Genomic DNA, 230686 nt, shown 5'->3' with positions numbered 1-230686 from the left:
CCGACAGGAACCGGAAAGACCCTGGCCTATCTCTTCCCTAGTCTTCTCAAGCTAAAACCTAAAAAAGCACAACAATTGTTGATCCTATCACCCAATACAGAATTGGCCGGACAAATCTTTGATGTTGCCAAACAATGTGCGGAACCTCTTGGACTCAGTGCCCAACTCTTCCTTTCAGGCTCTAGTCAAAAACGGCAAATCGAACGCCTCAAAAAGGGACCAGAAATTCTCATTGGAACTCCAGGCCGTATTTTTGAATTGATCAAGTTAAAGAAAATCAAGATGATGAATGTTGATACCATCATCCTGGATGAATTTGATCAACTGTTTAGTGACTCTCAGTATCACTTTGTCGATAAGATTTGCCACTACGCGCCCCGAGATCATCAATTTATCTATATGAGTGCAACGACCAAGTTTGATCCAGAACAAATCGAACCTAATACTCTAACCATTCAAGTGGAAGGACAAAACTTGGACAATATTCAGCACTTCTATATGGAAGTGGATAAGCGAGAAAAGGTTGAACTCCTCAGAAAACTCTCCAATGTCGAAGACTTTCGTGGTCTCGTTTTCTTCAACAGCTTGTCAGACCTAGGAAGCGCCGAAGAAAAACTCCAATACCGGGAAGTTAGCGCCGTCTCACTTGCTAGTGACGTTAATGTCAAGTTCCGAAAAGTCATTCTGGAACGCTTTAAGGACCACCAACTGACACTCCTTCTTGCAACAGACTTGGTGGCACGAGGAATTGATATTGACTCTCTAGAATGTGTCGTCAACTATGAAGTTCCTCGAGATACCGAAACCTACATCCACCGATCTGGACGTACCGGACGTATGGGTAAAGAGGGCTATGTCATCACCTTGGTCAGCCATCCAGAAGAATTGAAAAGTTTGAAAAAATTAACCCCCGTTCGTCCCCTGATTCTTAAGGGAGCACAACTCTATATAGGGGAAGAATAAGAAAATCGTTCGTAGTCTTACGAACGATTTTTTCTTAGTTTTTACTGTAGTACAAGCGATGGCTTTCAACTTGATGATCCAAGAGTTCATCTATAGTCACTAAATTGTAGCCTTGAGACTGCAAATACTCAATCACAGCTGGAAGAGCATTGATGGAAGTTTGGTGAATATCATGCATGAGGATGATTGATCCTGGCTTAACCTGCTTTTTAATCTCTGAAAGAATAGCATTGGTATTGTGACTCTTCCAATCCAGGGTATCCACATCCCACATGATGAAGGCCTGGTCAACAGCATATTGAATAGCACTATTGATAGAACCATATGGAGGACGGGTAATCATGGTTTGGACACCAGTCACTTTTTGAATGATTTCCTTGGTATCCATAATCTCTCGCTTCGCTGCATCCAAAGATAGCTTGGTCAATACAGGATGGTTCCATGAATGATTCCCAATCTCATGGCCAGCTTGCCGCACCTGCTTGGCTATTTCTGGATAGGCTGACACATTTTTCCCTAGCATAAAGAAAGTACCTTTAACCCGGTATTTCTTCAGGATTTCTAAGGCCTGAGGGGTCGTCGTTGGATCTGGTCCATCATCAAAGGTCAAGGCAACCATTTTTTCATGGCGTTGCTCTTGGTAGGCTTCATAAGCCGTTAAATCGTCAGGTTGAAGACGGTCTGTATCTATCACGTCATAAAGTTTTGAGAGTGGAACATCAAAGGTTTCCATTCCCTCAATCTCAACAGGTAGACTAATCGATAGTAAACTCTTCTCATAAGAAAAACTCCAGCTTGCCATGTCTGATGCCGCGACAGTTTCTAGCAACTCTTCAATCTGTTGATCATCCATTCGAAGAAAGACCAGTTGCGAACGCAATTCGGTCAAAAGCGTTTCTTTAGCAAAACCTAAGTCTGTAAACAATTGAGAGAATTGAAAGGTATTTCCCTGATCGTCTAAGTAGACCAAGGGGAGTTTTTTCAACTCATCCTTGATGAACATCTCTTTTTTCCACTTGTACTGAGTCCGCTTGATTTGATAGGGATGAACTCCCACAAAAGGATCTGGTAGAACTTCTGAGTGGTAGAAAAAGAGTTCACGCGCCTGATGATTATTCTCTTCCTCTTGAGGAATGGAACCGATATCTGCAAGAATCTTCTCTTTGATGATTGCGATGGGTTCACCATTCAGAGTGGGGTAATAGGCTGTTACATAAGTCTGGCCAACGATACCTTTTTGTATCTGACTGTCCCTATTCTTTTCCTCTGTAGCCTCTGCTTTAAGTGCTTTTGAGAATTGCTGGTTGTAATTTTTTATCGCCCTCGCTTCCTGAATTTTTTGATAGCCGATATATATAGCTCCTACTAAAAGGAGATTCAGTAAAACTAATACTAGAATTTTTATGTAATTGATTTTCATACTCTTATTATAGCAAGTTTGTCATCAAAAAACATTAGAAATGCCTAAAAAAAATGAATTAAATTAACCAAAATAGAATAGGTAGTATGAGATAGGTATTTTGATCACATTTTTCTTTAACAGAACAGGTCTTATCATAAAAAGAACAGATTGGGCAATTGCATCCCAACCTGTCTTTCATCTTGTTACTGACTATAAAGAATTCTCACGAATTACTTCGACTTTGTAGCCATCTGGATCCACAATGAAGTAATAGTTCGGAAGGGTACCTGGCAATCCTTTTGGATCCGTTACTTGGTAACCCTTCGCCTTATGCTCAGCATGAAGGGCTTCAAGATCTGGCGCACTCAAGGCTATATGGGCAAAACCATCTCCAATGACATAAGGACCATGATCATAGTTGTAAGTTAATTCCAACTCATAGTCATCTCCTTCTAAGCCAAGGTAGACAATCGTAAATTTGTATTCAGGAAAATCCTTGCGACGCAATTCCTTAAATCCAAACGCATCTGCATAAAAAGCAATTGATTTTTCTAAATTCTCCACTCGTAAACAAGTGTGTAACATTTTTGAAGCCATAAGACACCTCTTTCTTTTTTTACTATTATACACTAGTTAGACAAAAATAGCGATCATTTGAGATGGATGAAAAAAGAGGCTGGGACAAAAGTCCTAGCCTCTCAATTGTCTTTGGATTATCGAGCAAGACGCAGTGGTTGAATGGGCTCTACTACGCTGATTTCATCAGCTTTTACAGCCCTACTCAACTGTGCGGAGGTGGGACGACGAAATCGAATTCTAACGAATTACCGATTTCTGTCCCACTCTCTTACTTGTTCTTCGTTGATTTAGAACTTGATTTCTTTTTACTATCTGACTTGGTTGTTAGTTTTACCTCAAAGATGGTTCCTTTAGGTTTGTTATCTCGAACAGATATCGTACCATTAAAGGCTTCTACAATTTGTTTGGCTAAAGATAAGCCCAGACCAAATCCACCTTTTTGCCGGGTTCGAGCCTTGTCTACCCGATAAAAACGATCGAAAATACGCTTCTTAGCCTCATCTGGAATTCCTGGACCATTGTCCTCTACTCGAAAATAGAGATAGCGGTCCTTAAATTGGGCTACAAAACGAATCTTTCCATCTTCCTCCGTATACTTAAGTGCATTGTCGAAGAGAATCGTCATCAGCTGCTTCAGAAGGACCTTGTCAGAAACCAAACTTTTATCCACCTGATTCTCATACTCAAAAACTTTATCATTTTCTTCTGCTATAATCTCGTAATTAGCAAAGGTTTGACGAAAGAAACTTGGATTGATCTCACCATATTCTAGTTTGATGCCATCATCTCGGCGAGCCAAGTTTAAGAGATTGGTCGTCAATAAGCGCATATTGCGAACCTCATCCAAAGAGGAGGCAATATTCTCACTGGATTCCATAATCGTCGCCTCTGGTTTTCGGAATAAGGCTTCCAAACGATTTTGCAAAACTGCTAGAGGCGTCCGCAATTCATGAGAAGCATTTTCGACAAAGGCCTTCTGACGATTCATACTTTCTAAAAGGGGCTTAACGCTCATCTTAGCAAGAAAGATACTTGCAAAGAGAGAAATGCCCCAGAAGCAAATCATGACCAAGGCGATTTGGCTCTCATGTTTTTCACTAGTCTGCTCCAACTGACTGATATTGGTCATGATCACGGCATATTTCACCCCATCGATATAATCATCGGGATCAATATCTACCAAATAAGCGCGGTAGCTTTCCTTTTGATTGTAGCGGTTGGTAATTTGAATCTGTTTAATCTTATTTAAGTAACTCTTACTAAAGGTGATGGATTTCAAATCTAAAAAACCATCACCTGTCGTTACATTTTCAAACTTATCATTCAGAAGTATAGCAGTACTATTTGATGTCACAGAAGGTTTTGGGCGATCCTCGTGATCCGGTTCATCATATGATTTTGAATCTTCTTCCCCTTCCCTATCCATATTATTTCCAGCTCGGCTAGCCAAGCTAATGATGGAATAGCGATCCTTACTAATGATTTTTAAATTCTCATCAACCGTCGTATACAAACTTGATCGCATGACCTGAATGATAATCAGGGTCATCGTTGAGAAAATCAAGGTGAAGAGGCCAAAATAGCGGATGAAATAAGAGAAATCATCTGCATTCACGGTTCTTTTAATTTTATTGAGCATCTTTCAGAATGTACCCCACGCTTCGTAATGTTTGGAGATTTTTCGCAAAGTCCGTTCCTTTTAATTTCTTACGAATCTTAGAAACATACACCTCTACAACTGAAATAGTTGTGTCGCTATCAAATCCCCACAAACGGTCAAAGATTTGTGTTTTTGGAAGGATAACATTTTGATTTTGAAGGAAATAAACAAGGAGATCAAATTCTTTCCCTAAGAGCTCTATTTCTTTTCCATCTACAAGCGTTGAATTCGTTGCTAGATTGACAGTCATATTTCCATAAGATAAGGTATTTTCATTGATCTTACCAGAACGTTTCAACAGTGCCTGAATCCGCATTTTCAACTCTTCTAGGTAGAAAGGCTTGGTTAAGTAGTCATCTGCACCAAGTTCAAAGCCATGTCCCTTGTCATCTAGACTTTCTTTGGCTGTCATAATCAAGACTGGCGTTGTAACACCCTTTTCTCTCAATTCTTTGAGAACTTGGAAACCATCTTTTTCAGGAAGCATGAGGTCAAGCAAAATTAAATCGTAGATCCCACTTTCAGCTTCGTAAAGACCTTCGTCTCCATCAAAGACTTGCATGACATCCGCAAAATCATCTAAAAAATCAAATACTGAGTTAGACAAACCAAGGTCATCTTCGACTAATAAAATCTTAATCATGTTTACTTTCTCCTTCTCATTCTTCCATACAGGTATGATGAGTATTTTCTACTCTATTATACCATGACCAGGCTTCATTCAGTAGCATTCAAATAGTTGTTTCAACTTTTTTCTTAGCTAGCTGTCCCTGTCTCATCCTTTGATGGATGTTTTGTATTGCTTGACGTTTTTTTCGAAGAGGACTTCTTGGAGGACTTTTTATTAGAGTTCCCATTTTGTTGGTTGCCCTCTTGATATTGAGGCCCCCCATCTTGTGGAGGTTGACCATTCCTATTCCCTTGGCCTGGTCCACCGTTTTGACCATCTTGCGGTGGCATACCGCCTGGTCCTCCACCAAATCCATCTTGTCCTTGGCCCCCTTGTGACCCGCCTCCTTGAGGTGGTTGGCCGTTCATTTGGCCTTGCCCTGGTCCACCATTTTGGCCATTGAAACCTTGAGCATTTGAAGGGCTATTTTGATCCTTGCCCTGGCTATTTTGTCCTTGATGGTTTTGTGCAGGCTGATTACTATTTTGTGTAGCTACCGTAGCTTGCTGACGCTGGGGACTCGTATTGGCTGTCGCCAACATTCCCAATCCAAATCCACCAGTCATCCCAATGATCAGTCCTCCTGTTGCTGCGGCAGTCGCCCACCACTTAGGACTTTTCTTAACGACAATCATTTTTTCAGTTCTTTCTTGCTTTTGTTCATTCGAAGCGTTCATTCTTTCAATTCCTTAAATTATTTATTTAAACAAGGCCTTTGTTTAGATAGGGATAGTTTACCGATTCTTCCTTAATTGTGACTAAATTTTTTCTTAAACTTTCCTAAAATGAGTAAGGAGACAATTGTCACAGCTGAAAAGAGGACTTGACAGGCTTGCCTTCTTTTTTGTAGAATAGTTACCATAAAAACAAAGTGAGGTTTACTGTTTTGAAAAAAATAGAATCAATGACATTAATTGCTCTTGGAGCAGCTTTGATTGCTGCCCTATCCCCTTTTACAATCCCACTTGGACCCATTCCTATCACGCTTCAGACTTTAGCGATTGGATTGATCGCCAGCATCTACCGTCCAAAAGAAGCCACCCTTTCCGTTGTCATTTACCTCCTCTTAGGTGCCATTGGCCTTCCCGTCTTTGCGGGTGGTCATGGAGGTTTAAGTTCCTTCTACGGTCCCACTGCCGGATTCCTTTTCTTCTTTCCTCTTCGAGCTTTGGTTACTTCCATCCTCGCTGGCAAAAAGGGACAGCCCATTCGTATTTTCCTTGCTAACGCCTTAGGGGAAGTCGTCCTCTTTATTGGGGGGGCCTTAGGTTTTATGCTCATTACCCACCAGAGTTTGGATCTCACCGTAAAACTGGTCATCCTACCTTTTGTATTACCAGATTTGATTAAGATGATGTTGACAACGATTTTCGCGGTTATTCTCTATCGCAATCTCAAACATCTCCCTTATTTCAAAAAAGAAAAATAAAAAACTCTTAGAGAGGCTTGCAGATCTGCATAGCACTCTCTAGGAGCTTTTTTTATTTTGTTGCTAGAAGGGCTGCTTCAACAGCTGCTTTCTCCCGCTCAATAAGATCGATACGAGCTGCGATTTCTTTGATTCCCATCTTGATATTACGGCTGATCGCCATATCATCCAATTGTGGTTCAAAGAAGGCCTTGTATTCATTCAATCGTTCATGGGTCTTGAAACAGTTAGCTGGGTAGATGACAAACTTATCAAAGCTCATATCACCACCGAGTGCCTTCTTGATCCAGTCCCAGTTCTCACGCGCCCAAGTCCAGGTTCTACCTTGGGTAAAGTCATCATGCAAGAAGTTGTAGTACCAGCTCATAGCCAAGTCCTGAGGTTTCACCACATCCTTGTTCTTCCACTCCTTCAATAGAGCTTCCAAGGTTTCCACATCCTTGGTGTAAGAAAGAGCTGCTGCCAATTGGCGTTTAAAGTTTCCATCCACTGTCTTCACATAGGTATCTAGGTATTGCTGGCTAAGCTCCTTGGTTTCCTGATGCTTGATTTGGTTGACCAAGATTTGCAAACGAATGGCAGCTGGAAGTTTTTCCAAATCAGAGGCATGCGCTTCAAAGATAGCGCTCGCTTGTGCTTGTGCAGCTTCGTCATTGGCCTTGATCATGTTAGCAATCATAAGCTGACGAACTTTTTCGTCTTCTTCTGTTTCACCAGGCTTAGCCTCCAGACCCAAGCGTTCAAAGTTATAACGGTTCAAACGTTTCAACAACTCATGGAAGGCTGCTTCTGTTTCAGTTCCCTCATCCACAAAGAGACTGATTCCGGCTAAGACGCTCGAAACAGCTGAAACAACCAAGTAGGAACTTTCTTCTGTCAAGTGTTCAATCACTGGCAAGAGGCTTGCATAAGAAATTTGACCGCTTTCCGCTAAGAGACGGCGTTCTTGAACCACTTGCAATTTCGAAGTGCTATCTAAGCTAGCAAGGTCAGCAAGAATGTCCTCTAACAATTCCCCACGGTAGTCACTGATATAATGAGCCGTATTTTCTGTATTGAAGCGAAGAGCTCCGGTATTAGCTGCTTTCAAGGCACTATAGTTTGGAATTTCTAAGACTTCTGTTTCCAAGGTATCTGGAATACCTGTCCAGTTGCTATTCAATGGAACAACCCACTTACGGCCTTTTTCTTCTCTTTCTCCGATGAAGAACTGCTCTTGACGGATGATCAAGGTGTCGTTCTCTACAGAAGCTGAGACAACAGGGTATCCTGGTTGCTCCAACCAAGAATCCATAAAGGCTGCAACATCACGACCAGAAGCTTGACCCAAGGCCTCCCAAAGATCTTGCCCAATGGTATTTCCATATTGGTGTTTTTCAAAGTAGATCTTCAAACCTTTACGGAAGGCATCATCGCCTAACCAACGGCGAAGCATGTGCATGAGCCGGCTACCCTTGGCGTAAACGATCGCTGGGTCAAAGAGGGTGTTGATCTCGTCTGGGTGTTTCACTTCTACATGGACGGATTGAACGCCATCTGTAGCATCACGTTTCAAGGCAGCAGGTACACCTGTTGTTTGGAAGTCTTCAAAGATATTCCAGCTTGGTTCGATGGCATCCAAGCAGACATATTCCATCATATTGGCGAAGCTTTCATTCAACCAGAGGTCATCCCACCACTTCATGGTCACGAGGTTACCAAACCATTGGTGAGCCAATTCGTGAGCTACGACCAAGGCTACTGTTTGACGGCTTTGGGCTGTCGAGTTCTCATCTACAAGGAGGTAGACTTCACGATAGGTTACCAAGCCCCAGTTTTCCATCGCACCTGAAGAGAAGTCTGGAAGCGCAATATGAAGGGATTGAGGGATTGGGTAAGCCACTCCATAATAGTCCTCGTAGAATTCGATGGCACGAACGGCAATATCTAATGAGAAGTCTAAGTTTTCTAATGGGTGAGCTTTGGTAGAGTAGACACCGACTAGGGTTCCATTCTTGGTCTTAGCTGTCACACCCTGCAAATCTCCAGCCGCAAAGGCCAAGAGATAAGAAGACATACGAGGAGTCGTATCAAACTTCCAAATACCTGTTTCTTTCCGACTTTCGACATCGATTTCAGGCATATTAGAAAGAACGATTTCTCCCTCTTCTTGGTCAAATTTCACAGCCAAATCAAAGGTCGCTTTGGCTTCTGGTTCATCTACACTTGGGAAGGCTTCACGAGCAAAGTGACTTTCAAATTGAGTAGAGATTACTTCCTTTTTAACACCATCTACTGTGTAATAAGACGGATAAATCCCTGTCATATTATCCGTAATCTTCCCTGTATATGTAAGGGTAAGGTTTACTTTTCCTGTAGTAGGAACTTCGACAAAGACCGCTTCTTCCTCATCATTGACTGTAAAGGCACAATCTTGCCCATCTACTTGAGCCGATTCGATGGTCAAATCCTTTTGGTGAAGAGAGATGCGAGTCTCTTTTGCTTCTCCGCTAATGGTCACTTTCCCTGAGAAAGTTTTGTCTGAGCGGTTTAAATCTAAGAATAGATCATAGTGCTCAGGTACAAATGTATCAATAAAATGTGCAACTGCTTGCATGAGTAACTCCTTCTTCATTTTTTATCATCTTCTATTCTAACATAAATCCTACTAACTGTAAGGTAAGAGGGGGCAAAACCAGATCTATAAAAAAATAAAGTCTGAGATCATGACCTCAGACTTTATTTTCTTATAATTCCACAATTTTTCCTGTTTCGAAGTAGACAACCCACTCACAGATATTTTTAGCATAATCACCAATACGCTCCAAGTAGTTGATGACTTGGAAGTAATCACGTCCAGTAATAATCAAGTCAGGATTATGCTTGATTTCTTCCGTTGCCAACTCTTGAATACGATCATAGTACTCATTAATTTTTTCATCACGAGTTGCTACTTCATAGGCTGTTTCTACATCCCCTTTTAAGTAGAGTTCCAAGGTTGCTTTAACAAAGTCTTTGACTTCTCGACCCATTTTGCTGATTTCTTCCTCTACAACCTTACTACGAAGTTCTCCCTTCATACGGATGGTTGCTCGAGCGATAGATACCGCATGGTCTCCCATCCGCTCGATGTCAGATACTGCTTTTAAGACTGTCATGACCATCCGAAGGTCCTGAGAAACCGGTTGTTGAAGGGCAATCATCTCAAAGGATTTGCGCTCCAACTTCACTTCATATTCATTAATCTCAGCATCATCTTCAATCACCTGACGTGCCAGATCACGATCATGAGTGACAAAAGCTCGAACCGTGCGGTTGATCTGGGTCAAGACTTCATTTCCCATAGCATAAAACTGGTTATGAAGTTTTTCTAAATCTTCTTCAAATTGTACACGTAACATTTACTTTCCCTTTCTTATCCAAACTTCCCTGATACATAATCTTCTGTTTCCTTACGAGCAGGGTTCAAGAAGATTTTTGAGGTGTCATCATACTCGATGAGGTCCCCATCCAAGAAAAAGGCTGTCTTATCCGAAATCCGACTGGCTTGTTGCATAGACCGGGTCACCAAAAGCATGGTGTAACGATCCTTCAACCCATAAAGCGTTTCTTCAATCTTTCCAGCAGAAATCGGGTCCAAGGCTGAGGTTGGCTCGTCCAGGAGGATAATCTTTGGACTAGTTGCTAGGACACGCGCCACACAAACCCGTTGTTGTTGCCCCCCTGAAAGCCCGATTGCTGAATCATGAAGGCGATCCTTGACCTCATCCCAAATAGAAGCGTTTTTCAAAGAGGTTTCGACTGCTTCATCCAAGACTTGCTTGTCCTTGATTCCATTAATCATGAGTCCATAGGTGACATTGTCATAGATAGACATGGGGAAAGGGTTGGGCTGTTGGAAAACCATTCCAATTTCCTTACGAAGTTCTACTGTATCTGTCCGAGGACTATAGATATTGTGACCATTGTAAATGACGGTTCCTGTTGTTGTCACCTCATGGTTCAAATCTCCCATCCGGTTGATGGCTTTGAGCAAGGTAGACTTCCCTGATCCAGACGGTCCGATTAAAGCCGTGATTTCTTTAGGGGTGAAATCCAGTGACACACTATTCAGTGCCTTTTTCTTATTGTAATAAACCGACAAGTCCTTGACTTGCAAAATTGGTTCTGTCATGTTTTCATCCTTATGTTGTTTCTATGTTACCAATTCCTATCCAAAGTGACCAGATACATAATCGTTGGTTGATTGGAGTTTTGCATTTTGGAAAATATTGGCTGTTTTATCATACTCAATTAAATCGCCTAGATAGAAGAATCCTGTATAATCGCTAGCACGAGCAGCCTGTTGCATGCTGTGGGTCACGATAATAATGGTGTAATCCTTCTTCAACTCCAGCATGGTTTCTTCCAACTGGGCTGTTGCGATAGGGTCTAAGGCTGAAGCTGGCTCATCCATGAGCAAAATCTTCGGTTTGACAGAGATAGCTCGAGCGATACAGAGGCGTTGCTGTTGACCACCAGAGAGGGTCAATGCAGACTTGTGCAAATCATCCTTGACCTGATCCCAGAGGGCAGCTTGCTTCAAAGATTTTTCGACGATTTCGTCCAAGACCTTCTTGTCTTTGACACCTGCCCGCTCGTGTGGGAAGGTGATATTGCGGTAAATGGACTTGGCAAATGGGTTTGGACGTTGGAAGACCATCCCGATATGCTTTCTCATTTCATAGACATTAATATCTGGCCGGTTAACATCGATCCCTTCGTACCAGATCTCCCCAGTCACACGCGCAATATCAATGGTATCGTTCATCCGGTTCAAACTTCTAAGATAGGTGGACTTTCCAGATCCAGAAGGACCGATCAAAGCTGTGATTTTATTCTTCTCAAATTGCATATCCACACCTTTGATGGATTCGTTTGATCCATAGTAGACATGCAAGTCTTTGGTCGAAAGGACCACTTTTTCTTCAGGAAAAGTAATGATATGTTTCTCATCCCAATTGTACTTTGACATTTCTTCTCCTTTTATGCTGAGGTTAATTTCTTATGGAGGTAAGTCCCTAGCTTACGGGCTCCAAAGTTGAAAATCAAAATAAAGATCAACAAGACTGCAGCCGATCCAGCGGATACTTCAATCGCATCGGGAATGGTTCCTTCACTATTAACCTTCCAAATGTGGACTGCTAGAGTTTCCGCTTGACGGAAAATGGAGATCGGACTGGTCACACTGAAGAGGTTCCAGTTGCTCCAATCCAAGGCTGGGGCAGACTGACCAGCTGTATAAATCAAGGCCGCTGCTTCCCCAAAGATCCGCCCAGAAGCTAATACGACACCCGTAATAATACTTGGCAAGGCTTCTGGTACCACTACGTGTATCACGGTTTCCCAACGAGAGATTCCAAGCGCAAGCCCAGCTTCTCTCTGTGTATGGTGGATGTTTTGCAAGCTATCTTCAATGTTTCGCGTCATTTGTGGCAGGTTAAAGACCGTCAAGGCCAAGGCCCCTGAAATAATTGAGAAGCCATATTGAAACTGCACTACAAAGACCAAGTAGCCAAAGAGACCGACTACGACCGATGGGAGAGAAGACAAGATCTCAATACAGGTCCGAACCAAGTTGGTCAATGGGCCCTTCTTGGCATACTCTGACAAGTAGATCCCTGCCCCCAAAGAAAGTGGGAAGGAGATAATCAAAGTAATGACTAAAAGGAAGAAGGAATTATAGAGCTGAATCCCAATCCCTCCACCTGCTTGGTAAGAAGAAGATTTGCTGGTCAAAAAGGTCCAAGACACATGCGGCAACCCTCTAACCAGGATGTAGAGAATCAAAGAAGCAAGAATCGTAACAATAATTCCAGCAATAGCATAGAGAATTCCTGTCGCTATCTTATCTATTTTTTTAGCGTGCATAGTTCTTCTTACCTCTTTCTTTCGTGATCAATTTGATAACGCTGTTGAATGCCAAACTCATCAGCAAGAGCACCAAGGCAAGTGACCAAAGAACGTTGTTGTTAACTGTTCCCATAACCGTATTTCCGATTCCCATAGTCAAAATAGAGGTTAAGGTGGAAGCTGGAGTTGTTAAAGAATTTGGAACAACCGCTGAGTTTCCGACCACCATCTGAATAGCCAAGGCTTCACCGAAGGCACGGGCCATTCCAAAGACAACTGCCGTAAAAATACCTGAGCGAGCCGCCTTTAAGGTGACATGCCAAATCGTTTGCCAACGAGTCGCTCCCATAGCCATACTTGCTTCCCGATAGTGACGAGGTACTGCCCGTAAGCTGTCTGTTGTCATAAAGGTCACAGTTGGAAGTATCATGACAAAGAGGACAAAGACCCCTGACAAGATCCCAAACCCTGTCCCACCAAAGATGGAACGAACAAATGGAACCACCACTTGCAAACCAATAAATCCATAAACAACAGAAGGGATCCCTACCAACAATTCAATAGCTGGTTGTAAGAGACGAGCTCCCTTTGGTGAAACTTCTGTCATAAAGACTGCCGCACCGATGGCAAAAGGTGTCGCCACCAAGGCAGACAAAAGGGTTACAATGAAGGAACCCAAGATCATTGGCAAAGCCCCAAATTCTTTCCCAGATGGATTCCATGTGGATCCGAAAAGGAAACTAAAGACATTGACCTTGTTGACAAAGAAAGTCGATAATCCCTTTTGGGCTACAAAAATCAAAATCAAAGCTACAACAAAGACAATCAAACTCATACAGCAGAAAGTAATGGTTTTACCAAATTTTTCCAAACGAGAATTATTGGACTTTGCGAGCATTTTTTTTGCTACTTCGTTCATGTTTTACCTAATTCTTCTTATTTCTTCGTAATGTTACCGTCAAGATCACGGCTGACTTTCATATCATTGATTGGGATATAGCCCATCTTACCAACGATTTCTTGCTGGACCTCATCTGTCATCATGTAATCCAAGAATTTCTTAGCCAATTTACTTGGCTCTCCCTTGGTATACATGTGTTCATAGGACCAAATTGGCCAGTTATTATTCACTACGTTTTCCTTAGTTGGTTCATAGCCATTTAACTTCATGGTTTTGACACTATCATCCACGTAGGTAAAGGCCAGATAAGAAATGGCACCTGGAGTCTGGGAAACAATGTTCTTCACCATTCCATTGGAATCCTGTTCCTGAGCCTGTTTAGGATCTTTGCCGTCCATAATGATGTCATCAAATACAGCACGGCTACCAGATCCTACTGCCCGGTTCACAATGGTAATTTCCAAGTCCTCACCACCCAATTGCTTCCAGTTGGTATATTCACCAGTAAAAATCTTACGCAATTGTTCAGTAGTTAAATCGTCTACGGAAATCCCCTTGTTCGCAATGATGGCTGTTCCTGCTACTGCTACTTGATGATCCACCAAGCTAGAAGCATCGATGCCATCTTTTTCCTCTGCAAAGAGGTCACTATTTCCAATGTCGACAGCTCCTGATTGGACCTGAGAAAGACCTGTACCAGATCCACCCCCTTGGACATTGACAATCTTACCGGGATGCTCTTCAATATAACGATCTACCACCCCTTCAACGAGCGGTTGTAGGGCTGTTGATCCAACAGCTGTAATCGCTTCTCCACGGTCAATCCAAGACGCACAGGCAGAAAGAGAAGCTGCAAGTGCTACTGTTGCTAGCCCAAGGACTAGCTTTTTGCATTTATTCAATGTAAGTCTCCTTGAATCATAATCAAATATCGTTTAAATCTTATCTCTAAACACTTGTTATCTTCTAGTATTCTAGCAAGAATCACTCTATTTCCACTATAACATAGAAAGACGGCATTTCCTAATAATTTATCTAAATCTCAAACCTTTTGGAAAGAAATTTTTTAAGGTCCGTCCAGTCACTTTTGCAAAACCTAAACCATTGCCTCCAGCCAGGACCTGATACCAACCATTTGGGTAGTCTTGATCTAGCTGAATAGTCTCTCCAGCCACGTACTTCATAAAGTCTGGATCCGACAAGCTGACCGATTTCTTCACTTGATCTGGTTTCAGAGCTAGGCCCAAAGCAAAGCTAGGTTCAAAGCGATTTTTCTTAAAGGTTCCAAGGTGCAAGCCATTGCGAGCAATCTTGACCTTTTTCAAATCAGGGAGACCAACAGGTAAGAGATAAAGCTGATCTCCAAAACACTGGTAGAGACCCTCTAAATCAATGGCTAAACAATCCTTGGCAAAAGCTTGCCACAGCTTCTTCTGCTCAGCCGTTAGATTGGAACGTCCTTCCTTGATCTTCTTAACTTCAGGCTCTCCCTTATAAAGGAATTTAGCAACAAATTGCCCTTCCCCTTTGAAACGATGGGGATACATCCGGGCTGTTTCAGGATAACCGATCCCCTCTACCATGCCATTGATTTTTTCAATCGGTAGCAATTCCAACTCATATTCTTCTATGAGCCAAGAGACAATCTCTTCATTCTCTTCCGGTGCCCAGGTACAGGTCGAATAAACTAGCTGTCCACCTGGTGCCAGCATCTTGATAGCATCTGTTAAAATTTCTCTTTGAAGACCAGCACATTGAGCTGGATAATCTGGGTGCCAGTAGTCCATGGCATCTGGTTGCTTCCGGAACATTCCTTCACCAGAACACGGAGCATCCAAAACAATCAGATCAAAATAGGCTGGAAAAACCTTGGCCAAACGCTCGGCGGATTCATTGGTCACCACGACGTTACGAGCCCCAAAACGTTCGACATTCTCGACCAGAATCTTGGAGCGACCCTTGTGAATTTCATTAGAAATGAGGAGACCTTGATTGTCTAAATAAGAGAGTAAGTGGGTCGTCTTCCCACCAGGTGCTGCCGCAAGATCCAAGACCTTCATACCTGGACTTGGATGTGCTACTTGAGCCACCATTTGGGCAGCGGGTTCTTGCGAGTAGACCAGACCTGTGACATGGGCAACGGATTTCCCCGACACCTTGCCATAGTAACTCCAAGGCATACCTGGAATAGGCTCATTACCTCTGATTTGCTCCGCCTTTAACGGATTGGTTCGATAGGCAGAAACGGCTGGTTCATCAAAGGTTTGAAAGAAGGCCTTGGCCTCTTCTCCAAGTAATTGGGTATACTTTTCTTTAAATCCTTGAGGAAAGGTCATGCGTCTTTTCCTTTCGTCAAAAAAGGCTGAATCTCATCTAGTTTACAAGTTGGGACCATCATGATAGGCTCCAAGGTCTCATAGTTAGGTTCTTTCCCTTCCAAGGTCAAGACTGAGTATCCTAGGCACTCTCCCATAATAGCTGCAGCCGCATAATCCCAAGGCCAGATATAGCTGAAGTAGCCTAAAATACCACCGGATAGGATCTTGGTAAAACTGATACCGGCACTCCCATAGACCCGAATCCCTAAGCATTCTGCCCCCAAATCCGCCATACCCCAAGCATTGGTCTTGAGCATACCTACATTGGAGGCCACTAATAAATCACTCAGGGGACGATCTTGGAAGCTTTGTAGGCGACGGTCGTTACAAAAAACTCCAAATTCCTTTCCGCCAAAAAAGAGATGATCCCGCATGACATCATAGATCAAACCAAACCGGCCAAGACCCTCTTCAAAATAGGCAACCATAACAGCAAAATCTTCTTTTTGAGTCACAAAATTATTGGTCCCATCAATGGGGTCAATGACCCAGACCTTTCCTGATCGAATAGGGGCACGAAGCTCATCTTCTTCAGCAAAAATTTGATCTTCTGGATAAGCTTCTAAAATCTTGCGGACCAAGGTTGCTTGCACTTCCTGATCCATCTGAGTCACCAAATCCGTCGGATTTGTTTTGACAGTAATCGCTAGCTGGTCATGTAAGTGTTCTCTTAGATAGCTTCCTGCTTCTCTGACAATGGTCTTAGCAAATTCTAATTTATTGATCAATCGAAAACCATCCTTCCCCTTTTTCTTTGGCTACTTTTGTAGCTCGGTAGAGAGAGTAGCCACTGACCTCTTCAAACTCTTTGCCCAAACGTTTTTCTTCGCCAATACTTGGGACAACTTTCTTAAAGGCCTTGTAAGCTTCTAGGTAGGTTCGGGCATTCGCCTTTTGCTCATAAGCTTGTTCTACCTGATTAAAAAAAGAAAGCACCGAAGCAAGCTCTTCAGTGCTCCACGATAAATCGAGTGGGTAACTATAATTCTTATTCATTTTACTGGATCTCCGCCCTTAATGTAGCAGATTTTAATTCTTCTTTACGATAGCATCGAGGTAGAAATGCTCGGATTTCATCCTCATTGAAGCCGATTTGCATACGCTTTTGATCAAGAATAATTGGGCGACGCAAAAGACTAGGATTTTCTTCAATGAGCTTAATCAAAGCAGAAATCGATAAATCCTCTACATCTACATTTAGTTTCTGAAAAATTTTTGAACGAGTTGAAATAATGTCGTCTGTTCCATTTTCAGTCAGGGCCAAAATATTACGCAACTCATCATAAGACAAGGGACTTGTCATAATATTATGTTCTTTGAAAGGAACTTCATGCTTTTCTAGCCAAGCCCGTGCTTTCCGACATGATGTACAACTCGGAGATAAAAATAATGTAATCATGATCTTCACTTCTTTTTGTATACACTTACCTAACTATATTATACAAAAATATTGGACGCTTGAAAAGCGATTTTTGTATTTAAAAGAATAAAATTCTCCCCTAAAGGGAGAATTTACAATAATCATGATTTCATCCACTTACGGGCAATTTTTTCATCTTGATGAAGTTGGTCAATTAGGGCTGGTACACTATCAAATTTTACCATTTCTCGAATCTTATCCAACCAAAAAATCCGGATAGTATATCCATATATATCTTTCGTAAAATCAAAGAGATTGGCCTCAAATCGAAGTTCTGTCCCATCGAAGGTCGAGTTTTTCCCAACGGAAGCCATCCCTCGATATCGTTTCCCCATTACCTCTACTTCTACTACGTAAACACCATCTTGAGGAAGATAGGTCCGATCCACTGGAGCTAGATTGGCCGTTGGAAAGCCAATAGTTCGCCCACGCGCATCCCCATGTACGACAATCCCTCGACTGGACAAAGGATATCCTAAGAGATTCGTCGCTTCTTTCACCTGACCAGATGCAATAGCCTGGCGAATACGAGTCGAACTAATTTTTTCCCCTTGATCCAGGACAGGTGGTATCACTCGCACTTGACCATCAAAATAGGACGCTAAATCAGCCGCCTCTTTTTTATCACTTCCAAAGCTATAATCAAAACCTGCAACTATGACACGAGCTCGAAGAGCTGTCAGATAACTAGCAACAAATTCTTCTGCTGTATGAGCCGCAAAATCACTGGTAAAATCTATCAGATACAGCTCATCAACTCCAAATTCCTCCATTCGTTTCAATCGCTCCTCTGGATTTTGGAGATGAAGGAGTAATTCTGGTTGGTAACGGCAAAAGGCCAACTTAGGAGATTCCGGGAAGGTCAAGACAGCTACAACAAGTCCTTGCTCATCGGCAATCCTGCGAGCCGTCCGAAAGAGTTCTTGATGGCCTCGGTGGAGACCATCAAAATAGCCCAAGACCACGACTGTATCCCCTTGTGATTGTATTTCTTTTTCATTGCTTATATAACGAATTTTCATGAATTTATTGTATCACACTTTCTATTAGAAAAACTTTACGAGGTTTGTAGAGATTATCCCGTTTTTCTAAAATAGCCACCAATCTTCCATGGTAAAAAGCAGCCAACTCTCTGGCTTCACTCTCAACTGGAATAAAGCGTCCCACTTGGACTTCGCCGACCTCTTCTGCTGTCAGCTCTACTTTTTCCAGATCCCCTATTCCAATTTCAAGTGGATGAAGGAAGCTCAAATCTCCTTGTGCTACTTTTTCAGCCACTTCTTCCAAGGTCAGGGCATCTTCTAGTGACAAACCAGCGGCACTAGTTCTGGTCAGATGAGACATATGGGCTGCATAACTCAGTTTTTGACCAAGGTCCACAGATAAGGTCCGGATATACGTCCCTTTGCTACATTTGACCCGGAAGCGAAAACGGGCTAGTCCTTCCTCGTAGCCAATCTCACTGGTACGCGTAAAGTCATAAATAGTTACCTGTCGGACAGGCCGTTCCACTTCTTCTCCTGCCCGCGCATATTCATAGAGCTTACGTCCATTGACCTTGACTGCTGAGTACATAGGCGGTACCTGCTCAATTTCTCCCACCATCTGGGCAATCATGCGATCGACCTCTGTTGCATCTAAAGGTGCTTCCACTGGGGTCCTCTCGACGATTTCCCCACTGGCATCCTCCGTTGTGGTAGAAAATCCCAGAGTGATTTCTCCTTCATAGACCTTGCCTTCATCTTGCATGAATTCGACCATCCGGGTCGCCTTGCCAACTGCAATCGGAAGCACTCCCACCACATCAGGATCCAACGTTCCCCCATGGCCAATCTTCTTGGTACCTAGGATTTTTCGCAGTTTAAAGACCACATCATGCGAAGTCATGCCCGCTTCTTTTTTTATATTAATAATTCCGTCCATCTGATTTGCTCTTTCTAACTGATTGTGTGACCACCAGAGCCACCGACCCTTTATTATACCATGAAAAGAGACTTCTTGTCCCTGATTCCTGTTTCCTGTTTCCTGTTAGCTTCTACATAATCCCGTAGCAGATTTCAGACTTTTTAAAATGGGTTTGATACAATAGAAACCGAAAGAAGGTGTAACATATGTTAATGTATGATGTTATTGTTATTGGATTTGGTAAAGCTGGTAAAACACTTGCAGCGAAATTATCAAGCCAAGGAAAAAAAGTTGCTCTGATTGAAAAGAGTAAGTCTATGTATGGTGGTACTTGTATCAATATCGCTTGTATTCCCACCAAGACCTTAATTGTTGCAGCAGAAAAAGGCTTGGATTTTGAGCAAGCCATGAATGAGAAAAATGCAGTCACCACTCGTCTCAATGGCAAGAACTATGCAACTATTGCTGGAACGGGTGTAGACATTATCGATGCAACAGCTCGTTTCCTTTCCAACAAGGTCATCGAAATTCAAGCTGGAGATGAAAAGGAAGAATTGACAGCTGAAACCATTATTATTAATACTGGTGCTGTGCCAACTATTCTTCCAATCCCTGGACTGGCTGAAAGTAAATTTGCAGTGGATTCAACCGGTATTCAACGTTTGGAAAACCTACCTAAACGCCTGGGTGTCCTTGGAGGTGGACCTATCGGATTGGAATTTGCTCATCTCTACAATACCTTGGGTAGCAAAGTAACAGTGCTGGACGCTTCTGAAACATTCTTGCCACGAATCGAGCCAAGCATTGCAGCTCTTGCAAAAGGCTACCTTGAAGAAGATGGTATTCAATTCTTGCAAGGCGTTCATACCCAAGAAATCAAAGATGGTGAAGATAGCTTAACCCTTGTAACGGATAAGGGAGACTTCGAGTTTGATGTCCTTCTCTACGCAACAGGACGTAAGCCAAACATAGCTGGACTTGGTCTTGAAAATACAGATATTCAAGTCACTGATCGTGGAGCGATTCAAGTCAACCGTCATTTGGAAACCAGCGTCCCTGGTGTCTTTGCAGTTGGGGATGTCAATGGTGGTCCTCAGTTCACTTACATGTCACTCGATGACTTCCGCATTGTCTTCAACTACCTAACAGGCGATGGTAGCTATAATCTAGAAACACGCGGAAACTATGCGACGACACTCTTTATTGCTCCTCCACTGGCCCAAGTTGGCTTGACTGAGCAAGAAGCTCGTGACAAAGGACTTCCAGTTGCTGTTAAAGAATTGCCAGTTGCTGCCATGCCTCGCGGACATGTCAACGCAGACCTCCGAGGGGCCTTCAAAGCCGTGGTCAACCCAGAAACCAAAGAAATCCTTGGAGCGACTCTCTTTGGAGAAGCTGCAGGCGAACTCATCAACCTGATCACCATGGCGATGGACAACAAGATTCCTTATACTTACATCGCAAAACAAATCTTTACCCACCCAACCATGGCAGAAAACCTAAACGATCTCTTTGCGATTTAACTAGCATAAAAACGCTGGAAAAATTTTTCCAGCGTTTTTTAATGTAAAAATCCACAGACAGCCTCTTGAAATGCTTTATTTTCTTCATACAGAGCATGACCTGAATGCTTAAGAATAAGGAGCTGACAATCCGAAATCGCTTTTGCCAGTTCCTTGGATCCCTTCACACCGATTACATCATCTTCAAGGGCACCAAGGATCAGGGTCGGACATTGAATTTCTTTTAAGACCCCAAGGCTATCGTGAGTGAGGCAAGACTGAGACTGAATGGAAATTCGTTTCTCATCTTTGATTCGCCCCAATCGACCCATGATATTATAAAGCAACCGCCACTTTTGATAGCTCTTTTGCGTGTAGGAGTGCTGTGCAATATCCAGCATGAGATGCTTAAAATTTCCAGATTGACTGAGTTTTTGCCAATGCTCAATTCGTTCTCTAGCAAGTTGACTAGGCTTCGCTGTTGTCACAGCTAGGATGAGCCTTTGAACCCTTTCTGGAAAATCTACAGCTAGCCATTGAGCAATCATTCCACCTTGTGAAATCCCCATAACATAGGCGGCATCTAGGTTTAGTGTCTCCATTGCTTCTGCTACATCTGCTGCCATATCCCGTGTCGTATAGCCCTGCCTCAACTCATTGATTCGAGAAAAAACATATATTTTATAGCGCTTAGCAAGTAGACGATAAGAGAGGGAAAAGAGCTGGGCCTTTCCTTTAACCGTCTGTAGTCCATCCCCCAAGCCTGGTATGATTATTAAAGGCCGCTTGCCTGTACCAAATGTCACATAGTCCATGGTTTTCCCATTCATGGACAAGGTAGCGTTCTTAGCTGAGTACAAAAACTATTCCCCCTTCAAAGCATCAAACTTAGCCTTCATGGTCGGATTCTTCCGAGTCAATTTTTTAACAGAAACATCATCCAACTTATTGTTTGCAAGGCGAAGTTGGTTTTCTGATGTGGTCAAGAATTTCTTGACTTCTTCCATCCTTTTGATGGCCTTGTCGATTTCGTCAATAGCCTTACCGAAGTTGATAGATGCTGAATTGTAGTTTTTAGCAAAGGCAACCTTGAAGGCGTCTAGGTCTTCTTCAAAGTGGGTGATGTCAATATTTTGCTCACGGATAAGTGCTAGTTCTTGCTTATATTTTAGAGAGTTAAGAGCCGCATTACGTAAGAGCCCAATCAACTGGATAAAGAACTGAGGACGAACGACGTACATCTTCTCATACTCGTGGCTAACATCGACAATCCCTGTATTGAAGTAGTCATTATCTGCTTCAATCATACTTACCAAAACAGCATACTCACAGTTCTTTTCTCGACGATCCTTGTCCAACTCCTTGTAAAAATCGGCATTCTTATGCTTCTTTTCAGTCCCGTCAGCTTCATTTTTCATCTCAAACATGATGGAAATGAATTCTAGCCCATTTTCATCAAAATCTCGGAAGATAAAGTCTCCTTTAGACCCACGAGCAGAAACCTTGTTGTCCTTTTCGAAATAGGCATTAGGGAAGGCAAAGCTACGAACCTTGTTAAATTCACTCTCCGCATACTGCTCCAGACTTTCCCCAATAGCCTTGGTTGATTGTTGGGCCTTGAAGTTCTTGTAGAACTCAACCTGCTCATTGGCCGCCTTAAGCTGGGCCTCATAGTTTTGTTTCACCGAAGCAAGAGAAAGCTCGTTTTCTTTTTCTTGTAGAAGGAGCTGATTTTTGACCTGGTCTCTTTCTTTCTCTAGATTAGATAGTGTCTTTTGCAGTTGGTTTTCATGCTCCAAGCGTAAGGTCGCCAACTGATTCTCAAGTTGTTGAACTTCTTTTTCTTTCTCTAGCAGACTTTGGCTAGCCGTTTGCTCTACTTCCTTTTTCGCCAATTCTTTTTCGGTATCAAACTGTTGAATCTGGTTTTGTAACTGGGCAATTTCTTGGTCCTTCTTGGCTAACTTCTCTTGCTGCTCATTAAGGGCCTTTTGCTCTGCTAAAGCCAGCTCTTGCCGAATCCGCTCATGAATTTCCTTGTCAAACTCCGCTGTCCGAACCTGTGACAAGAGTTCGCTGTATTGACTTTCATTAACTGTAAAAACTTCCCCACAGTTGGGGCACTTGATTTCGTTCATAGCCTGCCTCTTTCTCTATTCTTAATATATTATATCATGCCACCAATAAAATCAAAACCAGCAAACGACCCTTGCTCCTACTATTTCCCTAGTTTATGACAGTGAATAAAGTAAATGAGAGGATTTGAGAAAACAGAACGATGACCATTAAAACTTCCCGGCGTGAGAAAAGAGGCTGGGACAAAAGTCCTAGCCTCTCAATTGTCTTTGGATTATCGAGCAAGACGCAGTGGTTGAGTGGGCTCTACTACGCTGATTTTATCAGCTTTTACAGCCCTACTCAACTGTGCGGAGGTGGGACGACGAAATCGAATTCTAACGAATTACCGATTTCTGTCCCACTCTCTCGGTAGATTTGAGACGGAGGGCTCAAATCTAAGGTATGAAATCCTAAAGGGAGTCACTACCGTCCGTCCTCACCTTAGGGAAGTTTTATAAAAGGCAAAACCAGCAAGCTAGGCTTACTGGTTTCAGTTTATTTCTTCTCAATCGGAGCGACACTGGCCAAGAGCTTCTTAAGACCCACTTCTGGGAAGTTAATCTTAAGCTCTTGGGTATTGCCACTACCAGAGACTTCAAGCACAGTTCCTTCTCCCCACTTCTTGTGAAGGGCAATGTCGCCAATAGACCAAGCGACGCTCTCTTTGGCACTAGAACGGTTGCTATTGCCAAAGGGGAGGCTTGATGATGTGAGGGTACTTGGAGCTGCTTGTCTCTTGCGCTCTTGAAGGGCTTGTGACAGACTCATGCCTTTTCCAAAGGTCGTTCCGCTACCATTGCTATAAGAAGCCTTAAAGCTAGTGTTGGCCGGACGCGCTAATCCTTGGTAGGTTAACAAATCTGAGCTAATTTCATTGATAAAGCGCGTCGGACGGTTGTAGCTGGTCCGCCCAAAGAGCAAACGAGAGTTGGCATTGGTTAGGAAAAGAACCTTCTCTGCCCGCGTGATCCCTACATAAGCCAAGCGACGCTCTTCTTCTAACTCATCTGGATCCTCAGCCGCACGACTAAGTGGAAAGACATTTTCTTCCATCCCAATCAAGAAGACCACTGGGAATTCCAAACCTTTGGCCGCGTGAAGGGTCATCAAGGTGACTTCTGAAGTCTCTTGCGCTCCATCGTCTGTATCGGCAATCAAGGCTAAGTCGTTCAAGAAACGACTCAAGGTGTCCACACCTGATTCGTCTTCAACAGAATCGCCATTTTCATCAAAATTCTTGGTAACAGATAGGAACTCTTGGATATTCTCAATGCGGGCCTGACTTTCCAGATTTCCCTGATTGGTTAGGGCCGTCATATAGCCTGTCTTGTCAAGGACTTCTTCGACCAACTCTGTAATGGTCATCTGGTCCAATTTTTCTCTCAAATCAAGAATGAGATTGGCAAAGTCCCAGATGGCTTGGGCTGCTTTTCCTTTAATGCCAGAGAGCATGATATTGGCTGAAGCATCCAGAAGTGAGGTCCCTTGCATTTGGGCAAAATCACGAATTTTATCCACCGTACCCGGACCAATTCCCCGCTTGGGTTCATTGATAATCCGCTCAAAACTGATATTGTCACTGAGATTAGCAATCAAGTTTAGATAAGCAATAACATCTCGAATTTCCTTCCGGCTGTAGAACTTGGTGCCCCCTACCATGGTATAGGGAATATTGGACTTGAGCAGTGCTTCTTCAATGGTCCGTGACTGGGCATTGGTCCGGTAGAGAACCGCAAAATCACGATGCTTATAGCCAGCTTCGCGACTGAGCTCTTCAATGGTTTTGGCAACAAAGACCGCTTCATCCTGCTCATCATTGGCCCGGTAATAAACAATCTCTTCACCGTCAGCATTTTGGGTCCAAAGATTCTTCGGACGGCGGTTCCGATTATTTTTGATCACATCGTTAGCTGCTTGTAGGATGGTTTTAGTGGAGCGATAATTTTCCTCTAACAAGACGACCTTGGCATCGGGATAATCCTTTTCAAAGTCGAGAATATTTTGCATGTCTGCTCCCCGCCAGCCATAAATAGACTGGTCAGCATCCCCAACAACACAGATATTTTTAAAGCGAGAAGCCAAGAGTTTGACCAATTGGTATTGGGCATGGTTGGTATCTTGGTACTCATCTACATGGATGTATTGGAACTTCTGCTGGTAATAGGTCAGCACATCAGGATGCTGGTCAAAGAGACGCAAGGTCAACATGATCAAATCATCAAAGTCCACCGCTTCTGACTGACGGAGTTCCTTTTGGTAAGCCTCATAGCACTTGGCGACGATCTGGGTGTACATATCCCCCGCTTGGGCGGCATAAGCCACTTCATCGATTAGGTCATTCTTGGCATTGGAAATGGTCCCCAAAATGGTCCGTTCATTCCATTTCTTAGGATCCAAATTCAAGGACTTCAAGATCCGCTTCATTAAGGTCCGTTGCTCACCTGGATCGACAATGGTAAAGTTACGATTGTAACCAATGTGATCCGCATCGCGGCGAAGGATGCGCACACACATGGAGTGGAAGGTGGCGATCAAGCAGTCTTGAGTCGCCGGATTTAGCTGATAAGCCCGCTCTTTCATCTCCCGAGCGGCTTTATTGGTAAAGGTAATGGCCAAAATATTCCAAGGATTGACCATTTTTTCATCAATCAAGTAAGCAATCCGATGGGTCAAGACACGTGTCTTACCAGAACCCGCCCCCGCCATGATCAAGAGGGGACCTTCTGTCGTTTGGACCGCCTCCGCTTGGCGGTCATTCATACCATTCAATAAAGGATTCATCTCATACTCCTCGTTCATTCAATCGTTCTATTATACCACAATTTGCCTCTTTCTCCTTGAGAAAATGGTCGGCTTCATTTGAATTTTAAGCGTAAAAAGTCTATAATGAATCTTTAAGAAGATACGTTTTTCTTTATCAAAGGAAAACGAGGAAACGAATGAAATAAAAAATGAAAAGTAAGGAGGGACTCGTGGAAAAGTCACAAAGTAATTTAAAACTAGCCGAACGTGGAGCCCTAATTAGTATTGTGGCCTACCTGCTCTTATCCGCTGCTAAGTTAGCAACCGGACACCTCCTTCACTCCTCTAGTTTGGTTGCTGATGGTTTTAATAACTTATCAGATATTATCAGTAATGTCGCCCTTCTCATTGGCATTCGCATGGCCCGCCAGCCAGCTGACCGCGACCACAGATTTGGTCATTGGAAGATTGAAGATCTAGCTAGCCTGGTAACTTCCATCATCATGTTTTATGTGGGCTTTGATGTCCTACGAGATACGGTTCAAAAAATCCTCAGCAGGGAAACAACTGTTATTGATCCTTTAGGAGCCATTGTTGGAGTTGGGTCAGCCCTTGTCATGTTTGCAGTCTATCTTCATAACCGCACTTTAGCCAAGAAAGCCCAATCCAAGGCCCTCAATGCTGCTGCTAAAGATAACCTGTCTGACGTGGTCACTTCTTTAGGAACCTCTGTTGCGATTGGAGCTAGTGCTCTCAACTATCCGATTGTGGACCAATTAGTGGCCATCGTTATTACCTTCTTTATCCTAAAAACTGCCTACGACATTTTCATTGAATCCTCCTTCAGCCTCTCAGATGGATTTGATGAAAGTCTTCTTGATAAATACAAGGCTGCCATTCTAGAATTGCCCAAAGTCAGCCGAGTGAAATCCCAACGGGGACGGACCTACGGAAGCAATATCTACCTAGATGTTGTCATCGAAATGAATCCTGACCTTTCTGTTTATGAGAGTCATGCCATTACCGAAGAGGTCGAGCGCCTTCTCAAAGAACAATTTGGTGTCTTTGACATCGATGTGCATGTGGAGCCAAGTTCCATCCCAGAAGATGAGATCCTGGACAATGTCCTTCTCAAATTAAAAACTTATGAAGAACGCTTGCAGGCTCAGCAGGAATATTCAACCCTCCTAGCAGACAACTTCACCCTCATTAATGAATTCGGTCAAGAAAGCCACAAAGAGGATCTCGTTCGTTTGCAAGAAGAGCATCAGATTCCTTTTAAGAATTTCGAAATCGAATCCATCAGTCAAAAGACCAAATTGATTCGCTATGAGTTAAATAACCAGATCCATACCAGTCTCTGGCGTCGCCATGAACACTGGCAAAAGGTCTTTCACCAAATCACTAGTAAACAGGAAAAATAGATTCCTCTCCCTCAATCTAACCAGAACAAAAAGCTACTGCAATTCCTTTCTGCAGTAGCTTTTTGTAAGAAAAAATAGTCCTTCCGGACTATTCTTCTTCTTTAATAAAACCAAATTTATTGAGAGGATACAATCTGAAATCGACAACACCCTCAATCTGATCTGCTTGAATATAACCAAATTCACGACTGTCTTTGGTATTGTTGCGATCATCATTTAGGACTAAGTAACTATTACTAGGTACTTTTCCAGCCTTGGTTCCCTTGAGTTCTCTAGAGAAAAAATCATTGGTAAAATAATCGCCACTTGGGGCAGCCAAATGTTTGGTCTTCATCTTGTCCAAATACGGCTCTGCTGTAGCTACACCATTCAGATAAAAGACATCATCCACATAGCTGACCTCATCGCTCTCTATCGCAATGACACGTCCAAGATATTGTTTCTCTTTTACATGATAAAGGACCAAGTCCGTTCGATCAATTTTCCCCTTTTTAGTCGCTACTACTAAATCATCTTTCTTAACGGAGGCATTGGCCATTTGATCAGATACCCACAATGGTTGAAACACAAAGACGCGCAAGGTAATCAGTATCAGCCCCAGTATTCCAAGTACGATAATATTCCGAATCAAATCCCTTTTTGACATTCCTATCCCCCCTTTCAGCTCATTCCATTATACCATTTTATTAGACAATAAAAAAGGCCCACATTCCCAAATTGTCAGAAACTTGCTCTAAAAAGAAAAACCTTGTCTCCAAGCTTTAAACTTAGAAAACAAGGTTTTTTAGGCTCTATAATTTCTGTAGTGGGTAAAACCACCATAGGAATTATGGAGTCTATTTTGTTGTAGAAAAAAAGCCCCATAAGACCTATAATGAAAAGTGACCAAACCATCATTAGAAAGAATCTTATGGAACAATTAAATTTTATCACAAACATACTCGGAATTAAAGACAAGAACATCATAATCTTGGATTATCTGGATTCTGGAACACATAAAGAAATCATCGCTAAGCTAGATTACCCTACACCTAAGTGTCACAGCTGTCATGGACAAATGGCTAAATATGACTTCCAAAAAGAATCCAAAATTCCCTATCTAGAGTGTGCGGGCTACAAGACTCTCATTCGATTGAGAAAACGACGTTTTCGTTGTAAAGTCTGCGGGAAAATGGCAGTTTCAGAAACCTCCTTAGTCAAGAAGAATCACCAGATCGCAACCATCGTCAAACAGAAAATCACTCAAAAATTGATTGAGAAAGTCCCTATGACTAGCATAGCCGAAAGTTTATCCGTCTCTACTTCAACAGTTATTCGTCAGTTACATAAATTTAAATTTAAGACTAACCTTAACTACCTTCCAGAACATATGAACTGGGATGAGTACGGCTTCAAGAAAGGTAAGATGAGCTTTATTGCACAGGACTACGATACAAGAAAGATCGTGGCTATCCTAGATGGACGGACTCAAGCAACTATTCGCAATCATTTCCTTCGTTATTCTAAACAAGTGAGAAGTTGCGTGAAAGTCATTACTATGGACATGTTTAGTCCCTACTACGATATTGCCAGAAAACTTTTTCCAAATGCTAAAATCGTTCTTGATCGCTTTCACATTGTCCAGCATCTCAGTCGAGCAATGAATCGCGTACGCATCCAAATTATGAATCAGTTTGATCGAAGATCACACGAATATAAAGCACTGAAACGTTACTGGAAACTCATTCAACAGGATAGCCGTAAACTCAGTGATAAACGATTTTATCGACCAATTTTTCGGTCACACTTGGCCAATAAAGAGGTTCTAGAAAAGTTGCTTTCATACTCTCAAGAACTTAGACAGCACTATGATCTCTATCAACTCCTACTCTTTCATTTTCAAGAGAAACAGACGGACCATTTCTTTAGTCTTATTGAAGAAACAATTTCTTCTGTAAATCCTATTTTTCAAACTGTATTTAAGACCTTTTTGAAAGATAAGGACAAGATCATGAATGCACTGGAACTTCCCTACTCAAACGCAAAACTTGAGGCCACAAATAACCTCATCAAAGTCATCAAGCGAAATGCTTTTGGCTTCCGGAACTTTGACAACTTTAAAACTAGAATTCTAATTGCTTTGAACATCAAAAAGGAGAGAACCAATTTGGTCCTCTCCAGGTTGTAACTTTTCATCAACCCACAACAGTTGACAAAGAGCCGTTTTTTATTGGTTAGATTAACGGACTGTACGGATACGCATTGTGTTTGTACGAACAGCTTCGCCAAGTGGCACACCTGCAACGATAACGATATCGTCACCAGATTCTACAAGACCTGCTTCAACTGCTTTACGTTCAGCGATTTCGAACATATCATCAGTTGATGATGGAGCTTCAGTCAACATTGGGATAACACCCCAGTTCAACATCAATCCACGCTCTGTCAATTCGTCGAATGTCAATGCCAAGATATCAGCATTTGGACGGTATTTAGAAATCAAACGAGCTGTGTGACCAGTCTTAGTAAGGGTCACAACCAATTTGATATTCATTGAGTTAGTAGCGTCTTTAACAGCTGAAGCCATAACTTCTGTCTTAGAGTTACGTTCGAAAGTATCTGAGTTCAAACGTCCGTATTCGTTAAGAAGAGTTTGTGCGTTCTTGTCAATTGTAGCCATTGTTGTTACTGACTCAAGTGGGTATTTACCATTTGCTGACTCACCTGAAAGCATAGTTGCGTCAGTTCCGTCGATAACAGCGTTAAATACGTCTGATACTTCTGAACGAGTTGCACGTGGTTTTTCAGTCATTGTTTCAAGCATGTTTGTTGCTGTGATAACAACTTTACCCGCTGCGTTCACTTTAGTGATGATCATTTTTTGGTAAACTGGAACCATTTCGAATGGTACTTCGATACCCATGTCACCACGAGCGATCATGATTCCATCAGCAGCTTCAATGATTTCATCCAAGTTATCGATACCTTGTTGGTTTTCGATCTTGGCGAACAATTGAACATGACCGTTACCAGTTTCTTCACAGATGGCACGAACTTCGTTCACGTCTTTTGCAGTACGTACGAATGAGATCGCGATGAAGTTGATACCTTGTTCCAAACCAAAACGGATATCATCGTTATCGCGTTCAGCAAGAGCTGGGAAAGGAATTTTCGTATTAGGGATGTTCACACCTTTTTGTTTAGCGATCACACCGTCATTTTCAACTTCACAAACGAATTCACGAGTTGCGTCGTCTTTTTCTACAACACGAAGACCCAATTTACCATCGTCAACCAATACTTGGCGACCAACTTCAACGTCATCGTAGATATCAAGGGCACCTGCAACGTTCAAAGCAATCACTTCACGAGTTGATTTGATTCCTTGTTTAGTTGCAACACGGATTTTTTCACCAGTTTTGTATGAATACTCCTTAGCTTCACCTTCGAACAATTCAGTACGGATTTCTGGTCCTTTAGTATCAAGAAGGAAACCAACTTTTTTACCTGCAAGTTTTTCTGCAAGTTTAACAGTTGCCATACGTTCACCTTGTTCTTGGTGGTCACCGTGTGAGAAGTTGAAACGGAAAGTGTTAGCTCCTGCTTCAATCAATTTAGCGATGTTTTGTGCTGAAGCTTCAACGTCAAGTTTTTCACCCCAATATCCGTCATCACCAAATTTTTTACCACCACGGATTTCTACCGCAGGACCTAAGGTTGCAACGATTTTTACACGTTTGTTCATGATTTCTATGACTCCTTTTAAAATACACTGTCTTTTTAGACAAATTTTAACAAATAACTATTAAATAGAAGATAAGCTACGGTTCAACTCTGCAAGGTTCAAGTCAGCCTTGTGAGGGTTGTTCACTTTGATTTTACCGTCTTCAGTCAAGCTAAAGAGAGCACCTTCTTCTGCACTACCAAGAATTGGGTTTTCCACCATTTGTTCATTGCGGATACCAACAGCTACACCACCGATACCAGCTTTCAACAACTTAACAGCATGTGCACCCAAACGTGAAGCAAGAACACGGTCACGCGCAGTAGGTGAACCACCACGTTGGATATGTCCAAGTTCAGTTACACGAAGATCGCTTGTATCTCCAGCATCTTTCAAAGCTTTACCAAATTCAGCAGCAGACATTACACCTTCAGCAAGGACGATGATGTTGTGTGTACGACCTTTTTCGTAGCCCTTCTTGATGCTTTCAACGACATCCTCGATAGCAAAGTCTTCTTCTGGAATGATAATTTCATCCGCACCAGAAGCAATCCCAGACCAAAGGGCGATATCCCCGGCATGACGTCCCATTACCTCGATAACGAAAGTACGATGGTGACTAGATGATGTATCGCGGATCTTATCAATCGCGTCCATAACAGTTGTAACAGCTGTATCAAATCCGATTGTAAAATCTGTACCAACGATATCATTATCAATTGTCCCAGGAAGTCCTACAGCTGGGAAGCCATGTTCTGTCAAACGCATCGCACCGTGGTATGATCCATCACCACCGATAACGACGACACCTTCGATTCCATGTTTCTTCAACTGCTCGATCCCTTTTAATTGACCTTCGCGTTCAGCAAATTCAGGATAGCGAGCTGAATGAAGCATCGTTCCACCACGAGAAATAATATCTCCAACTGATGAAGCATCCAATTGATGGATATCACCAGCAACCATACCAGCGTATCCATTATAGATACCAAATACTTCCATTCCTTCAGAAATTGCTTGGCGAACAACTGCACGGATAGCGGCATTCATTCCAGGGGCATCTCCACCACTGGTTAAAACAGCAATACGTTTCATTTCGTTATCTGCTCCTTTTTTCTTTAACATTCCTATTAATTATAACACAAAGAAACGCAAAATTCTCCTATTTTCCATAGATTTTACCGATAAATCGTTTTCATAGCAATGCTTGCCAACTCATTTTCTAGTTGCTCGTTTTTTTGGACAGATAATCCTTTTAATTGAATGGTTTTTTTCTCATCCTCATAGCGAATGACGACGGGGTAAGGTCCCGGAAATTCCTTCAAGATATCCAGCACCTTACGATCATCCTCATGATCGAGTAATTGGATCCAAAAACGTTCGTTCGTCGCTTCTTGAACTTCTGCCAAAACCATTTGAAGGCGTCCATCACGTGCCTGTATCCTTCCTTTAAGGTAATAGAAGCCCTTTTCTTTGATTGTCTTACCATATTGACGATAAGTCTCTGGAAAGAGGGTGACATCCAATTTCTTACGTAAATCAGACACCTGTAGGAAGGCCATGTTTTCTCCATTTTTAGTTCGGATAGTCCGAATAGACTGGACTTCAACTAAGACGGTAGCTTGTTCTCCTTCACTAAGAGAATAGATGGGACGAATAGATTCTGAACTAGTAGCCGCAATTTCTACTAAAGGATGAGGGCTAAGACCAACACCAATGATAGCCTGCTCCATCTCATATTTTTCAGCCTTGCTGAAATCTTTGGCCTCTATCCAAGAATAGTTTGTTTCTCCAAAGAGACTCCCTAACTCATCCGCAAAGACAAATAGATTCGGTAAATTCTGGAGAACTTTTTTTCTATTTTTTTCAAAGCCATCAAACAGGCCTAACTCTACCAAAGGAGTCAGGAGAGGCAGTTTGTGATACTGCATCGGCAATCGTAAAATAAAATCCTCAATGCTCACAAAGGGGCGGTTTTCAATAATCCAATAAGCTAGGTCCTTTGGAAGACCCTTAATATTTTTCATTCCCAGGTAAATCTTTTGGTCTTGAAACTTGTCCTTATACGGAATCGTATTGATGGATAAAGGTGCCAATTGAAAATCGAATTGAAGAGCATCTGTTAGGTAGTCACTACTAGAATAATTGAGCATGACATCAAAAAAGACATCTGGATAGTGGGCCTTGAAATAAGCTAACTGGAAGGCCAAGGCTGAGTAGGCATAGGCGTGTGATCGGTTAAAACCATAACCTGCAAATTTTTCCATGATAGCAAAGACCTGCTTAGCTTTTACTTCACTATGTCCCAACTGAATAGCTCCTTGCACAAAATCATCTTCCATCCGGTGCATTTCAGCTGCATTCTTTTTCCCCATGGCCCGTCGAAGAATATCGGCTTTCCCAAGACTAAAACCTGCAAAGGTCTGAGCTACCTGCATAACCTGCTCCTGGTAGAGCATAATGCCATAAGTAGGCGTCAAAATCTTTTCCAGGCTCGGGTCAATCATATCGATCCTTTCTTTCCCATGCTTGCGTTTGACAAAATTATCAATATAGTCACTAGCCCCTGGTCGATTTAAGGACGTCGTCGCAACGATCTCTTCAAAACAATTGGGTTGAACTCGTCTAAGCAAACGAATCGCTCCTGACTGCTCAAATTGGAAAATCCCTTTTGTATCCCCCGCTGCGAACAAGGCTAAGGTTTCTGGATCTTCTAAGGGAATCGCTTCAATTTGGATATCTTCTTGATACTTTTCCCAGACTCCCTCCTTCATCCGTTGAGCAAAGGTTAGATTTCGAAGCCCCAAAAAGTCCATTTTAAGCAGGCCATTGGCCTCTACACCGTGTGCATCATATTGGGTCAAGTTCATATCCTCTCCCATTTTAAGAGGAATCTGATTGGTCAGATCGTCATCACTCATGACCACACCCGCTGCGTGAATGGAAGTTTGGCGCGGTTGACCTTCGATTTTCTTTGCGATTTCAAATCCTTTACGGTATTCTGGTCGACTTTGGATGGCTTGTCGGAAGGATAGATTTTTCTCGTAGGCAGTGGTGAGGGTGTCCCGGAAGCCGATTCGTTTGGTCAAATTAGTTAACTCATATTCTGGTGTCCCAAAGCGCTTAAAAACGTCTCGAATGGCCTGCTTAGCTCCAAAAGTTGAAAAAGTAACAATTTGGGCCGCATGTGGACTACCGTAGCGGTCTCTCACATAACGAATGAATTCTGGTCGATAGACATCTGGAATATCAATATCGATATCGGGCATTGTGTAGCGTTCTAAGTTCAAAAAACGCTCAAAGAGGAGCTGGTTTTTAACAGGATCAATTCCTGTGATGTTTAGCACGTAAGCTACCAGACTCCCAACTGCCGAACCACGCCCCATTCCCATATAGTAGCCTTGGCTACGACCAAAGCGCAACAAATCCCAGACAATCAAAAAGTAATCATCAAATCCCATTTGATGGATCACCGACAATTCATTAGCTAAGCGTTCTTGATAGGCATCTTGGTCCAGGTCCTTTTCCTTCAAACCGGCTTGCGCCAACTCCCTTAACTCATCTACAGCTGGACGTTCCGGATTAAAGCGAGGAAGCTTCAATTCTGTGTCAATATCGTAATGCACATCTGCAAGGACCTCTTCCAAATGCTTGATACTACCTGGATAATTGTGGTCAAAGGCTTCTTTTAACTTTTCTGGTGAGAGGAAGACCATCGTTGGATCAACTGCTCCTATCTCTCTCAAGCTACTATTTTCTCGGATAGCATGGAGCATCTGTAAACTTTCCAAATCCTCTGTCGAGAAATAGCGCACCGTATGAAGAGGGAAAACAGGACGAGGCAAATCCTTCGTCGGGGTATCTGGGAAGACAGCAATCTCATACTCTACTCCCAAGTCTAGAAATTCAATCCCCTCAAAATAAGGAACTAGAATGGCTAGATCTGCCAACAAATGCTGGAAAGCCTCCCAATCACTGGTCCCCATCATCTTCAAGGTTGAAATCTTCATTAAATTTTTATAACCTTGTGTCCCCAAAGCGATTAGTCGGATGGATAAGGGGCCTTCCGAAAGCTGAACTTCCAGATCTAGACCCAAAACAGCACCCATTCCAGCCTTTTTGCATTCTTCTAAAAATTCATAAGCACCATATAGATTATCTACATCCATGAGACCAATCTGTTGGTAACCCATTTCTTTTGCGCGCTGAATATAGTCTCGAATAGAAACTAAACTGTCCATAAAGGTATAAACCGATTTTGTGTCCAGCTGTGTAATCACCCTGATCTCCTTCTTATCCGTTCTTTCCTTCTATTATACAGGAATTCAGGTAAAGAAGAAAATAATATTCTTTCTCTCCTTTTTATAAATTGAAGCTCGAACCTTTCCTACTTTTTAAAATGGAAAACAGGAAATTCCTTTAAGGAATTGACCAATTGAATCATTCATGATATAGTTGAAAAACGAATTGTAAGTTTATGAAAATTTGAAAAAAATTACTTTATTTTTTCATCTTCTCCCTTTATCCAGAAGTGAAAACTGCTTCAATTCGATAAACGGTTTTTTATTTTAAAATTACTATTAGTTCATTTGGAGGAATACCTATGTCAATTCAGTCATCTCAAAAGGAGAAGGATAGTAAGTCAGATAATGGAATGGTCCGAGGACTGCAAAACCGACATGTCCAACTAATCGCTATCGCTGGAACGATTGGAACTGGCCTCTTCCTTGGTGCTGGTCGATCTCTCAATCTGACGGGCCCATCTATCATCCTTGTTTACCTCCTGACCGGAGTGTTCATGTATCTCATGATGCGTGCTATTGGGGAGATGCTCTACATGGACCCTGACCAACACACCTTTATCAACTTTATTTCTAACTATTTAGGAAAAGGTTGGGGCTATTTCTCCGGTTGGTCTTATTGGCTCTCTCTCATCTTTTTAGGGATGGCAGAAATTACCGCTGTCTCTGATTTTATTCAATTCTGGTTTCCAAATTGGCCCGCCTGGCAAATCCAAATCATCTTTCTTATTCTCCTGAGTTCTGTTAACTTAATTGCCGTCAAGGTTTTTGGAGAAGTAGAATTCTGGTTTGGCATGATTAAGATAATTACCATTCTTGCCTTAATTGCTACATCTATTTTTATGCTAGTCACCCATTTTGAAACTCCTGTTGGACATGCCAGTCTCTCCAATATAACAACCGGCTTTCAGCTCTTTCCTAAAGGATGGGTCAGTTTTGTTATGACCTTCCAGATGGTCTTTTTTGCCTATCAGGCTATTGAATTTGTTGGAGTAACGACTTCTGAAACAGCAAACCCTCGCACCGTTCTACCAAAGGCCATCAAGGAAATTCCGATCCGAATTGTCGTTTTTTACGTTGGAGCCTTATTGGCACTGATGGCCATTGTTCCTTGGCAACAACTTCCTGAAAACAAATCACCCTTTGTTATGGTATTTAATATGGCGGGGATTAAATGGGCGGCTGCCTTCATCAATTTCGTAGTCTTAACTGCTGCAGCGTCCTCACTAAATTCAACCCTCTATTCAACTGGACGCCATCTCTATCAACTCGCTAAAGAAACCCCTAATAACAGAGTCATGAAAGCCCTCCATTTGGATCGTTTGTCTCGCCTTGGAATCCCTAGCCGAGCGATCATTTTCTCTGCGATTATTGTAGCAATTTCGGCCTTAATCAATGTCCTTCCGAGTGTGTCAGATGCCTTCTCACTCATTACCGCTTCTTCATCAGGTGTCTACATTGCCATTTATATCTTGACCATGCTAGCTCATTTGAAATACCGCAAGTCCAAAGACTTTCTTCCAGAAGGTTTTGTCATGCCTGCCTACAAAATTCTCAATCCTGTTACCATCCTCTTCTTTCTCTTTGTCTTCGTCTGTCTCTTCCTACAAAAATCAACTGTTATTGGTGCGATTGGAGCAAGCATTTGGATTCTTCTCTTTGGAATCTATAGTAACTGGAAACATAAAAACTAAAAGAACTCCCCGTTAGAAATACCTTCCATCGGGGAGTTTTCCAATTTTCAGACATAAAAAAAACAAGTTATCTCACTTGTTTCCTTTAATTACGGAAGACATGGGATTCGAACCCACGCACGCTTTTACACGCCTACCGCGTTTCCAACACGGCCTCTTAAGCCTCTTGAGTAATCTTCCAAACTAGTATCCATTATACGGAAAAGAAGGACCCCTGTCAACTAAAAAATAGGTAGAACCCAATCCAACACAATAAGTAAAAAACCGGAAGAGGCTATCCTTAATAAAAAAACACCGATTACTCGCTGTTTCTAATAGATATATGGAGCCGGTGGGAGTCGAACCCACGTCCAAACACCTGCTAACATATTTGTCTACAACCATAGGTTATGTATTATTTTAACAGTCCCTCGACACATAACTCAAGCCTAGGAACTGCGAGTCTATCAATCTCTTATCAAGCTGCTAGACAAAGCTTGATCGTATCTCGCTAATCATAAGACCTGTCATCAGACGCGAGCAATCCGAATCGGGTCACGCCTGCTGGTTTTTAGGCAGCTAGAGCGTAAGAAGTGTTATTTTTTGCAGTTATATTTAACTGAGCGTTTACGTCGCCACACGAGTCGCAAAATATGCCTCATAATGCCTGTCGAATCCGTAACGACCCCAAAATGATATATTTCAGTTTACCATTTTTTACGTAAAATGGCAAAAGAAAAAGAGGAAGTGCTTCCTCTTTCACTTTTATTGCAAGTTCAATTTATATTTGGTGACATAGCGGATTGTGAAGTACATCGGTATAATCTTCACAATTTCATAAATATAAGCTGGAATGAAATTAACAATATCCAAGTCGTCTAAAGTACTAGAGGTTAACAGTTTCAAAATAGACAGGGAATCAAGGTTCACAACAGGTAGTAGTTGTCCAATCAAACTCAGTCCAACCCAAAGGACAAAACCAATCACAATAGCCATCACAATTCGACTGTTGCTAAAGAGATGTCCAAGGGCAATCGCACAGTAAAGGAGCAAAATACCGGAAAGGGTGGTTAATAAATAATAGACTATAAATTGAATGATAAAAGAAGCTCCAAGATAGTCCATCATGGATCCTAAAATTTCAAACACATTCGTACCCTGGGATGTCCCAATAATGGCACTAACAATTGAAGAGGATAGGATAACAGTAAGAAAGCAGAACAGCGTCCAAATAAAAGCTGTAAAAATCTTAGCTAATAAGATGGAATGGGAGCCAACTGGGAGAGTCCATGTCAGATAGCCCTCTCGACCAAAAATATTATTATAAAAACGACGGATGATAATAAAAAAGTTGGTTAAGTTTAGAGCCACCATTCCAGCAAAGAAAATTCCAGTCATTACCAACTGGATAATTATTTTGGTGTTATTGGAGATAAAAGATGCTCCCGTAACCACATTTGATCCGATAACTCCCATGAAGATGGATAGTACCAAGCAACCCCCAGCTACAATCAAATACCATTTTGAAGTTGCTTTTAATTCATATTTCATTAATTTTCCAAACATAAAAGACTCCTAATACATTCTAAATTGTTCACGGAAGATGGCATCAATCGATTTACCATATTGGTTTCGAAGTACTGTTGTATTTTCATGCAACATGATCCGTCCTTGATTGATGAAGAGTGCCTCATCTAACACTTGTTCAACGTCCGCAATCAAGTGGGTTGAAATTAGAACAGATGAATTTGGTCGACGATTTTGGATAATAGTTCTCAGGATGTAATCCCGTGCAGCCGGATCCACACCACCAATTGGTTCGTCAAGAATATAGAGATCTGCCTCACGACTCATGACTAAGATTAACTGAACTTTTTCCTTATTCCCTTTCGACAACTGTCTTAAGCGTTGCTCTGGACGCAATTGTAAGTCCGTAAGTAATTTGTGGGCACGCGCTACATTGAAGTCTGAATAGAAGTCTTGGAAGAAGCGAATCGCCTCGGATATTTTCATATTCTCATCCAAGTAGGTTGTATCAGGTAGGTAAGAAATCACCTTCTTTGTTTCAATAGAAGGCCTTTGTCCATGAATATAGACATTCCCACTAGTTGGTTGCAACAAACCGTTTATTAATTTAATAATGGTCGTTTTCCCACTTCCGTTTGGACCAAGCAAACCAATAATACGACCAGGTTGGATATTCACGCTTACATCATATAAGGCCGTATGTTTACCATACAGTTTTTGAACATGATCTAAATAGACCAAAGGATACTGTGTCATATAATTCTCCTTAAATTGATTATTACTATATTATAACGTTCCTACAAATTGATTGCAACATTTTATAAAGAAACGTTACAGAATTGTAAGGTTATTTCATCTTCAAAATAAAGGTCATACAAAAAGGAGGCCCTACCTCCTTTTCTTTTTCTATTTAATCCCTAAGGCAATTCTAGCATAACGGCTCATCTTTTCAACCGTCCAAGCTGGGTACCAAACCAATTTCACATCAACCTTGGTGACTTCATCCATTCCAGTTAAGGCGTCATAAATTTGATCGGTCAACAAGTCTGCCAAAGGACAACCCATAGTCGTTAAGGTCATATCAATCTCTGTTGCACCAGTTTCACCATCGAAACGAATCTCGTAAACCAGGCCAAGATTGACAATATCAATTCCTAATTCTGGGTCAATGACTTGTTCCAGATTTTCAAGAATACGGTTTTTAATTTGTTCGATTTCTTCTGTCGTATAACTCATTCTTCACTCCTTCTTCACTTAGCTCAAGCTGATGAAGAATTTTTTTGTTTGGGACCAGTCTCTACATTCAACTAGTCCTTCATAAGATTTTCCTAACCGGCCTCGCTTTTAAATTTCTTAGTTTGGGTTGGACCAGGGTCGCTTTTGCATGTCTAGGCGACCGTTAAAAAGGTCCACAGGATCTAGACCACTCTCTTGTTTTTGGGTGGCCGTTAAAAAGAGCCACAGGATCTAGACCACTTTCTTGTTTTTGGGTGGCCGTTAAAAAGATCCACAGGATCTTTTTAATCCTCAATAAAATCTCGTAATGGTTTGCTTCTGCTTGGGTGGCGGAGTTTGCGGAGGGCTTTGGCTTCAATTTGACGGATCCGTTCACGGGTCACGTTAAAGACTTTTCCTACATCTTCCAAGGTCCGCATTTTCCCATCATCTAAACCGAAACGAAGACGCAAGACGTTTTCTTCCCGGTCGGTAAGGGTATCGAGGACTTCATCCAATTGTTCGCGTAGAACCACACGAGTGGTATAGTCTACTGGATTTTCAATCACTTCATCTTCGATGAAATCTCCCAAATGGCTATCGTCTTCTTCCCCGATTGGAGTTTCCAAAGAAACAGGCTCTTGGGCAATCTTCAAGATTTCACGCACCTTATCTGGCGTCATATCCATGCGTTCAGCAATTTGTTCCGGTGTTGGATCTTGTCCCAATTCTTGCAAGAGATTGCGTTGCTCACGAACCAACTTGTTAATAGTTTCCACCATGTGAACAGGGATCCGAATGGTACGGGCTTGGTCTGCAATGGCACGAGTGATAGCCTGACGGATCCACCAAGTGGCATAGGTAGAGAATTTAAAACCTTTGGTATAGTCAAACTTATCAACGGCTTTCATCAAGCCCATATTTCCTTCTTGGATCAAATCCAAGAATTGCATCCCACGACCAACATAGCGCTTCGCAATGGAAACAACCAAACGAAGGTTAGCTTCTGCAAGACGTTGCTTGGCTTCCAAGTCTCCTTGTTCCACCAAGATGGCCAATTCTTGCTCTTCTTCATTGGTCAAGAGAGGAACAACCCCAATTTCTTTGAGGTACATCCGTACAGGGTCGTTCACTTTAGCAGAATTGCTTCCAAGCAATTCCTCATCCGTCAACTCTGGTTCTTCCTCTTCGTTGTTCAAGACACGCGCACTTGGGTTTCCTTCCTTGTCCGTAATTGAGATACCTGCATCTTGGATTCGTTGCAATAAATCTTCAATTCCATCAGCATCCAAGGTAAAAGGAATGACCAATTGATCATTGATCTCATCGTCTGTTGCAGTACCACTTTTCTTATGACTACGAATAAACTCTGCAATTTGGACATCTAAAGTTGTGATATCTTTTTGTTCTTTCGCCATTCCTACTCCATTCTTCTTTTTTGAGCGATTAAGCGCTCGAGTTCCAATAAAGCCTGATCTGCATCTCCACTGTGAGAGGCTTCTCTGACTTTCTTTCCAATTTGTTGACTTTCTTTACGGAGAAGCTCACGATTTCTCGTCTCTTCTACTTCTTCTAACTCATGCTCAGCAATTTCATCCGGTAAGTCCTCTTCTAACATCCGATACCAAGCTCGCTGAACCTCCTCAGTTTGCTCTGACAAATCTTGAGAAGTTACTTCGCCATTTTGACATAGAAGTTGATACAAGACCTGCAAGGCAGGCGTATCAAAGGAAAAATCTGTCCGCAAGCGATAATCGTTCAAGATATAAGGGAAGTGACTCATGCGATGAAGCAAATGATTTTCAGCCCTTATTAATTGTGGCAATTGTCTTTGAAGGTTCCCTGAATGAAAGACGGGAGAGGGATTATTTTCCTGCTCCTGTCCCTGCTTTTGTCGCTGTTGACGCATCTGCAACCGACTAGCATTAACTATCTGCTCCACCTGTAAATAATCAAAATCTGATAATAAATCAGATAATTTGTAAATATAGGTATTTTGCGCCGTAACAGACGGGGTCTGAGCAATTAGAGGAGCCATCTTTTCAACAAATTCGATCTGCGCCTGCAAATTTTCAATATTGTCTGGCTTCCAATAATCCATGAGAAACTCAATCCGGCTGATCCGAGTTTTTTCCAAGAGGTCAGCTAGGGCTTGAGGCGAATTCTTTTGCAGGTACTCATCTGGATCCATCTGATCTGGGATTTGTACGATCTCTACCGTCTGTTTTTCTAGGATATCCAGGGCTTTTGCGGTGGCCAATCGTCCAGCCTTGTCTCCATCATAGGTCAGAATCACCTTCTTCGTAAAGCGACTTAAGTGCTTCACATGTTCTCGAGTTAAGGCTGTCCCCATTGAGGCTACCGCATTTTCGATACCTGCTCGATAAGCTGCAATGACATCCATGAAGCCTTCCATCAAATAGAGTTCGTGGGTCTTCTTCGCTACCTGCTTGGCTTTGTCCAAATGATAGAGTTCATAGCTCTTATTAAATAAGATGGTACTACGACTGTTCTTGTATTTCCCTTGAGGACCTGTCCCCTCCTCTTGCTCTCGCCATAAACGACCCGAAAAAGCAATGACTTGTCCCGAATCATCAGTCAAGGGGAACATAATTCGATCTTGAAAAGCATCATAAATAGTCCCTAAATCACTGATATGAAAAAGTCCAGAATCTGTTAAAATATTCTCTGCAAATTTACCAGATACACTCTTATACAGATAATTCCCTTCACCTGGAGCAAGCCCAATTTGAAAATGGCGAAGTACCTCATCATCTAGTCCTCGGTCAAACAAGTATTGCCGAGCTTCTTCTCCCATTTTTGTCGTCATCAAAATGGCATGATAAAACTTAGCCGCCTCCTCATGAATATCATAGAAGGGTTGCTTGGCATCGATGACCTGACTCTTCGCACCCACTTGAGGAAGGCTTTGAACAGCAATACCTGCTTGCTCGGCTATGATTTGGACTGCTTCCATAAAGGAGACACCTCTATAGTCTTCAATAAACTTGAATACATCGCCTGAGCGACCACAACCAAAACAATGATAAAACTGTTTGTCTTCAACGACATTAAAGGATGGTGTTTTTTCTCCATGAAAAGGACATAGGCCAAGAAAATTTCGTCCGGCCTTTGTTAGCTGAACCACTTCTCCGATTACATCTACAATGTTTACACTGTTTTTAATGTCAGAAATCAGTTGTTTGTCAACCATAAACAGTGCCTCCATTTTACCATAGAATATCATTTACTATTTTATACTAATTTTAGTCAATTGTAAATCATTCGAAAGGATTTTCATCCTCTTTTTCCTAATCCATTTTTTCTAGTTTTACTATTCTTTCACAATTAACGAACTTTTTTAAAATAATATGAGCATAATCATTGAACTCGACAAACTTTTTGGTTATACTATGGTCTGTAAAGAATTATTATGAAAGGACATATATAGGATATGTTGAAAGATTTGAAAAACTTCCTCCTTCGTGGGAACGTCGTAGACCTTGCTGTTGCTGTGATTATCGGGGCTGCTTTTGGAGCAATCGTAACATCTCTTGTTAACGATATCATCACACCACTTATTTTGAACCCAGCTTTGAAAGCTGCTGGTGTTGATAAAATCGCAGAATTGTCATGGAACGGTGTTGCATATGGTAGCTTCTTGAGCGCTGTTATCAACTTCGTAGTCATTGGTACTGTTCTTTTCTTCATTGTTAAGGCTGCTGAAAAAGCACAAAACCTTGGTAAAAAAGAAGAAGTTGCTGAGGAAGAAACTCCTGCTCCAACTCAAGAAGAGTTGCTTGCTGAAATCCGCGACTTGCTTGCAAACAAATAATCAGATAAAAAGACCCGATCTTCAAAAAAGAAGATCGGCTTTTTTTGTCTTCGCTTGAACAAGAGAAACAAAAAACAGACCGGAGTCTGCTTTTGTATTCAATTAGAATTTTTTACGTTTACGAGCTGCTTCTGATTTACGTTTACGTTTTACAGAAGGTTTTTCATAGAATTCACGTTTGCGTGTTTCTTGAAGAGTACCAGCTTTAGTAACCGCACGTTTGAAACGACGAAGAGCATCGTCAAGAGATTCATTCTTACGTACTACTGTTTTTGACATGTTTTTCACTCCCTTCAAGCCTAAAATCCTACTAATTTTATCACAGATGAGGAGTCTTGTCAAGATATTTTCACAGTTTTTTCTTACTAACAAAATATAAAAGACCATCTTTAAAAGCACTTGTAGATGATCATAAATCTATTATATATAGTTAATGATACAGCCTTACGATTTAGTCTTAATAAAATGCTTAACCAAGCAGATAACTGGAATCACTGTCACAAACATGTACAATAGACGGAATTAAACCAATTCTTCTCCCCTCAACATTTCGTTCACAGTCCCAAGGATGTAAAGATCTAGACCGAAATCCAAGTTTAGACAAATCCTGTATATTAGTAGAGGAACATTACCGTAAGAAAACTATCTGAACAAGTAATTTCTGGGCCTTTACTACTTGATAATTATATTCCTTCCTCATTTTTGGTACTACATACAAGAAAAAACTTTTCGCAGATTTCTACGAAAAGTTTGTTATATTATTTATAAAGGAAGCTAAAGAGGGCAATGGCAACGATTGCAGCCAAGATTGGTGCTACAACAGGTACCCAAGCGTACCACCATTTTGAATCTCCCTTGTTTTCACCCAATACAGATTTTGGAAGGAAGGCGTGAACCAAACGAGGACCAAGGTCACGTGCAGGGTTCAAACCAGGACCAGTAGGACCTCCAAGAGAAGTTACCAAAGCCATAACCAAGAATCCGAGCGCTAGGTGAGCAATTCCCAAGCCAGGAGCATGCGCTTGTGATAGAGCTAATTTTGCTGCTGTTGAAGTACCGTCAAACATTGCACCTTGTTCAGTTGCAGCTTTTTGGGCTAGACTAGCAACCTCTGCACCAAAGAAATTTTTCGTTAATCCAAGTGCAGCAAAGAAAAGGACGAATGATCCAGCAAACTCGTTGATGAAACCATTGATACTAGCTGCCTTACGTGATTCAGGAGTTCCTTTATCCAAACTAGAAATGGTTGAAAAAGTTCCCAAAATGTTGTTTGGATTTTCAGTCTGAAGGTAGTATGGACGGTGAGTCGCAACGACAACCAATTGTCCAAACATCGCTCCAAGAACTTGAGCAACGATGTAGTACAAAACATTTTCCCATGGGAAAAGTCCGCTAACTGCAAGTCCAAGAGTAAAGGCAGGGTTGATATGGTTTCCTGAGACATTTCCAAACATCAAGGCTGGAATCATTACACCCATTCCGTATCCGATTGCAATCACAAGCCATCCACTTTGATGACCCTTAGTACCCTTTAATTCTACGTTTGCAACGGCACCATTTCCTAAAATAATCAATAAAGCTGTTCCAAGAAATTCGGTAGCAACTTTAACCCAAAAATCAAATTGCATTTTTGTATAATCTCCTTATAAATAAAAAAATAATAATAATTTATTCTATCAGAATATTTAACACTTGTAAATAAAGTGAACATTATTTTTATAAATTATTCCCAGGATTTATCCCACTCTATCAGTGTAACCTTCTTACTTTCTATTTATGTCCGAATTATGTTACAATATGTCTAGTTACACATCACAAAGGAGTTCTCATGTCTGAAATTTATGACATTACCATTATTGGAGGTGGGCCTGTAGGGCTCTTCGCCGCCTTCTATGGCCATATGCGTCAAGTAAAAGTCAAATTGATTGATTCCCTTCCCCAACTAGGTGGCCAACCCGCTATTCTCTACCCTGAAAAACGAATCCTGGATGTTCCTGGTTTTACCAACCTAACAGGGGAAGAATTGTCCCAACGGTTGATCGATCAATTAGAAACATTCGAGACCGACATTTGTTTGAATGAAACTGTTTTAGCTATCGATAAAAATGAGGACCATTTCCTTATAGAGACCACAAAAGCTCAGCATTATAGTCGTGCTGTTATCATTGCGATGGGAGGTGGCGCTTTTAAACCACGGCCATTAGAGGTGGATGGGGCTGAAGAATTTGAAAACGTCCACTACCATGTTTCAAATATCCAACAATATGCTGGTAAACAAGTTGCCATTCTTGGTGGGGGAGATTCTGCTGTTGACTGGGCCCTTGCCTTTGAGAAAATAGCGCCAACGACTCTAGTCCATCGTCGCGAGAATTTCCGAGCTCTCGAACACAGCGTTGAAGAATTGAAGGATTCTTCTGTCTCTATTAAAACCCCTTATATTCCTAGCCGTTTAATTGGAGAAAATGGCCGTGCTAGCCACCTGGAAATTACCAAGGTTAAATCAGATGAAATCCATTTACTCCCTATTGATGAACTCTTTGTCAACTACGGTTTTAAATCATCTGTTGGAAAATTGAAAGAATGGGGCTTAGACCTCCAACGCCATAAGATTCTCGTGAACCGCAAACAAGAAACCAGTCGCGAAGGAATCTACGCATGTGGCGACTGTTGCTTCTACGAAGGAAAAATCGACTTAATTGCTACCGGTCTGGGTGAAGCTCCTACTGCGGTAAACAATGCCATTAATTACATCTATCCGGATAAGAAAGTTCAACCAGTCCATTCGACTAGTTTGTAAGAAAAAACCTTTGAATCAAATGATTCAAAGGTTTTTTTCTTATAGTTCATCTAGCTCGTCAGCTATCTTATTGATTTTTCGCAAGCGATGATTGACGCCACTTTTGGTTAAGGGAGTCTTCAAGACATCCGCAATTTGCTGGATGGAATAGTCAGGATTCTGGATTCGAACATAGGCAACTTCCTGAAGCTCTACAGGAAGACCTCCCAAACCAATAGTATCCATAATTTTGACGATATTGTTAATGGTCTTCATACTAGCCGTTACTGTACGAGCAATATTGGCCATCTCAGCATTATTGGCTCGGTTGAGGTCATTTCGCGCCTCTCGCATCACCTTGACGGACTCAAATTCCTCTAAGGCATGATTAGCTTCCACCAAGATCAGAAAATCTATAATATCCTCCGCCCGCTGCAAATAAGTAATTGCCCCTTTTTTGCGTTCGATGGTCTTGGCATCCAACAAAAAGTGTTGCATCAGGCTGGCCAAGTCCTGGGCATGGTCAGAATAAACCGAACTAATCTCTAATTGATAGCGACCAGACTCGGGATCCTTGATGGTCCCACTAGCCAAGAAAGCCCCTCGCAGGTAGGCTCGACTCGCTTCGTCTTCTTCTAAGATTCTCGGATCAATCCCTGTCTCAATTCCAAAGAAGGAATCCGCTAAGTGTAAGTCAGCCAGCATCTCTTCCACTTTTTCATCAATAGAAACAGTATAGACTCGGTTCTTCTTCAAGTTTGTTTTTTGATGGTGACGAATATCGGATTTGACCTGATAAAACTCTAAAATCAATTCATAGATATGTCGGGCAATCTTAGCGTTTTCTGTCGTAAGAGATAAACTCAAGCCCCCCATACTTAATCCCAAACTGCCTGACATCTTAATCAGAGCAGATAACTCACTTTTTTCGAAGCGATGTAGGGTCAAAAGCTCCTCTTTTACTTTAATGGTGAAACTCATTTGACCACCTGTACAATTTGCATCAACTCATCTACCACGGCTTCTCCATCATGGAAGGCTCCACCATTTTCCAGACGAAGGAAATTAGAGGAAATGACTCGCGGTACTTGAGATGAGAGACCTGCAAAATCATGTTCTACTTGGACTAGGTATTCGTCGAATCGATTGGAATTCATATATTCCTGAGGAACTTTCTCAATATTCACCAAAACAGTATCAATAAAGGGCTTCTTCAAGTGTTTATGAAGGACGGATACATGGTCACTATCCGTAAAGTGCTCTGTCTCACCACGCTGGGTCATGATATTGCAAACATAGGCGACATCTGCTTCGGTTTCAACTAAAGCCTGACCAATTTCTTCAATCACCAAATTTGGAAGAATAGAAGTAAAGAGGGAACCTGGACCTAAAACAACCAAATTACTTTCTAAAATAGCATCTACTACTTTTCGACTCGCTCTTGGAGTCTCATCATTATAGGTATTGGTGACATAGACATAATCAATCATACCCTCATGATGAGCAATCTCACTTTCCCCAGCTACTTCCGTACCATCTGTAAAAACTGCATGAAGTGTAAGGGGAGTGTCACTAGAAGGATAGATTTTCCCTGTTGTATGAAAGAACTTGGTCAATAATTGCATGGCATTATAGGTCGAACCTTGCATTTCAGAAATCCCCGCAATAATGAGATTGCCTAACGGATGCCCTGCTAGGGGGCCATCATCTTCTGCAAACCGGTATTGAAAAACTTTTTCATAAAAGCGGGGCATATCTGACATGGCCACCAGTACATTGCGTAAATCTCCTGGAGGTGTTAATTGTTGAATATTTTTACGAAGCTCCCCTGAACTTCCTCCGTCATCTGCTACAGTGACGATAGCTGTAATATCCACATCTTTCTTTCGAAGACTATCTAGGATGACTGAAATTCCTGTACCGCCTCCGATAACGGTCATTTTAGGTTTTCTCATGAGCGATTCACCGTTTCTTTCCTTCGGTCTTTGTCGCGATGACTCATATTAACTATCCAATCTTTAGCTAGATCCCGTCCAAGGCGAGCAGCAAAGGCAACCGAACGGTGTTGACCACCTGTACAGCCCATAGCAATGGTCAAAACAGACTTCCCTTCTCTCTTGTAGGATGGCAAAATTGGCTCAATTAAGTCATAGAGGTGACGATAAAAGTCTTCCGACTCTTGATGATCCATGACATAGTTATACACTGCATCATCTAATCCCGTTTGATTCCGTAGCTCTGGTTGGTAATAAGGATTCGGTAGGAAACGAACATCAAAGACCAAGTCAGCATCCAATGGAAGACCATATTTAAAGCCAAAGGACATGACTTCAATCCTAAATTCTGGCTGACTATCCTGTCTGGAGAATTGCTCAGCAATCACTTTTCGAAGATTACGAGGAGTTAATTCCGTCGTATCAATGACATTTTGACTCATGTTTTTAAGTGGAGCCAAAAGTTCCCGTTCTAGGGTAATCCCATCTAAGACACGCCCATCCGCAGCCAGTGGATGGCTACGACGAGTCTCTTTGTAGCGAGCAACCAATTCACTATCGGTCGCATCCAAAAAGAGAATTTTAAAATCAATCCCTTCGTGGTTCTCTAATTCGTCTAAAATGGAGCGAATTTCTGCAAAGAAAGACCGACTACGCATATCTACCACTAAAGCTAACTTGTTGTTATCCATGGAGAGTTGAATCAACTCTATAAATTTTGGCAAGAGAGCTGGAGGCATATTATCAATGGTGAAATAGCCCATATCTTCGAAGGACTGAATAGCTACGGTCTTTCCTGCACCACTCATTCCTGTTACAATGACCAGTTGAATGGTCTTTTCTGTATCTGTCATCCTAATCACCTTTTCCTTACAAAAAAGGAGGAGGCATCATCTTTCCAGTTGGTCAGTCGATGGCTCTCACTCCAACATTCTTTTTACCCGAATGCATTCCTTTTATTGAGACTAAACTTCTGCAATGACTTCGATTTCGATTTTGACATCGCGTGGCAAGCGAGCCACTTCCACTGCAGAACGTGCTGGAAATTCACTTGAAAAAGCTGTTTTGTAGACCTCGTTAAAAGGTACAAAATCATTCATATCACTTAAGAAACAGGTTGTTTTAACTACGTGATCAAAGTCCGTTCCAGCTTCCTCAAGGATAGCAGCAATATTCTTCAACACTTGTTGGGTTTGTTCTTGGATGGTTTCTCCAACAATTTCACCAGTTTCTGGTGAAAGAGGTACTTGCCCACTTGCAAATAAAAGATTGCCCACAATTTTTCCTTGAACATAAGGTCCAATTGCTGCTGGTGCTTTGTCTGTGTGAATTGTTTTTACCATTTTCTTCTCCTGATTCCTAATTTTCACTGGATGCTGCTAATTTTTCCCGTTCTAAGCGTAACTTACGTTTGGGATTCAGCTTATTAAAGAGTTCTTCCAATTTTTCTGCATTCCAAACGTCTGCAGCAGAGACAAAATTTCCGTCTTTATCACGAAAGGATATAGGTTTATCTCCCATCTTCTTCTCCTCTTTAGCTCTAACTAGTCAACAAATTCAAATTCGAATTTACCGATACGTACGATATCTCCATCTTTGGCTCCACGCGCACGAAGGGCTTCATCGACACCCATTCCGCGCAATTGACGCGCAAATTTCATGACAGACTCATCGCGATCAAAATTGGTCATATTGAAGAGCTTCTCTAGCTTATCACCGGACAAAATCCAAGAAGCATCATCATCACGATTAATCTCGAAGGCTGGTTGTTCCTCATCAAAGCCGTAATAAACTTCTTGATCTTCCATATCTTCGTCCGTGTAGAGCAAGAATTCTGGTGTTTTGTCTAATAAGTCTGCTGTTGCTTCTAACAAGTTGTCCAAACCTTGATGCGCTAAACTAGAGATTGGGAAGATTTGTGGCAGTTCATCAAACTCGTCGTAGTTGGCCGCCAATTTTTTCTTGAACTCTTTCAAATTTTCCTGGCTCTCCGGCATATCCATCTTATTTGCCACGATAATCTGAGGACGTTCCATCAAACGAAGATTATAAGTTTCGAGTTCTTTATTGATTTGAACATAATCTTCATAAGGATCGCGTCCTTCACTGGCTGACATATCGATGACATGCAATATGACACGGGTGCGCTCGATGTGACGAAGGAACTGGGTGCCTAGTCCCACTCCTTGGCTAGCCCCTTCAATCAATCCAGGAAGGTCAGCGACTGCAAAGGATTCACCCGATGGTGTCCGAACCATCCCTAAATTTGGAACGATGGTTGTAAAATGATAGGCTCCGATTTTTGGTTTGGCAGATGTAATCACACTGAGAAGGGTCGATTTCCCTACAGACGGGAATCCAACCAAACCAACGTCTGCTAAGACCTTGAGTTCTAATTCGAGTTCACGTTCCTGACCTGGTTCCCCATTTTCTGAAATCTCGGGAGCTGGATTTTTAGGAGTTGCAAAACGGATATTTCCTCGTCCTCCGCGACCGCCATGGGCCACAATGTACTCTTGGCCATTTTCAACCAAGTCCGTTATGACTTTTCCTGTCTCTGCATCTCGCACGGTAGTTCCTTGGGGTACTCGAACATAGAGGTCTTCTGCTCCTCGTCCGTGCATCCCTTTAGTCATACCTTTTTCACCAGATTGAGCCTTAAAATGGCGGTTATAGCGGAAGTCCATCAGGGTCCGTAGACCCTCATCGACTATGAAGATAACATTACCTCCGCGTCCGCCATCGCCTCCCCAAGGTCCGCCATTGGGAACATACTTTTCACGACGGAAGGCGACCATGCCATCTCCACCATTCCCAGCCTTGACCTTGATTTTGGCTGTATCTAAAAACATACTCATAATTTAACGTTTTCCTTTTATTAGCAAGTGCTACTTGGAATCCTCTTAGTAGGATAGTGCACCAAATGCTGCAGCAAAAATTGCTCCAACAGTTACAATTAACATAATCACAATGACCACCATGGTCAACTTTTCAAATAAAGTTTTTTTGCGTTTTCCATTATCTCCAAAAGCCACGTTTTTTACCTCTATTACAAAAAATTCATTTGCCTTATTTTACCATGAATGACGGCTTTTTTCAAACATGGTCTTCTTTTGTTGCTTCGAAAGATAGCTTGCAAAATTGATAATTACACAAGCACCTTCTCCAATTCAATCCTATTTAGTTTCCGTCATTATAGGGGATTTTGTTCAAAAAAAGACTGGACACTTATCCAGCCTTAATAGAAGATTCATGTTTAGGATTGTTTCTTAGAACGGAATATAACGAGTCCTAAGGCACATCCAAGTAGACCCATCCCATAGATAAGCGGAGTTATCTTTTCACCGGTACTTGGAAGAATTTTTTTCTTAACAGGTTTTGCTACTGCTTCTTCTTTTACAGAAGATGCTGATGAGCTTGATGAAGAGCTTGATCTAGATAAACTTGATGAGGAATGATAACTTGACGAAGATGATGTGCTTGATGAAGATGATGAGCTTGATGAAGAACTAGAACTTGATGAAGATGATGTGCTAGGAGTCGGTGGCGTTTGTTCCTTCTCACCCAATCCTTCTCCAGATCCTGATTCCAATCGCAATTCGCGAGTTAAGCTACGCGGTTCTGGGAAATTAGTTGCTTTCCATGTTAGTGTATTATGAACAATATCCCCGACTTTTGTACCCGGAGCTACTTTTGTAGAATATTCAATATACATTGGCCAATTGTAGTTATCACCAAAATTAATGGTAAATCCAGTGACTTGACCATTCGCATTCTTATCAAAAACAGCTTTTTTAGTAAAGTTATCGAGAACTGGAAGACTTAAGATGTGCGCTTCATTCTTAATGCCACCTTCTACAGGAGCAAACCGAACGGCACGCAAGCTACCCTCAACTAGAGTTAAACCATCTCCGAACTGGTCTTTAATAACCATTCCACGAAGCATATCTTGGCGGGCATTTAAGATAATCCGCCATTTAATAATGGTTGGATCAGACTTATCTTGGTAGCCATATTTCATCTCATAGTCTCCAGCTTCTCCATCAGTCTTTTCATAATTCAATGAAAAATCTGTATTGCCTAGTTTAAACTGGATTGGGGATGTTTTAGTGACCACTTCTGAGTCTACTTTTACATCAAAATGCAAGGCAACTCGTTTATTGAGTGGATGAGATACGAAATAGTCATTAAAAGTAACTGTCACTGTTTTCTTAACAGTATCAACAACAGCTTTCCCCACAGTCTGACCATTTAATTGGCCTGCTTCAAGAACATCAAATTCCAATGCTGTGTAGAGGGCTAATTCTCTTGGCAAACTAAGTGTTAAGCTATCACCAGCTTGAATGGCTTGCGAATCAGGGAAAGTCAAATAAACGCTTGCTGACAATTTTTCATTCGTCAACACCTTGCTCCCATTCGTTAAAGTTTTACCATCTTTCGTAAGGCTTGCTGTCTGTGTAAAAGATGAGACTTCTGCTGCCTGAATTGTTTTAGTAAGACCACTTGCAAAGACAACCATTAGTAGTAAGACAAGTGACCATACAATTTGACGGACCTGTTTCATATATACCTCCTATGCCCACATCGAGGTGAGACTTTTTTCCTTTTTTTAATTTTCAAGACCAATTTCTGCTTTTACAACAGCAGCAATGGTATCCACATAGTAGTCGACTTCTTCATGACTCGGTGCCTCCGCCATGACACGAAGAAGGGGTTCAGTTCCACTTGGACGGACCAAAATACGACCATTTCCAGCCATTTCGGCCTCCATCTTTTCAATAATTTCACGAATCGCAGGTACTTCCATGGCCTTATCTTTCATGCTGTTTTCCACTCGGATATTAACCAGCTTTTGAGGATAAATGGTCACCTCTGAGGCTAAGTCAGAGAGTGAACGACCTGTTTCCTTCATTATCTTGGTCAACTGAACTGCACTCATTTGACCGTCACCCGTTGTATTGTAATCCATCACGATAACGTGTCCAGACTGTTCCCCACCAAGATTATAACCAGACTTGCGCATTTCTTCCACGACATACCGGTCCCCAACAGCTGTAATGACCTTGTTAATCCCCTTAGCATCTAAGGCCTTGTGGAAGCCAAGATTGGACATGACGGTTGTTACGATGGTATTTTCTTTTAGGAGCCCTTGTTCGGAAAGGTAAGAACCAATGATATACATGATTTTGTCCCCATCGACAATATCCCCATTTTCATCAACGGCAATCAAGCGATCACTATCCCCATCAAAGGCTAAACCAATGGCCGCTCCAGATTCTCGAACAGCTACCTGCAAGGCTTCTGGATGAGTTGAACCGACATGGTCGTTAATATTCAATCCATTTGGACTTTCACCAATCACTGTCAACTGGGCACCTAAATCTGCAAAGACTTGGCGGGCACTTGTTGACGCAGAACCATTGGCAGTATCCAGTGCAACATGTAAGCCTTCCAAAGGAGCACCAGTAGAAACAAGGTATTCTTGATACTTACGTAAGCCTTCTCGATAATCCATTACCGTCCCTAAGCCTTCAGCACTTGGGCGTGGAAGAGTATCTTCTGTAGCATCTAGGAGAGCTTCAATTTCCAATTCTCGGTCATCATCTAATTTGTAGCCGTCATTTCCAAAGAACTTAATTCCATTGTCAAGAGCAGGATTGTGACTAGCTGAAATCATCACACCAGCACTCGCTCCTTCTGAACGGACTAAATAGGCCACACCGGGAGTTGCAATCACACCCAATTTATATACTTTAATCCCGACGGATAAGAGTCCCGCCACCAAAGCACTCTCTAGCATTTCACCAGAAATACGAGTATCTCGACCAACAAATACAAGAGGAGTCCCTTGTTCATGTTGACTGAGGACGTAGCCACCATAACGACCCAATTTAAAGGCCAATTCAGGTGTTAATTCTACGTTTGCTTCTCCACGGACACCGTCCGTTCCAAAATATTTTCCCATTCTTTTCATCCTTTCGATAATTATTTAGAGGATTCTTTTGACGTTTCCTCGTTTGAATGATTCTCACTTGACGACGAAGTTGAGGCATTTGAACCATTCAATTTCGTTTCAATCTTAATGTACAATTCTGATGGTGAAATAATGACTGGTAAAACATTCCCTGCACTATCTACCGCCTTCAAGGAAACCGTTGCAGAATAGCTACCACTGATGATATCCCCTTCAGGGAAGATAACCTCGACATGATCAACCTTGGCCAAGGTATCCCTGTCACTGGTGACAGACACTGTCAGCTCAGACAGGGCAACACTGGTGAAGGTCCACCCAGGAGCGATTTGATTATTCGGAGCATTCACCTCTACATCAAATTTTTTGGTCTTCTTCTTTCCAATTTTTGCGGTCACCTTTTGAGGCTCAATAGTCGCAGTCAAGCCAGCTGGGAGATCTTCAACCTTTAGCTCAATTTCATGCTCCCCTTCTTTTAAACTTCTTAAATCTGCCACCACTTTGAATTTTCGAGTACTTGCCTGCATTTCTGATGCCAAAGCCACCCGATTCGAACCTTTTAGAAAGACGGTCACTTCAGAGCTAATCCCACTGATAAAATACTTTTTATCGTCGTATTTTACATCAATAGGGATATTGGTTAACGTATTGGTGTAGGTCTCTGAACTGACTTGACGAGCTCCACTATTGTTCTGGAAATTAACAGACGTTGCATTGATAAATAAGAGGCAAGAAAAGAAGACAGAGCTAACGATGTAGGCTATTTTTCTTTTTGGAATCATTTGAATCGTCCTCCAAAAATTCTAGATTTCAAGTCTTTCTTCCCTTGATCCTCCGGTATAATAAAGGAACGTAATTCCTGTTCAAATTCTTCTAGGCTAAGATCGTGTTTAAAGGTCCCATTACGGGTAATAGAGATTCCACCCGTTTCCTCCGAAACAACAAAAGTGAACGCATCCGTTACTTCGGATAAGCCAATAGCCGCCCGGTGTCGTGTACCAAATTCTTTTGAAATACCTGTACTTTCCGTCAAGGGCAGGTAGGCACAGGAAACGGCAATTTTATCATTAGTCACAATGACGGCTCCATCGTGCAGGGGAGTATTTGGAATAAAGATATTAATCAAAAGCTCACCAGATACATTTGCATCTAAAGGAATCCCGGTTGAAATATATTCTTGCAAAGTTCGGCTTCCTTGAATCGCAACCAGAGCTCCAATCTTACGGGGACTCATATAAGCGACAGCTTTTACATAGGATTGCACTAGCCGTTCTTCTGGACTAATCTGATTACTGGTAAAAAACTCTGTAGCTCGTCCCAATCTCTCTAGACCTGTTCGAATTTCAGGAGAAAAAATGACAACTGCTGCAATAACCCCATAGGTAATAATCTGATTAATCAACCAAGAGATGGTTGTCAAACCAATCATATTGGCTATCAATTCAATCAGAATAAAGGTAAGAACCCCACGGACTAAGATCATAATTTTAGTCCCAGCAATGACCTTGATAAAATAATACAAAAGCCAGGCCACTATGGCTATATCAATGAGGTTAACAATAATATTCCAGGGATTGGAAAATAAACTGGCCCAATACTGGGGGTTTGATAACTGTTGGATATTCACAAAATCATACCTACCACTTCTCATCTACATCGACCATCAGTTCCTACCTACAGGGAAAGCTTGTCATGAACAGACTCTCTCCAACAGTTAGTCTGAAGGTCAAACTACTCTACATCATTATATCATGTTTCAACAGATTTTTCTGTAACCTTCTTCTAGTTTTTGTGATAAAATATGAATTATGAAGATTAAGACTAGTATTGGGCTCTTAGCCGGAAAAACAAGTAGTCGCCTCTTGCGTATGCTTGGTCGTGGCTCTACGCTTCCAGGAAAGATTGCCCTTCAAATTGATAAAGATATTTTGCAACATTTGGCGGAAAACTACGAGATTGTGGTGATTACAGGTACCAATGGAAAAACCTTAACAACGGCTCTCACAGTAGGAATTCTTCAAGAAGCGTTTGGACCCATCGTGACCAATCCTAGTGGTGCCAATATGATTTCTGGCATTACAACGACCTTTTTGAATGCAAAGGCTTCTTCTGGCCGTCCGATTGCTGTTCTTGAAATCGATGAAGCCAGCCTGTCTCGAATTTGTGACTACATCACTCCGACCTTGTTTGTAATCACCAATATTTTCCGGGATCAAATGGATCGCTATGGGGAAATCTACACGACTTATCGGATGATTTTAGATGGGATTAAAAAAGCGCCTCAAGCGACTGTTCTGATGAATGGGGATAGCCCACTTTTCCACACCCTTCCCCTACCAAATCCCGTTCAATATTTTGGATTTGATACGGAAAAAACAGCTCCTCAATTAGCCCACTACAATACAGAAGGAATTGTCTGTCCAGAGTGTCACGGTATTTTAACTTATCAATTAAACACCTATGCCAATCTGGGGGATTACATTTGTGAAAGCTGTGGCTTCCATCGTCCTCCATTGACTGTGGCGGTTGATGAATTAACTCAATTGACCCACACTTCTTCTCGATTTAAAATTGGAGACAAAGAGTATTCCATCAACATTGGAGGTCTCTATAATATCTATAATGCCTTGGCAGCTGTTGCAGTAGCCCACTACTTTGACGTTTCTTCGGAGGTGATCAAACACGGATTTGACAAGAGTAAGGCTGTCTTTGGTCGTCAGGAAACCTTTAAGATTGGGGATAAAGAATGTACCTTAGTCCTGATCAAAAATCCAGTTGGTGCGACCCAAGCCATTGAAATGATCAAACTAGCTCCTTATCCATTTAGCTTATCAGTCCTCCTCAATGCTAACTACGCAGATGGGATCGACACCAGCTGGATCTGGGACGCAGACTTTGAACAAATCACCCAGATGGACATTCCAGAAATCAACGCTGGAGGGGTACGCCACTCTGAAATTGCTCGGCGAATTCGCGTCACTGGATATCCGGCTGAAAAAATCACAGAAATGGCTGCATTAAAAGAGGTCTTCCAACGCATCCAGCAACAGGAAACACCTCACGCCTATATTTTAGCTACCTATACGGCCATGCTAGAGTTCCGTGAACTTCTAGCTCAAGAACACCTGATTGAAAAGGAGATGAATTAATGACTTATACTTCACTACAATCCCCTAATCAGGCAAACTACCAGTATGAATTAAGAATTGCCCACCTTTATGGAAACCTGATGAATACCTACGGAGACAACGGCAATATCCTCATGCTCAAGTACGTTGCGGAGAAGCTTGGTGCTCATGTCACTGTGGATATCGTTTCTCTCAAAGACCGCTTTGATCCAGAAGTCTACGATATCGCCTTTTTCGGTGGAGGCCAAGACTATGAGCAGGCCATTGTATCAGAGGATCTATCGGATAAAAAAGAAGATCTTGAGCGCTTTATCCAAAATGATGGGGTTGTCCTCGCAATCTGTGGTGGCTTTCAACTCTTAGGAAAGTACTACATTGAGGCCTCTGGAAAGCGTATTGAAGGTTTAGGAATCCTGGGCCACTATACCCTTAATCAAGAAAACAATCGCTACATTGGCGACATTAAAATCCATAACGAAGAGTTCAATGAAACCTACTATGGTTTTGAGAACCACCAAGGTCGGACCTTCTTGGCAGAGGATGAAAAACCGCTGGGCAAGGTTGTCTACGGAAATGGGAACAATAAAGAAGATGGTTGCGAAGGCGTTCATTACAAAAACGTCTTTGGTAGCTACTTCCACGGTCCTATTCTCTCTCGCAACGCCAATTTGGCCTATCGCTTGGTGACAACAGCTCTAAAGAAAAAATATGGACAAGACATCGTCTTAGCGACTTACAATGATATCTTAAGCCTTGAAAAGGCGGAAGAATATGCTGATGTGAAAAGCAAAGCTGAATTAGAAGAATAGGGAGCCAAAATGAATAAACGAAAACTACAATATGTTGCACTACTGATTGCAGTCTTGCTTATTGCGATTATTTCCTTGGCCAATATGCAAACGGTGACTGTGAACTTTTTGCTGGTCCAATTTAAACTCCCTCTCATCATTTTGATTCTGGTTTGTGTCCTTCTTGGTTCGCTGGTGACTTTCTTAGTCAGCCTTCCAAAAAATTTCTCATTAAAACATGAGTTAAAAGAGGCTAAGAAACAACTGGGACACAAAATGTCTGGTGATAAGAATAAAGACAAAAAGATCGATGAAGCATAAAAAAGCACCAATTCCGGTGCTCAGAACGCAGACAAACCCCACCAGCAATAGAAAGATTGCCATTTTGTAGGTTAGGCGCCATATAGTAAAAACTCTTAAGAATGCTGATGTAGCGCTATTCTTAAGAGTTTTTTACTTTCTCTATTTTAAAAAAAGACTGAAGAACCAATGAACTGCACCCCAAAAGTTAGATTTTTTCTATCTAACTTTTGGGGGGCAGTTCAAACCAATTCCAGTGCTTTTTTCTTTGCTCAAACTCTCGCAATTCTATCCTACAATCTCTTCCTCAATAGTCCTCATAGTGACGATAGAGCCATTCTAAATCTTGAATCTCTTGGGATAATTTTTTCCCAATCGTTGTATCCTTAACTAGCTTACGATGGGTTGCCAATTCCACCAATCGTTTAGTAGACATAATTCCAGCTTGACCTGCTAAGACTGTTGCTATATTCTCAAATGGTTTATGGGCCACTAATTCTAGACCATAACTATTGGACACTAAGGTGTAGCCCGCTTGTCCCGTTGTTTTTTGGTAGCCCTTGGCAAAGCCTCCATCAATGACTAAGAGACGACCATCTGCCTTGATTGGATTTTCTCCATCGATTTCTCGAACAGGAGTATGACCATTGACAATATGATGCTGAGGATCTACACCAAACTCTTGCAGTATCCGTTCACAAATGTCCGGATACTGTCGAAGGGTATAATAGGGATTCTTCTTTTCTTCATGACTTGCCTTATCCTCTATGTAGTAACGCTCAAAGGTGGTCATGGCAGTCTTTCCAAACAAGGAGGAAGATTCTCCCACCCACAGATACCAGAACAGGTCTGTTGCCAAATCCTCATTGATATCTGGACGACGATAGGACTTCCGTATTTGCTCTTCAAAGAAATCCAATAAGGCTTTTCCACTATAGGAAGTTTGCTGGATGCGCAAGGATTTGAAATCACCATTATCATGCATCGGGATACAGCCATGATAGAGTAAGACATCATTATAAGCTAGATACATGGATCCTTGCTCGAAGAGAAAATCAACATGCCGCTTCAACCGTTCAGAAGATTGGAAGTTTTGTCTTAATTGGCCCAACAGGGCTTCTTCTTCTTCTGTTAGGCGGCCAGGATTCTCAGGATCAATACAAGAAGCATTGAAGTCTTTCAAAGGATAAGTTGCTTGACCTAGGCTAATCGTGCCTGCTTCATAATTGATCTTTCGTAGCACTTGCCGATGTCCCATCTGAAAGTCAGCTTGTCTCTCAATCAAGGCATCCTCTAACTTAAACTGTAGGATTGCTGTAGCCTGTTGCAATTGGTTGAGAAGGACTCTTTCCTCTTGGCTAATATCCCCTTCGTCTAATATCGGATCAAAGGAAGGCTCAGGACGATAATGGGTCTGGCTATAAGTAATCAAGGGACGAAGATTGATCCCGTAGCAGTCTTCAATTAAGCTTAAACTGTTGTAACGAGCAGCAATCCGAATATTGTTCACCATACATATCAAAGAACCAGCCATGGCTCCCATCCAGGTTACATCGTGATTCCCCCATTGAATATCTACTGAACGAAAGGCCATCAAGCGGTCCATGATCAAGTCAGGAGCTGGCCCCCTATCATAAATGTCCCCCACAACATGAAGGTGATCGACAGCTAAGCTCTGAATCAACTCGGCTAAAGTAATGATGAGGAATTCTAACTTCCCAAGATACCGAACCTTGTCAATGATTATCTGGAAGTACTGCTCTTTGTTGGCACATCGTTCAATCTCAGCCAAAAGTTCTTCAATAATATAGCTAAAGTGCCGAGGCATGAGTTTACGAATTTTAGAACGAGTATACTTGCTTCCAATATACTGAACCAGTTGAACCAGATCCGGCACCATGTCTGCTAGCATCTTTTGAGTTGCTGGAAGTCCTTCCTTCTCCACTTCCCACTTGATTTTCTCTTCAGGGTAATAGATGACAAAAGCTAGATTATCTTTTTCCTTTTCTGATCTAGTCTCTTCAAAGCACTCTTCGATTTTCTTGCGAACGATGCCCGAACCATTTCTCAACAAGTAATCAAAAGCCCCGTACTCGCCGTGAAGATCACTGACGAAAAATTCTGTCCCTTTTGGAAGATGTTGGATCGCTTCTAAGTTGATTAACTCTGTTAAAACCGAATCTTTGTCCTCAAAACAGTCCTTCAATAAGCGATAATATTTTTTCATTTGTCCCCTCCAAACTGGCTAAAACGAATTAGAAGATATGATTCTCAAAGCAAGAGAACTTCTACTAAAAAAGAATGAAGAAAGCCTCACCAGTTCGATTGACTGAGAAGCTCATCATTGATGGTATGACATCACTTATTTTTATTTTACCAGAAAAAGATAGGAAAAGAGACCTGAAATTGCTTTCCGAAAACAGGTTTTCTCATCTAACTCTCCTTCACATAGAGTACAGATATACGCCTCATAGACTTACATCAATTCAGCAAGATTTTAGCTTGAAAGAGGTCCTTGAAAATCTCATGCTACTTTTCCCAAGAGCCACTAATTGATTCTAGGAGTTCAGGATTCCTCTGTTCGCTTTTAATCAGAATGTATGATTCCTCTCTCATTTTTTTAGCCAGAAAAAGATAGATGAGACAAAAAGACTCGAAGCACCATCACCTGCCTCGAGTCACTTTTTAGGATTATTTGTAGATTATCAGCCCCAATCCCTTTACCTGTAATTCATCTTCCATCCATCTTCAACAACGATTGGTGCAAGACTTCTCAAATACTTGATGAAGGGATAATAAGCTTCTATATATCTTTTTTTAATTTCAAAAACATAAGGCCGGCGACTTGAATAAAAGATAATCTTCATCTTGTAGCGATAAAAACTCTTTCTACGAACCCTAAACAGTTTGATTTCTTCAATGTCATCTACTGGCAGTATTTCAAAATCCATACCATAAAATACGAGAATGCCCTGGTGCACAAGGAGTTCCAGTTTTTTGTCACTATAGTCCGCATCTTTAATCAATTGGTCTGTATGAGAGGCATAGGCTGGAAATAAGGAATCAAACCGTCTAAACTTCCTGCGCAGTCGAAACATCAGACTGATAGCCTTTAAGGTAAAGAAGAAAGCAACAAGGGCAATAAATACAGGCTTGGCAAATAAATTCACCCGACTTTCCTCTTGCATTGATTTTAGAAGATGAGTCAAGTCGATACTAGAATTACCTTTTGAGAGAGCACTTTGATGGAATTTTTCTTCAAGCCTTTGTTTAAAAGACTGACTAATATGAACCACGTCACTTTTTTTCCGTCTTTTTTCCACCTCAGGAATCACTATAACACTTAGATAGAATCCACCTGATTCTAGTGGGTTATCTTGATTAGGAAATCTAGCTTTCATTTGAAGCAATGAATAGACCGTATGATAAGTTGCCTTCATGGCCGTAACGCCATATTCATGCTTAATTAAAAAGTATTGGGCCTCATCTGTTTTAACTGGAATTAGATCTATGTCCAATACTTTTACTGCCAAAACATCCTCACTATCTTTCGACTTATAAACGAAGCCTTGCTTATACAATTTTTGAGGGGGCTCAAGGGAATGTAAACCTGGTATTGCCTGAAAATAGCTATAAACCAGCAATCCTATCACCAATAACCAAATTCCTAATGATCTTCTAAATACATTTTTATTCATTTACATTTTCCTTCTTATCTGATGAAGAACTAGCAAACCGGTCCCAAGGAAACTTCATCCCTTCTGGTGACAAGTATACATGGTCTACTTCTCGTTAGTCAAACAAGACCATCTCCTTCTCATTTTCAACTAAACTTAATAAAAGAATCGATTGATCATATCCCTAGAACGAAAGGCTATCAAGCGACTCATAATCAAGTCCTTGCCGGGTCCCTATCATATATTCCCCACAACATGAAAATGGTCAACTGCCAAACTAGCTAAAATGAATTAGAAGGCATGATTCTCAAAACAAGAGAACTTATGCTATAAAAAGATTGGACAAAACTACTCCAGTCGGATAGACTGGGAAGCTAACCATCTCTAGTAAGGCATCACTTATTTAGATTTTACCAGAAAAAGCTCAGGATAGGAACCGGAAATTACTTTCCCAAAATAGGTTTTCTTTTTTACTCTTTTCTAAACCTCCCTTCCATCAAACTAAATACGGAAGAGTCAACTTTCTAAGAGGTCTCGCCATGAAAAAAAACCTTGAAAAAGTCTACCTTTTCAAGGTCTTTAACCTGGTATTTCCTGTAAAATATTGTAGCCTTCTCTCTAAACAGGAATATGACTAAATCGTTTAGCATAGACTGATGCAATCACTGAGAGTAGAATAACACCAGCTCCAATCAGGAGAAAGGATTCTACTCGAACACTAGGTAACCAGGTCATCAAGCCTTTTGCGATGGGCATAAAGAGAATGGCTAGGGTAAAAATGGTGCTTAAGACCCTGCCCAGATAGTCTCCTTCTACCTTGGTTTGAACCTGGGTAAAAAAGTGGATGTTAAAAATCGTCATAAAGAGTTCACAGACCAAATTTCCAGAAAAGGAAAGAAGATGCGGAAGGGGCAAGCCCATCATGAACACTCCCACTCCTGTTAAAATCAATAAGAAGAGAAGCATCTCCATGCTTGATTTAAATTTATTAGCAATCAAGGCTCCGATGATGGAGCCAATAGCCCCCAAAGTTAAGAGGGTCGCATAAGCGCCCTTGACCCCGTAGAGTCGATTGGAAAATGGAAGTAAAAACTCAAAAGCTGCAAAAAAGAAATTGACGCTGGAAGCCACCAAGAGAAGGAAGAAAATCTCTTTCTGATGCCAGATATAGTGCAATCCATCCTTGATATCCGAAAAAATATCTTTTCCCGTAAGCCCTTTCTTTTCTTGAACTTTGGCTTCTTCTTTCGGAAGGAATGCCACTAGGACAAAGGCGATGAAAAAGGTCAGCGCATCTAGTAAGAGGGTAGCATGGAGACTGGCAAATTGTAAAACAAGGAAAGAGAACACAGGTGAGCTAACACCGACAACCTGTAAGACCAACTCCAAGCGGGCATTATAGGTCACAATCTCGTCCTTCTCTACGACCTCAGTGATGATGGCTTTGTTGGCCGTACGAGAAAATGCAAAGGCAATGGCCTGAACAATATTGGCAACAATCAGGGCTGCAATCATCCAACGATCGTTCCTGATAAAAGAAATCGCCAAACAAAGAAGACCACACACCAAGTCGGTCGTCATCAAAATCTTGCGACGGGAAAAACGGTCTGAGATCACGCCTCCAAATGGATTGACTAGAATGGAGGTGACAAGTTCAGAAATTTGATAAATCCCCAACACTGTCTTTCCTATAGTCCCCATCGAGGCCAGCCAGACACTGTTCCCATAATCATAGAGCATATTTCCCATTCTATTGATCGCCCCACGAGCAATTAATTGGACTGCGTGTCGATTCATAAAAAAACCTCCTTCATTTTCTGAAACTATTGTATCAGTTCATGAAAGAGGTTTTCATTTTGTCCCCTATTTGGGAAAATTAATAAATTACAATTTTATAAAAGGATCCCTACTGTTCTTTTGATTGAAGCTGCTTAGCTACTAGCTGAGCCAAGAGTGAAAAGAGAATAACTCCAGCTCCAATCAGGAGAAAGGATTCTACTCGGACACTTGGCAACCAAGTCATCAAACCTTTGGCGATGGGCATAAAGAGAACAGCCAAAGTATAAATCGTACTCAAGACTCTCCCCAGATAATCATCTTCCACCTTGGTTTGCACTTGAGTAAAAACGTGAATGTCGAAAATGGTCACAAAAAATTCACAGACCAGATTTCCCGACAAGGAAAGATAAGTCGGAAGAGGCAAGCCCATCATGAACACTCCTACACCTGCCATGATAAGTAAAAACAGGAGAATTTTCATACTTGATGTAATTTTATTGGCAACAAGTGCTCCTAGAATAGATCCAATAGCTCCCAATGTTAAGATGGTCGCATAAGCCCCCTTGCCCCCGTAGAGTCGATTGGAAAATGGAAGTAAAAACTCAAAAGCCGCAAAAAAGAAATTAACGCCGGAAGCTACCAACAAGAGAAAGAAAATGTCTTTCTGATGCCAGATATAGTCTAACCCCTCCTTGATATCAGAAAAAATATCTTTCCCCGTAAACTGTTTCTTTTCTTGAACCTTTGCTACTTCTTTCGGAAGGAATGCCACTAGGACAAAGGCAATGAAAAAGGTCAGCGCATCTAGTAAGAGGGTCGCATGGAGACTGGCAAATTGTAGAACTAGGAAAGAAAACACGGGAGAACTGACACTAACAACTTGTAAGACCAGCTCCAAGTGCGCATTATAGGTTACAATCTCTTCTTTCTCCACAACTTCTGTAATAATGGCTTTATTGGCAGGTCGAGAAAAACCAAAGGCAATGGCCTGAACAATATTAGCAACAATCAGAGCCGCAATCATCCAACGATCATTTCTGATAAAAGAAATCGCCAAACACAGGAGACCACACACCAAGTCGGTCGTCATCAAAATCTTGCGACGGGAAAAACGGTCTGAAATCACCCCTCCAAAAGGATTCACGAGGATCCCTGTCACTAACTCAGAAATCTGATAGATTCCTAATACCGTCTTTCCTATAGTCCCCATTGAGGCCAGCCAGACACTATTCCCATAATCATAGAGCATATTTCCAATTTTGGTAATCGCTCCACGACTAATTAATTGGACCGCATGTCGGTTCATAAAATCTCCCTTATCTCTCCCTTATTTAGGAACATTCATCTATTACAAATTTATCATAGTGTTCTTGATAGTAAGCTACCTGCTCTGGAAGACCTAGCACATCAAAAATATGCATAACCTCTTGCATTTGCTGACGCCCTTCTTCTGTTTGCCCCTTCTGATAGAGAGCAAATCCCTTGAGATAATGAAAGACATTGCGTTCGTAGAGTTTGATGCTCTTGCCAATAATTTTATCCACGTAGACTTCAAAATAACTAGCATTTTCAAAAGAACGGTGTTCTAAACAATGCTGGTAACAATTGAGGGCTAGAATCAAGACCAGTTTTCGATGGCGACCAATTTCCTTGTAGAAATCTTCCCGCTCCATCACTTCTCTACCAAGCCGAGTGACATAATCCACATCATAAAAGCTATAAAGATTGCCAAAGAGGATCAACTCATACATGGTCCATTCTTCCGTTTGAAAGAGATAATCTGCCACCTTTTCCAGATCACTTTGCTTCATCGTGTAGCTGGCATCTCTCTGGCAAATCAGCCCTTGTAACAAAATCCAGTTCAATTCAAAATAGAGGGGATTGGTCGAGCGTTTAGCCTTTTCAAGTTGTTCTCCTTGAAGCCTTTGAAAACCAGCAATATCATTTGCATAGTAAAGCGGAATAATCTGAGCCATCAAGGCCACATGCTCATGGTGTTGGAAATTTCTAGCCTTATCCATAAAATTTTCAATCGACACATGGATATTGTCTAATATCTCAAAGAAGCGAGACGTAGCAAGATCCGACTCCCCCAATTCAAAACGGGATAACTGGGAGGTCGAGCAAGCTTCTCCCGCAGCTTCTTTTAACGAATAATTTTTGCTGATTCGAAATTCACGAAAAACTTTGCCTAAATCTTCCATTTGATTACCACTTAAATTCCTTTAAGTACCTTTCTAACTCTTGCAAGTATCCTTCGTAGAATCCATGTTCTTCTTTAACGGAAAAATCTAATTGTCTTAAGTAAGAAATCAGCCAATCAACCAATAGATCATACTGATGAAGAGGTAGGCGTTTCATCTGCTCTTCAACAAAAGAAATGGCCTCTGCAAAGCGCTACTCTTCTAAAACTTGCTGAAGATAGTGATTCCCGTTGATGAGTTTTCCTTCCTCATCCTCGTACTGCCCCAAATCTAAATTCTGAATCTGTAGGCGCAAAGTTGTACCAATTATATCGGCTACACCTTTAATCTGCTTCATAAACCAATCATTTTCAGTCGTCATAATGTTCTCCTTAGGCAAATTAGAAAACTACACTTTCTCCGCTAATTCTTCCCATTCTAGCATGGCTTCTTCTTAGGTGGCAGTCAGCTGGTCGATTTGCTACTGGCTCTCCATGAGTTCGCCGGTTTCATTGGTGGTCTGCAGCTTCTTTCAATGAATAATTTTTACTGATTCGAAATTCACGAAAAACTTTGCCTAAATCTTCCATCTATTCCACCTGCTCTGACAGTTCTGCCCACTCTTCCATGACCGCTTCCTGCTGGACAGTCAGTTGGTCCAGGTCACTCTGGAGTTGAACTAAGTCGGCTGCATCATTGGTGCTATGCATGGTCTCAGTGATGGCTTGGATTTTTTGATCCAGCTCTTCCATCTCTGCTTCCAATTGCTCAATGCGACGGGTGATTTTGCGGAGTTCCTTTTGATTTTGCTTTTGCAAGTGATAATCATTGCTGGTGACTTCTTCCGTTGAAGAAGCGGGCTCAGCTTCTGCTTGCGCTGCAGCAAGGGCCTCTAACTCTGCTTTTTTCTCCAGATAATAATCATAGTCTCCCAGATAAAGGGTCGAGCCCTCTTCTGAGAGTTCTAAGACTTGGGTCGCTACCCGATTGATAAAGTAGCGGTCGTGGCTGACAAAGAGCAGGGTCCCATCAAAATCAATCAAGGCATTTTCCAGTACTTCCTTGCTATCGATGTCCAAGTGGTTGGTCGGCTCATCTAGAATCAAGAAGTTATTATTCTCCATAGAAAGCTTGGCTAAGAGCAGGCGCGCCCGCTCTCCTCCCGACAGCATGCCGACGGTTTTCTTGACATCGTCCCCTGAGAAAAGGAAAGCTCCTAGGCGATTGCGAATTTCCACTTCTGGTGTCAGTTTAAAGTCATTCCAGAGCTCATCCAAGACACTGTTATGAGGGGTTAGTTTACTTTGGGTCTGGTCATAGTAGCCCACCTCGACATTGGCTCCAAAACGGGCTTCCCCCTTGATGAAAGGAATCTGCCCGACAATAGACTTGATAAGAGTAGATTTCCCGATCCCATTTGGTCCTACAATAGCGACCGCATTCATCTTACGGATATCCAGATTGATCGGCTCGGACAGGATTTGATCATCATAGCCGACAGCCGCCTCTTCTACTGTCAAAACAACATTGCCAGAGGCCTTATCAGAATGGAAGGTCATATGGGCAGACTTGGTCCCAGCTTCAGGCTTGTCTAGACGCTCCATTTTTTCCAACTGCTTGCGTCGAGACTGGGCCCGTTTGGTGGTCGACGCCCGCACCAAATTGCGATTGACAAAGTCTTCCAGAGCAGCTATTTCTTTTTGTTGCTTCTCGTAGTTCTTGGCTTCGGTCAGAAGCTTTTGTTCTTTTTGTTCCACAAAGCTGGAGTAATTGCCGACATAGCGGTCCAAAGAATGCTTGGTCAAGTCCAGTGTAATGGTAGCGACCTTATCTAGGAAATAGCGGTCGTGACTGACAATGAGAAGGGCCCCACTATAATTGACCAGGTAGTTTTCCAACCAGGCAATGGTCTCAATATCCAAGTGGTTGGTCGGCTCGTCCAGTACCAAAAGATTTGGTTTTTCTAAAAGCATCTTGGCCAGAGCCAGACGGGTATTTTGCCCACCAGACAGCTCTTCAATCTTCATCTGCCACATGGACTCATCAAACTTGAAGCCATTTAGAATAGCGCGGATATCTGCCTCATAGGTGAAGCCACCAGCCTGACGGAATTCTTCCGATAGACGGTCATAATCCTGCATGAGCTTTTCTAAGTCAGCTCCAGTTTTTTCCCCCATCTCAAGCTCCATCTGCCGTAAAGTTTTCTCCGTCTTACGGAGAGAGTCAAAGACATGGAGCATTTCATCGTAGATGGTATTGGATGACTCAAAGCGGCTATCTTGAGCTAGATAAGAGAGGGAAAGGTCCCGTTTTTTATTGATTTCCCCAGAAGTCGGCTCTTCTTCTCCCACCAAGATTTTTAAGAGCGTCGACTTGCCAGCTCCATTCTTTCCGACCAGGGCAATCCGGTCCCGTTCATCCACTTGCAGGCTGATATTATCAAAAAGAACCTCCCCTGCAAAAGAGCGTTCAATTTTGTTGGCTTGTAAAATAATCATAGTTTCATTGTACCTTACTTTTGACAAATTGACAATTGAAGAAAAGGCCAAACGCTAGACGCGCTTGACCTTTAACTATTTTTAAACGACTGAGACATTGGAAGCTATTTGACTGTACTGATAGGCTAGGAAAAGCCCGATGCCAATCACCAGCAAAAACAAGCCCCATTTGATGACTCCCTTCACAAAGCGAATCACAAGCAGGATAATCATGGAGCCAATCAGCCAAGTAATGGCCGAATGGGAGAAGAAAGCTTGAACAGCTTCCTTATTGTCCCCGAAAAATTGACGGACTCCCTCAGGAGCATAGTTTTCCCAAGCCTGTTGAATGCCTAATTCATGGGAAATTGCTTGACCTTTTTGGGATATCCAAAGAAAGATTCCAGAGTTAAACACGAAGAGTGCCACTTGTTCTGGAAAGGTTCGAATAAGATACAGTATGCGTTTGATCATCCTTACTCCTTGTATAGTTGACGAACAGCTTGGATATCCATTTCTTGAATGCTGTAAAAGGAGCCCGCTGACTGCATGACTGATTCTTCTTCATTGTGATCGAGACCAATAGCATGGCCTAATTCATGCTCAGCTGTGTTGACAATCCGTTGATTGGAGTAGCCATATTTCCAGCTCAATAAATAGTGGCGATTGAGACGGACTGTCACCTTCTGAAATCGATTGGTTAAAACATTGGTTTGGGATTCGGCCTCGCCTGCTGCCGAAACCGTCGCATCATCCATCTGCGTCAAGATAACATCAGCCTCCTCTTCTGTTTTGACAAACTGAAAGGTAAAGGCTCCTGTCTGATTCCAGGCTTTTACCGCTTCTTGATAGGCACGAACAAAGGCCCTATCAATCGTAGGATCTATATAAACTGTTGCCTTGGGTTGGTCCCAGCGGGCTCCTGTAGCAGTATGACCATCCGTGGTCACTCCATCCTGGGCTGTTTGATCACTAGGACTACCAAAGCTCCCGTCTCTATTGAGATAGGCTTCTACCTGGTTAACAACCGTCTCTACAGCCCGACTGACTCCATCCATCCCCTTACCAGTTTTACCAGAGAAAAAAAGGATCCCGACCATCAAGGCAAAGCTAAGGGCAAGTGTCCAAAATAATCCCCAAAATAGACTCCAAATGGCTCGAATCATAAACCGAATCATTGAAAAAATTGTTTTCACAAGCCCCTCCTTTCGTCCGGAAGACCTCTCATGTAGATCTTATAAGAATACTATTCTATCATAGTTTTCTTAAACAATCCTAAAGAAAGATTCAATTCAGTCAAAAAGGCTTGGTCAGAACGAATTCACATCCAAGTAGTTCCTTCTGACCAAGGCTTATGAGTCGTTTTAGAATAGAAAAGAGAAGGACTAAAACAACCTTTAACCTTCTCTCACCTACTAATCATCACTGATAAACTGTCACTTGACCTGTTTCATAGTCTAAACTAATCCCACTTTGAACATTTGGTACAAAAACGTTAAACTCTAGACTTCCATCTCTAGATTTTGCTTCAATTTGACTACCGACAGGAACTAAATCCTGTTCTGTAGCATAATGGAGGGTCACCCGGTAGCGGACCCGCTTATTTTTGTCTAATGCTTTGCGAACGAGGGTTTCATAATAATTTTGACCAGTAGAGTCTCTATCACGCGCTTGGTTAGCCCAAGCTGTTTGGACAGCTATATTCTTTGGATTACTGGTTGAAGCATCAAAACCATCCAGTTTTCCTATCAAGGCATAACCCAAAAGATGGCCTCGATCAACCGCATGGTCATATTCGCCAGCTAAATTAGTCACTTGGTGCCAACCAGCTGGCGTCCAATCTATGTCCATTTGTTCTCTTTTTTGGTATTGACGAGTCGCCTTGGTCATCAAAGCGTTGGCAACCGTAGGAATTTCTCGTCCTTTTACTGTTTTTGTCTTGGTATCTGCATAAGGGAGACTCGCAACATCCGCATCCAGATTAGTTTTGTTCTGATTTATGATGAAAGCTCCTGCTTCGTTCCACTGAATGCTCTTACCCAGTTTCGCACGAACACCATCCGTCAGAACACTCTCTGCTAGTTCTTTACTTGGTGTTACTTCTTGACTCGAAGTGACAACCGTTTGAACTTGAGAGTGACTAGCGATTGGCTGGGGTTGACTAAAATAATACCCGCCGATTGAGAGAGCTGCAGCTACCACCAAGCCTAGTAAGGTTTGTCCCGATTTTTTCATTTTAAGTGGTTTTTGTTGATCGTTTGCCACAATGGTTTCCTCTATTTCTACTGAATGGGAAAGAGCCTGGGATTACAATCTCAAGCTCCTCTTTTTGATAAATAGTTACTTACCTGTAAATTTCTGTAGGATTTCCTTCCAAGTTTCTGTTGAAAGGATGGCCCAAGGGTCTTTACCATTTCCAATCACCCCGTAGCCAATGACCAGACCAAGGGCAAAGACAATGACTAAGATAAAGACAACAAGTAAAACGATGCCTAGTTGTTTCCCGATTGCTTTTAATTTAGTTTTCATCATCATCTTCCTTCACACGACGTACATCTGCTCCAAGAGCCACCAATTTCTCATGGAATTTAAAATATCCACGGTCAAGGTGTGTTAACTTGCTCACTTTGGTTTCTCCCTCAGCTACAAGCCCCATTAAAATCAAGGTCGCACTAGCACGCAAGTCTGTCGACATCACTTCAGCCCCTTGTAAGCTAGCTCCACCTTGAATGCGGGCTGTATCTCGCATGATATCTGAGTGTAAGCCCATCCGACGCATTTCTTCTAAGTGTTGGAAACGATTCTCAAAGACCGTTTCAATCATAGTAGATTCCCCAGAAGCCATAGCCATCAAGGCTGTAAATTGGGCTTGCATATCTGTCGGGAAGCCTGGATAAGGCAGGGTTTTTACCGTCACTGGTTTCAATTTAGAGATATCTGAGCGAATGCGAATACCATTTTCTTCTTCCGTTACCTCAACACCCATTTCTTGCATCTTAGAAAGAAGAGGGCGGTTGTGTTCCCAAATAGCATCTTCAATTAAAACGTCACCACCCGTCATGGCTGCACCAACCATGAAGGTTCCTGCTTCAATTCGGTCTTGAACAACATTGTGAACCGCTCCATGCAAGCGATCTACCCCAACAATCGTCAAGGTTTCTGTTCCAGCTCCACGCACCTTAGCGCCCATTTTATTTAAAAGAGAAGCCAAATCCACAATCTCAGGTTCGCGGGCTGCATTTTCGATAACAGTGGTGCCTTCTGCTAGTGTCGCTGCCATCATGATATTTTGGGTGGCACCTACAGATGGGAAATCCATATAGATATGCGCCCCATGAAGACGATCTGCTTTTGCTTCAATATAGCCCGCGGTTTGAGTGATCTTAGCCCCCATAGCTTCCAAGCCCTTCAAGTGCAAATCGATTGGACGACTACCAATGGTACATCCACCCGGCATGGAAACTTTGGCATGACCATTCCGAGCCAAGACAGGGCCTAAAACGACGATCGAAGCTCGCATCTTGCTGACATATTTGTAAGGCGCTTCTTCTGTTAATGGTTGAGTCGCATCAACGACTACTGTATTGGTCTCCTCATCAAACGTAACTTGAGTGTTCAAGCCACGAACGACATTATTCATTGTAAAGACATCAGATAAAACAGGAACATTGGTCAAGGTCGTTGTTCCTTCACTGGCCAAAACAGATGCTGCTAAAAGGGGAAGGACTGCATTCTTTGCTCCTTCAATCTTTACAGTTCCAACTAGGCGATTTTGACCACCATTTACAATAATTTTGTCCATACTCGTTATTACTCCATTTCATTCAGTCACGACTACTATCATACCATAAATTCATTAAAAAAGAAGCTAAAAGTTTCCATTGAAGAGATGTCGACTGAATTCATAAACACTAATAAAAAAGCTACTAGTCAAGTATCCCAGACTGATACTGATGAATAATATTAGAAGCCGAATTTTCACGGCTGTACCGGCAGTCACCTTTAAAAAACGCTCCCACTGAACCACCGTTGAAAGAAGGTGGTAGGCAAAAGAAATAAACAATAAGTGGCTACAAAAAGTAAATATCATCTGAATCATACCCCTATTATACCATAAGAACTCTCCCCTTTTCTTCTTCATACCATCCTTCGAGGACAAAAAAAGAAGTCGATCCAATCAACTTCTTTTTACTTTTATAATCGATTTCCGACATTAATCCGGTTAATAGCGCGTTGAAGGGCAATTTTTGCACGACGCTCCATATCAACTGAATGTTGATCTTTGGCTTCTTCAAGGGCTTTTTCAGCACGCAATTTTGCACGCTCAGCACGGCTAATATCAATGTCTCGAGCGCGTTCCGCCGAATCCGCTACGATGGTAATGACATTATCTGCCACTTCGATAATCCCACCATTCACGGCGATCCAATCAATGTGTTTTTCGTCATCGATCCGACGGACCTTCACTTGGTCTACAGCCAAAACCGCAATGGTATTGATATGACGAGGTAAAATCCCTAATTCACCATCAATTGTCTTGACAGATACAAATGCGGCACGATGATCATAAACCAGTCCATCCGGTGTAACGATTTGGACGTTCATTTGACTCATCTTTCACCTCTTCTTAGAATCCCATTTTCTCAGCTTTAGCAATCACATCTTCGATCGAACCGACACCACGGAAGGCATCCTCAGGCAAGTGGTCATGCTTTCCATCCAAAATTTCCTTAAAGCCACGAACAGTTTCTGCAACCGGTACATAGGAACCTGGTTGACCAGTAAATTGTTCCGCAACGTTAAAGTTTTGAGACAGGAAGAACTGAATGCGACGAGCACGAGCTACCAAGGTCTTTTCATCATCAGACAATTCATCCATTCCTAAGATAGCAATGATATCTTGCAATTCATGGTAACGTTGAAGGACGCGTTTGACCTCAGAAGCCACTGCATAGTGCTCTTCTCCTACGATGTCTGGAGAAAGGGCACGAGAGCTAGATGCCAATGGGTCCACAGCAGGGTAAATCCCCAATTGAACCAATTTACGTTCCAAGTTGGTTGTAGAGTCCAAATGGGCGAAAGCTGTTGCTGGGGCAGGATCTGTATAGTCATCGGCTGGCACATAAATGGCTTGGATTGATGTAACAGAACCTTTCTTGGTTGAGGTAATCCGTTCTTGCAATTGTCCCATTTCAGTTGCCAAAGTAGGTTGGTAACCAACGGCTGATGGCATCCGTCCCAAAAGGGCTGATACTTCTGAACCAGCTTGGGTGAAACGGAAGATATTGTCGATGAACAAGAGAACGTCCTGACCTTCAACATCACGGAAGTATTCCGCAATGGTCAAACCAGTAAGAGCTACACGCATCCGTGCTCCTGGTGGTTCGTTCATTTGTCCAAAGACCATGGCTGTTTTTTCGATAACGCCAGATTCCTTCATTTCCCAGTAGAGGTCATTCCCTTCACGAGTCCGTTCTCCAACTCCTGTAAATACAGAGATCCCACCGTGCTCTTGGGCAATGTTGTGGATCAATTCTTGAATCAAGACGGTCTTCCCAACTCCGGCACCACCGAAAAGGCCGACCTTCCCACCTTTCAGGTAAGGGGCAAGGAGGTCAATGACCTTGATCCCTGTTTCAAGAATTTCTTCTGAAGTAGAAAGCTCATCAAAGGATGGAGCTTTTTTATGAATCGATTCACGAGGAGCATCTTCTGGAAATGCTTCTTCCAAGTCAATGGTGTCTCCTAAGACGTTAAAGACCCGTCCAAGAGTTTCTTTTCCAACAGGCACAGAGATTGGACGACCAGTGTCCAATACTTCCATTCCACGAGTCAAGCCATCTGTTGATTCCATGGCAATGGTGCGAACAACACCATCCCCAAGTTCAAGAGCTACTTCAAGAACGACTTTTGATTTTTGTTGGTCATTTTTATAGACTACAAGCGCATTATTTATCTCAGGGAGTTTATCACCCGCAGCAAAAGCTACGTCAACGACAGGACCTACAACCTGAGAAATTTTGCCTAAACTCATGTCATTCTCCTATTCTATTAAGTTTCTAAGCTTGTTAATACATACCATCAAGCTTAATTTTGTATTGTTAAAATGTGCATCGAATCAACTACTCAAGCGCACTCGCCCCTGCAACAATTTCCGTAATTTCTTGCGTAATGGTTGCCTGACGAGCTCGGTTGTATTGAATGGTCAATTCATCAATTACCTTCTTGGCATTGTCTGTTGCTGTTTGCATAGCCATCATACCAGCAGCATTTTCAGCTGTTTTTGCATCAATAATGGCTCCATAAATCATACTTTCCGCAAACTGTGGAAGCAATTGATCCAAAATCGCATCGCGGTCTGATTCCAACTCCAGATTCAAGATATAATCTTCATCTGCTTGCTTGGGGTCCAAGTCAATAATCGGAAGCATTTGCTCTACCCGCAACTGACTAGTCAAACTGTTGACATGGTGATTATAACAGACATACAATTCATCAAACAATTCATTTTGATACATTTGGACCGTCTTATTAATAATCTTCCGTACTTCATCAAAGCTTGGTTGATCGGCTAGACCACGAAGTTCATAAACCGGCTGGATGCCTCTTGCTCTAAAGAAATCTGCCCCAATACTTCCAATACAGATGACCTCAAAATCCTCACCTGTTGGATGGTATTCTTCCTTTAGTTCCATGACAGACTTAAGAATAGATGCATTGTAGCCTCCAACAAGTCCACGGTCTGACGTAATCACAATATAGGCTGTCTTTTTTACAGGGCGACTCTTTAAAAATGGATGGTACTTAGCATTCTCAGCCTCGTGTCCATGTAAGAGGTCTGTCAATAGTTTACGAACCTTAGATGCGTAAATTTGGAAGTCCTTTGCAGCTTGCTCAGACTTCCCAAGTTTGGCAGCAGATACCATCTGCATAGCATTCGTAATTTGACTGGTATTCTTTGTCGATGCAATTTTATTTTTGATATCATTTAAAGAAACTGCCATCTGCCACTCCTATTTCTATTTGAAACTTGATTGGTTGACAAAGTCAGTAACCACTGCATCCATTGTTTCTTCACTTGGAAGATCTTTGGTCGTACGAATGGTTTCATAGATTTCTGGATGATGCGCTTCTACAAAGGCAAACAATTCCTCTTCAAAGCGAAGGATATCATCAACTGGTACACTATCCAAGAATCCATGTGTCAAAGCATACAAGATCACCACCTGTTTTTCAACAGTTAATGGTTCATGGACCGGTTGCTTCAAGACTTCTACAGTCCGGCGACCACGGTTCAACTTGGCTTGAGTAGCAGCATCCAAGTCACTACCAAACTTGGTGAAGGCTTCCAACTCACGGTAGGAAGCTAGGTCGATACGGAGAGTCCCCGCAACCTTCTTCATGGCCTTGATTTGGGCTGATCCACCAACCCGTGATACAGATGATCCCGCATCGATGGCTGGACGAATTCCTGAGTTAAAGAGGCTATCTTGCAAGAAGATTTGGCCATCTGTAATCGAAATCACGTTAGTAGCGATATAAGCGGAAATATCCCCTGCTTGCGTTTCAATAATTGGAAGCGCAGTAATGGAACCGCCTCCCAATTCATCCGATACTTTCGCAGAACGTTCCAATAAACGGCTGTGAAGGTAGAAGACATCCCCTGGAAAGGCTTCACGTCCTGGCGGACGACGAAGAAGAAGGGACAATTCACGGTAGGCTACGGCTTGTTTTGACAAATCATCATAGACGATCAAAACATGTTTACCGTTATACATGAACTCTTCTGCCATAGCAACCCCAGCATAAGGTGCCAAATAAAGCAATGGAGACGGTTGAGAAGCCGAAGCGGTTACCACAATCGTATAATCCATAGCTCCGTATTTACGGAGAGTTTCTACTTGCGTCCGAACTGTTGATTCTTTTTGTCCAATCGCTACATAGATACAAATCATATCTTGATCCTTTTGGTTCAAGATGGTATCGATAGCAATCGAGGTTTTCCCTGTTTGACGGTCTCCGATGATCAATTCCCGTTGGCCTCGTCCAATTGGAACGAGGGCATCAATGGCTTTCAACCCAGTTTGTAGAGGCTCTGATACAGATTTCCGTTGCATAACACCAGGAGCTGGTGTTTCAACTGGACGGAATTTATCTGTCACGATTTCTCCCAAGCCATCCACTGGCTGACCTAGAGGATTGACAACCCGACCAATCAAGGCATCCCCGGCAGGGACTTCCATGATTTTACCAGTCCGACGAATCGAGTCTCCTTCACGAATATCCGTAAAGTCTCCAAGGATGATAATCCCGACATCTGTCGTTTCCAAGTTTTGCGCCATCCCGTATGAGCCGTTTTCAAAGATCAACAACTCACCACTCATTGCATTTTCAAGGCCATGAGCACGCGCAATCCCGTCACCAATGTAGGTTACAACACCTGTCTCAGTGACGTCAAAATTTGGCTGGAAATTTTCAATTTGTTGCTTAATTAAAGCGCTGATTTCTTGTGCGTTAATCGCCAAAATTCACACCACTTTCTATTTCAAATTTGCTTTTATGACTTGCAATTGACGTTTGAGACTAGTATCAAGCGTCTTGTGATTTGCTGAAACCACAAAACCACCAATCAAATCTGGATCCAATGTTTCTTTTAGAGAACGAACTTGAATACCAAATTTCTTTTCAATAATAGGGATCAACTTCTCTTTTTGAGTCTGATCGAGTCCTGCAACCGAAGATACGGTTACTTCGAAACAGTTGCTCACCTGTTGAATTTGCTCCATACTAACTCTGACAATATCATAAAATAAGGCTTCACGATGATTGAGAATAACCACTTCAATCAAATGGTCTAGTAATGCTGAATCCGAGTTTTGGAAAAGTCGCAGACTCTTCGCCTTCTCTTCATCCTCTACACCGATATGAGCTAAAAATGCAGCAAGGCCTGTTTCTTCAAAAACAGCCTTAATTTGACTTAATTTTTCATAAACGTCATCTTGCTGATTCTTTTCAAATACCAATTGAACAAAAGGCTGGGAATATTTCTCAATTACCATTAATTGCTTTTTGTCCATTAGGCATCTCCTAATTCATTTAGGTAGCGATCAATCAGTTGGCGATGGCCTTCAGAGTCCAACTGTTGGCTTAGCAATTTACCTGCCAAGTTGACGGTTAGGTCTGCCACATCGCCTTTGATACTGTTCAATGCTTCTTCTTTGTTATGCGCAATTTCTTGTTGCGCTTTTTCTTTCAAACGTACTGCTTCTTGAGTGGCTTCTGAAAGAATCTGAGATTTGTTCTTTTCTGCAGTTTCCTTTGCATTTTCGACGATAGACGCAGCTTCTTTGCGGCTACCTGCCAACTCTTCTTCACGTTTACTTGCTAGTTCCTCAGCTTTTTGACGAGCTGCTTCTGCTTCATCAATATCATTGGTAATTTTTTCAGCACGCGCATCCAAAATACTGGTAATATTGCCCCAAGCATATTTCTTTACTAAAAAGATTAGTAATAGGAAGGAACCAGCGATCAGAATAAAGTCACCAATAATGGTACCAATAGTTAAATCCATCTTCTACTCCTCCTCTACTTACTCTTCCTCACCGTTTATTTTTTTACCAATGTACATCGAAGACAACATGGTAAATACATAAGCTTGGATACATGAAATGAAAATCGAAAAGGCTGTCCATAACATGCTTCCAACAAAGGCTGCTGGATACCAATAAAAGGCCAGTTGCGACAAGCTTAGTAACAAGGATGCTAAGACTTCACCAGCAAAAATATTCCCGTAGATCCGAATCGCTAAGGATGCAAAATTAGTCACCTCTTCTAGGAGGTTCATTGGGGTCATAAATCCTGGTGTTGCAAAAGCCTTCAAGTATTCCTTAATGCCTCGGCGACGAATTCCTTCCACATGAGCAATCAGGGTGATCAAAAATGAAAGAGATAGGTCATATCCAAGGTTAGCCGTTGGGGAAGTCCATAAGTTATAACCGTTTGTTGTCTGAATTTTTGCCATCAAGCCAATATTATTGGCTACCAAGATAAAGAGAAAGAGAGAAAACAAAAATAAAGAGTAATCCTTCATATAATGTTCCCCAATGTTTCCCTTGGTAAAACCGATAACAAAATCATAAATCATCTCCAGAGCATTTTGCTTGCCCTTTGGACGAAGGGTCATTTTGCGACTTGCCCAATAGACAAAGGCAAAGACCGTCAAAACAGTTACAAGAGACATGGCAAGTAGGGTCAAATCAAAGGATACTGGTCCAATATTTAGGGTTGGATTCACACTTTCTTCCAAGGTTTGACACCTCCTTTTCTAAATAGAGTTGTCTATTTAATAACGAAGGCCATGGCCAAAGTTACAAAGAAAGTACCTTCGACAAAGGCAACACCAAGAATCAAGAGACTACGCAATTGACCAATAATTTCTGGTTGACGTGATGCAGATTTGAACAGATTGCTCATCATCAAACCTTCCGCAAGTGACACACCAAAACAGGCTAAACAAAGACCTAAAAATGTTAAATTCATGATGAATTCTCCTTAAATATATTTTACTCCCCTAGTTTACTCCTAAAAGATATAATAGTCAAATGTTTGCATAGAAAGAAAACGTTTTATAGCAATTCTGTCAATACTTTCAAAATTCCTCTTATCACTAGCTTTCAAAAGATTCTAATCATTTTTAGACACTTTGTCTATTTTTATTTTCAATAAAAATTTATACTATTTTTATCAGGAGGAGACCTAATTTTACCAAACATAAAAACTCACCTGCTCAGCAGATGAGTTCTTCGATTATTTGAAAATCGAGGTTTTGAAACTGTCCGTTTCTTGCAGCAATTTCTTAAAGATTTTTTCTTTCAGTGAAACAGTATTGTCAAATTTGACAGAACCGTTACTTAGGGTAGCTTTATCTTTATCAACTGCTTCAGCAAATGCACGTTTCAAGTCTTCATAGCTATTGTAGGTTTTACCATCGATGTCAATAGCCTGAATTCCATTTTTGGCACTTGTTACAACTTCATTGAAGTAAGCTTTCTTCCAATCTTCAAGGTTGTTAAATCTTCCTTCAGAAATTTTCTGAATAACGAAATCATCTCCTAGAGTGGCAAGTCCAGCTTGTTTGGACTCTTGTTTATACTTGTTCGAAGCATATCCTAGGAAGCCTTTTTCATAGCCATAGTAACCCCAAATTCTGAAGGTATTGTGTTTGAAGGACATAGCTCCAGGAGCCCCTTCACTGGTGTTCCCACCATAGATACCTGTCATCATCGGCACAGTCACATAGGCTGAACCAAAGTCAGATGGATTATAGACGCCATTTCCAGGACCACGGTTGGTCATGAAATTATTGGTGATGAGGTCATCTACTGTGTTTAAAGCAATCGCTTTTTCCTCATCACTCAACGGTCGAACCTTATCGAATTGATTCTTGGTGTTCGCTCCTCGGTATTGTTTATCAACCTTCTTGAACCAAGCATTGTTTAAGTCCTTGCTATGTTTATCCAATACAGCTTCCCCTTCTAGGTAATCCAGAAGCATGAGAGTGTCATTATAGCCCTTCATGTAACGATCAATTTCGTCACGTGATTTAAGGTCATTTGGATTAGTGTTATACCATTGATTTCCATCGTTTGGACGTTCATAAGCCATGTTGAGACCTAGGGCTTTGTACTCACCATTTGGATTTGATACTGACGGAGTTTGGAGCATCCCTTGGGCAAAGGCTTCAATATCAGTTCCTTCTCGGTGTCTCCAACCACCCAAGTAAACCATACGGTCATTGACGTGCGTCGTTTCGTGGGTAAAAGCAGAAACCCCAAAGTCACTGATCATATCCGTCACCATGAAGAAGACAGAATCATCTTTATATGGGTTTCCGTAAATTCGCGCCACTGCTCCCATCCGCCAATCTGTCGCATGGTAACGATCGGTAGGCCCGTACAATTCACGGATTGGAGCGATGTCTTTGCCACTGTTGGTATGTCCATAACGATCTGTACTAATGCCTTTGTAGTTTTGGTTATCAAGAACAGGAGTCGGCACCATATTATTACTCTTCAAGAGTCGATTGCGAACCTTATCCGTTGCTAGACGCGACCAGAAATCTAGGTAATTTTGTTGCCCTTTTGCGACCTTATCAATTTCCGACTTGAAGGCATTTCGTTCCGCTTCAGTGTTCTTACCATATTTCTCGAAGGAACTATAAGCCATTGTATTGTAGGTTGAAATCAAGAACATATGGGCATCTTTTAAGTTCAAGAGTGGCAAGATCATTTTACCATGCACATCGTTATTTAAGCCTTCGTATGCTCGATGTTTCTTATCGGCAAACTCAGGAGTTGTTGTTTTTGGCTCTACAATATAGACATTGTCTTTGGTTGCTTTGATAAACCAATCATTCAAGTCTGTATCGCTTGTAAAGAGTTCCATGTTGTATTTCAGGAAGTCATTTAGATTACCGGAAAGAGTATGTTTAGCTACTACTTCTCGGAAAGCATCGTGTGTACGAGTTCCTTTGATATAGTCTTCTTTTGAACCGATTTCAATCAAGCGGTCTAAGACATCAACATTCTTACCATAGAAATCTGGTTTAAACAACATGAGTTGCTTGAGATGGACATCATCAAATTTCACTCCGTAATAACGGTTGAGATAAGAGAGACCCAAAAGAACTGCCGCCTTGTTATCTTCAATTTTCTTGATGAGTGCCCGTTTGGCAGCCTCATCCGTGTTCAATTGATGGTCCTCATTTTCAACCAACTGTTTCACAAAGTGAGTCAAATTATCCTTCACCTCTTTGAAGGATTCTTCAAGATAAAGGTTCTTAATAGCATTGACTTTGTTAGGTCCTGTTCTACCTAGGTGCGTGTAGATTGGGTCAGATTGTAATTCGACTGGATTTAATGTTCCAACAATGGCACTAATGAGATCGCTCCGGTCTTTGTCAACCAAATTCGGCGTGTAGACCACTTCACCGAGCTCCGCCACACTGTACTCTTTGACTTGTTTGACCTTAGAGTCTTTTGGCGTAATGCTAAAAACATCTTTTGTCTTATCTGCATAATGGATTAGGATACGGTCGGCATCAGCTAATTCGGTTACAAAATCATTGCCCTTCATGGCCGTCACAGACAAGACTTCCTTGGTCAGGAGAGGACTACCCGTAGCCAATTTATTTCCTTGGTCAACAATCCATTCTTTGTTATAGAATGGTTGCAATTTTGCAATATTGCGGTAAGCAAGTTCGCGAGCGGCATCGTAGCCATCAATTGCCTTGTATTGATCGTCTTTGTTGACAAGGTTATTGAGCCTATCTTCAATCGGTTTGTCACTGGTGAATGTAGCAGCAGTGATTCCCATTGCTTCAATTTTCTGCTCAGCTTCTGCAAGGGAAATGCTAGGGATTTTACGGGAGTTGTTATAGGTTTTCTTACCTTCACTCACGTCCTCCACACTGTAATTCCGTTTAGTTCTTGAGTAGGTGAAGTAGTCGTCCGCATCAATATCCGAGTGACCAAAGACCATCTCACCTGTTTTGACTTTCATCATGGTGATGTTGTCTTCAATGGCACCCAAGGCCCAGTTGGTCCCTAGTAATCCACCAGACTGAACAGCTTCTTTCAGTTCGATCGAACCTTTAGCAACTGAATTTCTGAGGACCCCTTCTTTACCTACTGTATGGTTATTTCCACCATTTTGAGAGGAGTAGACTAGCCCTGCAGCTTTTGCCTTATTCCCAGTCATTTCAGCATCAACGTAGGCTTTTTCAACGACACCCTTCCAGTTTTCTCCTAGGACACCCGCTAAATAACCACCTTTATTGCCAGCAGCGTGCAGTTTACCGATAAAGGCAACATTACTTACCTTCCCACTACCATCAATTTTATTGATAATACCAGCTACGTCATTGTTCCCGACAACACTTCCTGTTACTTTAACATTTTCAACAGTTGCATTATTTTTGATAACACCTGCGATTGGTGCTACTCGATCTGTCCCAGGTAGGTCAATATTGACATTTTCAAGCAAGAGATTCTTAACCGAGCCACCTTCGATGTTCCCAAACAGTGGTCTCGTAATATTATGGATAGCAAATTTGTTACCTTCTGTACTTTCCAATGTCCCCTTAAAGGCATTGGTGACATAGGATTTTCCTGCTGCTTGTACGTTCGCCGCATTCATGTTGCTACCCAGCTTAAAGGTCGCAGTCGGATTGGCCTGCATGGCTTTTACAAGTTCGTCGAAATTGTAGTAGACATCTCCGTCATGGGCTTTTGGCTTCGCAATGTAGTGGACATAGTCTTCGCTGAACTGTTGATCTGCTGTTCGTTGGATAAGATCAGGTGCTTTAGCAGTAACCTTGTATAATGCTTTTCCATCAATTGTGACTTCTTCAATTTTATCAACAGCCAGTTTTGTGATCTTATTATCATGGGTTGTAACCTTTAAGTAATAAGGTTTCACATCTGAAGGTGTTTCGGACAAGAGGCTACGATCGGTCTCAAGGCCTTGGTCATCCACGCTAATCAGACTAGTTTCCTTGATGTTTTTGACTTCAACTTTTTTAAGGTCAAGTCTTAGTGGTTCTTCCTTGAGAACCTCTTCTTCATCCCCATTTCCACGATCATAGACCATGGTTGTTGCGAGCGTATAATCCTTGTAGTAGTCTAAATCTGCTAAAGCAGCTGCCAAATCAGACTCTGAAAGGGCAAAAGTTTTCACGACTTGATCGCCTTTTTTCAACACCGCCTGGATGGACTTGATGGTCACACCCTCTGGTTTTTCTAAATGATAGCTAGCTTTGGCACTGCGCTTCAATTCTTCCTTATCGACCTGGGTCAAGGTCAAGGTTGGCTTGTCTAGTTCTTTGGTCCCTTTTTGAATAATCCGATCTTGGGCTTGTTCAACGACTTCCTCCGAAACCGTTGGAGCATCCGCAGTTTTTACACCTTTAATGGTCTTATAGACCTTGGTGATTTTCTTCTTCCCATTTTTTCCTGCTTGAGAGACCCTTTCGTTTCCTTTTAGCAGGGTGGCATCTTGTTCTGTTACCGTCTTAAATGGAATTTCCTCAAAAGCAACTTCCTCTGTTTGGCCGTCAATAGCTTTGGTCCCACGACCAATTTTTTCTGTCACAGGAGCTTTTACCGTTTCAGTTGCTGTGCTGAGAGGCTCTCCAACTTTCTCGCCATTGACCGTTTTATAGACACGGCGAATTTCCTGGCTACCTGCCTCTCCTTTTTGAAGGATACTTTCTTCATCAGTATAGCGGTTCGCATCTGATACATACTCGGTTTCATATGGAAGGACCACCGTTTCTGTTTCTGTAACTGTCCCTTCCGTTATTTGGTAAACTGGATTCTCAGGTTGAATTGGAGCTTCACCAACATGGCCTTCTTCCTGCGTCCCCTTAGCTTCAACGACACCGGTATAGGCTGGATTCTCTGGTTGTACAGGAGCTTCACCAACATGGCCTTCTTCCTGCGTCCCCTTAGCTTCAACGACACCGGTATAAGCTGGGTTCTCAGGTTGAATTGGAGCTTCACCAACATGGCCTTCTTCTTGCGTCCCCTTAGCTTCAACGACGCCGGTATAGGCTGGATTCTCTGGTTGTACAGGAGCTTCACCAACATGGCCTTCTTCCTGCGTCCCCTTAGCTTCAACGACACCGGTATAGGCTGGGTTTTCTGGTTGTACAGGAGCTTCACCAACATGGCCTTCTTCTTGCGTTCCCTTAGTTTCGATGACACCAGTATAGGCTGGGTTTTCTGGTTGTACAGGAGCTTCACCAACGTGACCTTCTTCTTGCGTTCCCTTAGCTGTTACGACTGGATTTGGTTGGGGCGTTGGGTGGGCTTCTTCTTGTGTTCCAACCCTTAGGACTTGAGGGACTGGTTCTATCGTCACAGTACTTTCAAGTACTGTCCGAACCTCTTTGCCTTCGACTAGACTTACTTGCGTTAAAATGGTCCGCTCCCCATTTTCGCCAGGAGTCAACACTTTGGTCTGGCCTTTGGCGAGTGTAGCATCAGGTTTTTCAACCACTTCAAATGGAATGACTTCCGTAGATACTTCAACTCTTGGCTTTTCTACGATAGGAAAGGCTGGTCCGACCTCTGGAGTGACACGCGAGCTTAGATCTATCTTTGGAGTAGAAGTGATAGTCTTGAGCTGTCCAGGCTCATTTTTTTGATTTCTCTGATCACCAGGAGACAACTGTTCAGTTACTTTAGGAGTCGACGGGTAGCGAAGATAACCAATATAGTCATAGCCATCAATCTCAATCACACCCTTGGCAAGTTCTTGGCTAGATGAAACAGAAAGGGTTTGATTATAAGAACGCAAGACCTGATTCTGTAAAGCAGTGGCTTCCATCGATAGGAAAAGGCTCTGCCCCATAGTCCCAATCAAAAGAACCCCCATCACTTTCTTCCGGTGTTTTTTAGAGAGTAAAAGAACAGCAAATGAAGCACTGGCTAGACTAAGTCCAACTAATGCTACTTCAGTGGTTCCAGTTTGTGGAAGAACCTGTGGAGCACTTCCTTTCTTTTTATAAACTAGATAAAGAGTATCCTCATTTTGATATTCCTCAGGGATAGCATGAATTAGCTGTGCCTGCTCTTCAGCTGTCAGTTCCTCTTCTGTCACATAGCCAAAATGAACATTGGCATTTTGAGAGACCTGATCTGCTTGAACAGGACGGACTCCTAGCATACTTCCAGCCAATAAAAAAGCTCCGATTGCAACCGGTCCGACGCCAACCGATAATTTGCGAATCGAGTACTTAGTAATCTTTTCAAAGCTTTGTTTTGTTTTTTTCATCCTTTAACTTCCTACATAGTAATATTTGCATCCTATAGAAGGGCTTTAAATAGTTGAAGAGAGGGATGAGCCTTTTCCTCAAATACCTTCCCGGGATTTTTTACCTTTACCTATCTTATCTTTTTTCCATTATTTTAGCAAGTACTATTACTCAAAAAATGTAAGCTTTTTCTTTCCTTCTTTTCCAAGGATGGTAGAGACTTTAAAACTCATACAAAAAACGCCTAAAATGAACTGCACCCCAAAGTTAGATTTTTTCTGTCTAACTTTAGGCGTACAGTTCAAAAATAGGCGTTTTTAATCCTTATTATGCGTACAATGATTGATACAAGTCAGCGTAATGTTGGCTAGCTGTATCCCAAGAGAAGTCACGACTCATAGCTTCTTTTTGGAGCCCCAACCAAACATCTGGATGATGAGTGTAGACAGTTAGGGCTTGATCGACAGCCCAGTTTAGCCAATAACCAGAAAGGTTATTAAAGCTAAAACCAGTACCACTTCCGTCAACTACATTATAGGCTTGAACAGTGTCGCGAAGTCCCCCTACCTCATGAACCAATGGCAAGGTTCCATAACGCATAGCCATCATTTGAGATAGACCACATGGTTCAAAACGACTCGGCATCAAGAAAACATCTGATGCTGCATAAATTTCTTGAGCTAACTGCACATCGAACATAATATTGGCAGAGAGTTTATCTGGATAAGCTTGAGCAAACCAAGAAAAGGCATGTTCAAAGCCAGGATCTCCCGTTCCCAAAAGAACGATTTGGATATCCTTTTGTAGGAGGTTGTGTAATTCTTCAACCACCACATCAAAGCCTTTTTGACGAGTGAGCCGAGAAACAATCCCAAACAAAGGTACATCATCACGAACTGGCAAACCAACTCGCTCTTGAAGAGCACGTTTACTAGCTGCCTTACCTGATAAATCATCTTTACTGAAATGATAGGTCAAAAGGGGGTCTGTCTCAGGATTATAAAGATCCGTATCAATCCCATTTACAATCCCTGTTAACTTCCCAGATTCCATCCGCAAGATTTGATCTAGTTCACAACCATACTGGCCTGTCTTAATCTCATTAGCATAACTTGGCGAAACAGTCGTCACGCGGTCTGCATAGAGAATCCCTGCCTTCATCCAGTTCAAGCAGTCTTTCCAACGAAGTGTTCCATCTGCATAGCGTTCGAAACCAACCCCAAATAAATCCCAAAGCATCCCTGGATCAAACTGACCTTGGAACTCCAGATTATGGATGGTCAAGACAGACTTAATTCCATTGTAAGCTTGAATCCAACGGTATTTCTCTTTTAGTAGGAAAGGAATCATGGCTGTATGGTAGTCATGAACGTGGACGATATCTGGAATGAAATCTACACGTTCCATCATCTCAAGAGCAGCCAATTGGAAGAAAGCAAAACGCTCACCATCATCAAAATCCCCATAGACGTGTCCTCTAAAGAAGTACTTTTGATTATCAATGAAGTAGAAGGTCACACCATCTCTAAAAATACGTTTTACCCCAACATACTCACTTCTCCACCCTACCTTGGTAGTAAAGTGTAGCACATCTTCAATCTGGTCGCCAAATTTCGCCTCTACCATATCGTAATAAGGAAGGACGACACGGACATCATGTCCTTTTTTAGCCAAGGATTTAGGAAGTGCTCCAATCACATCTCCTAGGCCCCCTGTTTTTGAAAAGGGAGCTCCTTCTGCAGCAACAAACAATAATTTCATTATCCAATATCCTCTGTAATCACAGCACCTTTTTTAATCACAAGAGGTGCTTCTTTGGTTCCACGAACGGTTACACCAGTTTCAACTACAACCCCTTTGTCAAGAATCGCATGCTCAACGACTGCTCCCTCATGGACAACGACACCTGGGAACAAAAGACTACTACGAATTTCTGCCCTCTGGTGTAGATGAACACGACGAGAAATGATAGAATCATGCACCAAAGCTTCGACAATGCTTCCTGATGCAAATTGCGAATTCTTAATTTGCGAACCAGGAGCATAGTAAGTTGGCTCTTCATTTTTCACCTTGGTATAAACTTTTTGATTTGGTGAGAAGAGAGACATGAATTTATTGGTTTCCAACATATCTAAGTTAGCACGATAGTAGGATTCAACTGAATGAATATTGGCAATATAGCCAGTGTATTCAAAAGCGAAGGCCCCGTGTTCTACTGCTAAATCACGAAGGATATAACGCAATTTTTCTGGATGTTCTTTATGGATTTCTGCTTCTAATTTTTCAATCAACCATGGTGTATCAACGATAAAGATATCCGTTGACATATTATAGAGAGCATCTGGATCTGTTCCATCAAACAACTTTTGTCCACGTATATGGTCTGTCTCATCGATTTCTAAAACCGCATTTACTTCAGAGATGTCACGATGATGCATCTTTTTGTACACGACTGTAATAGGTGCATCAATGGTGTTATGCAAATGGAAGACCTGGTTTAAATCAATATTGACCAAGATGTCACAGTTAAGAGCTACTGTTTGATTAGATCCTGAGCGTTTTAAATAAGTTAATAACTGCTCATAGTATTCTTTGCCAACGTTTGAGCTTTCAACTGGAGTGTTGTAGATACCGAGATAGTAGTGACTCAAGAGGGTTGACAAGCCCCACTCGCGACCAGAGCGAATATGGTCAAAGACAGAACTGATATTTTCTTGCTGGAAGATACCAAATACACTACGAATCCCTGCATTAGCGAGGCTAGAAAGCGGGAAGTCAATCAAGCGATATTTCCCATCAAATGGCAAACTGGCAACAGGACGATGATCTGTCAATGACGACATATCATGGAAGCCTACCGTGTTTCCTAAAATGGCTGAATACTTATCAATCTTCATCTGTTGCTACCCCCACTTTTTCGTTATATCCAACGACTTGTACTTCTTCTGTTCCATCGATGACAACACCTTCTGAAACGACTGCTCCTTCACCGATAATGGCACGTTTAATCACAGCACCTTGTCCGATAATGGCACCACTCATAATGACAGAATCTTCAACGACTGCACCTTTACGAACTTGTGCTTCCGTAGACAGGATAGAACGTTTTACTGTTCCGTCTACCAAGCACCCATCCACTACCAAGGAATCTTCAATATACGCATGTTCACCAAAGAAGTTTGGTGGTGAAATCAAGTTACGAGAATAGATCTTCCAGTGACGATCACGGCTGTCTAAGGCGTTATTTGGATCAATGTATTCCATGTTTGCTTCCCAGAGAGATTCAATGGTTCCCACGTCTTTCCAATAGCCATTGAATTCATAAGCATAGACGCTTTCTCCAGATTCAAGGTAAGTTGGAATAACGTTTTTACCAAAGTCAGACATATCGATGTCACTCTTCTCTGCAGCTACTAGCATGTTGCGAAGACGAGCCCAGTCAAAAATGTAGATCCCCATAGAAGCTTTTGTTGATTTTGGCTCTGCCGGTTTTTCTTCAAATTCTACGATGCGGTTATTGGCGTCCGTATTCATAATTCCGAAACGGCTAGCTTCTTTTAAAGGTACATCCAATACAGCTACTGTAAGGCTTGCATTGTGATCTTTGTGAGACTGAAGCATTTCGTCATAGTCCATCTTGTAGATATGGTCTCCAGAAAGGATTAAAACATATTCCGGATTTATGCTGTCGATGTAATCAATATTCTGGAAAATCGCATGACTGGTTCCTTCAAACCAACGATTTCCCTCACTTGCAGAATACGGTTGGAGGATTGAAACACCTGTATTGATGCCATCTAATCCCCAGCTAGAACCATTCCCAATATGATTATTAAGAGCGAGCGGTTGGTACTGAGTAATCACACCAACATTGTGAATGCCTGAGTTGGCACAGTTGGATAAGGCAAAGTCAATAATACGATAACGTCCCCCAAATTGTACTGCAGGTTTAGCAATGCTTTGAGTTAATTTTCCAAGGCGTGTTCCTTGCCCACCAGCAAGGATCAAAGCTAGCATTTCATTCTTCATTGATTACTCCTTTATGGATTGACGAGACCTTTTCCCTATTCCCAAGGATTCCCTCATTTTTGCAAGTAATAGAGGCATCTTTGAGAGCTTCGAGATAGATCCTAGACAGCGATCAGATGATCAGCAACAGTTATTTTTTTGTTTTGGAATTAGTAGAACGAAGTTTTCGTTTCACCTTCCAGACACTGGCTCCTAAAGCCGGTAAAGTGAAGGTCAAGGTCTGTGGATAGTCTTTCCAAAGAGCTTCTTGAGTTTTCACTTCCTGATTGTGTTCTTTCCAAACACCTCCCCATTTTTCTAATTCGGTATTCCAAATTTCTTCATAGACGCCAGCAACTGGAACTCCGACTGTGAAGTCTTTGCGTTCAACTGGTGCCATATTAAAAATACAAAGTAGATGATTTCCTTTTTTATCCTTACGAGTAAAGGTCAAGACACTTTGATCTCGGTTATCCGCATCAATAATCTCAATACCATCGTAGCTATCATCAATTTCCCATAACATCTTATTGTCTTTGTAGAACTGATTGAGCTGAGAGGTGAACTCTTGCATCTTCTGGTTCATCTCATCTTCTAGATTTGACCATTCCAATTGTTCTTCTGATCTCCACTCTAGGAATTGGCCAAATTCTGAACCCATGAAGAGCAACTTTTTCCCTGGGTGACAGATCTGATAGGTCAAGAGATTCCGTAAACCAGCAAATTGATTGTAGCGATCTCCCCACATCTTATGCATAAGACTCTTCTTCCCGTGTACCACTTCATCATGAGAGAATGGCAATAAGAAATTCTCAGAAAAGGCATACATGAAACTAAAGGTAACCAAGTTGAAATCGAATTTCCGGTAAACAGGATCTTCTTCATAGAAACGGAGAATGTCGTTCATCCAGCCCATATTCCACTTGTAGTCAAACCCTAAGCCACCGTACTCTTCTGGACCAGTAATCTTTGTCCCAGATGAACTTTCTTCAGCAACCATGATGACATCAGGATGCTCTAATTTAATTACAGCATTCATCCGTTTAAGGAAATGAATCCCCTCATAGTTGAGATTTCCACCATCTATATTTGGTGTCCATGGACCACTATCATAGTCTAAGTAGAGCATATTGCTGACCGCATCCACCCGGATCCCATCCAAGTGATAAAATTCGATCCAGAATTTCACACTAGAAATGAGGAAGGATTGGACCTGGTTCTTTCCAAGGTCAAAGTTTAAAGCTCCCCAACCATAGTTGTGGGCCCGATGGTGATCCTGATATTCAAAGGTAGGTGTCCCATCATAATAAGCTAAGGCATCATCATTGATAGTGAAGTGACCAGGTACCCAGTCTACAATCACCCCGATGTTATTCAAGTGACAGGCTTCAACGAAGTCTTGAAACTCTTCCGGCGTTCCGTAAGTATGCTCTAAGGCAAAGTAACCCATCAATTGGTAGCCCCAGCTAAGACCTAGTGGGTGAGCCATAACTGGCATAAACTCCACATGGGTGTAGTTCATTTTTACCAAGTAAGGAATCAAATCTTCCTTCAGCTGAGCAAAGGTAAAAGGAGTTCCATCCTCGTTTCGCTTCCATGAGCCTGCATGGGCTTCATAGATATTTACCGGACGTGAGAAAAAGCCCAATTTTCTACGACGGGCCATCCATAGTCCATCTTTCCATTTTCGTTCTGGGATTTCCGTAATAACGGCGCCAGTTCCAGGACGTTTCTCCATTCGAACTGCCAAAGGATCCACTTTCATCAGGCGATGACCATTTTGGCGAGTGATATGGTATTTATAAATATCTCCTACTTGAGGCGTCCCTGTAAAAACTTCCCAGACGCCAGCTTCATTTCGTTCCATTGGGATTTCATTTTCTTCCCATTGGGTGAAGTCTCCTGCTAAATGAACTGCTTGAGCATTTGGTGCCCAAACTCGAAACCAGTACCCATCTACTCCATCTACTTGGTCCTTATGAGCTCCTAGATAATGTTGAAGATGAAAGTTCTCCCCAGTTCCAAATGTATACAATGCTTGTTGTGTATCCATCCACTCACCTCTCCTGCTTTTTGTAAGCGCTTCCTATGGTTTATATTCTACTATAAATAGTTGAAATATTCAAGATTTTTTCTTGAATAATATGATGAAAATTTATGAAAATATTATGATTCAAAGAAGGAAATTCTGAAAATTTCCATCTCTTCATCAATATTATTTAATCGTCAAATTATCCTTTTACTTATTATACTATAAAAATAATTGTATTCAAGCTTTTACCAGATAATTGAATGATTCTTTTTATTCTATATCTTTATTTCAGCAAACAGTGATCATTCTGTTCAGATGCCTCATTTCTTTTTAAAAAATCATATTTGATATTTGATAAGAAAAAAGTTACCACCTTTAAAAAAAGTGATAACTCTTTTATATTTATCTCTATTGATAATTAGTCTACGTTCACATATTCTTTAGAAAGTTCAAGAACTTCTTCCATTGTTGAACATTCCGTCAAAGCACGGTTTGCGTATTCTTGCATCTTAGCAGTGTCCAATTTCTTCATCAAGCTACGTGTACGAAGGACAGATGTAGCTGACATAGAGAATTCATCCAAGCCCATTCCGACAAGGAGAGGAACAGCAGTTTGGTCACCAGCCATCTCACCACACATACCAGCCCATTTACCTTCAGCATGAGCTGCTTTGATTACGTTGTTAATCAAACGAAGGATTGATGGATTGTATGGTTGGTAAAGGTATGAAACTTGTTCGTTCATACGGTCAGCAGCCATCGTGTATTGGATCAAATCGTTTGTACCGATTGAGAAGAAATCAACTTCTTTTGCAAATTGGTCTGCAAGCATGGCTGCTGCAGGGATTTCAATCATGATCCCTACTTCGATGTTGTCTGCAACGGCAACACCTTCAGCAAGTAATTTCGCTTTTTCTTCTTCCAAGATTCCCTTAGCTGTACGGAACTCTGTCAACAAGGCAACCATTGGGAACATAATCCGTAATTGTCCGTGAACAGATGCACGAAGCAAAGCACGCAATTGTGTACGGAACATTTGGTTACCAGTCTCAGAAATAGAAATACGCAAAGCACGGTAACCCAAGAATGGGTTCATTTCTTTAGGAAGATCGAAGTAAGGAAGTTCTTTATCCCCACCGATATCCATAGTACGAACGACAACAGGTTTACCATTCATACCTTCAAGAACTGCTTTGTATGCTTCATATTGGTCATCTTCAGTTGGGAAGTCTTGAGAGTCCATGTACAAGAATTCTGTACGGTAGAGACCAACTGCTTCTGCACCGTTCTCGTTCACACCTTCAACGTCTTTAGGTGTACCGATATTAGCAGCCAACTCGAAGTGTTTCCCATCTGCAGTCACTGTTTTCGCATCTTTCAAAAGAGCCCATTCAGCTTTTTGTTTCGCATAAGCTTCACCAGCTGCTTTGAAGGCTGCAATTTGTTCTTCAGTTGGGTTGATGACTACTTCACCAGTGATTCCAGATACAGCCAAAATATCACCATCTTTTACAAGATCGGTAATGTTGTTTGTACCAAGAACAGCTGCGATTTCAAGTGTACGCGCCATGATGGCTGAGTGACTTGTACGGCCACCAATGTTTGTAACAAAAGCTTTAACAAACTGTTTGTTCAATTGAGCTGTATCTGATGGAGTCAAATCATGGGCAACCACGATTGCTTCTTCATTAATCGTCGCTGGGTTTGGCAATTTCTTACCAAGCAAGTTTGCAAGAACACGTTTGGTCACGTCGCGAATATCAGCCGCACGTTCTTGCATGTATGGGTTATCTTCCATTCCTTCAAAGATGGTGATAAACATGTCTGTGACTTCTTTCAATCCAGCCTCAGCATTCACCTTCTTCGTACGAATTGTTTCCTTGATCTGACCAATCATTTCAGGGTCAGAGAGTACCATCATGTGAGCATCAAATACTTGTGCCGCTTCCTCACCAAGGCTCGCTACTGCATTTTCCCGAATAAGAGAAAGCTCGTTTTGTGAAGCTTCTAGAGCTGCATCCAAACGAGCTTCTTCTGCATTCGTATCTTCAACTGAAAGAGTTTCAAATGATAAATCGGGTTGAACAAGTAGATATGCCTTAGCAACGGCAACACCGTCAGATGCTGCAATTCCTTTAAGCATTTCTGTCATGTTTAAGCCAATCCTTCTTTTTCCATTGTTTCAGCAATTGCTGCAAGAGCATCATCAGCGTCAGCACCTTCAGCTGAGATTACAACGTCAGCTCCTTGACCTACACCAAGGCTCATTACACCCATGATTGATTTCAAGTTAACTGATTTACCTTTGTATTCAAGAGTAATATCTGAAGCAAATTTGCTAGCTGTTTGAACCAACAAAGTTGCTGGACGTGCGTGGATACCTGTTTCTGCCACGATGTGGAAATCTTTAGAAGCCATAGTTTGACTCTCCTTTTAAAATTAGTTTTGAGTTATCTGTGATAACCCTTACAATTTGGTATTATACCATCTTCTCAAAGATTTTTCAAGATTTTTATCACACACTTACTGAAAATACTTGCAGGATTCTTCAACTACTTGCCTGTTTTTTACTTTCTTCTATTAAATAAATAGAATTGGTTTCATGGACACAGTATATAGAATTTTAGGAAAAACGACTAAATTACTTTGACTTAAAAAACCTATATTTTATCACGTTTTCCTTAATTTTCACTAATCCTTACAATACTACATATTGTGGTATCATTCGGAATAGTTAATTTATGTGCACAATATTTAGTTAAAACTCTTGACAAGAAAAAACCTTTTGTTTATACTAGATACAGATTTATGATTTTAGAGGAGTTACATCATATTATGGTGACAATTTATTCAAAGAATAATTGCGTTCAATGTAAAATGACTAAGCGCTTTTTAGATACCAATCACGTTGAATACCGTGAGATTAATCTAGATGAACAACCTGAGTTTGTAGACCATGTAAAGAATCTTGGTTTCAATGCTGCACCGGTTATCCAGACTGCTGATGAAGTCTTCTCTGGATTCCAACCAGCTAAACTCAAAAAATTATCTTAATACTGTTAAACAGGATCTGATTGGTCTAGGGATTTCACCACTGTAGAAAGCTACTACGGTGTTACCCTGGCCCTTTTACTTGTACAGGGGAGCTTGCCTCCCCTTTGTTTTTGAATTAGAAAAAGGAACATTATGGGATTAAAATCACTTGAAGACGTAACCTACTTCCGTCTTAATAATGAAATCAACCGTCCAGTTAACGGTCAAATCATGCTTCATAAAGATAAAGAAGCCTTGGATGCTTTCTTCAAAGAAAATGTTGTGCCAAATACCATGGCCTTTGATTCAATAACGGATAAAATCAACTACCTTATTGAACACAACTATATTGAAACAGCCTTCATTCAGAAGTACCGTCCTGAATTTTTGGAAGAATTGGCCCAATTTATCAAAGATCAAAACTTCCAATTCAAGTCCTTCATGGCTGCTTATAAATTCTATAACCAGTACGCTCTGAAAACAAATGATGGAGAATACTATCTCGAAAGCATGGAAGACCGCGTCTTCTTCAATGCTCTCTATTTTGCGGATGGAAATGAAGACATTGCAAAAGACATCGCAAATGAAATCATCCACCAACGCTACCAACCAGCTACTCCTTCATTCTTAAATGCTGGACGTGCCCGCCGTGGAGAATTGGTCTCCTGTTTCTTGATCCAAGTAACCGATGATATGAATGCGATTGGACGCTCTATCAACTCTGCCCTTCAACTTTCACGTATCGGTGGTGGAGTTGGGATTTCCCTCAGCAACCTTCGTGAAGCTGGAGCACCGATCAAGGGCTATGAAGGAGCTGCTTCTGGGGTCGTTCCTGTTATGAAACTCTTTGAAGATAGCTTCTCTTACTCTAACCAGTTGGGACAACGCCAAGGAGCTGGGGTAGTTTACCTCAACGTCTTCCACCCAGACATCATCGCCTTCCTTTCTACTAAGAAAGAAAATGCCGATGAAAAGGTTCGGGTTAAGACCCTTTCACTTGGTGTCGTCGTACCAGACAAATTCTACGAGTTGGCTCGTAAGAATGAAGAAATGTACCTCTTCAGCCCATACTCTGTTGAGCGTGAATACGGAGTGCCATTCAACTACATCGACATCACTGAAAAATACGATGAGTTGGTCGCTAATCCAAATATCCGCAAGACAAAAATCAAGGCGCGTGATTTGGAAACTGAAATTTCTAAATTGCAACAAGAATCTGGTTACCCTTATGTAGTCAACATCGATACTGCTAACCGGGCAAACCCTGTCGATGGAAAGATCATCATGAGTAACTTGTGTTCAGAGATCCTCCAGGTTCAAGAGCCAAGCTTGATTAACGATGCCCAAGAATTCATTAAAATGGGGACTGACGTCTCCTGTAACCTTGGTTCAACCAACGTGGTCAATATGATGACCTCACCTGACTTTGGTCGTTCCATTCGTGCCATGGTTCGTGCTTTGACCTTTGTTACAGATAGTTCTCACATTGTCGCTGTTCCTACGATCGACCACGGAAACAGCCAAGCGCATACCTTTGGTCTTGGAGCCATGGGACTTCACAGCTATCTTGCCCAACAATTGATTGAATACGGATCACCTGAGTCTGTTGAGTTTACGAGCATCTACTTCATGCTCATGAACTACTGGACCCTCGTAGAATCAAACAACATCGCGCGTGAACGGGGTATTACCTTCCATAACTTTGAAAAATCAGACTACGCAAATGGTAGCTACTTTGATAAGTACACGACTGGAGAGTTTGTTCCAAAATCTGATCACGTCAAAGAACTCTTTAAAGATATCTTTATCCCAAGTGCAGAAGATTGGGCTGAACTTCGCGATAAAGTCAAGGCAGATGGTCTATACCACCAAAACCGCCTAGCTGTCGCACCAAATGGTTCTATCAGCTACATCAATGATGTATCTGCTTCTATCCACCCAATCACACAACGGATTGAAGAACGCCAAGAGAAGAAAATCGGTAAGATCTACTACCCTGCAGCTGGATTGTCAACAGATACCATTCCTTACTACACTTCTGCTTACGACATGGATATGCGCAAAGTCATCGATGTCTATGCTGCCGCAACTGAGCACGTAGACCAAGGACTCTCACTGACCCTCTTCATGCGCAGTGACATTCCAAAAGGCCTTTACGAATGGAAAACTGAAAACAAACAAACCACTCGTGACTTGTCTATCCTCCGCAACTATGCCTTTAACAAGGGAATCAAGTCTATCTACTACGTCCGTACCTTTACAGATGATGGTGGAGAAGTTGGCGCAAACCAATGTGAAAGCTGTGTCATCTAAGACACTCTGATCCATTGCTACCAAAAGTCGGTTCGCCGACTTTTTGTGCGGTATTCTAACAATTGTGTTAGAATAATAATGATTGTATGATCGAATGAATTAGAAAAAGAAAGAGATTTCAAATGGAAACTTACTACAAAGCCATTAACTGGAATGCCATCGAGGATGTCATCGATAAATCTACTTGGGAAAAGCTAACCGAACAATTCTGGTTGGATACACGTATTCCTTTGTCAAACGACTTGGACGACTGGAGAAAGCTGTCTAACAAGGAAAAAGACCTTGTTGGTAAAGTTTTTGGAGGTTTAACCCTTCTCGATACCATGCAGTCTGAAACGGGTGTGCAAGCCCTTCGTGCGGATATTCGTACTCCACATGAAGAAGCTGTCTTTAACAACATCCAATTCATGGAATCTGTCCATGCTAAGTCTTACTCTTCTATCTTTTCTACCTTGAATACCAAGTCAGAAATCGAAGAGATTTTTGAATGGACCAATACCAATCCCTTCCTTCAAAAGAAGGCAGAAATCATCAACGAGATCTACCTCAATGGGACTCCCCTTGAAAAGAAAGTAGCCAGCGTCTTCCTTGAAACCTTCCTCTTCTACTCTGGTTTCTTCACACCGCTCTACTATCTTGGAAACAACAAGTTGGCCAACGTGGCTGAAATCATCAAGTTGATCATTCGGGACGAATCTGTCCACGGGACCTATATCGGCTACAAGTTCCAACTCGGATTTAATGAATTACCAGAAGAGGAACAAGAAAAACTTAAAGAATGGATGTATGACTTACTCTACACCCTCTATGAGAATGAAGAAGGCTATACAGAGAGCCTCTATGACGGTGTAGGTTGGACAGAGGAAGTCAAGACCTTCCTTCGTTATAACGCTAACAAAGCCCTCATGAACCTGGGACAAGATCCACTCTTCCCTGACTCAGCAGATGATGTCAACCCAATCGTCATGAACGGGATCTCAACCGGTACATCTAACCACGACTTCTTCTCTCAAGTCGGAAATGGTTACCTTCTCGGTGAAGTAGAAGCCATGCAGGATGACGATTACAACTATGGCCTATAAGACAAAAACCTTTCCATCTGGAAAGGTTTTTTTGCTTTTTCATGCTAAAAATTAGCCTTGCTGCAGAAGAAACTATCTCAAATAAACAAATCAGTCCTTTCCAGATTTGGAAAGGGCTGATTTGGTAGGTATGTTACTCCCCATTCTTCTTTATTGAAGCAAGAAGATAAGGAGAGAAGCGATCAGGTTATTTGCTATATGCAGGGCAATGGCATAACGAATATCTTCCTTAGTCAGATACGCTAAAGCAAAAATTGAACCCATTATAAAGTAAGTTAGAAATTGCCCTAGACTAGACGGAAGATGGAGAAAAGAAAATAAACTAGAAGAAAGAGCAATATAGAGCAAGGTTTGTCCTAGGGTTTCCTGCTTTGAAAATAGATACTTGGCCATTAAGCCTCTAGTTATGAATTCTTCAATAATGGGAGCAATAAAAATAATATAGAAAAAAACGAAAGCAGGAAATAACTCCAAGAAAAACTCAATACTTCTTTGATTATTAGACGATTCACCCGAGACCAAGGCTTGAAGAGCAATAAAGGCAACTAATAATCCAATGGGTAACCATATCGTGGACGTCAGTTTGGTCTTTTTAACCTCAAGTTTCCAACCCTTTTGGTACCATTTCCACAAACCAAAAATATAGAGAGCAGATACCAAAGCGAATATCAAGAGAATGAGAGGCTCGGAACCTCCCTCAACGAGAACATTCAAGCAACTAGCAAGAATCCTCGAAAATAAAATAAAATGAGAGAAGACCACCAAGGCATACAAACCAACATTTTTCCAGATACTGTTCCCCTTCATACAACACTCCTTTTTCCTTTCGATTCCTATTCCAAGTCTATTTTTTAATTCAATTATCTACCTTTGATTATTTATTATGCTGTCAAACTTAGGATTTTTATGAGGGCCTCGGACTGCGCCTTCAAATCGCCAATGGAGCAATATCTAAGACACTTCCTTTTTCCTATATATTTATTGTAATGTATTTATCAAAAATTACAAGTACTTCTTAAAAAGTTTTTACAAAGATTTAACAGTTTACCATACAAAAAGACCTACCCGAAGGTAGATCTCTTGTTGCTTACAATTTACCCGCTACGGCATCCAACAATTCTTGGATCTTGGCTTGGTTGCTTCCTCCTGCCATGGCCATGTCTGGTTTTCCACCACCACGTCCATCGACGATTGGAGCCAATTCTTTGACCAAATTACCTGCGTGGATGTCTTTGTTCTTGCTTGCTACGAGAAGATTGACCTTGTCACCGATTGCTGCGACCAGAACAAGGACGTCAGAGTAATCTTTTTGTTTCCAGTTATCCGCAAAGGTACGAAGGGCACCTGCATCTGATACAGAAACTTGACTAGCAATGTAACGGTGGCCGTTTGCTTCTTGAACATGTTTGAAGACATCACCTGCCGCTGCTGCTGCAGCTTTTTCCTTCAATTCAGCATTTTCTTTTTGCAATTGACGGAGCTGCTCTTGAAGGCCTTCAACCTTATGAGGAACTTCCTTGAGTTGAGGTGCTTTCAAGGTTGCTGCGACTGCTTTCAGAGCATCTTCTTGTTCACGGTAAGCTTCGAAGGCTTCTTTACCAGTCACTGCCAAGATGCGACGAGTTCCTGATCCAATCCCTTCTTCTTTGACAATCTTGAAGAGGCCAATCTCAGAAGTATTGCCAACGTGGGTACCACCACAAAGCTCGACTGAGTAGTCACCGATGGTGACAACACGAACTTCCTTACCGTATTTCTCACCAAAGAGGGCCATAGCTCCCATTTCTTTGGCTGTGTCGATGTCTGTCTCAACTGTTTCCACTGCGATGGCTTCCCAGATTTTTTCATTGACTTGTTGCTCAATAGCACGCAATTCTTCTGGAGTTACGGCTTGGAAATGGGTGAAGTCAAAGCGAAGGAATTCCACTTCATTAAGTGAACCTGCTTGAGTTGCATGGTGGCCAAGGATATTGTGAAGGGCCGCATGGAGCAAGTGAGTTGCAGTATGGTTCTTCATGACACGAAGACGACGATTGCTATCGATAGCTAAAGTGAACTCTTGGTTCAAAGCAAGTGGAGCATGAACTTCAACGGTATGTAAAGGTTGTCCATTCGGTGCTTTTTGAACGTCTGTCACTGTCGCTACGACGTTACCTGCAGCATCCAAGATTTGACCGTGGTCAGCCACTTGTCCACCCATCTCAGCGTAGAATGGTGTTTCCGCGAAAATCAGAGAGGCAGTTCCTTCTGAAACAGCTTCTACTTCTGCATTGTCCGCTACAATAGCCACTAACTTAGAAGGCAATTGGCTAGCATTGTAGTTGAAGACACTTTCTACAGTGATGTTTTGAAGAGTTTCGTTTTGCATCCCCATTGAGCCACCTTTAACAGCAGATGCACGCGCACGTTCTTGCTGCTCTTTCATGGCTGCTTCAAAACCTTCACGGTCTACAGTCATTCCAGCTTCTTCAGCAATCTCTTCTGTCAATTCCACTGGGAATCCATAGGTATCGTAGAGTTTGAAGACATCTTGACCAGCGATAACCGCTTGGCCTTTTTCTTTCAAGTCTGCTACGATACCTTGAGCAAAGTGTTGACCTGAGTGAAGGGTACGCGCAAATGACTCTTCTTCGCTCTTGACGATTTTCTCAATAAAGTCACGTTTTTCAAGCACTTCTGGGTAGTAGCTTTCCATGATTTTTCCAACAGTTGGAACCAATTTGAAAAGGAAAGGCTCATTGATACCCAATTTTTGACCATGCATAGAAGCACGACGGAGAAGACGACGAAGGACATAACCACGACCTTCATTGCCTGGAAGTGCACCATCGCCAATCGCAAATGAAAGGGAACGGATGTGGTCTGCAATCACCTTGAAGCTCATGTTGTCTCCATCTTGGTCATAAACCTTACCAGACAATTTCTCAACTTCGCGAATGATTGGCATAAAGAGGTCTGTTTCAAAGTTAGTTTTTGCTCCTTGAATCACCGCTACCAAACGCTCTAAACCAGCGCCCGTATCAATGTTCTTGTGTGGCAATTCCTTGTACTCGCTGCGTGGTACAGCTGGGTCAGCATTAAATTGTGACAAGACAATGTTCCAGATTTCGATGTAACGGTCGTTTTCGATATCTTCTGCAAGCAAGCGAATTCCAATGTTTTCTGGGTCAAAGGCTTCTCCACGGTCAAAGAAGATTTCTGTATCTGGTCCAGAAGGTCCAGCCCCGATTTCCCAGAAGTTGTCTTCGATTGGGATCAAGTGACTTGGGTCCACGCCCACTTCGATCCAGCGGTTGTATGAATCTGTGTCATCTGGATAGTAAGTCATGTAAAGTTTGTCTTTAGGGAAGTCAAACCATTCAGGACTTGTCAAGAGTTCATAAGCCCAGGTAATGGCTTCGTCACGGAAGTAATCCCCAATTGAGAAGTTTCCCAACATTTCAAACATGGTATGGTGACGCGCCGTCTTCCCTACGTTTTCAATATCGTTGGTACGGATGGCTTTTTGTGCATTGGTAATCCGTGGGTTTTCAGGGATGATAGTCCCGTCAAAGTATTTTTTAAGGGTCGCAACCCCAGAGTTGATCCACAAAAGGGTTGGGTCGTTTACTGGAACCAAGCTAACAGATGGTTCTACTGAGTGACCTTTGGTCGCCCAGAAATCAAGCCACATTTGGCGGACTTGTGCACTAGATAATTGTTTCATATTTTCTCCTCTATTTTGTTCCTTTATATTAACTGGCTTAAGAGCTATTTTCTGTCATTTCTACATAGTCAATTGCTAGACAAAGAGAGATGACTAGATCTGCATATTCCTCTTCATAGACGGTCACTTCATAGGTCGAAGTCAAGGTAAAAACTTGTTTACTAATCTCTGCAACCAGTTGGTCCCGATCATCCAATAACTTGAAATCCAAATCCCAGATATTGCCTTCAATGCGAAGCCCTAGGTCATCAATTTCATACCGGTCACGGAAGAGAGTCAATTTCTTATGGATGTCAAAACTCTTTCCATCCTTTAGTTGAACGGTGAACCTGGGTAAGAGAGTGACGGGTTTCTTAGTAATGTGACTCACTTCCCGGCCTTCCACATCAAAAACGGTAAAGGTCTTGGGAATCTTCATAAATGAGCCTTCTACCCGGTATTCGACCATTCCTAAATCATTATTGATGGTAAAACGCTCACCACCCATTCGAAATTTCTGTTTGACCAGATACGTTTTCATCCTACTCCTCTCCTACCTTTCGACATTGTCTAATCCTCCTAGAACCAACCTAGAAAGGGGGTAAAAACAAAAGACAAAAGACAAGCTCACTAACGAAGGGCGAAAAACCGCGGTACCACCTTCATTCAATGAACTTGTCATTCTTCATTCAATTATGCAATTATTCAGCCGAGTAGCAAAATCATTCCTCTTCCATGGCTCGCACCCCCGCCACTTCTCTGCATCCGATTCTAAATGATTTATTCTCAACTATCTCATTATACAGATAAATACAATGGACGTCAACTAATATCCTTATTTAGAAGATGAGCTGTCTGATGTTGCCCCAATATTTTGCATGTATTGGTTGAAAGTTGCCTTGAAGGCATCATCTTTGACCTTGATATTAGCATTTGACATTGCTTTAGCAATGATGCTACGGATAAAGTTAGCATCATTTTTACGTTCTGCAGTCAGAATTTCTTTCAGACGTTTTTTGTATTTTTTCCAGTCAGATCCTTTTTCTGTCTTCTTTGTCACTTTCACAATATAGTAACTTGCTGCTTGGTTTTGGCTAGCAGGGACTACGATGACCTCAGAAAGAGCATTTTCCTCCAACTTGAAGGCCGCTTCCTTGACACGAGTTGGAACAGTTGTCGTACCAGAATCAAAGGTGATTTCTCCACCCTTATCTTTAGTGCTGGCATCTGTAGAGTTTTCTTTAGCGATTTGTGCGAAATCTGCTCCTTCTGCTTGAGCACTTGCAAGCACTTCATTGGCTTTTTCTTCTGATTCTACTTTAATAATATTAGCAGTTACTTCTGGAGTGTAGCTTTCGAAAGCCTTCTTGTAGGTCTCATCCGTCAAATCTTTTGAGGCCGCTTGATCTACTGCGTACTCTAACAAAAGGTTACTACGGATTTGTTTCTTGTTGGTTTCTTCGGTCAAACCTTGTTGCGTCAAGTAACTGTTAAAGGCATCCCCTAATTGTTTCTTCTGCTCTTCAATTTTCTTTTCAACATCCTTGTCTGAAACTTTTGAGCCATACTCTTTTTCAAACACCTTGTTAATCGTCATTTGGAAAAGGTATTGTTGTGCACCTTGGTTGGTTTTGATTTCATCATAGAAGTCACCAACAGTGATAGTGTCCCCCTTCATTGTGACAATATCTTTATCATTACCACTTTGGGCACAAGCTGTAAGGGCCATGACTGATAAAAGAGTCACCGCTCCAGCTACAAATTTTTTCTTCATTTTTTTATAACTCCATTCTAAAATTCACTTTTACTATTTTACCACAAATTCAACAGGATAACTTAAAGAAATCTAAAAGCTATTCTTCCGTCGGCAAGGAAATGGTCTCTTGGTTCTTTCGGATCATAAGAATCCCATCCCCCAACGGGATCAGACTAGTTGTTAGGCCTGGATGATCCAAGGTAGCATCAAAGAGTCGTTGCAAACCTCGATAGATGGTCCGTTGTCCACGACGGACTTCCATAATATCACGCGCCACATCACCCCCTTGGAAGATATCGTCTAAAATCACTACTCCTCCAACTTCCAAACGTTTGAGAACTTCTGGAAGAAAGACGATGTACTTAGATTTAGCCGAATCCATAAAAATCAAGTCAAAGCGTTGCTCAATATGCTCCAGCAAGTCCACCGCATCACCCTCTAAAAGGGTGATTTGGTTACGTTGGTCAAAACGAGCAAAGTTTTCCTTGGCAAAACCAATCATTTCCTCGTTGCGATCAATGGTCATAATCTTTGCATCCGGCACTTGCTCCGCCATCAAGAGGGCTGAAAAACCAATCGCCGTCCCGATTTCTAAGATCGACTTGGGTTGCATGGTCTGCAAAAAGAGACGGAAGAAAGCAACCGTTTCATGAGGGATGATGGGAATATTCTCCCGACGAGCAAATTCTTCTAGCTCCTTTAAGGCATCCGTAACAGGTGCTTGGCGCTCCCGCATGAAGGAGACAATTTCCTCCTTCACAACCGGTCTGCGCATATTGTGGTTGGCATTCTTACTATAAGACTCTACCATCTTAGGCCAATCCTAATTTTTCAACCAGGGCCTCAAATTCATTGAGACGACGTTCAAAGACTTCAAAGGCTGCATGGAGGTAGTCTTCTTTTTCCATATCAACACCCGCCTTGCGGATCACGTTGAGTGGATAATCCGAATTTCCAGCCTTCAAATACTCTAGGTATTTGTCCTTATCTTCCTGTGTTCCATGAACGATTTTCTCAGCCAAGGCAGAGGCTGCTGCAAAACCAGTTGAATATTGGAAAACATAGTAGTTATAGTAGAAATGAGGAATACGAGCCCATTCGTATTGGATTTCTGGATTGTCTTCTTTTGAAAGACCATAGTATTTTTCATTCAAGTCCGCATACAAGTCATTCAAGAATTCGCTGGTTAAGACTTGACCTTCTTGATCTGCTTTATGAATCGCATGTTCAAACTCAGCAAACTGGGTTTGACGGAAGACTGTACCACGGAAGCCATCCAAGAAGTGGTTGAGAATAGCAAAACGGGTTTCATCATCTTCTACTTCTGCTAACAATTGCTCGGTCAAGATATTTTCATTGGTTGTGGAAGCTATCTCAGCAAGGAAGATGGAATAGTCCCCATAGACATACGGCTGGGTTTCACGCGTATAGCTTGAATGCATACTGTGGCCGGTCTCATGCACCAAGGTGAAGAGATTGTCCAGTGTATCTTGCCAGTTTAACAACATAAAGGCATTAGTATCGTAAGAACCACCTGAATAAGCCCCTGAGCGTTTTCCTTGGTTAACATGCACATCAATCCAACGTTCGGTAAAGGCACGCTTCACGCGTGATAGGTAGTCATCACCAAGCACAGCCAAAGCCTGCTCAGACTTAGCAAGAGCTTCTTCATAGGTAAACTTATAATCGGTAGAAGACAATGGTGTGTAGACATCATACATCTTCAAATCTTCAATTCCTAAGATTTTTGAGCGCAACTTCACGTAGCGTTGCAATAAAGGCAAATGCTTATTCACTGCTTCTACTAGACTATCATAGACGCTCTCTGGGATAAAGTTAGCAGAAAGAGCTGCTTCACGCGCACTTGAGAATTTGCGAACCTTAGCATTGTAATTGTGAACCTTAACGTTGGTCTGAAGGGTCTTAGCATAGGTATGTTGGTACTGTTCATAGACACCATACAAGGCTTGGTAAGCTTCTTTACGGACTTGGCGATCCTTAGATTCTACCAAAGAAATATAGTTTCCATGGGTCAACTGCACTTCTTGGCCTTGATCATCCTTCACCATTGGAAAGACGATATCGGCATTGTCCAAAATCTCAAAGGTTTCACCTGCCGCAGCAAAGATTTCACCTGCTCCTGCTAGCAGCTCTTCTTCCTTTTGGGAAAGAACGTGCTCTTTTGTTTTGAGCAATTTGTCAAAGTAATGAGCATAAGCTTCTAAGGCAGGGGCTTCTTTCAAGAAGTTAGCATATTGCTCTTCAGTGATCTCCATAAATTCTGGTTCGTAGAAGGCAAAGGTCTCCCCTAAAAGGCTGTAAAGGGACATCGCTTTTGATTGGAATTCTTGGTATTTGGCTACGCGTGTGTCCTGGTCATTCTTCATATGGGCGTAGACATAGACCTTCTCCAAACGACGGCTCAAGTCCAAATAAACTTCTGTGGTTTCTAATAGGTTGGCTGGAGAAGACAATAGAGAACCTGCAAAATGGGCAGCATCTTTAATGGCTGCAGCTAAAGCAGTTGCTTCTTCCTCCCAAGCTTGGTCTGTCGCAAAAATGGTCGACAAATCCCATTGGTATTTTTCATCAATTTCATTTCGTTGTTTTACCATTACAAAAATCCTCCAATGCTTCTATTCTATCACAATATTAGCATTTGGTGGGATTTGTTTCACGGAAATTTAAGCTTTCCCATTCTGATAAAAACGAGGTGAATAAAGAGTCTGAGTTGCTTTCATTCCAGTTCGACGATAGTAGGTCATAAAGTCCTGATAATAGCTCCGCCAATCTCCCCTAATCTGGATAAAATGGGAAGACTTCAGTGGACGACAAAGTGGATAAAAGGCTTCCAAATCCAACTCCAAAAGATTTTTTCCTTTTAGATAGAGTTTTTCCTGAAGGGCCATCCATTTGGGATGCTGGTAATACAACTGCTGACGAAGATAGTCTTTAAACTGTCGGTCTAGAGGGACCCTTAAGTGTTGCAAACCTTGACGGGCAAATGGGGTCCTAAAAACTTCTAGCAAGCTCGTTTCATAAAAGGGGAAAAACTGGGTCTTATAATGGAGATGGCCTCGTAAGTCTTGGTGAATGAGATAATGGAGACGGACTTCTTGACGTCTCAGATCCAATTCCCAGAGATGAAAGCCCCTATTTTGACTAAAATAGACAAGACCTTCTTGGAGGGCCGACAAACTCTTTTTGAGCCAGAGCTTCTCACCCAGTAGCCAGTAAACTTGGTATCCATGCTTACGATAGGCATCACTTCTTTCTCTTAAACGCTTTAAAGACAAGGAACTGCATTGCACTTCCAAGGCAAGCTTTTGGTCTGGAAAAAGAAGATCGGCAATCTGCTGAAATTCTGGAAGGTAACTTTCGACTTCTGCCTTTGTTTCTTCTTTTCCCCATCGATAAAGGCTTGCCTTTAACTCTATATGTTCCTGACTTTCTGATTCGTGATGAAGAGGACAGTCTGCCAGAGTCACGTGGGCAAAGTGAGGCCGCATGACCTTGCCTTTTTTTAAGCGAACGGCCTTCCTACAAATCAAGCAAGAAAAAGGCCCCAAGGACGGATCTGGAACCTTCTCCACGCAGTTCCAACGGTTCTTCTTAGCATCTAGAGCAATAAACATCTTGTCACCTCCTACTTATATAATTCGTAATGAGGTGGCCTTATTGGGAAGCCAAACAAAAAAGGAGCCTCGCTCCTTTTTTAGATATGATTTTACTTGCATATAAAGCGTATCCTCATCCATGCTAGACAAGGCTATTATTAAAGTCCCTCATTTATTCTTCTGATTCACTAGTTTCCTCTCCTGATTCCGGATCTGAAGTTTCCGATGATGCAGAGGATCCATTTTCAGATTCCGTAGCTTGTTTTCGGGCTGTTTCGAATTTTTCAACAATGGTTTCACGAGTAGCTTCTGGGACATAAGTCTCTTCAGGGCCTATCGTATCCATAGATTCATTAAAGCGAGCCTTGCTATTTTCCATTTTCTCCTTCAGGTTTTTCATATAGGAATCATAGGTCTCTTTAGCAGAACCGGTGAGAGACGCTCCTGCTTCCTCCGAATGAGCAACTGTTCGTTCCATCATCAGAGCATAGAGAGCTTTGAAGTCCCCAACGGTTCTGGCATTTTCAAGTTCCTCATCTGTATACAAAACTAAAGGAGACGCTGAGGAACCTTTCAAACTGGTCACTTTCTCGCCCTGAGAGGAGGTTGATGATTGGCGTGTTGCCTGTGCTGTCTTTTCACTTGAAGAGGTCCCTTGTTGATTCGAGCAGGCTACTAGCCCAATCACTACTAGTAAACCAGCCATCGATAAAAGTATTTTTTTCATTCAATATCTCCTTTTTATCTTGCCACTATCATTTTAGCATCAACCTAGATTATCGTCAATTCATCCATTATTCCTGCTCCTTTATAAAAAAGACCAGAGATAAGTCTATCTCCAGCCCTTAGATGGAATATCAGTGACTCCTAACCCTTCCTTATCTTCACATACTTAAAGCTTCAGCCACTGTCCTAAGCCTGAAACACTTGGACAAGTTTTTCTCTTTGCACAGCTCCTCCGACATGAGGTATGGGAGTAGAAAACGAGAGGAAGAAGGCAGGACTTTTTGAAAGAGGATCCTGTTGACGAAGAGAAAGACTACTGAAAGTAGCACCATCCTCAATTCTTCTCCTCCTTTGGACTTTTAATCAAAAGTCCTATATCACCAATCTATTTATTCTTCTGAATCACTGTCTTCATCATCTGAATCATTATCGAATGGTGATTTGTTACCTTGTTTAGCTGATTCTTCAGCTCTTTCTCGAGCGTCCTTCAACTGTTCAATATAGTTTTCGCGAAGCTCTTTTGGAACAACCGCATTATCATCCCCATATGCTTCTAGTGCTTGATTAAATGCCTTCTTAGACTCTTCTTGAATCTCGTTAGTCATATCCATCATTTGAGCATATGACTCTTTCGAAGCTTCAGGAAGGGTTTTCATCGCTTCATTCATTAGGCGATTTGACTCATCCATGATTTTTGCGAAAGACTTTTTAAAATCTCCAACTGTTTTTAAATTCTCAAGCTCTTCGTCTGATGGGAAAATCGCACTAGTCGTTTTAGAGCTAGTATTAGAAGAAGTCTTTTCTGTCTTGGATGAACTAGACTCCTTGCTGGTTACCTTTTCCGTCTTCTCACTTGAAGAGGAAGATTCTGTTTTTGTTTCTTGCTTGTTTGAACAAGCTGCAAGTGAAACAACAGCCAATAAAGCAGTAGTCGATAAAATCAATTTTTTCATTCGATTTCTCCTTTTATATTGATCGACATCATTCTATCATCAAATAATCTCCTCGTCAAATCAAGCACTAATTCATGATAGTTTATAAAAAAGAGATTAGAGAATAAGGTCATGAACTAACCCCAATCCAATCTCTTCTTTTAATAATCAACCTGATACTATCGCTTATTCCTGGCTTGTCGAACTTTGACCATCTTCGCCGTCAACATATCGATGCATAAACCCTTTTACAGATTCTTCTGTCGTACTCCGAACTGTTTTCATCTGTGAAATCAGAGAGTCAAGCTCTTCCTTCGGAAACACAGTATTGTCTGAACCGTGTTCAGAATACACTTTATCTGTTTGAGCTATCGTATCTTCAAGTCTGGCTTTATTCCGTTCTATTGCTGCTAAGTAGGCTTCCTTACGTTCTCCCGGGACTTGATCAGCAACCTTTGTTGTGAACTCAACCATTCGATCATTGATTTTTCTATAGACGTTTTTATAATCTCCGTATGTCTTTATACTTTCAATCTCTTCATCTGTAAAGTAAACAAAATCATCAATGTCTAAAGAAGCATTTGAAGAGGCTTTTTCTTCTTTTGAAGACGTCTTTGTCATCACCTTACTAGTTGTCTGACTTGAAGATGATGTCTGTGTTTTTTCTTTTGGCTTATTTACACAAACTGCTAGAGACGTAAATGCTAAAATCCTTGCTATTGATAAAGTCATTTTTTTTCATATTATTTTCCTGAATAATAAGTTTTCCTTATTGTACCATTAAATTACTTGGATAAAAATTTGTTTTTAGAGGCAAAGAGAATAAAAAAACAGATTTCCAAAAATGGAAATCAGTTCTAGTTTACTTTTTTTTGCCATATTTAAGGGTAAAGAAAATTTTCAAGAAGATAAAAGGAAGAAAACAGAAGAACCACATAGGATCCCATCCTTTATTCACCTCTGATTGTGACACTTGCTTACTCTCTTTGGCTTCCTTGACGACTTGTGTCTGTTTCATAGCTGGGGACACCGTTTGTAAGCCATTTGCGATGTGTAACTGACCATCTTTGACCGTCACCTTAGGCTTGGTTCCCCTTTTTACCGTGGCATAAAAGGGTTTCTCTAAATGATAAGTATGACCATCAATAGTTTGGTCTCCTGCTGCAAACACCTGTTTATATTCATAATCTTGGTAGAGTCGTTCAATCAAGGCATTTCCGATAACATGGCGTAAGCTTTCAGCGATTTCGACATCGTAATGCCCCACTCCCATTATCACTTGGACAAAGCGTTGCTTGCCACGATTGACTGTTAAGGTGTAGTTATAATCCGCCGTCGGACTAGAACCTGTTTTCAAGCCATCTGCCCCCTTGAGGGAATACCTTCCACCTTCTAAAGAATAATTATAGTTTTCATGAGTTTCTTCATAATCTGTTCCTTGGAAGAGCGTAATTTTCGCATTTTTGGTATAGTTGAGAATTTCAGGAAACTCATTGACGATGTGATAGCCCAAAATAGCCATATCTCTCGCAGTTGTTTGGTTAATGGCATGTTGGTCATAGCGCGTTGGATTATAGTAGCCATCCAAAACTGCGGTTGGAGCACCATTTGGATTGTTCCATTTACTATTGGTCATTCCAATTTCTTGAGCTCGCTGGTTCATCAAATCCAAGAACTTATCTGGATCTCCATCTGAAACCTTATTAGCAATCATGATAGTCGCAGCACTTGAAGACGGTACAAAAATCATATTTAAGAGCGTAGAAACCTTGTATTTAGCTCCTGCCATAATCGGACTATTGCTCAACTTCTGGTTTTGCGAAATAGCTACGTCTCTTTCTGTCGCTGTAATTTGGGTATCATAGTCTAACTTACCTTCTTTGATGGCTCTCAAAAGGACGTAGACCGTCATCAGTTTGGCCATGCTGCCAGAATCCCGTAGAGCATCAATATTATCCCCATAAAGAATAGCTCCCGTATGGGCATCAATTACAATATCCGCTTTGGGGCGGAAAAACTCATCTACGGGAGTCCCTGATTTTTCCGTAATCGACATAATATCTTCTTGTTGATAGAGATCATCTGCACGGACTAACAAGGGAAACAATAGGCTACAAAGTGATAGGGTCGCTAAAAGGGCACGTTTAAAATTCATTCCATCTCTTTTCTTTCATCATCATCGTCCTCCATTATAGCATAAGTCCTAGCCTTGAGGAATAGCTTCTGCTTAGCTTTTTAGGCCTTCTTATCTCCAAATAAACTACGAGACTTCCCGCTTGGCATCTTTAGGAAAAAGCTTAATAGAAAGACAAGGGCCATAATCGCGACCAAGAAGCAACTCATCAAGGCATAGCCTCCTCTTTCAACAAAAAGAGCAGCAAGAGGTTGCAATAGAATGGTTCCTAGGTAGCGAACTCCTTGGAAAAGAGCCATAGCTAAGACCAAATCTTTGGCATCTACCTGTTGCGAGATAAATCGCAAGGAAACCATGACTAAAACCATGCCAGTTGTATGTTTTGACAAAAGGGTTAGCAGGACCTTTAGGAAGATAGGACTTGGTAGAGCATAAACCAAGTACTGGGTAAGAAGAAGACCAAGTGGGAGGAGGATAAGGATCCTTAAAGGCCAGTGATCCATAAACCGATCGGAGAAAAAAATCAAGGGAGCTTCTACAACTACAGATAGGGCTACGACTGTGGAGGCTACTTGGACAGGGAGCCCACTATCCATTAAAAGGGATGGAATGTAGGTATGACCGATGTAACCCACTCCTGATGCAAGCCCCATGAGGACTAGGAAGAATAGATAAGGTCCATTGTGAATCAGGGGAGCAAGGGAAACTTTCTCTCTTTCTGTCTGCGTGCTCCCTTGCAAGCGAATTGCTCCTAGACTAAAAAGACTAAAGGCTATTGTTAGGAGAACGGTATAATAGACTGCCTGAGGACTGAACTTGTCATAAACCCAACCAGCCAATTGTACCCCTGCTGCATAGCCTAAGGTCCCCCAGACTCGAATCTTCCCAAAGGCATATGGACTTTGAGTCGCTAGGATTTCCATCATAGGAGCTGTCCCGTTCAAGCAGATCAAGACCAAACCATAAAAAATAGTCAGCCACAAGAGGTTCGGGGCCCAAATGAAGCCACAGACACCTAGAAGGAGAAGTCCCAAACTGAGAATCGTCATCTTGATAATTCCAAAGCGTTCATTGACATAACCAAATAAGGGTTGCGTCATCATCGACAAGAAAAAGGCGATCGAAACCACGGTTGATACCTGACTCGCTGAATAGTCTTTCCCCAAAAGATAGACTGAAATCAGTGTTGTAAAGAGGGCTGTCGACATAAAATAAAAACAATATAAAAGTAGATAGGCGGGATAGGAATTACGGAATGATTTCATAATACTCCTTTCTTTAATGGAATCTAAAATAATGACAAAACCCAACTGATAAACAGCTGAGTTTTGTAGACTTATTTCTTATAGCGTTTTTGAGCATCCTCTACCCATTTTTTTCGTTTTTCTTTTTCTAGATAGAGGATTACTCCAATAATTCCAACCGGAATTAAAATAACCAACCGGTCAAGAGGAAGAGAAAACTTCTTCTTTGTCTGAGGAACCGCTGCCCCTTCTTCTTGGCTCACAGCTCCTTCTGTTACTGGTAGCTCATCAGAAATCTTGGAAGACAAGGTCACCATCTCATTCTCAGCCACTAATTTGCCATCCTTGACGACAAGTTTCGGAGATTCTTCTCCCTTCTTAACCGTCGCATAGAAAGGTTCCGATAAGGTATAGGTCTTCCCATCAATGGTCTGAACCCCTTTATCCAAGAGTTTCTTATACCTATAGTCTGAGAACGCTTTTTCAATTAAGGCATTCCCAAAAGGATGACGATAGTACTCCCCTTGTTGGTCTGACCAATCTCCGACCCCCATCACAACAGAGATCAGGCGTTGATTGCCACGCTTAATCGTCGCAATGTAATTGAAGGCTCCTCGAGGGCTAGATCCTGTTTTCAGACCATCAACTCCCTTGAGGGCATATTTAGCACCAGGCAAGGAATAGTTATAGGTATCAAAGGTTTCCTCATAAGGAGTTCCCTCTTTAACCGTTACTTTTGCTTGGTTGGTATAATTCAAAATATCAGGATATTCCTTGATGAAATGATAGACCAGGATAGCCAAATCACGCGCCGTCGTTTGGTTGGCCATCTCATTTGGGTAGTTATAACTATTGTAGAGACCTTGGAAGGTTGAAATAGCTGCTCCGCTTGGATTGTTCCAAGTTGTATTGGTCATTCCTAATTCTTTAGCCTTTTCATTCATGCGATCAATAAAGGCATCTGGATTATTGTTGGACATGAGATTGGCCAGCATAATGGTCGCTACATTGGATGAAGGAACGACGGTCATAGTGATCAATTCCGGAACCGTATAATCCACACCCGCAACAATATTATTATTGGAAATTTCATAGATCTTCGAAATTGCTTGATCTGAAGCAGTTGCTGTGACGACAGCATCCTTACTGACCTTTCCTTGCTTCATGGATTCAAACAAGAGATAAAGGGTCATCAGCTTACTCATGCTTGCCGGATCCCGCACTTCATCGATATTGTCCTTCCACAAGACATCTCCCGTATTAGCATCAATCACCAATGAAGATTTAGGGCGGTTGTAAGCCTGAACATTGTCATTGGGGTACATCTTTTTGGTTAAGTCAACCAACTCATCCGCTGCGATCGCAAGGGGTTGGAGCAAGGTCAGCAAAACCATCCCTAAAACTAATAATTTCTTCTTCACAATCTATCTTCCTCATATAAAGAACTTTATTCTCTATTGTACCATAAATTCAGCCATAAAAAAACCTATCCTGGTAGTAAAATCGGCTCTATAATTTCTGTAGTGGGTAAAACCACCATAGGAATTATGGAGTCTATTTTGTTGTAGAAAAAAAGCCCCATAAGACCTATAATGAAAAGTGACCAAACCATCATTAGAAAGAATCTTATGGAACAATTAAATTTTATCACAAACATACTCGGAATTAAAGACAAGAACATCATAATCTTGGATTATCTGGATTCTGGAACACATAAAGAAATCATCGCTAAGCTAGATTACCCTACACCTAAGTGTCACAGCTGTCATGGACAAATGGCTAAATATGACTTCCAAAAAGAATCCAAAATTCCCTATCTAGAGTGTGCGGGCTACAAGACTCTCATTCGATTGAGAAAACGACGTTTTCGTTGTAAAGTCTGCGGGAAAATGGCAGTTTCAGAAACCTCCTTAGTCAAGAAGAATCACCAGATCGCAACCATCGTCAAACAGAAAATCACTCAAAAATTGATTGAGAAAGTCCCTATGACTAGCATAGCCGAAAGTTTATCCGTCTCTACTTCAACAGTTATTCGTCAGTTACATAAATTTAAATTTAAGACTAACCTTAACTACCTTCCAGAACATATGAACTGGGATGAGTACGGCTTCAAGAAAGGTAAGATGAGCTTTATTGCACAGGACTACGATACAAGAAAGATCGTGGCTATCCTAGATGGACGGACTCAAGCAACTATTCGCAATCATTTCCTTCGTTATTCTAAACAAGTGAGAAGTTGCGTGAAAGTCATTACTATGGACATGTTTAGTCCCTACTACGATATTGCCAGAAAACTTTTTCCAAATGCTAAAATCGTTCTTGATCGCTTTCACATTGTCCAGCATCTCAGTCGAGCAATGAATCGCATACGCATCCAAATTATGAATCAGTTTGATCGAAGATCACACGAATATAAAGCACTGAAACGTTACTGGAAACTCATTCAACAGGATAGCCGTAAACTCAGTGATAAACGATTTTATCGACCAATTTTTCGGTCACACTTGGCCAATAAAGAGGTTCTAGAAAAGTTGCTTTCATACTCTCAAGAACTTAGACAGCACTATGATCTCTATCAACTCCTACTCTTTCATTTTCAAGAGAAACAGACGGACCATTTCTTTAGTCTTATTGAAGAAACAATTTCTTCTGTAAATCCTATTTTTCAAACTGTATTTAAGACCTTTTTGAAAGATAAGGACAAGATCATGAATGCACTGGAACTTCCCTACTCAAACGCAAAACTTGAGGCCACAAATAACCTCATCAAAGTCATCAAGCGAAATGCTTTTGGCTTCCGGAACTTTGACAACTTTAAAACTAGAATTCTAATTGCTTTGAACATCAAAAAGGAGAGAACCAATTTGGTCCTCTCCAGGTTGTAACTTTTCATCAACCCACTACAGTTGACAAAGAGCCGTAAAATCAGCATAGGTTCCATAAAGGGTAAGCTTATAGAAGACTAAGGGCTTCTTTGTCAGCAATGATCACTACATCTGGGTGATCTTGCAGGGCACTTGCTGGTAAACTTTCTGTTTTTGGTCCCTTGATCATACCAGCAATGGCTTCAGCTTTTGATTGCCCATAGGCAAAGAGAATGATTGATTTAGCTGCTAGGATATTGGCAATCCCCATTGAAATGGCTTGAGTTGGCACATCTTCAATTTTTTCAAAGAAGCGAGAGTTGGCTTCAATGGTTGATTGATCCAAATGGACCAAATGCGTTTGGCTGTCAAACGGGGTTCCAGGTTCGTTAAAACCAATATGCCCGTTGCGACCAATTCCTAGAATTTGCAAATCTACTGGGTTTTGGGCCAAAATGTCATTGTAATGAGCTGTTTCTTCTTCTGCAGTATCTTCATTTCCCTTTGGCAGATAACTTATTTTAAAAGGTTTTTTATTAAATAAATTTTCTTGCATAAAGTAACGGTATGATTGAGGATCTTCTCCTGTCAATCCAACGTACTCATCCAGATTAACACTCACCAAATTTGAAAAATCCAAGTCACTCTCTGTCATTCGGTGATAGAATTCCAGAGGGCTGCTACCTGTCGCAAGTCCTAGAGTTTTTGCTCCATTTTCTAACTTTTCTTTTAAAAGATCAAAAGCAACTTGTCCTCCTTCAAGCTGATTCGCAACTTCAATAACTTTCATCATAAGACCTCCACTTCTTTCTTAAATTCATTATATGGTATAGACCAATTTTTGTCAAGTGCTTTCTTTTTTAGTAAAGGAGGTATTTCCAAAAAAGAGGCATGGTCTATCAAGGACTTCATTTTCTTTGTTTCCGCACTGTTTCATGATATAATGATGAAGGTCAATGATCCCCAATGAAAGAAAAGAATTAGAAGAACAGAAAGTAAGGAGACTAGATGAACACTCAGGACTTTGATTTTTACCTGCCAGAAGAACTAATAGCGCAGACACCTTTAGAAAAACGCGATGCTTCCAAACTCCTCATCCTAAACCATAAAACTGGAGAAATGGTGGATGAGCATTTTGATGCGATTATCGACGAATTAGAGCCTGGAGATGCCTTAGTTATGAACAACACCCGAGTTCTGCCTGCTCGACTACATGGAGTGAAGCCTGAAACTGGGGGCCATGTTGAACTCTTGCTTTTAAAGAATATTCAAGGAGACCAGTGGGAAGTTCTTGCCAAGCCTGCCAAACGTCTCAAAGAGGGCTCTGTCGTTAGTTTTGGAGATGGACGCTTAGAGGCAACTCTCATCAAGAAACTCGAACACGGTGGCTGTATCGTTGAGTTTTCCTATCAAGGGATTTTCCTTGAAGTTTTAGAAAGCCTCGGGGAAATGCCTCTCCCCCCTTATATCCATGAAAAACTAGAGGACAAGGAACGCTACCAAACGGTTTATGCCAAGGAGAATGGATCTGCCGCTGCCCCAACTGCTGGACTCCACTTCACAGCTGAACTCCTCCAAAAAATTAAAGAAAAAGGGGTAAAATTAGTTTATTTAACCCTCCACGTTGGTCTTGGTACTTTCCGTCCTGTGTCGGTGGATAATCTAGACCAGCATGAGATGCATTCTGAATTCTATCAACTCTCAGAAGAAGCAGCCCAAACACTGCGTGAAGTAAAAGCTAAGGGGCACCGAATTGTCGCTGTAGGGACTACCTCTATTCGTACCCTAGAAACCATCGGTAACAAATTTGAAGGAGATATTCAGGCAGACTCTGGCTGGACAAACATCTTTATCAAGCCTGGTTACCAATGGCAGGTCGTCGATGCTTTTTCGACCAATTTTCACTTACCGAAATCAACCCTGGTTATGCTGGTTTCTGCATTTGCTGGGCGTGAGTTGACATTGCAAGCCTACCAGCATGCTATCGATGAACGCTACCGCTTCTTCAGTTTTGGAGATGCTATGTTTATCAAGTAAGGAGGTTCACCCTATGAATAAAATCGAAAGCCGCCATCGCCTCATCCGGTCCATCATCTCAGAAAAGAAAATTCGTACCCAGCAAGAACTCCAAGAGAGCCTTGAGGCCAATGGCATCGTCGTTACCCAATCGACCCTGTCTAGAGATGTCAAATCCTTGAATCTGGTTAAGATTAATGAAGGCGATACTTCCTATTATGCCATCAACAGCATTGCCCCTTCCCGTTGGGAAAAACGCCTGCGATTCTACATGGAGGATGCCTTGCTCATGTTGCGTCCAGTCCAGCATCAAGTCATTGTCAAAACTATGCCAGGTCTAGCTCAATCCTTTGGAGCGATCCTAGATGCCTTGGAGCTTCCTCAAATCGTCGCAACAGTCTGCGGAGATGATGTTTGCCTCATTATTTGTGAAGACAACCAAGGTGCCTTGGATTGTTTTGAAAAATTAAAAGAATACACACCTCCCTTCTTCTTTAGTAAATAAAATAACGTTAGATGTTGATTCATTGATTCGACATCTAACGTTTTTATTATTTTGCTGATAAAATTTGTAAGAGAAGCTAGATTAGTTGGCTTCATCTATCTTAATCATTCTTGGTCGCCATCCGGCGAATGGTCTCAGCATAAATTTCCATTGCATCATACAAATCCTCAAGCTTAGTCCGTTCATTAGCCTGATGTTCTGTCTGGAGGGCACCAGGGAAAAGAGCCCCGTAGGCTACACAGTTTTCCATCGTCCGAGCAAAGGTGGCTCCACCTGAAGACATGGCTGGAGTGAGATCACCTGTTTCTTCTTGATAGACCGCCATCAAAGTACTAACTAAAGGACTATCTAGTGGAACATAAAGAGGAGCTAGGTAATCAAATTCTTCATATCCAAGTTGATAGCTAGAAGCTAGCTCTATCAACCGCTCAACCAAAGCATCCTTATCTGCTAAGACTGGAATCCGTATATCTATCCCAATTTCAGAACGCTCTTCATCAATAGAAAGGGTTGCAATATTAAAGGACAAGGTGCCACTTGGCTCATCTTTGATCTCGCCAAAAAGAGCTCCCCCTGTTGCATCTTCTCCAACAGCATCAGCTATAAAAAGAAGGGCTGGATGGGGCTGGATCAATGAAAGGCTTTCTGCCAAGCCAACAATCGCATTGACTCCTTCTGCTGCATCTTTAGAGTGTTTTGAGAGTCCTAGGACTGTTACTGCTCCTAGCTCTTCTGTATAGTTTACTCCACTTTGTTCAATGACTGGTAGAAGCTCCTCCAAGCGTTGTCCACTATAAGTTGCCTTATCTGGAACCACATTGAGGGCATGCCCAGCTTGTAAGGGACGATCCTCCCACCCTGGTCCATGAAGCTTCACTTGAAGCAGGCCTTTTTCAGCATAGGTTAATGGGAAGGACGAATCTGGTGCAAAGCCAAGATCTGCTTTTTCTTCTATCTGATTATAGCGGTTCATACAGCGCCAGAGTGTTTCTTCGTCTGTACCAAAAATAAAGCGAACCCGTTTGGTAAATACCTCTCCTTGATCTAGGAGGCTTTTAACTGCATAAAGAGCAGCTAGGGATGGCCCTTTATCATCCTGTACACCGCGACCAATCAAGCATCCATCTTTCAAGGTTGCTTCAAAAGGTGGCGTTTGCCAATCCTCTAAATCACCGGCTGGAACAACATCCAAGTGACAAAGAACGGCCAGGAGTTCATCCCCCTGACCGATCTCTGCATATCCATAGTATCCTTCAGGATCTAGATAGGTTTGAAAGCCCATTTCTTGAGCAATCTCTAACGTTTTCTCAAGGACATCTTGGATAGCTTGTCCAAACGGTGTTCCATTTTCTCCTTCATTTAATACAGAAGGGTAAGAAATAATAGTTCGTAAAGAGTTTAGATAAGACTCTTTAACTTCTTGACTGATTCTATACTTCATGGAAACACCTAGCCTATTCTATTGTAAGAATGGAACAAGAGTTCCGAGAAGAAGCAAGGCAATAGTAATCACAACGATTGCTACGACAAGTTTGCCCATGAATTTCCACCAAGTACTGATTTCAACACGTCCAAGAGCAAGAGCTCCCATTACAATACCAGAAGTTGGTGCAATCAAGTTCAAGACACCAGATGCTGATTGGTAAGCAGTAACGATCAAGCTAGCTGGTACGTTAACGAATTTACCAAGAGGTGCCATGATACCCATAGTCGCACTTGCAAGACCAGATGATGATGGAATCAAGAAGGACATTGGCAAGTAGAAAATGTAAGTCAAGATAATAAACAATTGAGATGATAGACCTTTAAGTCCTTCTTCACCCCAATGAAGGATAGTCGCAGTAATCATACCATCGTTCATGATGACTTGGATACCACGTGCTACTGCTACGATAAGAGCAACACTCAAGAGATCTGCAGCACCATTCATGAAGGCTGAGATAATCTTGTCTTCTTTCAGGCCGTAGATAACACCTATGAGGATACCCATGAAAGCAAAGAGCATTGCTGTTTGTGGGAAGTACCATGTACCAAGTGCATCAGTATTACCAATCAATTGACCAAGCACTGGAAGTTTATGAAGTGTTTCATTGAAGGTATTAAAGAAGTTAATTCCCAAATCACTGAATGGGATAAATCCTGCAACCATGATTACGAAAGTTGCAATGAAGACGAACAAGACGCGTTTTTGTTTCTTGTTCATTTCAGCAGGGATTTCTTCCCCACTATCCACGTTGAAGTGTTTCAAATCTTCTTCACGAGTTGCATAAGTCAATGACTTGCTTGGATCTTTTTGGATCTTATCAGCATAGCGGTATACATAGTATGTGCTAAGTGCAGTCAAGACTACCCAGAAGATGACACGGAGTAACAAACCTGATGCACTTGAGATACCAGCTGTATCAGAAGCAATAACAGTCGCAAATGGGTTCAATGTTGACGCCAAACATCCGATTTGTGATCCTAAGAGGATAATAGCCACCCCTGTCAAGCTGTCAAAACCAACAGACATCATAACAGGAACAAGTAGTGGATAGAAGGCCATGGTTTCTTCACCCATACCATAAGTTGTACCACCAAGGGCAAACAATGGCATCAAGATCAAAATCAACATTTTTTCGCGGCCTTTGTATTTACGAACGATAGAAGCAATCCCCACATCAAGGGTACCTGTTTCGTTCACAACTCCAAGGAAACCACCAACCATCAAGATGAAGAAGGCTACGTCAATCGCTGCACTGGTTGGTGCTTTACCAAGCATAGCATTGATTGGTGCCATCAAAACATCCCAAATCCCTTGAGGATTTTGTTTCACAGATTCGTAACTACCTGCGATAATGGCTCCAGCATCATCAACTTTATATTGACCAGCTGGAATAATCCAAGTTAACACTGCCATAACGGCAATGATAATCAACAATACGGAAAAAGATGAAGGCATCTTAAATCCTTTTTTCGCTTTTTCACTCATTTGTTTTCTCCTCCTAACGCAACAAAGTTTGAGTGAGTTTTACAAGAGCCAATCTCAAGTAAAACGCTTTCTTATAGAATCATTTTATCATATTAACCAGTAAAAAACTAGTTTTTCCCAATTTTTTTTAGAAAAAAAGAGAATAGTCTGTCAGCTGATCAACAGAATGTAGACTAGTCTCCCCCCTCCTACTATCAACTAATTAATCTTTAACAATGATTGTTCCACTTTCAGACTCAATCAAAGCGCCAAGGTTTTCAAGTGATGTGATGACTGCTTTTCCTTCTGGACGACCATTTACAAAGGCGATCGCAGCTTCTACTTTAGGAAGCATGCTTCCTGGTGCAAATTGGTCTTGTTTGATGTACTCTTCCAATTGAGCCACATTCACATGTTCCAATTTCGCTTGGTCTGGTTTGTTGTAGTTCACAAAGACATAATCGACACCAGTCAAGACGATGAAGAGGTCTGCTTCTACTAATTCAGCCAAACGTTGAGATGCGAAGTCTTTATCGATTACCGCTTCAACACCAGATAGGCTACCATCTGCTTCTTTCACAACTGGGATACCGCCACCACCGGCTGCAACAACGACTTGACCGTCGTTCAACAAAGTACGAATGGTATTGATTTCTTTGATATCCACTGGTTTTGGTGAAGCCACAACTTTACGCCAGCCACGACCAGCATCTTCTTTGAAAGTTGCACCTGATTTTTCAGCTTCTGCTTTTGCTTCTTCTTCAGAGTAGAATGGGCCGATTGGTTTGCTGAGGTTAACAAAAGCTGGGTCGTTCTTATCAACAACGACTTGAGTGACAACAGAAGCCACATCTTTTTCAATTCCTTCTTCAAGAAGAGCATTTTGAAGAGCATTTTGAAGCCAGTAACCAATGCTTCCTTCGGTCATAGCAACTAATGAATCAAGTGGGAAAGCTGGGTTCTTTTCAGAATCTGCAGCCAAGTGTTGGAGCAAGAGGTTTCCTACTTGAGGACCATTTCCGTGAGTGATGATCAACTCATCCCCATTTTTGATTAATTTAACTAAGTGTTTAGCTGTTTCTACAAGTGCTTCTTGTTGAGCTTTTGCAGAAGGATCAGATGAGAGAATAGCATTTCCTCCCAAAGCAACGACGATTTTTCTTGACATGAATTTTCCCTTTCTATAAAAAATAGGGGCAGGACTAAAGCTAGCAGTCCAGCCCCTATAGCTGTTGGTATACGGTTATAAAGTCTTAAACTTTTGGAATGTACATGTTACCAAGAGTAGCCGCCATGACTGCTTTGATTGTGTGCATACGGTTTTCAGCTTGGTCAAAGTGACGAGCATATTTACTACGGAACACTTCGTCAGTAACTTCCATTTCTTCTACGCCGAATTTTTCAGCAACATCTTTACCATAAACAGTGTTTGTGTCATGGAAAGCTGGCAAGCAGTGCAAGAAGATCAAGTCTTCATTGTCAGCTTTCTTAACCAATTCCATGTTTACTTGGTAAGGTTTCAAAAGGGCAACGCGTTCTGCAAATTTGTCTTCTTCACCCATAGATACCCAAACGTCAGTGTAAAGTACATCTGCACCTTTCACAGCTTCGTCAGCATCTTCAGTGATCAAAATATGAGCGCCACTTTCTTTTGCGAATCCTTCTGCCAATTCAACAATTTCTTGTTCTGGGAAGAGTTCTTTTGGTGAGAAGATGTGTACGTTCACACCAAGGATAGCACCTGTTACAAGAAGGCTGTTTGCAACGTTGTTACGTCCGTCACCACAGTATACAAGTGTCAAACCTTCCAAACGTCCAAAGTTTTCTTGAACAGTCAAGTAGTCAGCAAGCATTTGAGTTGGGTGCCATTCGTCAGTCAAACCATTCCATACTGGAACACCTGAGAATTCAGCCAATTCTTCAACCATGCGTTGGCTAAATCCACGGAATTCGATACCATCAAACATACGTCCGAGAACTTTTGCAGTATCTTCTGTAGATTCTTTTTTACCAAGTTGGATATCGTTTGCACCTAGGTATTCTGGGTGAGCACCAAGGTCGATGGCTGCAGTAGTGAAGGCTGCACGAGTACGAGTTGAAGTTTTTTCAAACAAAAGCGCAATGTTTTTACCAGCAAGGTAGTGGTGTTCGATGTTGCGTTTTTTAAGGTCTTTCAAGTGAGCTGAAAGTCCGATAAGGTATTCTAACTCTGCACGTGTAAAGTCTTTTTCTGCTAAAAAGCTACGCCCTTGGAATACTGAAGTTGTCATTAATTATCTCCTTTAATTATGCATGATAGGATCCTGTCATTCAGTTTAGAGGGCTCAGTTTAGACACTGAGCCCGTCTAACCTGAAGAAGGATGATTAGATTTCTTCACGTTCGAATGGCATTGACATACAACGAGGTCCACCACGACCGCGAACCAATTCACTTCCGCGGATCTTAATCAAACGAAGTCCGTATTCTTCTAATTTCTTGTTCGTAACAGTGTTACGGTCGTATACTACTACCACACCAGGTGCGATTGTAAGAGTATTTGATCCGTCGTTCCATTGTTCACGCGCAGCAGCAACGACGTTGCCATCTCCACATGGGATCAATGTAACTTTTTCAACACCAAGGTTTTCAGCAAGCAATTCAGCCAAATCACCTTTTTCTTCAACGATCTTCAATTGTTCGTTTTCATAAGTTACAGAGAAGACGCGAAGGTTTCCTTGGATTTCTGGGTGGATTGTGAATTTATCGTAGTCCACCATTGTGAATACTGTATCCAAGTGCATGAATTTACGGTTGTTAGCAAATTCAAAGGCCAATACTTTCTTGAAGCCAACGTTCTTCTTGAAGATGTTTACCAACAATTTTTCGATTGATGCAGCATCAGTACGTTGTGAGATACCAACTGCCAATACATCTTTAGAAAGTACCAACTCATCTCCACCTTCAATACGAGTATCTTCTTCACGGTTGTAGACAAGTTCAACTTTTCCACCGTAAACTGGGTGGTATTTGAAGATGTATTTACCATACAAAGTTTCACGGTTACGTGTATCTGCATACATGTGGTTCAATGATACTGCATTACCAATTGTTGCAAATGGGTCACGTGTGAAGTACAAGTTTGGCATTGGGTCGATAGCAAATGGATAGTCAGATTCAACAAGGTCTGTCAATCCTTTTGCTTCTTCAGGAATTTCTGGAAGTTCAGCTTTTTGAACCCCTGCCATTGTTTTTTCAACCAATTCTTGGTTGTCTTCAATGCTGTGAAGCAATTCACGGATCGCAATTTTTGTTTGGCGTCCACGAATGTTCGCTTCTTCAAGGTATTCTTCGATGAACTGATCGCGAATTTCTGGAGAAGTCAATGACTCAGCAGCTAACTGTTCAAGATAAAGTACTTCGATTCCTTCGTTACGAAGTGCTTCAGCAAATGCGTCGTGTTCTTTTTGAGCATCTTCCAAGAAAGGAATATCATCAAAAAGAAGACGTTCAAGATAGTCAGGCATCAAGTTTTCCAACTCTTTACCTGGACGGTGCAAACAAACTTTTTTCAGTTTTCCAATTTCTGAGAAAACATGAATTGGATGTGTAGACATCTATAGTCCTCCTTCTTCTTGCGGTTTAGTTTACCTAATCCCGTTTACAAGCTTCATTTTATCACCAATTGGTACCGCTTTCACAAGCAATCTTCCATTCCAAATGCAAAGAATCTGACACTTTTTTAAATATAAATCATTTTTTATTAAAAATGAACCGCTTTCTTTGGGTAATTTACTTTTTTTATTATTTTTGCGGGTAAATATTTTTTTGTTTGATGAATAAAATTTTTAAATAGGACCTCCCTACAAAAAAAGAAGCGCTATTAGGCTTCTTCAAAACTATCTAAAAAGAAAGAAAGATCCACAAAGGTTAAGATTTTATGTTTGTATTGGATTTTTTCTTCATCTATCAACTTCTTAAGGACAAGATTGACCGTCTCTCTCGTCGTCGCTGCTAAACGAGCCAGCTCCTTCATGCTCATTGGAAAGGGAACTGTATTCCCTACTTGGCGATAATCCTTACAGAGCACGGCCAAGGATTGAATAACGCGATCACTAGCGCTAGCTGCTACAACATTTCGAAGACGTAATTCCTGAAACTCTAAGATTTTAGACAATTTTCTTATGATGAAGAGGACTTGTTCCACATTGGCTTGAGCATACTCTTCATATAGATCGACAGGAATACTGAAATAGCTTACTGCCGTGATGGCACTCGCTGTGTAATGGTAAGTTTCATCCGTAAACATCCCCCCATAAGGAAAGAGAGCTCCTTCTTTAATATAATCCATATAAGAGAAGCTATCGGAGGAATCAAATTGTTCAATTCTTACATACCCTTCCTGCAACAAAAAAATACGATCTCTCCGGTCTCCGGCAAAAAATATAATTTGTCCCTTTGGAATTTCACGATGGTGAATTTCAACAGCTAATTTATCAAACTTTTCCACTGGAATAGCTGCAAAAGCCGGATGGGACCGAATCAACTGATAAGCTTCTTTAGTAATCATAACTTTTCTTTCTTTAAACTCTTTTGTCATTATAACATACTCGCTAGTGGCCTGCAAAGATTCTGTTAATGATTCTTAAATAAGTAGAAAAAAATCGGCCAAGTGACTTTTACTACCTTTCTTTAACCCCCGTAAACACTAAAAGAAGCTCAGTTCTCTTCTATAAAGAACTAAGCTTCTTTTATAGGAAAGACGGCTCACATCCTTGTTCAATAGCTCTCAATCCGTATTCATCAGCTACCAGAGAGCTAGCTATCAAACATAGCCACAAGACCATTTCCTAATTCATATTCACACGGTGCCATTCATTAATCACATAGCAGAGCTCACCCAATTGGTAAATACCAAATCCACTGATTTCATCACTTTCTGGGGTGGTACCACCTAGCCCCGCTGTAAAAATTGAAATGAGATAAGGTGTTTGTTCGTAAACAATTGCCTCGACATTGAGCGCTTCTGCTACATATCCTGGTTTTTGTTGAATGACCAAATTCGGTAAGAATTTTTTATAGTACTCTCCTGGGAAGGATTCCCCAATTAATTCAAGCAAGTCAGCATACTTTTCCCGATGGTTCCAGAGATACTCTAATACATGAATATAGTAATCTGAAGTTGTCTTATTGGCATCACTGAATGTTTTCACTTCTTTCGAACGTGATTGACCATAACGACTAAACAATTTGCGCGCCTCATCCATACCACCCAGACGATCTGCTAAGGCATAAGCTGGCGTATTCTCCGAGTAGACCAATGAATAACGTTGCATATCTGGAATTGCCATTGCCCCATCAAAGGCCGCGACGTAATTATCATGTTCTCCGATATACTCATAGTAGGTATTGGTAATATCAAACCGATCCGTCAGGTTTAATTTCCCTGCAGCCACTTCATCCACAATCAACATATTCAAAGGAAGTTTGTAAGTACTCCCTGCTGTCATGGGTTGCAAGTCATTCATCGCAAACTGCTCACCGGTCGCAGTGTTTTTGTAGGTGAAAGCAATTTGAGAAGGCTCAATGGCACTCTGGGCCATGTATTCTTGAACCACTTCCACTAAGTTTTTATTGGCATAATCATAGACTAGCCCCAAACTTTCCATGGTTTCTCGATCCTCGTCTATCACAGCCTGTTTTTCTTCTGGTGTTTTGACACGAGGAGGTTGCGTTTGTTTTTTCCCCTGTTCAGAATCCTGTTTTTTTGTATTTTTTTCTTTTTTTGCAATAGTTGATGCAGTTGCTTGGTTGAGGTGCAGGTAACCTAAAGCTCCCACTCCCCCTAGGCACAACAAAATGCCTAACGCAATCATGATCGAACGTCCATTAAATATTTTTTTCATATGAAGTTAATTATAAAAGATTCTAGTTAAAATAACAAGAAGTTTCCGTTTGAGAAAACGATTTCTTCTAAAAAATTTTAGTAGCACCAGCACCCGTTTCCTTTTTCGACAAGAACTGAGTTTTCCTCCAAAATTCTATCCTCAACAACTCCTGAATTGAGAGTATTTGATTCCTATTTTTTCTTGAAGGATCCCATAATCAGTTTGGCCACTTCACGCGCTATGGTTCGGAATAAGGAGCTAATAAAGGAATCCTTTGCCTTCTCTAAGCTTGATTTTCGAGGACGTCCTGGACTACGTTTTTGACTCGCCTTCTCCTCTGCTGCCTTTTCCTTAGCTTCCTGTTCCTTGTTCTTTTCTTCTGCTTCCTGATTTGTTTTTTCAGCTAACTTCTCATAAGCAGACTCCTGGTCAACGCGTACAGCATACTTTTGATGATAGGGAGATGTTGAGATTAACGCTAACTGTTCACTTTCATTCAAAAGATCAAAACTAGATTGGGGAGACAAGATATAGGAGCGCTCTACAACGCTTGGTTGGCCCTTTTCATTAAGAAAGGAAACCAATGCCTCTCCAGTACCAAGCTCGGTCAAGACCGTTTCTGTATCAAAAGCTGGATTAGGGCGGAAACTTTGAGCCGCAACTTTAATGGCCTTCATTTCTTTCGGTGTATAGGCACGTAAAGCATGCTGAACCCGATTCCCCAATTGAGCTAGAACAGACTCAGGTAAGTCTTGAGGGTTCTGGGTGATAAAGTAAATCCCTACTCCTTTCGAACGAATCAAGCGAACCACTTGTTCCACCTTTTCAAGGAAGAGCTTACTTGCATCCTTGAACAAAAGATGGGCTTCATCAAAGAAAAAGACAAATTTGGGCTTTTCCAAGTCCCCTACTTCTGGCAAAGTTTCAAAAAGGCGAGATAACATCCAGATAAGGAAGGTAGAGTATAGTTTTGGTGAGTGGAACAAGCGAGTAGCAGATAGGATATTGATGTAGCCTCTTCCACTACTATCGAGCTGCATAAAATCCTGAAGATCTAAAGCTGGCTCCCCAAAGAACTGGTCAGCTCCTTCCTGTTCTAAGACCAATAAACTCCGTTGAATAGCCCCAACTGATTGTTTGGTAATATTTCCATACTGGGCTGAATATTCTGAGCTATGGTCGTAGACTTCCTTCAAAAGGCTTTGCAAATCTTTTAAATCGATGAGGGCCCAATTCTTCTCCTTAGCCACTTTGAAGACAATGGCTAGAATACCAGTTTGGGTTTCATTTAAATCGAGAAGTCGCGCCAACAAGAGAGACCCCATGCCCTCGATAGTAGCTCGAACAGGATGGCCAGCTTGACCAAATACATCCCATAAACGAACTGGAAAAGCTTGGGGTACAAAAGGATCTGAAATCCCCAACAATTGATACCGTTCTTCAAGTTTAGTCGTCCATTGTCCAGGTTTGGCTAAACCAGAAAGATCCCCCTTAATATCCGCTAAAAATACAGGAATTCCTTGCTGACTTAATTTTTCAGTAATTACTTTTAAGGTAACGGTTTTCCCTGTTCCGGTTGCTCCTGCTATCAAACCATGGCGGTTAAGCATTTTTAGATAAAGTGGCGTATCCACTGCTCCTTTTGTAATCGTAATACTTGTCATTTTCATTCTCCCTTTTGTTAAGGCACAGTTTTTTCAGAAAAAGTGACAAGGCTTCTTCCTTATGTAGGAAGCCTTTCTCCTCACTTTCACATACTCTTCTAGTGTATCATTTTCAGGTATAAACGCAAGAAATATCCCTCTCAATCTGATTCAGATGCAAGCAAAAGAGGCCTTTCTAGGCCTCTTCCGTTTATCGTATTATTTGGCTGCTGCGTAAAGCTCGTCTACTTTGTTCCAGTTGATCACTGAGAAGAAAGCTTTGATGTAGTCAGGACGAACGTTGCGGTATTTCACGTAGTAGGCATGTTCCCAAACGTCCAAGCCCAAGATTGGTTTCTTCCCTTCTGAGATTGGTGTGTCTTGGTTTGCTGTTGAAGTCACTTCAAGCTTCCCTTCTTTGTTGACAACCAACCAAGCCCATCCTGAACCAAAGCGAGTAGTTGCCGCGGCTGTGAAAGCTTCCTTGAACGCATCGAATGATCCAAAGGTTGCATCAATGTCGGCTGCAAGTGTCGCAGAAGGAGCGGTTTCTTCTGGAGTCATCAACTCCCAGAAAAGAGCATGGTTCAAGTGACCTCCACCATTGTTGATCAGCGCTTGGCGAATATCTGCTGGAATAGCATCTACATCAGCCAACAAGGTTTCAAGGTCTTCACCAATTTCAGGGTGTTTTTCAAGAGCAGCATTTGCATTATTTACATATGCTTGATGGTGTTTATCATGGTGTAAGTGCATGGTTTCTGCATCAATATATGGCTCTAATGCGTCGTATGCGTATGGTAGGTCTGGTAAAATAATTGCCATGGAAAATACCTCTATTTCTTTATGTATATAAAAATGATAACGCAATCATCTAATTAATTCAACTATTCTGCTTACACAGATGGGTTGGCCAGCTTTAAGAGAGCGAGATCAAAGAGGTAATCCTTCTCATAGGTCCCTGATTTTATCTGGTAATCCGTTTCGATTAAGAGACAAATAGCTTGTTCTAAAAAGGAAAGCGAGAGGCCTTTGCTGTCTCTAAGAGCAAATTTCACCTGATAAGGATTAACTTTTCGACCTGTTACCTCTGAAAGCTCCGAGACAATCTGAGATTCTGTTCGACCCTCTTTCTTTAACAGTTGAACCTGGTTATAGATACGAAATTGACTTAACAAAATGGCTAAAAGCTTTATCTCATCTTCCCCCTGCAAGCGCAGGTCTTTGACCAAGCCACGAGCCGCATCTATTTGTTTATTTAAAATCATCTGAGTGAGATCAAAAAGATTATCTTGGAGGCTTTTGGGAATGGCTTCTTCAATATCTGCCAGCTTAATGGTCTCTGCCCCCTTGTAGTTTTTCAAAAACTCTAAATTCTTTTGGATTTCACTGAAATCAAATCCTGATTTGATCAAGAGTTGGTCGAAAGCTTGTGAATCAATTACTAGACCTAAAGACTTGATTTCTTCTAAGAAATGAGCACGAAGCTCCTGCTCTTTTAATTCATTTGCTTCCAGCAACTGGGCATCTCGTTTTAAGAGTTTGACAATTCTACGCTTGCTATCTAGTTTCCCTTCTGCAAAAATAATCAAACGTGTCGTCTCTAGAGGTGAGGATAGATAGTTCTCGAAGGACTGAAGTGCTTCATCTGTTAGAAAGCGTTTCTTGGTAGTCGTCAAGTCTACAAAATGGTCCAAGATAACAATCTTTTCATCCGCAAAAAAAGGAAGACTAACTAAATCCAATTCAACCTCTGAATAAGACGTTTCTTTCATATCAAAATAGGAATAGTTTAAGTCAGAGGGATCATAAGCAATTTGTTTTAAAAGCTGTTCCTTCATCCACTCAAACTGCCCCAGATCATCTCCTGAAAGGACGAGGACAGCAGGAAGCTCTTGAAATTCAATAGATTTAATCATCTGTATTGCTTGCATGTTCTCCTGCTACCTCATTTTCATTCTTCAAGCTGTTTTGCTCTTCTAGTTCTATTCTTTGTTCGAGAGGGGCCTTTTCCACTGGTCCTAGCGGTGCAGAGACCATATTAGGAATTGATGAAAAACTTTGGGGACTTGAAAAGTTCGAAGGATTCCCGCCAGTAAAATTCCCAGCTAATGATGGAGCCAGAGGCTCTTGTTCTTCCTCATGGATTGATTGTTGGCCTACACTTGAAAAACTAAGAAGAATGGCTAAGGTAATGACTGCAGCCCCCACTAAGACCAGTAAAATCTGAATTGGAGACAAGAGGTAAAGAAAGATTGGGCCCCAAAAGAGTAAAATAAGAGACCAATGAAAACCTGCATCCCTTAAACGCCGAACCACTATAGCCTGTTGAGGAACAAACGCTAAATAGACATACAGAAGAAAAAACACTGCCAGCCACTCTGCAAGTCCCATTGTTTGGAGGGAAGACAACTGATCTGTTTGATTAGAAGTTGCAGAAGACCGGACGAGTTCATACATCCAAAAAGGGGAGGTAAAAAGGAGATGCCACAACTGGCTTATCCAAAAATCTTTACGATCTGAAACTCTTGTAAAATCAGCATATTGCATCCAAAATAATCTTAATGATTTCATACTTGTATCCTCGTTTCCTTCCCTTATCATAGCAATTTTCAAGCCAGAAATCAAACAGCCCTTACCGAACAGTCTCAATCATCCACTTCTGCCACCCTCTAAACCGAATAGCTCCTTGTTGATCCGTCCGAAAAACCGTCATTCCTAACTCTTTAAATCGTTCTAGAGTTTCCTGATGAGGATGTTGGTAGCGATTCTTCTCTCCAGCAGATACCAAGGCGATTTTAGCATGAATATGGTCTAAGAAAGCGGGATGGGAGGATCCCTTAGATCCGTGATGGCCTGCCTTTAAGACATCCACCGGTAACTGAGGATAGCGAGCTATCAGGATCTGTTCTCCTGGCTCTTCAAGATCACCAGTGAATAAAAAGGAAACTCCCTGTAAATACCCATATAAAACAAGGGAGTCATTATTACTGCCATCTCCCACCTCTATTGGATAAAGAACTTCTACAAAGCGATCAAAGATAGGAAATCGATCCCCCACTTCTACTGTTTTTACAGGAAGTTTTAGTCGCTCAAGCCTCTTGACAAAGGTTGCTTTCTTTAAACTACCTTTTGAAACATTCACTTCTTTAATATGAAGACTCGAAGCAACCACCTCCATATCTCCCATATGATCTGCATCCGTATGGGTTAGCACCAAATGGTCAATCTGATCAATGCCCCGGCTTTTGAGATAGGGAATGAGGGTACGTTCAGCATTGGTCGACGATTGACGCTTCCGCCATGCTTCTGTTTGTCCAAATTCGACCTTGCCTCCTGTATCAATTAAAATTGTCCGTCCCTGCCAATCTCTTAATAGGATACTATCCCCTTGACCAATATCGATAATAGTAATCTCATTTTCTAAAGGATGCTTGACAAGGGCACATAAGCCTCCGATGAGGAGGAACAAGGCCAGCCTCTTCTTTTTATGGTTGCCCCATTCATAAAGACACCCCAATAAAAACATGATGAGTAAGAGAAAAGTAATATCTGGTTGCCCCAGAACCCAAGAAGAGCTAGTATGACCAGCAATCCACTGCATCCCTTTTTCCATCCAGATGAAAAAAACATTCCAAAAGACCATGGGAAAAAGAAAGGAAAGCAGAAAGACTAAGCTTAAGCCTGGCAAGAGGACTAGATCAAACAAGAGAGAAAAGGCAAAGGTGAGGGGGATGGACCAAGGTTGGTACTCAGCAAAGAAAAAGGCAAGAAAAGGAAGAACACCAAGCGTTAACACCAAGGTTTCCTTTATCATTTTCCGCACACCTGCCCCCTCCTCTTCAGACGATGTCAAGGTAAGAATAAAGGCATAGGCACAAGATAAAAGCCCGCCAGCAGTCAATAAAGAAGAGGGGATAAAAAGGATAAGTAAGAGGAAGGTCATTCCCATATTATCCATTCCCTTGAAGCCATTCTGGGCTAATAATTTTTGCAAGAGACTACGAACCACTGAGACTGAAAATCCAGTCATTCCCGCATAAATAAGGGAAAAAGGATAAAGCAAGTAAGCGACCTTATCTTGCTCCCAGCCTAGACGGAGAAAGAAACGGCGAAAAGTATCCAAAAAGAAAGCAACCTGCATACCAGATAAGGCAAAGAGATGGATAATCCCTAAACTAGAATAGAGATTGCTCATCTCTTCAAATTCAATATCAAGAAATCCAAAAAGGAGGCCCGTCATGTAGTGACTCATAGGTTGAGGGAAGTGCTGATAAACCCAGACTAAGGCCTTCCGTCTCCATATGGATAAGATTTCTACCAGATCTCCTCCACTTACTGATTTTTTCTCTAAAATCCGACTGACCTTTAACAAATGATAGATGCCTTGAGTTCTCAGGTAGAAGCGGTAGTCAAATCCCTTAAAATTTCGCTGGGGACTTGGAGCCTCCAACTCCCCCTCAATCGTTAGTTCCAATCCCTGATTAAGTTGTTTATAAAAGGCTTGTTCCTTTTCTGAAGAAAGCTTGTAAAAGACCTGAAAGATTCTAGAACCAGCTTTAGCCCGAAAGGACAGGGCATCTCCATTGACCTTGATAGTATCGGGTAGAATCCGAATGGCTTTCGGTACCCTCGGATCTGTTTCCTCTTGTTTTCCTTGCTCCACTCGATAATAGAAAACCCCTCCCATCAAGAAGATCAGGACCGCAATACCAAGTAATCTTTTGCCAAAATAAGACTTAATCCCAAGCCCCAAAAAGACTAGGAAAAGAATAAGAGCTAACCAATGGCCTGTATAGATCCAGTAATAGAGGGGTAAAATAAGGAGAGCTAGATGAAGGGGACTGACTGAACCTTCTTTAATCCACCGTGACATGGTCTTTTAATTTCTCCAAGGTCTTTTGCCCAATACCAGAAACATTTTTTAAGTCATCAACCGTTTGAAATTTTCCCTTTTCTTCCCGATAAGCAAGGATGTCTTGGGCTCTTTTTTGACCAATTCCTGAAATGGTCTGCAAGTCTGCCTCCGTAGCTGTATTGAGATTGACCTTACCATCCTTAGACTTACTCTCTGTCGCAGTTGCTCCAGCATTTGGAGACAGAACAGGCGCAATTTCCTCCCCATTCTTAGCAACATAGACGACAGACTCATCTTCAATCTTTTGGGCTAGATTAACAGATTGGCTATTGGCTTGGTCCGTTAATCCTCCTGCTTTTTGAATCGCATCATAAACCCTACTACCTGCTGGGAGCTCATAGACACCTGCTTGACGAATGGCTCCCTTCACATCCACCATTATTTTTTCTGGTCCAGACGCTTCTGTCTTTCCCTCCTTAGCTTGAGAAGGCAACTTTGTCGACGATTCTTCTATGGGTGTTTCTTGTTCTACCAGCTCTAGCTGAGAGGCTAAACTATCTGGTGCTTCTGGGCTAGACTTTGGCCAGAACAAGAAAAATGCAGCAATTAGGAGCCCCACTCCTATCAAAGAAAACAACACCTTCAACTCTTTTATTTTCTCTATCCACGTCTCCATAAAAACCCCTTTTATTTTTATTATTCGTAAAAAAGGAGGTAAATAAAAAAGAATTTCAAAAAATCAGCAAGAAATTTTGAAATTCTTTATAGAAAACGACGAATAGAGATAGCTTCTAATCCTTCCGATGTTTATCTGGATCCCAGAAAAAGCTAGCCAAGTAACTAAACAAGAGAGTGAGGGAGCCAACTACTAATACAAAAGGAAGAAGGAGGAACTTCAAGAAACGAAGAACAATGAAAGGTTTACGATCGTTACGCAAGGTTTGAGACTCTGCATCCAAACGATCAAATTCAGCTTGAATCCGTCTTGCTACTTCCTCAATTCCTTCATCATTCATTTTTGGAATATCGGAAATGTCAATCGGATGGCCGAAATTCATATCTACGCGTTCACAGCTAGCTAAGCCCTTCAAGGTCATCGGTCCCGTATAGGTCACCGGCATGATTCGTACCTTGGCCATTTTTGCGATGATAGCGACTCCACCCTTAACATCCTGAGAATGACGACTTCCACTTGGAAACATAATCAAGGAACGTTTGCTTTTCTTGAGCATATTCACTGGGTATTTAATCGCTGCTGCACCTGGATTTTCCCGGTCAATTGGGAAAGCTCCACACATGCGAATCCACCATCCGAAAATGCGATTTGTAAAAAGCTCTTTCTTAGCCATGAAGACAAATTGTTTTGGCTTGGTCGCAAAGGCCATGTAAACTGGATCCCACCAAGTCCGATGAGGAGCTACAAGGATATAGTTTTCTTCTGGATCGGGAATTAATTCTGTATGATGGTAGTGGGCATTCCCATTAAGAACCCATAAAATAAAGGTTACTAAACCACGCAAATAAGTATAAAACATGCAATCTCCTTTGAAAATCTCTTATTTTATCATTATACATTATCCTTCTATTCCCCGCAATTCTTTTCGGAAAGATAAACTAAGATTCATAGGGAAGACATCTAGTCTTTTTCTTAAAAAAATGATATGATGGTCCTATGGAAGTAAAAGATATAAAGGGGTTATCCCACGAAGAGGTCCGCAAAAAAATACAGCGTGGGCAAACTAACGAATTCAAAGCTAATACTAGTACCAGTACCTGGCAAATTATCAAGCGTAACGTCTTTACCTTATTCAATGCTCTAAACTTTGTCATTGCCCTTGCTTTGGTAGCTGTCCAAGCTTGGAGCAATCTGGTCTTCTTTGCTGTCATCTGCTTTAATGCCTTATCAGGAATTGCAACAGAGCTCCGAGCAAAACGAATGATTGATAAGCTAAACCTTATGAGTAAAGAGCTTGTGACGGTCATTCGAGGTGGCGAGGAAGAGTCCATTGCTCCAGAGGAAATTGTCCTTGGAGATACCATCAAGCTATCAGCAGGGGATCAGATACCAAGTGACTCCGTCGTTCAGATTGGGATCGCTGAAGTCAACGAAGCCATGTTGACAGGAGAAAGCGACCTTGTTCTTAAAGAAGAGGGATCTGAACTCCTTTCAGGAAGCTTTTTGGCTAGCGGGCAAGTTTATGCTCGTGTCAGACGAGTTGGAGCTAATAATTACGCCAATAAGTTAATGGCAGAAGCCAAAACTCTTAAACCGATTAACTCTCGGATCTTATATAATCTTGCAAAAATCTCTAGCTTTACTGGGAAAATCATTATTCCATTTGGAATTGCCCTTTTCTGTGAAGCCCTGTTGATCAAGATGTTACCAGTTAAAGATGCCGTTATCACCTCTTCGACTGCCTTACTTGGAATGTTGCCAAAAGGGATTGCCCTCTTGACGGTTACTTCTCTCTTGACTGCTGTTGTCAAGCTCGGGATGAGAAAAGTCCTCGTTCAGGAGATGTACTCTGTTGAAACCCTGGCCCGTGTAGATACTCTTTGCTTGGACAAAACAGGAACCATCACCCAAGGAAAAATGACCGTCCAAGGGATCCATTCCTTATCCGAACATTTCTCTAAAGAAACCATTGAAGTTATTCTATCTGCCTATATGCAGAACTCTGAAGACAGCAATCCAACAGCTCAAGCCATTCGAAAAGCATACGGAGACCTTGAGCATGCTTATACTGCTGAGAACATTATCCCATTTTCAAGTGATCGAAAATGGGGATCTATGACCCTTAGCAACTTAGGAACCGTTTATCTTGGAGCTCCTGAAATTCTCCTCAAGGAAACTCCTCAAGCCGTCTTAGAGGCTCAAGCTCGCGGATCTCGTGTCTTGATTTTAGGCCACAGTGGCGAAGCAATTGACATGCATGATCTGACATTACCATCAAACGTAGCTGGTATTGGAGTCATTGAAATCCATGATCCAATCCGTGAAGGAGTTTCTGAAACCTTGGATTATCTTCGCTCCCAAGATGTAGACTTGAAGATTATCTCAGGGGACAATCCTGTTACTGTATCTTATATCGCAAAAGGAGCTGGCTTTGATAGTTATGACAGTTATGTTGACTGCTCTAAGATTGGAGATGACGAACTTGTAGATCTAGCTGAAACCACTGCCATCTTTGGCCGGGTGTCTCCTCATCAGAAGAAATTGTTGATTCAAACTCTTAAAGCAGCTGGTCGCACCACTGCTATGACTGGAGACGGGGTCAATGATATTCTCGCCTTACGAGAGGCTGACTGTTCTATCGTGATGGCCGAAGGAGATCCTGCAACGCGCCAAATCGCCAATCTCGTCTTGTTAAACTCTGATTTCAATGACGTTCCAGAGATTCTCTTTGAAGGACGTCGGGTGGTCAACAACATTGGTCGTATTGCTCCAATTTTCTTTATCAAGACCATCTATTCCTTCATCTTAGCCATTATCTGTATCGCAAGTGCTCTCTTCTTTGATGTCAACTACTTGTTAATTTTCCCATTTATTCCGATTCAAATTACCTTAATCGATCAGTTTGTCGAGGGATTCCCACCTTTCGTTTTGACCTTTGAACGAAATATTAAACCCGTGGAAAAACACTTCCTCAGACGTTCTCTACAATTGGCCTTACCAAATGCCTTGATGGTCGTCTTTAGTGTCTTATTTGTTCGTTTATGGGGAACCTATCATGGCTGGTCCAGTCTTGACATGTCTACTTTGACCTATTACTTACTAGGATCAATTGGTTTCTTGTCTGTGATTCGGGCTTGTTTGCCACTCAATATTTGGCGAGGACTCTTGATTATCTTCTCTGTCTGTGGTTTCTACCTATCAGCCTTCTACCTAAAAGGACTGATTGAAATTGCAACGCTGACAGCTGTGACCTTCCCAGTTTACTTAGCTTTGATGTCCCTCTTTACAGGAAGCTTCATCTTGGCTACTATTTTCCAAAAATATGAGTTTAATTAAAAATAGTTGAGAGTATGCTACTCTCAACTATTTTTTTATTACACATCAACAGAAACAATTGCTGGTTTCTCACCAAAAGCTGAGAACGGTTTTATCTCTAATTCTAAATCCCCTTCACCTTTAACTCCAAAATGTTCAACAGCTCCTTCCATTGATCGACCCGGTGTAATTGAACCCATGGTATGCTCATTGGCATAATTTTCCATCTTATTACCACCAACATATAAATCAATATCTATTCCAACCGGCATATCTTTGTCCGAAAGATTTTTTACATTATATGTAACCTTCAAAACTTTATCTGGATTTGTATCATCAAACTCATTTCGTTCATCTGACCACTCAACATTTGTAATAGTGTATTCAGCAAACTTTTCAAATACAATTTTATCTCCTACTGAATATGTTGATTTCTTTTCTGATGATTCCTCTGTTTTGGTTTCTTTAGTTGAAGACTGCTCCGTTTTTACTTCGTTAGAAGATGATTTTGAACTTTTCTCTGAATTTCCACAAGCAACTAAGACACTCACGGAAAGAAAACTAAATCCTAAAGCCAACCATTTTTTTGTTTTGTTCATAAACAAAACCTCCCAATATTTTTAAAATATATTATCATATTCTATTTAAAAATGCAAATAGATTGACGTATAAAACTAATATAACTTATTAAATTGTTTTTCCTATCTTTTCCACGCTCTCTTTTCATGCTATAATAGAGCCATGAACGATATCCAATTAAAAGACGGTGAACGCGTCAATCAGCTCTTTTCCAGTGATGTGAAAATTATCCAAAACAGAGAAGTCTTTAGCTACTCCATCGATAGTGTCCTACTTTCGCGCTTTCCAAAGTTGCCTAATCGTGGGATGATTGTCGATTTATGTGCAGGAAATGGTGCCGTCGGACTCTTTGCTAGTACTCGTACCAAGGCAAGTATTGTAGGTGTGGAAATCCAAGAAAGACTAGCCGATATGGCTGAGCGGTCCATTCAACTGAATGGTCTCTCCGATCGCATGTTCATGATTACGGATGATTTGAAAAACTTACCTCAGTACTTCCCTGGGAGTAAGATTGATATTATCTTATGCAATCCCCCCTACTTTAAGGTAGATGAGCATTCCAATTTGAACGAGAGTCGCCATTATTTGCTAGCCCGTCATGAAATCTCCACCAATTTAGATCAAATCTGCCATGTAGCTCAACGGACCCTCAAATCCAATGGACGTTTGGCCATGGTCCATCGACCAGATCGTTTTCTAGATATCATCGAAACTATGAAGCACTACAATCTTGCACCTAAGCGGATACAATTTGTCTATCCCAAGCGTCACAAGGAGGCCAATATGCTCCTCATCGAGGCGATTAAGGACGGATCTCTAGATGGGCTTAAGATTCTTCCTCCCCTCTTCATCCATGAAGAAGATGGAAGCTACACTCCTGAAATTCACGAGATTTACTATGGAAACTAAGGCTTATATGTATGTCGTTCAATGTTCAGATGGGACTCTTTACACTGGCTATACAACGGATATCGACCGCCGTCTCAAGACCCACAATGCTGGAAAAGGAGCTAAATACACTCGCCCTAGACTTCCTGTTACCCTTCTCTACCAAGAGGGCTTTCCTGATAAAAGGGCAGCCATGTCTGCTGAGGCTCTCTTTAAGAAAAAAACACGGGAAGAAAAACTGGCCTATATCAAGGAACAACAAGATTCCCTTAACCATCAAAAGACCCCCTAGGAAGCAATCTACAAACTGCTTTCCCAGGAGGTTTTTTTAAAAAAATCGGAGCCAAGAAATCAATAGTCTCTAACAGTTTCTCATCTTATCTACTTGCTTACATTCTAAAAGGAGCTCAATGAGCTCCTTTTTACCTTCATTTTAAACTCACTCAGCAAGAGTTTTCACAAACGCCCAATTTCCTATTGATTTATCTCCATAGTCAAGAATCATAGAATCCAATAAGACATAGTCATTTTTTTCATAGAACAAAACATTGTGTTCGGTACTAGTGATCAAGCCCAAGCGCTTGCATCCTTTAGACTTAACATATGGTTCGATCCCTTCTTGAAGAAAGAAACTACCAACTCCTTGACCTTGAACGGACGAAGCAACTCCAAGCATCATCAAATACCAATCAAAATTTCCGGATTTTTTCAAATGCTCCTCAGAACGCTCTACCAAATCGAGGTATTTCATAAACTTCAATGGTGTGATATAACGGAAAAGCTTGATCACTCCATTTACGATATAGGAGAGTATAGAGAAATCATTCTGTTGCAAGAGGGCAACTGCGATAATTTCACCCTCTCGTTCAGCTACTAGACAGGCTTCTCCTTTAATGTAGAGTCTTGTTAATAAACTTTCCATCATTTCCAAAAACGCTGGAAAATACTCAGGTTTCTTCAAATCGTCTTTGATAAGAGTCAAAAATGGATACTCCATAAATGCATCTGCAAGTACTTTTCCAATTTTTTTGTACTCATCTAATCTTGCTTCGCGATATACTATTTTTTCCATCTCCGCACCCCTTCAACACATCTCTATGATACCATTATACTTAAAATAAACACTTTTTACGATTTTTAACGTGATATTTTCACAAAAGAACTACAAATCCATAACCATTTGAATATCAAATTTATATGATGTCTAATTTCCGAATGTTAGGAACATTTTTTTGATGATTTTGATTAAATTTCCGACTTTCACCTGCATGTTTATCTTTTTTTAGCATAAAAAAACTTGGAGTGTCTCCACTCCAAGTCCCTGATCAAGCCACTTCTTCTGTGAATTGGCTATTGTAGAGATCGGCATAGAATCCATTTTGGCTCATGAGTTCTTGGTGGTTGCCTTGCTCGATAATATTTCCATCTTTCATCACGAGAATCAGATCCGCATTACGAATAGTGGACAAGCGATGGGCGATGACAAAGGAGGTCCGGCCTTCCATCAGTTTGTCCATAGCTTTTTGAATCAACTCTTCTGTACGGGTATCGACAGATGAGGTTGCTTCATCCAAGATAAGGAGTGGAGCATCCTTCAAGAGCGCACGCGCAATGGTCAAGAGTTGTTTCTGACCAACGGACAAGGTGACCGAATCATTTAGTACGGTATCGTAGCCATTCGGCAAAGTCCGGATAAAGTGATGGACCCCAACAGCTCGGGTTGCCGCTTCGACGGCTTCATCTGAAATATCCGTTTGGTTGAAGACCAGATTCTCCCGAATAGTGCCCTCAAAGAGCCAGGTATCTTGTAAGACCATGGAGAAAGCATCATGAACTTCTTCGCGGCTCATGGCCTTGGTATCCACTCCATCGATGGCAATTTTACCAGCTTGAATGTCATAAAAACGCATCAAAAGATTGACCATAGTCGTCTTACCTGCGCCTGTCGGACCAACAATAGCCACTTTTTGGCCCGGTTTGGCTTCAGCAGTAAAATCATGGATAATAGTCTTATCTGGTGAATAACCAAAGCGCACATATTCAAAGGTGACATGACCTTTTGGCGCTTCCAATTGGCGAGTTTTTTGGGATTCGTCTTCCATTTCTTCTTCGTCTAAGAATTCAAAGACACGCCCCATAGCAGCACTAGCCGATTGCAATTGGGTAATTCCTTGAGCCATTTGACCAATTGGTTGGGTAAAGATACGGACATAGGTCATAAAGGCCACAATGGTCCCGATGGTAATATCCCCATTAATGGTGAGGACAGCCCCAACGATACAGACCATGACATAGCCGAAGTTCCCTACAAACTGCATCAAGGGCATCATGATCCCAGAGAAGAATTGGGATTTCCACATGCTTTGATACAACTCTTGGTTGATGGCATCAAAATGATCTTTGGCCTGATGACGGCCATTATAGGAAATGACCACATTGTGTCCACTATAGATTTCTTCAACATAGCCTGAAACTTTGGCAAGGTTATCCTGTTGTTGCTTAAAGAGAGGCTGGCTCTTGACCATAATGATGCTGGAAAGAGCAAAACCTGCAAAGACGGACACAATCGCTGTCACCGCCAAGTGCCAGTCCGTCTTAAACATCATAAAGATAGAGCCGATCAATAAGACAATGGAAGAGACCATTTGAACCAAGCTTTGGTTAAAGGATTGGGTCATCAAATCCACGTCGTTGGTCACACGAGACAAGGTATCTCCTTGTTCATGGCTATCAAAATATTGGAGGGGTACACGATTGATCTTTTCAGCAATGGCATTGCGCAAGCGTTCTGCGAAGCGCTGAATCATGGTGGAGATGATAAAGCTACTACTGTAAGAGACCAGCGCTCCAACTCCATAAAGGATGGCTAAGGTCAGGGCAATCGAAGTGATCTTGTCAATATCAATGGCGCCTCCCATCCCTTTTGTAATGGTATCCGTGATTTCTTTTAACTTATCCGGTCCAATAACGGTGATAACACTCGATACGACCGAAAAGAGGATAGCAATTAGGAAAAATAGATGAAATCCCTTCAAATATGGAGAAAGTTGGCTCCAAAGGGACGATTTTTGTTTTGTCTTATGCATGTTCCAACTCCTCCTTAGATAATTGTGAATAGGCAATTTCTTGATAGACTTCATTGGTCGCAAGCAATTCCTTGTGGGTACCTTGACCAACGACCTTTCCTTGATCCAAGACCAAAATCAAATCCGCATCCATAATGGTCGAAATCCGTTGGGCAACGATCAATTTGGTCGTATCTGCCAGCTCCTCTTTCAGAGCTTGGCGCAAGATACGATCTGTTTTATAATCCAGGGCTGAGAAGGAATCATCAAAGATGAGGATCTCAGGTTTCCGCGCAAGAGCACGTGCAATGGCCAAGCGTTGCCGTTGACCTCCAGAGAAGTTGGTGCCTCCTTGCGCTACTTCTGTATCCAAACCTTTTTCTTTTGCCGCAACAAACTCTTTGGCTTGAGCCAATTCAAGGGCTTTCCAAATCGCTTCATCCTCTAATTTTCCTTGACTACTTTCTCCAAATTCCATATTGGAGCGAATAGTGCCACTAAAGAGCACTGCTTTTTGGGGGATATAACCCACTTTATTGTTCAATTCTTTGTGGTTATAGTCCTTGACATTGAGGCCATCCACTAAGATCTTTCCTTCTGTCGCATCGTAAAAGCGTGGAATTAAATTGACCAAAGTGGATTTCCCAGATCCGGTTGATCCAATGAAGGCAACGGTTTGTCCCTTCTGAGCTGAGAAGGTCACATGCTCAATCACCGCACGAGAAGTCCGTCCATATCGGAAGGAAACATCTTGAAATTCAACGGTACCTTCTTGGCCTGTTGTTTCTTTTGATTCACTTGGAAAGGCTACAGAAGAATCCAATGCCAGCACCTGATTAATCCGTTTTGCAGATACCAAGGCACGAGGAAGGATAATCAAGATGGCCACCATCATCATAAAGCCAATGACAACCTGCATGGCATAAGAGGAGAAGGTAATCATATCTGAGAAGACCTTGGTCCGATCCGCTAATGCAGGACTGGTGAGGATCTTTGTAGGATCTTTTGGCATGGCGATATCATTGATCAAGTGCGCCCCAATCCAGTAGATAGCCAGGGTCAAACCACTTGATACCACGGTCATGACAGGGTTCATCAAAGACATCAACCGATAAACAAAGAGATTCAGACGGGTTAAGCCCTTGTTTTCAGCTTGGAATTTTTCATTTTGATAAGCTTCTGCATTGTAGGCACGAACCACCCGCACCCCTGTCAAACTCTCCCGTGTCGTCGCATTCAAGGCATCGGTTAAGCCTTGAACTTTTTGCTGACGCGGAAAGGCGATGAGAACCAGAACAGAAAGCAGAAGCAAGACCATTAAGACTGCTATCCCAACAGACGTTGTCCAGGCACCGCTTTTTCCCCAAATCTTGGTTAGAGCCCAAATCGCCATAATGGGACCACGCGTCACAACTTGCATCCCCATGACAATCATCATTTGCAACTGGGTCAAATCATTGGTCGTCCGGGTCAAGAGAGAGGGAACTGAGAAGTTCTTGATCTCAGCATCTGAGTAATCCATCACTTGATGGAAAATCTCTCCTCGAAGCCGCGTCGTAAAGCTGGCAGCGACTCTTGAAGCCAAAAAGCCCACAAAAACTGCCATCAAAAAGCTTCCAAAAGAGAAGAGCAACATCTTGCTTCCCGGATTCATGATATCAGAAACCTTGGTCCCATCCTTGGCTAAGAGGGTTGTGATATCGGATAAGTATTCAGGAGTCTTTAAATCCATCCAAACAGCCAGACAGATAAAGACCGTACTTAGGGCAATCATGCCCCATTCTTTGGCAGTTAACCGCCGAAACAGTTTAATCATTCTTTACTCCTTTTTTTCATGTTCTCATAAAATTGATGCATAACCTTGAAAAAGATGGTCAAATCTTCTTCTGATACACCAGCCATCATATCCTGGTCTACTTCTTCAAAGAATTGTTTCATGTCATTCAATTTGTCTTTTACACTGTCTGTTAGGTAGACATACTTGGCCCGTTTATCGGTTGGACTAGGCTCTAGATAAATAAAGCCATTTTTCTCCATGCGCTTGATCAGGTTACTCGTCACGGATTTTGAGATATGAAGTTCCTGCTCAACATCCCGAATCAAGGTCACCTTTCCCTCTTTCTCACGATGGGATAAAAAGATCAATACCTGACCTTGGGGGCCTGCAATAAATTCAAGGCCACGTTTCTTAGCCTCTCTTTCCATCATAAGATGAATGAGATGGCCGATTTTTTTAAATTCTACTAATGGTTTGTCCATCATCCCTCCAAAATCAATTAGTTCTCAGGAGAACTAGATAGTGTTTATGAGAACTATTTTACACCTCTCACATAGAAAGTCAAGAAAAAGTTCTTAAGAGAACTATCTTTTGTAAACAAAAAATAGTCCTTCTAGATTTTTCTAGAAAGACTATTTGATACGTTAGGAACTAAGAAAACTAGATACGCTCTTTCCAAGAAGTTGCGACTTGGTCTAAGACTTGGTTGAGCTCTTCAATGTTGCGACGACCTTCGGTACGGAGCCATTCACGAGCTGCTTCTTCCCCATTCTTGATGTAGGCTTCTACAGATCCAGCCCAAGTTGCACGGCCACAGAGAACTCCATTGAAGTTTGCTCCTGCTTCATGGGCAAAGACTAAGGTTTCTTGGAAGAGTTTGGCAGAAACACCGGCACTCAAGTAGATGTATGGAAGCTTGGTTGCTGCTTCTTGTTCTTTAAAGAAGGCTGCAGCCTCTTCACGGCCATGAACGATTTCCCCATCGCCAAAGCCTTCAACGTATTTAACATTGACTGGAACTTCTACCTTCAAGACATCGATGTTGAAGCGTGGGTCTGAGAAGACTTTCATCGCTTCGATGACTTTGCGAGGTTTCACTTTAGCATATTCTACAGAACCTGCATCAGCGATTTTTTCATCGTAAGCCAAGATTTCAAGGAAGAATGGAATTTCTTCTGCCACACATTCTGAACCGATACGTTCGATGTAGGCTTGTTTTTCTTGGTTGAGTTCATCAGCACTATCGACATCATAGTAGAGCAAGAATTTCACTGCATCTGCACCCTGCTCTTTGATGCGTTTAGCTGACCAAAGGTTGAGGCAGTCTGGCAGACGCTTGGTGCTAGACGTGTCGTAGCCTGTTTTTTCATATGCCAATAAGAGACCTGCTTCTGCATCCAAGACCTTAGTTGCTGGAAGTCCATACTCTGGGTCCAAGAGCATAGAAGATGCGAATGGCGTCAATTCCTCAGCCACTAGGACCTTCAATTCTTCCATTTGAGCCACTGTTGGTTCTGTGTCTTGGTATTGAGCCATGAGGCGTTTCAAGGCACCACGTTGGTCAAAGGCCAAGGCTGAGATTACACCCTCTTTGGTGCTCAATTTTTCTAAATAGTTGCGTTTTTGTTCTGTTAATACCATCTTATACCTCTTTTACATTTATCTGTTGATACAAATCATCATAGTGGGCCATATTGACATGTCCGGTCATCTTTTCTTGAGCATTTAGCATCCCAAGGACCATGGCATGGGTCAAAAGAGCTGCGTCATCCTTCCCGCTACTGAGACCAGCAGAAATACCGGCCACGGTTGAATCACCAGATCCCACTGGGTTGACGACTTCAATTTTTGGAATGTCCACCTTATAGAAGACATCCTCGTGTTTGGCAAAAGCACCATCTCCACCTAAGGAAACGATAATCCATTCGATTCCTTCGAACAATGGGTCTTTCAAAACTTCTTTTAAGTCCTCAAAATTCGCTGAAACATCCCGTCCTAAGAGTTGAGATAATTCTTCGCGATTGGGTTTAATCACCGTTGGTTTGAATGGTGAGTGAAGAACCGCTTCTAAAGATTTTCCTGATGAATCAAGTACGACCTTACGTCCTGCTTCTCCTGCAATCTCAATTAAGCTCGCATAATAGTCCACCGGTAGACCTGTAGGAAGGCTTCCCGAAATAGCAACTACATCTGCTGTCGGCATGAGGAGTTTAAAATGGTGAAGGAATCCCAAAGCTTCTGTCCGGATAATTTCTGGGCCCGCTTCTAAGATTTCTGTTTGATTACCTTCATGCAAGATAGCGATACAGTTCCGTGTATCTCCAAGAATATCATAGAAGAAGGATTGGACATCTCGTGGAAGATGGGTCTTGATGAATTGACCATTGGTCCCCCCAACAAAACCTGTTGCTCCAACTGTTTCACCACTCTCAGCTAAGACACGGGTGACATTTAATCCTTTCCCACCAGCAGTCTTAGAAACTTCCGACACACGATTCACAGTATCCAACTTTAATTCTTCCAAGGGATAAGAAATATCAATGGAAGGATTCAAGGTGACAGTTAAGATCATATCTTCACCTCTTAGTCGTGGTATTCACCACGATCCCATTTTTCAAGGAATTCTGTAAAGAAGTCTGCATCCTCTTGGTGATCATTATGAGTTTCCAAATGTTGAATCTTGGCAATCAATTTCTTATTTTCTTCACTTGGTTTGTATTCCGCATGAATGAAAGCTTCAATGATATCACACATGAGCAATTCGCCAGTGATTTTACCACCAAAACCAATGACGTTGGCATTGAGTTCTTCTTTGGCATAAAGTGCAGTTGTCATATCACGTACCAAGGCTGAACGGATTCCAGGGACCTTATTAACTGCGTTGTTAATCCCAACACCAGTTCCACAGATACATACACCAAGATCTGCTTGACCACTAGCTACTGCTTCTCCAACCTTCTTCCCAAAAATTGGGTAGTGGGTGCGCGCATGGTCATAGGTTCCGAAGTCAAGGACTTCATAGCCTTTTGATTTCAAAAATTCAGAAACAGCCATTTTTTCATTAGTGACAATATGGTCACATCCAATTGCAATTTTCATTCTTTTACTCCTCCCCTTAGCACATCTTGTTAAGCATATCGACACGGATTTGGTGGCGACCGCCATCATACTTACCGTTTACAAAACCTTTGGCAATATTTTTGGCCAATTGATCACCCACGATTTGAGCCCCCATGGTGATCATGCGAGAATTGTTGTGGCCACGAGTCATGTAAGCGGAACGCTCATCTGAAACCTCTGCTGCAACCATTCCCTTAATTTTAGTTGCGACCATAAATGGACCAGCTCCGTAAGCGTCAATGACAATACCCAGATTATCTTCTGCTTGTTTCACTTCTTTAGCAACAGCCAAGGTCACATCAACAAAGTCTTGCCCTTCTTCAGTGACATCTACCACTTGGAAACCTTCTGCTTCCAAATACTCTTTGACTACTTCTTTTAAGCGGATACCAGCCGCATCCGCACCAATAATAACTGACATATTATGCTCCTTCTATCAATTCATTTTTCAATCAAATACAGAAACTACTGCATTCAACAACAAACATTATTTTCTATAAAATTTCGATTTCAAATCCAAGCTCCGCTACTTGACCTACTGGTAAGAGTCGAACTTGTTTTTTATATTCTAGATAATCACTTTCCTCAAGTGAGGTTGATAAACCAGACCAAGGTTCTAATGCGATAAACGGACCTTTATTAGGCGTTGTCCAGATAATTAAATTTGAAAAATCTGGAAAATGAAGAGTTAATCCTTTATTGTGCTTTTTAGAACGGAGAGTGACACTTCTTGATTGTAAGCAATCCAAGGTAATGGCATCATTTTTGAATAGATCGTAATCTAACTGTAGGATCCTTTCTTGATTCAAGAAAGGTGTTCGATCAAAGACATTTAACAAGCCAGTCTCTGGATAGGATTTTGGGATACTACAGGTTTCCTCTTGTTCAAATTCAAGATAGTAGTCTTCAAAATTTTCATCTTCTAGCAAAGGACAATTAAAACCAGGATGCCCACCAACGAAAAAGGGCATGACTCCTTCTTCCCCAAGATGGTGAATCCGATAGGTTACTATAATCTTTTTACCTAGTAATTGATAAGAAATTTCTAACCTGAAATGATAGGGATACTGCTGATACATTTCATCCGTATCCTCTATCATAAAGCTAACCAGACTATCCGTTTGCTCTACTAACTTAAAGTTTTTCTTTCGAACCAAACCATGGCGAGGAATCTTCCCAACACCCTGGGGACGAAACAAGGCCACATCATTTCGAACCGAACCACAAATGGGAAAGAGAACTGGGGCTTGACCGCTCCAATACTGAGCATCACCCTGCCAAAGATATTCGATACCATCCTGATCCTTGATAGAGGCCAGCTCACCACCTAACTCCTTGAAACAAACTTCCAGATCATAATTTTTTAAAGTTATCCTCATACTTCTCTCCTTACAATGTTTTTAGAGAAAAAACTAGGCTACCTCCCTCCATATCTGGAAATTGATACCCTAGTTTTATCAAATTGCATAGTTAGGAGGCGATTATTTTGCTTTTGCTGCGTATTCTTCGTTACGTTTGATCATTTGTTTTCTATACCATGCAAAGATTCCAACGTAGAATGCTAAGAAGGCGACAACTCCAATAATAGCTTTGATGTCTCCTGTTGTTGCATTACCAATAGTCCAACCAAGAAGTTTTTCAACTGGTCCTTCAAGAGTTGAGTGAGTAATCAATTGAGTTTGGCTAACACCTTCTGGGAAGGCATTTACACTTTTCGCCAATTCAGTAGCGAATGGTGCAATAAGAGTTCCTGAAAGAAGGAAGAGTGGCAACAAGAGAGTTCCAAAGACGATCATACGGATCAATTTCCCACGTGTTACAACCAACAAGGCTGGAGTCACACCCATAGCAATGATCCCTGCAAGTGGCAAGATCCCGTTTCCGACTTTAGAAAGAAGGACTGCTTCAATCAACATGATTGGTGCAAGTACGTTGGCACAAGCCCAGATTTCAGCACGACCAGCGATAAATGGCCAGTCCAAACCGATATTGAATTTACGTCCTTGAAGACGTTTCGTAGCAACATTTGTAATACCTTGAGACAATGGTTCTACCGCTGCGATGAACCAAGAACCGATTAATGAGAACAATTCCAAGCAGACACCGGCAGTCAAACCAAGACTCAACCAGCCTTTAATAACCAATTCCCAAGATGACGCGTCTTCAACACCAGCAACTGGATGTGGAGTTCCCATCAAACCGATGACAATACCAAGAATGAAACCGATGAAGAATTTAGATCCCCAGAAACCAATTTTTTTATTCAATTTCGCTGCGTCAAAGTCATATTTATCAAGACCAGGTAAAAGTTTGTCAAAAATCTTATCCAAAACCATGATGATTGGGTTCATCATGTAGTTCATGTGAGTAGAGGTCATAGGTGATGAACTTGGTGCATTCAACAAGTCATCGAATGTTGGTTTCATCAAGTCAGAGTTGATGATTTTCATGATTCCAACAAGAACAACTGCAAGTGTTGCAACAAAGAGTGAAACTCCTTGGCTAACTCCATTGTTATCGGCATACCATTTAATCAAAAGACCAGTGATTGACAAGTGCCAAATATCGAAGATGTCGACATCAAGTGTGTCAGTTTTCTTCATTAACAACATCACGATGTTGACAATCAGCATCACCAACAAGAAGTAGAGCGTCCAAGCAGAACCCCATGTGATGGTTGCAAGTGGAGCCCAACCAACGTCAGTAATAGTCAATTGGATACCTGTATTCTCAACAAATTTTGCAAGAGAAGCTGAGAAAGCACCATTCAACATACCGATGATTGCACCGATACCAGTAAGGGCGATGGCAAGTTTAATACCACCTTCAAGAGCTTTGGAGAATTTCACTCCAAACAAGAGGGCCAAAACCGTCAAAATGATTAACATGATGATCGGACCACCCATAGCAAGAATTGGCGTAAAAAACTCATTGGCCAATTTGATAATGCTGTCCATAATAAATCCTCCCGATTTATAATTTTTTAAAATATCTATCTACAGTATGATGATTCTCATCTAGACCTACAAATGTCAGATAACGCTTACATCACGAGCGAAAATTTTTAGCTTAATCCATGTTCCTTAATCGCTGCTTCAATATTATCAAATACAGGAGCGCTCATAGCTGGGATACGGAATAAAATTGGTCCAGCTTCTACAACTGGAATACCCGGTTCAAAACCAAGATCAGTAGCAGCAATTGGTGTGAAAATGTCATAACCTGAAATCAAGTCTTCGTTGACATCTTTTACCATCACCGCATCACATTGAACATCGTAACCACGGTTTGACAATTCTTCTTCTAGCGCACTTTTAATTTGGTGGCTTGAGTTAACACCTGCTCCACAGGCTGCTAAAATTTTAATCATTTGAATGACCTCCATTATAAATATATTTTATTGTTATTATTAAGCAATCGCTTCTGTAATGTAGCGATACAAGTCTTCTTCATTTTCCAATTTTGATAGATTTTCAAGATTTCCGTTTGTTGTAAAGAAATCCATCAAATGTGCCAAAATATTCGTTTGACTGGAACTAGAATTATTAATGATGAAGAACAAGAGAGAAACCTGCACTTCTTTATCAGGTGCAATCATATTGTGGAAGGTTACCGGATTTTTCAATCGAACGACTACAATATTCTCAGTTAGATTATGAATGATATCTGTATGAGGAATGGCCACATTAGGAAGATTTTTTCCTAAGAATTCCATATCCAATCCAGTTGGAAAAGATTTCTCCCTTTCTTTTAGAGCAGATCGATAGGAAGCTGTTACAATTTCACGTTCTTCCAGTAAGGATGCGACCTGACCAAATAACTCTTCTTGATTCGCAACATCTAAACAAAATACGAGTTTCTGATCAAACAGTTGATTCAATCCCATTTTTTCACCCCCCTTAAATCTTATCAACTTCATTTATTTACATCATAAGTATATCACTATATGAAATCGCTGTCAAGAAATAATGTATTTTTTTGTTCTTTTTTGTTTGTTTTTTACAGATACTTATTGGGATAACTTTTATGAAAACAATTTAAAAAGGCCTGAGCTCTCATTGCTCAGGCCTATGCAATTTTTAACATTATAGAATTTTTGTATAGGAGTTATACTTTTCTCGCACTTTTTTCGAAATAGACTGATCAGTAATGATGGCGTCTAAATCATCCAAACGATAAAAAGCGTAAAAAGAATAACTATCAAACTTACTATTATCCGCAACAATATACTTTTCAATGGCATTGTTAAGAATAATCTTATTACCATTTCCTTCTTCCTCATTAGCTGTCATAGCGGTATGACCATCAATTCCATTGACACCGATAAAGGCCTTAGAAACTTTAATTTCTTTTAACAATTTATTCGCAAACTGACCCACAAAGGTCTGGGTCTTCATTCTGTATCGTCCCCCAACCAGAATAATATCATAATTCGGATGATCCTTTAATTTCTCGAAAATGGGCAAAGAATTGGTCACAATACTGATGTTTTTCCCCTCTAGGTAATCTCCAATAAAATCAGTTGTTGTTCCTGCTCCAATAAAAATGGTATCTCCTTCTGCAATTAGGGCGGCACATTTCTGAGCAATTTCTTTCTTTTCTTCAACATTCAGCATGTTCTTTTCCAAATGAGAAGCTTCCATCAGGCTATCTTTGATTTTGGGATGAGCCCCTCCATGAACACGAACTAATAAAGATTGATTTTCTAAATCAATCAAATCGCGCCGAATCGTCATATCCGTCACACCTAGAAGATCTTTTAATTCCTTGACTGATACAACTTCTTTTTTATCTAATTCCTGTAAGATTGCTACATGTCTACTCTCTTTCATATGATTGTCCAACTTTCCTATTCTTGCTTTCATTATACTATAAAACTAAACATTTTCAATAATAAAACAACATTTTAACTAGATTAATAGGGTGAATTCAAGGTATTATCCACTATTTGATCCGAATTTGCCTTAATATGTAAAAAAATTAAACGATTTTTTAACAAAACTATTGACAAAACCTTTCATTAATTGTATGATTAATATGTTAACAGAATTGATAGCGTTACCAAAGATGAGCGTCTATATTTTGTTCACGATTATCGGTCTCCTTATAAATATACAAGGGTAAAGAATTCTTTACCCTTGTATTTGTGTTTCAAAAAAAGCTGGACAACTTTAGTCCAGCTTTTCTGCTTATTTATCTCCTTTGTTACGGATAACAAAGCCTGTTTTTTTCTCGCTTGAAGTCGTACGAGGTTTCTTATGATCTTTCCGGTAGCGTTTGTCTTTGTCAAAGCGGTCAGTTGAACGTCCACCTTTACGGTATTCATCACGTCGGGCGCTTCCACGGCGATCTCGATCTCTGCGGTCATCCCCACGTCGTCCACCTCGACCAGACTTGCCTTTTCCTCCAAAACCACCACCAGACGGTTTAAATGGTAAAGGTTTTTCACGCGCAATTTCAACTTCTGGAAGGCTATCTGGATCTTGAACCGTAAGGCTCAAAATATACATAGCCAATTCTTCAGGACTGAATTCTGCTGCAAGTTTACGAGCATCTTTCGCAAATTTCTCGAAGTTTTCACGGATCGTTTCATCAGCAAAATCACGTTCAATTTTCTTGAGAGCAACTTGTTTCTTCGCATAAAAGGCATCTTCTGCAGTCGCAGGCTTCAAGCCTTTCATTCGTTTCTTAGTCAAGTTTTCAATGATTTGAAGGTAGCCCATCTCATTAGGAGCTACAAAAGTAATCGATTGACCGGTTTGACCAGCACGACCTGTACGACCAATCCGGTGAACATAACTTTCTGGGTCCTGTGGGATGTCATAGTTATAGACATGGCTGACACCTGAAATATCCAAGCCGCGAGCTGCTACGTCTGTTGCAACGAGGACATCTAGGTTTCCATTTTTGAAATCACGGAGAACACGAAGACGCTTGTTTTGATCGAGATCCCCATGAATCCCTTCTGCACGGAAACCACGGATTTTAAGACCTCGAGTCAATTCATCGACACGACGCTTAGTCCGACCGAATACAATCGATAATTCTGGCTGCTCGACATCCATGAGACGAGTCATGGTATCAAATTTTTCTTGCTCCTTTACCCGGATATAGTATTGGTCCACTAATTCGGTAGTTAATTCTTTGGCCGCAATCTTCACATGCTCAGGGTCTTTCATAAATTGAACACCGATTCGCTTAATGGCTTCTGGCATAGTCGCTGAGAACAAAAGAGTTTGACGGCTTTCTGGAACACGGGAAATGATGGCTTCAATATCTTCTAGGAAGCCCATATTTAGCATTTCATCCGCTTCATCCAAGATCAAGGTTTCAACATCCTGGAGCTTGAGTGCTTTGCGTTTGATCAAATCTAGCAGACGTCCTGGCGTTCCAACAACGATATGGGCACCTGATTTAAGAGCCTTAATTTGTTTTTCAATGCTTGAACCACCATAGACAGAGCGCACCTTCACACCCTTACTCCGACCAAAACGGAAGAGTTCTTCTTGGCTTTGTACGGCCAACTCTCGAGTTGGAGCAATCACCAAGGCTTGAATCGTTGCTTCTTCTGTACGAATTTTTTCAAGCGTTGGCAAACCAAAGGCAGCTGTTTTCCCAGTACCAGTTTGTGCTTGACCGATAACGTCTTTGCCTTCAAGTGCTAAAGGAATGGTTTGTTCTTGGATAGGACTTGCTTCCACAAATCCAGCCTTATCAATCTCTGCTAATAATTCAGCAGACAACTTAAATTCATTAAATTTCACTATTTTCTTCTTTCTAAGGGTAGTGCGAATCCACCCTATACAACTTGGAATCATTCTCTTCTCATTGTCTTTCTAACTAGATGAGTCTTCTAGTTCCAAATGGAAGAGAACCATATAGAATCTTGTCAGAGCAAGGTCAACTATTGATAACTTCAAAAATTAAACCTTCCTCATCCGTAACAATCCAACTGACTACTTCAAGTCAGGTTTGCAACCTATCTAGTATATCATAGACCGAATTCAAAAGATAGTAAAAGGAAGCAAGTTTGAAAGATTTCTCTTTTTTTCCTCATTTCCTATGGAAGTTCCTCCTTTCCCTCCGCAATTTCCATTTTTAATTTTAAAAAACAAGGGAAATACTATTTTATAGGATTTATTTAAAACTGCATTTCTAAAAGCTCGATTCTTACTTTTAGAAAACAAGTAAAAAACCTATTAAAACAGCCTTTAAGGCAGAGTAAACCTTCACAATAATCCTCTTATATTTTTGTAGCAGATTCTTGATTTTTCCTAGATAAATCGGTATAATGAATCTAGTATTTATGATATTTCAGTATAAATTAAATGCTATGTTTTTTGACTGATTCAACGATTCATTCCAATTATAAATTGTTTATAATCCACTCAGTACTATTAAATCTACTCCTACTATTTCCAAGAAGATTTTGTACAGTCGATCATTTGTATCTAAACTGCCTTTTCTTCATAGAGGAGGCAGAGTAAAAAATATAGCTTTTTCTGAAATTGATTAAATACGAAAGAGGTAAGGAATTTCGTCCCTACCTCTTTTTTTATCGTTTATGAGCAATCCAGCGCAAAATACGAGACAAGATGATCCAGAGTACAAAGCTTGCAATAGAGATATAAAGCCAAGCATTGGGTTCATTGGTGAAGGGCAAAGGGACATTCATCCCAAAAAAACCAGTGATAACAGCTAAAACAGCTAGAAGGGCCTCTAAAATAGTCAAAGTGGTCAAATTATCATTCAGGTTGTTGTTTAGGATGTTATTGTAGGAGCTAGATAACTGTTGCAAGACCTGAGAGTTCAACTCCGTCATATATACCAACTGTCTGGCCTCAATCATGGCATCATCAAATTGTTCTTTTTCCACATCATCAAATTGGCGGTAGATTAGGTGAGCCTTGATATGTTCCAGAAGCATGCGATTTTGCTTGGCAGCGGATGTTAGATAGACCATACCTGTTTCCACGTCAGAAAGAGCATAAAGGTTCTTACTAGTTGTCGTTTTTCGTAAGAGACGAGTAATCTCATCCTTGTGCTTATCTAGACGCTCAATAATCGGATAATAAGCATTACTAATCATCTCAAGCCCCGCAAACAAGAGTTTAAAGGTGGATAAACTTTCATGAGCATCAACATAGCGTTCCATTTGTGCAATAATATAGGCGTTGTCTCGGTTACTAATAGTCACAAGACGTGGCCCTTGGACAATGAAAGTCATCGGAATGGTTTCGTAATATTCCTTTTCCTTTTCCATATCCAATACATTATAGATAAAAGTCACAGTTCCATTTTCACGATTGTAATCCATGTGGGCACGTTCATTTTTATCCAGTGCATATTCAATGGTTTCTTGATCAATACCATACTTTTGGTACAACTGGGAGGTTTCTGTAATCAAGTCAGAATCAATATTAATCCAACTCCGACCATCTCCTAACTTTTTTTCAACGAACATTTCGTTTCCTCTTTACCTTATCTACCATTACTCCTACCGATCACCCGAAATCGCTAGATGAGTCCTGTCCTCATTCACTGATCAACGCAATACAGCAGCTGCCAAAGCCTGCTGGATTTCAATAACACTATTATCGCTCTTAAATTGAAGTGTTTCTGATGGTTCTACAGCTGATGAAACCCAAATTTTTAATTCTGCATCCAAATCAAAATGACCAGATGTTTCTACTGAAAACCGTGAAATGGAACGATAGGGAAGGGATTTATAAGATGTTTTCTTCCCTGTCATCCCTTGTTTGTCTACTAAAATCAAGCGATACTCTGTAAAAACAATTAGGTCACGAATCAAGCTAAAAGCCAAGGTTACCTGCTCCCCTGGAACCAGGATGTCTCCTAAATCTTTTTCAACCTTATCGACGTCTTTTTGAGAAGCATTGCCCATCAAACCTGCAAAAATACCCATGATTTTTTCCTCCACAACTTGTGCATTTTCTATCTTAATAACTATACCATATTTTTTGCGAGTTAAACAGTTGCAGGAACGATTTTTAGATAGTATAATGTAAGAGTCACAAGAGGAGCAATTGCTGAGATTGGCTGGGCTAAATACTCTAGGTATTCACGCTCTCGCCTAAACTCTTACCACCTGATCAGGTTAGGACCTGCGTAGGGATGTGTCTCAAAACAGAAAGAAATAGAGAACTTCTATGACAACGTTTTGATGTGGCAAGAAATGAGCCAATCAAAACGATTGGTATAGGAGGTTTTTTTATGTCGAAAACTACGGTTCGACCAATGATTGAGGTTGCCCTTTTAGCAACTATTGCTTATATTTTGGATTTGGTTACCCAGCCTCTATCCTTAGGCCCTTGGATTTCTCTATCTTTTAAGATGGTTCCTATCTTTCTTCTTAGTTTCCGCTGGGGAGTGAGGGCTGGTGCAATGGGAGGTTTCATCTGGGGACTCTTACAAGTGGTAACAGGGGAAGCAGCTGGTGGTTGGTTGACTCCAATCCAAGGTTTCTTAGAGTACTTTGTCGCCTTTAGCTTGATTGGACTGAGTGGAATTGTCAAACCTACGCTTGATAAGGCTATCAGAGATAAGAAACGAGTTCAGACACTCACTTATATTACTGTTGGAGTCGTCCTGGGTGGTTTTGCACGCTACCTGATTCACTACATTGCAGGGGTCATCTTCTGGGGAAGCTATGCGCCAGAAGGGCAAAGTGCCTACCTCTACTCTCTGATTGTGAATAGCTCCTCCTTCATAGGGGAGACCATTGCTAGCCTCATTGTCTTCTTTATTCTACAAGAATTTTTGGGAAGACTCCTCATTACAGAACAATAAAAAGCCAGCTCGCTTGAGCTGGTTTTTCAATTTATATATTCTATTCCCAAAGTGAACCAAGAGACTAGTTAGCTAGTCCTCTTTCTAACTGTTACAACGGAAAAGCTCACGAATCGATACCATTCGTGGACTTTTCCTATTGAAGCGTTTAGGTAAACCGCCATAGCGGAAACAGATTATTAGACTGTTATACAACCAAATAGATTTCCTGAACTACGACACGGAGTTTGGCAAATCGATCCAATTTGCCAAACGAAGTTAGTAAGACAGTTAGAGAGTGGGACAGAAATCGGTCATTCGTTAGAATTCGATTTCGTCGTCCCACCTCCGCACAGTTGAGTAGGGCTGTAAAAGCTGATAAAATCAGCGTAGTAGAGCCCACTCAACCACTGCGTCTTGCTCGATAATCCAAAGACAATTGAGAGGCTAGGACTTTTGTCCCAGCCTCGTAGTCTACTTAGATTGCTTTGCAATCAAGTAGACTTACTGAATCACATCTTTTCCTCTAGTTCAACATCTGGATACTTGTCCGCAAACCAGCGGAGGGCAAAGTCGTTTTCAAAGAGAAAGACAGGCTGGTCAAAGCGGTCTTTGGCCAGAATGTTTCTACTTGAAGACATGCGCTCATCTAAATCTTCAGGTTTGATCCAGCGAACAGTCTTTTTACCCATTGGGCTCATAACTACTTCGGCATTGTACTCATTTTCCATGCGGTGTTTAAAGACCTCAAACTGCAATTGACCAACAGCCCCAAGCATGTATTCACCCGTTTGGTAGTTGGTGTAAAGCTGAATAGCTCCTTCTTGAACCAATTGCTCAATCCCCTTGTGGAAGGATTTTTGCTTTATGACATTCTTAGCAGATACCTTCATGAAGATTTCAGGCGTAAAGGTTGGCAGTGGTTCAAATTCAAACTTATTTTTACCAACAGTCAGCGTATCCCCAACCTGATAAGTACCGGTATCGTATACCCCTATGATATCACCCGCTACGGCATTGGTCACATTTTCACGGCTTTCGGCCATAAACTGGGTGACATTAGAAAGTTTAGCTCCCTTACCAGTACGAGGCAAATTGACACTCATACCACGCTCAAATTCGCCAGATACGATCCGAACAAAGGCGATCCGGTCGCGGTGACGAGGGTCCATATTGGCTTGGATTTTAAAGACAAAGCCTGAGAAATCCTTGTCATAAGGATCGACAATCTCTCCGTCTGTTTTCTTATGCCCATGAGGCTCTGGAGCAAACTTCAAGAAGGTTTCCAAGAAAGTCTGTACTCCGAAGTTGGTCAAAGCTGAACCAAAGAAAACTGGAGTTAATTCACCTGCAAGAATAGCTTCTTCAGAGAATTCATTTCCTGCTTCTTGCAAGAGTTCGATATCGTCTTTCACTTGTTCGTAGAAGGGGTTATTAGCAAAGAGCTTATCTCCATCTTCTAGACTTGCAAAGCGTTCGTCTCCTTTATAAAGTTCCAAGCGTTGGTTATAGAGATCATAGAGCCCCTCAAAGGCTTTCCCCATCCCGATTGGCCAATTCATCGGGTAGCTAGCGATGCCCAAGACTTCTTCCAATTCTTGCAAGAGATCCAATGGCTCACGGCCATCACGGTCCAGCTTATTCATAAAAGTGAAGACTGGAATCCCACGGTGTTTGACAACCTCAAACAATTTCTTGGTTTGGGCCTCGATACCCTTGGCAGAGTCCACCACCATGACCGCAGCATCCACTGCCATCAAGGTCCGATAAGTATCTTCTGAAAAGTCCTCGTGCCCTGGTGTATCAAGGATGTTGACCCTTTTCCCATCATAGTCAAACTGCATGACAGATGAGGTTACCGAAATCCCACGTTGTTTTTCGATATCCATCCAGTCAGACTTGGCAAAGTTTCCAGTTTTCTTTCCTTTAACAGTACCAGCTTCCCGAATCTCTCCCCCAAAATAGAGCAATTGCTCTGTAATCGTCGTTTTACCAGCATCCGGGTGGGAGATGATGGCAAAGGTACGGCGTTTTTTAATTTCGTCAGTTATTGTCATTCTTTCTTCCTCAGTTATTTTTTTAAAACGTATTTTTTAGTAAGTAGGATCCATCTACATTGGTTCTCTCCTTTTACCTTAACTAACCTATTATAGCGGAAATAGAGGCTTTTTTCAACGATGATTCATCATTGAAATCAAAAAGAAAGACTAAAATCATGCGATTCTAGTCTTCTTTGATGATAGTTATTTGCTAACTATAACCCGCTCTCTTCTGCGACTGAAAAATACATTAAAGAGAAGCAAGGCTGCTGCTAGGATGCTGGAAACCACGACATAATTCACCAGGAGGATGTCCCCTTTGATAATTGGTGGCCGGGCCATGAGTCCATAATTTCCTCCAGTGACTTGGTTGACACCGACTAGAAATAAATCGAGGACGAAGGTATAAAGAACAATTTCTCGATTTTTTAAGAGGCTCGAATCATAGCATCTCAAGAGATAAATCAAGGAATTAACCAAGAGACAGTAATGACCTAAGAGGAAAGAAAAGCTCGTAATATGAGGGAAGGTATAGGGGTCAAAGACCGGATAACCCAAGGCAAAGATCGCCCCACTGACTCCCATCAAGGCAAAAAACTGCTTGCTCTTCCATCGGTCTGGTAAGAGCAAGACAGCAAACATGGCCAAACGACAATGGTACAAGGGTAAACTATTGGACCAGGGAAGCTGAAAAGCAAAATACCAGATATAGAGACAGATCAATTGAAAAATTTGTAAGTTCCGAAAGATCTTCCGAAATTGTTCATTTTGATAGTAACGTAATGAAGCCCAAACTGCCATTACAATTAAAAGAACCATGACCCCATACCAAAGGAGCGGGATAACAGGTGGTGCAGTGGATTCAGTTGTAAAAAAATGATGCATAGGATCTCCTTATTAATCGGATTCAGATGTTCTTTTTCTTTTCTTACTGGACTTAACGATCGCATTGATCAGGATAAGGGTTCCTGTCATCAGGATGGTCACGATTAAGTAATTGAGCACGAGCCCATGATTGCCAATTACAGGAGGACGACGCATAAAGCCGTAATTTCCACCCGTTACGAGATTAGCCAGCTGAATAATAGCATTGACCCCAAAAGTCATCTGACAGATTTTCCAAGCATCTCTTTCTTCCACCTGGTAGGATTGAACCAGATAGATCAAGCAATTGGCCAAGAGGGCCCAGTGGCCAAAGACATTGTTGATTGAGGATACATGAGGAAAAGGATAGGGATAAAAGACGGGATGAACCAAAGCCATGATAGATCCAAAGACACCAACAAGAGCAAAATATTGCTTGAATCTTCCCTTGGGAGCCAAGAGAATAATCCACATGGCCATCCGGCTATGGTAGAAGGGAAGACTTTCTGAAACAGGCAAATGTGCTGCAATATACCAAGAGTTGATAATCAGCAACTGGATCAATTGCCCCCAATACCAAAAATTTTTATAGCCTTTGGAAGAGGCAAATCGAATAGATAGAAGCCCCACCACTACCAATGATGTCGGCAACAAGAAATACCAAGCCCCCAATTGAGGTGGAGCCGTTGGTTGACTGGTGAAAAATAAATCCCAAAGACTCATGTCTTCCTCCCCTCAGCTCATCTAATTTCTATTCCGAACGCGAACCGACAGTCTCTTCAACCATCTTGTATTTGTACTTATAACGTTGGTTGACCAAGAAAATTCCAGCTACCATCACAAAGCTAACCAAGAGGTAGTTCAAGAGAGCACCGTGGTCTCCAATGATTGGTGGACGCCGTAAGAAGCCATAATCCCCTTTCGTCAAAAGGTTGACCAAGAAAATCACCGCATTCATGCCAAAAGTAATCTTGAAAATTCTCAAGCTGTCTTGTTTTTCAGATTGATAATGATCCTGTAGGTAAATCAAACTATTGGCAAGCAAGGCCCAGTGACTAAAAATCAGATTCAACACAGTGATATGAGGGAATGGGAAAGGATCAAAGGCCGGATACACCAAGGCCGCAATCGATCCCAAAACTCCCAAGAGAGCAAAATATTGCTTGATATAGGTCCCTTTAGGGGCAAAGAGAATCACCAACATGGCCAAGCGGCAATGATAAAAAGGCAAATTATCCGTCAAAGGCATGTGGGCAAGAATATACCAAGCATTGATGGTCAAGACTTGGATCAACTGTGCCCAATACCAAAAGCGTTGGTAGCTTTTGGACTGCGCATATCTAATGGAAAAGTAGCCAACCACCAACAAAGAAGCTGGCAGAATGAAATACCAGAGCCCAAACTCAGGTGGGGCTGATTTTTGGTTCGTAAACAATAAATCCCAAAGTGTCATTTTATATCCCTTTAATTTATAGATCGTTTTTAATCACAATACAAATCTCGTTTCCCATCATAAACCTCCCAAAGGAAGTTCAATTGTTCTTCTGTATTGCGCTTGGTAGAAAGAGCAGGTATTTTTTCTCTCTCAAAAAAGGCAAGATCGGAAATTTCCTGGTTCTTTTCAAAATTTCCATCTAATAATTCACATTCAAATACCAATTTCACATATTGGCGGCTTTGCAATTGGTAGCGATTGGTATCAAACACTGCCAACAATCTGATAACACGCGCAGAATAACCCGTTTCTTCTTGGATTTCCTTTAAAATGTTTTCTGTTGGAGAATAGCCAACCTCACCAAAGCCACCCGGCAAGGCCCAGGTCTCTTCTCCCTGACCTTTCACCAGACAAAGTTTTCCATCTTTGACAATCCACGCCCTTACATCAATCAAGGGAGTGTCGTAATGGTCTGTCGGGCGAAACAAATCCGATAGTTCTTGTGGATTCAAATCAGTCGTTTCTCTCACAAAATCCTGTAAAATAGCACGAATATCTTGATAGCGCTCTTGATCAAATGGATCTTTTGAGAATGCTAAGCCTGTATTAGTGATTGAAATCAAGCGCTGAATGTTCTTTATTACATTATTACTCGCCATTCTCCAACTCCTCTACCAATTTGGCTAGATTCATAGAATTGCTTCCCTTGATGAGGATTTGGTCCTGCTCTTTTAAGCTTTCCTTGACTTGTTTGACCAGGTCCTCAAATTGGTCTTCCTCAGCGGTCTTCTTGAAATAATAGACATGTCCGAGTGGGAACATCTGACTCGCTAATTGAGCCAGTCCCTCAATATCTTGACCGTAGAAAATGACGGTATTCAAGACATCTGGCGAGAGGCTGAGAATCATTTGGTTGTGCAGATCAATGGATTGCTCCCCTAGTTCTTTCATATCTGCTAATACAGCCAACTTGCGGCCATTTGGATTGGCAGGAATGGTCGAGAAGGTTTCTAAAATCAGGCGCATAGCCGTCGGATTGGCATTGTAGACATCAGATAAAATATCCGCTCCGTTACTTGCCTTCTTCCATTCTGTGCGGTTGCGCGTTAATTGCAAGGTTTCAAAACTATCACGAATCGCAGCTTCACTCACTCCTTCTTTCAAGGCAACATAAGCTGCAATCATAGCATTGGTCGCATTGTATTTTCCTGTTACCGGAAGATCAATCGCTTCTTCTAAGAAATTAGTACGGAAAGTTAAACTATCCTTTCGCTCGATTAACTCGGTAATAAAAATCTCCTCATCTGGCCCAAAGCGGACCACTGTTTGTTTTTCAGGGAGGTAGGCATTCACGATCGGATCGGCCGGCACTAGGAGCAAGCCACCAGCTGGCATGCCATCCGCAATTTGCAATTTCCCTTTAGCGATTTCTTTGCGATCTTTGAAAAACTCCAGGTGAGCTTCCCCAATGAGGGTCACAATGGCTGCTTTTGGATGGGCAATTTCTGAGAGGAGATGAATATCGCCTAGATGGTCCTGTCCCATTTCAAGGACAAGCTTCTCTGTTCCTTCTGGCATATGGAGAACCGTGTAAGGAAGGCCAATCTCATTGTTGTAGTTCCCTTGTGTTTTATAGGTTTTATAAGTAGTAGACAGCAGTTGAGCCAACATATCTTTGGTCGTTGTCTTACCGTTTGAACCGGTGACTGCCAAGACATCTACTTGACTCTTCTCCAAAATATATTGTGCTAATTTTTGAAAGGCCCCTAGAACATCATCTACCAACAAATACGGGTGGCCTTCTACTTCTTTTTCAGACAAGGTCGCTACAGCCCCATTTTCAAAGGCGGTTTCAATAAAATCATGCCCATCACGCGCCCCCTTGAGAGGGACAAAGAGATCCCCCGGACCAATAAGACGACTATCAAATTCTGGCTTCTGTAAATCAAAATCTTCAAATTGACTGATATCATTGCGAACAGCCAGGACACGAGCCACTTCGTGCAAGGTTACATTCATGGTATTCTCCTCTAAAAAGTGGGAGCAGGAAGAAAAGCGACTCCTCTATGAGTTGACTTCATCTCCCACTCCCGCTAGGAACAGTTTCTTAAAGTAAGTGCGCTTCGCGCTTTTCAAAGGTTTCTTTTGCCAACTCAACCAAACGCTCGATCAAATCAGGATAGGACAAGCCCATGTTATCCCAAAGTAAAGGATACATAGACCATTGGGTAAAGCCAGGCATGGTATTGAGCTCATTCAAGTAGATGCCCCCGTCCTCTGTGTAGAAAAAATCACAACGGGAGAGACCCTTGCCACCAATGGCACGGAAGGCTAGTTCTGCATTCTGACGCATGGTCGCAGCAACTTCTGCAGGAATTTCAGCTGGAATCGCCATCGTAATCTTATTATCGATGTATTTGGCTTCGTAGTCATAGAAGGCTACATCTTTGACCACTTCACCAGGTAGGGTGCTCTTGACATCGTAGTTGCCTAACAATCCTACTTCGATTTCGCGCGCTACGACACCTTGCTCAACCAAAACACGGCTATCGTATTTAAAGGCCAATTCCAAAGACTTGCGAAGTTCTGCTTGGTTCTCTGCTTTTGAAATCCCGACACTAGAGCCCATATTAGAAGGCTTGGTAAAGACCGGATAGGTCAATTCCTTTTCGATTAAGGCAATCTTAGCCTCTAGGTCATCTCCTTCAAGGACAGCCACATAAGGAACTTGTGGAATCCCTGCAGATTCTAGGACCCGTTTGGTGGTAATCTTGTCCATCGCCACACTAGAAGAAAGAATATCACATCCCACATAAGGGAGTTTCAATACTTCTAGGAAACCTTGAACCGATCCATCTTCTCCCATTGGTCCATGAAGGACTGGAAAGACAACCGCTCCTTCTTGGTAGATACTGCTCGGAGTTACTTTAGCGTCCCAATCAATGGTCTCATTGGTCATCAAGCGCTCTGTTTCAGCAGGCTTCTCTTCAAAAGTTTGGGTCTTGATGAAGTCCCCAGCTTGAGTAATGAAATAAGTCTCAACAGAATACTTGTCATAATTAATCGCCCGCATGACGCTTTCAGCGGAAAGCACAGACACTTCGCGCTCTGCGCTACGGCCACCATAAAGAAGTACAATTTTTTCTTTTGCCATTGTTTGGTCCTAATCCTTTATTTAATTTTGTGCTTCATAATCGACTTATCAAAAGCACTCCTCACATACGAGTTCGTCCCTCTAGTATACCACACTTTAAAAAGAAAGAAAACGAGTGAGAACACCTAAAAAACAAAAAAGAGAGTGGGACAGAAATCGGTAATTCGTTAGAATTCGATTTCGTCGTCCCACCTCCGCACAGTTGAGTAGGGCTATAAAAGCTGATGAAATCAGCGTAGTAGAGCCCACTCAACCACTGCGTCTTGCTCGACAATCCAAAGACAATTGAGAGGCTAGGACTTTTGTCCCAGCCTCTTCTGTAACCGCTTATAACTCGGTTCGATTTTCAATAGCTCGAAGAAGGGTCACTTCGTCCGCATACTCGATATCGGCTCCGACAGCTAATCCACGCGCCAAACGGGTCACTTTGATGCCAGCTGGTTTGAGGACGCGTGAGATATACATAGAAGTCGCTTCACCATCTGCAGTTGCATTGGTCGCCACAATGACTTCTTGGACCTCATGATCCATTAATCGTGTAATCAAGGACTTGAGGTTAATATCATCCGGTCCAACCCCATTCATGGGCGAAATCAAGCCATGGAGGACATGATAGCGACCGTGGTACTCCTGGATATTTTCCATGGCTGAAACATCTCGGCTATCTTCTACCACTAAAATGGTCGATGGATCACGAGACTCATCTCGACAAATGGCACAATCTTCTTCATCTGTCAGGTTTCCACAGATGGAGCAATAGCCTAATTCCCGCTTTGCTGATAAGAGATTTTTTGCAAACTCATTGACATCATCATCACTCATTCCAATGGTATAAAAGGCCAGACGAGTTGCCGTCTTGATCCCAATACCAGGGAGCTTCGAATAACTTTCAATTAATTTAGCGATGGGAGTTGGATAAAGCATAGCTTCCTTTCTAATTCATAGGGTGTTTTTGCTGGTAGAGATTGATAATTTCTCTCGTAATATTATGACTGACGGTCGCTTGGAGATTGGTATTATGTGGGAAGACCACTGCAACGGCAATCTGAGGATTATCAGACGGTGCATAGGCCACCACATTGGTATTAATGGCTGGGGTTCCGCCATTTACAAAGGTTTCCGCTGTTCCTGTTTTGGCACTGATCGAAACTGCAGCCCCTTCTCCAACAGCCTTCCCTGTTGTTAAACCACTAGTTCCATTTGCCACTTGATAAAAACCTTGTTTGATCAAGGAGAGATTTTCAGGAGTAAGTGCGACTTGGTTGAGCTCTTTGGTAGGGATCTCTTCCTTCAGTGGTCCCAAGCCTCCTTTTGCATCATTCTCATAGACCCCTTGAACTAGGTGAGGGGCTACCCGTTTCCCATCATTGGCGATGGTTGCGACATATTGAGCTAATTGCATCGGGGTATAATTATCAAACTGTCCAAAGGCATCGCTCAAGTAATTTCCGACTGAAAACTCTTTTGGAACAAACCCTGTTGATTCATTTGGAAGATCAATTCCCGTTGGAGCTCCAAGTCCATAAGAGGCAAAGGTAGACCGTAGTTTTTCCATAGCAGGATCCAACTGATCTGTCTTTAAAAGCATATTCGGGTGGTAAGGTTGCCCCATAAGATTAAGAGCCACCTGTACCATGTAGGTGTTGGAGGAATATTCGAGGGCTTGAACTGCATCAATCTCTCGGCTTCCAAATTGAGTAAACCAAGAGGTCAAAGGAGCAGAACCAGCAAATACAATCGGTTGATCCACCAAAACCTGATTCCCAGAAATGGCACCATTCTCCCAACCAGCAGTCAGAGTGGCTGCCTTGACCACTGACCCTGGAACAAAGACATTGGTCACTGTCCCCAAGGCATCTGCAGTGAGATCTTGCGAACCTGCTTCATGCTTCATCCCAGCCATGGCCAAAATTTTTCCTGTTTTCGGATCCATGGCGACTGCATAGACCCCTTCAGAGTAGGTCGCATTGCCAGCAGCTAATTCTGCTTGGAAGGATTTCTTCAAGATTTCCTCGACCCCTTTTTGAAAATCGAGATCAATGGAGAGTTTGATATTCTTCCCCTTGCTTCCTTTGGAAAGAGTTTTGATCTTTTCTACATTTCCATTCTTATCCAAATGGATTTCTTTTTCAACGCGTTTCCCTTGGAGCACTGCTTCATATTCTTTTTCCAGATAGGAGGTACCGACCCGATCATTGAGTGCATAACCTTTTTTCACATAGTCATCTACTTCTTCAGCAGGTAAGCCCGCTTGTTCTGTAGAGACACTTCCAATAATAGAAGCCAAGGGTGTATCAGCAACCTTTCGGTCCCATCCTGTAATCACTTCGAATCCTGGAAATTCTTTCAGATGGTCCCTGACCGAAGTGACCTGTTCCTCAGACATAGGATCTGTTACAATGGTTGCGCTGGCAAAATTCTCGACGGCATTCATTTGGCTAAAAAGATAGATTGCCTTCTTTTCCTCATCCGTATACCCCAATTTGGCCGGGTCAATACTGTCCACCGCATATTGGTAGATTTTCGCTTCTGGGAGAGGATTCCCGTCAGTATCAATACGGTGCTCTTTTGGAAGCTTGGACACTACCTCTTGATAGACGTCCGTATTAGCCAGATAAAAATCAACTTCTTGGCGCTTGGTAACCTGAGGATTTGAAACCTCCACATAACTCAGAAGAGCCTGAGCTGTCTGACGCATTTGAGCAGCTGTAAATTTGTTGCTACGGGTAAAAGACAAGACCTGCTTGTCCACATTTTCGACCAAGGGTTTGCCAGATGCATCATAGATTTGCCCTCGCAAACTACCTCTTGTCAGATGTTTTTTAGTGGCTTTGGCCAATTTTTGCGTATAAAATTCTTGATGAGTGATTTGCATATAGCCCAGACGAGCAATCAAAATCAAAAAGAGGGTACATACAATACTAAATAAAAGATACAATCTTCTGGTAATCCAACGATTATCAAATTTTCTCACTCTAACTTGCGCTTTTTTCGGACGCTTAGATTTTCGAGCCATACCTCTCCTTTCCATCTTATCCGAATCCCACTGCATCCAATCTGAAAACACCTCCTTCGAAAAAGAAGGCTATTTTCAAAAAGAAGCAAAGGGAATTTCTTATTTAAAACTCAACCTCCATTATAGCACATTTCGTTAGGTCGCGAACTGTTGGGAACGAGAAAAAGCAAAATTCACACCTAGTATTTCTGATAGAGAATCACATAAACATTCAACTTCTTTTTGTGAAGCTGGGTAAGGATACATTCGACTGAAAAATCATAAGCAACATTTCTTGTTTACTAAAGTGTCGTAGCTTTCTTCAAATCACAAGAAACAGGAGACTGGATATTTTTTGGTATAATAGAAGCATCGACAAAGTTAGTAAAGGAAACGATATGAAACTAATCTCATGGAATATTGACTCATTAAATGCCGCCTTGACGAGTGACTCTGCACGCGCGAAGCTCTCGCAAGACGTCCTCCTTACCTTGGTTGCAGAGAATGCGGATATCATTGCCATTCAGGAAACAAAATTATCTGCCAAAGGACCAACGAAAAAACACTTAGAGGTCTTAGAAGAGCTGTTCCCTGGATATGAAAACACTTGGCGGTCCTCTGTAGAACCCGCTCGTAAAGGATATGCAGGAACCATGTTCCTCTACAAAAAAGAATTGACACCAACGGTAACCTTCCCAGAAATCGGTGCTCCCTCTACCATGGATGTCGAGGGTCGAATTATTACTCTTGAATTTGATGACTTCTTTGTGACCCAGGTCTATACTCCGAATGCTGGGGATGGGCTCAAACGCCTAGAAGAACGCCAAATCTGGGATGCCAAATACGCAGACTACCTGGCGGAACTAGATCAACAAAAACCAGTTCTGGCTACAGGCGACTACAACGTAGCCCACAAGGAAATCGACTTGGCCAATCCAGCTAGCAACCGTCGTTCCCCAGGCTTTACCGATGAAGAACGGGCAGGCTTCACCAACTTGCTAGCCAAAGGATTCACTGATACCTTCCGCCACTTGCATGGGGACCTTCCAGATCAATACACCTGGTGGGCGCAACGTAGCAAGACTTCTAAAATCAACAATACAGGCTGGAGAATTGACTACTGGCTCACTTCTAACCGAATTGCGGACAAAGTGACTAAATCAGCTATGATTGACTCCGGCGCCCGTCAAGACCATACACCAATTGTCATGGAGATTGAGCTCTAAGGAGAAAACGAATGGACTATCAAGCTGTCATTCCTGAATTTGTCGTATCGGATATCGAGAAATCGCGGCGCTTCTACTGCGACTTGCTGGGATTCTCTGTTGAATACGCGCGTCCAGAGGAGAAATTTCTCTTCCTCTCACTTGAAGACTGCCAACTTATGCTAGAAGAAGGCAGCGCAGAAGAATTAGCCCAACTGACTTATCCTTTCGGGCGAGGTGTCAATATTTCCTTTGGCATCAAGGATGTCCCTCAGCTCCACCAAAAACTGCTGGAAGCTCAATATCCCATCCATCGTCCTCTGACAAAAAGAGAATTTCGAGTGGGAGATAACTTTATTTATCCCCATGAATTTGCGATTTTGGATCCAGATGGTTACTTTTTAAGATTTAGTGAATAAGAAGAAGGAGGCTACTGGCCCCTTTTTCAATAGGGAAATATGAATTGACAGACCTGTAAATCCAGTGCAAAAACCTTTACTAAAGCCCATGAAATCAACATGTCAAAGAACTTTGATAGCCCTTTTTTATAAAATTGAGTAGAATGAAATCAGGAAGCGAGGAAATCTTATGCAAGTCGGGAAACAAATTCAGCACTATCGTAAAGAGAAAAACTTATCTCAAGACGAATTAGCTGAAATCATCTTTGTCAGCCGTCAATCCATTTCCAACTGGGAACGCGGCGCAACCTATCCTGATATTCAAAACCTGCTCTTACTAAGCAAGGTCTTTGAAGTGTCACTGGACAAACTAGTCAAAGGAGATTTGGAAACCATGAAACAAATTATTCACGACCAAGAATTTATGCGCTATCAAAAAGATGGAGTGGTCTTTAGCTTACTGCTAATTGGCAGTCCTATCATCAGCACTCCCCTCATTCTTTATTTGGATGGATACGGCATCGCTATTAGTTGCTTGATTCTTGCTGTCGCTATATTCTACGCCCTACGCATTGAGAAATTCAAGAAAAAGCATAATCTTCGTACTTATCGCCAGCTTGTCGCCTATGAACAAGGACGCAGTCTGAGCGAGATTGAAGAAGCAGAAGAAAGGGGTAAAGCTCCCTACGAAGGAATCCTCATTCCTATTCTATTTGTCCTTGGAATTGGCGCTATTACTCTACTGATTTCTTGGCTCTTACTTACTTTCTTCCCTATCAAATAAAAGCGAAGTCATCAGACCTCGCTTTTTAACTGTCTTTAAAGTTATAGAGTTGCGGATAGTGATCACATTCAGGATTTTTCGGATGGCAAATAGCCCGTCCAAAATAGATCATGGCCTGATGAGCTGGGAGCCAGCGTTCAGGAGGAAGAACGTCCATGACTCGTTTTTCCACTTCTAATGGTGTTGCTGACTTCTTGACGATGTCATGGTGCTTGCAAATCCTCTCTACATGGGTATCAACAGCAAAGGCAGGAATTCCGAAACCGACACTCATGACCACATTGGCTGTTTTGCGTCCCACTCCGGCTAAACTCTCCAGTTCCTCCCGTGTCTGAGGGACTTGCCCATTAAAGTTATCCAACAATTGTTGGGCACATTTTTTGAGAAACTTAGCCTTATTGCGATAGAGACCTAATTTGGAAATATGCTTGGCAATGTCAGCTTCACTAGCGACCGCCATGGCTTGAGGAGTTGGGAAGGCTTCAAACAAGGCAGGAGTTGCCTTATTAACCGCCGCATCCGTTGTTTGAGCAGAGAGCATCACCGCTACTAATAATTCAAAATGGTTGCGAAAATCCAAACTTGGCTGAGCATCCGGAAAGAGGGCAATAATTTCTTCAATCACATGACGGGCCCGTTTTTTTGATAAAACCATAACTTCTCCTTTGCATTACTAGAATCTATTATAGCATGAAGAACCAGTTACTTTACAGAATCAGCTTAGCAAAATAGGACTAGCCCTTAGCTAGTCCTATTATCTTAAGTTTTTCTATACTAATCTCTTCAAGAAAGTCATTAAGGTTTGAGCAGAACGCTCGCCAGCCTGAACAATAAATTCATCAAAAGAGATATTAGCTGCGTGATCTGCCGTGTCACTCATAGCCCGAATGACCATGAAAGGACGACCAGCTGCATGAGCCGCTTGGGCAATGGCTGCCCCTTCCATCTCAACTGCCAATACTTCTGGGAAATGTTCTCGAATCGCTGCGACTTTTTCTTCACTCGCGATAAAGCTATCCCCAGTCGCAATCAGGCCAACATGGGTCGGTGTTTGTTCCTCAGCTAGAACTTTTTTCATCTCTGAAACAAAATAGCGGCTGGATTCAAAGTAAAGAGGTTGCCCCGCCATCTGGCCATAGTCATAACCAAAAGCTGTCACATCGACATCATGGTAGGCCAATTTGTCCGCTAGGACGATATCACCAACAGCCATCCCTGGTGCTACGGCACCTGCAGAACCTGTATTGATAATGGCTTCCACCTTAAAATCGTTTGCCAACACAGCCACACTCATGGCTGACATGACTTTTCCGATACCACTTTCAACCAAGACCACTTCATGGCGACCAATCGACCCTGTATAGTAGACCTTTCCTAGGCGAAGGTGTTTCTCTCCGTTCTGCAAAGCTTCCACTAAGATTTTTAATTCTTGTGGCATGGCCGCAATGATTCCAATTTTCATAATCGTAACTCCTTTGGTAGACGCTCCTTATAAGCGCCAGATTGCAAGAATTAACAAGATGAGGAGCAGGATGACCCAAAATAAGATCTTATTCAATTTTGATTGAATCACCTCATCTTTTTGGTTCTCAATCCGACGACTCTTAGTCACTGTAGGTTGGACTCTGATTGGAATAGTCTCCTGAGGATACGATGCTCCACGTCCACTGTCTACTTCCCTTGAAGTCACTGGTCGTTCATAACCAAATCCCCTGTTTCCTGTCGGGAGAACTTTTGTTTCTTCTTCATCAAAGAGCGGGGGACCAGAGATCGCTTCTCCCCGGTTTGCCCGTTCAATCATATCATCGGTTAATAAAGGTTTGCCCATCGGTGTCTCCTCTATTCTTTATTTGTCTTGTAGGTGTTTCCAATATTGAACTGCCATAATCGTTTTGGCATCGCAGATATCGCCCGTTTGGATCAACTCCTCAGCTTCTGCTAAAGTCACCTCAAGTAGTTCCAAGGTCTCGTCTTCATCTTGGGGGCGAGGATTTTCCACTTTTTTCAAGTTGGTCGCAACATAGAGTTTGATCCGTTCGTTGCAAAATCCAATAGCAGAATAAAAATCATACAACAAATCTAAATCCGCTGTGTAACCAATTTCTTCTTCCAACTCACGCAGAGCGGCTGCTTGAGGATCCGCATTTTCACCCTTTTCCAACTTCCCTGCAGGGACCTCTACGGAAGTCCGCTCGATCGCCTTGCGGTACTGCTTGACCAAAATGGTCTTGCCCTCATCTGTGATCGGTAAAACCGCTACTGCTCCATTATGAAAAATCAAATCACGCTGCGCTTGACCTTTTCCGTCAGGTAGTTCCACTTGATCTGTAACTACTTGGAAAATCGGTCCTTGATAAATCTCCTTGCGCTCAATGGTTTTTTCTTCAAATTGCATGAAAATCTCCTATTTATTTTTAGGATGGTGGGGAAGACGAGTTGCGTACTCATCCTTATTGACTTGACGACCACGACCAATCGCAATCGCATCTGCCGGTACATCTTTGGTAATGGTGGATCCAGCACCGACTAGGGAATTATCCCCGAGCTCAACTGGCGCAATGATGGTCGAATTCGAACCGACGAAGACATTGTTGCCAATAAGGGTCTTGTATTTATTTTTCCCATCATAGTTTACGGTGATGGTTCCTGCACCAAAGTTGACGTCACTGCCAACTTCACAGTTCCCAATGTAAGTCAAATGACCCGCTTTGGTATTTTCGCCAATAGACGAACCTTTGACTTCGACAAAGTTTCCAATATGGACATCTTTTGCAAGGCTAGAACCTGGACGAATATGGGCATATGGTCCTACCGTTACGCCATCGGCTACCGTGCTCTCTTCAATCATAGAGTTGGTGATGACAGCACCTGCACCAATTTCACTGTCAACGATATAGGTACCATTAGTTAAGACGGTTTCAGCCCCAACTTTTGTGTGCCCTTTTAGGGTAACATTGGCTTCGATTTGTACCTCAGGAGCGATCTCAACATCGACATCGATATAGGTCGCATCAGGATTGACAAAGCTCACTCCATTGACCATATGAGCTTGGTTAATGCGACGACGCATGATGCCTTCTGCTGTTGCAAGGGCTACGCGGTCGTTAACCCCAAGACTTTCATCAAAGTCTTTGAGCGTATAAGCTCCGACTTTTTCACCAGCTTCACGGAAAATCCCAATCACATCTGTGATATAGTATTCACCTTGGGCATTGTTAGTGTTGATATTCTTTAAGGCTTCAAAGAGGCGGGCATTGTCAAAAACATAAGTCCCTGTATTGATTTCTTTGATTTGCTTTTCAAAATCTGTCGCATCTTTTTGCTCGACGATGCGAAGCACTTCCGCATTGTCATTACGGACAATCCGGCCATAACCAAATGGATTCGCTGCTTCGGCTGTTAAAATCGTTGCCACATTTTTGTGGTTGATATGAAAATCGATCAAGTGTTTGAGGCTTTCACCCGTAATCAAAGGTGTATCCCCTGCGATGACAAGGGTGTGGCCTTCAAGAGCTTCCAAGACTGGCTCTGCCATCATAACTGCATGACCAGTTCCCAATTGTTCGGTTTGTTTGACAAACTCGGTTTGTCCAGCTAAGACTTGCTCCACCAATTCAGCCTTGTGGCCCACAACCGTTACAGTCTTTTCGGGTGAGATGGCTCCAACACTACGGAAAACATGCTCCAACATAGAGATCCCAGCAACCTTGTGAAGAACCTTCGGCAAATCTGATTTCATACGGGTACCTTTTCCCGCTGCTAAAATAATGGCATAATTTGGCATAGACATTCTCTTTTCTGTACAATATCGCTTACATTATACCATTTTTTAGCCCTTTTGGAAAATAAGACCCAAACCAAAGGGAGTGGGAAAGAACTTCGACTAATTAAAAAGAGTTCGTTTTCCCACCCCCGCACAGCTCCAACAGTCTGGGAGACTGTTGGAGGTTGCAGATAAAGAAAACATTGTTTTCCATCTTCATAGGTCATCTTTGGAGCTAAGTAGCGAACAAAGATGCCAATCAACCACTGTGTCATACAGTTATTCCTATTAAACATCGAAGGCTGGACAGTTTTTGCCCAGCCTCGTTCTATAATGGATAAACCTTGCGAAATTCTTCTAAAACCACCTTGCTGTCAGGTGTAAAAGTCAGTCCTGCTTCTCCTAAGCAGTCTTTGAAAAAGTCTTCATGAACCTGACGCCAATAAGCTAAGGATTTGTCTCCTTCACCTTCCTTGTAGGCATGGTCGGCTGACACTTGATGAAAAGGCTGAATGGAAACCTTTGTAACTTCGACAATGCAGACAGCTTGATTTTGACTGTCTATAATGATATCAAAGGTCCCTTCTTGTGGAAGGGGTTCGTCCTCTACTGCGTAAAGGTCGTAAGCTGAGGCAGTTGCTGTTTTTTCGCCTGTAAACACCAGATCCGCTAAAAGGTCTGGTTCCACTCCAAAGGCCCAGGCATCCATCTCATCTCCGATAGAGGGGTTGATTTGCTTGTAGGCATTCCACATTTCTTGCGGTGTCATAGGTTGCTCCTTTGTATTTTTTTACTTTCTTCTTTTACACGTTTGAGATGATGTGGATGGTCAATCTCTAAATTAAAAATCTCTGGAATAGAACTGTAATGGAGAATACATTCGATACCCATCTGATTCATTTTTTGTATGAAAGAAGTATTCAGATAGCCTGCTACAGCAAAATCAATCTTGTTCTTCCTTGCTTTATCCTGTATCTGTCTCAGCATTTCTAACATAATAGGACTTTCCATATTATGCCATTGACTGTTCCTCACAGTCGCAAAAACAAAAGAAGTCAAATCATTCATTCCCACTACAATCTTTGAAATACCAGTTTCCAGTATCCTGTCCAAGTCAAAATAAGCTGATGGTAATTCAATCATTGTTCCAACTTTTCCAGTAAAACCATGCTGGCGCAATACTCTAATAGCTTGTTTTAACTGTTCAGCATCATTGACAAAAGGAAAAATAAGAGACAGATTGGGATTGGTTTGATAAACTTCTGTAACGACATGTGCCTCAGCCTGAAATTCATCTGGACACGCCAATAAACGCCTAGTCCCTCTATATCCAAATAAGGGGTGGCGTTCGTCAAAATACTCTTTAGTACCGTCTAGACTATTTGCTTCTGCATTTGTTAACTCTGAAAAGCGATACCAGACTTCTTCATTTGAGTACAAATGACAAATAGTGTCTAGATAATCTTTCACAAATTGCTGACAACTTGCTAATATGATGTTTTGATTAAGCTCTCTCAACAAATATTCGCCACGAATCATACCAACATGATGAAATAGTTGTGGGTAAATTTTTTCAACAATTCTTTCGCCACTAAGAGCCAGTTGATTTTGCATGTTTTACCTTCCAATTCCTATAGCTTGTCAGTTCTAATTCTGGAAATCCTCGTAACTCTGCCTTCACCTTCAATACTAAGGGAGAGGCATTTTCTTGGGTCATCTGCTCAATAGGAAGCCAAATTGCATTTGCTGAATCATTGCTTCCATCATGAACCTCCTGAGGAAGGGATTGTTGAGAGCTCTCGAAATCGAGTACGATATCATAAAAGGCCATGATATGGTGCACAGCGAAGTCTTGCCCTTCTTCTTGAACCAGCACATCATACATCCTAGGATTTGAATACTGGCTAAGCGTATAGCCTGTCTCTTCCAAAACTTCTCTCTTGAGGGTTTCTGTCAACCCCTCACCGAGTTCCTGACTACCACCCGGTAGATCAAAACGATGCTGATAAGGACCTCTCGTTTTCTCAATGCAGAGTAATTTTCCATTCTCATAGCAAACACCATAGACACCAAAGTGATTTTTGATTTCCATTTTCCACTCTTTCTAACAGTCCAAGATTGCTAGCTCATCTTATCCCTTAAAAGGAAAGAGGCTATAAATTTCATGCTCCTTGATATACTTCTTGAGTATCTCTTTATTCTCTTCAATTTTTGCCTGAATATCTGTCTCTTTACAAGTTGACTCATCAATAAAAAGTTGAATCTTCAATAAATCTGTCAAGTATAGTAGACGGCGTTCCATTTCTGATTCAAGACTTGAAGCTTGCTCGATTTTTGCAAGCTTTTGCTCAAAGCTATCACCATTCAAAAACCTCTGATGAACTCTCCTTCTTATTTTTTGAGTGGATTCCTCCCCTTGTTCTAATGGAGATAAAAGGAGTTTTTTATAGGCAGATAGCTTATTTTCTGCCTCTCTTTCCAGATAGGCCAATAAAACCAGAGAGCTATCAACAAAGGTCCAAGTGTTATAATTTCCTTCAAATGGGACTTGTATGACACCCTCCAACAATTTCTTAGCCATTTCCTCTTGACCATCTAGATAAAGTAGATAGGCCAGATGATTCAGCGATTCGAGATAGCTAGCTTGGGTTTTCTTATTCTTTTTTGGGACCCGGTTTAAATACGATACTAACTCAAGATCATTTTCAACCTCTTCGATTAGTTCTTTCACTTTCATTTCTTTTCTCCTATCCAGTTCACTTTTTGTTACTGAGAAAGGCTTTTCTCAGGTCAATCTTACCGAAATAGATATTCTTTCGCTGTCGCTTGGACGTTTGGGGAAAGGTAGCGCTCTATCAAGTCACCTGTCCCTACAATATATTCCTCCAGAGGGACATCTTCCCTTTGGCCCCAAAAATTTGAAAAAGCGAAATAGAACTCCAAAAACTCCGTCAAACTTTCGCTGAGTTTGTAGAAATTTGTATCTCCAGGACTGCTCGCGTAAACTGGAGAACTGTCATCTTTCATATCACAGAAAAGAATATCATCTGTATCTGTAGTAGCGAATATCTGGTATTGCCCTTCACTAAACTGAAGAATATCTTGTAAGGCCCAAGATTCAACTGTCCTTGCAGGAGAATCTAATGCCAACAAAATGATATTAAAATTTTGATTAGCAAAAAATAAATCCTCATTGAAGACTATATGTTGATAATAATCAAGTAATTCTCCTGTCAAATTGGAGGACTGGATCCTTAATTTTTCATCTGAAAAACTCACCGATTGGGGAATAAACGTTGTTTCCTCATAGAGTTTAATGATCTTTTTTAATACAGTCACTACTGCCATTTTTCTCTCCTTAGTTATTCCTCTTATATCTCCTTTAAGAATTCCAGCCACATCTTCACCTCTGGATTTATATCATGTGCAATCTCAGCATGCTTCCTATAATCCATATCCAAGTAGCCTTGTTCATTCCGGAAAATAATACCTTGTTCATAACATACTTTAAAGGTTGTGAGCATGGATTTCAATGACCAATATTCGACCTGAGGTTCCTCTTCAAATACATAAAAACCAAGTATTTGCCCCTGAGCTTCTGAAGCTAGGTTCATGGCATAAAAATCTCCCCCTCCACTGGCAAAAATTGGGAACCAAGACTTGTCCCAACCATTCCTTTCTCTTAGTTCCAAGTAAGTCTGGATACTCTCTTCCAGAGACATCAAATAGAAACCAGGAAAAAATGCCAGCTCACCAAGTGTGATTCCCTCACAATCTTTTGATCCGTTTCTCCAAGTATAAAGGGCACGCAAGTCCTGGGTTGGCTGCAACGGGATTTCCTCAAATAACTCTTTAGTTTTTTGAGAGGATAGTCCCGAATTTAGATGGTCTACACAAGGATAATCTAGCTGTTGGAGACTTTTTTCAATCTCATTTAATAATTGGCTGATGTTTCCCATTTTTCTCCTTAAATAATTAATCTAACATAGATACACTTGGCAAATGTTTTTTCAAAAAGGCTCTCATATTCTTAGTATTTCCACCATCATAAAAAAACCTTAAATTTATCATTTTTTCTAGTATTTCAAGCAAACCATGATTTTTTATGACATTGGTATTGGATAAATCCAAATAATATATTTTTGATAACTCGAGAAACTTTACATCAGACAAATTTTTACTATTATTTATTGATAGAAATATTAAATCCTCAAGATTAGATAAAAAATTAAAATCACTAATTCTAGAGGAATATCTGTGACTAAAATACCTTAAAGTTTTTAGGGATGAAATATTATCTAAAACTTCCAACTTTGGAACTCTCAAAATATTTAGCATCTTAATTCCAGAATGTTCAGGAAATATAATTTCTCTAACATTAACACTTCCCCAAATATCTAATCTCTCTAAATTAATAAATTCTGATAAATCTAAAATTTCATCTTTTGCACCAAAAATATCTAAACGCTTGATATCTCTTGAAACATTGCTTTCTGATAACTTTATATCATATATGGTATTGTCATTATCCCCTACACAATATCGTTGAAAAACAATAGCATTTAAACGATTGTAATTCACAACCCCATAATCTCCTTTCAAAATGGGAAGAATATCATTCATATCGATTAATGGTTTGATTTTTAAAAATTCGTCTTTTGAATCAATAGAATTTTTTGTTAATTCATAGTAATAGTACGTGTTCGTCATTTTCCTTACCCATTAAATATACTGCTTATTGAAAGCTAGTAGCGCCCCAATAGCATTTTTCGGTTTATCATCGACCACTCAAAGATATATAAGACTAAGAACTAGGCTTGCTTGCAGAGCATTATTGAAGACCGTTGCTTTATTCTCTATATAAGGGATTCTTATTATTCAATCCCATCCTCTTTGTTATACTCTATCATGCATTTTACCGCATATTCCACCCATTCCCAAAAGTCATTAAACTCTTTCCGTTGCTCCCATCCTTCGGCAGCAAAATCATGAATGAGTTGGACCTTATTGCCCTTTCCTATTTCAAAACAAGCTGTATTATCACAATCTCCTCTTTTAGCAAATGGAATCAACTTTCTGCTTGGGTACCTTTCCTGCAATCCCTTGTACAGAGATAGAGCCCATTCTGAATCCAACAGATTCCAACAATCAAAATCAACTAAATTGAGTTCGATCAATTTTTTAAACGATTCAGGATACTGAAATATCCTTTCGTCCAGTAAATAGTTCTTCATTTCTTTTCTCCTACCGGTTTCTTTCGTCAGGATATTAATCAGTATATCCGCACTTTCACTCCGCCCTAATAAGTCGTTTTGACTATTTCTCCCGAACGAATATAGGTCTTAAAGAAGTTTTTAGGAACAGAAGCAATCTTAGGTGTAATGGATAAGCCATAGTTTGCAAAATTTAAAGCCAACTTCTTAGAATCGATTGAATCATAATACTCAACATACAATCTGCATAAGTTCACTTTGGTGATAGAAAAATGTTTCAACAACCAATCCTTCTCAAGATCCTTCTCGGGATCTATGCTCGAAAATACGGTAGGATAGGATGCATACTGAGCAGTAAAATTGATGGCCTCTTGGACAGCCTTTTCCAATTCAGCTTGATCCATGCCATTTCTATAATCGATAGAACCTAATCGCGTCCGTAAAGCACAATCCACTTCTTCTAACAGTCCCGCGTCCAGAAAGAGGGGGTGAAGGCCAACATTCACAAAATAGGCACTACCATCTGATTTTCGTTGAAAATAGATGACCGTATAAAAATCATGATCAATTTTATAATAGTTATGGGTTCGCTTTAGTCGCGAAAAGCCATTTTTTACGAAGAGTTCTTTGGCCTCTTTCATTTCTTTACCTCTCTTCTAACAGGATGTGGAGAGTTCCTCATTGCACTTTACTAGGAATCTAAATGGATATAGGTGATTCCTATAACTTTCCCGTTCTCAATCGCATATTGCTTAACAGAATGAATGGAACTGATCAAACCTTCCTTACAGATTTCCTCTAGGGTTGCTGGCACTATTTGACCCTTTAATTTAAAATCCCGAGCCTTATCTATCTCCCCCACATCATCAATAGACGTCCAAAAGAGCATATATTCATCGCAATAAAAATAGATCTGATCATCATAGAACTCAGGTATTTTACAGAACTCAACTACATACATTATTACTGCATTGAAGTCCGAACCTGAGTTAACTTAAAAGAAGTTAATGCGCTTCCCGTCTTTCCCTTTTTTAACATCTGAAATAATATCTCTCACTATCTGAACGTCAAATTGTTCCGAAAAGATCAAAATTTTCTCTCGACTGCTCTCAGAAAACAAATAAGATGCTGCTAAGATAAATAAAAATGGATTTGTGACTTTGCCAATATGCTCAAGGTATTTAGGCTGAGTTACATAAGACATAATTCTATTAAAATCATCATCTTTAAGTACTAACTTTTTCATATAAATAGCAGCGCAAGCACCTGCAGCTTTCGAGAAGCTATTCGATTCCAAGGACTCATAAACAAATGATAAATTCTCTATTTTTGAATTCTCTAGATAGACAATGGCTAATGCTAGAGAGCGGTAGATTACAGGTGTTGGAATGTCTCTTAGAATCAATGACTTCAGATAGGGAATTTCTTCTGCGCAATCTGTTGCGGCCATGGCGTAGAGCAAGTACATTTGCGTTTCCCAAGCTCTGTTTTTCTCTATCTCCGTCTCTAAAGCACTATGTAAGTATGGCCCATATCCTTTTAGTCTGTCCTTTAAAATTTTCTTAGCTGCTTTCTTAACTAAAGGTGAACGCTTTGATGTTAATTCTTCTATGAGTGGCATATAGTCTCCTTGCTAAAATCATCATTTATTTGATCAAAAGAAAAATCCCTTCTTGCAAATTTTCACAGTAAGAAAATTAGTTTTATCTTAAGTTAGAAAAATTTGTACTTGAATAGCCTGATATTCGTTTATCTTAAACCAGTAATCCCGACTTGATTCAATTGTCATAGCGATAAATTGGGTATGTATATTTCCCATATTTTATAAACAACTAGTCTAAGATCGTTCCTAGAATCATCTTATTTTGCTCAGATATCTCAAATTCATCCATGAAATAGGTCAGAAAGTCATCAAGCAAGGGATGCCTAATTCCATCTATTGAGAGACCTTTTTTCTGACGTTCTTTTAATAAAACTAAGATTTCAATTGGGAAATATTGCCATAGTAAGGTATTGAAGTCTACTAAATGACTATCTCTGGTGTTCGCTAAATGATAATCACACATGGATAAAATTGTCTCTCTAAAAACAACATCATCCTCTGAAAAAATAGTTTCCATAACCTGTCTATAGGCATCATTCACATTCTGATAAGGATTCGTGTCCAAGGGTTGATATTTGGCATCACAAGCATTCTCCAGTAGGTTAGCAAGCCGATCACCCTCCCCATTTCCATAAAGAAAAACGACTAAAGGCAATAAACTCTTTGCTGAAAAGAAAATAATTTTTTCCCCTTTTTCAACTTGGGCTTCTTTAAAATAGGCTAATTTATCAATTAAAAATTCTACATAAGTATCATCTAAATAGGTAAGGGCAAATAAGATATTCAAACAAATATCTGTATCAAAGTTTGAGCCCCCTTTAGCCAAGTATTTAGCAGAAGCCATATCTGCCATTACAGAACAAAAACAGCCATTTAATAATAACTTGTAGTTTTCAGATGTTTTACTTTCTATAAAATTAGAGACTAGAGGATACGGACTTATAGAATCAATCATATCTATATGATCATACAGATATGATCTCATCTCACCATTTTCTTCATAGTTAACTTTAACGCTTTTCTTATCAGATTTTAGAGCTGTTAAAATGGCTTCAGTATTAGATAGGTTTTCTGCCTCTAAGTGAAAATCTCTTGCCTTCAGTATTTTATTTTTTATAGCAGTTAATTTTCTTTTTTGATTTTAAAGTGTTTTATTCATATTGACCTCTAACATTTCATTACTTACACTTAGACTACCACTGTCTTTTGAAACACATTTCTTCCTGTCTTCCTACATTCTTCAGTATATCACAAGGAAGAATTGATCCACTTCCCATCACCAAGCCATTCTTTCTTATCAATCCACCATCGTCCTTCTTGAAACACCATTCGAAAACGATAGAGAGTTTCTAAACCAGAACGATTCTCCTTTATATAAATATAAGCTTGATTCCCGTCATGCTCTTCATCAACGATGGGATGCGTTTCTAATTTATAGTCAAACGGAAACCGGACGGATAAAGATACTTCCCTTGCTCTGAGTATTTTTTTAGATCTACAAAACTGATCAAATATAGCAGCTAATTCATCCTTCAACATCTCATTATCGGCTTGGTTTCTTAGGCTCCTAGTGGCTTTTCTCTCCCAAGAATACATAGCCTGCATAAACTGGAGGAAGGTTTCTTTTGCTAGATTCGTATGGGTCATATTTCCTCCTACTTAAACAACGGGACTAAAGGTTCGTTTATTATGAAGACATCGGTCATAAAAAGCTGGATTAAAGGCATTTTTTACCCCTCACGTATGCAAACATGTGGTAACTCTCTTCTAAGAAGTTCCCTTTGCTTTTGATTTGTTCTTCCCGTTGTTAAAAAACGAAGATGTTTCAGACTCTTCAGGTAGCTAACTGTTGTTGCGTAGTTAAAAATAGACGTATCGACAAAATCCAAAAAACGGAGCTCACTAGATGGATGGATAAAATCCAATTCTGGTAATTTTTTATTTGCCGTAAATGAAAGATAGAGTAACTGATTTAAATCTCTAATAAAATTTAAGTTGGGCAACTTTACACCATAATCAAAGTGCAGATAACGCATGCCTTTATGAAAAGAAATGTTCTCTATCGTTTCCAAATTTGTCATGGAAGATATCCCTAGAGCTTTCACACAATCATTCTGGGGTAAGATGATCTTTCTTACTTTTCTAGCTCCAACTAATAAAATCTTTTCTACTTGTTCATATTTTGAAAAGTCTAGCACATCACTTTTACTTCCCATCAAGTAAATCACCCTTGTATTGCTAGGTAAAGAAAGCTGGTTAAAATCTACATCTTTCAGCATATCCTCTGGGTTTTCAACAATGTACTTTTGTCTTAATAAGCGATTGATAGTGATGAATTCTTTATAAGTCAATGTTTCGTCCAATAATGGTGCAATGTCTTCAATCGTACGTAGAGGCTCCATTACCATTAGATTCTCTCTTTCAGAAAATCCTTTTTTAATGATCTCTAAATATTTATCTAAACTGGTCATCATTCACCTCTTTTCATGAAAGTAATGCTTCGTTTTCTATTTTCAACCTAAATCATTTTACAATGACACCCTGACTAGAAGACTAAATCATCGCTTGTCGCCAAAATGTTAAAATCACGAGTCTTCAGAGTATTTTTTCTAAATAAACTATATCCTGCTTGCTCAATCTCGATCAAAAATGACCTTGACTCTGGCTCTACCCGAAGCGTCTAGATATTGCTCTAGTTTCGTAATAGACTCCTCCGAATCAGATAATTGAACAAGCAAATCCCCGTTGATAGTCATGACATCCTTTGTCGGTAAAAGCATGAGATTCTCAACGCTTGGATTATTCACTATCATTAAGGAAGGGGAATAAATACAGCTTGTGGAGAGGTCTAGATTGCCAAATCGATCCCTAGCAGAAACAAAAATAGATTCCATCCCACCTTGGGCTTTCATAACAAATTCCCTCTCAAAAAATGCTTCAAAACTGTCGTAGATCTCGATGACATCCATCGTAATCCCATCTAAATAATAAACTTGATGACTTTGAATGTTCCCATCCTTCAATCTATAAGCGAATTGATCTCCAATAGCAGACATACCAAAAAAATAGTAGTCTGATACATAATCTCTCCAGACATCTTTCCATAGCTCATCCGAATTCCAGGAATCTAGCGTAATAGCTTGAGTAGAATCCGTCCCAAACAAGCGATAATAGCCACCATAAAATTCCAAGCCATTGGTTATGGAGAGCAAATCTAGGTGAGCTTGCGGAAACTTTTTAGCTTTGAGTTTTTCTAGTTCAAAAGCTGAGGCCCCATTTTCTTGTATGACCAGATCCTCACAACATTTTAAAAAATTCTTCATTTTCATTTGCTTCTCATCTCTTCATCTTTGGCTTTAGCCAAGCATAAATTCAATAAAGTCTTTTCGATAGGCTTCAGGAAGTTGCTCCTCGATAATAGCCATGATTCCTGTTAAAAAACCTTCTTTATAGTCCGACAGGTCCTCATCAATGTAGATGTCATTCTCAAACTTGGTGATTTCTAGCTTTTTCATCTGACTATAAGTAGACAAGAAAGTAGATAAAGAGGGGCTTAAGCAATAGAGCTTGGAATTCCCAGGAATCTTGCCAAATACAGGACTAAGCTCGCTAGTTAGATCACAAAAAATTGGCTCATCCCCCATCATGTGAGCAAAAACCACATAACTCTCTTTCCAGCTAGTATCCTGCCATCCTTCTGATGCAGCTTCACATAGAGGGAGAGGAATTAGAGCAAGATCATAGGGAGCTCCTCTAAAATAAGCTTCTTCCTCAAAGCTCAAATGTTGGTAGAACTCTTTCAATTGACCAGACAAATCTGGCTTTTCGATATGGAGACAGTCACTAGTAAATACAAGCTCTCCTAAGCCCTTGTTTCTATGATAGACTTCTACGAATTCCTTTAACAAATTGAGCATCATTATTGGACTCCTCTCACATTTTTTGGTTTATATTTGGCTATTTTCAACTGACGATTATGTATCATTCTGACCGCTAGCGACAGCCTGAGCCCATATTCGTTCAAATTCTTCTTGACTAATCTTGATGGAGTCTGATAGATCCAACTCATCTTTTCGACCATCATAGAGTAGAAACCCTACTTCTGGAACGTAATCCTGTAGGCAAGAGGAAGCATAAGAGTTCCCATTCAAAACGTTAATTTGTCGACTTGCACGCTGACCAGTAAACTCTGTATAAATAACTCCTAGGCCTGTCATAAACTCACTATTACCATAATAATAATATTCTTTTTCACACATTAGAATCTTCCTTTACCATTTGTCTCTCCAAGAATGGCATTCTTTCCTTTTTGCCTCTTTCATCGACTAATTCTATATTCATTTTCAATTTATAGAATCTACGGGCTCTTAGATTTATTCTCCAAGACTCTCACTTCTACTTTATCCTCCGCTAAATGGAGATCCAGTACTTTTTCCTGGTCTTGAAAGAAAAGTGTCAGGTCGCTGGTAGAAAATTCAGTAGAATAAGAGGGCAAAAAGTCATCCAAAGACTCCATTTGAAACAAGACGTAAACTGGTGAAAACTCCCAAAAAACTAGGATAAACCGACTGCTATTGCCAACAAGACTTTGAATTGACCTACTTAGATCTTTAGTAGTAAGGTCGATAGAAAACTCATAAAGGCAAGGAATCGGAGAGTCTATAGGATTCAACTCCCCAGCATACCAAGCAATTTCTTTAGGTTTATCGGTCAGAAAATGGACATCCTTTATCCCCTTCAAACTCTTGATTCGTCTTTTCACTTTTAACAAGGATAATTTCTTTTTTAAGTCACTCATTGTTTGTGCTCCATCATTCTGAAACAGAAATTTTGCTCACAACCTCATTCTCTTTATCCAGCAGATACAGGAAGTTACTTTTTGCTTCCAGTTTACCAAGCTTAGCCCCATAATCCATCTCATGAGCAGGGCAGGATTGAATCAACTGACGGATGCTCTTATCCTTTTGCTCTATCTTCCAAAACAAATCCACCTTATCAAGCTGATGCTCCACTTGAATGGAATAGGTTGTGGATTGGATCTTCTTCCTTTTCCACTCCCAGCTATTTTCATAATCGTTTTTCTCTATTTCATTGACTACATCCTCTATCAAGGAGTATGGAATAGAGAGCTCCTGAAACACGCGCTTTACCCCTTTTAGCAAGGCCCCTAAGAGCAGCTTTTTCTGTTCCAATGGACTCGAGCTTTCATAGCTAGAAAAATCAAATAAGACCTGAACAGTATAGACACCAAGTAGGTTCATGATAGCTGGATTGCCAATCGTATCTACACATTCTACGATGATTTTCCAACAATCCTTGGTCACAACTGGTTTAAAGAGGCGTTCTACCATAGAGGTCATACATTTGGATTCATATACGAACGCTCTTCGCAGGTCTTTCCAATTCTGTCGATAGTCCTTAATTCTAGCTTCCTCGTATGTTAACGTAGCTAAGTCCATCAGCTCCTCAATCCTCTGTTGATTTTCCACATAGGGCTTATCTAATTCGAAATACTCTAACTTCATATTCGTGGTCTCGCAGTTTTTTTCTTGTAGAAAGGTTTAGCCTTAGGTCAAGGTATAATGTTTGTGCTCTTCCTTCACTTTTTCCCATAGTCGCGGTGTCCCTCCTAATAATGGAAGATTGTTTGATCATTCTGAATCTCCGCAAGAAATCTTTAAGTATCAATCTTCACAGGAGTAATCTCAGCAATTCTAACTAGGTCAGAAGATCCCGATAACATCACATCATTTTGGTTTTTAAAATTGAATTCAACCTTATTCTCTAAAAAAAGCAGTTCCAGTTGACCATTCACCTTATGAATCCCCTTAGAATAAAAATGGATTTCATCTAAATTAAAAAACTCTAAATTAATTTTTATGGCATTAAATGCACTTTTCTGCCACTTTTCAGGGAAATTAGTTGGTAAATCAAATAAATAAAAGACAAGATCTAATTTGTAATCGTAACATAACACAGTATCAAGAAATACATTATTCAAGTCCAAATCACCATCAAATAAATGAATAATCTTTTCCCTTCCTACTGCTTTTTCAAACCATTTCACAGTATGAACTCCTTTTTAAAAATGAATATAAGTCTTCTTTTTAAGATTCATTGTTTCCCTCTTTAAGGAGATGGTAACTTCTCTCTTTAAGTAGGTCTTAGAATAGCCTAATCCTCCTGCCGTCCTTTCCTTTGGATACATCCTCAATGATTGTATTTATATGTACTTCATTAAATTGACGGGAAAAGTCTACAATTTTCTGGCGATTCTGTTCTGGATATAGATAAGATGCAGCCAAAATGAACATAAACGGAGCGATTGTTCCTCTTATATTTTCCAAATAAACATCCTTGGTGATAAAGTTCATGATTTTCTCAAAATCGTCATCTTTCAGCACAATCTTTCTCAGATAGAGTGCTGCACAAGCACCTGCAGCTTGCAATAAGTTATTCGATTCCAAGGACTCATAAACAAAAGACAAGTTCTCTGTTTCTAAATTTTCTAGATAAGCAATCGCTACTGCTAGAGAGCGATAGGTTACAGGGGTTGGGATGTCTCTCAGCAGTAATGACTTGAGATAGGGGACTTCTTCTGTACAATCCGTTGCGGCCATGGCGTAGAGCAAGTACATTTGTGATTCCCATGATTTAGGCTTTTCCATCTCCCCTTCCAAGGCCTGATGCAAGAATGGTCCATATCCTTTTAGTCTGCCTTTTAAAATTTTTTTCGCTGCCTTTTTTACCAAGGGCGTTCGTCCTGAAGTCAACTCATCTACATAGTCCATCTCAAACTCCTTTATTTCATCTGCTTGCCAGTTCTTCTTCCAATATTCTGTTATAAACTATACTTCCGGCACAGGCTTCCCAGTCCAGCTCCTCAACTTCTTCCCTAGAAAAAATCTTAGGTTCCCGCCTACCATCTAGCCAGACCTTCCCAAAGTGAGGACCATTTGGATCTCCCCATTTAAAGGCTAAATCCTTAAAAGGGCTTGGATCAAAATCCGCTTGGTGACCAATTATCTGCCAAAACCATACTGGACTTCGATCAAACAAGGTGTAGGAGTCTACAATGATGGGCTTACCTATAAATTGAGCACGACTTAGCTCCTCAACTGTTATAGTAGGACTTGCTTGAAAGAAATCGAAAAATTGAATGACATGACCAACATTTACTTTTCCAAGGATTTGACCAAATACAAACATTTCCTCCGAAAATTGATAGCAAAAAATATCACCAATTTTAATAAATCGAAGTTTTGTTCTTGGCTTTTCATTCCACTCACGAATCTTTATCTGGGGCAATTTTTTCTCCATAATTAATTTTATTCTATTCCTACTGCTCTTTATTTAAGATATGAAAGAGATCATCTCTTAGAACAATTCCATCGTCTTCTATCAAATAAGCCATATGCTCCCAAAAGGGCAATTGTTGTTCAAGGTGCTTATCTAGGGCAAGTACTTGACTCTTCAAGTTTGCTGCAATTTCTTCGACTTCATCTTGCTCAATCTCATAAAACTTTGCTTTCAAAAGAAAGATGCTTGATAGAAAGAGCGAATAAGAGGAAATAAAAGCTTGCAAGGAAGAATTGACAAAAACTCTATCTTCTTGAAAAACTTCTCTTCCTTCTCGATTGCAAAGTAAAAAGATTTGCTCCTCTTCTCCAATCACAAAAAATCCTAAAAAACACTGGCCAAAAAGCCTATAACTCTCTTGCTCTTTCCTTAGTTTTACTAGATCAGTAGCTACTTTGACAAAAGAAAATCCCATTTTAGAATAATCCTCTAAATATGCCAAAAGGTTGAAACGGACCTCATCCAGACGAAATGGTTTCTCCTCTGTAGATACCACACAAAAGCCTTGCTCCTTCACGAATTCATCGATAGTAACTGTCATTTTTCTATCCTTTCTTCTGCTAACTAGCTCTGATACTATTCACATAAGAGCTAGTCAAGGACCCAGTCAAGTTCCAAACACTTGGCTACATCCTTAAAGTGTTCGTCCCAGGCCCATTGGTAATCTTTGCGACTCATGAAATAATCCACATACTTTTCATTCATCCAACTCTCTGTATAGATAGAAAGAGCTCGCCTTTTTGTATCATCTTGGATGTTCACTATTTTTTCCTGAGCCTTCTTTGACCGTTCACTCAGGTTTTTTATATAAAGAATATCTGGATCCTCGGGACGAATGGTCTCCGTCAAATCACAAAGCAGGAAATCGACAAAAGTCAGATGAGCCTCTGATAGATCTGCGTGCAACTTTTCTACTTTCTGTGTCTTCGACCCAAAGGTACATTCAGACAGTTTTCCAATAATTTTATTAGATTGAAATTCCGGTAGGGGAAAGAAAATGTCGTGCATCCTACACTTTTTAAAGAGACAAGCACTCATCTCACTGACATTCTCCAAAAAAGGACGCTTCATCTGACAAGAAAGGAAGATAGACGATATAATGTGACTGTCATAAAATAAAGTTCCATTTAAATTGCATCGTCTGAGAGTACAGTTTCGAATAACTGTATGATTTTTAAAGCTGATTTCCCTTAAATCACAGTTTTCAAAAACGACATTCTCAAAGATACAGTTTTCAAATATGACTCGTGAACTCTCTAGTATACTGATGCTTGTATCCTTAAAGTGCTGATTACTAATGAAACGAATCCTACTCGCTTCCTCTATTAGATTTTCAATCGATAGCTTCTCACCACTGTTTAGGATGACCTGGCCATCCTTTATGATAATCCCATCTTTCCCAACCATGTCCTGCTCCATCTTTTAATTGTTCTATTTAATCGACTGTCTCTATTTTAACTCCTAAACTTTGGAGGGGGGGAGGTTAATCCAGCTCCGCTCGACTAAACAAGTCTTTCATAGTGTCGATATCATCACAAAACTCTTTCAATCCAAGAGCAAATCTAGCTAAGGCGTCTACATTGGAAGAATAGGCACAAAACATACTTCCTTCCGGATCAAAGTCGATAGCATCGCTTAATTCAGGCATTTTTTCCTCCAAAAATACCAAAGCCAGAGATGCCCAATCGTAGCCATTCCCTTCGACCCCTTCGTCTTCTCGAGTGTCAAATACTTCCTGTCTGTATTCTCCATCAGGGTAATAAATGAGCGATCCTCGGACCTTTTGAGGATCCTCATCAAAGACTAGCAAGGTAAAAGGGGCAATTCTTTTATTTATGTTTTTATAATCCATCTTTTCTTAACTCCTTTTTATATTTTTTTGTCTATGGAACTGCAATATTCTAGTTTTTGTTACTAGGGTTCAAAGGGCATAAAGCTATCATGCTGATGATAATATTTCAAAGCCTCGACCAAATCTTGGGGACTTGCATCTGGCTTTTCCTCAAGTGCGGCTGCAAGGACATCAATCAACTGCTCTCCATAGTAGATTAGTTGAAGACCTTGCTCCGCTACATCTGTCGGGTAAACATCACGGTCTTCCACGACATCTGGATAATCTGATACCCAATAGAGGCTATTAAGTCTCAGTTCTCCATACTCCTTAGCATAGAGGCAAAAATCATCTGATGATAACTTGTCCACACGCATCTGCTCGATGATCTGCTCTAGTGAAAGTTCTTGGTGTTTCCGCATCTCGTCTCCTTTTTAGTCTCACTCTTCAACAAAGGAATTCAAAAAATCCTCAAAAGATGGCCATTGACCATACAACTCAGCTTTTTCTTCTAAAACATAGAAGTAGACCTTGCCATAATCTTCTGCCCTTAAAGAAAGAGCATAGTTTCCCGATCCAGGATCATAGGCAAAATGGAGAAGGTCTGTAGCCTTAAATCCAGCAGGCACAGCCTCATCGTCAAACCATTTCATAGACTTCCTCATCTCTTCAAGTGAATCAAAGGAATTGAAAGGAAAGAGATGATAATCATCGTGAACACCCCTTACTTGGGGCTGGCCACCGTTGTACTTGAGATAAAAATCCTTCATGGCTTCCGGCAAGTTCTTTCCAAGAAACTCCTCAAATTGTAACAGGTCTTCTCTTGAAACAGCTGGATCTGTATCTGTCAATACGAGCATCTCTTCTCCTTTTTGAGTCTCTCTTTCCATAGTTTGACCTCCATATTACAGGTCCCTTTTAGGCTATCATACCATAAGATTCTCTTTCCATAAAGCTAAAATAGAAAATGAGCCTATCGGTTTTACTAGACTCATTTTATCCTTATTATTTTACTTTGTTATTTTACCTTTTCAACCCATACCGATCGCTCAATCAACCGTCTTAGACAGAAGTCTTGTCCTGGATCTGTGGGAAAGTCACACAAAAGAGACTTCCTTTACCATCTTCGGAAATGATCTTCACCTCTGCTCGATGGAGGTCTGCAATGTCCTTAATAAAGGATAAGCCCAGCCCGATACCACTATTGAGGCCCTTATTCCGGGAATCCTCCACCTGATAGAAGCGGTCCCAAATCTTGCTCAGATGATCTGGCCCAATCCCATCATCCGCCACTTTGAGAATTGCACCACCTTGACTAGCTTCCAATCGGATGGCAACCTTGCTCTTGGTGAATTTCACTGCATTGCTCAATAGATTATCCAGCATCCGGGTAAGCAAGACAGCATTCCCCTGAATCCAAAATGAATGAGTAAAGTTTTTTTAAAAATTTTTTTAAAAAAAGACTGAGTGAATCGACGAGCTCTTTGCAGCTATCTTTCTCAGTCCCCTTTCTATTTCTATCTTACTCCTCCTGCAAGATCTGATTAATAAAGTCTGCAATTGATTCAGCTACCTTTTGCATTTCGAGAGAACCTAGCGCACCTAGATCATTTTCATAAATGCTATCGTCCCCATTCTTTTTGAGGAAATAGGCCAGATCCCCATCTTGACCGATCATAAAGAAATCTGGTTCATCCTCATCAATCTGGTAGGTTTGATTGCGTTCGGTAAGATCTTCTTTAGCATAGAGACAAATACCCGTCTCACCAATGTCATAACCTGGCTGATCCCCTAAGTCATCAAGAAATACCTGATATCCTTTCGGTAAGGAAAAACCAAAATCATATTCGTGCATGCTTTAACCTCCTGCTTTCTCAGTTCTCTACTTCAAACTCCACCCGCCATCAATGGTCAGAATTTGTCCCTGCATGGCAGAGGCCTTCCCACTGGCCAAAAAGAGACTGACTTCTGCCACTTCTTCTGGCTCAATCCAGCGCTTGATGGGCGTCTCACTGGCCACCCAGTCTGCTAGGCCTCCTGGTTCAAAGTCCGCTGCAGTCATGCCTGTTTTGACAGCACCTGGTGAGATACCAAAAACCTGAATCCCAGCTTCTGCATAATCCAGGGCCAGCTGTTTGGTAAAGCCTGCTAGAGCATGCTTGGAGGAAGTATAAGCGTGACCGCCACCTCCTGCTAGGCTAGAAGCAATGGAGCACATATTGATGATGATCCCTTGCTTCTTCTCCAACATTTGAGTCAGATAATGCCGTGTCAGCTCTACCGGAGTCACATAGTTGATCTCAAAGATCTCCTGAATCTCCTGAGCGCTTTGCTCAAGAAGGGGTTTGTAGTCATCCAATACCCCTGCCGTATTGCACAAGACGTCGACCTCAGGACACCAGTCAAAAATCGGCGTCAAATCCAAGGTCAAGTCCCGCTGCAAGAAGTGAAACTCACCTGGCAACTGGGAATCAGCACCCTGGTCTACCCCATAAACCTGGTAGCCCTTTTCTAAAAAGAGACGAGCTTGAGCCAGACCAATCCCGGAGCTAACGCCTGTAATAAGGACACGTTTAGTCATGAACTTCCACCCAGTCTGTCGCTAAGACATCACAAGGAGTTGGACTCCACATGGAAAATCCTTCGCCTTCACCAGATACGTTAATGAGAAAATAAGGCGTCACTTCTAGAGCCACTCCATTTTGCTCGATGGTATCGAAAAGCTGGACATAGTTCTCAGCACCTCCCCAACCCGTACGCACATATTTCTTTTTTGCCTTTAGTCCAGGCAAGATTTCTTCGAATGTCATCATCTTCTCCTTTGATTCATACTCCCTTTCATTATAACAAAAATCAAGTTTACTTGTTGCTTACTATCTGGCATTTCTTCTTCATCTGCTCAAAAGAAAAGCCAGAGTAGTTCTCCGACTTTTCGTTAAGCTTCTTACTTATTTTCTTCAGAATGTTGGTACCCATAGCTGAAATAAAGGACCGTCCCAATCAAGAGAGCAAGGCCAAAGGCAATCCAAGTTCCTAGAGAATACTGGGTCATGAAAGAGACGCAGATGATAATGGATAAAATAGGCAGGAATGGAACCAAAGGAGTCTTGAACTCCCCTTCCTTTGGTAGCCCTCGTTCTTTACGAAGTTTAAGAATAGCTAAGGCCATCATGATCAAATAGGCTAGGGTACAGATATTTAAAAAGGAGGCAATGCTCGCTAATGGGAAAACCCCACCTGCAATCGCTGCAGCAATCCCAGCTAGTATCGTTGCCTTTTTAGGCACCTTGGTCTTAGGATCCAACTCCCGCATCATACTGGGAAGAAGACCATCACGCGCTAAACTATAGATCATTCGAGAAAGAGCAAAGGTCATGGAAATGCAGACGGTGATGAGAGTAAAAATCGCAACGAGAGAAACATAGGTCCCTGCCCAAGAGGCTCCTACCTGACGGAGAGCATAGGCAACCGCATCATCCACATTCAACTGACTAAAAGGTACCATCCCCGTTAGCACCAAGGTTACCAAGATATAGAGCACCGTCGTAATCATCAAACTGAGAACGATCCCCCGAGGAATATTCTTTTGAGGCTCTTGAATTTCATCAACCGCCATGGAAATAGACTCGAATCCTAGGAAAGCGAAAAACATGAGCGAAGCCCCCGCCATAATCCCTGTCTGACCACCGTAGATTTCCCCAAATCCGTAAGGAGCAAAATTTTCCCAGTTGGCAGGATTGAGATGAAACATTCCTACCAGAACAAACAAAGCCAGGGCAGAGAATTTCAAAATTACCAGGATCGAATTAAAGCGCAGGACAAATTTAGCATTGTGGAGAACTAGAGCCGTCACCAGAACCATGACTAAAATGGGTAACAGATCCACATAGTTCCCTGCAGTAGGATTAAAGGTCCCATTTAAAGCAGCTGGGAGATGGATACCTCCATTCGCTAACAAGCCCTTGAAATAGGCTGCCCAACCCGAAGCGACCCCGGATACAGCTGTCATAAATTCCATAACCGTTAGCCAGCCTGCAAGCCAAGCTGGAAACTCACCAAAGATAGCATAGAGGTAACTATAGGCTCCCCCAGTCGCAGGAATACGAGAGGCAAATTCGGCAAAAAAGAGAGCCGAAAGCCCTACGCAAAAAGCTGCAATGACAATGGAAACAATCAAGGCTGGTCCAGCTAAAGTAGCAGCAGCAGTTCCCGTAATGGTGAAAATCCCCGTTCCCACCATAGCACCGATACCTAAAACAATCAAATCCCACATTCGCAAATGGCGGTTCAGACCAGCATGAGATTTGCCAACATCTTTTTTTCGAAATAGATTCATCCCTTTTTCCCCCCTTTTATTGTCATCATTCTATCACACTTAGATTGAAAATGGTAGCCTATCTCTGACAGTAACTTCTCCAACTAATAAAGGAGGGGCACCCCTCCTTAACTGTATTTTAACCTTCTTCAGCCTTCATCTTTCTCAAGGCCCGAATGGTAAACCAATAGTAAATCATCAATCCTATAACAATGATTACCGTAGGTAGGATCATAGTCATGGTAGAATTCTGAATCCCTTGTGCCAAAGTCCAGCGATGCAAGAATCCCACTACTAAGAAGGACAGAATAGGAAAGATGAAGGCACGAGCAAACTCTTCTTTCCACTGCCACAGGATAAGACCTGCAGAAGCCCCTGTCATCAGGAAAGTATCCCATGGATTCGGTACCGTCAACCAGGCAAAAGCTGGCAAGAAACGTACCCCAACTATTTCACTGATAAAATAGATCCCCAGAACGAGAACGACTGCTACGTAGATTGCTTTTTTTGACTTCTCTTCTGCAAAAATGAGGCGACGAAGGAGATAGAATAGTAACCCAACGGCCAAAAGTCCTAAAATACTATCCGTTAGATAGACGAGTGGTTTGAGAACCAGAACTGCTTGCGAAGCAAAATCACTTAAGAGGCGATAAAAAATCACAATTCCTGAAACGATTGCACCATATTTTAGAACAGATCGCGTGGATTCTTTAGGCATGTTCTCTATGATTTGGTCTGCCATTCCCTTAGGATCCTGTCCAAAATAGTCCTTGGCCGTCCATCCATCACCACTTGCTTGCGAAAAATCCAGCGCTAGATTATAGACCTGCTCTCTTAATGCTTTCTCCTCATATAAGAAGCCGGCAAAATTGAAATAATCCCAGAGATCTTGGAAATAAGCTTGGTCCTCCTGGCTAAAAGTTTGAACCAAAGCCTGTGTTTCTTCATAATAAATAGCTGATGTCATATTGCTTTCCCCTTTCTTTGGAGACGAAATACAATGAGGAACAGGACTAGTCCTATAAGAGGGAGTAGCCAGCGTAATACATTAGCAGTTTCTGGATTCACAAAGCGAATCCAACATCCAGTTACTAGGAAAGTAAGCCCCATTACTAGTAGACTCGTCATCAGGCGATCTCTACTTCTATAAGCCATAACCGCAAACCCAAGTAGGACTAGGACAGCAAGAGAAATCGCCCAACCATCTGATAAGAAGAGACTCCAAATGTGACCAAAATAGATCGAAAATAGTCGTACGATGTTCAGAAACACTATCAGGCTAATCACACTTATAAAAATAGCCCAAGGCCACTTCATTTCTCCATAGCTTTGCTTGGACCAAAGCCACATGATGAACTGACTAAATACCAAGAAATTGAGTAGAATGACAACATAGGTTAAGGGTTGTATTTTCAGTGGCATCATCCAGGTAAAATCCATTAAATAACGCATGCCAACTAAGATCACTCCTAGTATGAAGACTAGTCCCACATAAGATCCTAAAGAGCGTTTAGGTAACTCTGAAAGAATTTGATCCACCATTGCCCGAGGATCCTTTCCAAAATAATCCACTGCCCGAATGCCTTCTTTCTCAGCAACTTTTAAGTCGCAAACCATATTGTAGAGTTGTTCACCGAGTGCTTCATCATCATAAAAATAGACCTTTGCCCCAATATAGGCCACCATTTTTTTCACATAGGTTTGATCCTCCTTGTTTAGATGATTCAGTTCATCAGACATTTTTTCTGTATAATCTTCGATCATTCTTCCCCCTCCTTTTTCACGCGTTCTACTTTAATGACCAGATCCTGCCACTGGTTCCAAAATTCCTCTAGTCGCTCTCTTCCTTCTTTGGTTAGAGAGAAATATTTGCGATCAGGTCCATCCGGAGAAGGCCTCATCTCTCCTACTATGACTCCCTGCTTCTCTAGCTTCTGAAGCAAGGGATAAACGGTCCCCGCAACGATCTTGTCGAAGCCGGTTTCCTTGAGACTTTGGATCAACTCATAGCCATAGATATCCTTTTGAGAAATAACCTCTAGGACACAACCTTCTAGGACACCTTTTAACAACTGCGACTCTTTCATCCTTCTCCCCCTTTCCAAATAGGCTTATTTTTAGCTAGTTTGTTTTACATACTAGTATCTCTGTCTATAGTATACACCCATTCCACTAGTTTGTAAAGCATAATAGCGGAAATAATCAATAAAAATTAAAAAAAACGAACAATATGACTAAATATACAATATTTTTATAAAATTAGTTGCTTTTTATCAGAAAAGGTGTATAATGATACAAAATCTTTAATAAAGGAGATCAGTTATGAAAAAATCTAAACTAGCCTTCCTAGCGGGAGTCACGGTTGCTTCAGCCCTCTTTCTCGCTTCATGTGGATCGTCTTCAAAATCTTCACAGACAGAAACATACTCATATGTGTTCAGTACTGATCCAGATTCTTTGAACTACCTCCTTTCAAATCGTTCAACAACTAGTGATATCACTACAAACTTGGTGGATGGACTATTTGAAAACGACCAATACGGTAACTTGGTCCCTGCTCTAGCAGAAGATTGGTCTGTCTCCAAAGATGGATTGACCTATACCTATAAAATCCGTAAAGATGCAAAATGGTATGACTCAGAAGGAAACGAATATGCAGATGTGACTGCTCAAGACTTCGTCACTTCTTTGAAATATGTAGCAGACAACAAGTCAGATGCCCTTTACTTGGTTCAAAACTCAGTAACCGGACTTAATGACTATGTCAATGGGAAAAATACAGACTTTTCTAAAGTGGGTATCAAAGCCGTTGATGACCATACCCTTCAATACACCTTGAACCAACCAGAATCCTTCTGGAATTCAAAATTGACAACCTCTACCATGATGCCTGTCAATGAAAAATTCCTTGAATCTGCTGGAAAAGACTTCGGTAGTGTGAAACCTTCCGGAATCCTCTACAATGGTCCATATTATTTGAAATCTTTCACTTCAAAATCTTTGATGGAATTCACTAAAAATGAAAACTATTATGACAAAGAGAATGTGAAGATTAAAGACATCAAGTTGACCTACTTCGATGGTTCTGACCAAGATTATTTGGCTCGTAACTTCTCAGACGGCAACTTCACAACTGCTCGTCTCTTCCCAACGAGCTCAACCTATAGCACTATTGAAAAGAACTTCAAAAACAACATCGTTTATTCTCCACAGGATGCAACTGTCTACTATGCTTACTTCAACGTGAACCGTCGAAACTACAGCCACACGAATAAGACGACAGATGACCAAAAGAACCAAACGAAAACTGCTCTTCAAAATAAGAACTTCCGTCAAGCCATCAACTTCGCCCTTGATCGTACTTCCCTAAGTGCCCAATCAAATGGGAAAGATGGGGCTAGCAAAACACTTCGTACACTTCTTGTACCTCCAACATTTGTGCAAGTAGACGGCAAAGACTTCGGTACAGTCGTTGAAGAAAAGCTTGCCGCAACAGGAGATGATTGGAAAGGTGTTAGCCTCGCAGACGCTCAAGACAGCATGTTTAACGCTGACAAAGCCAAGGCTCAATTAGCCAAAGCTAAAGAAGCTCTTCAAGCTGAAGGGGTGCAATTCCCAATTCACATCGACTATGTGGTAGACCAATCTGCTGCTACCCTTGTACAGCAGGCAGACTCAATGAAGGACTCCATTGAAAAAACATTAGGAAAAGAAAATGTCATTGTGGACGTTCAAAAATTATCCACTGAAGATGCGGATAACGCGACCTACTTCGCCCAAACACCAGATCAAAAAGACTTTGACTTAGACATCGGTGGATGGGGACCTGACTTCCAAGATCCATCGACTTACTTGGATATCTTCAATCCAACTGATGGTGCATCTTTAGCAGGTTTGGGAATCAATCCAGCAACTGACCAAGCCGTAATTGAAAAACTTGGCTTGAACGAATACAAGACATTGTTGGATGAAGCCAATGCTGAGCAATTGGATACAACTGCTCGTTACGAAAAATATGCTACCGCTCAAGCTTGGTTGACAGACAATGCGATCGCCTTCCCTATCTACTCTAAAGGTGGCGTTCCATCTATCACTAAGGTGAAACCATTCACCAAAGCCTTCTCCTTAATCGGTATCAAAGATGGTTCTAGCTATTACAAGTACATGGAATTACAAAGTGATACTGTCACAACTGCTGACTACGAAAAAGCGTATAAAAATTGGTTGAAAGAAAAAGAAAAATCCAATAAAAAAGCTCAAGAAGAACTTGCAGAACACGTCAAATAATGGTTGACGTCAAAACACCGAGGTTGTACCTCGGTGTTTTTGTTTCTAGCAAAATCTTGTATTTTCCATCTTATTTCTCAAGCCTTAATAATCTCAAACCCTATCGCACGACAATCTTCCGATAACTTCTAGAAGTCAGAAGAAAGACGAGGACATAGGAGATGAAAAAGACAGCGCAGATTGCTAAGGTTGTTTGAAGGACCAAGCCCGCATTGGTCGCTCCTAAGAGAGCAACGATTTTTGCAATCATCTTGTAGGCCACTCCTAGGTAAAGGAAGGAGAAGAATAATGGAAGGAAAAAGACGGTGAGAATCTGTTTGCGAATGGTGGTACCGGTTTGCTTTTGGTCCAATCCGACTTGTTGCAAGATCACAAAATTTTCCCGGTCCTCATAGCCCTCTGAAATCTGTTTGTAGTAAATCACGAGAACCGTAGCCAAGAGAAAGATCACAGATAGGAAAACTCCAATAAAGAGGAGAGTCCCCGCTAATTCACGCCACTCTTTCTCCATGCTGTATCGTTCATAGCCACCAAAGTAAGTCGCACCATATTGACTGATTTTGTCTGTCGAATAAAGCTCTTTAGCCACGCCAGCGATGAAATCTTTGTTCTCCTTATCTTGCGCAGTAATAGAGAATTCCAAATTTTTATCAACTTTTAGTCCCAGTTGGTTCAAGTCTGGAAAAACAAGGTACAAGCCCATTTGGTGTTGAAACAAATCGCCCTGAGGGAGTTTTCCTTGGATAAAATTGGAGTTTAGTTTTTCTTTAATCGTGAAGCTCTTGCCATTGATTTCTAAATGCGAATCTAATCTTCCAGGATACTGATACCCATAGGCTAAGATTTCATTTTCCCCAAGCTCAAGTTTTTGACCCGTCAATTGCTCGTAGGTTGCCTGATCAAAAAAGTAGACGGTTCCTTCTGTCTTCAACTCCTGACCAGTTGATGAAGTGGACTGGTCATACACCTCTAAGCTCCTTCCATCAATCTTTCGAATTTCAGCCGACCAGTATGTTGTCTGTACTACCTGATAATCTGACAGATTTGTCGCATCGGCTGTTTTCTGAATAATAGCTTGAACATCCTCAACAACCGGTTCTGTTTCAGCTTCTGAAGTCATATGCCCCACACTAATACTGTAGTCTGAAGGGTAGACAGTATCTAGATAATTCTGCCCTCCAATAAAGATATTGAGCGACCCGGTTAAGGTGACCAAGACCATGGTGGAAAGAATACTAATGGTCGCAAGACCCGCTGCATTTTTTCTCATCCGAGCGATTAAGTTGGAGACGGATATAAAATTCTCCGGCTTGTAATAGTAGGATTTCCGAGCTTTGAGCATTCTTAAGAAGGTAATGGATCCTGCGTTGAATAAGAGATAGGTCGCTAGAATGACCAAGATGACAGCAATAAAGAATCCTTGAACCGCTGCAACTGGGCGCTCAACGGTTAGCGCCAAATAGAAGGCAATTCCTAAGAGCCCTAGTCCTAAAAGAGTTTGAACCAGCAAGAAGCGTCCCTTCTTCTCTCCTGCCTTTTTCTGTTGCATAAGGTTTAGGGAACTGTAGCGCAAGAGGCGGAAAGAATTCAACAAGAGAATGAAACCAAAAGCTAGTACTAACCCAAGTAAAGTGTTAAGGACAGGTTCTATCTGGAAGGTTGATTGAATGACGACTGGTAACCCCATACATTTTAAGAGGAGGGCAAAAATCAAGCGATCAAACAAGAGCCCCAAGCCTAGACCCGCCCCTACTGTAAGAATAAAGAAGATAAGCAATTCCCATAAGGTCATGACGAGGAGGTGCTTCTTCTCCATCCCCAAAACACTGTATAAGCCCAGTTCTTTGGAACGATTTTTCATGACATAGCCATTGGCATAAGCCACTAAAATGATGACGACCAACTGGACAACAAAACTACCAAAACCAAGAACAGTTCTCGCCGCTCCCCCTCCGTAAGAATCCTCTAAATGAGGGGTTGATGACAAGGCGATAAAACTATAAAGGATCATGGTCGTTAACATGACAGCCAAGGCAAAGGGATAATAGAGCTTGCGATTTTGTTTGAGGTTAGAAAAGGCTAATTTACTCGATAATTTAAACATCGCTATCCTCCTTACCCGCCATGACTGTCAAGGTATCCGAGATTTCTTGGAACATCTGACGCTCTGTTTTTTCCCCGCGGAAGATCTGATTGTAAAGGATCCCGTCCTTGATAAAGAGCACGCGCTTGGCCCGAGCTGCCGCTGCAGTTGAGTGGGTCACCATGAGGATGGTTTGTCCCATTGTATTAATATCTTCAAAGACATCAAGCAACGCAGCCGAAGATTTGGAATCCAGCGCCCCTGTTGGCTCATCAGCAAGGAGGATTTCTGGTGAGGTGATAATGGCCCGTGCTACAGCCACCCGTTGTTTTTGCCCACCAGAGATTTCGTAAGGGTATTTTTCTAAGAGCTGGTGAATGGCCAACTCTCGACTGACGCTATCGACCTTACTCATCATTTCCTTGACCGGTCTGCGTGAGAGGACGAGAGGGAGAAGGATATTGTCCTTGACGGACAAGGTATCCAGCAGATTAAAATCTTGAAAGACAAAGCCAAGTTTTTCCCGACGGAAACTGGACGCATCCTTGTTCTTAATGGTCGAGGTGTCGGTGCCATTGAGGTAGACCCTCCCTTCCGTCGGCTGATCCAGCATGGCTAGGATGTTAAGGAGGGTCGATTTCCCAGATCCTGATTCCCCCATGATGGCGACGTATTCCCCCTTCTCCACGGTGAAGTGGATGTCTTTTAGGGCTTCGACCTGCGTTCCTTGAAAGCGGGTTTTGTAAATTTTTTTCACATGTTGTACATCTAATAAGGCCATTTTCATTCTCCATTTCTATCCGGTTATATGATTGACATCCATAAAACTTTTTTTACACCTCTATTGTAACGATTTGGAGAGAGATCTACAATAAGCTAACCTTTCATTTTGAGCCTGATTTCTTACATTTCTGTAAGGTATAAAAAAACTAGCTTCCTTGCGGGAGCTAGTTCCTTCTTATAAAGCTGTAATGGCTGTGATCAAACCAAAGATGATCCCTGGTGCATTGGCTGCAGCAAGTGGGATATCGCGTTCTTTTTTAAAGAGTCCGTAATAGACCCAAAGGCTACAGTTGATAGCGGCAACTAAAGGTTGAACAAAGTTTCCTTTGTGACCTGAGAGGTTATCCATGATTTGTGGGAAGTAAGACACGTACATCATCACAGACATAAAGGTCGCAACCCAACCAAGAATTTTCATTTGTTTTTCATTCATTTTCAAAATACCTTTCATTTTTTGAGTACGCACTATTCTAACGCTTGCCCTCTTAAAATTCAAGTGCTTTTTTCAAATGTTACTGAACTGTAAAGTGTCACAATCTTGTGATTTTGCAGGAAGATGGATTTCTCTTCGAGAGAGTCTTCTCTCTAGTAATTATTTTAGACACTTTGTCTAATTTTTTTGCAAATATAATCATTTTCATCTTGAATAGCATGCAAATTAATTGCATTATCTTCCTATTTATGCTATTTTGATACACAGAGGTAAAATTTTATGAATAAACAAAAAATCAACCAAATCGTTGGCTCGATCGGTGCCTTTATTGGGATTATCGTTTTCATTGCCTACATCCCACAAATTATTGCTAATTTACAGGGAAACAAGGCCCAACCTTTCCAACCCTTGTCAGCTGCTATTTCTTGCTTGATCTGGGTCATTTATGGTTGGACAAAGGAACCTAAAAAAGACTGGATTTTGATCATTCCGAATTCGGCAGGTGTCATCCTAGGAGGATTGACTTTCCTTACATCACTTTAATAGAAAGCGAACAAAGACTGAACTCGACTGGTTCAGTCTTTTTTATATCCCTTTGAAAAGCAAAAACAATCGCTGTCGATTTTCGCACAAAAGCCCGCCATGAGCGAGCTTAAAAAGTTGACAATTTTTACTTTGAATAACCTAATCTGGACTATTGTGCAAAAATATCCAAATGATTTCTAATTATTATTTAGAGTATATTGAAACTTTCTGCTGTGAGAAAAGTGCCTGAAATAATCATGTTTCAGGCACTCGGAATTATTGAGACCTTAGGCTCAATAATTAGTCATGGAACTTCTTCGAAGTTCGCTGACGTCCGTACTCACCTAAGGAAAGTTTCTAATTTGATTCGAGCTTCTTTTTCTTATATCTGCACAATCTTACGGTAGCTCCGAGAGGTGATCCAAAAGACGATCAGGTAGGTGATGAGAAAGACGGCGCAGACACTGAGGGTCACGACGAGGACTTGGCCACTATTGATGACACCGAGGACTTTAAGAATGAGGCGGATCATATGGTAGGCAAAGGCCAGGTGGATAAAGGCAAAGATGAGAGGGAGGAAGAAGACGGTCCGCACTTGACGGTTGATGGTCCGTTTGACCTCATCTTCATCAAGTCCTACCTGTTGGAGAATGACGAAGCGGTCACGGTCTTCATAGCCTTCTGAAATTTGCTTGTAGTAGATGACGATGACTGTTCCGACCATAAAGATCAATGACAAGAAAATACCGATAAAGAAGATGCCACCAAAGAGGCTATTCATTTCTCTCACATTATATGCTCGATTGCCTCCATATACAAATTGCATATCTGTCAGCCGGCTACTAAAATCATCGATTAGCTTGTCATAGCTGTCAGCTAACTTAAGTTGTTGTTCTTCATCTACATTGACATTGAAACCACCATAGATTTGGGTAACGACAGCAAGGTTCGGAAACTGAGCGACAAAAGCTGAAAGGTCAGGCACAATCAGGTAATTGAAATCCTCTGTCAGCATATTGAAGATGTTTGGGACATGATCGGTGATAAAATCCTTGGTCACTTCTTCCTTGACTTGAAAGTCTTGCCCATTAATAGTAAACTGCTTTTGCCCTTTCAGAGCCTTGTTGTGGGCAAAGAGGATGACCTGGTTGCCGGCCAGATCAACGTGTTCTCCGGTCATTTGCTCATAGCTAACTGCATCAAAGACCAGAAAGACTGTCCGCGGTCTAACATCGCGTTCATCGTCAGGATAGACCGTGAAATCCGTACCCTTTTGTGATTCGACCCCAAAGGTAGCATAAGTCATCAGGTCACGATTCTTGATCTCAAGCTGGTGCTCAGAGGCAAATTCATCAAATTTCTGATTGATTTGCTCCAAATCCACTCCTTTTCCTTGAATGGAAAAATCATGTGGATTCATGATTTTCTTGATCATTTCACCACCAACATAGATGTTGGTCGCAGCAGAGATGGTCACCAATACCATGGTCGAGAGGATAGCAATGGTCGCAAGCCCCACCGCATTTTTCTTCATGCGATAGATGAGGTTAGAGACCGAGATCATGTTGTTGGGTTGGTAATAATAGTTCTTCTTTTTCTTAAGCAGATGCAAGAAGACGGTGATCCCAGCATTAAAGAGTAGGTAGGTCCCGATCATAACTAAGACAACCGCTAGAAAGAAGATCAAAATCGCAGACATGGGGTCTTTGACAGACAAAGCTAGGTAGTAGCCAAAACCGAGAGAGGCTAAGCCCAGGATGGTTTGGGGCCACAAGAAGCGGGCTTTCTTTTCACCACTAGCCTTCTCACGTGTCAGTTGCAGAGCGTTCAATCGAAGAATACGCCAAGCGTTGAGAAAAACCAAGAGGGCAAAGATGAGACCAAAGGTAACAAAGACCAAGATGACAATCCCTGGTTGGAAGGTAGATACCAGCTGGACCTTCATCTTCATGAGTTTCAAGAGAAAGGCAAAGATCAGCTTGTCAAAGAGGGCGCCGATCAAGATACCGCTTGAGATAGTCACAAAACCAAAAATCAAGAGTTCTTTGAAGATCATGCTGATGAGATGCCGTTTTTCAAGGCCTAGCATACTGTAAATTCCCAACTCCTTGGAGCGGTTTTTCATGACAAAGCTATTGGCATAGAGCACGATGATAGCCCCAGCAACATTTACCACGAACAGTCCCAAGCCTAGGGTGAAGAGTATGGGAGATCCCCCTCGAAGCTTAGAAATGTTTGGATTAAAGGTCAAGGAGTCAAAGAGATAGGCGATGGTCACTGCGAGAATGACCGCAATCGCAAAGGGATAATAGAGCCTGCGGTTCTTGATGAGATTAGAGCAAGCTAATTTAGTGGTCAATCGAAACATCTACTCCACCTCACTTGCCATGACCGTCAAGGTATCCGAGATTTCTTGGAACATCTGACGCTCGGTTTTCTCCCCGCGGAAGATTTGATTGTAAAGAATTCCGTCCTTGATAAAGAGCACACGCTTGGCCCGAGATGCTGCTGCGGTTGAGTGGGTCACCATGAGGATGGTCTGGCCCATGCTATTGATATCTTCAAAGACATCTAGCAGCGCAGCCGAAGACTTGGAATCCAACGCCCCTGTTGGCTCATCAGCAAGGAGAATTTCTGGAGAGGTGATAATAGCCCGTGCTACAGCCACCCGTTGTTTTTGCCCACCAGAAATTTCGTAAGGATATTTCTCTAGAAGTTGGTGAATGCCCAACTCCCGACTGACGCTATCGACCTTGCTCATCATTTCCTTGACGGGTCTGCGAGAAAGGACCAAAGGTAAGAGGATATTGTCCTTAACGGACAAGGTATCGAGCAGATTAAAATCTTGAAAGACAAAGCCTAGTTTTTCCCGACGGAAGCTGGACGCATCCTTATTCTTGATAGTTGAAGTATCGGTACCGTTGAGGTAGACCCGCCCTTCCGTCGGCTGGTCCAGCATGGCTAGGATATTGAGAAGGGTCGATTTCCCGGACCCTGATTCCCCCATGATGGCGACGTACTCCCCTTTTTCCACGGTGAAGTGAATATCTTTCAATGCTTCGACCTGCGTCCCTTGAAAGCGGGTTTTGTAGATTTTTTTGATATGTTGAACGTCTAGTAATGACATACTTTTCTCCTTTTACTAGTAGATCAAGAAAAATTCTTGGGTTTGTTGTAGGACTTGGCGACCAAATTCCACCTTTTCCAAATCGGTTTTCTTATTTGGTTTCTTAATCTTTTTGGGTTCTTTCATCCATTTCAAGAGTTTCATTTTCTTGACCTCCTTCATTTGATGAGACTATTGTATAAAAAATAAAAGGTGGTCACCATAACCTAACCTTTCATTTTTAAAATTTAATCTTACATTTTTGTCATTTTTAAATAAAAGAGGACCTTAGGGAGAGAATCATTAGGTACCGACGAATTCCCCTAATCCATGACCAACTTCTTTTCTTCAAAGTGAATGGCAACAGTCGTCCCTTGGCCGACCTGGGACGTCATCTGGAGTTGGTGCCCTAGCTGATCGGCAATCTTTTTAGACAGATAGAGGCCTAGTCCAGAGGATTGCTGGGTCAAATGCCCATTGTAGCCGGAGAATCCCCGCTCAAAGACACGGAGTATATCACTATCCTTAATTCCAATCCCACTATCTTTCATATAAAGGGTCTGGTCTTTGAAATAGATCTCAATCCCGCCAGTGCTGGTATACTTAAGGCTATTAGACAGCAATTGCTCGATGATGACCAAGAGCCACTTGCGATCGGTAATGACGGTGACATCTAAGTCATGCAGATCCACCGTCAAGCCCTTTTGAATAAAGAAAATGGCATACTTTCGCACGACTTCTTTGACCAGCTCTTCGAGTGGAACACGCTTAAGAACCAAATCATCGTGAAAGCTTTCGAGTCTCAGATACTGGAGGACCACATTGGCATAGGAGTCAATCTTAAAGAGCTCCTGCTCCATTTGTTGTCTCAGGTCGCTGTCTTCTATATTTTTAACCAAGAGTTGACTGGCCGCAATGGGCGTCTTAATCTGGTGGACCCAGAGGGTATAGTAATCCATCAGGTCATTGTAGGTCTCTAGACTCACCGTTGTCTGCTCACGTTGGGCTTGCTGACTGGCTGCTAGCTTCTGACTCAAGATCTTTTCTAGAGGGGTCTCAGCTACTCCCTCCCCATAGAGCACTTCCTTCCGATAGGCCTGATACTTAGCCACTGCATCCCAAATGATCAGAAGCAGACTCAAAAAAGCCAAAATTCCTGTCAGGTAAAGGAGAAAATTGCGGTAGCCTTCGAATATATAGGCAAACAAGACCAGAGATGAAAGGAGTAAACCAATCAAATAGAGATAACGACGATGAGAAATCAGATAGTGTTTGACAAATAAGAATCGATTATCCATTGCTCAACCCGTATCCTATCCCTTTTTTCGTTTCGATAAAATGTTCCAGTCCTGCTTCTTCGAGTTTCTTCCGAAGTCTAGCTACATTGACCGAGAGAGTGTTATCATCAATAAAGAAATCACTGTTCCACAATTCCTTCATCAGATCATCCCGAGCCACTACACTTCCAGCCTTTTCAAACAGGATACGAAGAATTTGAAATTCATTCTTGGTCAGATTGACCACTTCTCCCTCGTAGACCAGATCCATGGATTTGAGATTGAGGATGGCACCCCGGTGTTCTAACAAATCTTGATCAGTCCCAAACTCATATGAGCGGCGAAGGAGGCCCTGGATTTTTGCCAGGAGGACATTGGGATCAAAAGGCTTTGTCACATAGTCATCTCCTCCCATATTGATAGCCATGACGATGTCCATGGCTTGATCGCGTGAGGATAAAAACATGATAGGGACTTTAGACACCTTACGAATCTCCTGGCACCAATGGTAGCCATTATAAAGAGGAAGGCCAATATCCATCAGAATCAGATGAGGATTGGTCTGGACGAAGGTCCCCAATACATCCATAAAGTCATCAACTGCAATAACTTCAAAGCCCCACTGCTCCATGATTTTCTTCACTTGTTGGCGAATGGTTTCATCATCTTCGACAAGAAGAATTTTGTGCATGCTCTTTCCTTCTCTTTCTTACTAGAGTATTACCCTTTCATTATATCAAATTATCCAAGGAGCATACATATTTTTCGCCATCTCAACTTAAAGGTAACTCCTTTCGTCAATTTCCTATTTTTACTGAGGGGCTTTTCAGGTATTTTATGCTATACTGAACATACAGATACAAAGGAGAATCTCATGTCCACGATTTTTGATTATCTAGACTATGTCGCCTATGATTCCATCTACGATCGCCCTTTTAAGGAACTCGATGTCCTGGCACTGACAGAGCTGACCTATCTTCCTTTTGATCGGATCGTGCCTCAAGGGGATACGACCAATATTGAAGTCCGCTTATCTGATGCAGTAGAGCTAGTCGATCGAACCACAGATTTCATCGTGACAGACCAACACCTGCAATTAGTCGATGTCCTAGCTACATCCAAACGCTTTAAGAATGTCAAACTTCTTAACTATGTCGACGAATATGACCCCGATGTTCAGAAGCAGTTTGCGGCTATGACCTATCGTCTTACCATGGATGTTTATTTGGTCGTTTTCAGAGGGACGGATGATACCTTGATCGGCTGGAAGGAAGACTTCCACATGACCTATATGGACCATGTCCCATCTCAGAGGCGTGCAGCCAGCTACCTACAACATGTCATGAAGGAATTTCCTAAAGGACGCTTTATGGTAGCCGGCCACTCCAAAGGGGGCAATCTCGCAGCCTACGCCTGCTCTTACCTTCCAGATCATCTGTTTGAACGGGTCGACGCCATCTACTGTTACGACGCTCCTGGCCTCAACAAGGCCATTATCGAAACGGAGGGCTATCAACGAATCGCGCACCTCGTTCACCGCTTTGTCCCGCAAGGGTCCATCGTTGGGATGATGCTGGAAGTTCCTGAGCCTGCTACGATTGTCAAAAGTCGTGCCTTTGGTGGCTTTGCCCAGCATGACACCTTTACTTGGATGGTTGAAAAGGATGGATTTGTGACACTGGATCAAACCAGTCCCGATAGCCAGCAGACCGACGAGACCCTGAAGCAGTGGGTTCGCGAAACATCGGCGGATGAACGCAAGAAGTTCTTTGATACTTTTTTTGGCATTTTTCTGGACGCCGGCATCACTTCGATTAATGATTTGATGAACTTGAAAAATTTCTCCAAGATCAAAGAAATCTTTCAAAATGCTCAGGACCTAGATCCAACAGAAAGAGAAATGCTGGAACGTCTAGCCAAGCAACTCATCGACACCCGTGTCCAAGCTTGGAAAAAATGGCAAACAGTTCCCCGGATCCTGCTTCAAATGGCTGCATTTTTCAAGCGAAAACAAGCAGTCGAGACAACCTCACCACTTCTCCTTGAGTACAAAGAGTAGGACAAAAGGAACAGATTATAACTCCAAGCCAAACGCGGAACTCCTCTATGAAGGATGAGGCTTGAAATTAAAATCATGACCACCCGTCAAACGGGTGGTTTGTACCAGGGCTATAAGCCCAGATAACCAGCCAGCGCCTAAAGACGCTGGCTTTCACTTTGTTCAAGCCTTATTGCTCTTGACTCGTCACTTGCCTCTTAAAGAGGCTTGAGTATTACTTACCACTATCCCTAAAGGGATCCTCATATTCTTTTACACTTAATTTATCTAATGCTATATCATGCTTTTCCTGTTCCTAAATGTATTTCTTTATTGTGGCTTCATTAAGTCCAACTGTACTCACATAATATCCCTCTGCCCAAAAATGTCGATTCCCAAACTTATATTTAAGATTGGCGTGTTTATCGAACATCATTAGAGCGCTTTTCCCTTTTAAATATCCCATGAAACTTGCAACGCTAATTCTAGGTGGAATGCTCACTAACATATGAACATGATCTGGCATTAAATGGCCTTCAATAATCTCAACACCTTTATAACTACATAATCGATGGAATATTTCTCCCAAACTACTTCTATATTGATTATAGATCACTTTTCGTCTATACTTAGGGGTGAACACAATATGATATTTACACATCCATTTTGTGTGTGATAAACTATGTGCTTTTTGGGCCATATTTTTCTCCTTTCGCTTTACAATTGGCTTGAACACCTTAATTGTATCGCGTTTGGAGTTTTTTTGGTATAACCTTCGATGCGCACCCGCATCGCGGGTGGTTCTTTTGTCTCGCACCTAACGGAGCGAGACGGACTGAAAGTCACATAATAAGAAAACCAGGAAAAATAATTTTCCTGGTTTTCCTTTGAAGTCAAAGTATTTTTCCCGATTTCCCTTACGGCTAGAAATCCATTTCCCATCCATTCTAGGACTTTAACTGTTCTCTTTTCAGACCACCAAGATAGTTTTTCTAGGTTCTATACTCCGTATCTTCTGTATTTTTTAACAAGTCTTTCTACCCGTTTGATCTCTGCAGTGATGTCTGAACGGTTTTGCTCATGTAAAGCAATGGTTGCCTCATCAGCAATATCTAATAAATCACCTAATTCAAGCCATAATTTATCTTGGTAACGACGGAACAAATAGCTCCACACTCCGACTCCAACTGTCCATAAAAGAAGGACTGGCAAGAACAATAACATCCAACTTCCAATCACTACAAGCGATTCTTCTGCTTTAAATCCAAGTAAACGGATGACATGTACTGCTATTCCAAGCAAGCCTAGCATAGACAGGGCAAGAATCCAGCCCACAACTTTCATTCCTCTTGCGGGTGGGGTCTCTGATGGGAAGTCTACATCAATCCCACTCTCCCCTACTAAACCTTCTGCGATACCACGAAACTCTTGGATTTCATGTTTTTTCAATACCATGCGTCTAGGCACCATATAAAACATTATCATATTTCTTTCTCCTTTACATACGATAGGACCTATGAACTTCGTTTCCATCATACTCCAAAATGAGGTCGATTCCTATCAGGTAATTGTCACCTTATTCTTAGTGACGACCTATTTCATGATTTGCCCCATCATCCGCTACACTATATGCATGAACTATGAAGTCACCAATCAATCATATTCACTAGAGAATGAATAGATCCCATTCTAGCATCAGAAACCAACTGAAATCCTATCCTTATTTTTCTTTATTGACGATAGAAGTATTGATCCGCTGAATAGTTCCCAGCTGATTGGGTAACGACCAAGCGAGGCTTGCTCGTGTCTGACTGGTCTCCATCAGGGTTTTCAAACCCAATCTTAAAGAGACCAACAGCTGCACCAGTTTCTCCCACTCTCAACTCGACATAAGGGATTTTGCTAGTCTTATCTGAGTTTGCTACTGCTTTAATCCTTCCTTGTCCTTTGACTGTACCATCCGCCTGAATGACCATTTCCTGCCCCTTCGCATTGCGCCAGGTACCCACTAGACTTGAAAAGTCTCCACTATTAATCGCAGAAATATCCAGATCCACTTCTTTCTTTGGAGCAGGATAAGCTTCCCACCACTTGTCTTGGTAGGTTTGGAAAGAAGCTTGATGATAAAAGATGCGTCTCAAAGGAGAAACGATGCCATCAGGTCCTTGAACATTTTCAGGAATCAAGGTCATGATCAGCTCTTGTCCAGGACTAGTTCCTTTCGTACCTTCTTGCACAAAATAAACCTGATAGGTAGAGCCTGCTTTCCGAGGTTTCTTATCTTTATTGAGGACAAATTGGACATTCGTTGCTCCACTCCAAAAGATCCATCCTTTTTCTTTATCTGAACTAATGTAAGGAAAGACCGTCGTTCGATGATTATAAAAGTCTTCTGGACTATAGCCGTACAACTTGAAGCCCGAATCCGCAATCATCTTTTCAATATAATTATTGGTATATGTCCCTTCAAAAGTCGTTAAATCCCCATCCAAAACGTCGTCGTCAGGATCTGTTGATTTAAAGAAATCCTTCCGATTGGCAAAGACCATCTCATGATCGGGATCTTTATCTGACATGGTTACCGTAATAAGGGGATCTTTATCTGATTTGTATTTAAAGATACGAGCAGTGATGGTGAAATCCGTATTTCCATCTGACTTTTTCATCTGACTAGTAGAAACTTTATTGGCACCTTCTACTTTGAAATCCGTTGAGAACGTTGCTGATACAGGACCATCTTCTGTCTCGTAATCAATCTTCCAAGATTTCCCATCTTTTTGAATCTTGGCCTTATCACGCGCACTTGAGACATATTCACCAGACAGATCGATGGCTTTTTCCTTAGATGAAGACGAAGTCTTCGAGGTCTGATTGAACTCTTTTTGATGATCCGGTTGGATATTGGAGCTAGAGTAGAGATAGACTCCTCCAATTAGAACCACTGCACTCACAAAAGCGATGATCATCCAAAGATATTTCTTATCTAACTTTTTGATCATTTCAATACCTCCTTGGAATGGTAGTTACCTAATAGTATACCTCAAATTCTATTTAAAGCAAACTTTGACTGAAATTCATAAATTTTTTATCGTTTTTCGATACTTTTTTATTGACTAATTTTTTATAAGGAGTATACTATAAGTAAATAATAAAGAAACTTTAAGGAGGCTTACGATGAAAAACTCGAAAATCCTAAAAAATATCATTGAAGTCTTAACGGCTTTCATTTACTTCTGTGGCTTTATGACCGTGATAGCACTGGTCGTCCACCTGCTTTCACGTATGGGAGTGTTTAAAGATCTCATTCAAACAAGGCGCTTGTCCGTTAATGTGAATGGTATCCAACTTTTCCCAAAACATCCGCAACCTCTATGGCAATTGATCTTCCCAATTTTCTCAAGCGCTATCTATATTTATCTTTTTATTACCATTCGTAGCTTCCTCCAAAATCTCTACCAAGAAAAGATCTTTTCTCATTTTAATATAGAGCTCTGTAACCGAGCTTGGAAGGTCTTGCTGGTTTTAACCTTTATGTCCGGCACACTTGAAACCAGTGGCGATGTTTATCTCCTTCCCTTCACCTTCCAATTCTCCTTTAACTCGGATCTTCTCCTAGCCGTTGCAATTGTCTGGGCCCTTGGCAAGATTCTCGAAAGAGGGATTGAGATCGCTGAAGAAAATGAGCTGACCATTTAAGGAGGGGACCATGATTATCGTCAATTTAGATGTCATGCTGGCCAAGCGAAAGATGAAATCCAATGAGCTAGCCGACAAAATCGGCATTACGACAGCCAACCTCTCTATCCTCAAAACCGGCAAGGCCAAAGCCATCCGCTTCACAACCCTTGAAGCCATCTGCAAAGAACTTGACTGCCAACCAGGAGATATTCTGGAATACCGGCCAGATGAATAGGAAATGTATTAAGAAATGTAATTGGAGACTTTCCTTATAGACACAACAAAAGCACTCCCGTGGGAGTGCTTGAGAGCATAGACAATCTGTTTTTCCTTACAAATCAAATATATTCTATAAAAATTAAAAAATTTATTCGTAAGAATTATTCAATCATCTACTAAAACTTTCCGTCGTGAGAAAAGTGCTAGAAACAATTGTGTTTCTAGCACTCGGGAGTTTTGGAACCCAGAGTCCAAAACTAAGTCATGGAACTTCTTCGAAGTTCGCTGACGTCCGTACTCACCTAAGGAAAGTTTTTTAGATAGCTTTGTCTTCAATATAAAGCACTCCCGCGGGAGTGCTTTTCATCTACAATTATCGTTTAGCCGATGATGCTTCCATTTGGTACAGATGGATCAACCGTTAAGACTGTTAATTGATCTCCGTGTTCTGCGGAAAGAATCATACCTTGGCTGACATATTTCTTCATCATCTTCCGTGGTTTGAGGTTAGCCACGATTTGGAGTTTCTTGCCGACCAATTCTTGTTCATTTGGATAGAATTTCGCGATACCAGAAAGGATTTGACGGTCTTCGCCATCTCCTGCATCTAGGCGGAAGCGAAGCAATTTGTCTGATCCTTCGACGCGTTCCACTTCTTTGACTTCTGCTACACGGATTTCAACCTTGTCAAAGTCTTCAAATTTGATCTCATCTTTTTCAGACTTGAGTTCCACTTCTTCTGGAATCCATTCTTTTTCTTGTGGTTTGCCTGCAGTCATTTGAGATTGGATATAGGCAATTTCTTCTTCCATGTCGAGACGTGGGAAGATTGGAGTTCCTTTGGCAACCACTGTGACATTTTCAGGGAAGCCTGCTAGGGTCAAGTTTTCAAGATCGAAGTCCAAGCCCAAGCCAAGTTGTTCCATGATGGCATTTGAGGTGTTCATCATGAATGGTTGGATCAAATGAGCCACGACACGAAGGCTAGCTGCCAAGTGAGCCATGACCGCTGCCAATTGTTCCTTGTCGCCATCTTCTTTAGCCAGTACCCAAGGAGCTGTCTCATCGATGTACTTGTTGGAACGAGAGATGATGTTCCATACGGCTTCCAAAGCGCGTGGGTAATCAACCGCGTTCATTTGCTTGTGATATTCTGCGATGTTTTCTTCAACCACCTTAGCCAAATCGGCATCAAATGCGGTAACATTTTCGACATAAGCAGGAACTTGACCACTAAAGTATTTATTGATCATGGCTACCGTCCGGTTGAGGAGGTTTCCAAGGTCATTGGCCAATTCATAGTTAATACGAGCCACGTAGTCTTCTGGTGTGAAGGTACCATCTGAACCAACTGGCAAACTGCGCATGAGGTAGTAACGGAGCGGATCCAAGCCGAAGCGTTCCACCAACATTTCTGGGTAGATGACATTTCCTTTAGACTTAGACATCTTGCCGTCTTTCATGACAAACCAACCATGGGCAATCAAACGTTCTGGCAATTTAACATCCAACATCATGAGAAGGATTGGCCAGTAGATGGAGTGGAAACGAAGGATGTCTTTTCCGACCATGTGGAAGACGGTTCCGTTCCAGAACTTGTCAAAGTTTTCATGATCTTCTTGACCGTAACCAAGAGCTGTTACGTAGTTGAGAAGGGCATCAATCCATACATAGACCACGTGTTTTGGATTGGATGGAACTGGCACACCCCAGGTAAAGGTGGTCCGAGATACCGCCAAATCTTCCAAACCTGGCTCGATGAAGTTTTTCAACATTTCATTGAGACGACCATCTGGCGTGATGAAATCAGGTTGGGATTTGAAAAATTCAACCAAACGGTCTTGGTATTTGCTGAGACGAAGGAAATAAGATTCTTCAGAAACCCATTCTACTTCGTGTCCTGATGGGGCTACCCCACCGATGACCTTGCCATTCTCATCACGGTATACCTCAGCCAATTGGCTTTCTGTAAAGAACTCTTCATCAGAGACTGAATACCAGCCAGAGTACTCACCTAGGTAGATGTCGTCTTGCGCAAGCAAGCGTTCAAAGACTTGGGCCACCACTTTTTCATGGTAATCGTCTGTCGTACGGATGAATTTATCATATGAGATATCGAGTAATTGCCAGAGTTCTTTCACTCCAACCGCCATCCCATCTACATAAGCTTGCGGCGTAATCCCAGCTTCTTCTGCTTTCTGCTGGATCTTTTGACCGTGCTCATCAAGACCAGTCAGGTAGAAAACATCGTAGTTCATCATGCGTTTGTAACGCGCCAAGACGTCACAGGCGATGGTTGTGTAAGCTGAACCAATATGCAATTTACCAGATGGGTAATAGATAGGGGTTGTGATGTAGAATGATTTTGTCATTTTCTTTTCCTTTCAAGGCTAATGAAACCTTATGTACTAACACTTCATTATATCATTTTTAGGAGTCCCTGAAAACCCAAAGAAGCTAGGATCCAGAAGGGACAAACAAAAAGCTGACCGAAGTCAGCTTTCTATGATTGATAACAAATCCCGCTAGACTTGCCTCGCTTTGGCATTTCTAGGATCGGGATAAAAATATCCACTGGATAAGCCTCGCTTTTGCGTTTTCAGGCTCGGGATAAAAATATCCACTGGATATTTTTATTTTCCAAGATAGTATTCTTTTACAACGTTCAATTTTTCGTCAAATTCGAATACCAATGGTGGGAAGTTAGGGATTTCCACGTCCATGATTTCGTCATCTGACAATTGTTTGATGTGTTTTACAAGGGCACGGATTGAGTTACCGTGTGCTCCTACGAATACGTTTTTACCATCTTTAAGAGCTGGAGCGATTTTATCTTCCCAGAATGGAAGGGCACGTTCCAAAGTAACTTTCAAGTTTTCAGCATCTGGAATCACTGAATCGTCAAGTGAGGCGTAACGACGGTCAGTGTGTGCTGAGTGTTCATCATCACGGTCCATTGCAGGAGGCAATACATCGTATGAACGACGCCAGATGTGAACTTGCTCATCACCAAATTGTTCAGCAGCTTCTGCTTTGTTTTTACCAGTCAAACCACCGTAGTGACGTTCGTTCAAGCGCCATGATTTTTCAACTGGAACCCACAATTGGTCAGCAGCTTCAAGAGCCAAGTTAGTAGTTTTGATCGCACGTTTCAATACTGAAGTGTAAGCTTGGTCAAATTCGATACCAGCTTCTTTGATCAATTTACCAGCGTCGATCGCTTGTTGTGTACCTTTTTCAGACAAATCAACATCAGCCCAACCAGTGAAAAGGTTAGCTTTGTTCCATTCAGACTCACCGTGGCGAGCAAAAACCAATTTTACCATTTGATGGATCTCCTTTTATTTTCCGAGGTTCCCCTCGTTTATCTATTCTATTCTACTAGATTTTGAGGGAAAAATCTAGTCTTAACAGAGCTAGATCGAAGATTTCGTGAAAATTTTATCAATTCTTTTTCATGGACATTTACAAGTCGCTCTCACCAGATTCTAAATCCTGCCTCTTCCACCCTCTTTCCACAAGCCAGACTAAACAAAAAACCTCTAAAAAGAGGTTTGCTTACAATTGCTTCTTCTGGCATTCCGGACAAAGGCCATAAACTGTAGTTTGGCACTTGGTAATGACGTAGCCACTTTTTTTTCTCGCTTCCGCTCTCACGTCTGGAACTTCGATGTCAACATCATCAATCTTCCCACATCGTTCACAAATCAAATTCAGATGATCATGTCCCATAAAGTCAAAGTAAGTCGTGGTGTCATTGCGAACTTTTATTTCAGAGACAAAGCCTTCTTCAATGAGGACCTTAAGATTGTTATAAACGGTTGCTAGACTCATATTAGGAAAGGCAGGTTTCAAGTCCTGATAGATGGCATCCGCACTTGGATGTTCCTGACTTTTGACAAGATAGGAAAGGACAGCCCGACGCGTCTCTGTAATCCGTACAGATTTTTCACGCAGGTGTTGCAATACATCTTCCACTTTTTCTTGTTGAACGGAATCGAGCCTTAAACAAGCTAGCATGGTCTTTCCCCTTTCTGTCTCTTCTTTTAGACTATTATATCACGAATGCACAAATTTGCCTAATTAGAATGTTTGTAAATAAGAAAGAGGCTGGGACAAAAGTCCTAGCCTCTCAATTGTCTTTGGATTATCGAGCAAGACGCAGTGGTTGAGTGGGCTCTACTACGCTGATTTCATCAGCTTTTACAGCCCTACTCAACTGTGCGGAGGTGGGACGACGAAATCGAAGTCTAACGAATTACCGATTTCTGTCCCACTCTCTTTTGTTTTCTATTCTTAACTTCCCCAATTAAGGATCCATCTCATAGTTCCTAGTAAGACTTTGATAAAGAGGAACATAAAGAAGAGTTCCACAATAAACCATAGACCTTTCAATAGATAAATAATTGGCTTAATCATGAGCAGTAAAAAGATTCCAACAATCCATCTCATGGTCCACCCTCCATTTCTCACTTTTTTCTATTATACTCCTATTTATAGGCCCTGTCTAGAAACTACTCCAAAACAAAAAGTTCCTTCTAGCAAGCTAGAAGGAACCTTTGTAATCACAATTATTTAACTGCGTCTTTAAGAGCTTTACCAGCTTTGAATGCTGGAACTTTAGAAGCAGCGATTTTGATTTCTTTACCAGTTTGTGGGTTGCGACCTTTACGAGCTGCACGTTCACGAACTTCGAAGTTACCAAAACCGATCAATTGAACTTTTTCACCTTTTGAAAGGTATTCTGTAACTGCTGCAAATACAGCATCAACTGCTGCTGCTGAGTCTTTTTTAGTCAATTCTGTAGCTTCTGCCACTTTTGCGATCAAATCTTGTTTGTTAGCCATTTAACAAATCCTCCAAATTTTTTTGGGTTTTCCCCTTAACATCTCTATCATATCTAAAAAATGCTTTTAGGTCAAGTAGTAAACTTGTTTTTATCAACATTTATCTAGGAATAAATTGCCCTATTGATAGGCATCTAGGCAAAGCGAACCAAAACAGCCCAAGCATCCTCCCCAGTGTGGGTTTGAATGATTGAACCTGTTTCCAAAACAGAAATTGGAGCTGCAACCAAAGGCTGTAATTGCGCCTTCATTTCGTTAGCAAAGTCAGGCCCACCAGCATAGGAAATCCCTATCTCAGCAATTTCTTTACCGGATAGGTCTTGCATCAACTCGTCCAACCATTTTTTAAAGGTCTTCTGTCCGCGTCCTTTGACAATCGGTTGCAGTTCATCGTTCTTCATTTCCATGACAACCCGAATATTCAAAAGGGAACTCAATAAACCAGTTACGCGTCCAATCCGGCCTCCTTTAACCAGGTTTTCCAGTGTAGAAACTCCAATGTAGAGTCTAGATTTTTGCTTGACCTCTTCAATGCGAGCTACAATTTCCTCTACGCTAGCACCTTCTTGAGCCAGTTTCGCTGCTTCTACCACTTGGAACTTCATGGCCTGGTCCGTAAAGCTACTATCGATCACCGTTACATCTGCATTGGCTAAGGTAGCTCCTTGACGTGCAGCTTCCACTGTACCAGATAAGGCATGGGACATATGGATTGCAATAATTTGCGCTCCTTCTTGAGCCAATCCTTCAAACGTTTCCGCAAACACACCTACTGGAGGTTGACTAGTCTTTGGAAGGTTTTTACTGGATTTCATCAACTGAAGGAATTCTCCTTCGGTTAATTCCGCATCTGAGTAGAGGACACCATCCACCATAACAGAGAGGGGAACGATGGTAATTCCGTATTTTTCAACAACTTCAGGCTCAATCGTAACGGATGAGTCTGTAACAATTTTTACTTGTGACATAACATTCCTACAATCTTTTCTTAGATATATCCATTCTATTATATCAAATTTTCTAGGCTTTTGTGGGACAAAGTCCTATTTACTTAATCATCGATAGCTGCAAATCCCCCATTTAGCAAAGCAACATCGGCCTTCATTCCACTTTCATCAAAGAGAATGCCATGGAGGACGCCACCATAAACAGCTCCACCATCCATACCAATCTTCCCATCTTCGGTCACCCAGAGTTTTTTGGTTCCAATCTTTTGATCCAAGAGATAGTGGACGGGAGTATGACCGAAAACAATGGTCTTTCCTGTCTGATTGGTCGCTTCATGGAAGGGTTGGCGAATCCAGACTTTCTGATAATCTGTCGTTTCGTGCCAATCAGGCAAGGTTAAGTCAAGGCCAGCATGCACAAAAATATAGTGTTCTGTTTCATAGACAAAAGGAAGCGAACGGATGAAAGCAACTAAGTCCCCACAAGTCTCTTGCACTAGCCGAGCATCCTCCACTCCATCTACTGGTGCTGTGAGGGGGCGACCAAGCAGAGAGTTAATCGTGGTATCACCACCATTTCGTCGGTAATGGTCGTAGCGTTCGGTCGGGTTATCAATCCAGGCTAAAAACATGTATTCGTGGTTCCCAGAGAGACAGATTGCCCCTTGCTGTTCGACAAAATCTTTGACCAGTTCGAGCACTCTACGACTATCTTCTCCACGGTCTATCAGATCTCCGAGAAAAACTAACTGGGACTGACCATCCCAATGGGTCATTAGTTCCTCCAGCATACCTGCTTTCCCATGAATGTCTCCCACTACGAAATAGCTTCCCATATCAGTTCCTTTCTTCTTAGGACGGCCGTTTTAGCAATTGTTCTGCCTGCATGCGGGCTGCTTCTGTCACATCTTCACCAGCTAGCATCTTAGCTACTTCTTCGACCCGCTCTTCATGACTGAGCAAACGAACGGTCGAAACCGTTGAAAATTCATCACTTACTTTTTCGATAAAGAACTGGTAATCGGCTACTGCAATCACCTGAGGCAAATGAGAGATGGCTAGCACCTGTCCATAACGCCCAATCTTATAAATCTTCGAAGCAATGGCTTGAGCGACCCGACCAGATACCCCTGTATCCACCTCGTCAAAGACGATACTGGTCTTGCCTTCTTTGCGGGAAAAGGCTGACTTGATGGCCAACATGAGACGGGACAATTCCCCACCTGATGCTACTTTTACCAAAGGCTTAAAGTCCTCCCCAGGGTTGGTCGAAATATAAAACTCAACCGTTTCGTTCCCTTCACGGTTAAATTTAGATGGAGTAAAACGCACTTGGAAACGGGCTTTTTCCATGTAGAGATCCGCTAGTTCCTGCTGGATCTCTGCTTCCAGCTGCTGGGCCAAGTCATGACGCCCTTGACTCAGTTCTTTAGCCAAGCCAACCAGCTGACCTTCCATGGACTTGAGTTCTTTCTCTAAGTCTTCAGAAGAGGTTCCCCCTCCTGTTAATAGGCTATATTCCTTGCTGATTTGTTCCAGATAATCAAGAACATCCTTTACCTGACCGCCGTACTTACGCGTGATCGAGTGGATCAGGTCTAATCGAGCTTCTACCTGCATCAAGCGGTTGCCGTCAAAGTCCAAGCCATCTACCAGATCCTCCAAGCGTTTGGTCAGATCTTCCAGAGTATAGTAGGTCTCAGCCAGTTGGTCAGACAAGGTCTTGTATTCTGGATCATACTCTTCGATACCTTGCAGATCATTCATGGCCGATCGAACATTGCTAAGACTGGAGAAGTCTTCTGCATCTAGCATAGCGTAGGCATTGCTTAGGGTATCCGCAATCATCTTATGATTGAGCAGGCGTTGCCGTTCTTGCTCTAACTGGACATCTTCATCCAGAGACAAGGCGACCGCCTCGATTTCCGAAATTTGGTATTCCAGCATCTCGATGCGAGCTTGGTTTTCCTGGTTATTTTTTTGGATCTGCAAGACCTGCTTACGCAAGGACTTATAATTTTCAAAGGTCTCTCTATAGGCCTTCTTCGTCGCAAAAAAAGCATCATCCCCAAAGCTATCTAGCATAGCGATATGCAATGGAGCCCGCATCAGTTCTTCCTGATCGTGCTGGCCATGAATATCTACCAAATGCTGGCCAACCGCCTTGAGAACGGAGAGGTTAACCATCTGCCCATTGATGCGACTGACACTCCGACCATTCTGGAAAATTTCTCTGCGAATAATCAACTCATCTGCCCATTCTAAGCCCTGCTCCTCAAAGAGCTGCTGAAGGGCACGGTTTTCATCAATCGCAAAGAGGCCTTCAATCTCAGCCTTAGGAGCACCGTGGCGGATAACATCAGTCGTCGCCCGGCTCCCCAGCATCATATTCATAGCATCGATAATGATGGATTTTCCTGCTCCAGTTTCACCGGTTAAAACCGTCATCCCCGTCTCAAAATTCAGAGCGATTTCTTCAATGATGGCAAAGTTTTTAATTGAAATTTCTAATAGCATCTCTCTCCTACCATTCCATCAATTGTTGTTCGATAAACTGTGCTTTTTCTTCCGAGCGGGCCACAATGAAAATACTATTATCGTCTGAAATCATACTAAAGATGATGGCATCAAAATCTTCCTGCAGATGCCGCTTGACTAAATAGGCTGTCCCTGGGACAAGCTTGAGGGTCAAAAAACTCCCCATGCGTTCAAACGATTGAAGATTATTTTCTGCTAATTTTCCACTATGTTGGACGCGTGGCAATTCATAGACATAGGCTGAACCTTTTAATGGTGTTTTAATAATCCCTAGCTCTTTAATATCACGGGAAACAGTCGCTTGTGTCGCAGAAATCCCTGCTTCTTTCAAATGCTCAACAATTGCATCCTGAGTACCGACCTTATTTTCACGAATAAAGCGGCGTATTTTTTCTAATCGGTTTTGTTTACTATTCATGTTTAAAATCAGTGTGGGCTTTGTCGACGACAGCTGCAAACTCTTGCTGATCGAGACAATTTTGCCCGGTATTTTTTTCTAAATAAAGTAAAAATTCAATGTTGCCATGGCCCCCTTGAATCGGTGAATAATCCACTCCTAAGACAGAGAAGCCATGTTCTAACGCAAAGCCTTGAACCTGTTCCAAGACGGACAGATGAACCTTGGCATCCTTGATAATCCCATTTTTCCCAATCTGCTCCCGACCAGCTTCAAACTGGGGCTTGACAAGAGCGACCACCTGGCCTCCTTCTTGTAAAATCCCATGGAGGGCAGGCAAGATGAGATTGAGGGAAATAAAACTAACATCAATGCTAGCAAAACTTGGTCTATGCTCAAAATCCTCAGACGTCGCATAGCGGAAGTTGAACTGCTCCATCGAGATAACACGAGGATCCTGACGGAGTTTCCAAGCCAACTGATTGGTCCCTACATCCACTGCATAGACCAAGGCGGCTCCATTTTGGAGCATGACATCCGTAAAGCCCCCTGTTGAGGCACCAATATCTAGCGTGACCTTATCCTGCAAGTTAATCTCAAAAAGGTCCAAGGCCTTTTCTAACTTGAGACCACCGCGACTGACATATTTGAGTTTTTCACCCTTGAGTTTTAGTTCAGTCGCTTCATCAATTTTTTCACCTGGTTTATCGAAGCGCTCGCCATTATGGACCGCAATGACCAAACCGGCCATCACACCGCGTTTGGCCTGCTCCCGGGTTTCAAATAGTCCCTGCTTGTAGGCCAGTACGTCAACTCTTTCCTTGACCATGAATTCTAAGTCTTTCTATTATGTTCTTGATTCCAGTCCCATCGAAGGAAACTTGATTAGAAATGCGATCGAGCAAGTCCTCACAGGCATCCAACTCCCGATCCAAATAAGCCTGCGCTCCATCTAGACCAAGTAGTGCGGGATAGGTTGATTTTTCAGCCTGCAGGTCCTTCTGAGGGGTTTTTCCTAAAGAGGCAAAATCGGCTGTCACATCCAAAATATCATCCCGAATCTGGAAAGCCAACCCTAAATGGAGGCCAATTTCCTCTAAGAGAGTCGCAACAGCTGGCTCAAGCTCTAAAAGGATCCCCGCAGCTTGGAAAGGATATGCTAGCAGTCGTCCCGTCTTATTGGCATGGATGACTTGCAACTGGTCCAAGGTCAGGCTCGCTCCTTCCCCTTCCATATCCAAGACTTGGCCTGCTACCATCCCAGCTGTCCCTGAAGCATCCGATAATAAGGCGATCAGTTGCACCCGGATAGAAGCTGGAAGATCCGCTTCTGCCACACAGCCAAAGGCATCCAAGAAGAGCGAGTCTCCTGCTAAGATGGCTAAGTCTTCACCAAATTTTTTGTGGTTGGTCAATTGACCACGACGATAATCATCATTATCCATCGCTGGTAGATCATCATGGATCAAGCTTCCCGTATGGATCATTTCAAGAGCGACTGCTACCTGAAAATGAGCCTCAAGGATTGGAGCATGAAAGGCCTCTAGTAATTCCAATAAGAGCAAAGGCCGAATCCGTTTGCCCCCTGCATGGACTGAATAAAGGATGGATTCTACCAAGCGGGGAGCGATTTGTTTGGTCTCGTAGAAACCTTCAATCGCTCTTTCAACCCCTTGCAGTTTTTCTTCTAAAATCATACCAGTTCCGTTTCTGAGCCATCTGCTTGCATCACCTTGACCAAGGTCTTTTCAGCCTGATCTAGCGTTTCTTGCAACTCTTTTGATAGCTTCATTCCTTTCTGAAATTCTGAAATGGCCTCCTCGAGGGGCACTTGCCCACTTTCCAATTTTTGGACAATGGCTTCCAAATCAGCTAAATTTTCTTCAAATTTCTTTTCTTTCGACATGCTTTACCTCTACTTCTACTTGCCCATCCCGCATGACTAGCGTCAAGGCATCCTTTTCTTTGATTGTATCTACACTATCCAGAACATGATCTCCAGCCTGCACCAAGGCGTAGCCTCTAGCCACGATACGACTGGTATCCAACATCAAGAGAGCTTCTGATAAGCGCTTGGCATCTGCTACTTTTGTCTGGTAGAGCTCCTTGATTTTCAAGGTCATCAGTCGCTCCATTTGGAGAATCTGGTCTCGATAGCGCTCCAGCTGATGCTGAGGTGCTTGTGAGGCCAATCGATGGCGGAGTTCTTGTAACTGATGGCTATTTCTGGTAATTGACTCTGACACAGCCTGTTTCAGTCGCAACTGAATCTGATCTAATTTTTGCAGATAAGAATCATACAACCGCTCTGGTTGACGGAAGATGACCGATTGGCTCAGTTTTTGCAGGCGCTCCCGATTATATACTAGGCGGTTGCGCATAGCGGTTGCCATCCGCCCCTCCTGCTTCTGCAAATGATTGAGTAGGTCCAACTTGGTCACAGGCGTTGCTAACTCAGCCGCAGCTGTTGGAGTGGCTGCCCGGCGATCTGCTACAAAGTCTGCCAGGGTGGTGTCTGTCTCATGGCCCACACTGGAAATAATGGGAATTCTGGACTCAAAAATAGCCCTCACAACTGGCTCTTCATTAAAGGCCCACAGGTCCTCAATCGAACCCCCACCACGACCGATGATCAAGACATCTAGGTCCATCCGAGCATTGGCCTTTTGGATATTGGCAACAATTTCTTGAGCAGCTCCCTCTCCTTGTACCTTGGTTGGAAAAAGGAGAATCTCTACACCAGGAAAACGCCGAGTGACAGTGGTGATGATATCTCGAATAACAGCCCCACTCTGACTGGTAATAACCCCGATTTTATTGGAAAACTGGGGAATGGCCTGTTTGAACTTCTCTTGAAAGAGCCCTTCTTCCTGGAGTTTCTTTTTCAACTGCTCAAACTGAAGGGCCAAAGCACCGACTCCATCTGGCTCCGCCTTTTCGATGACAATGGAATAACTCCCACTTGGCTCATAGAGTTGGATCCGACCGATAACATTGATTTTCATGCCTTCTTCTAGCTCAAAACCAAAACTCTTATAGATTCCAGCCCAGACAGTCGCCTGAATCACAGCCTTTTCATCCTTTAGAGAGAAATACTGGTGATTGGGACGCTTCCGAAAATTCGAAACCTGACCCGTCAAATAGACCCGCTCCAGATAGGGGTCCTTATCAAATTTCAACTTGAGGTATTTGGTCAGACTGGATACCGATAAATAGTTGGACATAGGAACTCCTTTCTGCAGAATATGATCAAGTTTAATTATACCAAAAAACGCCAAAAAAGGCTGGTAGACAAACGAAATCATGAATTTCCTTTCTCTACAATCCTCATTTTATTCAAGTCATTTTCTACTAGTCTATTTTAAACCAGCTTCCCTATTTGTCACACTTCTCTAATCGTTCAATAAAGGAGCTAAGAAGTGCTTGGGGCTCCCCTTCATTTGGATAGGCATAACTAATATAGAAGACTGTTTTTTCCTCTTCAACCAGGGGAATTTTGACAAGATTTGGATATTCTGGAAAAAGAGTCAGAACGGTCATGAGGCCAATTCCTAAATTTTCTTCGATGAAACTCAAAACCTATTTAGGATACAACAAAAAGACAAGTCTCAGGACTTGTCTTCTTTAGGAGATTTTTATATACCTATTTTTGATAGGCTTTTACAACTAAATCGACCCCTTCATCTGCTTTGAAGGTATAAACAGGGTTCTCAGTCGTTTCATAAAAGGTCATTGATAGAGTTTTACCATCCACGAATACTTCAATTGAGTTGGTATCTCGAAGAATCGAGAAATGATAATCCTTTTCACCATCCAACTGAATCCATCTTGATTGAAATTCTGGGCTTTCTTTTCCAGAAATGAGATGTCCAAATTGGTCTCGACTCAAGCTAAAGCGTTTATTGGAGGCATCGTAAATCAATTGCAAGGCACTATCAACATCGGATTCATCCCCATATTTTAGGATAAAGGAGCGACCTGATTTGGAATCTATCTCAAATAATGTTTGTTTCCCTCTAGCCGGGATCATGATCTGATTGCCCTTAACAATGGTTTCTGGTGCATTCTCTACAAGAAAGTGATTTTTCACAGACTCAGGTAGCTCCTGAACCAATCTTCCGTCTTTCAAGCCTAATTTTCTAGGAATCGTCATGCTTCCTGCCCAACCATGACCTAAGTCATGACTAGGGATGGAACGTTGCCACATTTGCATCCAAGCAACCATGTATCGTTCGCCATTTGGTCCTTGACAAGTTTGAGGAGCATAGAAATCCAAGCCACCATCAATTTCATCATATGTATCGACAAAAAACTGACCCGTTTCCCAATTCATGTCACCGATAAAGGCAACAGTCGAATTTAAATTCCAGTATTTTTCTTGCTGTCTTTCCATTTCAATGGGAGACAGAATCAAGACCCATTTACCATCTAAGGGAAAGAAATCCGGACATTCCCACATGATACCTTGCCCTTTTTCACCTTCCAGTAAGACTGATTTAAAGCTCCAGTCCTCTAGATTACTTGACGCAAACAAGAGAATTTGCCCTCGATCATCTACTGTTTTGGAAGCAACTACAGTATAATAGATTCCTTGGTATTCAAAGACTTTGGGATCACGAAAATCAGCAATATCTGCGATACCCTCAATATGCTGCACATGGATCACTGGGTTGGCTGGCAATTTTGCGAAAGTAACTCCATCCGTTGAAACTGCAAGACACTGGGTCTCTTCTCGCTTCTCCTCATCATCTATATGACCAGTATAAAGCAAATAGAGCTTGTCATCTTTCACAATAGCACTTCCTGAGAAACAACCATCTTTATCATAGTTTTCACTTGGTGCTAAAGCTACTGGTAATTCTTCCCAATGGAGGAGATCTTTTGACTTAGCATGCCCCCAATGCATAGGTCCCCAAACACTATCATAGGGATAGAATTGGTAAAACAAATGGTATTCCCCACGGAAATAAACAAAGCCATTAGGATCGTTCATCCAGCCAATTGGAGGTAGTAAGTGAAAGGATCCTCTATATTGCTGGTCAACCTTCTCCCTGTTTTCATCGATATACTGATTCGCTTTTCGAATAGTTTCCCTCATACTTATCACCTACTTAATACCTGTTCCAGACCCACCTAAACCTTGAATAATATATTTTTGTGCTACGATATATACTAGAATAAGTGGAATTGTAGAAATTGTCAAAACAGCCATCACTTGATTAATATAAACTGGTTGAGTTGTATTAATGGTTGTAATCGCAACCTGCATTGAAAATTTTGAAGAATCGGTTAACACCATCAATGGCCAGATATAATCATTCCAACTAGAAATAAAGGAAAGAACACCGACTGTGGCAACTGCTGGTTTCGACATAGGCAACATAATCTTGAAAAAGATCCGCAAGATACTTGCACCATCTATTTTTGCAGATTCGATAATTTCTTCTGGAATGGCAATAAAGAAGTTTCGGAAAAGATAGATATTAAAGACACTAGCTAATCCAGGGATAATAACCGCTAAACGATTATTGACTAAGCCAAGTGAATTAATAATTGTAAATTGAGGAATCAAAACTGTTTCAATCGGAATAATTAACAAGGCTAATAAAAATCCAAACAGAATTTTTTTACCTGTAAAATTAATTTTTGCAAATGCAAATCCCGCTAAGGCATTAACAATAATAGAACCAAGTGCAAATGTTCCTGCATAAAAAATACTGTTCCCCAGGTATGTTAGAATACTAAAACGCGAAAGAACTTCTTGGTATGGTTTAAACCAATCAGCTGGATTTAAACTAGGTAAGAATGCTTTCCAACTTGTTAAATTCTTGTACACATCTGCTTCTGGTTTCATAGCTGAAACCACCATCCAGATCATAGGAAATAGAAAGAGGCCTGCTAATAGAATTAATAAAATATATTCTAAAATAGTAGTCGGTTTTAAACGTTTCATCCTAATCGTCCTCCTTCAAAACTCGCCGTTGTACAAGACTAATCATACCAATCAATGTTGTAAATACTAGGGCAATAGAACTTGAATAACCAACGAGACGGTCTGTGAAACCTTGTTGGTAAATATAATATACCATAGTGATTGTCGAGTTCAGAGGTCCACCTTGAGTCATGACCATTGGCTGCACAATCAATTTAAAGGCTGAAATCAACGTTGTCAATAGGACAAACAAGGCCGTTGGTTTTAATAAAGGCATTGTGATATATCTAAATTGAGCCCATTTTGAAAATCCATCCAACTCTGCCGCCTCATAAATATCTTGTGGAATATTTTGCATTCCTCCAAGGAATAACAACATTTGATACCCTGCACCTTGCCATGCAGAAACAAATACAATGGCATACATGGCCTGTTTTGGACTTGTCAAAAATGGTTGTGAAGAAATACCAATTTTATTCAGTAGAGCATTGAGCAAACCATTATTTGGATTTAACAAGTATAACCAGAGGATAGATATAACGACAAGAGACATCACAACAGGAGCAAAAAATGCTACCTTAAAGAACATATTTCCTTTACGTTTCTTATTAACAATTAAGGCCATACCGAGAGCCGCTCCAAGTTGCACTGGAATAATCCAAACTACAAATTTCAAGGTATTCAAGAAACTTTTTATAAAGATTGGATCTTGTGCTAAGCGCATAAAATTTTGTAGCCCTACAAATTTTCTGTCCTCTGGGGTCAATAGGTAATAATCTGTAAAGGCATAATAGATGACCATACCAACAGGTATCACTAAAAAGATAAAAAGTAATAGTAAGGCTGGAGCTAAAAAGCTATAGCCCATAATATTTTCTTTAAGACGTTCTTTCTTTTTTGTTTCGACTTTCTTTGTTTCGCTCATTGTTCGTCTCCTAAGATGAAATCATTAAATAAAATAAGGTGGAAGGTACATTTCATAACTTTCCTTCCACCTTTTGAATATCAACTATTTATTTAAAGATTGGTCGATTGCTGTTTGCATTTCTTTCGTACGAGCATCTAATACTTTTTGTACATCTGGATTATCTTTATAATAGCTGATATCTTGCATCGCTTGTTGGAAAGCGCGTGAAACTTGTGGATAAGCTACTACAACTGGACGAGGATGAGCTGATGCAGCATTTTGTTCCATCAAGAAGCGCAATGGTTCAGATACTTTATCCTTAATATTTTTAATTGTTGATTTTCTGATTGGAAGAACACTGTTCCCCAAGCTTATAATTTCACTAGATTCTGTATTTGTTGCAAACTTAACAAATTCAGCAGCAGCTTCTTTTTTATCAGATTTTGTCGTAACAGCTAATTGCCAACTACCTGAAGGTGAGACCAATTTCTTCGTTTTATCTGAAACTGGATAAGGAAGAATACCAAAATCAATATCTTTGTAATTTGTTTGTAGATCCCCAATCGTCCAAGACCCGCTTAGAACCATCGGATACTCACCTGTTTCAAATCCTTTTTCAACAGGACTAACTGTAGTGTAATCCTCTTTTACTAGATTTTGAATAAATTGAACAGCTTCAACACTTTCCTTACTGTTGAAGTAACCTTCAGCTTTTGTCCCTTTAGAATTTACTACAGACCCACCATTTGACCAAATAAGTGGCATATAAGCATATGGTAACATCTCATCATTTGAATTCAAACGGAAATCTATTGCTGGTTTATTAAAATGATCTTTTAATTTTTTAGCAATAGTATTAAACTCAGACCATGTCCATGGTTTTTCAAGGGTTGGCAAACTCGCTTCATCAATTCCTGCTTCCTTAAACATCTTTTTGTTATAGTAAACACCTACATTTGATTCAGAAAAACCAAACGCATAGAATTTACCATCATAAGTTCCCTGTTGCTTAATACTGTCCAGTACATCATCCATGTCATTGTCCTTTAGATAATCATCCAAGGGAGCAATCACTTTTGATTTTGCATAGGCAGCAGTATTTGGTCCATCTAGCGTAATAACATCTGGTAAACTATTTGTCGTAATAGCAGCGTTTACCTTATCTTCATATCCTCCACCGCTACCACTACGTGGAATATACTCTGTCACAACCTTGTATTTGGTTTTCTTTGACTTGTTGAAATTATCAACAACTTGTTGCCAAGCTTTTCCCTCAGCTGTTTCATCTGAGAATTGAACCCAGACTTTTATTTCGTCCGAAGAACTTGCAGTTTTGGATTTTGATCCCCCACCACATCCTGCAAGCAATCCTAATGATAGTGCTGCAACTACAGATAACTTAATACCTTTACGCATAGCGTCCTCCTTTTTGAAACGTTTCATTTTTTATTTGTTTTTTTAACTCAAGCTAAAATAGTTGAGTTTTTTGAAACGTTTCATTTTATGACTAAATTATAACAGCGCTTTCATAATTTGTCAAGCACTTTTTATAATTTTTTTGTTGTGTTTCCTTCAAAAAAATGTACCGGTAAACTAATTACATTCTGATCTATTTTTTCTTCACGAATTAACTTAAGCAATAGTTCAACTGCTGCTTGAGCCATCTGAGCTATTTGTTGAACAATCGTAGAAAGTAAGTAAGGTTGATCAAAAGCTGGTCTTAATCCATCAAAACCAATAATCTGATAATCTTCTACAGGAGTTTTTCCCATCTCCCCTAAAACTTTTATCACACGAAGGGCCATAAAATCATTTACTGTGAAAATCCCATCAATCTGAGGATGCTTTTCAAAAAAGGTTCTTATTTGCTCTTCTGCTTGATTCAGTGGTTCCGGCATTTCAAGACAATAAAGGTTCGTATTTTTCTGTTTAGCCTCCGCTTTGAAACCTCTCCCCCGTTCCGTTGTTTCATTCAAATGTTTGTTCACACCACTAATGTAAGCTAGATTTTGACAATCGCGTTTGACTAATTCGCGACAAGCTAGTTGACCGCCATGAAAATTTTCAGAAGTTACGTAATAGACATTTTCAGAAAAATGACGGTCAATACTGACAAAAGGTAAATTTGATGAAACATACTTATCAATATCTGAATAGGTGATCCCTATAATTCCATCTACTTTATTTTTCTCAAGTAATTTTATGTATTCTATCTCATTTTTAGAATCTTTATCAGCATTACAAATTAATAATTTATATTGATTTTTTAATAGTTCTTTTTCAACATGATAAGCAAATTCAGAAAAGAAAGGATGCCATATAGTTGGAATGAGTAAAGCAATAATATTACTACGATTCGTTTTTAATCCTCTCGCATATTCATCTGGGACATAAGAAAGTTTTTCAATTGCTTGTTGAACTTTTTTTAAGGTCACCTCTTTAATGCCTTTTTCATTATTGATGACACGAGAGACTGTCCCAACACTAACTCCAGCTTCTGCTGCAACATCCTTCATGGTAATGGATTTTTTCTTTTCATTCATTTTTTCACCTCCTTTCATCCATACTATCATGAAAACGTTTCATTTTCAACATTTTCGTTTAAATTGTCACTCCACTTCTTCATCCATTTTGGGATTTCTTTGCTAATGTTTGTCGGTAAAACTACATAAGCTTCCTTGCTCAAGTCTTCAGCAATAGCTGAATGAAGGTAGGTCGCGACTGCCACGCGCTCATAGAGTCCAACTTGTGGAAATTGACCCGCAAAGCCTGCGATCATGCCTGCCAAAGTATCGCCCATTCCTCCAGTTGCCTGATAAGGACCACCAACTGTTAGTTGGTAAAAATCTACTTGCCCTTGTTTCCAGATTTTGGTCTGGGGACCCTTTTGGACCAGAATACTTGCTGGAGGAAGTTGGGATAGAGCCAGCCTTGTTACTTCTTCCTCTTGGTCTCCAATCGCTATACCTGACATGGCCTCCCATTCTTTTTGATGAGGGGTAAAGACGAGCTGAGCTTGAGGAAGAGGCAAAGCTAAGCGCGTATAGAGGCTAATAGCTCCGCCATCTAGAATGAGCACTTGATGAGGCTGAACCTTATCAAAAACTAGCTCTACAAGGTGTGCCCCTAGCTCATTGTCCATGAGACCCGGCCCCAATAAAATAACGCCTGCTTTTGCGATTTGCTCAGTCAATAACTCTTGGTCAGTCACAGCAAATGCCATAGCTTCGGGTAGCTGACTATGAAGGGCAGGGATATTCTCCCGGTCTGTCGCAACCGTGACGAGGCCCGCTCCACTATGAACAGCTGCTATGGCAGCCATCATAATAGCTCCCCCGTAAGGGTAAGTTCCTCCAATCAAGAGAAGACGACCATAGTCTCCCTTGTAGGAGTCTGACGGACGACTAACAATAACTTGTTGTAGCAATGTTTGGTCAACTCTTAACATAAGCTTTCCTTCTTTCTCTCTTTATTTTATCACGTTTAGAATAAAAAAAGGCAGGAAAGCAAGTTCCAACCTCCAAAATTTTTCTAATCATTCTACAGCTACAAACACTGTCCCGACTTCATCCAAACTGGTTTATTTTCTCAAGGCCCGAACAGCTGCCTCATAGGTCTGAGACATGAGCATGGTAATCGTCATAGGACCAACGCCACCTGGTACTGGAGTGATGTAGCTCGCTAGAGGAGCTACCTGTTCATAGTCCACATCTCCACAGAGCTTCCCATTTTCGTCACGGTTCATACCGACATCAATAACGACAGCTCCCTCTTTAACAAAGTCAGCTGTAACAAATTTTGCACGACCGATTGCCACCACTAAGATATCGGCTTTTCTAGCAATTTTAGCTAAATGATGAGTCCGCGAATGGGTCAAGGTCACCGTTGCATTTTTTGCTAGAAGAAGCTGGGCCATTGGTTTTCCAACGATGTTGGAACGGCCAATGACGACTGCATTTTTCCCTTCGACATCAATATCGTATTCCCGGAACATTTCCATGATCCCAGCAGGAGTTGAGGGAACCATGACCGGATTGCCAGCCCAAAGATGCCCCATATTGAGAGGGTGGAAGCCGTCGACATCCTTATTGGGATCAATGGCTAGTAAGACAGCCTCATCATCGATATGTGCTGGTAGAGGCAACTGGACC

The 230686-nt window shown here is 41.5% G+C and carries 222 protein-coding genes, 1 tRNA gene, 1 other RNA gene, 2 pseudogenes and 1 riboswitch (2 of these 227 cut by a window edge); of the genes and pseudogenes, 29 read left to right on the top strand and 197 right to left on the bottom strand.

Going from position 1 to position 230686, the window contains the following annotated elements; genetic code table 11:
• Positions 1–963, top strand: the 3' portion of a protein-coding gene (locus E5S68_RS01540; protein WP_167470818.1) for a DEAD/DEAH box helicase. It extends 126 nt beyond the left edge of the window; only the last 963 of its 1089 coding nucleotides appear in the window; its start codon lies beyond the left edge, outside the window; its stop codon occupies positions 961–963.
• Between the two features lie 34 nt (positions 964–997).
• On the opposite strand, the gene E5S68_RS01535 is transcribed toward E5S68_RS01540, so the two are convergent.
• The 5 genes from E5S68_RS01535 to E5S68_RS01515 all read right to left on the bottom strand — a co-directional run bounded on the left by E5S68_RS01535 (position 998) and on the right by E5S68_RS01515 (position 5951).
• Entirely contained in the window at positions 998–2383 is a 1386-nt protein-coding gene (locus E5S68_RS01535; RefSeq protein WP_135782068.1) for a polysaccharide deacetylase family protein, read from the bottom strand.
• A 192-nt stretch (positions 2384–2575) separates the two neighbouring features.
• Positions 2576–2962, bottom strand: a complete 387-nt coding sequence (gene gloA / locus E5S68_RS01530) for a lactoylglutathione lyase (protein WP_135782067.1) — start codon at positions 2960–2962, stop codon at positions 2576–2578.
• A gap of 250 nt (positions 2963–3212) precedes the next feature.
• On the bottom strand, positions 3213–4583 hold the full coding sequence (locus E5S68_RS01525) for a sensor histidine kinase (RefSeq protein WP_135782066.1): 1371 nt from the start codon (positions 4581–4583) through the stop codon (positions 3213–3215).
• Complete coding sequence (locus tag E5S68_RS01520; protein ID WP_135782065.1) at positions 4573–5247, bottom strand: response regulator transcription factor; 675 nt, start codon at positions 5245–5247, stop codon at positions 4573–4575. Before E5S68_RS01520 ends, E5S68_RS01525 begins: the two co-directional genes overlap by 11 nt.
• A 113-nt stretch (positions 5248–5360) precedes the next feature.
• The gene (locus tag E5S68_RS01515; RefSeq protein ID WP_135782064.1) at positions 5361–5951 is read right to left on the bottom strand and encodes a hypothetical protein; all 591 of its coding nucleotides are present in this window, start codon (positions 5949–5951) and stop codon (positions 5361–5363) included.
• A 209-nt stretch (positions 5952–6160) separates the two neighbouring features.
• On the opposite strand from E5S68_RS01515, the gene E5S68_RS01510 reads away from it, so the two are divergent.
• The gene (locus E5S68_RS01510) at positions 6161–6703 is read left to right on the top strand and encodes a biotin transporter BioY (RefSeq protein WP_135782063.1); all 543 of its coding nucleotides are present in this window, start codon (positions 6161–6163) and stop codon (positions 6701–6703) included.
• Between the two features lie 52 nt (positions 6704–6755).
• Here the strand turns inward: E5S68_RS01510 and E5S68_RS01505 are convergent, their stop codons facing one another.
• From E5S68_RS01505 to truB, 13 genes are all read right to left on the bottom strand, one after another.
• Entirely contained in the window at positions 6756–9299 is a 2544-nt protein-coding gene (locus E5S68_RS01505) for a M1 family metallopeptidase (RefSeq protein ID WP_135782062.1), read from the bottom strand.
• A 130-nt stretch (positions 9300–9429) separates the two neighbouring features.
• Positions 9430–10083, bottom strand: coding sequence for a phosphate signaling complex protein PhoU (gene phoU / locus E5S68_RS01500; protein ID WP_135782061.1), 654 nt, complete (start codon positions 10081–10083; stop codon positions 9430–9432).
• 14 nt (positions 10084–10097) lie between these two features.
• Complete coding sequence (gene pstB, locus E5S68_RS01495; RefSeq protein ID WP_135782060.1) at positions 10098–10856, bottom strand: phosphate ABC transporter ATP-binding protein PstB; 759 nt, start codon at positions 10854–10856, stop codon at positions 10098–10100.
• A gap of 36 nt (positions 10857–10892) precedes the next feature.
• Positions 10893–11696 carry a phosphate ABC transporter ATP-binding protein PstB gene (gene pstB / locus E5S68_RS01490; protein ID WP_135782059.1) on the bottom strand — a complete coding sequence of 268 codons (804 nt, stop codon included), beginning with the start codon at positions 11694–11696 and terminating at the stop codon, positions 10893–10895.
• Positions 11697–11707: 11 nt separating this feature from the next.
• The gene (gene pstA / locus E5S68_RS01485) at positions 11708–12592 is read right to left on the bottom strand and encodes a phosphate ABC transporter permease PstA (RefSeq protein ID WP_135782058.1); all 885 of its coding nucleotides are present in this window, start codon (positions 12590–12592) and stop codon (positions 11708–11710) included.
• Entirely contained in the window at positions 12582–13493 is a 912-nt protein-coding gene (gene pstC / locus E5S68_RS01480) for a phosphate ABC transporter permease subunit PstC (protein ID WP_048717261.1), read from the bottom strand. The genes pstA and pstC overlap by 11 nt, the downstream gene beginning before the upstream one ends.
• 17 nt (positions 13494–13510) lie before the next feature.
• Positions 13511–14377 (bottom strand): phosphate ABC transporter substrate-binding protein PstS family protein, encoded by an 867-nt coding sequence (locus E5S68_RS01475; protein ID WP_126404056.1) that lies wholly within the window; start codon positions 14375–14377, stop codon positions 13511–13513.
• Between the two features lie 129 nt (positions 14378–14506).
• Positions 14507–15811 carry an RsmF rRNA methyltransferase first C-terminal domain-containing protein gene (locus E5S68_RS01470; RefSeq protein WP_135782057.1) on the bottom strand — a complete coding sequence of 435 codons (1305 nt, stop codon included), beginning with the start codon at positions 15809–15811 and terminating at the stop codon, positions 14507–14509.
• On the bottom strand, positions 15808–16581 hold the full coding sequence (locus E5S68_RS01465) for an inositol monophosphatase family protein (RefSeq protein ID WP_135782056.1): 774 nt from the start codon (positions 16579–16581) through the stop codon (positions 15808–15810). Before E5S68_RS01465 ends, E5S68_RS01470 begins: the two co-directional genes overlap by 4 nt.
• A complete protein-coding gene (locus E5S68_RS01460) occupies positions 16571–16849 on the bottom strand; it encodes a UPF0223 family protein (protein WP_135782055.1) in 279 nt (92 codons plus the stop codon). Before E5S68_RS01460 ends, E5S68_RS01465 begins: the two co-directional genes overlap by 11 nt.
• Position 16850: 1 nt before the next feature.
• Entirely contained in the window at positions 16851–17252 is a 402-nt protein-coding gene (locus E5S68_RS01455) for a Spx/MgsR family RNA polymerase-binding regulatory protein (protein ID WP_135782054.1), read from the bottom strand.
• 122 nt (positions 17253–17374) lie between these two features.
• Positions 17375–18295, bottom strand: coding sequence for a bifunctional riboflavin kinase/FAD synthetase (locus E5S68_RS01450; protein ID WP_135782053.1), 921 nt, complete (start codon positions 18293–18295; stop codon positions 17375–17377).
• Positions 18296–18299: 4 nt separating this feature from the next.
• Positions 18300–19196 (bottom strand): tRNA pseudouridine(55) synthase TruB, encoded by an 897-nt coding sequence (truB, locus tag E5S68_RS01445; protein WP_135782052.1) that lies wholly within the window; start codon positions 19194–19196, stop codon positions 18300–18302.
• Between the two features lie 188 nt (positions 19197–19384).
• On the opposite strand from truB, the gene E5S68_RS01440 reads away from it, so the two are divergent.
• Positions 19385–20701, top strand: coding sequence for an FAD-containing oxidoreductase (locus E5S68_RS01440; RefSeq protein WP_135782051.1), 1317 nt, complete (start codon positions 19385–19387; stop codon positions 20699–20701).
• A 38-nt stretch (positions 20702–20739) separates the two neighbouring features.
• Here E5S68_RS01440 and E5S68_RS01435 read toward each other — a convergent pair whose 3' ends face one another.
• From E5S68_RS01435 to pcrA, 3 genes are all read right to left on the bottom strand, one after another.
• Entirely contained in the window at positions 20740–21510 is a 771-nt protein-coding gene (locus E5S68_RS01435; RefSeq protein ID WP_167470849.1) for an alpha/beta fold hydrolase, read from the bottom strand.
• A 33-nt stretch (positions 21511–21543) separates the two neighbouring features.
• Positions 21544–22818: a DUF2130 domain-containing protein gene (locus tag E5S68_RS01430; RefSeq protein ID WP_135782049.1), complete on the bottom strand. Its 1275-nt coding sequence runs from the start codon at positions 22816–22818 to the stop codon at positions 21544–21546.
• Between the two features lie 475 nt (positions 22819–23293).
• On the bottom strand, positions 23294–25579 hold the full coding sequence (gene pcrA / locus E5S68_RS01420; RefSeq protein ID WP_135782048.1) for a DNA helicase PcrA: 2286 nt from the start codon (positions 25577–25579) through the stop codon (positions 23294–23296).
• 191 nt (positions 25580–25770) lie between these two features.
• Here pcrA and E5S68_RS01415 point away from each other — a divergent pair, with 191 nt between their 5' ends.
• On the top strand, positions 25771–26964 hold the full coding sequence (locus E5S68_RS01415) for a cation diffusion facilitator family transporter (RefSeq protein WP_125335418.1): 1194 nt from the start codon (positions 25771–25773) through the stop codon (positions 26962–26964).
• Between the two features lie 88 nt (positions 26965–27052).
• Here E5S68_RS01415 and lepB read toward each other — a convergent pair whose 3' ends face one another.
• A complete protein-coding gene (gene lepB / locus E5S68_RS01410; RefSeq protein WP_135782047.1) occupies positions 27053–27610 on the bottom strand; it encodes a signal peptidase I in 558 nt (185 codons plus the stop codon).
• A 264-nt stretch (positions 27611–27874) separates the two neighbouring features.
• On the opposite strand from lepB, the gene E5S68_RS01405 reads away from it, so the two are divergent.
• Entirely contained in the window at positions 27875–29131 is a 1257-nt protein-coding gene (locus E5S68_RS01405) for an ISL3 family transposase (protein WP_135782046.1), read from the top strand.
• Between the two features lie 51 nt (positions 29132–29182).
• Here E5S68_RS01405 and pyk read toward each other — a convergent pair whose 3' ends face one another.
• From pyk to E5S68_RS01390, 3 genes are all read right to left on the bottom strand, one after another.
• Positions 29183–30688, bottom strand: a complete 1506-nt coding sequence (gene pyk / locus E5S68_RS01400; protein WP_125335414.1) for a pyruvate kinase — start codon at positions 30686–30688, stop codon at positions 29183–29185.
• A 60-nt stretch (positions 30689–30748) separates the two neighbouring features.
• On the bottom strand, positions 30749–31762 hold the full coding sequence (gene pfkA / locus E5S68_RS01395) for a 6-phosphofructokinase (RefSeq protein ID WP_125335411.1): 1014 nt from the start codon (positions 31760–31762) through the stop codon (positions 30749–30751).
• A gap of 83 nt (positions 31763–31845) precedes the next feature.
• Positions 31846–34947 carry a DNA polymerase III subunit alpha gene (locus E5S68_RS01390; RefSeq protein WP_135782045.1) on the bottom strand — a complete coding sequence of 1034 codons (3102 nt, stop codon included), beginning with the start codon at positions 34945–34947 and terminating at the stop codon, positions 31846–31848.
• 323 nt (positions 34948–35270) lie between these two features.
• Between E5S68_RS01390 and E5S68_RS01385 the strand changes: the two genes are divergently transcribed.
• Complete coding sequence (locus E5S68_RS01385; protein ID WP_135782044.1) at positions 35271–36662, top strand: amino acid permease; 1392 nt, start codon at positions 35271–35273, stop codon at positions 36660–36662.
• Between the two features lie 92 nt (positions 36663–36754).
• On the opposite strand, the gene E5S68_RS01380 is transcribed toward E5S68_RS01385, so the two are convergent.
• The 7 genes from E5S68_RS01380 to dnaG all read right to left on the bottom strand — a co-directional run bounded on the left by E5S68_RS01380 (position 36755) and on the right by dnaG (position 42597).
• Positions 36755–36842 (bottom strand) — tRNA-Ser (locus tag E5S68_RS01380).
• Between the two features lie 140 nt (positions 36843–36982).
• Positions 36983–37330, bottom strand: a transfer-messenger RNA (tmRNA) gene (gene ssrA, locus E5S68_RS01375).
• Between the two features lie 76 nt (positions 37331–37406).
• On the bottom strand, positions 37407–38207 hold the full coding sequence (locus E5S68_RS01370) for an ABC transporter ATP-binding protein (RefSeq protein WP_135782043.1): 801 nt from the start codon (positions 38205–38207) through the stop codon (positions 37407–37409).
• A 9-nt stretch (positions 38208–38216) separates the two neighbouring features.
• Entirely contained in the window at positions 38217–38924 is a 708-nt protein-coding gene (locus tag E5S68_RS01365; RefSeq protein WP_135782042.1) for an ABC transporter ATP-binding protein, read from the bottom strand.
• Positions 38925–39074: 150 nt separating this feature from the next.
• A complete protein-coding gene (locus E5S68_RS01360; RefSeq protein ID WP_135782041.1) occupies positions 39075–39404 on the bottom strand; it encodes a metal-sulfur cluster assembly factor in 330 nt (109 codons plus the stop codon).
• Positions 39405–39688: 284 nt separating this feature from the next.
• Positions 39689–40801 (bottom strand): RNA polymerase sigma factor RpoD, encoded by a 1113-nt coding sequence (rpoD, locus tag E5S68_RS01355; protein WP_129822197.1) that lies wholly within the window; start codon positions 40799–40801, stop codon positions 39689–39691.
• A 2-nt stretch (positions 40802–40803) separates the two neighbouring features.
• Entirely contained in the window at positions 40804–42597 is a 1794-nt protein-coding gene (dnaG, locus tag E5S68_RS01350; protein ID WP_135782040.1) for a DNA primase, read from the bottom strand.
• Positions 42598–42837: 240 nt separating this feature from the next.
• Here dnaG and mscL point away from each other — a divergent pair, with 240 nt between their 5' ends.
• Entirely contained in the window at positions 42838–43218 is a 381-nt protein-coding gene (mscL, locus tag E5S68_RS01345) for a large conductance mechanosensitive channel protein MscL (protein WP_135782039.1), read from the top strand.
• 102 nt (positions 43219–43320) lie between these two features.
• On the opposite strand, the gene rpsU is transcribed toward mscL, so the two are convergent.
• Both rpsU and gla read right to left on the bottom strand, forming a co-directional pair.
• The gene (rpsU, locus tag E5S68_RS01340) at positions 43321–43497 is read right to left on the bottom strand and encodes a 30S ribosomal protein S21 (RefSeq protein WP_000048054.1); all 177 of its coding nucleotides are present in this window, start codon (positions 43495–43497) and stop codon (positions 43321–43323) included.
• 479 nt (positions 43498–43976) lie between these two features.
• A complete protein-coding gene (gene gla, locus E5S68_RS01335; RefSeq protein ID WP_135782038.1) occupies positions 43977–44846 on the bottom strand; it encodes an aquaglyceroporin Gla in 870 nt (289 codons plus the stop codon).
• Positions 44847–45046: 200 nt separating this feature from the next.
• Between gla and E5S68_RS01330 the strand changes: the two genes are divergently transcribed.
• The gene (locus E5S68_RS01330; RefSeq protein WP_135782037.1) at positions 45047–46015 is read left to right on the top strand and encodes an NAD(P)/FAD-dependent oxidoreductase; all 969 of its coding nucleotides are present in this window, start codon (positions 45047–45049) and stop codon (positions 46013–46015) included.
• Between the two features lie 39 nt (positions 46016–46054).
• On the opposite strand, the gene whiA is transcribed toward E5S68_RS01330, so the two are convergent.
• The 11 genes from whiA to cdaA form a co-directional block, all read right to left on the bottom strand.
• On the bottom strand, positions 46055–46975 hold the full coding sequence (gene whiA, locus E5S68_RS01325; RefSeq protein ID WP_135782036.1) for a DNA-binding protein WhiA: 921 nt from the start codon (positions 46973–46975) through the stop codon (positions 46055–46057).
• A complete protein-coding gene (locus tag E5S68_RS01320; protein WP_135782035.1) occupies positions 46972–47949 on the bottom strand; it encodes a YvcK family protein in 978 nt (325 codons plus the stop codon). Before E5S68_RS01320 ends, whiA begins: the two co-directional genes overlap by 4 nt.
• Positions 47946–48842, bottom strand: coding sequence for an RNase adapter RapZ (rapZ, locus tag E5S68_RS01315; protein ID WP_135782034.1), 897 nt, complete (start codon positions 48840–48842; stop codon positions 47946–47948). Before rapZ ends, E5S68_RS01320 begins: the two co-directional genes overlap by 4 nt.
• Positions 48843–48953: 111 nt before the next feature.
• Complete coding sequence (locus tag E5S68_RS01310) at positions 48954–49331, bottom strand: RidA family protein (protein ID WP_135782033.1); 378 nt, start codon at positions 49329–49331, stop codon at positions 48954–48956.
• Between the two features lie 16 nt (positions 49332–49347).
• The gene (locus E5S68_RS01305) at positions 49348–49509 is read right to left on the bottom strand and encodes a hypothetical protein (RefSeq protein WP_006596601.1); all 162 of its coding nucleotides are present in this window, start codon (positions 49507–49509) and stop codon (positions 49348–49350) included.
• Between the two features lie 23 nt (positions 49510–49532).
• Positions 49533–50846 (bottom strand): GTPase ObgE, encoded by a 1314-nt coding sequence (gene obgE, locus E5S68_RS01300; protein ID WP_135782032.1) that lies wholly within the window; start codon positions 50844–50846, stop codon positions 49533–49535.
• Positions 50847–50891: 45 nt separating this feature from the next.
• Positions 50892–51023 carry a DUF4044 domain-containing protein gene (locus tag E5S68_RS01295; protein ID WP_135782031.1) on the bottom strand — a complete coding sequence of 44 codons (132 nt, stop codon included), beginning with the start codon at positions 51021–51023 and terminating at the stop codon, positions 50892–50894.
• 221 nt (positions 51024–51244) lie between these two features.
• Positions 51245–52552: an Ig-like domain-containing protein gene (locus tag E5S68_RS01290; protein WP_135782030.1), complete on the bottom strand. Its 1308-nt coding sequence runs from the start codon at positions 52550–52552 to the stop codon at positions 51245–51247.
• Between the two features lie 45 nt (positions 52553–52597).
• Complete coding sequence (gene glmM / locus E5S68_RS01285; protein ID WP_135782029.1) at positions 52598–53953, bottom strand: phosphoglucosamine mutase; 1356 nt, start codon at positions 53951–53953, stop codon at positions 52598–52600.
• Positions 53954–53973: 20 nt separating this feature from the next.
• Positions 53974–54741: a CdaR family protein gene (locus E5S68_RS01280; RefSeq protein WP_135782028.1), complete on the bottom strand. Its 768-nt coding sequence runs from the start codon at positions 54739–54741 to the stop codon at positions 53974–53976.
• A complete protein-coding gene (gene cdaA / locus E5S68_RS01275; protein ID WP_135782027.1) occupies positions 54738–55586 on the bottom strand; it encodes a diadenylate cyclase CdaA in 849 nt (282 codons plus the stop codon). Before cdaA ends, E5S68_RS01280 begins: the two co-directional genes overlap by 4 nt.
• Before the next feature lie 181 nt (positions 55587–55767).
• On the opposite strand from cdaA, the gene murT reads away from it, so the two are divergent.
• From murT to E5S68_RS01260, 3 genes are read left to right on the top strand one after another with little or no spacing between them, the layout of a single operon-like run.
• Positions 55768–57108, top strand: coding sequence for a lipid II isoglutaminyl synthase subunit MurT (gene murT, locus E5S68_RS01270; protein WP_135782026.1), 1341 nt, complete (start codon positions 55768–55770; stop codon positions 57106–57108).
• Entirely contained in the window at positions 57108–57896 is a 789-nt protein-coding gene (gene gatD / locus E5S68_RS01265) for a lipid II isoglutaminyl synthase subunit GatD (protein ID WP_135782025.1), read from the top strand. The genes murT and gatD overlap by 1 nt, the downstream gene beginning before the upstream one ends.
• A 9-nt stretch (positions 57897–57905) precedes the next feature.
• A complete protein-coding gene (locus E5S68_RS01260; protein ID WP_135782024.1) occupies positions 57906–58196 on the top strand; it encodes a LapA family protein in 291 nt (96 codons plus the stop codon).
• A 286-nt stretch (positions 58197–58482) separates the two neighbouring features.
• Here the strand turns inward: E5S68_RS01260 and E5S68_RS01255 are convergent, their stop codons facing one another.
• The 28 genes and pseudogenes from E5S68_RS01255 to E5S68_RS01110 all read right to left on the bottom strand — a co-directional run bounded on the left by E5S68_RS01255 (position 58483) and on the right by E5S68_RS01110 (position 93565).
• Positions 58483–60402: a fructose-1,6-bisphosphatase gene (locus tag E5S68_RS01255; protein ID WP_135782023.1), complete on the bottom strand. Its 1920-nt coding sequence runs from the start codon at positions 60400–60402 to the stop codon at positions 58483–58485.
• Between the two features lie 493 nt (positions 60403–60895).
• Positions 60896–61873, bottom strand: a complete 978-nt coding sequence (locus E5S68_RS01250; RefSeq protein ID WP_135782022.1) for a hypothetical protein — start codon at positions 61871–61873, stop codon at positions 60896–60898.
• Positions 61874–62470: 597 nt separating this feature from the next.
• Positions 62471–63649: an MFS transporter gene (locus E5S68_RS01245; RefSeq protein WP_135782021.1), complete on the bottom strand. Its 1179-nt coding sequence runs from the start codon at positions 63647–63649 to the stop codon at positions 62471–62473.
• Between the two features lie 109 nt (positions 63650–63758).
• Entirely contained in the window at positions 63759–64937 is a 1179-nt protein-coding gene (locus E5S68_RS01240; RefSeq protein WP_135782020.1) for an MFS transporter, read from the bottom strand.
• A 25-nt stretch (positions 64938–64962) separates the two neighbouring features.
• Positions 64963–65835: an XRE/MutR family transcriptional regulator gene (locus tag E5S68_RS01235; RefSeq protein WP_135782019.1), complete on the bottom strand. Its 873-nt coding sequence runs from the start codon at positions 65833–65835 to the stop codon at positions 64963–64965.
• A 4-nt stretch (positions 65836–65839) separates the two neighbouring features.
• Positions 65840–66196, bottom strand: a pseudogene (locus E5S68_RS10825) (hypothetical protein).
• Positions 66197–66404: 208 nt separating this feature from the next.
• Complete coding sequence (locus E5S68_RS01220; protein WP_135782018.1) at positions 66405–68312, bottom strand: ABC-F family ATP-binding cassette domain-containing protein; 1908 nt, start codon at positions 68310–68312, stop codon at positions 66405–66407.
• Positions 68313–68393: 81 nt separating this feature from the next.
• Complete coding sequence (locus E5S68_RS01215) at positions 68394–68765, bottom strand: hypothetical protein (RefSeq protein ID WP_135782017.1); 372 nt, start codon at positions 68763–68765, stop codon at positions 68394–68396.
• 2 nt (positions 68766–68767) lie between these two features.
• A complete protein-coding gene (locus E5S68_RS01210) occupies positions 68768–69487 on the bottom strand; it encodes a matrixin family metalloprotease (RefSeq protein WP_135782016.1) in 720 nt (239 codons plus the stop codon).
• Positions 69488–69713: 226 nt separating this feature from the next.
• Complete coding sequence (locus E5S68_RS01205; protein WP_195563589.1) at positions 69714–70526, bottom strand: DNA/RNA non-specific endonuclease; 813 nt, start codon at positions 70524–70526, stop codon at positions 69714–69716.
• Between the two features lie 105 nt (positions 70527–70631).
• Positions 70632–70820, bottom strand: a complete 189-nt coding sequence (locus E5S68_RS01200) for a DNA-directed RNA polymerase subunit beta (protein ID WP_135782014.1) — start codon at positions 70818–70820, stop codon at positions 70632–70634.
• Complete coding sequence (gene murA, locus E5S68_RS01195; protein ID WP_135782013.1) at positions 70810–72093, bottom strand: UDP-N-acetylglucosamine 1-carboxyvinyltransferase; 1284 nt, start codon at positions 72091–72093, stop codon at positions 70810–70812. Before murA ends, E5S68_RS01200 begins: the two co-directional genes overlap by 11 nt.
• Before the next feature lie 66 nt (positions 72094–72159).
• A complete protein-coding gene (locus E5S68_RS01185) occupies positions 72160–72390 on the bottom strand; it encodes a DUF1146 family protein (RefSeq protein ID WP_135782012.1) in 231 nt (76 codons plus the stop codon).
• A gap of 95 nt (positions 72391–72485) precedes the next feature.
• A complete protein-coding gene (locus E5S68_RS01180) occupies positions 72486–72905 on the bottom strand; it encodes a F0F1 ATP synthase subunit epsilon (RefSeq protein WP_135782011.1) in 420 nt (139 codons plus the stop codon).
• A 13-nt stretch (positions 72906–72918) separates the two neighbouring features.
• Positions 72919–74325, bottom strand: coding sequence for a F0F1 ATP synthase subunit beta (atpD, locus tag E5S68_RS01175; RefSeq protein WP_135782010.1), 1407 nt, complete (start codon positions 74323–74325; stop codon positions 72919–72921).
• Between the two features lie 88 nt (positions 74326–74413).
• Positions 74414–75295, bottom strand: coding sequence for a F0F1 ATP synthase subunit gamma (locus E5S68_RS01170; RefSeq protein WP_135782009.1), 882 nt, complete (start codon positions 75293–75295; stop codon positions 74414–74416).
• A 15-nt stretch (positions 75296–75310) separates the two neighbouring features.
• Positions 75311–76816 carry a F0F1 ATP synthase subunit alpha gene (gene atpA / locus E5S68_RS01165; RefSeq protein WP_135782008.1) on the bottom strand — a complete coding sequence of 502 codons (1506 nt, stop codon included), beginning with the start codon at positions 76814–76816 and terminating at the stop codon, positions 75311–75313.
• Positions 76817–76831: 15 nt separating this feature from the next.
• Positions 76832–77368, bottom strand: coding sequence for a F0F1 ATP synthase subunit delta (locus E5S68_RS01160; RefSeq protein ID WP_135782007.1), 537 nt, complete (start codon positions 77366–77368; stop codon positions 76832–76834).
• A complete protein-coding gene (atpF, locus tag E5S68_RS01155; RefSeq protein WP_135782006.1) occupies positions 77368–77862 on the bottom strand; it encodes a F0F1 ATP synthase subunit B in 495 nt (164 codons plus the stop codon). The genes E5S68_RS01160 and atpF overlap by 1 nt, the downstream gene beginning before the upstream one ends.
• Positions 77863–77880: 18 nt before the next feature.
• Complete coding sequence (atpB, locus tag E5S68_RS01150; protein ID WP_135782005.1) at positions 77881–78597, bottom strand: F0F1 ATP synthase subunit A; 717 nt, start codon at positions 78595–78597, stop codon at positions 77881–77883.
• A gap of 32 nt (positions 78598–78629) precedes the next feature.
• Positions 78630–78830, bottom strand: a complete 201-nt coding sequence (locus E5S68_RS01145; RefSeq protein WP_023022742.1) for a F0F1 ATP synthase subunit C — start codon at positions 78828–78830, stop codon at positions 78630–78632.
• Positions 78831–79097: 267 nt separating this feature from the next.
• A complete protein-coding gene (locus E5S68_RS01140; RefSeq protein WP_135782004.1) occupies positions 79098–85127 on the bottom strand; it encodes a ZmpA/ZmpB/ZmpC family metallo-endopeptidase in 6030 nt (2009 codons plus the stop codon).
• Positions 85128–85434: 307 nt separating this feature from the next.
• Complete coding sequence (gene glgA, locus E5S68_RS01135) at positions 85435–86868, bottom strand: glycogen synthase GlgA (protein WP_135782003.1); 1434 nt, start codon at positions 86866–86868, stop codon at positions 85435–85437.
• The gene (gene glgD, locus E5S68_RS01130; RefSeq protein ID WP_135782002.1) at positions 86868–88004 is read right to left on the bottom strand and encodes a glucose-1-phosphate adenylyltransferase subunit GlgD; all 1137 of its coding nucleotides are present in this window, start codon (positions 88002–88004) and stop codon (positions 86868–86870) included. The genes glgA and glgD overlap by 1 nt, the downstream gene beginning before the upstream one ends.
• The gene (locus E5S68_RS01125) at positions 87994–89136 is read right to left on the bottom strand and encodes a glucose-1-phosphate adenylyltransferase (protein ID WP_135782001.1); all 1143 of its coding nucleotides are present in this window, start codon (positions 89134–89136) and stop codon (positions 87994–87996) included. The genes glgD and E5S68_RS01125 overlap by 11 nt, the downstream gene beginning before the upstream one ends.
• Positions 89137–89266: 130 nt before the next feature.
• Positions 89267–91168: a 1,4-alpha-glucan branching protein GlgB gene (gene glgB, locus E5S68_RS01120; protein ID WP_135782000.1), complete on the bottom strand. Its 1902-nt coding sequence runs from the start codon at positions 91166–91168 to the stop codon at positions 89267–89269.
• A 397-nt stretch (positions 91169–91565) separates the two neighbouring features.
• Positions 91566–93299, bottom strand: coding sequence for a phosphoenolpyruvate--protein phosphotransferase (ptsP, locus tag E5S68_RS01115; protein ID WP_135781999.1), 1734 nt, complete (start codon positions 93297–93299; stop codon positions 91566–91568).
• A gap of 2 nt (positions 93300–93301) precedes the next feature.
• Positions 93302–93565: a phosphocarrier protein HPr gene (locus E5S68_RS01110; protein WP_006596636.1), complete on the bottom strand. Its 264-nt coding sequence runs from the start codon at positions 93563–93565 to the stop codon at positions 93302–93304.
• A gap of 417 nt (positions 93566–93982) precedes the next feature.
• Between E5S68_RS01110 and nrdH the strand changes: the two genes are divergently transcribed.
• The 3 genes from nrdH (at position 93983) to nrdF (ending at position 97575) form a co-directional block, all read left to right on the top strand.
• Positions 93983–94201, top strand: coding sequence for a glutaredoxin-like protein NrdH (nrdH, locus tag E5S68_RS01105; RefSeq protein WP_006596951.1), 219 nt, complete (start codon positions 93983–93985; stop codon positions 94199–94201).
• 132 nt (positions 94202–94333) lie between these two features.
• Positions 94334–96493, top strand: a complete 2160-nt coding sequence (gene nrdE, locus E5S68_RS01100) for a class 1b ribonucleoside-diphosphate reductase subunit alpha (RefSeq protein WP_135781998.1) — start codon at positions 94334–94336, stop codon at positions 96491–96493.
• A 122-nt stretch (positions 96494–96615) separates the two neighbouring features.
• Positions 96616–97575, top strand: a complete 960-nt coding sequence (gene nrdF / locus E5S68_RS01095; RefSeq protein ID WP_003011591.1) for a class 1b ribonucleoside-diphosphate reductase subunit beta — start codon at positions 96616–96618, stop codon at positions 97573–97575.
• 150 nt (positions 97576–97725) lie between these two features.
• Here the strand turns inward: nrdF and E5S68_RS01090 are convergent, their stop codons facing one another.
• The 13 genes from E5S68_RS01090 to E5S68_RS01030 form a co-directional block, all read right to left on the bottom strand.
• A complete protein-coding gene (locus E5S68_RS01090; protein ID WP_135781997.1) occupies positions 97726–98382 on the bottom strand; it encodes a CPBP family intramembrane glutamic endopeptidase in 657 nt (218 codons plus the stop codon).
• Between the two features lie 280 nt (positions 98383–98662).
• Positions 98663–101281, bottom strand: coding sequence for an alanine--tRNA ligase (gene alaS, locus E5S68_RS01085; RefSeq protein ID WP_135781996.1), 2619 nt, complete (start codon positions 101279–101281; stop codon positions 98663–98665).
• Between the two features lie 37 nt (positions 101282–101318).
• Positions 101319–101801 (bottom strand): LURP-one-related/scramblase family protein, encoded by a 483-nt coding sequence (locus E5S68_RS01080; RefSeq protein WP_135781995.1) that lies wholly within the window; start codon positions 101799–101801, stop codon positions 101319–101321.
• A gap of 294 nt (positions 101802–102095) precedes the next feature.
• Positions 102096–103034 carry a peptidylprolyl isomerase gene (locus E5S68_RS01075; protein ID WP_135781994.1) on the bottom strand — a complete coding sequence of 313 codons (939 nt, stop codon included), beginning with the start codon at positions 103032–103034 and terminating at the stop codon, positions 102096–102098.
• Between the two features lie 79 nt (positions 103035–103113).
• Positions 103114–103827 (bottom strand): O-methyltransferase, encoded by a 714-nt coding sequence (locus E5S68_RS01070; RefSeq protein ID WP_135781993.1) that lies wholly within the window; start codon positions 103825–103827, stop codon positions 103114–103116.
• A gap of 1 nt (position 103828) precedes the next feature.
• Positions 103829–105631 carry an oligoendopeptidase F gene (gene pepF, locus E5S68_RS01065; protein WP_135781992.1) on the bottom strand — a complete coding sequence of 601 codons (1803 nt, stop codon included), beginning with the start codon at positions 105629–105631 and terminating at the stop codon, positions 103829–103831.
• 69 nt (positions 105632–105700) lie between these two features.
• Positions 105701–106651, bottom strand: a complete 951-nt coding sequence (locus E5S68_RS01060) for a competence protein CoiA (protein WP_135781991.1) — start codon at positions 106649–106651, stop codon at positions 105701–105703.
• 154 nt (positions 106652–106805) lie between these two features.
• Positions 106806–107360 (bottom strand): hypothetical protein, encoded by a 555-nt coding sequence (locus E5S68_RS01055; RefSeq protein ID WP_135781990.1) that lies wholly within the window; start codon positions 107358–107360, stop codon positions 106806–106808.
• A 388-nt stretch (positions 107361–107748) separates the two neighbouring features.
• Positions 107749–108312, bottom strand: a complete 564-nt coding sequence (locus E5S68_RS01050; RefSeq protein WP_135781989.1) for a hypothetical protein — start codon at positions 108310–108312, stop codon at positions 107749–107751.
• 165 nt (positions 108313–108477) lie between these two features.
• Entirely contained in the window at positions 108478–109023 is a 546-nt protein-coding gene (locus E5S68_RS01045) for a hypothetical protein (RefSeq protein WP_135781988.1), read from the bottom strand.
• Positions 109024–109153: 130 nt separating this feature from the next.
• Positions 109154–110446 carry a DUF1958 domain-containing protein gene (locus E5S68_RS01040; RefSeq protein WP_135781987.1) on the bottom strand — a complete coding sequence of 431 codons (1293 nt, stop codon included), beginning with the start codon at positions 110444–110446 and terminating at the stop codon, positions 109154–109156.
• Positions 110447–110526: 80 nt separating this feature from the next.
• On the bottom strand, positions 110527–111690 hold the full coding sequence (locus E5S68_RS01035) for an MFS transporter (protein WP_135781986.1): 1164 nt from the start codon (positions 111688–111690) through the stop codon (positions 110527–110529).
• Between the two features lie 71 nt (positions 111691–111761).
• Positions 111762–113090: a DUF1958 domain-containing protein gene (locus E5S68_RS01030; protein ID WP_135781985.1), complete on the bottom strand. Its 1329-nt coding sequence runs from the start codon at positions 113088–113090 to the stop codon at positions 111762–111764.
• Between the two features lie 207 nt (positions 113091–113297).
• On the opposite strand from E5S68_RS01030, the gene E5S68_RS01025 reads away from it, so the two are divergent.
• Entirely contained in the window at positions 113298–114554 is a 1257-nt protein-coding gene (locus E5S68_RS01025; protein ID WP_135781984.1) for an ISL3 family transposase, read from the top strand.
• A 67-nt stretch (positions 114555–114621) separates the two neighbouring features.
• On the opposite strand, the gene E5S68_RS01020 is transcribed toward E5S68_RS01025, so the two are convergent.
• Positions 114622–115323, bottom strand: a complete 702-nt coding sequence (locus tag E5S68_RS01020; protein WP_135783079.1) for a glucosamine-6-phosphate deaminase — start codon at positions 115321–115323, stop codon at positions 114622–114624.
• 218 nt (positions 115324–115541) lie between these two features.
• Here E5S68_RS01020 and queA point away from each other — a divergent pair, with 218 nt between their 5' ends.
• Positions 115542–116570 carry a tRNA preQ1(34) S-adenosylmethionine ribosyltransferase-isomerase QueA gene (gene queA, locus E5S68_RS01015; protein WP_135781983.1) on the top strand — a complete coding sequence of 343 codons (1029 nt, stop codon included), beginning with the start codon at positions 115542–115544 and terminating at the stop codon, positions 116568–116570.
• Between the two features lie 13 nt (positions 116571–116583).
• Positions 116584–117054, top strand: a complete 471-nt coding sequence (locus E5S68_RS01010; protein ID WP_135781982.1) for an arginine repressor — start codon at positions 116584–116586, stop codon at positions 117052–117054.
• 100 nt (positions 117055–117154) lie between these two features.
• Here E5S68_RS01010 and E5S68_RS01005 read toward each other — a convergent pair whose 3' ends face one another.
• From E5S68_RS01005 to E5S68_RS00940, 14 genes are all read right to left on the bottom strand, one after another.
• Positions 117155–118495 carry a M20 family metallopeptidase gene (locus E5S68_RS01005; protein WP_135781981.1) on the bottom strand — a complete coding sequence of 447 codons (1341 nt, stop codon included), beginning with the start codon at positions 118493–118495 and terminating at the stop codon, positions 117155–117157.
• 18 nt (positions 118496–118513) lie between these two features.
• Positions 118514–120025, bottom strand: a complete 1512-nt coding sequence (locus E5S68_RS01000) for a YfcC family protein (protein ID WP_135781980.1) — start codon at positions 120023–120025, stop codon at positions 118514–118516.
• A gap of 202 nt (positions 120026–120227) precedes the next feature.
• Positions 120228–121172: a carbamate kinase gene (arcC, locus tag E5S68_RS00995; protein ID WP_135781979.1), complete on the bottom strand. Its 945-nt coding sequence runs from the start codon at positions 121170–121172 to the stop codon at positions 120228–120230.
• Between the two features lie 85 nt (positions 121173–121257).
• Positions 121258–122274: an ornithine carbamoyltransferase gene (argF, locus tag E5S68_RS00990; RefSeq protein ID WP_135781978.1), complete on the bottom strand. Its 1017-nt coding sequence runs from the start codon at positions 122272–122274 to the stop codon at positions 121258–121260.
• 95 nt (positions 122275–122369) lie between these two features.
• Positions 122370–123599, bottom strand: coding sequence for an arginine deiminase (arcA, locus tag E5S68_RS00985; RefSeq protein ID WP_049514063.1), 1230 nt, complete (start codon positions 123597–123599; stop codon positions 122370–122372).
• A 266-nt stretch (positions 123600–123865) separates the two neighbouring features.
• A complete protein-coding gene (locus E5S68_RS00980) occupies positions 123866–124552 on the bottom strand; it encodes a Crp/Fnr family transcriptional regulator (RefSeq protein WP_135781977.1) in 687 nt (228 codons plus the stop codon).
• A 280-nt stretch (positions 124553–124832) separates the two neighbouring features.
• Positions 124833–125888, bottom strand: coding sequence for a serine hydrolase (locus E5S68_RS00975; protein ID WP_135781976.1), 1056 nt, complete (start codon positions 125886–125888; stop codon positions 124833–124835).
• A 173-nt stretch (positions 125889–126061) separates the two neighbouring features.
• A complete protein-coding gene (locus E5S68_RS00970; RefSeq protein ID WP_135781975.1) occupies positions 126062–127534 on the bottom strand; it encodes a helicase HerA-like domain-containing protein in 1473 nt (490 codons plus the stop codon).
• A gap of 198 nt (positions 127535–127732) precedes the next feature.
• The gene (gene sodA / locus E5S68_RS00965) at positions 127733–128338 is read right to left on the bottom strand and encodes a superoxide dismutase SodA (RefSeq protein WP_135781974.1); all 606 of its coding nucleotides are present in this window, start codon (positions 128336–128338) and stop codon (positions 127733–127735) included.
• Between the two features lie 71 nt (positions 128339–128409).
• Positions 128410–129447, bottom strand: coding sequence for a DNA polymerase III subunit delta (holA, locus tag E5S68_RS00960; protein WP_135781973.1), 1038 nt, complete (start codon positions 129445–129447; stop codon positions 128410–128412).
• The gene (locus E5S68_RS00955; RefSeq protein ID WP_135781972.1) at positions 129425–130087 is read right to left on the bottom strand and encodes a DUF805 domain-containing protein; all 663 of its coding nucleotides are present in this window, start codon (positions 130085–130087) and stop codon (positions 129425–129427) included. Before E5S68_RS00955 ends, holA begins: the two co-directional genes overlap by 23 nt.
• A gap of 61 nt (positions 130088–130148) precedes the next feature.
• The gene (locus E5S68_RS00950; protein WP_135781971.1) at positions 130149–132389 is read right to left on the bottom strand and encodes a DNA internalization-related competence protein ComEC/Rec2; all 2241 of its coding nucleotides are present in this window, start codon (positions 132387–132389) and stop codon (positions 130149–130151) included.
• Complete coding sequence (locus E5S68_RS00945) at positions 132373–133047, bottom strand: helix-hairpin-helix domain-containing protein (RefSeq protein WP_135781970.1); 675 nt, start codon at positions 133045–133047, stop codon at positions 132373–132375. Before E5S68_RS00945 ends, E5S68_RS00950 begins: the two co-directional genes overlap by 17 nt.
• Positions 133048–133162: 115 nt before the next feature.
• Entirely contained in the window at positions 133163–133906 is a 744-nt protein-coding gene (locus tag E5S68_RS00940) for a lysophospholipid acyltransferase family protein (RefSeq protein ID WP_135781969.1), read from the bottom strand.
• A 137-nt stretch (positions 133907–134043) separates the two neighbouring features.
• Between E5S68_RS00940 and E5S68_RS00935 the strand changes: the two genes are divergently transcribed.
• A complete protein-coding gene (locus tag E5S68_RS00935; RefSeq protein ID WP_135781968.1) occupies positions 134044–136383 on the top strand; it encodes a cation-translocating P-type ATPase in 2340 nt (779 codons plus the stop codon).
• 38 nt (positions 136384–136421) lie between these two features.
• Here the strand turns inward: E5S68_RS00935 and E5S68_RS00930 are convergent, their stop codons facing one another.
• Positions 136422–136961, bottom strand: a complete 540-nt coding sequence (locus E5S68_RS00930) for a DUF4352 domain-containing protein (protein WP_135781967.1) — start codon at positions 136959–136961, stop codon at positions 136422–136424.
• A gap of 142 nt (positions 136962–137103) precedes the next feature.
• Here E5S68_RS00930 and E5S68_RS00925 point away from each other — a divergent pair, with 142 nt between their 5' ends.
• Both E5S68_RS00925 and E5S68_RS00920 read left to right on the top strand, forming a co-directional pair.
• Positions 137104–137850: a tRNA1(Val) (adenine(37)-N6)-methyltransferase gene (locus tag E5S68_RS00925; RefSeq protein WP_135781966.1), complete on the top strand. Its 747-nt coding sequence runs from the start codon at positions 137104–137106 to the stop codon at positions 137848–137850.
• Positions 137840–138121, top strand: coding sequence for a GIY-YIG nuclease family protein (locus E5S68_RS00920; RefSeq protein WP_135781965.1), 282 nt, complete (start codon positions 137840–137842; stop codon positions 138119–138121). The genes E5S68_RS00925 and E5S68_RS00920 overlap by 11 nt, the downstream gene beginning before the upstream one ends.
• A gap of 147 nt (positions 138122–138268) precedes the next feature.
• On the opposite strand, the gene E5S68_RS00915 is transcribed toward E5S68_RS00920, so the two are convergent.
• The 16 genes from E5S68_RS00915 to E5S68_RS00840 form a co-directional block, all read right to left on the bottom strand.
• Positions 138269–138901, bottom strand: coding sequence for a GNAT family N-acetyltransferase (locus E5S68_RS00915; protein ID WP_135781964.1), 633 nt, complete (start codon positions 138899–138901; stop codon positions 138269–138271).
• Between the two features lie 253 nt (positions 138902–139154).
• Positions 139155–140915, bottom strand: coding sequence for an ABC transporter ATP-binding protein (locus E5S68_RS00910; RefSeq protein ID WP_135781963.1), 1761 nt, complete (start codon positions 140913–140915; stop codon positions 139155–139157).
• The gene (locus tag E5S68_RS00905; protein WP_135781962.1) at positions 140908–142710 is read right to left on the bottom strand and encodes an ABC transporter ATP-binding protein; all 1803 of its coding nucleotides are present in this window, start codon (positions 142708–142710) and stop codon (positions 140908–140910) included. Before E5S68_RS00905 ends, E5S68_RS00910 begins: the two co-directional genes overlap by 8 nt.
• Positions 142707–143153, bottom strand: coding sequence for a MarR family winged helix-turn-helix transcriptional regulator (locus E5S68_RS00900; RefSeq protein WP_135781961.1), 447 nt, complete (start codon positions 143151–143153; stop codon positions 142707–142709). Before E5S68_RS00900 ends, E5S68_RS00905 begins: the two co-directional genes overlap by 4 nt.
• A 178-nt stretch (positions 143154–143331) precedes the next feature.
• Positions 143332–144312: a tagatose-bisphosphate aldolase gene (lacD, locus tag E5S68_RS00895; protein ID WP_135781960.1), complete on the bottom strand. Its 981-nt coding sequence runs from the start codon at positions 144310–144312 to the stop codon at positions 143332–143334.
• 1 nt (position 144313) lies between these two features.
• On the bottom strand, positions 144314–145243 hold the full coding sequence (locus E5S68_RS00890) for a tagatose-6-phosphate kinase (protein WP_135781959.1): 930 nt from the start codon (positions 145241–145243) through the stop codon (positions 144314–144316).
• 11 nt (positions 145244–145254) lie between these two features.
• Positions 145255–145770: a galactose-6-phosphate isomerase subunit LacB gene (gene lacB / locus E5S68_RS00885; RefSeq protein WP_023022658.1), complete on the bottom strand. Its 516-nt coding sequence runs from the start codon at positions 145768–145770 to the stop codon at positions 145255–145257.
• A gap of 16 nt (positions 145771–145786) precedes the next feature.
• Positions 145787–146212: a galactose-6-phosphate isomerase subunit LacA gene (gene lacA / locus E5S68_RS00880; protein ID WP_023026584.1), complete on the bottom strand. Its 426-nt coding sequence runs from the start codon at positions 146210–146212 to the stop codon at positions 145787–145789.
• Positions 146213–146285: 73 nt separating this feature from the next.
• Positions 146286–147170, bottom strand: coding sequence for an aldose 1-epimerase family protein (locus tag E5S68_RS00875; protein WP_135781958.1), 885 nt, complete (start codon positions 147168–147170; stop codon positions 146286–146288).
• 102 nt (positions 147171–147272) lie between these two features.
• On the bottom strand, positions 147273–148748 hold the full coding sequence (locus tag E5S68_RS00870; protein ID WP_135781957.1) for a PTS galactitol transporter subunit IIC: 1476 nt from the start codon (positions 148746–148748) through the stop codon (positions 147273–147275).
• A 107-nt stretch (positions 148749–148855) separates the two neighbouring features.
• Complete coding sequence (locus E5S68_RS00865) at positions 148856–149161, bottom strand: PTS sugar transporter subunit IIB (RefSeq protein WP_135781956.1); 306 nt, start codon at positions 149159–149161, stop codon at positions 148856–148858.
• 39 nt (positions 149162–149200) lie between these two features.
• Complete coding sequence (locus tag E5S68_RS00860) at positions 149201–149677, bottom strand: PTS sugar transporter subunit IIA (protein ID WP_135781955.1); 477 nt, start codon at positions 149675–149677, stop codon at positions 149201–149203.
• Positions 149678–149876: 199 nt separating this feature from the next.
• The gene (locus tag E5S68_RS00855; protein ID WP_135781954.1) at positions 149877–150623 is read right to left on the bottom strand and encodes a DeoR/GlpR family DNA-binding transcription regulator; all 747 of its coding nucleotides are present in this window, start codon (positions 150621–150623) and stop codon (positions 149877–149879) included.
• A 357-nt stretch (positions 150624–150980) separates the two neighbouring features.
• Complete coding sequence (gene cshA / locus E5S68_RS00850) at positions 150981–152555, bottom strand: degradosome RNA helicase CshA (RefSeq protein WP_135781953.1); 1575 nt, start codon at positions 152553–152555, stop codon at positions 150981–150983.
• 791 nt (positions 152556–153346) lie between these two features.
• A complete protein-coding gene (locus E5S68_RS00845) occupies positions 153347–154255 on the bottom strand; it encodes a magnesium transporter CorA family protein (protein WP_135781952.1) in 909 nt (302 codons plus the stop codon).
• Between the two features lie 81 nt (positions 154256–154336).
• On the bottom strand, positions 154337–154717 hold the full coding sequence (locus E5S68_RS00840) for a PH domain-containing protein (RefSeq protein ID WP_006596927.1): 381 nt from the start codon (positions 154715–154717) through the stop codon (positions 154337–154339).
• Between the two features lie 101 nt (positions 154718–154818).
• Positions 154819–154944, top strand: a riboswitch (TPP riboswitch).
• Positions 154945–155025: 81 nt separating this feature from the next.
• On the opposite strand from E5S68_RS00840, the gene thiT reads away from it, so the two are divergent.
• On the top strand, positions 155026–155601 hold the full coding sequence (thiT, locus tag E5S68_RS00835) for an energy-coupled thiamine transporter ThiT (RefSeq protein ID WP_135781951.1): 576 nt from the start codon (positions 155026–155028) through the stop codon (positions 155599–155601).
• A gap of 491 nt (positions 155602–156092) precedes the next feature.
• Here the strand turns inward: thiT and E5S68_RS00825 are convergent, their stop codons facing one another.
• The 9 genes from E5S68_RS00825 to pbp2b form a co-directional block, all read right to left on the bottom strand.
• Positions 156093–157637, bottom strand: a complete 1545-nt coding sequence (locus E5S68_RS00825; RefSeq protein WP_135781950.1) for a peptide chain release factor 3 — start codon at positions 157635–157637, stop codon at positions 156093–156095.
• 186 nt (positions 157638–157823) lie between these two features.
• Entirely contained in the window at positions 157824–158504 is a 681-nt protein-coding gene (locus E5S68_RS00820) for a YwaF family protein (protein WP_135781949.1), read from the bottom strand.
• Between the two features lie 12 nt (positions 158505–158516).
• The gene (locus E5S68_RS00815) at positions 158517–159206 is read right to left on the bottom strand and encodes a YwaF family protein (protein ID WP_135781948.1); all 690 of its coding nucleotides are present in this window, start codon (positions 159204–159206) and stop codon (positions 158517–158519) included.
• 28 nt (positions 159207–159234) lie between these two features.
• Positions 159235–159936 (bottom strand): YwaF family protein, encoded by a 702-nt coding sequence (locus E5S68_RS00810; protein ID WP_135781947.1) that lies wholly within the window; start codon positions 159934–159936, stop codon positions 159235–159237.
• 29 nt (positions 159937–159965) lie between these two features.
• Positions 159966–160577: an NUDIX hydrolase gene (locus E5S68_RS00805; protein ID WP_135781946.1), complete on the bottom strand. Its 612-nt coding sequence runs from the start codon at positions 160575–160577 to the stop codon at positions 159966–159968.
• Positions 160567–161937, bottom strand: coding sequence for a UDP-N-acetylmuramoyl-tripeptide--D-alanyl-D-alanine ligase (locus tag E5S68_RS00800; RefSeq protein WP_135781945.1), 1371 nt, complete (start codon positions 161935–161937; stop codon positions 160567–160569). Before E5S68_RS00800 ends, E5S68_RS00805 begins: the two co-directional genes overlap by 11 nt.
• A gap of 88 nt (positions 161938–162025) precedes the next feature.
• Complete coding sequence (locus E5S68_RS00795; RefSeq protein ID WP_135781944.1) at positions 162026–163072, bottom strand: D-alanine--D-alanine ligase; 1047 nt, start codon at positions 163070–163072, stop codon at positions 162026–162028.
• 327 nt (positions 163073–163399) lie between these two features.
• Entirely contained in the window at positions 163400–163996 is a 597-nt protein-coding gene (recR, locus tag E5S68_RS00785; protein ID WP_135781943.1) for a recombination mediator RecR, read from the bottom strand.
• Positions 163997–164006: 10 nt separating this feature from the next.
• On the bottom strand, positions 164007–166088 hold the full coding sequence (gene pbp2b, locus E5S68_RS00780; protein WP_135781942.1) for a penicillin-binding protein PBP2B: 2082 nt from the start codon (positions 166086–166088) through the stop codon (positions 164007–164009).
• Positions 166089–166465: 377 nt separating this feature from the next.
• Between pbp2b and E5S68_RS00775 the strand changes: the two genes are divergently transcribed.
• The 3 genes from E5S68_RS00775 to E5S68_RS00755 all read left to right on the top strand — a co-directional run bounded on the left by E5S68_RS00775 (position 166466) and on the right by E5S68_RS00755 (position 168454).
• Positions 166466–167293, top strand: coding sequence for an exodeoxyribonuclease III (locus tag E5S68_RS00775; protein WP_135781941.1), 828 nt, complete (start codon positions 166466–166468; stop codon positions 167291–167293).
• Positions 167294–167304: 11 nt separating this feature from the next.
• Positions 167305–167691 (top strand): bleomycin resistance protein, encoded by a 387-nt coding sequence (locus tag E5S68_RS00770; RefSeq protein ID WP_135781940.1) that lies wholly within the window; start codon positions 167305–167307, stop codon positions 167689–167691.
• 169 nt (positions 167692–167860) lie between these two features.
• Positions 167861–168454, top strand: coding sequence for a helix-turn-helix domain-containing protein (locus E5S68_RS00755; protein WP_135781938.1), 594 nt, complete (start codon positions 167861–167863; stop codon positions 168452–168454).
• Between the two features lie 25 nt (positions 168455–168479).
• On the opposite strand, the gene nth is transcribed toward E5S68_RS00755, so the two are convergent.
• From nth to E5S68_RS00545, 39 genes are all read right to left on the bottom strand, one after another.
• Entirely contained in the window at positions 168480–169109 is a 630-nt protein-coding gene (gene nth / locus E5S68_RS00750; RefSeq protein WP_135781937.1) for an endonuclease III, read from the bottom strand.
• A gap of 114 nt (positions 169110–169223) precedes the next feature.
• Positions 169224–169916 (bottom strand): 5'-methylthioadenosine/adenosylhomocysteine nucleosidase, encoded by a 693-nt coding sequence (locus E5S68_RS00745; protein ID WP_135781936.1) that lies wholly within the window; start codon positions 169914–169916, stop codon positions 169224–169226.
• A 27-nt stretch (positions 169917–169943) separates the two neighbouring features.
• Positions 169944–170282, bottom strand: coding sequence for a cell wall synthase accessory phosphoprotein MacP (gene macP, locus E5S68_RS00740; protein WP_135781935.1), 339 nt, complete (start codon positions 170280–170282; stop codon positions 169944–169946).
• An 18-nt stretch (positions 170283–170300) separates the two neighbouring features.
• Complete coding sequence (locus E5S68_RS00735; RefSeq protein ID WP_135781934.1) at positions 170301–170849, bottom strand: NUDIX hydrolase; 549 nt, start codon at positions 170847–170849, stop codon at positions 170301–170303.
• Between the two features lie 9 nt (positions 170850–170858).
• Positions 170859–172238 (bottom strand): bifunctional UDP-N-acetylglucosamine diphosphorylase/glucosamine-1-phosphate N-acetyltransferase GlmU, encoded by a 1380-nt coding sequence (gene glmU, locus E5S68_RS00730; protein WP_135781933.1) that lies wholly within the window; start codon positions 172236–172238, stop codon positions 170859–170861.
• 307 nt (positions 172239–172545) lie between these two features.
• Positions 172546–172986, bottom strand: a complete 441-nt coding sequence (locus tag E5S68_RS00720) for an ASCH domain-containing protein (protein WP_135781932.1) — start codon at positions 172984–172986, stop codon at positions 172546–172548.
• Entirely contained in the window at positions 172983–173831 is an 849-nt protein-coding gene (locus E5S68_RS00715; RefSeq protein WP_135781931.1) for a putative PEP-binding protein, read from the bottom strand. Before E5S68_RS00715 ends, E5S68_RS00720 begins: the two co-directional genes overlap by 4 nt.
• Positions 173809–174309, bottom strand: a complete 501-nt coding sequence (locus E5S68_RS00710) for an NUDIX hydrolase (RefSeq protein WP_135781930.1) — start codon at positions 174307–174309, stop codon at positions 173809–173811. The genes E5S68_RS00715 and E5S68_RS00710 overlap by 23 nt, the downstream gene beginning before the upstream one ends.
• Positions 174310–174348: 39 nt before the next feature.
• Positions 174349–174954, bottom strand: a complete 606-nt coding sequence (locus E5S68_RS00705; protein WP_135781929.1) for a DUF6707 family protein — start codon at positions 174952–174954, stop codon at positions 174349–174351.
• Positions 174955–175013: 59 nt separating this feature from the next.
• Positions 175014–175616 carry a hypothetical protein gene (locus tag E5S68_RS00700; RefSeq protein WP_244297648.1) on the bottom strand — a complete coding sequence of 201 codons (603 nt, stop codon included), beginning with the start codon at positions 175614–175616 and terminating at the stop codon, positions 175014–175016.
• Complete coding sequence (locus tag E5S68_RS00695) at positions 175589–176176, bottom strand: SMI1/KNR4 family protein (RefSeq protein WP_135781928.1); 588 nt, start codon at positions 176174–176176, stop codon at positions 175589–175591. The genes E5S68_RS00700 and E5S68_RS00695 overlap by 28 nt, the downstream gene beginning before the upstream one ends.
• 16 nt (positions 176177–176192) lie before the next feature.
• Entirely contained in the window at positions 176193–176927 is a 735-nt protein-coding gene (locus E5S68_RS00690) for a hypothetical protein (protein WP_135781927.1), read from the bottom strand.
• 164 nt (positions 176928–177091) lie between these two features.
• Complete coding sequence (locus tag E5S68_RS00685) at positions 177092–177451, bottom strand: hypothetical protein (protein WP_135781926.1); 360 nt, start codon at positions 177449–177451, stop codon at positions 177092–177094.
• Positions 177452–177516: 65 nt separating this feature from the next.
• Positions 177517–178071, bottom strand: coding sequence for a DUF4304 domain-containing protein (locus E5S68_RS00680; RefSeq protein WP_135781925.1), 555 nt, complete (start codon positions 178069–178071; stop codon positions 177517–177519).
• A gap of 353 nt (positions 178072–178424) precedes the next feature.
• Complete coding sequence (locus tag E5S68_RS00670; protein WP_135781923.1) at positions 178425–179051, bottom strand: hypothetical protein; 627 nt, start codon at positions 179049–179051, stop codon at positions 178425–178427.
• A 211-nt stretch (positions 179052–179262) separates the two neighbouring features.
• Entirely contained in the window at positions 179263–180018 is a 756-nt protein-coding gene (locus E5S68_RS00665; protein ID WP_234697739.1) for a hypothetical protein, read from the bottom strand.
• 263 nt (positions 180019–180281) lie between these two features.
• Complete coding sequence (locus E5S68_RS00660) at positions 180282–180680, bottom strand: NTF2 fold immunity protein (RefSeq protein ID WP_135781922.1); 399 nt, start codon at positions 180678–180680, stop codon at positions 180282–180284.
• Between the two features lie 83 nt (positions 180681–180763).
• Positions 180764–181504 carry a hypothetical protein gene (locus E5S68_RS00655; protein WP_135781921.1) on the bottom strand — a complete coding sequence of 247 codons (741 nt, stop codon included), beginning with the start codon at positions 181502–181504 and terminating at the stop codon, positions 180764–180766.
• Between the two features lie 162 nt (positions 181505–181666).
• Positions 181667–182362: an SMI1/KNR4 family protein gene (locus E5S68_RS00650; RefSeq protein WP_135781920.1), complete on the bottom strand. Its 696-nt coding sequence runs from the start codon at positions 182360–182362 to the stop codon at positions 181667–181669.
• Between the two features lie 27 nt (positions 182363–182389).
• Complete coding sequence (locus E5S68_RS00645; RefSeq protein WP_135781919.1) at positions 182390–182953, bottom strand: hypothetical protein; 564 nt, start codon at positions 182951–182953, stop codon at positions 182390–182392.
• 54 nt (positions 182954–183007) lie between these two features.
• Positions 183008–183292 carry a hypothetical protein gene (locus E5S68_RS00640; protein ID WP_045615175.1) on the bottom strand — a complete coding sequence of 95 codons (285 nt, stop codon included), beginning with the start codon at positions 183290–183292 and terminating at the stop codon, positions 183008–183010.
• A gap of 98 nt (positions 183293–183390) precedes the next feature.
• Positions 183391–183831: a hypothetical protein gene (locus E5S68_RS00635; RefSeq protein ID WP_135781918.1), complete on the bottom strand. Its 441-nt coding sequence runs from the start codon at positions 183829–183831 to the stop codon at positions 183391–183393.
• Between the two features lie 13 nt (positions 183832–183844).
• On the bottom strand, positions 183845–184558 hold the full coding sequence (locus E5S68_RS00630; RefSeq protein ID WP_135781917.1) for a hypothetical protein: 714 nt from the start codon (positions 184556–184558) through the stop codon (positions 183845–183847).
• Positions 184559–184710: 152 nt separating this feature from the next.
• The gene (locus E5S68_RS00625; protein WP_135781916.1) at positions 184711–185100 is read right to left on the bottom strand and encodes an Imm50 family immunity protein; all 390 of its coding nucleotides are present in this window, start codon (positions 185098–185100) and stop codon (positions 184711–184713) included.
• Positions 185101–185197: 97 nt separating this feature from the next.
• A complete protein-coding gene (locus E5S68_RS00620; RefSeq protein ID WP_135781915.1) occupies positions 185198–185824 on the bottom strand; it encodes a hypothetical protein in 627 nt (208 codons plus the stop codon).
• Positions 185825–185840: 16 nt separating this feature from the next.
• Positions 185841–186353 carry an Imm26 family immunity protein gene (locus tag E5S68_RS00615; protein ID WP_135781914.1) on the bottom strand — a complete coding sequence of 171 codons (513 nt, stop codon included), beginning with the start codon at positions 186351–186353 and terminating at the stop codon, positions 185841–185843.
• Between the two features lie 19 nt (positions 186354–186372).
• Entirely contained in the window at positions 186373–186834 is a 462-nt protein-coding gene (locus E5S68_RS00610; protein WP_244297647.1) for an immunity protein, read from the bottom strand.
• Between the two features lie 149 nt (positions 186835–186983).
• On the bottom strand, positions 186984–187799 hold the full coding sequence (locus tag E5S68_RS00605) for a pentapeptide repeat-containing protein (RefSeq protein WP_167470817.1): 816 nt from the start codon (positions 187797–187799) through the stop codon (positions 186984–186986).
• A gap of 76 nt (positions 187800–187875) precedes the next feature.
• Positions 187876–188244 carry an Imm51 family immunity protein gene (locus E5S68_RS00600; RefSeq protein WP_135781911.1) on the bottom strand — a complete coding sequence of 123 codons (369 nt, stop codon included), beginning with the start codon at positions 188242–188244 and terminating at the stop codon, positions 187876–187878.
• A 62-nt stretch (positions 188245–188306) separates the two neighbouring features.
• Positions 188307–188645 (bottom strand): DUF7716 domain-containing protein, encoded by a 339-nt coding sequence (locus E5S68_RS00595; protein ID WP_135781910.1) that lies wholly within the window; start codon positions 188643–188645, stop codon positions 188307–188309.
• A gap of 18 nt (positions 188646–188663) precedes the next feature.
• Entirely contained in the window at positions 188664–189113 is a 450-nt protein-coding gene (locus E5S68_RS00590) for an SMI1/KNR4 family protein (protein WP_135781909.1), read from the bottom strand.
• Between the two features lie 172 nt (positions 189114–189285).
• A complete protein-coding gene (locus tag E5S68_RS00580; protein ID WP_234697742.1) occupies positions 189286–189621 on the bottom strand; it encodes a sensor histidine kinase in 336 nt (111 codons plus the stop codon).
• A 124-nt stretch (positions 189622–189745) separates the two neighbouring features.
• Positions 189746–190078, bottom strand: a complete 333-nt coding sequence (locus E5S68_RS00575; RefSeq protein ID WP_006596736.1) for a hypothetical protein — start codon at positions 190076–190078, stop codon at positions 189746–189748.
• A gap of 27 nt (positions 190079–190105) precedes the next feature.
• Positions 190106–190804 carry a 3-oxoacyl-ACP reductase gene (locus E5S68_RS00570; protein ID WP_135781908.1) on the bottom strand — a complete coding sequence of 233 codons (699 nt, stop codon included), beginning with the start codon at positions 190802–190804 and terminating at the stop codon, positions 190106–190108.
• Positions 190797–191033, bottom strand: coding sequence for a DUF2829 domain-containing protein (locus tag E5S68_RS00565; RefSeq protein WP_000141913.1), 237 nt, complete (start codon positions 191031–191033; stop codon positions 190797–190799). Before E5S68_RS00565 ends, E5S68_RS00570 begins: the two co-directional genes overlap by 8 nt.
• Positions 191034–191167: 134 nt before the next feature.
• Positions 191168–192559, bottom strand: a complete 1392-nt coding sequence (locus E5S68_RS00560; RefSeq protein ID WP_135781907.1) for an APC family permease — start codon at positions 192557–192559, stop codon at positions 191168–191170.
• 118 nt (positions 192560–192677) lie between these two features.
• On the bottom strand, positions 192678–193505 hold the full coding sequence (locus E5S68_RS00555; protein ID WP_135781906.1) for a hypothetical protein: 828 nt from the start codon (positions 193503–193505) through the stop codon (positions 192678–192680).
• Entirely contained in the window at positions 193502–194302 is an 801-nt protein-coding gene (locus E5S68_RS00550; protein WP_135781905.1) for a hypothetical protein, read from the bottom strand. The genes E5S68_RS00555 and E5S68_RS00550 overlap by 4 nt, the downstream gene beginning before the upstream one ends.
• Positions 194299–194625 carry a PadR family transcriptional regulator gene (locus E5S68_RS00545; RefSeq protein ID WP_135781904.1) on the bottom strand — a complete coding sequence of 109 codons (327 nt, stop codon included), beginning with the start codon at positions 194623–194625 and terminating at the stop codon, positions 194299–194301. The genes E5S68_RS00550 and E5S68_RS00545 overlap by 4 nt, the downstream gene beginning before the upstream one ends.
• 235 nt (positions 194626–194860) lie before the next feature.
• Between E5S68_RS00545 and E5S68_RS00540 the strand changes: the two genes are divergently transcribed.
• Positions 194861–196825 carry a peptide ABC transporter substrate-binding protein gene (locus E5S68_RS00540; RefSeq protein ID WP_135781903.1) on the top strand — a complete coding sequence of 655 codons (1965 nt, stop codon included), beginning with the start codon at positions 194861–194863 and terminating at the stop codon, positions 196823–196825.
• Positions 196826–196925: 100 nt separating this feature from the next.
• Here the strand turns inward: E5S68_RS00540 and E5S68_RS00535 are convergent, their stop codons facing one another.
• The 3 genes from E5S68_RS00535 to E5S68_RS00525 form a co-directional block, all read right to left on the bottom strand.
• A complete protein-coding gene (locus E5S68_RS00535) occupies positions 196926–198929 on the bottom strand; it encodes an FtsX-like permease family protein (protein ID WP_135781902.1) in 2004 nt (667 codons plus the stop codon).
• Positions 198922–199689 carry an ABC transporter ATP-binding protein gene (locus tag E5S68_RS00530; RefSeq protein ID WP_135781901.1) on the bottom strand — a complete coding sequence of 256 codons (768 nt, stop codon included), beginning with the start codon at positions 199687–199689 and terminating at the stop codon, positions 198922–198924. Before E5S68_RS00530 ends, E5S68_RS00535 begins: the two co-directional genes overlap by 8 nt.
• Before the next feature lie 177 nt (positions 199690–199866).
• Positions 199867–200124, bottom strand: a complete 258-nt coding sequence (locus E5S68_RS00525; RefSeq protein ID WP_135781900.1) for a SemiSWEET family transporter — start codon at positions 200122–200124, stop codon at positions 199867–199869.
• 279 nt (positions 200125–200403) lie between these two features.
• Here E5S68_RS00525 and E5S68_RS00520 point away from each other — a divergent pair, with 279 nt between their 5' ends.
• Positions 200404–200667, top strand: coding sequence for a SemiSWEET family transporter (locus E5S68_RS00520; protein WP_003012241.1), 264 nt, complete (start codon positions 200404–200406; stop codon positions 200665–200667).
• 364 nt (positions 200668–201031) lie between these two features.
• Here E5S68_RS00520 and E5S68_RS00515 read toward each other — a convergent pair whose 3' ends face one another.
• From E5S68_RS00515 to E5S68_RS00500, 5 genes are all read right to left on the bottom strand, one after another.
• Positions 201032–203017 carry an FtsX-like permease family protein gene (locus tag E5S68_RS00515; RefSeq protein WP_135781899.1) on the bottom strand — a complete coding sequence of 662 codons (1986 nt, stop codon included), beginning with the start codon at positions 203015–203017 and terminating at the stop codon, positions 201032–201034.
• On the bottom strand, positions 203018–203776 hold the full coding sequence (locus E5S68_RS00510; protein ID WP_135781898.1) for an ABC transporter ATP-binding protein: 759 nt from the start codon (positions 203774–203776) through the stop codon (positions 203018–203020). It lies immediately after the preceding gene.
• Between the two features lie 15 nt (positions 203777–203791).
• Complete coding sequence (locus tag E5S68_RS10770) at positions 203792–203920, bottom strand: hypothetical protein (RefSeq protein ID WP_257721762.1); 129 nt, start codon at positions 203918–203920, stop codon at positions 203792–203794.
• Between the two features lie 158 nt (positions 203921–204078).
• On the bottom strand, positions 204079–205053 hold the full coding sequence (locus E5S68_RS00505) for a sensor histidine kinase (RefSeq protein ID WP_135781897.1): 975 nt from the start codon (positions 205051–205053) through the stop codon (positions 204079–204081).
• Positions 205046–205723 (bottom strand): response regulator transcription factor, encoded by a 678-nt coding sequence (locus tag E5S68_RS00500; protein WP_006596753.1) that lies wholly within the window; start codon positions 205721–205723, stop codon positions 205046–205048. Before E5S68_RS00500 ends, E5S68_RS00505 begins: the two co-directional genes overlap by 8 nt.
• A 183-nt stretch (positions 205724–205906) precedes the next feature.
• Between E5S68_RS00500 and E5S68_RS00495 the strand changes: the two genes are divergently transcribed.
• Positions 205907–207091, top strand: a complete 1185-nt coding sequence (locus tag E5S68_RS00495) for a DUF2974 domain-containing protein (RefSeq protein ID WP_135781896.1) — start codon at positions 205907–205909, stop codon at positions 207089–207091.
• A gap of 214 nt (positions 207092–207305) precedes the next feature.
• Here the strand turns inward: E5S68_RS00495 and tnpA are convergent.
• The 3 genes and pseudogenes from tnpA to E5S68_RS00475 all read right to left on the bottom strand — a co-directional run bounded on the left by tnpA (position 207306) and on the right by E5S68_RS00475 (position 210069).
• A pseudogene (tnpA, locus tag E5S68_RS00485) lies at positions 207306–207770 on the bottom strand (IS200/IS605 family transposase).
• A gap of 299 nt (positions 207771–208069) precedes the next feature.
• Positions 208070–208555: a hypothetical protein gene (locus tag E5S68_RS00480; RefSeq protein WP_135781894.1), complete on the bottom strand. Its 486-nt coding sequence runs from the start codon at positions 208553–208555 to the stop codon at positions 208070–208072.
• Positions 208556–208800: 245 nt separating this feature from the next.
• Positions 208801–210069, bottom strand: coding sequence for a DUF6287 domain-containing protein (locus E5S68_RS00475; protein ID WP_135781893.1), 1269 nt, complete (start codon positions 210067–210069; stop codon positions 208801–208803).
• A gap of 175 nt (positions 210070–210244) precedes the next feature.
• Here E5S68_RS00475 and E5S68_RS00470 point away from each other — a divergent pair, with 175 nt between their 5' ends.
• Entirely contained in the window at positions 210245–210766 is a 522-nt protein-coding gene (locus tag E5S68_RS00470) for a DUF2975 domain-containing protein (RefSeq protein WP_135781892.1), read from the top strand.
• A gap of 10 nt (positions 210767–210776) precedes the next feature.
• Positions 210777–210983 (top strand): helix-turn-helix domain-containing protein, encoded by a 207-nt coding sequence (locus E5S68_RS00465; RefSeq protein WP_003006064.1) that lies wholly within the window; start codon positions 210777–210779, stop codon positions 210981–210983.
• A 364-nt stretch (positions 210984–211347) separates the two neighbouring features.
• Here E5S68_RS00465 and metG read toward each other — a convergent pair whose 3' ends face one another.
• From metG to E5S68_RS00360, 20 genes are all read right to left on the bottom strand, one after another.
• On the bottom strand, positions 211348–213339 hold the full coding sequence (metG, locus tag E5S68_RS00460) for a methionine--tRNA ligase (protein ID WP_135781891.1): 1992 nt from the start codon (positions 213337–213339) through the stop codon (positions 211348–211350).
• A 261-nt stretch (positions 213340–213600) separates the two neighbouring features.
• Positions 213601–214293, bottom strand: a complete 693-nt coding sequence (locus E5S68_RS00455; RefSeq protein ID WP_125335247.1) for a phosphoglycerate mutase — start codon at positions 214291–214293, stop codon at positions 213601–213603.
• Between the two features lie 232 nt (positions 214294–214525).
• A complete protein-coding gene (locus E5S68_RS00450) occupies positions 214526–214987 on the bottom strand; it encodes a Fur family transcriptional regulator (RefSeq protein ID WP_135781890.1) in 462 nt (153 codons plus the stop codon).
• 276 nt (positions 214988–215263) lie between these two features.
• On the bottom strand, positions 215264–215419 hold the full coding sequence (locus E5S68_RS10495; RefSeq protein ID WP_167470816.1) for a hypothetical protein: 156 nt from the start codon (positions 215417–215419) through the stop codon (positions 215264–215266).
• Positions 215420–215538: 119 nt separating this feature from the next.
• Positions 215539–215814, bottom strand: coding sequence for a non-specific DNA-binding protein Hbs (locus E5S68_RS00440; RefSeq protein ID WP_002896125.1), 276 nt, complete (start codon positions 215812–215814; stop codon positions 215539–215541).
• Positions 215815–215948: 134 nt separating this feature from the next.
• On the bottom strand, positions 215949–216782 hold the full coding sequence (locus E5S68_RS00435; protein WP_135781889.1) for a DegV family protein: 834 nt from the start codon (positions 216780–216782) through the stop codon (positions 215949–215951).
• Positions 216783–216865: 83 nt separating this feature from the next.
• Positions 216866–217597 carry a metallophosphoesterase gene (locus E5S68_RS00430; protein WP_135781888.1) on the bottom strand — a complete coding sequence of 244 codons (732 nt, stop codon included), beginning with the start codon at positions 217595–217597 and terminating at the stop codon, positions 216866–216868.
• 16 nt (positions 217598–217613) lie between these two features.
• On the bottom strand, positions 217614–219278 hold the full coding sequence (gene recN, locus E5S68_RS00425; RefSeq protein ID WP_135781887.1) for a DNA repair protein RecN: 1665 nt from the start codon (positions 219276–219278) through the stop codon (positions 217614–217616).
• A 7-nt stretch (positions 219279–219285) separates the two neighbouring features.
• Positions 219286–219717 (bottom strand): arginine repressor, encoded by a 432-nt coding sequence (locus E5S68_RS00420; protein WP_135781886.1) that lies wholly within the window; start codon positions 219715–219717, stop codon positions 219286–219288.
• A complete protein-coding gene (locus E5S68_RS00415; protein WP_061563686.1) occupies positions 219710–220525 on the bottom strand; it encodes a TlyA family RNA methyltransferase in 816 nt (271 codons plus the stop codon). Before E5S68_RS00415 ends, E5S68_RS00420 begins: the two co-directional genes overlap by 8 nt.
• Positions 220506–221393: a polyprenyl synthetase family protein gene (locus E5S68_RS00410; protein WP_135781885.1), complete on the bottom strand. Its 888-nt coding sequence runs from the start codon at positions 221391–221393 to the stop codon at positions 220506–220508. The genes E5S68_RS00415 and E5S68_RS00410 overlap by 20 nt, the downstream gene beginning before the upstream one ends.
• Positions 221390–221602 (bottom strand): exodeoxyribonuclease VII small subunit, encoded by a 213-nt coding sequence (locus tag E5S68_RS00405; protein WP_023022495.1) that lies wholly within the window; start codon positions 221600–221602, stop codon positions 221390–221392. The genes E5S68_RS00410 and E5S68_RS00405 overlap by 4 nt, the downstream gene beginning before the upstream one ends.
• The gene (xseA, locus tag E5S68_RS00400; protein ID WP_135781884.1) at positions 221580–222920 is read right to left on the bottom strand and encodes an exodeoxyribonuclease VII large subunit; all 1341 of its coding nucleotides are present in this window, start codon (positions 222918–222920) and stop codon (positions 221580–221582) included. Before xseA ends, E5S68_RS00405 begins: the two co-directional genes overlap by 23 nt.
• Before the next feature lie 419 nt (positions 222921–223339).
• Positions 223340–224794, bottom strand: a complete 1455-nt coding sequence (locus tag E5S68_RS00390; RefSeq protein ID WP_135781883.1) for a glycoside hydrolase family 32 protein — start codon at positions 224792–224794, stop codon at positions 223340–223342.
• 9 nt (positions 224795–224803) lie between these two features.
• A complete protein-coding gene (locus tag E5S68_RS00385) occupies positions 224804–225649 on the bottom strand; it encodes a carbohydrate ABC transporter permease (RefSeq protein WP_023026462.1) in 846 nt (281 codons plus the stop codon).
• Between the two features lies 1 nt (position 225650).
• The gene (locus E5S68_RS00380) at positions 225651–226553 is read right to left on the bottom strand and encodes a carbohydrate ABC transporter permease (RefSeq protein ID WP_135781882.1); all 903 of its coding nucleotides are present in this window, start codon (positions 226551–226553) and stop codon (positions 225651–225653) included.
• Positions 226554–226637: 84 nt separating this feature from the next.
• Positions 226638–227951, bottom strand: a complete 1314-nt coding sequence (locus E5S68_RS00375) for an ABC transporter substrate-binding protein (RefSeq protein ID WP_135781881.1) — start codon at positions 227949–227951, stop codon at positions 226638–226640.
• A 131-nt stretch (positions 227952–228082) separates the two neighbouring features.
• Entirely contained in the window at positions 228083–229078 is a 996-nt protein-coding gene (locus E5S68_RS00370) for a LacI family DNA-binding transcriptional regulator (RefSeq protein WP_135781880.1), read from the bottom strand.
• A 26-nt stretch (positions 229079–229104) separates the two neighbouring features.
• The gene (locus E5S68_RS00365; RefSeq protein WP_135781879.1) at positions 229105–229983 is read right to left on the bottom strand and encodes an NAD(P)H-hydrate dehydratase; all 879 of its coding nucleotides are present in this window, start codon (positions 229981–229983) and stop codon (positions 229105–229107) included.
• Positions 229984–230115: 132 nt separating this feature from the next.
• Positions 230116–230686, bottom strand: the 3' portion of a protein-coding gene (locus E5S68_RS00360) for a bifunctional methylenetetrahydrofolate dehydrogenase/methenyltetrahydrofolate cyclohydrolase (protein WP_167470815.1). Its footprint extends 284 nt past the window's final position; only the last 571 of its 855 coding nucleotides appear in the window; its start codon lies beyond the right edge, outside the window; the stop codon is at positions 230116–230118.

The organism is Streptococcus rubneri (assembly GCF_004785935.1).
Lineage (GTDB): Bacteria > Bacillota > Bacilli > Lactobacillales > Streptococcaceae > Streptococcus > Streptococcus rubneri.
The sequence above is the reverse complement of the archived record's forward strand: the minus strand, read 5'-3'. Positions and strand labels throughout refer to the sequence as shown.

Bases quoted from the DNA above. Each gene is read 5' to 3' on its own strand.
- E5S68_RS01220 (WP_135782018.1), bottom strand. From the start codon at position 68,312: ATGATTATTTTACAAGCCAACAAAATTGAACGCTCTTTTGCAGGGGAG.
- E5S68_RS00645 (WP_135781919.1), bottom strand. From the start codon at position 182,953: ATGATGCTCAATTTGTTAAAGGAATTCGTAGAAGTCTATCATAGAAAC.
- E5S68_RS00655 (WP_135781921.1), bottom strand. From the start codon at position 181,504: ATGACCAGTTTAGATAAATATTTAGAGATCATTAAAAAAGGATTTTCT.
- E5S68_RS00980 (WP_135781977.1), bottom strand. From the start codon at position 124,552: ATGATTACTAAAGAAGCTTATCAGTTGATTCGGTCCCATCCGGCTTTT.
- E5S68_RS00380 (WP_135781882.1), bottom strand. From the start codon at position 226,553: ATGAGCGAAACAAAGAAAGTCGAAACAAAAAAGAAAGAACGTCTTAAA.
- E5S68_RS00920 (WP_135781965.1), top strand. From the start codon at position 137,840: ATGGAAACTAAGGCTTATATGTATGTCGTTCAATGTTCAGATGGGACT.
- E5S68_RS00710 (WP_135781930.1), bottom strand. From the start codon at position 174,309: ATGGAAATCAAAAATCACTTTGGTGTCTATGGTGTTTGCTATGAGAAT.
- E5S68_RS00860 (WP_135781955.1), bottom strand. From the start codon at position 149,677: ATGGGATTGAATCAACTGTTTGATCAGAAACTCGTATTTTGTTTAGAT.
- E5S68_RS00455 (WP_125335247.1), bottom strand. From the start codon at position 214,293: ATGGTAAAATTGGTTTTTGCTCGCCACGGTGAGTCTGAATGGAACAAA.
- E5S68_RS00755 (WP_135781938.1), top strand. From the start codon at position 167,861: ATGCAAGTCGGGAAACAAATTCAGCACTATCGTAAAGAGAAAAACTTA.
- E5S68_RS00525 (WP_135781900.1), bottom strand. From the start codon at position 200,124: ATGAATGAAAAACAAATGAAAATTCTTGGTTGGGTTGCGACCTTTATG.
- xseA (WP_135781884.1), bottom strand. From the start codon at position 222,920: ATGTCCAACTATTTATCGGTATCCAGTCTGACCAAATACCTCAAGTTG.
- E5S68_RS01455 (WP_135782054.1), bottom strand. From the start codon at position 17,252: ATGATTACATTATTTTTATCTCCGAGTTGTACATCATGTCGGAAAGCA.
- nth (WP_135781937.1), bottom strand. From the start codon at position 169,109: ATGGTTTTATCAAAAAAACGGGCCCGTCATGTGATTGAAGAAATTATT.
- pepF (WP_135781992.1), bottom strand. From the start codon at position 105,631: ATGGTAAAACAACGAAATGAAATTGATGAAAAATACCAATGGGATTTG.
- arcA (WP_049514063.1), bottom strand. From the start codon at position 123,599: ATGTCTACACATCCAATTCATGTTTTCTCAGAAATTGGAAAACTGAAA.
- E5S68_RS01385 (WP_135782044.1), top strand. From the start codon at position 35,271: ATGTCAATTCAGTCATCTCAAAAGGAGAAGGATAGTAAGTCAGATAAT.
- arcC (WP_135781979.1), bottom strand. From the start codon at position 121,172: ATGTCAAGAAAAATCGTCGTTGCTTTGGGAGGAAATGCTATTCTCTCA.
- E5S68_RS00550 (WP_135781905.1), bottom strand. From the start codon at position 194,302: ATGATCGAAGATTATACAGAAAAAATGTCTGATGAACTGAATCATCTA.
- pyk (WP_125335414.1), bottom strand. From the start codon at position 30,688: ATGAACAAACGTGTAAAAATCGTTGCAACCTTAGGTCCTGCGGTAGAA.
- E5S68_RS00495 (WP_135781896.1), top strand. From the start codon at position 205,907: ATGTCCACGATTTTTGATTATCTAGACTATGTCGCCTATGATTCCATC.
- E5S68_RS01140 (WP_135782004.1), bottom strand. From the start codon at position 85,127: ATGAAAAAAACAAAACAAAGCTTTGAAAAGATTACTAAGTACTCGATT.
- pbp2b (WP_135781942.1), bottom strand. From the start codon at position 166,088: ATGGCTCGAAAATCTAAGCGTCCGAAAAAAGCGCAAGTTAGAGTGAGA.
- E5S68_RS00465 (WP_003006064.1), top strand. From the start codon at position 210,777: ATGATTATCGTCAATTTAGATGTCATGCTGGCCAAGCGAAAGATGAAA.
- E5S68_RS00735 (WP_135781934.1), bottom strand. From the start codon at position 170,849: ATGCAATTTGAAGAAAAAACCATTGAGCGCAAGGAGATTTATCAAGGA.
- E5S68_RS00695 (WP_135781928.1), bottom strand. From the start codon at position 176,176: ATGGGAAACATCAGCCAATTATTAAATGAGATTGAAAAAAGTCTCCAA.
- E5S68_RS00680 (WP_135781925.1), bottom strand. From the start codon at position 178,071: ATGAAAGAGGCCAAAGAACTCTTCGTAAAAAATGGCTTTTCGCGACTA.
- E5S68_RS00600 (WP_135781911.1), bottom strand. From the start codon at position 188,244: ATGGATTATAAAAACATAAATAAAAGAATTGCCCCTTTTACCTTGCTA.
- E5S68_RS00635 (WP_135781918.1), bottom strand. From the start codon at position 183,831: ATGAGTGACTTAAAAAAGAAATTATCCTTGTTAAAAGTGAAAAGACGA.
- E5S68_RS00975 (WP_135781976.1), bottom strand. From the start codon at position 125,888: ATGAAAAAAATATTTAATGGACGTTCGATCATGATTGCGTTAGGCATT.
- E5S68_RS01310 (WP_135782033.1), bottom strand. From the start codon at position 49,331: ATGGTAAAAACAATTCACACAGACAAAGCACCAGCAGCAATTGGACCT.
- E5S68_RS01035 (WP_135781986.1), bottom strand. From the start codon at position 111,690: ATGAAATCATTCCGTAATTCCTATCCCGCCTATCTACTTTTATATTGT.
- sodA (WP_135781974.1), bottom strand. From the start codon at position 128,338: ATGGCAATTATTTTACCAGACCTACCATACGCATACGACGCATTAGAG.
- E5S68_RS00500 (WP_006596753.1), bottom strand. From the start codon at position 205,723: ATGCACAAAATTCTTCTTGTCGAAGATGATGAAACCATTCGCCAACAA.
- E5S68_RS01470 (WP_135782057.1), bottom strand. From the start codon at position 15,811: ATGACCTTTCCTCAAGGATTTAAAGAAAAGTATACCCAATTACTTGGA.
- E5S68_RS00415 (WP_061563686.1), bottom strand. From the start codon at position 220,525: ATGGTCAAGGAAAGAGTTGACGTACTGGCCTACAAGCAGGGACTATTT.
- E5S68_RS01060 (WP_135781991.1), bottom strand. From the start codon at position 106,651: ATGTTTATTGCTCTAGATGCTAAGAAGAACCGTTGGAACTGCGTGGAG.
- E5S68_RS00720 (WP_135781932.1), bottom strand. From the start codon at position 172,986: ATGACACCGCAAGAAATGTGGAATGCCTACAAGCAAATCAACCCCTCT.
- E5S68_RS00685 (WP_135781926.1), bottom strand. From the start codon at position 177,451: ATGAAGAACTATTTACTGGACGAAAGGATATTTCAGTATCCTGAATCG.
- E5S68_RS00820 (WP_135781949.1), bottom strand. From the start codon at position 158,504: ATGCATCATTTTTTTACAACTGAATCCACTGCACCACCTGTTATCCCG.
- pstB (WP_135782059.1), bottom strand. From the start codon at position 11,696: ATGTCAAAGTACAATTGGGATGAGAAACATATCATTACTTTTCCTGAA.
- mscL (WP_135782039.1), top strand. From the start codon at position 42,838: ATGTTGAAAGATTTGAAAAACTTCCTCCTTCGTGGGAACGTCGTAGAC.
- whiA (WP_135782036.1), bottom strand. From the start codon at position 46,975: ATGAGTTTCACCATTAAAGTAAAAGAGGAGCTTTTGACCCTACATCGC.
- nrdH (WP_006596951.1), top strand. From the start codon at position 93,983: ATGGTGACAATTTATTCAAAGAATAATTGCGTTCAATGTAAAATGACT.
- E5S68_RS01370 (WP_135782043.1), bottom strand. From the start codon at position 38,207: ATGTTTGGAAAATTAATGAAATATGAATTAAAAGCAACTTCAAAATGG.
- E5S68_RS01260 (WP_135782024.1), top strand. From the start codon at position 57,906: ATGAATAAACGAAAACTACAATATGTTGCACTACTGATTGCAGTCTTG.
- E5S68_RS01125 (WP_135782001.1), bottom strand. From the start codon at position 89,136: ATGAAGAATGAAATGCTAGCTTTGATCCTTGCTGGTGGGCAAGGAACA.
- E5S68_RS00575 (WP_006596736.1), bottom strand. From the start codon at position 190,078: ATGCACGAATATGATTTTGGTTTTTCCTTACCGAAAGGATATCAGGTA.
- E5S68_RS00510 (WP_135781898.1), bottom strand. From the start codon at position 203,776: ATGTCATTACTAGACGTTCAACATATCAAAAAAATCTACAAAACCCGC.
- E5S68_RS00815 (WP_135781948.1), bottom strand. From the start codon at position 159,206: ATGAGTCTTTGGGATTTATTTTTCACCAGTCAACCAACGGCTCCACCT.
- E5S68_RS01320 (WP_135782035.1), bottom strand. From the start codon at position 47,949: ATGAGAAAACCTAAAATGACCGTTATCGGAGGCGGTACAGGAATTTCA.
- lacD (WP_135781960.1), bottom strand. From the start codon at position 144,312: ATGGTATTAACAGAACAAAAACGCAACTATTTAGAAAAATTGAGCACC.
- gla (WP_135782038.1), bottom strand. From the start codon at position 44,846: ATGCAATTTGATTTTTGGGTTAAAGTTGCTACCGAATTTCTTGGAACA.
- E5S68_RS00775 (WP_135781941.1), top strand. From the start codon at position 166,466: ATGAAACTAATCTCATGGAATATTGACTCATTAAATGCCGCCTTGACG.
- E5S68_RS00375 (WP_135781881.1), bottom strand. From the start codon at position 227,951: ATGCGTAAAGGTATTAAGTTATCTGTAGTTGCAGCACTATCATTAGGA.
- E5S68_RS01010 (WP_135781982.1), top strand. From the start codon at position 116,584: ATGAATAAAATCGAAAGCCGCCATCGCCTCATCCGGTCCATCATCTCA.
- E5S68_RS00715 (WP_135781931.1), bottom strand. From the start codon at position 173,831: ATGCAAAATCAACTGGCTCTTAGTGGCGAAAGAATTGTTGAAAAAATT.
- E5S68_RS00915 (WP_135781964.1), bottom strand. From the start codon at position 138,901: ATGGAAAAAATAGTATATCGCGAAGCAAGATTAGATGAGTACAAAAAA.
- E5S68_RS00705 (WP_135781929.1), bottom strand. From the start codon at position 174,954: ATGAAAGTGAAAGAACTAATCGAAGAGGTTGAAAATGATCTTGAGTTA.
- E5S68_RS00900 (WP_135781961.1), bottom strand. From the start codon at position 143,153: ATGGACAAACCATTAGTAGAATTTAAAAAAATCGGCCATCTCATTCAT.
- E5S68_RS00650 (WP_135781920.1), bottom strand. From the start codon at position 182,362: ATGAAAATGAAGAATTTTTTAAAATGTTGTGAGGATCTGGTCATACAA.
- pstC (WP_048717261.1), bottom strand. From the start codon at position 13,493: ATGAACGAAGTAGCAAAAAAAATGCTCGCAAAGTCCAATAATTCTCGT.
- E5S68_RS01250 (WP_135782022.1), bottom strand. From the start codon at position 61,873: ATGAATAAAAATGTATTTAGAAGATCATTAGGAATTTGGTTATTGGTG.
- E5S68_RS00805 (WP_135781946.1), bottom strand. From the start codon at position 160,577: ATGGCGAGTAATAATGTAATAAAGAACATTCAGCGCTTGATTTCAATC.
- E5S68_RS00970 (WP_135781975.1), bottom strand. From the start codon at position 127,534: ATGACAAGTATTACGATTACAAAAGGAGCAGTGGATACGCCACTTTAT.
- E5S68_RS00845 (WP_135781952.1), bottom strand. From the start codon at position 154,255: ATGTTCGTTGAAAAAAAGTTAGGAGATGGTCGGAGTTGGATTAATATT.
- E5S68_RS01020 (WP_135783079.1), bottom strand. From the start codon at position 115,323: ATGAAAGTTATTGAAGTTGCGAATCAGCTTGAAGGAGGACAAGTTGCT.
- E5S68_RS01070 (WP_135781993.1), bottom strand. From the start codon at position 103,827: ATGGTAGAGTCTTATAGTAAGAATGCCAACCACAATATGCGCAGACCG.
- E5S68_RS00950 (WP_135781971.1), bottom strand. From the start codon at position 132,389: ATGTCACGGTGGATTAAAGAAGGTTCAGTCAGTCCCCTTCATCTAGCT.
- E5S68_RS01235 (WP_135782019.1), bottom strand. From the start codon at position 65,835: ATGGAAGATTTAGGCAAAGTTTTTCGTGAATTTCGAATCAGCAAAAAT.
- nrdE (WP_135781998.1), top strand. From the start codon at position 94,334: ATGGGATTAAAATCACTTGAAGACGTAACCTACTTCCGTCTTAATAAT.
- recR (WP_135781943.1), bottom strand. From the start codon at position 163,996: ATGCTTTATCCAACTCCCATCGCTAAATTAATTGAAAGTTATTCGAAG.
- E5S68_RS01000 (WP_135781980.1), bottom strand. From the start codon at position 120,025: ATGAGTGAAAAAGCGAAAAAAGGATTTAAGATGCCTTCATCTTTTTCC.
- E5S68_RS00925 (WP_135781966.1), top strand. From the start codon at position 137,104: ATGAACGATATCCAATTAAAAGACGGTGAACGCGTCAATCAGCTCTTT.
- E5S68_RS01435 (WP_167470849.1), bottom strand. From the start codon at position 21,510: ATGAATGGGAAAACCATGGACTATGTGACATTTGGTACAGGCAAGCGG.
- glgB (WP_135782000.1), bottom strand. From the start codon at position 91,168: ATGGATACACAACAAGCATTGTATACATTTGGAACTGGGGAGAACTTT.
- E5S68_RS01330 (WP_135782037.1), top strand. From the start codon at position 45,047: ATGTCTGAAATTTATGACATTACCATTATTGGAGGTGGGCCTGTAGGG.
- E5S68_RS00410 (WP_135781885.1), bottom strand. From the start codon at position 221,393: ATGATTTTAGAAGAAAAACTGCAAGGGGTTGAAAGAGCGATTGAAGGT.
- E5S68_RS01280 (WP_135782028.1), bottom strand. From the start codon at position 54,741: ATGATTCCAAAAAGAAAAATAGCCTACATCGTTAGCTCTGTCTTCTTT.
- rapZ (WP_135782034.1), bottom strand. From the start codon at position 48,842: ATGACAGATACAGAAAAGACCATTCAACTGGTCATTGTAACAGGAATG.
- E5S68_RS01110 (WP_006596636.1), bottom strand. From the start codon at position 93,565: ATGGCTTCTAAAGATTTCCACATCGTGGCAGAAACAGGTATCCACGCA.
- E5S68_RS10495 (WP_167470816.1), bottom strand. From the start codon at position 215,419: ATGAGATGGATTGTTGGAATCTTTTTACTGCTCATGATTAAGCCAATT.
- dnaG (WP_135782040.1), bottom strand. From the start codon at position 42,597: ATGGTTGACAAACAACTGATTTCTGACATTAAAAACAGTGTAAACATT.
- E5S68_RS00800 (WP_135781945.1), bottom strand. From the start codon at position 161,937: ATGAATGTAACCTTGCACGAAGTGGCTCGTGTCCTGGCTGTTCGCAAT.
- E5S68_RS00470 (WP_135781892.1), top strand. From the start codon at position 210,245: ATGAAAAACTCGAAAATCCTAAAAAATATCATTGAAGTCTTAACGGCT.
- lepB (WP_135782047.1), bottom strand. From the start codon at position 27,610: ATGTCAAAAAGGGATTTGATTCGGAATATTATCGTACTTGGAATACTG.
- E5S68_RS00955 (WP_135781972.1), bottom strand. From the start codon at position 130,087: ATGAAATCATTAAGATTATTTTGGATGCAATATGCTGATTTTACAAGA.
- E5S68_RS01200 (WP_135782014.1), bottom strand. From the start codon at position 70,820: ATGAAAACTAAATTAAAAGCAATCGGGAAACAACTAGGCATCGTTTTA.
- E5S68_RS00665 (WP_234697739.1), bottom strand. From the start codon at position 180,018: ATGAGATCATATCTGTATGATCATATAGATATGATTGATTCTATAAGT.
- E5S68_RS00840 (WP_006596927.1), bottom strand. From the start codon at position 154,717: ATGGGTATTTTTGCAGGTTTGATGGGCAATGCTTCTCAAAAAGACGTC.
- truB (WP_135782052.1), bottom strand. From the start codon at position 19,196: ATGGACGGAATTATTAATATAAAAAAAGAAGCGGGCATGACTTCGCAT.
- E5S68_RS00865 (WP_135781956.1), bottom strand. From the start codon at position 149,161: ATGATTAAAATTTTAGCAGCCTGTGGAGCAGGTGTTAACTCAAGCCAC.
- E5S68_RS01365 (WP_135782042.1), bottom strand. From the start codon at position 38,924: ATGACACAGTATCCTTTGGTCTATTTAGATCATGTTCAAAAACTGTAT.
- E5S68_RS01040 (WP_135781987.1), bottom strand. From the start codon at position 110,446: ATGAATTTTAAACGTGCCCTTTTAGCGACCCTATCACTTTGTAGCCTA.
- E5S68_RS01525 (WP_135782066.1), bottom strand. From the start codon at position 4,583: ATGCTCAATAAAATTAAAAGAACCGTGAATGCAGATGATTTCTCTTAT.
- E5S68_RS00370 (WP_135781880.1), bottom strand. From the start codon at position 229,078: ATGAATGAAAAGAAAAAATCCATTACCATGAAGGATGTTGCAGCAGAA.
- E5S68_RS00535 (WP_135781902.1), bottom strand. From the start codon at position 198,929: ATGTTTAAATTATCGAGTAAATTAGCCTTTTCTAACCTCAAACAAAAT.
- E5S68_RS01090 (WP_135781997.1), bottom strand. From the start codon at position 98,382: ATGAAGGGGAACAGTATCTGGAAAAATGTTGGTTTGTATGCCTTGGTG.
- E5S68_RS00855 (WP_135781954.1), bottom strand. From the start codon at position 150,623: ATGAAAGAGAGTAGACATGTAGCAATCTTACAGGAATTAGATAAAAAA.
- E5S68_RS01440 (WP_135782051.1), top strand. From the start codon at position 19,385: ATGTTAATGTATGATGTTATTGTTATTGGATTTGGTAAAGCTGGTAAA.
- E5S68_RS01055 (WP_135781990.1), bottom strand. From the start codon at position 107,360: ATGAAAAAAATACTTTTATCGATGGCTGGTTTACTAGTAGTGATTGGG.
- E5S68_RS00430 (WP_135781888.1), bottom strand. From the start codon at position 217,597: ATGGGAAGCTATTTCGTAGTGGGAGACATTCATGGGAAAGCAGGTATG.
- E5S68_RS00595 (WP_135781910.1), bottom strand. From the start codon at position 188,645: ATGCGGAAACACCAAGAACTTTCACTAGAGCAGATCATCGAGCAGATG.
- E5S68_RS00565 (WP_000141913.1), bottom strand. From the start codon at position 191,033: ATGACATTCGAAGAAATCTTGCCTGGACTAAAGGCAAAAAAGAAATAT.
- pcrA (WP_135782048.1), bottom strand. From the start codon at position 25,579: ATGAATCCTTTATTGAATGGTATGAATGACCGCCAAGCGGAGGCGGTC.
- E5S68_RS00480 (WP_135781894.1), bottom strand. From the start codon at position 208,555: ATGATAATGTTTTATATGGTGCCTAGACGCATGGTATTGAAAAAACAT.
- E5S68_RS00905 (WP_135781962.1), bottom strand. From the start codon at position 142,710: ATGATTAAACTGTTTCGGCGGTTAACTGCCAAAGAATGGGGCATGATT.
- E5S68_RS00890 (WP_135781959.1), bottom strand. From the start codon at position 145,243: ATGATCTTAACTGTCACCTTGAATCCTTCCATTGATATTTCTTATCCC.
- E5S68_RS00515 (WP_135781899.1), bottom strand. From the start codon at position 203,017: ATGTTTCGATTGACCACTAAATTAGCTTGCTCTAATCTCATCAAGAAC.
- E5S68_RS00440 (WP_002896125.1), bottom strand. From the start codon at position 215,814: ATGGCTAACAAACAAGATTTGATCGCAAAAGTGGCAGAAGCTACAGAA.
- E5S68_RS00825 (WP_135781950.1), bottom strand. From the start codon at position 157,637: ATGACAATAACTGACGAAATTAAAAAACGCCGTACCTTTGCCATCATC.
- E5S68_RS01075 (WP_135781994.1), bottom strand. From the start codon at position 103,034: ATGAAGAAAAAATTTGTAGCTGGAGCGGTGACTCTTTTATCAGTCATG.
- E5S68_RS00560 (WP_135781907.1), bottom strand. From the start codon at position 192,559: ATGAATCTATTTCGAAAAAAAGATGTTGGCAAATCTCATGCTGGTCTG.
- E5S68_RS00385 (WP_023026462.1), bottom strand. From the start codon at position 225,649: ATGAAACGTTTAAAACCGACTACTATTTTAGAATATATTTTATTAATT.
- E5S68_RS01450 (WP_135782053.1), bottom strand. From the start codon at position 18,295: ATGAAAATTCGTTATATAAGCAATGAAAAAGAAATACAATCACAAGGG.
- E5S68_RS01290 (WP_135782030.1), bottom strand. From the start codon at position 52,552: ATGAAACAGGTCCGTCAAATTGTATGGTCACTTGTCTTACTACTAATG.
- lacA (WP_023026584.1), bottom strand. From the start codon at position 146,212: ATGTCAGTTATTATTGGTGCGGATGCGGCTGGTATCCGCTTAAAAGAA.
- holA (WP_135781973.1), bottom strand. From the start codon at position 129,447: ATGCAAGCAATACAGATGATTAAATCTATTGAATTTCAAGAGCTTCCT.
- E5S68_RS00935 (WP_135781968.1), top strand. From the start codon at position 134,044: ATGGAAGTAAAAGATATAAAGGGGTTATCCCACGAAGAGGTCCGCAAA.
- E5S68_RS00640 (WP_045615175.1), bottom strand. From the start codon at position 183,292: ATGTGTGAAAAAGAATATTATTATTATGGTAATAGTGAGTTTATGACA.
- E5S68_RS00520 (WP_003012241.1), top strand. From the start codon at position 200,404: ATGAATAAACAAAAAATCAACCAAATCGTTGGCTCGATCGGTGCCTTT.
- E5S68_RS00530 (WP_135781901.1), bottom strand. From the start codon at position 199,689: ATGGCCTTATTAGATGTACAACATGTGAAAAAAATTTACAAAACCCGC.
- metG (WP_135781891.1), bottom strand. From the start codon at position 213,339: ATGACAAAATCATTCTACATCACAACCCCTATCTATTACCCATCTGGT.
- E5S68_RS00590 (WP_135781909.1), bottom strand. From the start codon at position 189,113: ATGGAAAGAGAGACTCAAAAAGGAGAAGAGATGCTCGTATTGACAGAT.
- murA (WP_135782013.1), bottom strand. From the start codon at position 72,093: ATGGACAAAATTATTGTAAATGGTGGTCAAAATCGCCTAGTTGGAACT.
- argF (WP_135781978.1), bottom strand. From the start codon at position 122,274: ATGACAACTTCAGTATTCCAAGGGCGTAGCTTTTTAGCAGAAAAAGAC.
- E5S68_RS00945 (WP_135781970.1), bottom strand. From the start codon at position 133,047: ATGGAGACGTGGATAGAGAAAATAAAAGAGTTGAAGGTGTTGTTTTCT.
- E5S68_RS00570 (WP_135781908.1), bottom strand. From the start codon at position 190,804: ATGACTAAACGTGTCCTTATTACAGGCGTTAGCTCCGGGATTGGTCTG.
- E5S68_RS01215 (WP_135782017.1), bottom strand. From the start codon at position 68,765: ATGATCAAACGCATACTGTATCTTATTCGAACCTTTCCAGAACAAGTG.
- E5S68_RS00405 (WP_023022495.1), bottom strand. From the start codon at position 221,602: ATGTCGAAAGAAAAGAAATTTGAAGAAAATTTAGCTGATTTGGAAGCC.
- E5S68_RS01520 (WP_135782065.1), bottom strand. From the start codon at position 5,247: ATGATTAAGATTTTATTAGTCGAAGATGACCTTGGTTTGTCTAACTCA.
- E5S68_RS10770 (WP_257721762.1), bottom strand. From the start codon at position 203,920: ATGAAACTCTTGAAATGGATGAAAGAACCCAAAAAGATTAAGAAACCA.
- E5S68_RS00940 (WP_135781969.1), bottom strand. From the start codon at position 133,906: ATGTTTTATACTTATTTGCGTGGTTTAGTAACCTTTATTTTATGGGTT.
- phoU (WP_135782061.1), bottom strand. From the start codon at position 10,083: ATGTTACGTGTACAATTTGAAGAAGATTTAGAAAAACTTCATAACCAG.
- rpsU (WP_000048054.1), bottom strand. From the start codon at position 43,497: ATGTCAAAAACAGTAGTACGTAAGAATGAATCTCTTGACGATGCTCTT.
- E5S68_RS00435 (WP_135781889.1), bottom strand. From the start codon at position 216,782: ATGTCACAAGTAAAAATTGTTACAGACTCATCCGTTACGATTGAGCCT.
- pstB (WP_135782060.1), bottom strand. From the start codon at position 10,856: ATGACAGAACCAATTTTGCAAGTCAAGGACTTGTCGGTTTATTACAAT.
- E5S68_RS00605 (WP_167470817.1), bottom strand. From the start codon at position 187,799: ATGGTTGGGAAAGATGGGATTATCATAAAGGATGGCCAGGTCATCCTA.
- E5S68_RS01505 (WP_135782062.1), bottom strand. From the start codon at position 9,299: ATGCAAGCAGTTGCACATTTTATTGATACATTTGTACCTGAGCACTAT.
- gloA (WP_135782067.1), bottom strand. From the start codon at position 2,962: ATGGCTTCAAAAATGTTACACACTTGTTTACGAGTGGAGAATTTAGAA.
- E5S68_RS00365 (WP_135781879.1), bottom strand. From the start codon at position 229,983: ATGTTAAGAGTTGACCAAACATTGCTACAACAAGTTATTGTTAGTCGT.
- E5S68_RS01145 (WP_023022742.1), bottom strand. From the start codon at position 78,830: ATGAATTTAACATTTTTAGGTCTTTGTTTAGCCTGTTTTGGTGTGTCA.
- rpoD (WP_129822197.1), bottom strand. From the start codon at position 40,801: ATGGCGAAAGAACAAAAAGATATCACAACTTTAGATGTCCAAATTGCA.
- E5S68_RS00910 (WP_135781963.1), bottom strand. From the start codon at position 140,915: ATGCATAAGACAAAACAAAAATCGTCCCTTTGGAGCCAACTTTCTCCA.
- glmM (WP_135782029.1), bottom strand. From the start codon at position 53,953: ATGGGAAAATATTTTGGAACGGACGGTGTCCGTGGAGAAGCAAACGTA.
- E5S68_RS00390 (WP_135781883.1), bottom strand. From the start codon at position 224,794: ATGAGGGAAACTATTCGAAAAGCGAATCAGTATATCGATGAAAACAGG.
- E5S68_RS01045 (WP_135781988.1), bottom strand. From the start codon at position 109,023: ATGACTTTATCAATAGCAAGGATTTTAGCATTTACGTCTCTAGCAGTT.
- thiT (WP_135781951.1), top strand. From the start codon at position 155,026: ATGTCGAAAACTACGGTTCGACCAATGATTGAGGTTGCCCTTTTAGCA.
- queA (WP_135781983.1), top strand. From the start codon at position 115,542: ATGAACACTCAGGACTTTGATTTTTACCTGCCAGAAGAACTAATAGCG.
- E5S68_RS01245 (WP_135782021.1), bottom strand. From the start codon at position 63,649: ATGAATCGACACGCAGTCCAATTAATTGCTCGTGGGGCGATCAATAGA.
- E5S68_RS01535 (WP_135782068.1), bottom strand. From the start codon at position 2,383: ATGAAAATCAATTACATAAAAATTCTAGTATTAGTTTTACTGAATCTC.
- glgD (WP_135782002.1), bottom strand. From the start codon at position 88,004: ATGAAGATTGATAAGTATTCAGCCATTTTAGGAAACACGGTAGGCTTC.
- atpF (WP_135782006.1), bottom strand. From the start codon at position 77,862: ATGGATTTAACTATTGGTACCATTATTGGTGACTTTATTCTGATCGCT.
- E5S68_RS00505 (WP_135781897.1), bottom strand. From the start codon at position 205,053: ATGGATAATCGATTCTTATTTGTCAAACACTATCTGATTTCTCATCGT.
- E5S68_RS00450 (WP_135781890.1), bottom strand. From the start codon at position 214,987: ATGCTAGCTTGTTTAAGGCTCGATTCCGTTCAACAAGAAAAAGTGGAA.
- E5S68_RS01205 (WP_195563589.1), bottom strand. From the start codon at position 70,526: ATGAAAAAATCGGGACAAACCTTACTAGGCTTGGTGGTAGCTGCAGCT.
- E5S68_RS01160 (WP_135782007.1), bottom strand. From the start codon at position 77,368: ATGGACAAAAAGCAATTAATGGTAATTGAGAAATATTCCCAGCCTTTT.
- E5S68_RS01080 (WP_135781995.1), bottom strand. From the start codon at position 101,801: ATGAAAACGTATCTGGTCAAACAGAAATTTCGAATGGGTGGTGAGCGT.
- murT (WP_135782026.1), top strand. From the start codon at position 55,768: ATGAAGATTAAGACTAGTATTGGGCTCTTAGCCGGAAAAACAAGTAGT.
- E5S68_RS00875 (WP_135781958.1), bottom strand. From the start codon at position 147,170: ATGAGGATAACTTTAAAAAATTATGATCTGGAAGTTTGTTTCAAGGAG.
- pstA (WP_135782058.1), bottom strand. From the start codon at position 12,592: ATGCACGCTAAAAAAATAGATAAGATAGCGACAGGAATTCTCTATGCT.
- E5S68_RS00770 (WP_135781940.1), top strand. From the start codon at position 167,305: ATGGACTATCAAGCTGTCATTCCTGAATTTGTCGTATCGGATATCGAG.
- E5S68_RS00745 (WP_135781936.1), bottom strand. From the start codon at position 169,916: ATGAAAATTGGAATCATTGCGGCCATGCCACAAGAATTAAAAATCTTA.
- gatD (WP_135782025.1), top strand. From the start codon at position 57,108: ATGACTTATACTTCACTACAATCCCCTAATCAGGCAAACTACCAGTAT.
- E5S68_RS01005 (WP_135781981.1), bottom strand. From the start codon at position 118,495: ATGAAGTATAGAATCAGTCAAGAAGTTAAAGAGTCTTATCTAAACTCT.
- E5S68_RS00620 (WP_135781915.1), bottom strand. From the start codon at position 185,824: ATGGACTATGTAGATGAGTTGACTTCAGGACGAACGCCCTTGGTAAAA.
- E5S68_RS00870 (WP_135781957.1), bottom strand. From the start codon at position 148,748: ATGGACAGCATTATCAAATTGGCCAATGAGTTTTTTACGCCAATTCTT.
- E5S68_RS00670 (WP_135781923.1), bottom strand. From the start codon at position 179,051: ATGCCACTCATAGAAGAATTAACATCAAAGCGTTCACCTTTAGTTAAG.
- atpD (WP_135782010.1), bottom strand. From the start codon at position 74,325: ATGAGTTTAGGCAAAATTTCTCAGGTTGTAGGTCCTGTCGTTGACGTA.
- E5S68_RS00660 (WP_135781922.1), bottom strand. From the start codon at position 180,680: ATGACCCATACGAATCTAGCAAAAGAAACCTTCCTCCAGTTTATGCAG.
- lacB (WP_023022658.1), bottom strand. From the start codon at position 145,770: ATGAAAATTGCAATTGGATGTGACCATATTGTCACTAATGAAAAAATG.
- E5S68_RS00930 (WP_135781967.1), bottom strand. From the start codon at position 136,961: ATGAACAAAACAAAAAAATGGTTGGCTTTAGGATTTAGTTTTCTTTCC.
- E5S68_RS00540 (WP_135781903.1), top strand. From the start codon at position 194,861: ATGAAAAAATCTAAACTAGCCTTCCTAGCGGGAGTCACGGTTGCTTCA.
- E5S68_RS00475 (WP_135781893.1), bottom strand. From the start codon at position 210,069: ATGATCAAAAAGTTAGATAAGAAATATCTTTGGATGATCATCGCTTTT.
- E5S68_RS01185 (WP_135782012.1), bottom strand. From the start codon at position 72,390: ATGATTCAGATGATATTTACTTTTTGTAGCCACTTATTGTTTATTTCT.
- E5S68_RS01460 (WP_135782055.1), bottom strand. From the start codon at position 16,849: ATGAATAAGAATTATAGTTACCCACTCGATTTATCGTGGAGCACTGAA.
- macP (WP_135781935.1), bottom strand. From the start codon at position 170,282: ATGGGCAAACCTTTATTAACCGATGATATGATTGAACGGGCAAACCGG.
- E5S68_RS01405 (WP_135782046.1), top strand. From the start codon at position 27,875: ATGGAACAATTAAATTTTATCACAAACATACTCGGAATTAAAGACAAG.
- E5S68_RS01025 (WP_135781984.1), top strand. From the start codon at position 113,298: ATGGAACAATTAAATTTTATCACAAACATACTCGGAATTAAAGACAAG.
- alaS (WP_135781996.1), bottom strand. From the start codon at position 101,281: ATGAAACAATTATCTAGTGCACAAGTCCGCCAAATGTGGCTTGATTTC.
- E5S68_RS01360 (WP_135782041.1), bottom strand. From the start codon at position 39,404: ATGAGTTATACGACAGAAGAAATCGAACAAATTAAAAACCGTATTCTT.
- nrdF (WP_003011591.1), top strand. From the start codon at position 96,616: ATGGAAACTTACTACAAAGCCATTAACTGGAATGCCATCGAGGATGTC.
- E5S68_RS01255 (WP_135782023.1), bottom strand. From the start codon at position 60,402: ATGAAAAAATATTATCGCTTATTGAAGGACTGTTTTGAGGACAAAGAT.
- E5S68_RS00630 (WP_135781917.1), bottom strand. From the start codon at position 184,558: ATGAAGTTAGAGTATTTCGAATTAGATAAGCCCTATGTGGAAAATCAA.
- glmU (WP_135781933.1), bottom strand. From the start codon at position 172,238: ATGCCAAATTATGCCATTATTTTAGCAGCGGGAAAAGGTACCCGTATG.
- E5S68_RS01180 (WP_135782011.1), bottom strand. From the start codon at position 72,905: ATGAGTCAAATGAACGTCCAAATCGTTACACCGGATGGACTGGTTTAT.
- obgE (WP_135782032.1), bottom strand. From the start codon at position 50,846: ATGAGTATGTTTTTAGATACAGCCAAAATCAAGGTCAAGGCTGGGAAT.
- ptsP (WP_135781999.1), bottom strand. From the start codon at position 93,299: ATGACAGAAATGCTTAAAGGAATTGCAGCATCTGACGGTGTTGCCGTT.
- recN (WP_135781887.1), bottom strand. From the start codon at position 219,278: ATGCTATTAGAAATTTCAATTAAAAACTTTGCCATCATTGAAGAAATC.
- E5S68_RS00690 (WP_135781927.1), bottom strand. From the start codon at position 176,927: ATGACGAACACGTACTATTACTATGAATTAACAAAAAATTCTATTGAT.
- E5S68_RS00795 (WP_135781944.1), bottom strand. From the start codon at position 163,072: ATGGCAAAAGAAAAAATTGTACTTCTTTATGGTGGCCGTAGCGCAGAG.
- pfkA (WP_125335411.1), bottom strand. From the start codon at position 31,762: ATGAAACGTATTGCTGTTTTAACCAGTGGTGGAGATGCCCCTGGAATG.
- E5S68_RS00615 (WP_135781914.1), bottom strand. From the start codon at position 186,353: ATGGAGAAAAAATTGCCCCAGATAAAGATTCGTGAGTGGAATGAAAAG.
- glgA (WP_135782003.1), bottom strand. From the start codon at position 86,868: ATGAAATTATTGTTTGTTGCTGCAGAAGGAGCTCCCTTTTCAAAAACA.
- E5S68_RS01430 (WP_135782049.1), bottom strand. From the start codon at position 22,818: ATGAACGAAATCAAGTGCCCCAACTGTGGGGAAGTTTTTACAGTTAAT.
- E5S68_RS01305 (WP_006596601.1), bottom strand. From the start codon at position 49,509: ATGGGAGATAAACCTATATCCTTTCGTGATAAAGACGGAAATTTTGTC.
- E5S68_RS01050 (WP_135781989.1), bottom strand. From the start codon at position 108,312: ATGAAAAAATTGATTTTATCGACTACTGCTTTATTGGCTGTTGTTTCA.
- E5S68_RS01515 (WP_135782064.1), bottom strand. From the start codon at position 5,951: ATGAACGCTTCGAATGAACAAAAGCAAGAAAGAACTGAAAAAATGATT.
- E5S68_RS01170 (WP_135782009.1), bottom strand. From the start codon at position 75,295: ATGGCAGTTTCTTTAAATGATATCAAAAATAAAATTGCATCGACAAAG.
- E5S68_RS00545 (WP_135781904.1), bottom strand. From the start codon at position 194,625: ATGAAAGAGTCGCAGTTGTTAAAAGGTGTCCTAGAAGGTTGTGTCCTA.
- E5S68_RS00810 (WP_135781947.1), bottom strand. From the start codon at position 159,936: ATGACACTTTGGGATTTATTGTTTACGAACCAAAAATCAGCCCCACCT.
- E5S68_RS01240 (WP_135782020.1), bottom strand. From the start codon at position 64,937: ATGAACCGACATGCGGTCCAATTAATTAGTCGTGGAGCGATTACCAAA.
- E5S68_RS00420 (WP_135781886.1), bottom strand. From the start codon at position 219,717: ATGAATAGTAAACAAAACCGATTAGAAAAAATACGCCGCTTTATTCGT.
- E5S68_RS00555 (WP_135781906.1), bottom strand. From the start codon at position 193,505: ATGACATCAGCTATTTATTATGAAGAAACACAGGCTTTGGTTCAAACT.